The organism is Sphingomonas faeni (assembly GCF_030817315.1).
In the GTDB taxonomy this organism is placed as follows: Bacteria; Pseudomonadota; Alphaproteobacteria; order Sphingomonadales; family Sphingomonadaceae; genus Sphingomonas; species Sphingomonas faeni_C.
In genome coordinates this window covers 910172-1140391 of sequence record NZ_JAUSZF010000001.1, presented here as the reverse complement: position 1 = coordinate 1140391, position 230220 = coordinate 910172, and the positions used below count along the sequence as shown (strand labels likewise).

The window sequence follows — 230220 nt, the reverse complement described above, 5'->3', positions numbered from 1 at the left end:
GCGCTGAAGGATTTCAGTTTCGGCGGGTATGAGATCCCGGCAGGCACGAACGTCGGCGTCGGGATCACCTACACGCACCGCATGGCCGAGCACTGGCCCGATCCCGACCGGTTCGATCCGCTCCGCTTCACGCCGGAAGCATCGAAGGGCCGGCACCGGTTCGCCTGGGTGCCGTTCGGTGGCGGCGCGCACATGTGCATCGGGCTGCATTTCGCGACGATGCAGATGCGACTGCTGATCGCGCACCTGCTCACGCGCTACCGGATCGAGGCGGCGGCGGGCAGCGGGGATGCTTGGCAGGTGTTCCCGATCCCACGCCCGAAGGATGGCCTGCCCGTCACGTTCGTACCGCTTGCTTCCCCGTAACAATCCGTCATCCTCGCGCGGTTCATTCGAAGGAGCCGTTCGTTGCGCTTGACCCTAGCTCTACTCTTGCTCGCGGCGACGCCGGCCTTTGCCCAACAGCAGCCGTCCGCGCCACTACCGGACGGTCCGACGCGCAGCTTCACCGGCAGCGACCTGTTCGGCCTGACGATCGCGGCGGACCCGCAGATCAGCCCGGACGGCAAGACGATCGTCTATGTCCGCCGCACCGGCGACGTGATGACCGACAGGATGCAGTCGTCGCTGTGGCTTATCGACGTCGCGAGCGGCCGCCAGACGCCGTTCGCGACGGATGGCAGCAGCCCGCGCTGGTCGCCGGACGGCGCGCGCATCGCCTATACCGCACGCGAGGGCGAAGGATCGCAGCTGTTCGTCCGCTGGATCGGCGGTGCGCAGAGCGCGCGCGTGACGAGCTTCCCCGGCGATCCGCAGGCGCTCGCCTGGTCGCCCGACGGCACCAAGCTCGCCTATATCGCAACGGTAGCAGGCGAGGGGACCAAGCTCGGCATGCAGCCACCTAAGCCCGAGGGCGCGAAATGGGCCGAGCCGCTGACGATCATCGATCGGGTCAACTACCGCAACGACGGGCCGGGCTATGTAAAGCCGGGCTACGACCATCTGTTCGTGGTGGGCGCGGACGGCGGCGCGGCAAGGCAGCTCACATACGGCAAGTTTGACGATGGCGGCCCGCTGTCATGGACGCCCGATGGCCGCAGCATCGTCTTCGCGGCGATCCGTGGGCCCGCCGCCGATCGGCAGGTGATGAACTCCGACGTGATCGCGGTCGATGCCACCAGCGGCGCGCTGCGGACGCTGACGACGCGCGACGGTCCCGACGCGCAGCCGCGCGTGTCGCCAGATGGCTCGAAGATCGCGTGGCTCGGCTTCGACGACAAGCGCCGCAGCTACGAGAACACAGAGCTGTATGTCGGCGACAGCGGTGCCGCGTCGCCGCGCTCCCTAACCGCCACGCTCGACCGCGGAATCGAGGACGCGGTGTGGGCCGCCGACGGCCGCAGCCTGTATGCGAGCTATGACGATCACGGCCAGCGCCGCGTTGCGCGCATCGGTATCGATGGCCGCGTCACGCCGCTGATCGACAATGTCGCGGGCGGCGGGCTCGACCGGCCCTATACCGGCGGCGAGTTCTCCGTCTCGAAGGGCGGCACCATCGCCTATACCGGCGGCGATGCGAGCGCACCCGCCGACGTCTGGGTGCTGGCGGGCGGGAAGCCGCGGCGGCTGACGACGCTCAACTCGGTGCTGACCGGATCGAAGGCCCTTGCGCCGGTCCGCAAGATCGCGGTGACCGCGCCAGATGGTCGGCCGATCGACGCTTGGCTCGCCACCCCGCCGGGACGCGTCGCAGGCCAGCGCGTACCGCTGATCCTCGAAATCCACGGCGGCCCGAACGCCGCCTACGGCCCCGGCTTCGCGACCGACATGCAGCTTTACGCCGCGGCCGGGTACGCCGTGCTCTGGACCAACCCGCGCGGTTCGACCTCCTATGGCGCCGAGTTCGCCAACCTGATCGACAAGACCTATCCGGCGGCCGATTACGACGACCTGATCGCCTCGGTCGATGCGGCGATCGCGGAGGGTACCGCCGATCCCGACAATCTGTTCGTGACCGGCGGCTCTGGCGGCGGGCTGCTGACCGCCTGGATCGTTGGCAAGACCGACCGGTTCAAGGCCGCCGCGACGCAGAAACCGGTGATCAACTGGATCAGCGAGGCGCTGACGATGGACAACACGCTGTTCACCTCGCGCTACTGGTTCACCAAGCTGCCGTGGGAGGATCCGATGAGCTATTGGAACCGCTCGCCGTTGAGCATCGTCGGCAACGTCAAGACACCGACGCTGGTGGTGGTCGGTGGCGACGATTTCCGGACGCCGGTGAGCGAATCCGAGCAATATTACGCGGCGCTCCAGATCCGCGGCGTGCCGACCGCGCTGGTGAAGGTGCCGGGCGCAAGCCACGGCGGCCTCGCCGCACGCCCGTCGCAATCCGCGGCCAAGGCGTCGGCGATCATCGCCTGGTTCGATCGATACCGGAAGCCGGCCACAGCAACTGCGGCAACACAGGGAGTCGCACAATGACGATACGGTACATGATGCTGGCCGGCGTGGCGCTGGTCTCGACGGCGGCGGTGGCGCAGGTCCAGCCCCCGCGCGTGGCGAAGAAGCCGTTCCAGGTGACGTCGCCCAATGGCGCGCGCGAGGACGACTATTACTGGCTGCGCGACGACACGCGGAAGAACCCCGAGATGCTCGCCTATCTTGCCGCCGAGAACGCCTATGCCGACGCGGAGCTCGCCTCGCTGAAGCCGCTCCAGGCCAAGCTTTACGAAGAGACCGTCTCGCATATCAAGCAGGACGACAGTTCGGCGCCGTATGCGAAGAACGGCTATTATTACGGCTCACGGTTCCAGACCGGCGCGGATTACCCGATCCTGGAGCGCCGCAAGGGCAGCCGCACCGCGCCCGCCGAAACGCTGTTCGACGAGCCGGCGATGGCGAAGGGCCACAGCTTCTTCGCGCTCAGCGACTGGGCGGTGAGCCCCGACAACGCCCGCGTCGCCTGGGCCGAAGACACCGTCGGCCGTCGCCAATACGTCCTCAAGGTGAAGGACCTCGCCACCGGTGCGGCGATCGCCGACACGCTCTCGAACATCGAGCCGAACGTCGTCTGGGCGGACGACAACAAGACCATTCTCTATGTCGAGAAGGACCCGGTGACGCTCCGGGGCTACCGCGTGAAGGCGCACGTCCTCGGCACACCCGCCGCCAGCGACCGGTTGCTGTACGAAGAAAAGGACGACACCTACTCGATGGGCGTCTCGCGCACCGCCGATGACAAGTTCGTCTGCATCGGCGTGAGCAGCACGGTCAGCGACGAGCAACGCTGCGCTGCCGCCGCCGCGCCAACCAGCTTCACGATCGTCGCCCCAAGGGCGCGCGAGTTCCGCTACGGCGCGGATCACATCGGCAACCGCTGGATCATCCGCACCAACAAGGACGCGAAGAACTACAAGCTCGTCACCGTCGCCGATGCCGATCTCGCCAAGGGAACGGCCGCATGGCGCGACCTGACGCCCGCCAGCGACACCGTCTTCATCGAGGGCTTCAAGCCCTTCGAAGGCTTCGTCGCGATCGACCAACGCGAGGGCGGCAACCGCATGATCCGCGTCCTGAACGATGCGGGCAAGTCGACTGCGGTCACCGCCGACGAACCCGCCTATCGCATGTCGCTCGACGTCAACGAGGAAATCGCAACGCCGTGGGTCCGCTACACCTATGGATCGCTAGTCACGCCGACCACCACCTACGAGGTCAACGCCAAAACCGGCGAGCGGCGCGCGCTGAAGGTCGCCCCGGTGCCGGGATACGACCCCGCAAAATACGTCACCGAACGCGTCTGGGCGCCCGCGCGAGACGGCACGCGGATCCCCGTATCGCTGGTCTACGCCAAGGGCACCAAGCGCGACGGCACCGCGCCGCTCTTCCAATACGCCTATGGCAGCTACGGCATCTCGAGCGACCCCGCCGTCGACCCTGGCCGCATAGACCTGCTCGATCGCGGCGTCGTCTACGCGATTGCGCATATCCGCGGCGGGCAGGAGATGGGCCGCGGCTGGTATGACGACGGCCACCTGCTCAACAAGAAGAACAGCTTCACCGACTTCATCGACGTCACCCGCTATCTCGTCGCGCAAAAATACGCCGCCAAGGACCGCGTCGCGGCGATGGGCGGCAGTGCGGGCGGGCTGCTGATGGGCGGCGTCGCGAACATGGCGCCGGCGGACTACAAACTGATCATCGCGCAGGTCCCGTTCGTCGACGTGGTTACGACGATGCTCGACGCGTCGATCCCGCTGACGACGTTCGAGTACGACGAATGGGGCAACCCCGCGCAGAAGGCGTCGTACGACTACATGCTGAGCTACTCGCCGTACGACAACGTCAAGGCGACGGCGTATCCGGCACTCTACGTCGGCACCGGGCTATGGGACAGCCAGGTGCAATATTACGAGCCGACCAAATGGGTCGCCAAGCTCCGCGAACTGAAGACCGACAAGAACCCGCTGCTGTTCCGCGTCAACATGGAGGCAGGGCACGGAGGCAAGTCCGGCCGCTTCGAACGCTATCGCCAGAATTCGGAATGGCAGGCGTTCATGCTGCAACAGCTGGGCGTCGCGAAATAGCACGCCCGTTGGCACGCCCGTTGGCACATTGGCGAAAGCAGGGTACCGATCGCGCGGGATGCGGCTTCCAGCCGTTTCCCGTGATCGCGTCGGTGCCCGGAAGGGCTTGATTGGGAATGCGGTGCGGACGGTTCGCCGTCCTATGCCGCGGCTGTCCCTGCAACTGTAAGCGGCGAGCGAGACGCACGAGCCCTCTACGCGAGGGCAGCCACTGGGCCGCAAAGCCTGGGAAGGCGTGCATCGAGCAACGACCCGCGAGCCAGGAGACCTGCCGGCGTCTGGTCGCTCTTGTCCCGGTCCAGGGGGTGGCCGAGGCACGGTGAACGCCGCCTGCGTGACACTGGCTGAGCGACGACCATGTGGCGGGGGCCGCATCGGCGTCGTGCGTCGGCCGCTCATGGCGTCCGGTCGTCGTATGTCCCGGCCGTTCGCGGCAGGCCCCGGTCCTCGTCGGACGCTGCGGGGTTTGTGCATGACGACTTCAACATTCGAGAGATCGACGCGGGTTTCGACCCGCAAGCGCATCGGCTGGCTGTTCGCAGGGCTGGTCGCGGCAAATATCGCCGCCTGGGGCTGGGCATTCTCGCTGTTCCACGCGCAGCCCCTCATGCTCGGCACGACCTTGCTCGCCTGGGGATTGGGCCTGCGTCACGCAGTCGACGCCGACCACATCGCCGCGATCGACAACGTAACCCGCAAACTCATGCAGGAAGGCCAGCGCCCGATCGCCGTCGGCTTCTGGTTCGCGATCGGCCATTCGGGGATCGTGCTCATCGCTGCCGTCGCGATCGCACTCACCGCCAGCGCACTGTCGCAGTTCGAGGCGTTCAAGCAGGTCGGCGGCGTGGTCGCGACGATGATCTCCGCGCTGTTCCTCTTCACGATCGCCGCGATGAACCTCATCATCCTCCGCTCGGTCTGGCGCACCTTCGGCCACGTCCGCGGCGGCGGCACCTATGTCGAGGAGGATCTCGACCTGCTGCTCGGCAGTCGCGGCCTGCTCGCGCGGCTGTTTCGCCCGATGTTCCGGCTGGTGACCCGAAGCTGGCACATGGCCCCGCTCGGCTTCCTGTTCGGCCTCGGCTTCGACACCGCCACGGAGGTCGCGATCCTCGGCCTTTCCGCGAGCCAGGCCGCCGACGGTCTGTCGATCGGCACCGTGCTCGTCCTCCCCGTGCTGTTCGCGACCGGCATGGCGCTGGTCGACACGGCGGACGGCGTCGTCATGCTAGGCGCGTACGAATGGGCGTTCGTGAAGCCGATCCGCAAGCTCTATTACAACATCACCATCACGCTGATCTCCGCCATAGTCGCGATCGCGATCGGAGGTATCGAGACGCTCGCGCTGCTCGGCGCAAAGCTCGGCCTGACCGGCGGCATCTGGGATCTGGCAGCCGCACTCGGCGAGAACTTCAACGGCCTCGGCTTCGCGATCATCGGCCTGTTCGTGCTGTGCTGGGTCCTGAGCTTCGCCATCTACCGCTGGAAACGCTTCGACGAGATCGAGGTGGTGCACGGGTAATATTACCTTCGTCATCCCGGGCTCGACCCGGGACCCAGAGCCAAGCACCGAATCGTGCGTGGCTCTGGGTCCTGACTTTCGTCAGGATGACGGAGGTGGAGTGCATTGGCACGCCCCCGGAATTCCTCTAACCCCACCCCGGAGGCTCGGTTCCACCGAACCTCACAGATCGCGCCGGTGCCCGGAAGGGCTTGAATGGGAATGCGGTGCGGGAGGATGTCCTCCCAATGCCGCGGCTGTCCCTGCAACTGTAAGCGGTGAGCGAGATGCACACGCCCTTCGTTTCGGAGGGCAGCCACTGGGTGAAAACCTGGGAAGGCGTACGTCGAGCCTCGACCCGCGAGCCAGGAGACCTGCCAGCGCAATGGTCGCTCTTGCTACGATCCAGGGGATGGTCGCGGCACGGTACTCCGTCTGAGCGACGAACGCGTGCGGCCGAAAGGTCGCGCGTGCGTGTGCTTCAGACGTCGAGGAAATAATCATGTCCGATCTTTCAAAGGTCCCCGTCACCATCGTCACCGGCTTCCTCGGTGCCGGCAAGACGACGCTCATCAGCCACCTGATCCGCAACGCGAACGGCCGCCGCCTCGCGGTCGTGGTAAACGAATTCGGCACGCTCGGCATCGACGGCGACATCCTCAAGGGCTGCGCGATCCCCGATTGCCCCGCCGAAAACGTCGTCGAGCTGGCCAATGGCTGCATCTGCTGCACCGTCGCCGACGACTTTATCCCGACCGTCGAAACGCTGCTCGCACTCGACCCGCGCCCCGACCACATCCTGATCGAGACCTCCGGCCTAGCGCTGCCCAAGCCGCTGCTGAAGGCATTCGACTGGCCCGCGATCCGCTCGCGCATCACCGTCGACGGCGTCATCGCGCTGGCCGATGCAGAGGCGGTCGCCGCCGGTCGCTTCGCCCCCGACGTCGCCGCGCTCGACGCCCAGCGCGCCGCAGACCCCAGCGTCGACCACGAGACGCCGCTGTCGGAAGTGTTCGAGGACCAGCTCGCCTGCGCAGATCTCGTACTGCTGACCAAGGTCGACCTCGCCGGCCCCGAAGGCGTTGCCAAGGCGCGCGCCGTGATCGCCGCCGAGTCCGCACGGCCGCTCCCGGTCATCGACCTGACCGACGGTGTCATCGATCCCCGCGTAATCCTCGGCCTCAACGCCGCTGCCGAAGACGACATTGCCAGCCGCCCCTCGCACCACGACGGCGAGGACGACCACGAGCATGACGATTTCGACAGCGTCGTCGTCGAACTCGGCGAAATCGCCGACCCTGCCGACCTGACCGCGAAGATCGAGGCGCTCGCCCGCAGCGCCGACATCCTTCGCGTGAAGGGTTACGCGGCGGTCGCCGGCAAGCCGATGCGCCTGCTCGTCCAGGCCGTCGGCGCCCGCGTCCGCACGCAATACGATCGCCCGTGGCGCGCAGGCGAACCACGCCGCACGCAACTCGTGGTCATCGCCGAGCACGACCGCATCGACGAGGCCCGCATCAAGGCCGCGCTGGACGCCTGAGCCCCGATGCACGTCGTCTTCCGCGAGACCCACGGGCTGGAGGAAAGCGCGGTCCCGCAGGACCTGGCCCAATCCCCCGCAGATCTCGTCGTCCTGTCCTTCTCCGACGGTGACCTCGGCGCGTTCGCCGCGGGCTGGAGACGTGCGGATGCCGCCGGAAGCCGACTGCCGTCGCTCCGCCTCGCAAACCTGACCGCGCTCCAGCACCCGCTCTCAGTAGACACCTATGTCGAGCAAACGTTGGCCGGCGCGAAGGGCATCCTGATTCGGCTGATCGGGGGCCGCTCCTATTGGAGCTACGGCCTGCAACAGGTCGAAAACCTCGCACGCGAGAAGGGCATCGCGCTCGCTGTTCTCGCCGCGGACGGTCGCATCGACACGCGCCTCGACGCCGCTTCGACGATCCCGCTGTCGACGCTGCGCCGCCTGGCCCATCTCTGCGACACCGGCGGCGCGGTTGCGGCCCAAGCGGCGCTGGCCCAGTTCGCACTGGCCGCCGGCTGCTACGCAGGCCCGGTAACCGGCGTCCGAGCGATCGCCGACGTCGGCGGCTGGCAACCGCACGACGGCGTGACCTGCCCGGCCGCATTCGAGCTCAACGCGCACCGCCCCCGCGTGCTGGTCGTATTCTACCGCTCCTACTTGACCGCCGCAGACCTCCACCCGATTGAAGCGCTCCATGCCGAACTGACGGCGCGAGGCTTCGACGTCATCGGCCTCTTCGCGCCCTCCTTGAAAGCCCCAGACGCAGCCGGTTGGCTATCCCGCTGGGTCACGGCCCTGAAGCCCGCTGCGATCGTCAACGCCACCGCGTTCTCTGCACGCGGCGCGAGCGACACGACCCCACTCGACGGCGCCAACGTCCCCGTCTTCCAGATTGCGCTCGCCACCTCCGACCGCGCAGCCTGGGCCGGTGCCACCCGCGGCCTGTCGCCCGCCGACCTCGCCATGCACGTGGTCCTTCCCGAAGTGGACGGCCGCCTCTTCGCCGGCGTCGCCAGCTTCAAGGAAGCCGCGGCGAGGGACGGTGACCTCGAATACACCCGCCGCGAACACCGCGCCGACCCCGCGCGCATCACTGCGATCGCTGCGCGGATCGAAGCCTGGACGAACCTTGCCAGCAAACCCGTCGCCGACCACCGCATCGCGATCGTCCTCTCGACCTATCCAGGCAAGGCTTACCAGATGGCGCACGCCGTCGGCCTCGACGCGCTCGCCTCTACGCAAGCGATCCTCGCCGACCTGACCGAAGTCGGCTACGCGATCACGCCCGACGCAACCGATCTGGCCACCTCGCGCATCCACTGGCCGCTCGCCGAGTACCGCAAAGCCCTCGTGCACCTCCCCGAAGCTCTGCGAAAGGACCTTCGGGAAACGTGGGGCGATCCAACGGGAGACTTCGCTTTCACCGCGATCGACCGGGGCGGGGCGCTCGTCGCCCTCCAACCCGAACGCGGCCGAACCGAGCACCGTGCGGAAGAGTATCACGACCTCTCGCGCTGCCCTTGCCACGCCTATGTCGCCTTCTACCTCTGGCTTCACGCGCGTGGCACCGATGCGCTGGTCCATGTCGGCGCGCACGGCACGCTCGAATGGCTCCCCGGCAAGTCGGTCGCGCTGTTCGACGCCTGCTGGCCCGAAGCGCTCGTCGGCGCGATGCCCGTCATCTACCCGTTCATCGTCAACGACCCCGGCGAAGCGGCGCAAGCCAAACGCCGCATCGGCGCGGTCACGCTCGGCCACGTCCCGCCGCCGCTCGAACGCACCCGCACCGGCGCCGGTCTCGGCCGCCTCGAAGCGCTGCTCGACGAATTCTCCAACGCCGACGGCCTCGATCCCGCGCGCCGCGACCGCCTGCAACGCGACATCCGCGACGAAGCCACCGCCACCGGCCTCGCCGCCACGCTGGGCCTCGACGACGCGCAGTCCCAGTCGGAAGCGATCACCCGCATCGACACGTTCGTCTGTGACGTGAAGGAAAGCCAGTACGGCGACGGCCTCCATATCTACGGCCGCGGCGAGCACGGCGCCGCCGAACGCCTCGGTCTCCGGTCCGCGCTCCAAGGCAAACGCGTCGCATCAGGCCCCTCCGGCTCCCCGTGGCGAGGCCGCGCCGACGTCCTCCCGACCGGCCGCAACCTCTACACCACCGATCCGCGTGCAGTCCCCTCGCGCGCCGCCCATACCCAAGGCGTAAAGCTCGCCGACGAACTCGTCCGCCGTCATCTGCAGGATCACGGCGACTACCCCCGCAATCTCGTCGTCGATCTCTGGGCGTCTGCGACAATGCGGACCGCAGGCGAAGAGTTCGCGATGGCGCTCCACCTGCTCGGCGCGGAGCCAGTGTGGGACATGCAGTCGGACCGCGTGAGGGGCGTCGAGATCCTGCCGCTGGCGAACTTCGACCGCCCCCGCATCGACGTCACGCTTCGTGTCTCCGGCCTGTTCCGCGACGCCTTCCCAACGCTCTGCACGATGTTCGGCCAGACCGTCCGAGCGCTCGCTGCACGCGACGAACCGGCAGACTGGAATCCCTTCGTCGGCAAGCCCGTCAGCGCTCGCGTCTACGGCCCCGAACCCGGCCGCTACGGCCTTAGCATGGGCGACGCCGCCGAAACCTACACGCCAGCGGCGCGACTGGAAGCCGGCAAAGCGTGGCTGTCCGCCTCCAGCCACGCGCTCGACGACGGCAACGACACGTTCGACCCGACCGGCATCCGCGACCGCGTCGCTGCAGCTGATGCCTTCGTCCACGTCCAGGACCTGCCCGAAACCGACCTCCTTCTCGCCGCCGACTATGCCGCGCACGAAGCCGGCTTCGCCGCCGCGCAATCGGTCGCAGGAGGGAGCGCCACGCTCTACCACCTCGACGCACGGAACCCGGACCAGGCCAAGGCCCGCCCGCTCAAGGAAGAGATCGCCCGCGTCGTCCACGCCCGCGCCGCCAACCCAGCCTGGGTCGACGGCATGATGCGCCACGGCTTTCGCGGGGGAGCGGAGATCGCCGCCACGCTCGATCACCTCGGCGCCTTCACGCATCTCGCCAGCGCGGTCCGCCCAGAACTGATCGACCTCTATTACGACGCGACGCTAGGCCGCGACGACGTCCACGCCTTCCTCGCCGAAGCCAACCCGGGTGCGCTCGCAGCGATGCAGGCGCGGTTCGCCGCGCTCCACGCCGCAGACCTCTGGCCGACCCGTCGCAACTCGATCCTTGCAGCGCTGGACCTGCGGGCATGAACGCATTCGAGGTCAAAGGCTGGTGCCCCGACGCGTGGCGCCCGATGATGGCGGGCGACGGCCTGCTAGTGCGCGTCCGTCCCCCGCTCGGGCGGCTCACACGCGTCCAGGTGCTCGGCTTATGCGAAGCGGCAACGGCGTACGGCAACGGCCAGATCGACGCCACCACCCGCGGCAATCTCCAGATACGCGGCGTTCGCGAGGATAGCTGGCGTCCGCTGATCGAAGCATTGCTCGACCTCGGCCTGATCGACCCGGATCCGACCCGAGAGGCGCGCGCCAACCTCCTCGTTGCCCCCGAGTGGCGCGCCGGCGACGATACGCACCGCATCGCCGCGGCATTGCGCGCCCGCCTGCCGGAACTGCCCGATCTTCCCGGCAAATTCGGTTTCGCGATCGACGCCGGCGCCGCGCCGACGCTCAAGGACGCCCCCGCAGACTTTCGGATCGAACGCGCCGCCTCCGGCCATTTGGTCCTTCGCGCAGATGGCCGTGACCTCGGTACGCCGTTGGCGCCCGGCACCGAAGTCGATCATTTGATCGCGCTTGCCCACTGGTTCGTCGAGAGCGGCGGCACCGCCAGTGGCCGTATGGCGCGACACGCCGCGGCGCTTCCCTATTGGGCCGCTGCAACAGAAGCCTCCGCCGCATCCATCGACCGGGCCCAGCCCGGCCGGCACCTGCTCGGCACTGCCCTCGGCCTGCCATTCGGTCGCGTTGCAACGTCGGCGTTGCGCCGCCTCCTCGAAGCCGAACCCGCAATCGTAGCGATCCGCCCGACCCCGTGGCATATCGTGATCTGCGAGGCCGTCGCGCTGCTTACGGTCCAGCCTGACCCGGCCGACTTCATCACCGCTCCATCCGCACCGATCCTCCTCGTAGATGCCTGCGTCGGCGCGCCGTCGTGCCCGCAAGCCACGGTAGAAACCCGCAACCTAGCCCACCGTCTCGCTCCTCACGTCACCGGCCGCCTCCATGTCTCCGGATGCGCTAAGGGATGCGCCCGCGCGCGCGCCGCCGACGTGACGCTGACCGGTCGCTACGGTCGCTACGACCTCGCCTTCGACGCCCGTGCCGGTGCGCCACCCACCCGTGCAGGCCTCGATGCCGCGCAGATCCTCACCCATTTCGGAGCCGCCTGAATGCCGTACGCCTATGAAACCGACGGCGCGGCGATCTACCGCCAGTCCTTCGCGATGATCCGTGCCGAAGCCGATCTCGCCCGCTTCTCGCCCGAGGAAGAGCCCGTCGCCGTCCGCATGATCCACGCCGCCGGGCTCGTCGGCCTAGCCCAGCACATCCGCTTCACGCGCACTTTCGCCAGCGAAGCCCGACGCGCGCTACAGGCCGGCGCCCCGATCCTATGCGACGCCCGCATGGTCACCGAAGGCATCACGAAGGCCAGATTGCCCGCCGACAACCGCATCGTCTGCACGCTCCACGCCCCCGAAACGCTCGATCTTGCGCGGACGATGGGCAATACCAGATCCGCCGCCGCACTCGAACTCTGGCGCCCACATCTTGCCGGCGCCGTCGTCGCGATCGGCAATGCGCCAACCGCATTGTTCCACCTCCTAAACATGCTCGAAGACCCGGACTGCCCGCGTCCGGCAGCGATCATCGGCTGCCCGGTCGGCTTCGTCGGCGCGGTCGAATCCAAGGCCGCACTGTGGACCGACCAGCCGGTGCCTTGCGTCGTCGTCGAGGGCCGGATGGGCGGCAGCGCGATCACCGTCGCCGCTATCAACGCGCTCGCGAGCGGTACCGAGTGACACCCGGCACGATCCACGGCGTAGGCCTAGGCCCTGGCGCGCAGGACCTTATGAGCGTCCGGTCGGATCGACTCGTCCGCGGCGCGCGCCACGTCGCCTATTTTCGCAAGGCCGGACGTCCCGGTCAGGCGCGGAAGATCGTCGACGGGATGCTCCGCGCCGACGTGATCGAATTTGCGATGGAATACCCCGTCACCACCGAGATCCCGGTCTCGGACCCGCGCTACAATGACTGCCTGTCGGCGTTTTACGAGGCCTGCATCGACCATCTCGCCACACTCGCCCACACCGGCGAAGACGTCGTCGTACTGTGCGAGGGCGACCCGTTCTTCTACGGCTCGTTCATGCACCTCTACACGCGGCTCCAGACGATCGCGCCGGTCGCGGTCGTCCCCGGCATCACCGGCATGTCGGGCGCATGGACCGCGAGCGGCGCGCCGATCACGTGGGGCGATGACGTCCTGACGGTCCTGATGGGCACGCTCCCCGAGGAGGATCTGGTCCGTCGGATCCGCGACACCGACGCGCTGGTGGTGATGAAGATCGGCCGCCACCTCGCCAAGCTCCGCCGCGCCGTCGCCGCCGCCGGACGCGAGAGCGAGGCGTGGCTGGTGGAATACGCCGCGATGGCCGATCAGCGCGTCACGCGGCTTTGCGAGGCGGACGCGATCACGCCCTATTTCTCGATCCTGCTGATCCACGGCCAAGGACGGCGGCCATGACCGGCTGGCTGGCGATCGCAGGCCTCGGCCCGGGCGATCCGAACCTCGTGACCCCCGAAGTCACCGCCGCGCTCGCCGAAGCGACCGACGTCGTCGGCTACATCCCCTATGTCGCGCGCGTCGCCCCCCGCGATGGCCTGACGCTCCACCCGACCGACAACCGCGTCGAACTCGACCGCGCCACGCACGCCCTCAACCTCGCGTCCCAAGGCCACCGCGTGGTCGTCGTATCCTCGGGCGATCCGGGCGTGTTCGCCATGGCCGCGGCGGTGTTCGAAGCGCTCGAAGCCGGCCCGCAGGTATGGCGCGATCTCGACGTCCGCGTATTCCCCGGCATCACCGCGATGCTCGCCGCGAGCGCCCGCGCAGGCGCGCCGCTCGGCCATGATTTCTGCGCGATTAACCTGTCCGACAATCTCAAACCCTGGCCGCTGATCGAACGCCGCGTGCGCCTCGCCGCCGAGGCCGACTTCGCGATCGCCTTCTACAACCCCCGATCGAAGGCACGCCCCGACGCCCTGATCCGCGTCTTCGAGATCCTCCGCGATACCTGCCGCGACGCCCGCCCGGTGCTGTTCGCCCGCGCCGTCTCGACGCCTGAGGAAACCCTCCGTATCTTGCCCCTCACCGAAGCCCGCGCCGAGATGGCCGACATGCGGACGATGATCATCATCGGCTCCAGCCTGACCCGGATCATCGACCGCCCGGCCGGGCCGATCCTCTACACGCCCCGGTCGGCACCATGATCGAGCCAGTGCAGCACGTCCTCCGCCGCATGCACCTCCAACCGAGCGGGCAGGGCCGGCCGATCGATCATGATCATGCGGAGTCCGAGCGCACGCGCCGCGCCCAGCTTCGCCTGCGCGCCCATGCCGCCGGCGTTCTTGCAGACCACCAGCTCGATCCCGTGCGCCGCCATCAACCGCCGGTCGCCGTCGACATCGAACGGCCCGCGATCGACCACCAGATGATGCCGCGGCAACCCGGGCGTCTGCTCTGGCGCGTCGACGAACCGCAACAGATACTCGTGCTGAGGCTGCACCGCGAACGCATCGACATGCATCCGCCCCAGCGCGAGCATCACGCGCCGCGCGGGGCCAGCCAACGCCGCGGCAGCATCCTCGATATCGGTCACCCGCGTCCAGCGATCACCCGGACCGAGCACCCAGGCGGGGCGCGTCAAGGCGATGTGCGCCACCTTCGCACGCGCCGCAGCCATGACGGCATTCGCGCTCATTCGGGCCGCGAACGGATGCGTCGCATCGACCAGATGCGTCACGCCGTGCGCTCGCAGATACGCGACCAGCCCCTCGACGCCGCCAAAGCCGCCGACCCGCACCGGGATCGGCTGCACCTTTGGGTTCGCCACGCGCCCGGCGTAGCTCAACACGGCCGCATCGCCTCGCCCGGCCAGCATCGCAGCCAGCGCGCTGGCCTCGGTCGTGCCGCCCAGCACCAGGATGTTCGACATGGCTGACACTCCCTGGCTGGCGATCATCGGGTTGGGCGAAGACGGCACGGCCGGCCTGTCCGTGGCGGCAAAAACAGCACTCGCCGAGGCCGACCTGGTGACCGGCGCAACCCGTCACCTCGCCCTCCTCCCGGACCTTAAGAGCGAGGTCATGCCCTGGCCAGTCCCGTTCGACGCGGGCATTCCCCGCCTGCTGGAGCACCGCGGCCGACTAGTGGCGATGCTCGTGTCCGGCGATCCGTTCTGGTTCGGCGCAGGCACTTCCATCACGCGCCACCTCGTACCGACCGAGTGGGTCGCTTACCCCGCGCTCTCCACGTTCAGCCTTGCCGCCGCGCGTCTCGGCTGGCCGCTCCAGGATACCGCCTGTCTCGGTCTCCACGCCGCGCCCCTGTCACGCCTTCGCCAGCACATCGCACCAGACCGCCGCGCCCTCGTCCTGCTCCGTGACGGCGAGGCGGTGGCGAAACTCGCCTGCTATCTGGACGATCTCGGCTTCGGCGCATCGCATCTCCACATCCTCGAAGCCCTTGGCGGCCCCCGCCAACGCATCCGCGGAGCGACCGCCGCCACGCTGGCGTTTGACGACATCGCTCATCCCGTCGCGATCGGCATCGCGTTTGCCGGCGGCGGCACGGTGCTACCGCGAACCTCCGGCCTGCCCGACGCGTGGTTCGAGCATGATGGCCAGATCACCAAGCGCCCGGTCCGCGCGCTGACGCTGTCCGCGCTCGCTCCGAAACCCGGCGAGACGCTGTGGGATATCGGTGCAGGCTCGGGCTCGATCGGGATCGAATGGCTGCTTTCCCATCCATCCACCAACGCCATGGCATTCGAAGCCGACCCCGTCCGCGCCGACCGCATCCGCAACAACGCCGCGGCCCTTGGCGTCGACCGGCTGCAAGTCGTCGAAGGCCGCGCACCCGGTGCCCTTGCAGACCAGGCCATACCCGACGCCGTCTTCATCGGCGGGGGGCTTTCGGACGCGATGCTGGACGCACTCTGGAAAGCACTTCCAGCCGGCGCCCGCCTCGTCGCCAACGCCGTCACGCTTGAATCCGAAGCGCTCTTGGCCGGCTGGCACGCAGCGAAGGGCGGCACGCTCATGCGGATAGAACTGTCCGACGCCGCCCCGCTCGGTACACGCCGCGGCTGGCGAGCGAGCTTTCCCGTCGTCCAGTGGAGCGTCGTGTCCTGATCGTCGCCGGCTTCGGATTTCGCACGGGCGCGAACGTCGCTTCGCTGTGTACCGCGCTCGCCGCGGCGCAGCACGAATGCGCGCCCGTGAAGGCTCTGGCGGCACCCCTCGACAAGCTGACGCTCGTTTCGGAACTGGCGGAGGCGCTGGGTCTACCCGTGATCGCCGTACCACCCGACGCGTTGCGGGTGCCGATAACGCAAACGCAGTCGATCGCCAGCCTCGAAGCCCGCCAGACCGGCAGCGTCGCCGAAGCCTCGGCCCTCGCAGCTGCCGGCCCTGGCGCGCAGCTTCTCGCCACCCGCCATATCTCGCCCGACCGGATGGCCACCTGCGCCATTGCTCGATCGGGTGTCGAAGGACCCGCTGCATGACCGTCCACTTCATCGGCGCAGGCCCCGGCGCACCGGATCTGCTCACCCTACGCGGTCGCGACCGGATCGCCGGTTCGCCCGTCTGCCTCTATGCCGGCTCGCTGATCCCGACGGCGATGCTCGATCACTGTCCCCCCGGCGCGCGCATCGTCAACACCGCGCCGCTGTCGCTCGATCAGATCATCGGGGAGATCCAGACCGCACACGACGCCGGGCAGGACGTCGCGCGGCTCCATTCCGGCGACCTGTCGATCTGGTCGGCGATGGGCGAGCAACTGCGCCGCCTCCGCGACCTCGATATCCCGTTCACGATCACCCCCGGCGTCCCCGCCTTCGCCGCCGCCGCCGCCGCGCTGGAGGTCGAACTGACGCTCCCCGAACTCGTGCAATCGGTGGTGCTGACCCGCACGCCCGGCCGCGCCAGCACGATGCCCGCCGCCGAGACCCTGACCGCGTTCGCGGCAACCGGCGCGACGCTCGCGATCCATCTCTCGGTCCACAATCTGGCGCAGGTCGTCGCGGACCTCATGCCGTCGTATGGCCCGGAATGCCCGGTGGCGATCGTCTGGCGCGCGAGCTGGCCCGACCAGCAGCTCGAGCGCGCCACGCTCGCGACGATCGCGCAGGCTATCGAAGGCAAACCCGATCGCACCGCGCTGATCCTCGTCGGCAAAGCCCTGGCCGCGGAGAATTTCGTCGAAAGCAGCCTCTACGCAACCGGTTATGACCGCCGCTTCCGTCCCCAATCCGCAGACTCGAAGTTCGCCGGAGACCTCGCATGACCCCCGGCCTGCTCATCGCCGCGCCCGCCTCGGGCACCGGCAAGACCACCGTCATGCTCGGCCTCCTTCGCGCGCTCCGCGACGACGGCCTCGCGGTCCAGCCGTTCAAGAGCGGCCCCGATTATATCGATCCCGCCTTCCACCGCGCCGCCAGCGGCCGCGCGTCGTTCAATCTCGACAGCTGGTCGATGCCCGCCACGATGCTCGACACGCTCGCCGCCAATGCCGACGACGCGGACTTCGCGCTGGCGGAAGGCTCGATGGGGCTCTTCGACGGGGTCGCGAAGCCGGGCGCAACCGGCAACGGCGCCAGTGCCGATATCGCCCGCAGGATGGGCTGGCCGGTCGTGCTCGTGATCGACGTCTCGGGCCAGGCACAGTCCGCCGCCGCCACCGCGCTGGGCTTCAGCCGCTACGATGCCAGCGTGCCGATCGCCGGCGTCATCCTCAACCGCGTCGCCAGCCCCCGCCACGAACGTCTGGCGCGCAGCGGCATGGACGCAGTCGGAATCCGCGTGTTCGGATCGCTGCCAAGGCGCGGCGACCTGAAGCTGCCGGAGCGCCACCTCGGGTTGGTGCAGGCCGCCGAGCACCCCGACCTCGACGCGCGCATCGACGACTATGCGACGTTCCTCCGCGCGCATGTCGACATTCCCGCACTCCGCGACGCGGCTTCAGCCGGCGCCCGGGCGGAAGGTGCACAAAGCTGGATCCGGCCACCCGCCCAGCGCATCGCGCTCGCCCAGGACGCGGCCTTCTCGTTCACTTACGCGCACGTGCTCGAGGGCTGGCGGCGGGCGGGCGCCGAGATCATGCCGTTCTCGCCGCTCGCCGACGAAGCCCCGGCCGCGCACGCCGATCTGGTTTGGCTGCCCGGCGGTTATCCCGAACTCCACGCGGGCAAGCTTGCGGAAGCGCGCAAGTTTCACGCAGCCCTCGGCGAACACGCACGCACGCGCCCCGTCCACGGCGAGTGCGGCGGCTATATGGCACTTGGTGAAGGGCTGATCGACGCCGATGGCACGCGTCACCGGATGGCCGGTCTGCTCGGCCTCATCACCAGCTACGCCCAGCGGAAGATGCACCTTGGCTACCGCAATGCGACGCTGCACGCGCCGATGGGCGGCTTCGCGGCGGGCGCCGCGCTCACCGGCCACGAGTTCCATTACTCGACGATCATCGACCAGCCGGATGCGCCGCTTGCGCACGTCACCGATGCCGAGGGCAATCCGGTCGCCGAAACCGGCTCGCATCGCGGCCACGTCACCGGTAGCTTCTTCCACATGATCGCGAGCCCATCATGACCGGTTTCGTCTCGTTCGTCGGCTCGGGCCCCGGCGATCCCGAACTGCTGACGTTGAAAGCCGTCGCGCGGTTGCAATCCGCCGACGCAGTGCTGTTCGACGACCTGTCCTCCGCGGTCCTCGGCCACGCCCGCCCGGGGGCCGACCTCGTCGCGGTCGGCAAGCGCGCCGGTCGCCCGTCGCCGACCCAGGCGCACGTCTCGCAACTGCTGGTCGAGTACGCCCGGACCGGCATCCGCGTGGTTCGCCTCAAGTCCGGCGACGCAGGGATGTTCGGGCGCCTAGAGGAAGAGATCGTCGCGCTGAGGACCGCCGGCATCCCGTTCGAGATCATCCCCGGCATCAGCGCCGCCAGCGCCGCCGCCGCCGCCGCGCAGATCCCGCTCACCCGCCGGCTCAGTGCCCGTCGCGTCCAGTTCGTCACCGGCCACGACGTCACCGGCGACCTGCCCGAACAGCGCAACATGGCCGCACTGGCCGATCCCGAGGCGACGACGGTGGTCTTCATGCCCAAGCGCACTTTCCCGGCGCTGGCCGCATCGCTGATCGAGCACGGCCTGTCCCCGGACACGCCTGCACTGATCGCGGAGAATATCGGCCATCCCGACCAGTCCCTGACCCGCTCGACGATCGCAGACCTGGCCGAGCAGTTGCAGGCAGGCTTTTCCAGCAAGCCCGCGCTGATCCTCTACGGTCCGCTCATGGACGCCGAATGATCGATCTCCACCTGATCGGCATCGGCACCGGTAACCCCAATCACCTCACGCGCGCCGCGATCAAGGCAATGAACGCCGCCGACCTGATCCTTCTCCCCCGCAAGGGCGATGCGAAGTCCGATCTGATCGACCTGCGCCGCACGATCTGCGCCGACGTCCTGACCGGCTCGACCCGCGTGGTCGAGTTCGACCTCCCCATACGCGACGCCCGCGCACCGTATCTCGAAGCCGTCGAGGATTGGCACGACGCGATCGCCGCAGCCTGGGCCACTCGGATCGCAACGCATCTGCCCGACGGCGGTCGCCTGGCGTTACTCGTCTGGGGCGATCCGTCGCTGTACGACAGCACGCTGCGGATCGCGGACCGGCTGCGCGCCAACGGGATCGCGCTGCGGGTTCATGTCGAGCCCGGCATCACCAGCCTGCAAGTGCTGACCGCGGCGCATGCCATCCCCCTGAATACGCTGGGCGCGCCGGTCCTGATCACCACCGGGCGCCGCCTGAGGGCAGGGGGGTGGCCAGCCGGCGCCGACACCGTCGCGGTGATGCTGGATGGCGGCGGCGCGTTCGAAGCGCTCGTTCCGGAAGGGATCGACATCTGGTGGGGCGCCTATCTCGGCATGCCGCATCAAGCGCTGCTGGCCGGTCCGCTCGACCGCATCGGGCCGCAGATCATGCGGACGCGCGCTGCGCTGCGCGAGCGGCACGGCTGGATCATGGACATCTACGTCCTGCGCCGACGCTCGACGACAAAAGCGACCTGAGCGCGACCCAACCATACAGGGGCGACACGGAAACTCAGCTTAACCTGAACCTTGGATTGCTATTCCGTTCAGCCGATATCCGTCTTGGCGGGCGTAAGCGCCAGCCATCGAAACCCAGTTATCGAAACCCAGATAACGAAACAACGTCGGAGTCCGACCATGGTGAAATTCGTCATTATCGCCATCGCGGCGATATGGGGGGCGTCAATGCTGTTCGGCGTGACCTTACTCGTAGGCAGCCGCTACTCGACCCGTATCAGACGGTTCGTGACCGGCGACTGAACCTCTGCGGGTCGATCGACCTGCCGTTCCAACGACCAGTGCGCAGGGGGAGCGACGGATGGCAAAGGCCGCTCCGTCGCTCCCCCGGTCCTGTTTATTCCAGATCGTCTTCGTCGACGACGATCGTCGTCGCGTTCGGCTTGCGCTCGATCGCTGCGAGGCAAGCGTCGACGATATCGTCGTTGAAGCGATTGAACAGCTCGATGCCGTCGTCCTCGGGCTCGTCGCCGCTGAGTTCCTTCAGCACCGCGTACTTGACCGCGAACTCATACTCGTCGCCGTCGAACTCACCGGAAAATTCGATCTGCTTCTGGATGTCGTTGTCGACGACGCTCGCCTGATCGATTTCAAGGGTATTTGCCATGTTCGAACTCCTGGGGTTTGGCCGCCTACTGCCTGCGCATGCGCGGCAGCGCAAGCGCTCAACCCAGTGGTTTGCATGCAGATCGTAACCAGGGCTGGGGTAGAGCGATAATAGGGGCATCACTCCTGCCATTGGGATCGTCAATGTCGCGTCCTACCGTTGCGGCCGATTACGACAATTTCGACGCGCCGCCGTCGCGACTTCTATAAACGTTAGTGCTGCTGTTCTGCTTCGCGCTGTCGGGCCGCATCGCGCGCGTTTACCGCTGTGGAAGGGCATATCGTCCGCACCGCCATGGTTAGGCCGAACGTGACCAACATCACCTACGTGCGCGCCGCTTCGAGGCTGAGCATGGCTTAGCTAGCGGACGTTCAGCCACTTTCCGATCGCTGACCGGGAGGCGTTCTGGTTGGGAGTTTTGGGTTTGCCGGGGCGTCCGTCGTCGGGAACAACATCCGAGGGCCTCCCGGTTGCCAAGGCGCCGGGCGTATCATGACCTGGGCGAACAGCGTCGATCCGAGATGCATGGCTAACCACATGTGGAGCCGCTCGAACGGCAGGCCGGCGAAATAAGATCGATCGGTCTGCGCGAACTGGCGGACGAACGGCATGATCGCGAGATCGGTCATCGACTGCGGGCTGCTGCCGAGACTGTCAGCAGCGTCTAGCCTCTCGTCCAAGTTGCGGAGCAAGCCCGTCGCGGCATCGCGGTGTTCGATCGGATCGACGTCGTAGCGGTCAGCATATTTGTAGCGATCGAGATGGTGTTTGAAGGCGCCGTCGTTCGTCGCGATCAACGCGGCGTCGCTACCGGTCGGCCACGCGGCATCACGTGTGTTCGCACAAGCCCAGCGCATGATGTCGAGGCTCTCGTCGATCACCGCCCCGTCCGGCAGTACGAGCACCGGCACGGTTCCCTTGGGTGACGCGTCTAGCATCGCCGCCGGCTTGTCCCGCAAGACGATCTCGCGCAGTTCAACACGACGGTCGTTGGCCGCGATCGCGAGACGCGCGCGGATCGCAAAAGGGCAGCGTCGGAAGCTGTAGAGGATCGGGGTCGTCATAGGGGCGTACCAATAACTCGATCATTTAGGCCCACCGCCAAGCCGCGGCATCCTCGGTGCCTGCTTGGCAACGAGTGTTTTGTACGGATGGGGACGATACGCGCGTTCATTACAAATTCACCTTTGGACGGCAAAGCGCAGGCAGAGGAATCGCCTAGTAACGCGTACCTTCAGCGCCCCGTCGGTTTCAGTCACACGGACGGGCGGGGCGCTATTCCGCTTGGATCAGGCGAGGCCTTGCCGCGACAATCGCGCATCGATCAGGTCAAGTTCGCGACCCAATTGCTCCGCCAGTTCGACACCGATCTCCCGGCGGCGTGCCAGGTCAAAGATTGCGTTGCGCTCCGCGCGCACCGCCGCAAGCCGCATGTCGCGTTCGATCTTGACGTCGCCCTGCCGCGCGCGGTCCTCCGGCAGCGAGGAGAGGCTGTCGATGCGTTCGCGGTACTGGTCCATCAAGCGCGCGGCGACGTCGGTGAAACGGTCGGGATCGTCGCGCCCTTCAGCCATCCGGTGCTGGACGCGGTCAAGTTCGGCGATCGCCGCGTTGGCGGCAACCAGTCGAGCCTGATCGCGCGCGGCACCGATCCCGGTTTCGGGCGGCAGGCTGAGGCCACGCAGCAGTAACGGCAGCGCGACGGCCGCGATGGCGAGCGACGAAAGGATCACGCCCGACGCCAGAAAAATGACGAGATCGCGCGCCGGGAACGGTGTACCGTCGGCGAGGCTCAGCGGGAGCGTCAGCGCGCCTGCCAGCGTGATGGCACCACGCGCGCCTGCGCACGACATCGCCGCGATGATGCGCCGTGGCGGACTTTCGCCGGCAACCGTATCGTTGCGCCGCCGTGCACGCAGCAGCGTGAACTGGAGTGAAACCCAGACCCAGCCATAGCGCAGTATCGCAAGCCCGGCGACGACCGCGACGACATACACCGCCAGCCACCACGGGCTTACGTGTCCGGTCGAGGTCACGGTATCGCGCGCCCGAACGAACACCTCGGGCAGTTGCTCGCCGAGCAGCACGAAGATCACGCCGTTCAACGTAAATTGCAGCATGTCCCACACCGCGCGCCTGCGGATGCGCGTTCCGGCGGCGACCGCGGTGGTCGCGTCGGTGAAGGTCATCGCGATGCCCGCGGCGGCGGCGGCGAGAACGCCGGACGCGTGGACGTGTTCGGCCAGCAGATACGCGGCGAACGGAATCAACAGGCTGACGAGGATGTTCGAGCCGGCCTCGTCGCCGAACCGACGTGCGAAGGCACTCTTCGTAGCGACGATACCGAGCGCCACGCCAACGCCGATCGCAACGCCCGCGATCGCCATCCACGCGAACGTCGCTGCGGCATCGGCAAACGAGAAGGTACCGGTCAGCACCGCGGCGATCGCGAACCGCACGCAGACCAGACCAGACGCGTCGTTCAGCAGCGCCTCGCCTTCGAGAATATGCATCATCCGCTTTGGGATCGGCGCGTTCTGCGCGACCGCGGATACGGCGATAGGATCGGTCGGCGACACCACCGCAGCTAGTGCGAACGCGACGCCGAGCGGCATGGCAGGGATCAGCCAGTGGACAAACAAGCCCATGCCGAGAACCGTAAGGAAGACGAGGCCCAATGCGAGCCCCAATACCGCGCCGCGATCACGGAAGAGCTCGTCCTTTGGAATTCGCCAGCCATCGAGGAACAGCAGCGGCGGGACGAGCAGCAGGAAAAAGAGTTCGGGATCGAGTTCTACGCGAACATGCGCGACCATGCCGATCAGTGCACCGAGCGCGATTTGTACGAGCGGCCGGGGCAGCGCCGAGGGCAGCATGCGCGAGGCGATGCCGCTCACCACAACGGCGAGCAACAGGAACAGGCACAAGGTCACAATCTGCAAACCGGACTCCCAAGGTATAAAAGGCGCGGCGGGCACGCAGGTGCACGATCGGCGGGACCGGCTATCTATTCAGGGAGCGATAGCGGAAAACCGACGATTTCGAAAGCACGTACTGGTTTCGGGGGCGGCTTGGTGTCGTCTTGACCGCCTCACGCTCTTCGCACGTGCCTCGGGTGTAGACACGTCGACGATTCAACGCGGTGGCGGTGATAGGATCGCGTAGCGTGACGTCGCATGCAAGCCCTCGCGCTACCGATATCATCCATGAACGTGTTGGCGGTAGTTCCGAGGCACCTGCGAATTCAGGACTGGAAAATGCTGCCGACAAGTGATGATCGTTGCATCAATCCAAGATCACGCAGCACTCGACCTCGCACAGGATTGGAATCTTACCGCTTCCTCAGATTTCATCCCGACTGAACCCGAGCGCTGCGGTCAACTCTGCGCGTGCGCGCGTGCATTGCTCCCAGAGATGGGGGTCACCGAGGTCGTCGGGCGCGATCTGCTCGGGCCACTCGGCCGCGATAACCGTTTCGATGCGGTCGCATATGGCCTCGTCGAGCAGGAAGCGACGGTCGATCGCGGCGAATGCGTCGGCGTCGACCTGTACGCGAAGCCTGAGGCACGCAGGACCGCCGCCGTTCCGCATGGACTCCCGGACATCGACGATCTCCAGCCGCGTGATCGGGCCTCCGGTCGTGATCAGTTCCGATAGCCAACCCCAGACATCGACATTGTCTCGTGCTTCCGCAGGCAGCACGAGGGTCATTCCGCCGTCCGGCATCGTGACGAGTTGGGAATTGAACAGATAAGTCCGTATCGCAGTATCCAGGCTTACGCGGGCGGCAGGGACTTCGATGATCGTTGCCCCGGGGATCAACGCCTCGATCTTCGCGTACAAATCGCCAGGCGCCGCAAATGCTTGCGCATGTGCGAACAGCACGTGACCGTTTGCCACCGCCACCACATCGTTGTGAAACGCTCCAGCCGCAATTGCCGCCTCGCTCTGCCGCACCATCACCGTGCGAAGCGGGTCCAGGCCATGACGTCGTGCGACCGCCTCGCTGGCGGTCCGGTGCTGACGCGACGGGAAGCCCCCGGCCTGACCTTCGCCGTAAACGAAGATTTCAACCGCGCCGCCGTGGTCAGGGGGCACGATCCGCATGAAGTTCGCAGCACCTTCGTCCCCGAATGGGGAGGGCAGGGCGGCATGGACATGGAAGTAGCGCGGGTCGGAGAAGGCGAGACGCAGTTGGCGTTCGGTCTGAGCAGCCTCGCTGGCCCGATGCGGCATCGTCGACAGGTTTGCGACCGAGATATGACATACACCATCGCGCGTGTCGGAAGCAGGCGAAACGGTGCCAGCGTTCGCCGTCCACATCGCCGACGCCGACATCGCATTGGCGACGAGTGCCCGGTCGGCACGCCATGCCGAAGCAAGCACCTCGCTATCGCTTCCATCGAAACCGAGCGTTCGCAGCCATCCGACGTTGGGCCGACGATGCGGCAGAAAGATACCCTGCGGGAGACCCATCGCCATCATTCGCCGCATCTTCGTGATGCCTTGAAGGGCGGCAAGCCGAGGAGCGGACACGGCGCCCGCATTGGCGGATGATGCACGATTGCCGAGTGAAAGACCTGCATAATTATGTGTGGGGCCGACGATCCCGTCGAAATTGACCTCGATCATGCGATACTCCTGCCAACGCGGAATTCTTAGCCCATAGCTGAGGCGAACTCGGCACAAAGTTAATTGCCGGGCGATCTCATGACATAAAGCTCGTTTCCTGTCTTACCATCCGTCCGATCATAAGGGAGGGGATCCGGAAGGTGACCAAAATTCTGGCGCAGGATTCTTAGATGGCGTACCATTTCTTCGCGGTAGCTGTTTGCTCAGTCACGCGCTCACGGCCGTTCTCTCGCCTCATCAGGCCGCTACCGATCTCAACGCTTGCCGAGGAAAGAGTGCTGAGTTACGCTCGTACTACACTATAGCGGGAATCCTGATGCGCGCGCCATATTTTGCCGGCTTTACCGCTCTGCTACTTGCCACGACAGCCGGGGCGCAGTCGGCACCTAAAGCCGAGGCGCCGATCAAGACAGCGGTGACGGCCGATGCAAAAGCGCCCAAGGGCAGGCTTTCCGATGCCGCGATACCCAAGGCTTATCGCCTCGATTTCACGATCCTGCCGGAGAAGGACAGTTTTTCCGGGCGTAACGAGATCGACGTCACGCTGAAGGCGCCGACGAAATCGCTCTACATGCACGGTCGCGACCTCAAGATCACCAAGGCAGTCGCGATGATCGGCGGGAAGGCGACGTCCGCGGTCTTCACGCAGGTCGACCAGACCGGCACCGCGCGGCTGGACTTCGCGCAGACGCTTCCTGCCGGCCCGGCAACGCTGGCGTTCGAGTATACCGGCAATCTGGGCGACAGCGCATCGGGGCTGTTTCACGTCAAGGTCGGCGACGCCTGGTATAGCTGGACCCAGTTCGAGAGCATCGACGCGCGGGCTGCTTTCCCAAGCTTCGACGAGCCCGGCTTCAAGACGCCGTTCACCGTTTCGGTCACGACGCATCCGGGCTTCGTCGCCGTCAGCAACGCGCCACGGGTTGCGGTAACCAACGTTACGGGCGGGCTGGAGAAGCACCAGTTCGCTCCGACCAAGCCACTCCCGACCTACCTAGTCGCGTTCGATACCGGGCCGTTTGTCCACCAGACCGGCATGATCCCGCCAACGCCCCAACGCCCCGCGCCGATGCCCTATGGTGCGGTCGCCACCACGGCGCAGAAGGACAAGATGGGCTATGTGATGGCCGAGACGCCGCGCATCGTGTCATTGCTCGAAAACTATTTCGGCGAGCCGTTTCCCTTTCCCAAGCTGGACCAGATCGGCACGCCGATCATGGCCGGCGCGATGGAGAATGCGGGCGCCGACACGTACGGCGACGGCATCATCTTCCTGGCGCCGGGCGCGACGACCCGCGACAAGCAGGCGTTCGGGATGATCGTCGCGCACGAGCTGTCGCACCAGTGGTTCGGTGATCTCGTCACCCCGGCATGGTGGGACGATATCTGGCTGAACGAAAGCTTCGCCAACTGGATGGGCTATCGGATCGGCAACGAGTGGCGCCCGGAACTCAAGATCGGTGTCGGCGCGCTGGCCGAGGGCTTCGGCACGATGAATACCGATGCGCTGGAGGTCGGCCGCCCGATCCACCAGCCGATCGCCGAGAACGGACAGATCGACTCCGCATTCGACAACATCACCTATGGCAAGGGTGGACAGGTCGTGGCGATGATCGCCGCCTATCTCGGCGACGAGAAGTTCAAGGCGGGCGTACGGCTTCATCTCAAGCGTCACGCCTACGGCAATGCGACGTCGGAGCAGTTCTTCGAATCGATCTCCGATGCGGCAAAGGATCCGCGCGTCCTTGCCGCGCTGAAGTCGTTCGTCGATCAGCAGGGGGTCCCAGTCGTCAACGTTCGCCGGCAGAGCAATGGTATCGTCGCGACCCAGTCACGCTACGCCTTCCTAGGTTCGACTCCGCCACCGCTCAGCTGGACGATCCCGTTCTGCGTGCGGGTCGGGACCGCGAAGCAGTGCTCTCTGCTCGACAAGCCAGCGACGTCGCTTGCCGCGCCGGCATCGGGCGTGATCATGCCCAATGTCGGCGGCGCAGGCTATTATCGCTTCGATCTTGCGCCGGCGGACTGGCAGTCGCTGATCGCAGCCTCGGGGACATTGTCGCCCGGCGAGGCACTGGCCACCACCGACAGCCTGTGGGCAGCCTTCCGCGCGGGCAAGGCCCCGGCGGCGTGGCTGTTCGCGGAAGCCCGTGCGGTCGCGGCGAACCCTGATGCGACCGCCAGCATCGACGGCGGACGGCGGATCACGGGGTTGCGCGCTCGCGGCCTCATCCCCGCGGCTTCGCTGCCCGGGTATCGGGCGGTGCTGGCGTCGATCTATACGCCGCGGCTCGCCGCGCTCGGGTTCGACCCCGCTGCCGGTGTTTATGCGAAGGACGATCCCGATCAGCAGAGCCTGCGTCACGACCTTGTCGAACTGGTCTCGGACGAGGCTGGCGACGCTGCCGTGCGCAACACGCTCAAGACCGCTGGCGAAAAATACTTTGCTGGCAACACGGCCGCGCTGGATACCGGTTTCCTCGGCAGCGCGCTGACTGTGGTGGCCCAGGAGGGCGGCTTGCCCGTGGTCAAGTCGCTGATCGACAAGGCGCTGGCGAGCGAGGATCCGACCTTCCGACAGACGGCGATCGGCGCGGCGGCATCCAGTGGCCACGCCGACGCGGCGACGTATCTTCTCGGACTCGATGACAAGCGGATGCGGAGCTACGACAGGATCGGCCTGATCTTCGGCGTAGTCGGCAATCCCGACACTCGTGATCTCGGTACCGACTGGATCCTTGCCAATTACGAAAAGCTTCTCGCGGGCGGTAACGGAATCTTCCTCACCAGTCGCCTGCCTCAGGCTCTCGCCACGCAGTGCGGTGCCGATCGCGCCGACCTGATCGACGCGAAGGTGGGCGCGCTGATCCGCAAGGCCGATGTCGGCGTTCTGGGGTATGAGCGCACGCTGGAGAGCATTCGGCATTGTGGCGTTCTGCGGCAGGCCAAGTCCGCGGAAATCGCGGCTGCGCTCGCCGTCAAATAGCCGCGCGCACTCCGCGGCGTGTCGGGTCGACGAATATACGCCGCGGAGTGCGCGCGGCTATCAAGACAGAGAGAGGATCTTACCGCTGTTTTTTCGTGACGCTTGCGGTGAAATCCGGCTCCTTGTTCGCGACCCAGTCGACGAATTTACGCACTGCGGGGTTCGCCAGCAGGCCCTCCACATCCATGCCGTGACGCTGCAATTCCGAATTGGTAAAGTTGGCCGTCAAGTTCTGCTGGCAGATTGGGTGCATCGGTACGACGTCCCGCCCACCACGGCTTTTTGGAACGGGGTGATGCCAAACGACGATCTTGCCGGTGGGCCGACCACAGAGCCAGCACGATAGTGTTTCTGCCGGAGCCTCGTCTTCGATCGGTACGTCGTCGCTGAAACCGTGTTTCGAATGCTTTCGCGCCATATGGCTTCCGGGTCCCTGCTGTGCCGCCTTACGCGGCTTGGTCAATCGTCGCTCTTTGCCGAAATCGGCGAACTAAGCGACCGGGTAGTTCGCTAGCCGGATGTCGAGAATGCCAGTCCTACACCGTTCGCGCGTCTGTGCGTGCCAACTGTGCGACGACGCGAGGTTCCGGTTGGTCAGCGGCTGTGGCACATCCACGCCATGGGTGGGGCATCACGAGCAGCAGTTTGGCTGCGTAACGGCGTATTCGGCACGATCGCCATGCTGTGCGGTAGCGCACCAGCGGCGGCGCAGGACGACGCAGGGTTTCAATCGTACATGAGCGTGCTGCGTCAGCAGGCGCTCGCGGAAGGCGTCAGTGCGCGCACCGCCAACGCGGTCTTTCCGACGCTCACGCTCAACACGCGGGTGATCGAGCTTGATCGCGCGCAACCGGGTTCGACCAACCCAAGCGCGATCCCGGCTTTCGCGCCCTACAAGGCACAGCATGTCGATACGGCGCGGATCGCGCGTGGCCGGCAGACCTATCTGGCGCAGCGCTCGAGGCTGCAGCGGATCGAGCAAGAGACCGGCGTTCCCGAATCGATCATGGTCGCGATCTGGGGGCATGAGACGAATTACGGCAGTTATACCGGCAATTTCGACCTCCTCCGCTCGCTCGCCAGCCTCGCCTATGAGGGGCGGCGCAGGTCGCTGTTCGCAGGCGAGTTCATCGCCGGGCTGAAGATGCTCGACCGCGGCGTCACGCGTGACCAGTTGAAGGGCAGCTGGGCAGGGGCGACGGGTAATCCGCAATTTCTGCCGTCGATCTATCTCCGCCTGGCGCGCGACGGCGACGGCGACGGACGCGCCGATATCTGGAACAGCCCGGCCGATACGCTCGCTTCGATCGGCAATTACTTCACCGACGCCGGCTGGCGCGCGGGACACCCGTGGGGCGTCGCGGTCAACGTGCCTGCTGGCCTCGACCGATCGCAGGTCCGCAACCGGCTGGTGTCACCGCGCTGCCCTCGCGTGTTCGAGCGGCATAGCGGCTGGCGGACGATCGCCGAGTGGCGCGCGCTCGGCGTCACGCCGCAGGGCCGGAGCTTGCCTGCCGACAGCGTGATGGCGACGTTGCTCGAGCCGGACGGGCAGGGCGCTACCGCTTATCTGCTCACCAGTAACTATCGCGTGATCCTCGATTACAACTGCTCCAACTTTTACGCGCTCTCGGTCGGGTTGCTGGCCGATGCGGTCGAGCGCTAGGACCATCGCCCTGGCGTTCGCGCTGGCGGCCTGCAGCAATTCGCGCGAAAGCGTCGGCGCGGTATTCCCGGCCGGTGGCGGCCTTTACGGCAGCTACAAGGATACCGGGCTAGCCAGTTGGTATGGCGAGGAATTGTCCGGAGGCCGTACGGCGTCGGGCGAAGCGTTCGATCCCGGCGCGATGACCGCCGCGCATCGCACCTTGCCGCTCGGGTCGTTCGCTGAAGTGACGTCGGTCGAGACCGGCCGGTCGATCCTGGTCCGGATCAACGACCGCGGGCCCGGCCGGCGGGACCGGATGATCGATCTCTCGCGTGCCGCGGCGCATCTGCTAGGCACCGATCGTCAGCAGATCGCAACCGTCCGTATCCGCTCGATCGTGCCGAGTTCCCGCGACGCCTCGCTGCTGCGCGCCGGGAAGTCCGTCGGGGTCCGGACCCCGACCTATACGCAAGCCTATAGCATCGACACGGCGCCGACGCGCGAACCCGTTCCAGCCTTCGCGCCCGGACGGCGCTACGTGCTCCAGGTCGCAACCTTCTCGAACGAGGGGCGCGCCGAGGCGCTGGCGAAGCGCCTCGATGCCAAGATCGTCAAGGGCGGGGGCCTGTACCGCGTTCGCATCGGCCCGTTCAAAGATGCTGCCAGCCTGCAACGCGCGCGTGACGCGGTCGCCGAGCGCGGCTATGGCGATGCACAGGTCCTGCCCACGGATTGAGTTCCCTTTTGCTCACGGAATACCCCATGAAGAAGCTGATCGTCGCCCCGCTCGTCGCCATCGCGCTGGCGCACCCGTCCATCGCTGCTGCGCCGCAATTCCAGACTGCCGCGCCGATCGCCTATATGGAGGATCTCTCGTCGGGCGCGGTGCTCTTCGCCCGCGACGCGGATCGCCGGATGCCGCCGGCCTCGCTCGCCAAGATGATGACGGTCTATGTCGCGTTCGACATGGTCAAGAAGGGCGAGTTGAAGCTCGACCAGATGATGACGGTGCGTCCCGAGACCTGGGCGAAATGGCATGGTCCGGCAGCGGGTTCGACGATGTTCCTGTCGTCGGGTGAGAATGTCAGCGTCGCCAATCTCCTGTATGGAATCGTCACGCTGTCGGGTAACGACGCGTGCATCGTGCTGGCCGAGGGCATTTCCGGGTCCGAGCAGGCGTTCACCGAGCGGATGAACCGCAAGGCTGCCGAACTCGGCCTCAAGGACAGCCATTTCGGTACCGCGAACGGCTGGCCCGACAACGGCGTTACCTATGTGACGGCGCATGATCTCGCCAAGCTCGCCGCGGCGACGATCACCAACTACCCCGATCTCTACAAGCAATTCTATTCGAAGCGCGATTTCACCTGGGGCAAGACGATGGGCGGCAGCGCCATCACCCAGGCGAACCGCGATCCGATCCTCGGCCGCGTCGCCGGCGCGGATGGCCTGAAGACCGGGCACACCGAGGAGGCCGGCTATGGCTTCACCGGATCCGCCGTGCAGAATGGCCGCCGCCTGGTGATGGTCGTCGCCGGGCTGACCAGTTCGGGCCAGCGCGCCGAGGAATCGGTGCGTTTCATGGAATGGGGCTTTCGCGCGTGGCAGTCCAAGCCGATCGTCGCGAGGGGCAAGAAGGTCGAAACCGCTTCGGTACAGCTCGGCGATTCGTCGTCGGTCGGGCTGGTAGCGCCCAAGGCTCTGACCGTGACGCTGCCCGCCGGCACCTCGCCCAATCTCACCGCAAAGGTCGTGTACGACGGCCCGATCAAGGCGCCGATCAAGGCCGGCCAGCACATCGCCGATCTCGTCGTCACCACGTCCGACGGGCTGCAGCAGACCATGCCGCTGGTCGCTGAGAAGGACGTCGCCGAGGCCGGCTTCTTCGGTCGCGCATGGGCAGGACTGACCGGCTTCTTCGGCTGATGATCTCGGCGCCGACGGCGTTGCAGGTATGACGCCGATAATCGGCAACACCGCCGCGCAGGCCGCCTTCATGGCGGCGATGCGCGGCGGTTCGTTGCATCACGCGTGGCTGATCGCCGGGCCGCAGGGCGTCGGCAAGGCGAGCTTCGCACGCGCTGCCGCAATGCGCATGCTGGCGGATGCGGCCGACCCGGATAGCGGGTCGACCGGGCTGGAGGTCCCCGAGGGGAACAGGACGCGGTCGCTGATGGAGGCGGGGTCGCATCCCGATTTTTGCGTGCTCGCACGGTTGCCGAAGGATCCCGACAAGCCCGACCAGGATCTCGCGCGCAGTATCACGATCGCGCAGGTGCGGACGCTGCAACCGCTCTTTGCGACCACGCCGTCGATGAGCCCGCGGCGCGTCGTGGTGATCGACGCGATCGACGATCTGGAGCGGGGCGGGGCGAATGCGCTGCTCAAGAACCTCGAGGAACCGCCAGCGGGGACGATCTTCTTGCTTGTCAGCCATGCGCCGGGCCGGTTGCTGCCGACGATCCGCTCGCGGTGTCGGTTGTTGCGGTTCGAGGCACTCGATGACGGCGAGGTCGCGACCGCGATCCGGACGTTGCAGCCCGATGCCGACGAGAGCGAGGTCGCGGCGCTGGTGCGGGCGAGCGACGGCGCGCCCGGCCGCGCGCTTCGCTATGCCGGGCTCGACATCGCCGCAATCGACGATGCCATCGCCGCGATCGCGCAGGACGGCGACCGGGATAACGGGCGCCGGTTGAAACTCGCCAAGGCGCTTGGCCTCAAGGCGGCGCAACCGCGGTACGAGGCGTTTCTCGACCGTGCGCCTGCGTTTATTGCCGATGCCGCACGGACCCGCTCGGGGCCGGCGCTGCGATCCGCGCTCGATGCGCACGCTGCGGCACGCGAGCTGGCGGGTGCGGCGATCGGACTGTCGCTTGATGCGCAGGCCACGGTGTTCGAGATGGCGGGGATCGTCGCGACATTACGCCGTTGATCGGCCCCGCACAGGCTTCACCTGATCGTGGTGATGCTCTAGGAGCGCGGCATGGCCGATCCTTTCTATATCACCACCGCGATCCACTATCCCAATGGCCGTCCGCATATCGGCCATGCGTACGAGATGATCGCCGCCGATGCGATCGCGCGCTTCCAGCGTCAGGCGGGTCGCGACGTGCTGTTCCAGACCGGCACCGATGAGCACGGCCTCAAGATGGTCCAGGCCGCGCGCGACCGCGACATGCCCGTGCGTGACCTGTCCAATGAAATGTCGTCGTATTTCCACGAGATGGCGGATCGTCTTGGCATCTCCTACGACCGCTTCATCCGCACGGTGGACGAGGATCATTACGCCGCCAGCGCCGCGATCTGGCAGGCGATGGCGGATGCGGGCGACCTGTATCTCGACCGCTACGAGGGCTGGTATTCGGTTCGCGACGAGGCGTTCTACGACGAGTCCGAACTGACGGGGGAGGGCGATGATCGTCGCTCGCCGCAGGGTACGCCGGTCGAATGGACCGCCGAGGAGACGTGGTTCTTCCGGCTGTCGAAATATCAGCAGCCGTTGCTCGATCTCTTCGCCGCCAACCCCGATTTCATCCGCCCCGAGAGCCGCCGCAACGAGGTGATGCGCTTCGTCGAGGGTGGCCTGAAGGATCTCTCGGTTTCGCGCACCAGCTTCGACTGGGGTGTGCCGGTGCCGGGCAGCCCTGGGCACGTCATGTATGTGTGGGTCGATGCGCTCACCAATTACCTGACCGGGATCGGCTATCCCGACATGACCGGCGATAAGGCGAAATACTGGCCGGCGGATATCCATCTGATCGGCAAGGATATCGTCCGGTTCCACGCGGTCTATTGGCCGGCGTTCCTGCTCTCGGCCGGCATCCCGCTGCCGAAGAGCGTGTTTGGCCACGGTTTCCTCCTGACGCGCGGCGAGAAGATGTCGAAGTCGGTCGGCAACGTCGTCGATCCAATGGCGCTGGCGGATGCGTTCGGCGTCGATGCGCTCCGCTATTTCTTCCTACGCGAGGTGAGCTTCGGCCAGGACGGCAGCTACTCGCCCGAGGCGATCGTGACGCGCGTCAACGCCGAGCTTGCGAACAGCTTCGGCAACCTCGCGCAGCGGACATTGTCGTTTATTGCCAAAAACCTGGGTGGCGAATTTCCTACGGCTGGGTCGGTGCAGGATGCCGACGGCATGCTGATCGAGGAGGTCGTCGTCGCCTGTGCGGGGTTCAAGGCCGGCTTCATCGATCTCGCGCTGTCGCAAGGCATCGAGGCGTGGATGCGCGGCGTGTTCGCGTGCAACCAGTATATCGACGCGCAGGCACCCTGGGCACTGCGCAAGACCGATCCCGAGCGGATGAACGCGGTGTTGCGGACACTGGTCCGCGCGATCCGCATGCTCGCGATCACGATCCTGCCGGTCGTGCCCGAGTCCGCGGGGAAGGTTCTCGACCAGATCGGCGCCACCGAGCGCGATCATGCCGCGATCGACGACGATGGCTGGTACGACCGCATCGCCGCTTCCGACTTCCGGATCGCACCGCCTGCGCCCGTCTTCCCGCGTCTCGAACTGCCAGCGGAGGCCTGATGCTCGCCGACAGCCATTGCCACCTGAACTACAAGGGCCTCGTCGAGGACCAGCAGGCGGTCCTCGCGCGGGCACGGGCGAGGGGGGTGACGGCGATGCTCAACATCTCGACGCGCGAGAGCGAGTGGGACGATATCGTCGCCACCGCGGAGCGCGAACCGGACGTCTGGGCGACGATCGGCATCCATCCGAATGAAGCGGACGTGTATCCCGACGTCAATGCCGCCAAGCTGATCGAGCGGGCACGGCACCCCCGGGTCGTCGGTCTCGGCGAAAGCGGTCTCGACTATTTCCGCGACACCTCGGATCGCGCCCGCCAGCAGGCGAGTTTCCGCGCGCACATCGCCGCGTCGCGCGAGACCGGCTTGCCGATCGTCGTCCACACCCGTGATGCCGAGGACGATACCGCCGCGATCATGGCGGAGGAGATGGGGAAGGGGGCCTATCCCGGCGTCATCCACTGCTTCACCGCGAGCGGAGCTTTCGCCGACAAGGCGTTGGATATGGGCCTTTACATCTCGATCTCGGGCATCGTGACGTTCAAGAACGCGCGTGATCTGCAAGAGACCGCGGCGCGCTTGCCGATCGAGCGGTTGCTGATCGAAACCGACGCACCGTTCCTCGCGCCGGTGCCGCACCGGGGCAAAACCGGCGAGCCCGGCTTCGTCGCCGACACCGCGCAGTTCCTCGCCGATCTGCGCGGGGAAAATGTCGAGGAACTGTCGCGTCGTACCGCGGAGAACTTCCACACGCTGTTCGCCAAGACGCGGGTGTCCGGAGCGGCAGCATGAAGATCACGATCCTCGGCTCGGGCACATCCTCCGGCGTGCCGAGGATCGGCAACGACTGGGGCGATTGCGACCCAACCGAACCGCGCAACCGCCGCACGCGTGCCTCCGCACTGGTCGAGCATGGCGGCACCCGTATCCTGATCGACACCAGTCCCGACATGCGCGAGCAGTTGCTGGCGGCGGACATCGACCGGGTCGATGCGGTGATCTGGACGCACGATCACGCCGATCACTGCCACGGCATCGACGACCTGCGGCAACTCTTTCACGCCACCGGCACGCCGGTCCGCGGCTATGCGCGACTGTTCACGCTAACGGCGCTGGACGCGCGCTTTACCTATGCCTTTCGTGGTCGCCCCGGATATCCGCCGACGGTTGCCGCGGAAATCCTGCCCGACCGGCTGTCGATCGGCGGCATAGACATCCGCGTCACTGACCAGCCCCACGGCAACATCCACGCCGCCGGCCTGAGGTTTGACGCAAATGGCGTGTCGATCGGATATGCCACTGATTTCAACGTGATGACCGACGATATGGCCAGCCTGTATCAGGATCTGGATGTCTGGGTCGTCGACGCGCTCCGCCGACGTCCGCATCCGACGCATATGGAATTGTCGGCGGTTCTCGACTGGGTGGCGCGCCTGAAGCCGAGGCAGACGGCGCTGATCCACATGGACAATACGATGGATTACACGACGTTGCGCGATGAACTTCCAACCGGGGTCGAGCCGGGCTATGACGGGTTGATTCTGACGGCATGACCGGCGACCGCGCAGCCCAGTTCGCGCTGTACGCGGTGATGCTGATCTTGCCATTGTCCGCGCTGGTCGCGCGCCGGTTGCCGCTCAAACCCGTCCTGAAGATGGCTCTAGCCTGGGTCGCGATCTTTGCCGTGGCTTTGCTGATCGCGAGCCAGCGGGACCGGCTGCCCGGGCTCAAGGCCTTGTTCTCGGAGCAGCAGGTCAGCGGTACGGAAACACGGATCCGCATGGCCGAGGACGGCCATTTCTGGGCCGATGTCGATATCGACGGCGTCCGGCGCCGCATGCTGATCGACAGCGGCGCGACGACGACCGCGTTGTCTGCAGCCACGGCGAAGGCCGCGGGGCTCGATAGCGATGAAAGTCCGTTCCCGGTGATCATCGCGACCGCAAACGGCGATGTGTCGGCACGTACCGCGACGGCCAGGCGCGTGACGATCGGCACGATCACCGCTACCGACCTCGGGATCGTGACGTCGCCGTCGTTCGGCGATACCGACGTCATCGGCATGAACTTCCTGTCGAGGCTGGGATCGTGGCGGGTCGAGAACGCCACGCTCATCCTAACACCGATCCAAAGCTAGATTTTACATAATGTATATTATCGATCTTGGGATAGGCAGCGGATCAATGCCAATTTACAGGTGCTCCCTATGATCGAACGCCTCACCTCCATCATGGCGCGGCTGCGTGATCCGGTCGACGGATGCGAATGGGATCGGAAGCAGACCTGGTCGACGATCGCGCCGTACACGATCGAGGAAGCGTATGAGGTTGCCGACGCGATCGCACGCGACGACCCCGCCGATCTCAAGGACGAACTTGGCGACCTGTTGCTCCAGGTCGTGTTCCACAGCCGTATCGCCGAGGAGTCGGGCGCGTTCACGCTTTCCGACGTCGTTGCCGCGATCAGCGACAAGATGGAGCACCGCCACCCGCATATCTTCGGTGATGCAGCGATCTCGCCAGGATGGGAAACGATCAAGGCCGGCGAGCGTGCGGAAAAGCCCGATCCCAGCGCGCTGGCCGGCGTCGCCATCGGCCTGCCCGCGTTGTCGCGTGCCGAAAAACTCCAGAAGCGTGCGGCGCGCGTAGGGTTCGACTGGCCCAATGCCGCGGGGCCGCTTGCGAAGGTTTTCGAGGAAATCGAAGAGGTTCGCGAAGCCGGCTCGGACACCGTGGCAGAAGAGATCGGCGACCTGCTGTTCGCGGTGACGAACTGGGCCCGCCATCTCGGTGTCGATCCCGAAGCCGCGTTACGCGCGGGCAATGCCAAGTTCGAGGCGCGCTTCCGGGCTATCGAGGCCGATGGCGGCGACACATTCTCCGCCATGACACTCGATCAGAAGGAAGCCCTGTGGCAGGCGATCAAGCGTCGCGGCGGATGAACCGGTCGTAATCGCTTTCCGACAGTCGCACATCGTAGGTCGTCTCGAGTTCGTCGTCCAAGCTGCCCAGCACCTCGCCGTGCGCATGCAGCCACGCCGCGCCCGCGCCGTCGGTCGCGTCGAGCGTGATGCTGTACCGACGATGCGCGCCGGTAAGCTTGGCGGCGACCTGGTGGATCAGCTCATCCACCCCTTCCCCGCTCAGCGCCGAGATTGCGACAACGTCGTCGCGGTGCGCGGCTTGGCTCGCGATCTCGGCATGCGTATCGGCATCGAGCAGATCGAGCTTGTTCCAGACCTCAAACCGCGGCGTGTTCTCGTCGACGCCGATCTCGGCCAGCACGGTTTCGACGTCCGTCCGCTGCGCCTCGGTATCGGGATGCGCGATATCGCGGATGTGGACAAGCAGATCGGCGGACACGACCTCCTCCAGCGTTGCCTTGAACGCGGCGACCAGCTGCGTCGGCAGGTCCGAGACGAACCCAACCGTGTCGGACAGGATCGCTTTGTCGATGCCGGGCAACTGGATCTGCCGCAACGTTGGGTCGAGTGTTGCGAACAGCAGGTCCTCGGCCATCACGTCGGCGCCCGTGAGCCGGTTGAACAGCGTCGACTTGCCCGCATTGGTATAGCCGACCAGCGCGATCACCGGCCATGGCGCACGCTGGCGTCGCTCACGGTGAAGCCCCCGCGTACGACTGACCTGCTCGAGTTCGCGCTTGAGCCGAGCCATCCGGTCGCGGATCAAGCGGCGATCCGCCTCGATCTGGGTCTCGCCCGGACCGCCGAGGAAGCCGAAGCCACCGCGCTGGCGTTCGAGATGGGTCCAGCTGCGTACCAGCCGGCCCGCCTGATAATCGAGATGCGCCAGTTCGACCTGCAAGCGCCCCTCGGCGGTCGCCGCGCGCTCGCCGAAGATCTCGAGGATCAGGCCGGTGCGATCGATGACCTTGGTTTCGAGCGCCTTTTCGAGATTGCGCTGCTGGATCGGACTGAGGCTCGCGTCGAACACGACGAGCCCCGCCTCTTCCATCCGAACCTGCGCCGCAAGCATTTCGACCTGGCCGCTACCGATTAGCGTCGCCGGCTTTGGCTGGCGAACACGGTAGGCGATCCGTTCGACGACCTCGACGCCGATCGCGGCCGCAAGGCCCGCGGTCTCCTCAAGGCGTGCGTCGACGTCGCGCGAAGCGTCGCCCTGATCGGGAAGGACGACGATCGCGCGCGCACCGCGCGCGAACTCGTCCCGGTCGCGTTCGAAACCACTACTCAATCGTCATTGTCCGCGTCATCTGCATTATCATCCGTGTCGGTGGGCTCTTCGGCAAGATTCAGCGGGCGCGCCGGCTGAATCGTCGATACCGCGTGCTTGTAGACGAGCTGCGCCATGCCCTCGCGCTGGAGCAGCATGCAGAACAGATCGAAGCCGGCGATCTGGCCCTGCAGCATGACGCCGTTGATCAGGAACATCGTCACGCTGTCTTCCGATTTCCGCACCGCGTTGAGGAAAATATCCTGCAACAACGGGTGCTTCTTCTGGTTATCTCCGACCGCGTCGACGATTGCCGACACGTCCATCGGGCCGGCGGGCATGATCGTCGAAATGGCGTGCTTGTAGATTAGCTGCGACTGGCCATCGCGGCGGAGCAGCACAGAAAAATTATCGAACCATGTGACGATGCCCTGGAGCTTCACGCCCTTGACGAGGAACATCGTGACCGGCGTCTTGGAGCGCCGGAGTGCGTTCAGGAAGAGGTCCTGAAGCGAGCCTGGTTTATCGGCCAATGGGATAACCCTTTGTTTTTGGCGAGACTTTGCCCGCGAGGCGCTGTTTCCCAGCGTCGGAGATGTACTCGGTTACCGGGTACGGTACTGATCTATGATCGACACCCCCGTAGTTCCAGAGGGCGGCGAAATTGCGGCGTCTTATTCGTCGCGTGTTTCGGTGATGCCGAGCAGCTTGAGTTTGCGGTGGAGTGCCGATCGCTCCATGCCGATGAAGCTGGCCGTGCGGGAGATGTTGCCCGAGAAGCGCCGGATCTGGACGCGGAGATATTCGCGCTCGAACGTCTCGCGCGCTTCCCGCAGCGGCGATCCCATGATGGCGGTGCCACCCGCCGCCCCCATGTCGCCCTGATCGCCGAGTACTTCGGCGGGCAACAGGTCGATATCGATCCGGCCGATGCGATCGCCCGGCGCCAGGATGATCGTCCGCTCAACAACATTGCGCAATTGGCGGACGTTGCCGGGCCAGTCATAGGATTGCAGCGCGACCATCGCATCGGGTGCGATCTCGGGCGTCGGCACACGGCGTTCGGACGCATAGTGCGCGATGAAATGCTGGACCAGCGCCGGAATGTCCTCCCGGCGATCGGACAGCGGCGGGATCGTCACGGGGACAACGTTGAGGCGGTAGTAGAGATCTTCGCGAAAGCGCCCCTCGGCAATCTCAAACACGAGGTCGCGCGCCGTCGCCGAGACGACGCGGACGTCCACCTTCACGACGCGCGTACCGCCGACGCGCGTAAAACTCTGATCGGTCAGCGCACGCAAGATTCGCGCCTGCGTCGCGATCGGCATGTCGGCGATTTCGTCGAGGAACAGCGTGCCCCCATGCGCCTGTTCGAACAGGCCGGGACGCACGAGATCACCCGCCTCCTCGACACCGAACAGTTCCTCGTCGACCCGCTCGGGCGTCATCCGCGCAGCGCTCACGATGATGAACGGCGCGTCCGTGCGAAGGCTCCAGCCATGAAGCAGCCGGGCAGCGACCTCCTTGCCGACACCCGCCCCGCCCATGATCAACACGCGGCTGCCGGTCGCGGCAACGCGCTTGAGGGTCGCGCGCACGCCGTTGATCGAGCCGGAACTGCCCGTCAGATCGGTCTCGCGGCCAACCGTCGCGCGCAACGACGCGACCTCTCGGCGGAGGCGCTCGGTTTCGGTGGCGCGGGCGACCATGAGCAACAGGCGCTCGGCCTCGAACGGCTTTTCGATGAAATCGGATGCGCCACGCCGGATCGCGGCCACCGCGGTATCTAGATTGCCGTGCCCCGAGATCACCAGCACCGGGATCGACGGATCGCGACGCTTGATCTCGTCGAGCAACTCGAGCCCGTCGAGCCGCGACCCCTGGAGCCAGACGTCGAGCAGCACTAGCGACGGGCGCCGTGCAGCGATTGCCTCAAGGGCAGTGTCGCTGTCGCCAGCGTCCCGCGTATCATAACCCTCGTCCTCCAAGACGCCGGCTACCAGTTCGCGAATGTCACGTTCGTCGTCTACGACGAGAATATCGAGCGCCATCAAATCATGTCCGGTTGCGAGTCATGGTGGGGAGTTGCCCCTCCCCTGCCAACTCGGGTGGCGATGCCCCCTGGTCAAGCGCGGCCAGCGCCTTGGCGTCGAAGATCATGGTGACGACAGTGCCACCGCCCGGTCGATCGGAAAACCCGATCGTTCCACAATGCTCCTCGATGATCTTCTTAACGATGGCAAGCCCGAGCCCCGTGCCGCGCGCGCGCGTCGTCACATAGGGCTCGACGATACGATCGCGATCGGCGGGGAGGCCGATACCCGTATCTGCCACCTGTATGCTGACGCTACGCTCCTGATCCCGGGACAAGGTCATCGTCACCGATCCACCAGGTTCCGACCGTGTTTCAATAGCTTCGACGGCATTCTTGACGATGTTCGTGAGCGCCTGCCCGATCTGTCGGCGGTCGCAGACGAGTGTGAGCCCAGGATCGTCGTTGACCAGCTGGAAGCTGATGGCCGGATGCGCCACTTCGTGCAGAAACAACGCCTGACGCGCCGCATCAACCAGCGATTCCTCGCGGAATACCGGCTTGGGCATCCGCGCAAACGACGAGAACTCATCGACCATGCGCCGCAGATCGCCGACCTGCCGAATGATCGTGTCGGTAAGCCGCGAGAACGTGCCGTCCTGCGCCTCGATCTTGCCGCCGTAGCGGCGCTGCAACCGCTCGGCCGCAAGCTGGATGGGCGTCAACGGGTTCTTGATCTCATGCGCGATCCGGCGCGCGACATCGGACCATGCCGCGCGGCGCTGATCGAGCAGTTGCTGGGTAATGTCATCGAACGTTAGGATCGGTCCCGTTGCTGGACGCGCGATGCGGACCGCCAGGGTCCGCGCGTCGCCCCCCTGCCCGACTTCGACGATCGCTTCACGGCCGCCGTCATCGATCATTGCATCAAGTTCGGGAGCGACATCGGCGAGCCGGCGTCCGACCAGTCCGCCGGCGTCAGTCCCCAGCAACGCTGTCGCGGAGTCGTTCGCAATCGTGATCGTCCGCTCGCGCCCCGTCGCGATAACGCCTGCAGAAACCCCCGCCATCACTGCTTCGATCAGCGCACGCCGGTTTTCCAGCTGGCTGTTCGCGGTAACGAGTTCGGTATTTTGTTCCTGCAGCCGCCCGGTCATCTGGTTGAACGCGTTCGCGAGCGTGCCGACCTCGTCGCGGCTCCGCGGATCGGGGACACGTGCGGTCAGGTCGCCGGCCGCGACGCGCCGTGCCGCGTCGACCAATTCACCGACCGGGCGCACCAAACGGTCGGCAACCGCCAGTGCGATCCAGACCGCAATGCCCACGATCAGCAGCGAGATCGCGAGCAAGGCCGCATTGAAGCGCAACTGAAGGCTTCGCGCGCGCGCCAGCAACGAACGGTAGCTGGTCAGCACCTCGCTGGCGCGCTCCGTCTGCTCCGACATCTGCTTCGTGTCTTCGACGCGGCCCGCGTACAGGAACAGCTCGTCGGAGCCGGGCAGCAGCGTGATCGTCTGAATCCGGTCGCCCGTTACGGTAACGACGGCGGACTGCCCCGCGCGGAGCCTTGCGATCGTCTGCGGCGTGACCTGTCGCGCGAAATCGATCTTGTAGGGATCGACGACGGCTAGGGTCTGGATTTCGTTTTCCGACGAGACCTTGAACAAGGCCGCTTCCGACAGGCTGCGGAAATAGACCTGTTGCAGGAACCAACCCGGAAAGTCTGGGCTTTGCAGCGCACGTTCGCGAAGATAGCCCGACATGTCGCCGGCCATCGTCACCGTCGCCTCCTGCCAGCGGTTGAGCTGACGCGCGTAGGACGATTGGGCGAGCGACGTCGCGTTTTCCAGCATCCCGCGCGCCTGGTCCGAATACCAGAACTGAACGCCGTACTGGAACAACAACGACGCAAAGATCGTGACGAGCAGCATCGGTACCGCCGCGACGATCGAGAACAGCGCCACCAACCGGACATGCAACCGTCCCTTGCCGCCGACCGGCGACCGGGCCGCGCGCCGCATGGCGATCCGTCGACCGAGCAGCATCAGCAAGGCGATACCGGGCACGAGATTGGCGACGAGCAGGAAAGCAACCAGCAGAGGCGGGATCAGACGCTGCGGAGCGTCGCTGCCAACGATGACGAAATAGCTCGCCAAGGCCGTAGCGATGGCCACGGCCAGCACCAACATCTCAACGGCGGGCGTTACGGCGAACCCCGAACCAGGCTCGTCATCATCCACAGATAGCGTCGTGGAAGCGATCATCGTTGCCGTGATACAACGTCAACCGTTGCCGGGAAACCACATAATGACGTTTCAGCGGCGACTAGCGTCGTCGACCCGAATGGCCTCAGCCATGTCGATCCCAAGCGTATCGAGCCGCTTGCGCAACGTATTCCGGTTGATCCCCATCGCCCGCGCCGCCCGAAGCTGATTCTGACCGTGCCGCGCGAGCATGACTTCGATCAGCGGTCGCTCGACGTCGCCGATCACGCGGTCGTACAGCGTGCCGTCGTCGAGCGCGTTTGGATCCTCGCGTGCGATCCGCTCGATCAGCGCGCGAACCGCATGACCGATGTCCACGTCGATGGACTGCGCGCTCGCGCCGCTGGTACCGATCATCGAGCGGATCACGTCGGCGCCGATCACCTCGTCACGCGCCAATACCGCAAGCCGGCGCATGAGGTTCTCAAGTTCCCGGACGTTGCCGGGCCAGTCGTGCGCGCCGAGCTCCGTCATTGCATCGCCGGCAAGTTGCCGCCGGGGCAGCCCCTGCACCGCCGCCTGATCGAGAAAATGACGCGCGAGCAAGGCAATGTCCTGGCGACGTTCGCGCAAGGCGGGAAGTTCGATCGGGACGACGTTCAGACGGTAGAACAGATCCTCGCGAAACTGCCCGCTCGCTACCTGCGCGGAGAGATCGCGATTGGTGGCAGCAACGATGCGGACGTCGACACGGATCGTGCGGGCACCACCGACACTGGTGAATTCGCCGGACTGGAGGACGCGAAGCAGCCGGGTCTGCGCCTCCATCGGCATGTCGCCGATCTCGTCCAGGAACAGCGTGCCACCCGATGCCTGTTCGAACCGACCGGCGTTGCGGGTCGCGGCGCCGGTGAACGCGCCACGCTCGTGCCCGAACAGCTCGGCTTCGATCAGTTCGCGCGGAATAGCCGCCATGTTGATCGCGACGAATGGCGCCGCGTTGCGTGAGCCCAGATCATGGATCGCGCGTGCGACGAGTTCCTTGCCGGTCCCCGATTCGCCCGAGATCAGCACGGTCAGGTCGTTCGAAACGACCCGCGCGATGACGCGGTACACGTCCTGCATCGCGGCCGACCGTCCGATGAGCGGCAGCGCCCGGTCTTCGTCGCGGAGATCGTCGTCGGACACCATGCCGCCGCGCGCGAGCGCCCCGGTCACCGCGCGAGCGAGAACATCAAGATCGAACGGCTTGGGAAGATACTCGTAGGCACCGACCTCCGCGGCGCGAACCGCGGTGGTCAGCGTGTTCTGCGCGGACAGGACGATGATCGGCAGCAAAGGGAAACGCGCCGAGATGCTGCGGACATGATCGATACCGTCGCCGTCGGGAAGAATGACGTCGGTGACGATCACATCGGGCAACGACACCGCGAGTGCGCGTTCGAGCTGTGCCAGGCTGTCCGCGACGGAGACGTCATGGCCCGCGCGCCGCAAGGCCTGTGCGACGACGGTCCGGATCGCCGCATCGTCGTCGACGACCAATATCGTGCTCAAGATGCCGCCCTTGGCAGCAACAGGCGGAGAACGGTCATTTCCGGGATCCCTTCTCGGGCGTATTGGACGATGCCGCCCATGTCTCTCGTCAGCTTGTCGACGAGCGCGAGGCCAAGCCCCTGCCCTTCGCGCCGACCGGATACGAACGGATCGAACAGGTGGTCGGCGATGTCGGCCGGTGCGCCAGGACCGTTGTCGAAAATGCAGATTTCGATCGGAAGCGGCAGGCGCGGCTTGCCGGGAGCCGAGCTGACCGTGATACCATGACGGTAAGCCGTCGTCATTATGATCCGCGGTTTACGTTCGTTTCTAACGGCTTCTCGGGCGTTCTTGAGCAGGTTTATGACGATCTGCAGCAGCGCGTCGCGGTTGATCTGTGCGGGCGGAAGCGATGGATCGAAGCGTTCCTCGATCGTGATGCCCCGTGCGAACCCGGCAAGTGCAAGGCGACGGGCGTGACCGAGCAGCGGGTAGATGTTCTCGCTGGCGAGCGGCAAGGGCCGCGTGTCGCTGAAATCCTGCATGCGGTCGATCAGTGCGGCGATGCGATCGACTTCGGTGACGATCAGGGTCGTGAGTTCGCCCGTACCCAACAGTTGCGCCGCCCCGCGGATACCGGACAGCGGATTCTTGATTTCATGCGCAAGCATCGCCGCGGCACCGACCGCCGCCCTTGCTCCGGCCGCGCGATCCGCGGAGTGCCCAAGCCGCCGCGAAGTCGCGGATGCGTGCAGGGTGATCGCTCGCCAGCCGGGATAATCGGCGATCTGCGTCTCCGCGAAATCGACGCGGATCTTCACGCCACGCACCGTCGATATTTCCGTGTCGTAGACCGCCAGCCCGTGTCCGTCTCGATTTCGCGGATCATCCGGCGGCGGGATGACCGCATCGAGCGGTTGGCCGACCATCAGCCGTTCCGACAGGTTCAACAGTTGCTCGGCGAGCGCATTGGCGTGTGCGACCCTATGATCGGGATCGACGACCACCACCGCCACCGGCAGTGCGGCGAAGAGTTCCGCGAACCCCGGCCGATTGCGTGATGGCGTATCAGGCCGCCGCAAGGTCACGCCAAGGGGCGTAGAACTCGGCCAGCATCGCCTTGACCTGCTTGGGATCGGGGATCTGGTTTACCTTGTTGCGGAACTCGGCCGAACCGGGCAGCCCCTTGGTGTACCAGCCGATGTGCTTGCGCGCCATATTGACCCCGGTCTCGATCCCGTAATGTTCGAGCATCGCCTCGTAATGGCCTGCGATCGCGTCATATTGATCGGTGATCGACGGGTCTTCGATGCGTCGACCGGTGGCGAACCACTCCATCACCTGACCCAGCACCCAGGGGCGACCATAGGCACCGCGACCGATCATCAGCCCATCGGCGCCCGACTGGTCCATCGCAGCCTCGGCGTCCTCGATGGTGCAGATGTCACCGTTGACGATGACCGGCACGCTCACCGCGTCCTTAACCTTCCGGACGAAGCCCCAGTCGGCGTTGCCCTTGTACATCTGGTTGCGCGTGCGACCGTGGACGGTGATCAGCTTGATGCCGAGATCCTCGGCGATCCGCGCGAGTTCGGGTGCGTTCAGGCTGTCGTGGCACCACCCCATCCGCATCTTCAGCGTCACCGGCACGTCGACCGCCTTCACCGTGGCGTCGATGATCGCGCTCGCAAGCTTGGTGTCGCGCATGAGTGCCGAGCCCGCATCGCCGTTGACGACCTTGCGAACCGGACAGCCCATGTTGATGTCGATGATCGCCGCGCCACGATCCTGGCTGAGCTTGGCCGCCTCGCCCATCTCGTACGGCGTGCAGCCGATCAACTGCATCGAGACTGGTTCCTCCAGCCGATCCCACGCCGCCTTTTGCAACGACTGGCGCGTCTCGCGGATGGCCGCCTGGCTCGCGACCATCTCGGTCACGTTGAGACCCGAGCCATAGCGTCGCACGAGCGTGCGGAACGGCATGTCGGTGACGCCGGTCATCGGCGCGAGCACGACGGGGCTTTCGATCCGGACGGGACCGATCTGGATAGGGGACAAGTTACGCATGAATGTGCCTGAAAAAGAGGCATCGCCCTACCCTGTCCCGCGCCTGGTCGCAAGACTGGCGAGCGTCGGGGCGAACCGCTAGGTCGCGAGCATGACACAGACCCAGCGTATCGTCGCGATCATCGTCGCCGCCGGAACCGGCGTGCGCGCCGGGGGATCGGTTCCCAAGCAGTTCGCGCCGATCGCCGGGCGTCCGATGGTCGCCTATTCCTACGAAGCGTTTTCCAGGCATCCGGCGATCACCGGGACGATCGTTGTGGTGGCGGAAGGACAGCGGACGTTTGCCGTCGAGGCCCTTGGGGCCGATGCGACGGTCGTCTCAGGCGGCGCGACGCGTCGCGAGTCGGTCGCGAATGGACTCGCCGCGGTCGGCGATGCGACGCATGTGATGATCCACGATGCGGCCCGACCTTTTCTCGCCGCGAGCGTCATCGATTCGTTGGTTGCTGCCTTGAAGACCAGGGACGCTGCCATCCCCGTCCTCCCGGTAACCGATACGCTCGCGCGCGGAAGCGTCCTGCTCGGCGACATCGTGCCGCGGGCGGACCTCAACCGGGTGCAGACTCCCCAGGCGTTTTCCGTGGAAGCGTTACGCGCCGCGCACGCCGTCTGGCCCGAAGACGAGGAAGCCACCGACGACGCGCAGATGGTGCGACGACTTGGCGTCGGCGTCGCGTTGGTGCAGGGCTCGGCGATGCTTGAGAAAGTCACACACCCCGAAGATTTCGCGGCTGCCGAAGCGCGTGTCGCATACGAGACCCGCACCGCGATGGGCTTCGACGTCCACCGGCTCGAAACCGGTGAAGAGCTATGGCTCGGCGGCGTCCTGATCCCGCATGACCAGGGGCTGTCGGGGCATAGCGACGCCGACGTCGCGCTCCACGCGCTGACCGATGCGCTGCTGGGGACGATCGCAGCCGGAGATATCGGCACGCATTTCCCGCCGAGCGACCCGCAGTGGAAGGGCGCCGACTCCGCGCAGTTCCTCCAGCATGCCGCCAAGCTGATCGCCGACAAGCGCGGGCGGATCGATTTCGTCGACCTGACGATCATGTGCGAGGCGCCGAAGATCGGCCCGCACCGTGCCACAATGACCGCGCGGATCGCCGATCTGCTCGGGCTGACGCTCGACCGGGTCAGCGTCAAGGCGACGACGACCGAACGACTGGGTTTTACGGGCCGCGGCGAAGGGATTGCAGCGCAGGCGGTCGCGACCGTTCGCGTGCCCGGAGCGCCGCTGTGAAGGTCCGCATGAAGATCAGCGCGGCGTTGGCTGCCGTCGCATTCCTCGCCAGCCCGGCGGTCGCGCAACCGCGCTGCATCACCGGGCCCGAGGCCGAATCGCTGACGCTCGTCGCGATGCCCGACATCCTGCGCGAGACCGGCCGCGTCTGCGCGGCGCAACTCCCCGCCGCGAGCCTGATCCGGCGGCAGTCGAGCGCGCTGATCGATCGCTATCAGATCGAGTCCGACCGGGCCTGGCCCTCGGCTCGGGCTGCGATCGTCAAGCTGAGCGATCCCGCGGTCGACGCGATGCTTGATTCGGATTTTGCGCGGCCGCTGCTGACGACGCTGCTGGTGCCGCAGATCGTCGGTCGGATCGCAACGCGCGATTGCGGAACGATCGACCGGATGTTGACGCTGCTTCAACCCTTGCCGCCGCGCAACACCGCGGGCATCGTCGTGGAGACGTTGCGGTACCTGAAATCGCAGAAGCCGCGGGGCGGTGACATCGCCGCGGTGGCGATGCTGCTGTGCCCGGTGGAGACTCGCTGATGGATACCATCCTTCCCGCCGAACTGGTCGCTGCCGCGCGTAGGGTGATCGAGCAGAACCGCGCGATCGGCCGGCGGGTCGCGGTCGCCGAAAGCTGCACGGGCGGTCTGGTCGCCGCGGCGTTGACCGAGATCCCCGGTTCGTCGAACGTGTTCGAGGTAGGCTTCGTCACCTATTCGAACGACGCCAAGCTGGGCGTGCTCAAGATCAGCTCGGACGTGCTCGAAACGTTCGGGGCGGTATCGATCGCCGTCGCGTGGAGCATGGCGCAAGCCGCGCTGAAGCAATCGGGCGCGGACATCGCCGTCGCCATTACCGGCGTTGCGGGTCCGGGTGGCGGATCACTCAAGAAGCCGGTCGGCACCGTCGTGTTCGGTCGTGCGGAAAAGGGCGGCGACCCGTCCGACGTTCACGCCGATCGCAAGGATTTTGGCGACCTCGGACGCGGCGGGATCAGGCTTCAAGCGGCGTTGTGTGCACTCGAACTCTTGTTACCGGACGCGCCGGGCTCGGAAGATTCGGCCACGGAAGACTCGGCACCGTAAAGCTCGGCGGCGCGCGTTTCGAACGCGCCGATCATCTTGCGCAACGCCGCGCCGAACACCTGTCCGGCGATCATCTCGAACATGCGGTTTTTGAACGCGAAGTCGACGGTAAAATCGACCGCGCACCCCTGAGGCTCAGGCCGGAAATGCCATTCGTTGCGCAGGTATTTCAGCGGACCGTCGACATAATCGACGTTCAGCTCGGTCGGTCGGACCTTCTGGACGCGCGAGGTAAACGTCTCGCGCAAGCCCTTGAAGCCAACGATCATGTCGGCGAGCGTTTCCGTCTCGCTGTTCGAGCGCACGCGCATCGCGCTGACCCATGGCAGGAACTCTGCATAGCGGCCGACATCGGCCACGAGCTCGAACATCTGCTCAGGCGTGTACGGCAGGTGACGCGTTTCCGAATGCTTCGGCATCAGATGCGCACGACCCCAAGCTTGGCATCGCGGTTGGCACGAAGCTGAGCGAAATCGTCGCCCGCGTGGTAGCTCGACCGGGTCAGCGGCGACGACGCAACGAGCATGAAGCCCTTGGCGCGGGCGATCGAGGCATAGGCATCGAACGCCTTGGGTGGCACGAACTCGGCGACCTTCGCGTGGCGCGGCGTGGGCTGGAGATACTGGCCCATCGTCAGGAAATCGATGTCGGCGCAGCGCATGTCGTCCATCACCTGATGGATCTCGAGACGCTCCTCGCCGAGCCCGAGCATCACGCCGGACTTGGTGAAGATCGACGGGTCATGCTTCTTGACGCTCTCCAAAAGGCGCAACGACGCGTAGTAGCGCGCGCCGGGGCGGATCGTCGGGTAGAGCCGAGGCACCGTCTCGAGATTGTGGTTGTAGACGTCGGGGCGCGCCTCGACGATCGACTCGATCGCGGCCTGCGCCTTGTTGCGAAAGTCGGGGGTCAGGATCTCGATCGTGGTCGTCGGGTTCGACGCACGGATCGCCTGGATCACCTTGACGAACTGCGACGCACCACCGTCGGGCAGATCGTCGCGATCGACCGAGGTGATGACGATGTGGTTGAGGCCCATCTGCGCCGCCGCATCGGCGACGTTCTGCGGCTCCATCCGATCGACCGCGCGGGGCATGCCGGTCTTCACGTTGCAGAACGCACACGCCCGCGTGCAGGTGTCGCCGAGGATCATGACCGTCGCGTGCTTCTTCGACCAGCATTCGCCGATGTTCGGGCACGCCGCCTCTTCGCAGACGGTGGTCAGGCTTTTCGACCGCATGAGTTCGCGAGTCTTTGCAAAACCAGCGGAGGTCGGCGCCTTGACGCGGATCCAGTCGGGCTTGCGCGCACGGACGGGCGCAACCATCGGGGTCATGTCGTTCATGCCGTGCCAGATAGCCCCGCCCTTGCGTCGAGACAATGGTAGTGGATCGCACAACCTGGTGACGCCGGCTTGCGGACCCGATAAATTATCGTAGGGAACATGTTCCAACATGACAGGTTTGTCATGTTGGAACGTAAACTGATATGAAAGGCTAGCTGTGCCAACTCACTTTCCGGAAATGATCGAAGGTTATCATCGGTTTAAGGACGGCCCCTGGGAGGAGCAGCGGGAGCGCTGGGCGGAACTGCGGGACGGCCAGAGCCCGAAGGTGATGATCATCGCCTGCTCCGACAGCCGCGTCGAACCAGCCCAGATTTTCGACACCCTGCCGGGCGAAGTGTTCGTCGTTCGCAACGTCGCCAACCTCGTGCCGCCGTTCGAAACCGGTGGTGGCTATCACGGTGTATCGGCAGCGATCGAGTTCGCCGTCACTCAGCTGAAGGTCGAAGAGATCGTCGTGATGGGCCACGAGAAGTGCGGTGGCTGCAAGGCGGCGTTGACCCAAGCGTTTGCCGATGCCGACCACGGTGCTGGCGGCTTCGTTTCCGACTGGGTCAGCCTGCTCGACGGTGCACGGGAGAAGGTGATCTCGAAGTACGGCGAGAGCGAACAGGCTGGTCGCGAGATGGAGCTCGAGTCGGTCCGCACCTCGATCGCCAACCTGCGCACGTTCCCGTTCGTGACGGAAGCCGAAGCCGCGGGCACGCTCGCACTTCGCGGCGCCTATTTCGGGATCGACAAGGGCCAGATGCTGCTGCTCAACGAGGATGACAAGTTCATCCAGGCTGAAGCAGCAGAGGCGAAGTCAGCTAAGGCCTAACGCCTTCCGCGCTACCTTCTCGACCTTCGGGTCGAGCGGGGGCGGTTCCATCGAGACGCCAGCTTCGAGGCGGTCCGCGATCAGCGTCAGCGCTGCGATCCGGGCCGCCTTTTTGTCGTTGCCGTCGATCACGGACCACGGCGCCGTCGCGGTATCGGTACGCGCGAACATCTCGTCCATCGCCTCCAGATACTCTTTTCGCCGCGACCGGTTGTGGTAATCGTCGAGGCCCGTCTTCCAATGCTTCCACGGATCGAGCAGGCGTGCTTCGAGGCGCCGGTCCTGTTCCTTCTGCGTGGTATGGACGAACAGCTTGATCAGCGTCGTGCCGCTCTCGACCTGTTGGGTTTCGAAAGCGTTGATCTCATCATAGCCGTGACGCCATTCGGCATCGCTGGCGAACCCCTCGACCCGCTCGACCAGGACGCGACCATACCAGCTGCGGTCGAAGATCGCGATGTTGCCGTTGGCGGGCAATCGCTTCCAGAAACGCCAGAGGAAATGATGCGCCTTTTCGTCCGCCGTCGGCGCGGCGATCGGCCACACCTTATAGTTGCGCGGATCCCATTCGGCGGAAAGTCGCTGGATGATGCCGCCCTTCCCCGCCGCGTCCCAGCCTTCGAGCATGACGATTGCGCGCTTGCCGTGCACGATGTGCGCGACCTGGATATGCTCGAGACGCTCCTGAAGTTTCTTCAGGTCGTGCTTGTATCTACCGGCATAGTCAGCGCCGTCTTCGTAATCGGCCAGATGTATCGTCATGCATCGCGCTCCGTCGCCAGTTTCGGGATGAGAACGTTCCAGGGCCCGCGTCGGCGCAGAACGAAACAATAATAGCAGGCAGAGCCCACGATCTGCACGGCCGTCGCGATCAGGCCCGGGCGCCCCTCTTCGAGATCGAGCCAACTGGTCCAGCCGACATAGCCGAGTGCGAGCAACGTCACGACCGGCGCCAGCGGGTAGAGCGGCATCCGGTACGGCGCATGGCTCGTCTTGCCGGTCCGCCTGCCGACCATCACCGCGACGCAGATGCCGGCATAGATAGCGACGAGGCCGGTGCCGCTCAGGACCAGCAATAACTGGAGCGGCAGGAAGCACGCGACGATCCCGAACCCATCCACTGGTCGAGCGGGCGGCCCCAGGATCCGTCGCGCGCAGTGCCGTAGAAGAACCGCGCGCAGGCGAGAATGCAGGCGATCACCGCGTTGACGATCGCGACGACCACGCCGACCGAGATCCAGTCTGCCATTGCGGTCCCACTGCGCAAGCCGACGAGCAGGCCGAATGGGTCTTCCGCGGTGAGTGTGGCGTGGAGATCGAAGGCGCCGACGAGGACGGCGACGATCGGCATGCCCTCGAACAGGAGTGTGAGCGCGAGCGACGCCATGATCGCGCGGGCGATCAACCGGGGGGCGTCGAGCATCTCCTCGCCGAAATACACCGCCGCGCCGTAGCCGCCGTTGAGCGCGAAGATCGCGATCGAGGTGGCGAGGCCGATCGAGGCGGCGGACGCGGGGACGAGCGCACCGGCCTGCGGCATGACCGGGTGGAGCAGGAGGTCGCCGACCGGGCGGACCGTGTCGGCGAGCCCGAGCCAGACGACGGCGACGATTGCAATGACCTCGACCAGCAGGAAGAGACCGGTGAGCCAGGCGTTGACCCGGATCTGAAGGATCGCGACCAAGGTCGATCCTGCGACGACGGCGATCGCGATGGGGATCTGCGGGAGTCCGGGGATGAGCGTGCCGAGCACCGCGCTGACTCCGAGCCCTGCAACCGGTGGGAAGAGCAGGTTGTTGAAGACGTTGACGCCGAGCATGACGAAGCCTGCCATCGGTCCGAGCGTCTGCTGGACGGCGACATACTCGCCGCCTGCGACCGGCCATGCCGACGAGAGTTCGGCGTAGACGAAGGCGGTGGCGACGCAGACGAGCCCGGCGATGAGCGTTGCCCAGACTGCGCCGGTTCCCGCGACCTGGAGCATGCCGGGGACGATGACGAACACCGATGATGCGGGGGGTGCGACGGAAAGGGTGAGGAACAGGACGCCGGTGACGCCGAGGCTGCGGATCAGGGTGGGCGGTGCGGCCGGTGTCGTCCGATCTTCGAGCATGCCTACCCCTTATCGTGTGGGGGTATTTGCATGGTTGTGGGGTTGGCGAAAGCGGTGGGGTGTTTAACGTTCTGCCCTCGCCCCTTCGGGGAGAGGGAGGGGCCCGGCCGCACTTGCGGGTGGGAGGGTGAGGGGAAGTTGGCGCAAACCAACCGCCCCTCACCCTCCCGGCGCAAGCGCGCCTCTTTCCCTCTCCCCGTAGGGGCGAGGGACAGTTGCATCACCCCGCGTTGGGGGCGACGACCTTTGCCGGGTCCTTCGGACCATCGACCGTCAGGCGGATGTTGAGTTCCTTGAGCTGCTTGGCGCTGACCGGGCTTGGTGCGCCCATCATCAGGTCCTCGGCCTTCTGGTTCATCGGGAACAGCACAACCTCGCGGATGTTCGGCTCGCCCGCGAGCAGCATGACCATCCGGTCGATACCCGGTGCCGAGCCGCCATGGGGGGGCGCGCCGACCTTGAACGCGTTGATCATGCCGGCGAAGTTCGTGTCGACGTCGGCCTGCGTATAACCGGCGATCTCGAACGCCTTGTACATGATCTCCGGACGATGGTTCCGGATCGCGCCCGACGACAGCTCGACGCCGTTGCAGACGATATCGTACTGATACGCCAGGATATCGAGCGGGTCCTTCGTCTCCAGCGCCTCCATCTCGCCCTGCGGCATCGAGAACGGGTTGTGGCTGAAATCGACCTTCTTGGCGTCCTCGTCATATTCGAACATCGGGAAGTCGACGATCCAGCAGAACTCGAAGCGGTTCTCGTCGATCAGCCCCAAGTCGGCACCGATCCGGGCACGCGCTGCGCCGGCGAGCTTCGATGCGGGGAGTTCCTTGCCGGCGGCGAAGAAGATGCCATCGTTCGGACCGAGACCCATCTCGGCGATCAGCTTCCGCGTCGCTTCCTCGCCATGGTTCTTGGCGATCGGACCGCCCAGCTCGCCGTTCTTCTGGGTGATGTAGCCGAGCCCGGCATGACCCTCGGCGCGCGCCCAGTCGTTCATGTCGGTGAAGAATTTGCGGCTCTTGTCGGCGGTGTTCGGCGCGGGGATCGCGCGGACCACGTCGCCGCCGGCGATGATCCCGGCGAACAGGCCGAACCCCGAATCGACGAAGTGATGGCCGACGTCGTGGATCAGGATCGGGTTGCGCAAATCGGGCTTGTCGCTGCCGTACTTCAGCATCGATTCGCGGTAGGGGATGCGCTTGAACGGCAATGCCGAGACCTGACGACTCTTGCCCTGCCAGTCGGCGAATTCCTCGAACACGCCGTGCAGCACGGGCTCGATTGCCGCGAACACGTCGTCCTGCGTGACGAAGCTCATCTCGAAATCGAGCTGATAGAACTCACCGGGCGAACGATCGGCGCGAGCGTCCTCGTCGCGGAAACATGGTGCGATCTGGAAATAACGGTCGAAGCCGGCGACCATCAGCAGCTGCTTGAACATCTGCGGCGCCTGCGGGAGCGCGTAAAACTTGCCCGGATGGACGCGGCTCGGCACGAGGTAATCGCGCGCGCCCTCGGGCGACGACGCGGTCAGGATCGGCGTCTGGAATTCGGTGAAACCCTGCGAGTTCATGCGGTTGCGCAGCGATGTTATCACCTGGCTGCGGAGCATGATGTTGGCGTGGAGCCGCTCGCGGCGGAGGTCGAGATAGCGATAACGCAGGCGGATATCCTCAGGATACTCGGCCTCGCCCGCGACCGGCATCGGCAGCTCGCCGGCCATCGACTGGACGGTCGCGGCGGTCGCGCGGATCTCGATGCCGCCGGTGGGCAGGTTAGGGTTGACGGCTTCCGGCGCTCGCGCCGTGACCTTGCCGGTGATCGTGACGACGCTTTCGCTCTTCAGGCCTTCGATGACCTTGAAAACCGGGCCGCTGACGTCGGTGACGATCTGCGTGATGCCGTAGTGATCGCGCAGATCGATGAAGACGAGGTCGCCGTGATCGCGCTTCTTGTGGACCCAGCCGGAGACGCGAACCTCTTCGCCGACCTGTTCGGGGCGGAGGGCGGCGCAGTTATGGGTGCGATAGGCGTGCATGATGGGTCTTCTCGGACGATAAACAGGTGCCTCGCGCTTCCCTTCCCTACCGGCCTTTGTCAAGCCGCCGGACCCTCGCTATGGAAACGTGATGCATATCCACCCGCTTATCTCCGACAGTGCCACGCTCGCCAATCTGTGCGCTCGAATGGCCGACGCCGACTATGTGTGCGTCGACACCGAATTCATGCGTGAGAGCACCTATTACCCGGAACTCTGCCTGATCCAGATCGCCGACGACAAGGAAGCCGCGGCGATCGACCCGATGGCGCCGGGCATCGACCTGAAGCCGCTGCTCGACCTGCTCGTCGAGAATCACGACGTGCTGAAGGTCGTCCACGCAGGTGGGCAGGACATCGAGATCGTCTACAACCTCACCGGCAAGACGCCCTTCCCGCTGTTCGACACGCAGGTCGCGGCCATGGCGCTCGGGCAGGGGGAACAGATCGGCTATTCTAACCTCGTCGACAGTTGGCTCGGCATCGCGGTCGACAAGGGTGCGCGGTTCACCGACTGGGCGCGCCGGCCGCTGGATGCGCGACAGATCGAATATGCGATCGGCGACGTGACGCATCTCTCGAAGATTTTCCCGAAGATGCTGGAGCGGTTGCGGAAAACGGGGCGCGGGGTGTGGCTCGATCAGGAGATGGAGCGGCTCGGCGATATCGCCAATTACGCGAACGATCCGGATCTGGCGTGGAAGCGCGTGCGGATCTCGGGGCGCAAGCCTGACGTGCTGGGGCGGCTTAAGGCGCTGGCGCGGTGGCGTGAGCTTGAGGCGCAGGCGAAGGACCTGCCGCGCGGGCGGATCGTCAAGGACGAGACGCTGGGCGACATGGCGGGGCATCCGCCGCGCAAGCAGGCGGATCTGGCGCGCGTGCGCGGGCTGTCGGCGACCTGGGCCGGCAACGACATCGGCGGACGTCTGATGGCCGCGATCGAGGGTGCGCAACCGCTTGGCGAGGACGAACTGCCGCCCCGCGACGATCGCAAGCCGGGGCTTGGCAAGGAGGGCTCGCTGGTCGCGGACCTGCTCAAGCTGCTGTTGAAGATCCGGTCGCGCGACATCGATGTTGCGTCGAAACTTCTCGCTCGGACCGATGAACTGGAGGCTTTGGCAGCCGGGGTTCGTACCGGGTTGCCGATGCTGGAGGGCTGGCGGTTCGATCAGTTCGGGCGCGATGCGCTCGATCTGGTCGAGGGGCGGCTCGCGTTTGCGGTCATCGGCGGCAAACTGAAGATGACGCGTACGGAGGATGCCGCATGAGGGTCGTCATGGTTGTGGCGTTACTGGCATCGGCCGCGTGTACGCCGGTCGAGATGCGGGGCGAGACGCCTGCCGATCCGCCGGTCGCGGCCGCCTGCAACGCGGACGCTCTGGGCGATCTGGTCGGGAAGCGGGCCAGCGATGCTCGGGCGGACGTCATGCAGACGTGGTCGGGTGCGCGTACGCTCCGGTGGATCGCGCCGAACACGGCCGTCACGATGGACTTCCGGTCCGACCGACTGAACGTTTATGTCGATGCCAAGGGCCGGATCGAACGGTTTACCTGCGCCTGATCGCTTTGATCCGCCCCCTTCCGGGGGGGATCTAGGCGAGAGCTAGCAACGGCCTGCGGCTCAGGGCAGCCGCGAGGGCGGCATGGCGCCGTTCCACCGCTTCTCCGTAAAGCCCGCGATCGTCCGAGCGCAACGTCAGCGTGAGCGACACGCCGTCGTCGGCGAGGCTTGAGCGTTTGAGGGGTCCTGCGAGGCCGCCGCTCATTCGCTGGCCCAGGCGCATTGCCAAGCCCCAGGCGGTCGCGCTCTTCACTGCCGCCGGCGGTGCCAGCCGTCCGACAGGATCTGCCGCCGCCAAGTCGCCACCGAGGCTCGTGTAGAGGGCTTGCGCCAACATTCCCCGCCCGGGCGCGTCGATCGCGACCCAATTGCCGTGCAGCGCGACCTCTACGCCACGTTCGGCGCGGAACTCGGGGTTGGCGCGCCAGCCTACGTCGGCGAGGAGGCATGCCGTGTGGCGAATGCGGGCCATTGCCGGCAGCTCGGTTGCGAACAGCGGCGCAATCCAGCGGTCGAGAAGGTCGCCGTGCTCGGGGAAGCGGCCGAGGAGGCGTCCCTCTTCGCGCGCGGCGACGATGAGCGGATCGAGCGCGCGGTCTGCGGGCTTGAGGTGCTCGTAGAGAAGGCCTTCGCGCAGGCCGTAGGCGGACACGACCGTGGTCCGGCTACCGAGTTGCCGCATCAACACGCCGAGAAGCGCTGCGGCGTCGGCGAGCGTTGCCGTGCGGCCCGACGACAGGCCCGGGATCGCCTTCAGGCGCGGCTTGGACAGTTGTGGGATGGTCCGGCTCAGGCGCGTGACCGTTGCCGCGGACATCGAATATTGGTGGATGATCGGCAGCGGATAATCCGACAACTCCATGTCGAGCCGCGCCAGCGCCCGCCACGACCCGCCGACGAGATAGAGCGGAAGCCCCTGCCCTTTCGCGGTCCAGCCGGCCTCGCGCACCAGACGCGCCACGTAGCGGGCGAGCACCTTGCCGCGCTTCGCCCGGATCGGACCGATTCGCAGGACGCCGAGCGGAAACGAGACGCGGTCCTCGATCTTGCCGCGGCGGACGCGGACGAGTTCCAGACTGCCGCCGCCGAGATCGCCGACGATGCCGTCTGCTTCGGGGATCGCGGAGAGGACGCCATAGCCGGCTGCGCTGGCCTCCTGTTCGCCGGACAGAGTCTCGACCTTCAGGCCGAGTTGTTCAGCGGCTGCAATGAGTTCGCCTCCGTTCTTCGCATCGCGTACCGCCGCCGTGGCGACCGTACGGAGCGTCGAGCACTCCATTTCCTTCGCCACCGCAGCGAAGCGCGCGAGGGCGACGCGTGCCGTCTTCAACGCCGACTTCTCGATCGCACCGGTCGCGGCAAGTCCGCGTCCGAGCCCGGCCAGAACCTTCTCGTTGAAGCGGATCGCGGGAAGACGCGGCGGGCCCTGATACACGACCAGCCGGATCGAGTTCGAGCCGATGTCGATGATCCCCGTACGCGGGTGATCGTCGGTCTCGGCCTTGGGCGTGGAATTGCCGAACAGGATATTCGTGACGCTCATCGTTTTCGCCGAAGCGACAGAGTCGGCACGGCGTTGCTGGTCGCGAGCGAGGCGCCGCGGCCGGAGAGAGACGGGTTGGTCATGAAATACCGATGCAGGTTGAACGGGCGGTCGCCGGGATCGACGCGGCTATATTCGCCGTCGGGGCCTAGCTCCCAACTCTGCTCGTTGTCGATCAGGTTCGCGACCATCACCTGATCGAGGATCTGGTCGTGGACGGTCGGGTTGAGGATCGGCAGCATGTATTCGACGCGGCGGTCGAAATTCCGCGGCATCCAGTCGGCCGACGAAATGAATAGCTTAGCGCCGTCGTTGGGGAGCGCCTTGCCGTTACCGAATGCCCAGATCCGGCTGTGCTCCAAAAACCGGCCGATCACCGATTTCACCCGGATCGTCTCGGACAACCCCGGCACGCCAGGGCGCAGGCAGCAGATGCCGCGGATGATGAGGTCGATCTCGACCCCTGCCCCGCTCGCTTCGTAGAGCTTCTCGATCACCGCAGGGTCGACCAGCGAGTTCATCTTCGCCCAGACGCCGGCGGGCTTGCCGGCGCGCGCGTTGGCGATCTCGACGTCGATCAGGTTCATCAGGTTCTGGCGGAGGTCACGCGGGCTCAGGCTGACGCGCGCCATGTCGGTGGGTTCGACGTACCCCGTGATGTAGTTGAACATCTGCGCCGCATCGCGCCCGACCGCGGCGTCGGCGGTGAAGAAGCTGAGGTCGGTGTAGATCTTGGCGGTGACCGGGTGATAATTGCCGGTGCCGAAATGGCAGTAGGTGCGGAACGCCTGGCCTTCGCGGCGGACGACCAGCGAGACCTTCGCGTGCGTCTTCCAATCGATGAAGCCGTAGACGACCTGTACGCCCGCGCGCTCCAGTGCGGAGGCCCAGACCATGTTCTGCTCTTCGTCGAACCGCGCCTTCAGCTCGACGACTGCGGTGACCGACTTGCCCGCCTCGGCTGCGGTGATCAGCGCGTTGATGACCGCGGGCTGTTTGCCGGCGCGGTAGAGCGTCTGCTTGATCGCCACCACATCCGGATCGTTCGCCGCCTGTTTGAGGAAGGCGAGCACCACTTCGAACGTCTCGTACGGGTGGTGGACGACGATGTCCTTGGCCTTGATCGCCGCAAAGCAATCGCCGCCGAATTCGCGGATCCGCTCGGGAAATCGTGGCGTGAAGGGCGGGAACTTGAGGTCGGGGCGGTCCTCGTCGACCAGTCCGTCGAGGTCGACGATGCCGAGCAGGTTGCCGCTCTCGGTGATGATCGCGTCGGCGCCGCCGAGTTCGTCCTTGAGGACCGCGGCGAGCACGTCGGGAATCCCGGTTTCGAGTTCGAGCCGGATCACCCGGCCACGGCGGCGGCGCTTGATCGCGTTGGCGAAGTAGCGGACGAGGTCCTCGGCTTCCTCCTCGATCTCCATGTCGCTGTCGCGCAGCACGCGGAAACTGGCAGCGGCGAGGACTTCGTAGCCGGGGAATAGAACGGGTGCGAACCGCTTCAGCAGCGTCTCGACCGCGATATAGCGCGCCGGCTCGCCGGGCAGGCGGATGAAGCGCGTCATCGTGTGCGGGAGCATGACGAGTTCGCGAACCGGCTCGTTGTCCGAGATGCGGACGAGGTCGAAGATCACCGACAGGCCGCGGTTCGGGATGAACGGGAAGGGATGCGCGGGGTCGAGCGCCTGCGGGGTCAAGATCGGGAAGATCTGGTCACGGAAATGCGTTTCGAGCCACTCGTCGGCCTCGCCTTCGATGGCTTCGCGGCGAAGGACGAACAGCCCCGCGTCGTCGAGCAGCACGCGGAGATCGCCCCATACCGCCTGCTGACTTGCCATCAGCGCGTCGGCTTCGCGGACGATCGCCGTCAACTGCTGGCCTGCGGTGAGCCCGTCCGCCGAGCGCCGATCGACATCCTGTGTCTGCTGGCCTTTCAAGCCGGCGACACGGACCATGAAAAACTCGTCGAGGTTCGAGCCCGAGATCGACAGGAAGCGGAGCCGCTCGAGCAGCGGATGCGCGGGGTTGCATGCCTCCTCCAGCACACGACGGTTGAACGCGAGCCAGGAGAGCTCACGGTTGAAGAACCGGTCGTTCGGCTGTGCGCCGATGGGATCGTCGTCGTCTTCCGATTGGCGGACGATATGTGCTGGACGGTTCATCGGGCCTCTTGGGGGTCTTATGGTGGGGTAAAGAGCGGGAGGTCGAGAGCGAGCTGCGGCCGGAGGATCAGACCGGCCTCGGTCAGTGTGGTTCGTGCTAGAGGAATGGACAAGCGCTTGCGACGTTCCATCGCCTCCTGATCGAGCGCATCGACGGTTCGCGTTACGGTAATATGACTGCGCTCGATTCTGGTCGCGAGCCAGTCGATCAGATCGGGCCGCGCATCGAGGCTGCGGCGCTCGAAAAGGTGCGCCAGTAATAGCCGCATAAGCTCGTCGTCAGGCGCGCCGATCGCCGCGATCGGGCTGGCGGCTAAGCGCGAGCGGAGATCGGGGAGCTTGACCTTCCATTCGGGCGGCGCGGCGTCGGCGACGATCAGCAGCGGCTTGTGCTCCTCCTGCGCGCGGTTCCAGGCGTGGAACAGTTGCGCCTCCGGCACACGTTCGGCATCGTCGATGATCGTGCCGCCGCTCTTCGCCGCGAAGATCCGCGCGAGCAGGCTGCGACCCGACTTGCGCGGGCCGGTGAGGATGGCAGTCATGACGGGCCAGGTGGCGGTATGCTCCAGCGTGTGGACCGCCCGCGAGTTCGATGGGGTAACCAGGAAGGCGTCGTCGCGAGGGTCCGCCGGCCACCCGAGTGGCAGCGCGATTTGAGTCATCTTGGTCGCGCTCACCCTGTCGTCACGTTGTCCGCGGGTAGATCCGGCGGAAGAAGTTGGGAAACCCGGCGGATGCGGATCGTCTGGCCGGAACCGAAGACTTGGTAACCGCGGGCTTCGAGCGCGGTCTTGAGCGCCGCCGGATCACCGTCATAGGCGACCCGCATCAGCGAGACGCCGCCGAGCGCGAGGCTGGTCGTCGCCGCCGAGCGGACTCCGGGGATGGCGCGGAGGGCAGCCTCGGTCGAGGACACGGCGTTGGCGGCGGGCGTGTCGAACTGGACCGTGATCGAGCTGCCGGCACCACCGGTCAGGACCGCGGTATTGGCGTCTGCGGTCTCATCGGTTGGCAGGTCGTCAATGACCGGGGCTTCGGGCTCCGGCGGCGGCGACAGGCTGTAGTCTACGCGGAGCGAACCGTTGCGGCGCGCCTGTTGGTACAGGTCGTCGATCCGCTTCACGCCGGTGTCGAGCAATTGCGGCAGGCCGTCGGACGTTCCCACACGGAGCGTGAACCGTCCGATCAGGTCGTTGTCGGGGCCGTGACGCGCTTCGAACACGCCGATCACCGGGCCACCAGGCCATTGGCGATAGAGCTTCACCACCGGGCTCAACACGTCGCTCGCGCCATATTGGTCGAGGATCGTCCGCCACCAGCCTCGGCCGGGGCGCTGCGTCTGGCCGGCGTTGAGCAGGAGTGCATCGGGGCCCGAGCCGGACGGGCGGACATAGTCGATGCTGCTGTTGCCGGTGCGATAGCGCGCCCAGGCCTGCTGCCACTGCGTGCTCTGCTCGAACGCCTGGCCGACGCCGCCCGAATATTGGATCGGGATGACGAGCATGGGCTGCGAGCGATCGGCATAGGTCGAGATGCCGAGGATCGATCCGGCGCGGGTGCGATCGAACAAGACGCCGAGCTTGGCGATGTACCGCTGCGGGCCGATCTGTTCGTTCTCGACGACGATCCCGGAGACCAGCGAATCGAGCGTGCCGTCGGAGACGAGGCCACCACCGCCGCCGAGACGGTTCGACAATTGTACCCAGGCTTTCCGTTGTGCGAGCCGCCAGCCGCTGTAGCGCGCGGCGTCCGCGGTCTTGCCGGCTACGTCGACCGTGACGCCGCTCACCTCGTAGGCGCTGCCGCTGTCGACCGGGGCTGCGCCTCGGCTGCCGCCCTCGATCTGCGCGAGCACGGCTCCGCCGCTGAGCAGCAAAGCGGCGCCGGCAAGCGCGGTGGGGAGGGTACGGATACGCATCAAGCGGGCCTTTTGGCGAAGCAGACGTGGAAATCCAAGCGCGATGTGGCTAGCAGCACCGATCATGACCGATACGCCAGACACCGCCGCTCCCGCCACGGGCTCCTATACCTACGCTCAAGCAGGCGTTTCGATCGCCGCGGGCAACGCGCTGGTGCGGGCGATCGCCCCGCTCGCGCGCTCGACGCGACGGCCGGGCGCGGACGCGGATCTTGGCGGGTTCGGCGGGATGTTCGATCTGAAGGCGGCGGGGTTCGTCGATCCGTTGCTGGTCGCGGCGAACGATGGCGTCGGCACCAAGCTGAAGCTGGCGATCGAATGGGATCGGCATGAGGGCGTCGGCGTCGACCTGGTCGCGATGTGCGTCAACGATCTGATCGTCCAGGGCGCCGAGCCTCTGTTCTTCCTCGATTATTATGCGAGCGGGAAGCTGGACGCGGCGGTCGCCGAGCGTGTCGTTGCCTCGATCGCCGAGGGTTGCAAGACCGCGGGTTGCGCGCTGATCGGAGGCGAGACCGCCGAGATGCCGGGCATGTATGCGGATGGCGATTACGATCTCGCGGGCTTCTGCGTGGGTGCGGTCGAGCGGACCAACGTACTCACCGGGCGCGAGATCGCGGTCGGCGACGTGATACTCGGGTTGGCCTCATCGGGCGTGCATTCGAACGGCTTCTCGTTGGTTCGGCGGCTGGCGACCGACCGCGGATGGAAGCTCGATCGGCCTGCGCTGTTCGACCAGGACAAGTTGCTGATCGATCACTTGATGGCGCCGACTCGCATTTACGTGGCGAGCCTGCTGCCTTTGCTGCGCGAGCGGCGGATCAAGGGGCTGGCGCATATCACCGGCGGTGGCCTGCTCGAGAACATTCCGCGCGTCCTGCCGGACGGTGTGCATGCGGTGGTCGACGCGGATGCGTGGGAGCAGTCGCGATTGATGGCGTTCCTGCAGGCGCAGGGCGCGATCGAGCCGGAAGAAATGGCGCGGACGTTCAACTGCGGCATCGGGATGGTTGCGATCGTGAGTTCCGACGAGGCCGAGGCGGTGACTTCGGCACTGGAGGCGGCGGACGAGACGGTGTTCACGATCGGGCGAATCGAGACCGGGGCGCATGGCTGCACGGTTCGTGGGTCTGCGGGTACGTGGAGCGCGCGCGAGGACTGGACCGCGACGCATGGCTGAGAAGACGCGGGTCGGCGTGCTGATCTCCGGGCGCGGATCGAACATGATGGCGCTGGTCGGCGCGTCGCGCGCGGCCGAGTGTCCGTATGAGATCGCGTTGGTGGCTTCGGACAAGCCGGATGCGGCTGGGCTCGAATGGGCGCGGTCGCAGGGTCTGGCGACGTTTGCGCTTTCACCCAAGGGTTTAGGGAAGCCTGCTTACGAGGCGGCGATCGATGCGGCGTTGCGCGAGGCTGGCGTCGAGGTCGTTGCGCTGGCCGGGTATATGCGGTTGCTGTCGGACGGTTTCGTCGCAGCGTGGCGCGATCGGATCGTCAACATCCATCCTTCGCTGCTGCCCAAGTACAAGGGGCTCGACACGCACGCGCGGGCAATCGCGGCGGGGGATGCGGTCGGCGGGTGCTCGGTGCACGTCGTGACCGAGGAACTCGACGGCGGCGTGGTGCTGGGGCAGGCCGAGGTACCGATCCTTGCGGATGACGATGCGGATGGGCTTGCGGAGCGCGTACTTGCGGCCGAACATGTGCTGTATCCCAAGATCTTGGCGGAGTTCGTGACGCGATGACCGATCTGTCCCCTCTCGACCGCGTTCGTGCGGCGGCGCTGGCGTTGCCCGAGACCGACGAAACGGTGTCGCATGGCCAGCCGACGTTCTTCGTCGCGGGCAAGCAGTTCGCGCAGTTCCGGGCGGACCATCATGACGATGGGCTGACCGTGGTGTGCGTAAAGACGGGTGGAGCCGACGAGCAGGCGATGCTGATCGAGGCCAACCCGGGCGTGTATTCGCGGCCCGCGTATCTTGGTGCGACCGGGTGGGTCGGCGTGAACCTTGCGGGCGATCCGGACTGGGCGCTGGTGGAGGACCGGATCGCGCGGAGTTGGGAACTGGCGGCCCCTGCCCGCCTGCTGGAAGCCGGTGGGCGATGAGCGGCGAGACCCCGACCGAACGGCGCGAGGCTGCGGCGACGCGGCGGCGCTGGGTCACGCTGGCGGAAGTCGTGGCGGTTGCAGGCGTGCTGATCGCCGCGCTGACGTTGTGGACGAACTGGTCGGATCACCGGGCTAACGAGGCGGACAAGCTTGCCGCGCAATCGAGTGCGGCGCGCGAGCGGACGAAGATCGATCTGTCGGCGATCGTGCAGGATGGCGGCGATACGCTGTTGCTGAAGGATGCGCGGCATGACCTTCAGGACGTGACGATCACGTTTCCCAAGGCGCTTGGCGTATCGCCGCAGCGGCCGCCGGCCGAGCCGATCATCGACGCCTCGTGGGTCTCGGCGCCGATGCTGAAGCTGACCGATGGTGGTTCGGACGATCGTGCGGGGCGGCTGCCGGTGCTGGTGAGCGTGCAGTATTTCGACGGCGACCGGACTCGCTCGGCGGTTGGGATCTACGATGTGATCTGGAAGACCGAGGGGCGGATGCTGCGGGGGCGCGCGTTGAAGCTCGAGGGCTTGCGGGTTCGGCAGCGTGGCGGGGATCAGGCGCGGCTCGATGCGATCTGGGCGAAAGAGAAGCCTGCGGCCTAGGTCGCACCCTACAGCATGTTTCCCCGCGAAGGCGGGGATCCAGACTGGGCTCCCGCCTTCGCGGGAGAACAAGGGGGCGGTGGCCGCCCGTTCTAATCCTCACACCGCTCGTGCGTAGACCGGGTCTTCGTGGAGAGTGGCGCCGACGGTGAACTGGCGGGCGCCGATTACCTTGAAGCCGTGGCGTTCGTAGAAGGCTCGGGCGCGGGTGTTCTGGTCCCATACGCCTAGCAGGACGCGGGTTCGGCCTGCCACGGAGGCGTCTTCCAAGGCACGCATCATCAGTGCGGCGCCCAGGCCTGTGCCTTGCGCGTGCTTCATCAGGTAGATGCGGCGGAGTTCGATGTCCGCGGGGCCGGACTCGATCGGGAAATCGGGTCCCGTGAGCACCGTGTAGCCGATCGGTGCGTGGCCGGGCTCGTGCTCGGCGAGCGTCACGATCGTCGCGGGGTCGGCCAGCCACGTCTCGAACGTGGCGATGCTATTCTTCATCGTGCAGTGGGCGACAATGTCGGCCCCGGTCAGCACGGTCGCGTAGGTGTCGAGGAACGTGGCGGATGCGACGAGCGACAGCGCGGGCGCATCGCCCGGCCCTGCCCGTCGCAACCGCCAGGTCATCAGCCGACGATTTCTTCGGGCTTGAAGAAGTACGCGATCTCGATTGCGGCGTTCTCGTCCGAATCCGAACCGTGCACGGTGTTGGCTTCGATCGACTCGGCGAGTTCCTTGCGGATCGTGCCGGGCTCGGCGTTGGCGGGGTTGGTGGCGCCCATGATGTCGCGGTTGCGCTGCATCGCGTTCTCGCCTTCGAGAACCTGGACGACGACAGGCCCTGAGATCATGAACGAGACGAGCTCGCCGAAGAACGGACGCTCCTTGTGGACCGCGTAGAAGCCCTCGGCCTGCTCGCGGGTCATCTGGATGCGCTTCGAAGCGACGACGCGCAGGCCGGCTTCCTCGAGCATCTTGGTGACCGCACCGGTCAGGTTGCGGCGGGTTGCGTCGGGCTTGATGATCGAAAAGGTACGGTTCGCGGCCATGATGGTCACGGGCTCCTGTGATAAAGCTTTGGAAAAGTGGCGCCGCCCTAGAGCCGGGGCGGTCCGAATGCAACTAGGCGGCCTGTTCCCAGCGTCCGGCGTCGTTCTGTTTCCAGTAGCGGCGTTCGACGCCGTCGCGGTCGGCTAGCGCTTTCCATGCGAGGCGCGCTTCCTGGATAGCTTCGTCGTCGAAGAGATGAAAGCCCCGGTCGAAGGTCAGGATAAGGTCACGCCACCGACCATCGACGATCGCGACGTTGCGCGCCGCATTGGCCGGGGCGGTTTCGAGTATGTCGTCCGCGATCAGAATGGGTTGCGCTGCATCGTCGTTGCTGCCGGCCTGGGCGTGGGGGAGAAAGCTCTCGGGGGCGTAGGACCAGAGCAGGCGGTCGAGGGCGGTGCGTTGTTCCTGGGGTTCGGCGACTATGAGGAGACGGCCGCCGGTTGCGACAACGCGCTCGGCGATGCGCGGGAGGACGCGGTCGAGGGGGGCTGTTAGGTGGTAGAAATCGACCTGCATTCTTACTCCCCTTCCGCTTGCGGGAGGGGTCGGGGGAGGGGTTCGCCTCGCTCGACACCGCTCGCGGTTGGCCCCTCCCCTAACCCCTCCCGCAAGCGGGAGGGGAATTCTTGCGTTCAGCCCTCGAAATTGTCCGCGACGAATTGCTCGAAATTGTCCGCGACGAATTGGTCGAGCAACCGCACGCCGTAGCCGGTGGCGCCCTTGTCGTGGTTCGTGCCGGGCTTGTCGGACCAGACCATGCCGGCGATGTCGAGATGCGCCCACTTCACGCCTTCGTCGACGAAGCGCTTGATGAACTGCGCCGCGGTGATCGAGCCCGCGCCGCGGGGCCCCACGTTCTTCATGTCGGCGATCGGCGAATCGATCAGCTTGTCGTAGGCAGGCGACAGCGGGAAGCGCCAGAGCGTGTCGCCGGTGGTCTTGCCGGCCGCAATCAGCTGGTCGGCGAGCGTGTCGTCATTGGCGAAGATGCCGCCATTCTCGGTGCCGAGCGCGACGATCATCGCCCCCGTCAGCGTGGCGAGATCGACGATCGTGGTCGGCTTGTGCGCCTGCTGCACCCACGTGACGCAATCGCAGAGCACGAGGCGTCCCTCGGCGTCGGTGTTGAGCACTTCGATCGTCTGGCCGGACATAGACGTGATGACGTCGCTCGGGCGCAGTGCGGCGCCATCGGGCATGTTCTCGACGAGACCCATCACGCCGACGACGTTCGCCTTCGCCTTGCGGCTGGCCAGTGCCTTCATCGCGCCGGCGACGGCACCAGCGCCGCCCATGTCCCACTTCATGTCTTCCATGCCCGCGCCGGGCTTGATCGAGATGCCGCCCGAATCGAACGTCACGCCCTTGCCGACGAACGCGAGCGTCGGCGCATCGGCCCCTGCCCCGTTCCATTTCAGCGCGAGGATGCGTGCTTCACGCCGCGAGCCCTGGCTGACGCCGAGCAACGAGCCCATGCCGAGTTCGGTCATCTGCGCTTCGTCGAGCACGGTGATCTCCAGGCCGAGGCCCTCGACCTCCTTGGTCACCTTCTCGACGAAGCTCTCGGGATAGACGACGTTCGGCGGCGACGTGACCAGCCAGCGCGTCAGGTCGAGACCGCCGGTGACCGCCAACTGCTCGGCCCACGCCGCATCGGTGCCCTCGGGCGCGCCGGCGATGGTGATCTCGGTCAGAGTCGGCGTCGACTTCTCGGGAAGCTTGGTGCGGTACGTGTCGTAGCGCCATGCGCGCTGCGCGGCGGCGGCGGCGAAGTGCGCGGCGGCCTTCGGAGTCGGCGTGGCGCCGGCGGAGAGGTCGGCGACGACCGAGGTCGCGCCCGAGGTCAGCAGGCGTGCGGTGATCGCGCCGCCCGCCTTTTCCCAATCCGCGTTCTCGCCTGCGCCGACGCCGACGAGCAGAACTTGGCGGACTGCACCGTCGACGGGCACGAACAGCTCGACGACCGAACCCGCCTCGCCTGCGAACCGTGCCGCGCTCGCCGCGCTGGTCGCCACCGCCTCGACATCGCCGCCGATCGCGCTCCACTTGGTCTGCGCCACGCCGTCCTTCGCGACGGGGACGGCCAGGATCGGGGCGTTGGCGGGAACGGTCGGGGCGAAGACGATCTGCATGAAGAAACCTCGGGAAGCTTTTGAACGGATGTGCGTACCCCATAAGTTGATGCCGCGGGTCCGGCAAAGCAAGGTGGAGCGCCTCAACGCCCGATGATTGCAGCGACGCGGCTGCAAGCGAGTGCGGGATGCGATTGCAGCGAAGGGCCGGTGGTGCGATAGGCGGGCGATATGGCGGCAAACGGCTGCCCAGTGCCAAAGGGGTTGGTTCGGATCGTGTTGCGTATCGACCTTTTGACGGGTTGTGCCGTTTCGCTCGCGCTGGCGTGCGGACTGGCTAGTTCACCCGTGCAGGCCCAGGATTTCCAGAACCGTCGGGTCGCGCCACCGGTTCAGGACCTGCCGGTTGCCAATGCGTCGACGGCGACGCCGGCCGAAGACCAGGTGCAGTTCAGCTCCACGGCGCTGGAATACAACACCAACACCGATATCGTCACCGCGACCGGTGAAGTCCGCATGTTCCGTCAGGGCAGTCGCCTGCGCGCCGACAAGGTCGTGTGGGACCGCAAGACCGGCAAGGTCGTCGCGACCGGCAACATCGCAGTCACCAATCCCGAAGGCGACATCGCGTATGGCGACGAGATCAACCTTACCGACTCGCTGAAGGACGGCGTGGTCGATAACATGCTCGTCGTGCTCGAACAGGGCGGACGTCTGGCGGCCAAGCAGGGCACGCGCGACGCCAATGGCACGGTCAATCTGAAGACGGCCGCCTACACGCCGTGCAGCGTCACCAACACCGCCGGTTGCCCGAAGGAACCGACGTGGAAGATCACCGCGGTCCGCGTCACCTATCGGCCAGAACGCAAGCGCATCTTCTACAAGGGGGCGCGGCTGCATCTGTTCGGGTTGCCGAGCCTGCCGCTGCCCGAATTCTCGAACCCGGTCGGTGGCGGCAGCGATAGCGGTCTGCTCTCGCCGAATGGTGGCTACAGCCGCGTCAACGGCGTCGAAGTCAGCGTCCCCTATTACTGGAAGCTCGCCCCCAACCAGGGGCTGGTCATCACGCCGCACATCTACAGCAGCGTGCTGCCGATGGCGCAGGTCGACTATTCCGCGCTGAATCCGAAGGGTGCGTTCAAGATACGCGCCTATGCGACCGAAAGCCGGCGCAGCGACGATCTGACGACCGCCACCCCGACCGACACGAGCATGGCGTTTCGCGGCTATATCGACGGCATGGCGCGGTATCAGCTGTCGCCGAACTGGACCGCGAGCGGTTCGCTTCGCCTGACGACGGACCGGACGTTCCTGCGTCGCTACGACATTTCGCGCGACGATCGGCTGCGCACCACGGCCAGCCTGGAGCGGATCGACGACAGCAGCTATTTCTCGCTGAGCGGCTGGTACGCGCAGACGTTGCGCGTGGCCGACAGGCAGGGGGAACAGCCGATCGCGCTGCCCGAGATCGATTATCGCAAGCGCTTCGACGACGGGCTGGTCGGTGGCCGGTTCCAGCTCCAGCTGAATACGCTCGCGCTGACCCGCACCGATGGCCAGGATACGCAACGCGCGTTCGGCAGCCTACAATGGGACCTGCGCCGCTTCACGAACTGGGGCCAGGAGGTCGTGTTCACGGCGTTTGCGCGCGGTGATCTCTACAATACCAACGACATCAGTACCACGATCCCCAGCTATCAGGGGCTCGAAGGTTTCCGCCAGCGCGTCATCGGCGCGGCCGCGGTGGACGTGAAATGGCCGTTCATCGGCACGTTCATGGGCGGGACGCAGCGCTTTACGCCACGCGTGCAGTTCGTCGCGGCGCCCAAGGTGGCCAATATCACGTTGCCGAACGAGGATTCGCGCGCGGTCGACCTGGACGACACCAACCTGTTCTCGCTCAACCGGTTCGCCGGCTATGATCGGTTCGAGGATTCGTCGCGCGTCACTTATGGTGGCGAATGGGCGCTCGATTTGCCGGGTATCGCGTTCACCACCGACGTCGGCCAGAGCTACCGTGTGGACACGCGGCCGACGATTTTGCCCGACGGCACCGGCCTCAGCGACCGGTTCTCCGACATCGTCGGGCGCAGCGAACTCCGGTTCCGCGACTTCGTCTCGATCGTCCACCGCTACCGGCTCGACAAGGATGGCTTTGCGATCCGTCGCAACGAGTTGGACGCGACGATCGGTTCGCGCGCGACGTATGTGCTGGTCGGGTATCTGAAGCTCAACCGCAACATCGATGCCTCGATCGAGGATCTGCGCGACCGCGAGGAAGTCCGTGTTGCAGGTCGCGTGCAGTTCGCGCGGTTCTGGTCGGCGTTCGGCTCGGGCGTGGTCGATCTCACCAACGCATCGGAAGATCCGCTGTCCCGCAGCGACGGCTTCACGCCGATCCGTCACCGGCTCGGCGTGCAGTATGAGGACGACTGCCTGCGTCTCGGCGGGACGTGGCGGCGGACCTACAACGACACCGGCGACGCGCGTAAGGGCAACAGCTTCCTGTTGACGCTGGCCTTCACCAACCTCGGCCGCTAAGCCCGCGTTCAGCTACTTTGGGGCAAACCGCGCCGCATATGCGTCGTCAGGGCAATGACGGTGCGATGTATGGCGTGCGATGATGGGATACCGACACTTGAAGCATAATGTTCGACTGGCGGCGCGTGGCGGCCGTGTGATCGGTTCGGTGGTTTTGGCCGCGCTGGCGGCAAGCGCGATCGCGCAAGGCGCTCCCCCGCAAGGTGCCGCGGGTCAGGCCGGCGCGGGTCGGACGGTCCAGGACCAGAGCGTGCCGGACAATACCGGTCTCGACATCCCGACCAACCTCCAGATCTTCGGCAAGGTCGACCCCAACGTCCGCAAGCCGACCGCGATCGTCAACGACACGGTTATCACCGGCACCGACGTCGACCAGCGTGTCTCGCTGGTGGCGATGGCGAACGAGGCGAAGCTGTCGCCGGAGGACCGCGAGCGGCTGAAGTTGCAGGTGCTGCGCCAGTTGATCGACGAGACGCTTCAGATCCAGGAAGCGAAGACCGCCGATATCACGATTACCCCGGCCGAGCTGACGCAGAGCTATGACGCGGTGTCGAAGCGCTTCAACCGCACGCCGGTCGCGATGCGTGCGTATCTGCGCGAGTCGGGCTCGTCGGAGCGGTCGCTGAAGCGGCAGATCGAGGGCGAGCTGGCGTGGCAGCGCTATCTGCGTCGCCGCGTCGAGCCGTTCGTCAACGTCGGCGACGAGGAAGTGAAGTCGATCATCGACCGTCTCCAGGCGGCCAAGGGCACCGACGAGTTCAACCTCAAGGAAATCTATCTCGCGGCGACGCCGGCGAACAGCCAGCAGGTCTATGCGAACGCCAAGCAGATCCTGCAGGAGATCCAGAAGGGCGCGCAGCCGTTCGAATATTACGCGCGTCAATTCTCCGAAGCGTCGACCCGCGCGGTCGGTGGCGATCTCGGCTGGATCCGGACTGCGACGTTGCCGGCCCAGCTAGCCGAAGCCGCGACCTCGATGCAGGTCGGCCAGGTTGCCGGGCCGATCGAGGTCTCGGGTGGCTATTCGATCCTGTACCTGACCGACAAGCGGCAGGTGCTGACCGCCGACCCGCGTGACGCCAAGCTCAGCCTGAAGCAGCTGACGCTGCGCTTCCCGCCGAACACCAACCAGGCGCAGGCCAGCGCGCGGGCGCAGGCGTTTGCCAAGGCGACGCAGGAGCTGCGCGGCTGCGGTACGGTCGAGAAGGTCGCGGCCGGGATCGGCGCGGACGTGGTCGACAACGATACAGTCCGCATCCGCGACCTGCCACCGCAGCTTCAGGAAGTGATGTTGAAGCTCCAGGTCGGTGAGTCGAGCCCGCCGTTCGGGTCCGCGGAACAGGGCGTTCGTGCGCTGGTGCTGTGCGGTCGCGACGAAGCATCCGGCGGTTCGGTGCCGAACTCCGAGCAGATCCAGGGGCAGCTCGAACAGCAGCGCGTCAATTTGCGCGCCCAGCAGAAGCTGCGCGATCTGCGGCGCGATGCCGTGGTCGAATATCGGTGATTGGATCGTGAGCCGCGTCTCGCCACTGGCGGTGTCGATGGGCGATCCTGCCGGGATCGGGCCCGAGATCATCGCCAAGGCCTGGGATGCGCGCGAGACGCACCACTTGCCGCCGTTCGTCGCGGTCGGCGATGCGCGGGCGATCGAGCGCGTGTGGGCGGGCCCGATCGCGCGTATCGCGGATCTGAACGCGGGGGCAGCTGTGTTCGGCGAGGCGTTGCCGGTGCTGACCGTGAGCGATGCGGGGGCAATCGTGCCGGGTGAGCCCGACGCGGATGGGGCGCGCTGTGCCTTGCATTCGCTGGAACTCGCCGTTGGTCTTGTCCGCACGGGTGCTGCGCGTGCGCTGGTGACGGGGCCGGTTTCGAAGTCGCAGCTTTACGCGATCGGCTTCAGTCATCCGGGCCAGACCGAGTTCGTGGCCGAACGCTACGGTGTGGCGGGCGATAATGCGGTGATGATGCTCGCCGGGCCGTCGCTGAAGGTCGTGCCGATCACGACCCACGTGCCGTTGAAGGAAGTGTCGGCGCTGCTGACGATCGAGCTTATCGTTGCCAAGGGCCGGGCGACGGCGCGCGGGTTGTTGAAGAACTTTGGAATCGAGAACCCGCGGCTCGCCTTTGCGGGGTTCAATCCGCACGCTGGCGAACAGGGTGCGCTTGGACGCGAGGAGATCGAAATCATCGCGCCGGCGATCGCTATCCTTCGCGAGGAAAGTATCGATGCGACCGGGCCTTTCGCGGCGGATACGATGTTCCACCCGCGGGCGCGCACGTCATACGACGTCGTGATGTGCTGTTACCACGATCAGGCGCTGGTGCCGCTCAAGACGATCCATTTCGACGAAGGCGTGAACATGACGCTGGGCCTGCCGATCGTCCGCACCTCGCCGGATCACGGCACTGCGTTTGCCATCGCCGGCAAGAACCTCGCCGAACCGGGCGCGATGATCGCGGCGATCCGGATGGCCGGCGAGGCGGCGGACCTGCGCGCCAGCAGCGCGGCGTGACGGAACTTTCGCCGCTGCGCGAGGTGATCGCGCGTTATGGACTGAACGCGAGCAAGGCGCTTGGGCAGAATTTTCTGTTCGACGGGCAGTTGCTCAAGCGGATCGCGGCTGTGCCGGGTGATTTGCAGGATGCCGAAGTGCTCGAAGTCGGGCCTGGTCCTGGTGGCCTGACGCGTGCGCTGCTTGCCGCTGGTGCGCGCGTGACAGCAATCGAGCGCGATCGGCGGTGTATTCCGGCGCTGGCGGAGCTCGGCGAGGCGTATCCGGGTAAGCTGCGGGTAATTGAGGGCGATGCGATGGAAGTCGACGCGCCTGCGCTGTTCGAGGGCAAGCCGCATATCGTGTCGAACCTGCCGTATAATATTGGCACCGCGCTGCTGGTCGGCTGGCTGTCGACGTCGTGGTTGCCGTGGTGGCAATCGTGCACGCTGATGTTCCAGAAGGAAGTCGCCGAGCGGATCGTCGCCAAGACCAATGACGATCATTACGGGCGGTTGGCGGTGCTGGCGCAGTGGCGCTCGACGGCGCGGATCGCGATGCCGGTGCACCGGTCTGCGTTCACGCCGCCGCCGAAGGTGATGTCGGCGGTGGTGCATCTGGTGCCGGTGGAGGCGCCCGAGGGGGTGAACTTTGCGGTGCTGGAGCGGCTGACGGGTGCGGCATTCGGGCAGCGGCGGAAGATGTTGCGGCAGAGTTTGAAGGGCGTGCCGGGGGCGCTGGATGCGCTTGAGCGGATTGGGGTGGAGGCTACGCGGCGGGCGGAGACGCTGTCGGTTGCGGATTTTACGGCTTTGGCGCGCGAGACACGCTGATCTTCCCCCCTCCCTTGGCGGGAGGGGTTGGGGGTAGGTTGGCTTCCGTATGACGGACGGCTGCGACACGAGCGGCCTACCCACCCCCTGCCCCTCCCTTTCATAAAAGGGGAGTGCGTTAGTCCTTGGCGGCTACCGGCGTTTTCTCGACTTGCGCGGTTGTGATCGGGGGGCCCTTGGCGATTACCGCGGCTAGCTGCGTCGCTTCCGGGCACACCCCTTTGCAGAGCGTGCGGATCTTTACGAGGTTGTCCTTCGCGCGGACTACGGCGCCCTTGGCGACCAGCGCCTCGCCCTGCCCCTTGAGCGCGGCGACGTCGTTGGGTTCAAGCAGCAAGGCCTCGCGGTACAGGCGGATCGCCTTGCCGGGAAGGTCACGGGTTTCGGCAACGCGCGCGAGCAGGAGGAATGCCCCCCGGTTGCGCGGATCGACCGCGACCGACGTTTCCAAGACGTCCGTCGCGCCATCGAGATTGCCCGCGGCGACCAGCGCGCGGCCTTGCGCCAGCAACTGCATCGACCGGGCGTCGATCTGCGCGTCGGGGCGCTGGCCGCTGAGCGATGTCGACACGCACACGACGGTAAGCGCGGCGGCAAGGGCAACGGACGAAAAACGCATCATCGTCTCCAGGCGGGATACAGGTTTGGCCATGAGTTGAGCCATAGGTCGGCTGGCTAGCACGCAGCCCGGAGGCGCGCGACAAAAAAGCCGTCGGTGCCGTCGCGGCCGGGTTCGAGGCGGACGCCGTGGCCGTGTTTCGCGCCGGCGGGGAGTGTCAGGGGCTCGGTCGTCCAGCCGGGATGCGCGTTCAGGAACCAGCTGACCTGGTCGGTGCCCTCGGCGTCGAGCAGCGAGCAGACGATGTAGACGAGCGCGCCGCCGGGCTTGACCAGCGTGGCGGCGACCGAGAGCACCTGCTGCTGCGTCGATTGCAGCCGCGAAACACGGTCGGGGGTGAGCCGCCAGCGCGCCTCGGGATTGCGCCGCCACGTGCCGGTGCCCGAGCACGGTGCGTCGACGAGCACGCCGTCGGCGCGACCGGCCCATTCGCTGAGCGCCTCGATCTCGCGCGTCGGGTTGAGCAGGCGGCTCTCGACGATCGTCGCGCCGGCGCGGGTCGCGCGGGGAGCGAGGCGCGAGAGGCGGTTGCGGTCGGTGTCGCAGGCGAGGATGACGCCTTCGTTCTTCATCGTCGCGGCGAGCGCGAGCGTCTTGCCGCCGGCGCCTGCGCAGAGATCGACGATCCGTTCGCCCGGTTTGGCCTGCATCGCGAGGCCGACAAGCTGACTGCCTTCGTCCTGCACTTCGAGCGCGCCTTCGTTGAAGAGCGGGAGTGCTTCGACGTTGGTGCCGGTCGGGAGGCGGATGCCGTCCGGTGCGTGGGGGGTGGCTTCGGCCTCGGGGAGAGTGGCGAGGACGGTCGCGCGGTCCGAGATCAGCGTGTTGACGCGGAGATCGAGCGTGGCGCGGCCGGCGAGGTCGGTCAGCGCGGCGCCGTCCAGGCCGGACGCGCGGAGAGCCTTGCTCAGCCACTGCGGTGCGACACCTGCGCGGGCGCGCGGTTCGTCCTTGGCGATCGGGGCCGGCGCGTGGGTCGAGCCGTCGAACGTCGCGGCGACTTCAGGATCGGCATCGGCGACGAGGAGCATGGCCGCGCGCCCGTTTTCGGGGCGGTCGCCGGCCTTGCGGATCGCGGCGTAGACGAGTTCGCGGACGGCGCGGCGGTCCTTGGAGCCGGCGTAGCGGCGGGTGGCGAAATAGCGAGCGATCAGCGTGTCGGCGGCGGCGCCGGATTCGCGGGCGGCGGCGATGATCTGGTCGAGGAGTTCGATCGCGGCCTGGGTGCGTGCTGGGGGAGTCACGTGTTGGCTCCCGATTTCGCGTAGGTTCGGGGGGAAGTTTGGTACGGGGTGTTCGTCATCATCCCCTCCCCTAGCCCCTCCCGCGGGCGGGAGGGGAATAATTTCGGGATTGGGGCGGGTTGCGGTAGTTCCCATCCCCCGCCCCCGTCATCCTTTTCCACGTCATGCCGGCGAACGCCGGGACCCACGTTTGCGGTTTGCGTGGTGGTTGCGCGCTTCGCTGGGTCCGCCGTGTCCGTGGGTCCCGGCGTTCGCCGGGATGACGGAAAAATAGCTTTGGGTAGGATCGCGATTAGGGCGCCAGGTAGCGACGGGCGCGACTTGCCCCCTCCCTGGAAGGGAGGGGTTGGGGGTGGGTCGGCTCGTTTTGGCCACTCGCGGAAGAGCTTGGGGAAACCTACCCACCCCCTGCCCCTCCCTTTCAGGGAGGGGGGAAGTGCCGTTACCGCGTGGGGTAGTTGGGCGCTTCGCGGGTGATCGTCACGTCGTGGACGTGGCTCTCCATCAAGCCCGCACCGGTGATCTGCACGAACTCGGCGCGGGCCTGGAGGTCCGGGATGGTTGCCGAGCCGGTATAGCCCATCGCTGCCTTTATGCCGCCGACGAGCTGGTGGATCACATCCTTCGCCGGGCCCTTATACGCGACCTGCCCCTCGATACCCTCGGGCACGAGCTTCAGCTGATCCTTGATGTCGCCCTGGAAGTAACGATCCGCCGAGCCGCGGCCCATCGCGCCGACCGAGCCCATGCCGCGGTACGACTTGTACGCACGGCCCTGGTACAGGAACGTCTCGCCCGGTGCCTCGTCGGTCCCGGCCAGCAGCGAGCCGATCATGACGGTGGACGCGCCGGCCGCGAGCGCCTTGGCCATGTCGCCCGAGGTGCGGATGCCGCCGTCGGCGATCACCGGGACGCCGGCCTTGTGGCCAGCCTCGGCACAATCCATCACTGCGGTGAGCTGCGGCACGCCGACGCCGGCGACCACGCGCGTGGTGCAGATCGAGCCGGGGCCGATGCCGACCTTGATCCCGTCCGCGCCCGCACCGATCAGCGCACGCGTCGCTTCGCCGGTCGCGACGTTGCCTGCCACCACCTGCACCGAGTTGGACAGCTTCTTCACGCGCTCGACCGCACGGCCGACGTCGCGGTTGTGGCCGTGCGCAGTGTCGATCACGATCAGGTCGCAGCCGGCGTCGACCAGTTGCTCGGTCCGGTCGAAGCCCTTGTCGCCGACCGTCGTCGCCGCGGCCACGCGCAGGCGGCCCGCTTCGTCCTTGGTGGCATCCGGGAACATCACCGCCTTCTCGATGTCCTTGACGGTGATCAGCCCGACGCAGCGATACTGCGCGTCGACCACCAGCAGCTTCTCGATGCGGCGAGCGTGGAGCAGGCGGCGTGCCTCTTCCTTGCCGACTTCGGTCGAGACGGTGGCGAGGTTCTCGTGTGTCATCAGCTCGCTGACCGGCTGCTTCGGATCGCCCGCAAAACGCACGTCGCGGTTGGTGAGGATGCCGACGAGCTTGCCGTCCGCTTCCACGACCGGGATGCCGCTGATCCGATGGCCCGACATCAGGGCTTGAGCCTCGCCGAGAGTCGCGGTCGGCCTGATCGTGATCGGGTTGACCACCATCCCCGATTCGAAACGCTTGACCTGGCGCACCGCCACCACCTGCTCCTCGACGGTCAGGTTGCGGTGAAGCACGCCGATGCCGCCGAGCTGCGCCATGACGATCGCCATGTCGGCCTCGGTGACGGTGTCCATCGCGGACGAGAGGATCGGGATGTTGAGCGCGATGCCGCGCGTCAGCTGCGTGCGGGTATCGGCCTGGCTTGGCAGCACGTCCGATTCCCCCGGATACAGGAGGACGTCGTCGAATGTGAGGCCGAGGCGGATATCCATGAGAGCTGCCGTTCCTGGGTGTGAGGTGGCGCGCCATGTAACCAAAGCGGGCGCATCCGGCTAGGCCCTGTCGCGCGCGACGTGCTATAGCGGCGCGATACACGGATGGGGATGTTCGATGGGCTTGACCGTTGCCGCACTCTTATTGGCGCTGGTGCTGCTGTACCTCTTCACCAGCATCAAGATCGTCCACCAGGGCTATCAATACACGATCGAACATTTCGGCCGGTTCACGACGGTCGCGCGGCCCGGCTTCAATTTCTACCCCGCCTTCTTCTACCGCGTCGGGCGGAAAGTGAACATGATGGAGCAGGTGATCGACATCCCCGGGCAGGAGATCATCACCAAGGACAATGCGATGATCTCGACCGACGGGGTCGTGTTCTTCCAGGTGCTCGACTCGGCGAAGGCGGCGTACGAGGTGTCGGACCTGTACCAGGCGCTGTTGCAGCTCACGACGACGAACCTGCGTACGGTGATGGGGTCGATGGACCTCGACGAGACGCTGTCGAAGCGCGACGAGATCAATGCGCGGCTGCTCAACGTCGTCGATCACGCGACGACGCCGTGGGGGGTGAAGATCACGCGCGTCGAGATCAAGGACATTCGCCCGCCGGCTGATATCGTCAATGCGATGGGGCGGCAGATGAAGGCCGAGCGCGAGAAGCGGGCGAACATCCTCGATGCAGAGGGTTCGCGGGCGTCCGAGATCCTGCGGGCCGAGGGGCAGAAGCAGGCGCGGATTCTCGAGTCCGAGGGGCGCAAGGAATCGGCGTTCCGCGACGCCGAGGCTCGCGAGCGGGCTGCCGTTGCCGAGGCTTCGGCGACGCGGGCGGTGTCTCAGGCGATCGAGGAGGGTGGCGCGCAGGCGATCAATTACTTCATCGCGCAGAAATATGTCGAGGCGATCGGCAAGTTCGCCACCTCGCCCAATGCGAAGACGATCCTGTTCCCGGTTGAGGCTACGCAGTTGATGGGGACGCTTGGGGGGATTGGCGAGCTGGCGAAGGATGCGTTGCGGGATGCGACGGCGTCGCCGCCGGCCAAGCCTGCCGCTCGCGGGCCGTTCGAGTTGTCGAAGTCGACCGAGGTTCCGAAGAACTGATGGACGCAATCGGTGCAGCTGGCGCGTGGCTGATTGCGGCGCTGGTGCTGGGGATCGCCGAGCTGGCGGTGCCGGGGGTGTTCCTGGTGTTTCTCGCCATCGCTGCGTCGGTGACGGGGGCGGCAGTGTTCGTGCTGCCGGACCTGCCGGTGGCGGTACAGCTCGGCGCGTTCGCTGTGTGGAGTGCGGTTACGGTGCTGATCGGGAAGCGCTGGTATCGGGACTATCCGGTCGAGGGCGGGGATCCGATGTTGAACGATCGCTCGGCGCGGTTGGTTGGTCAGGTTGTCATGGTGGAGACGGCGCTGGTTGGGGGGCGTGGTCGGGTACTCGTGGGCGACGGGAGTTGGCCGGCTCGTGGCGAGGATGCGGGCGCCGGTGCTCGGGTTAGGGTGACTGCAGTTGTTGATGGTGAGTTGGTGGTGGAGCCGCTCTAAACCCTCTCCCTTAAGGGGAGAGGGAAGCCGCGTAGCGGCGCGGTGAGGGCACGCCGTATCACGTGCCCTCACCTTCCCACCCGACTTCGTCGTGCGGGCCCCTTCCTCTGCCCCGGGGGGAGAGGAGGTCTAGGCCGCTTCCCGCACCTTCGGCGCGGCTTGGCGGACGCCTTCGTCGACATGTTCGGCGAACTGGGCGAAGTTTTCCACGAACAGGTCGACCAGCTTAGCCGCCGTCGCGTCGTAGGCGTCCTTGTCTGCCCAGGTCGTCCGTGGATCGAGGATCGCGCTGTCGACGCCCGGTACGCTCACCGGCACTTCGAATCCGAAGTTCGGGTCCGTCCGGAACTCGGCATCGTTCAGGCTCCCGTCGAGCGCGGCGTTCAGCAGCGCCCGGGTCGCTTTGATCGGCATGCGGTTGCCGACGCCGTATTTGCCGCCGGTCCAGCCGGTGTTGACCAGCCAGCAATCGACTCCCCCCTTCGCGATCCGCTCCTTGAGCAGATTGCCGTACACCGACGGATGCCGCGGCATGAACGGTGCGCCGAAGCACGTAGAGAAGGTTGCATCGGGCTCGGTCACGCCGATCTCGGTCCCGGCGACGCGCGCGGTGTAGCCCGACAGGAAGTGATACATCGCCTGGTCCGGCGTCAGCTTGGCGATCGGCGGCAGCACGCCGTACGCGTCCGCGGTCAGCATGACGATATTGCGCGGTACCGGCCCCATATTCTCGGCGGACGCATTCGGGATGAAGTCGATCGGGTACGCGCCGCGGCTGTTCTCGGCCAGCGTATGATCGTCGAGATCGAGCAGACGCGTCGCCGGATCCATCACGACGTTCTCCAGCACCGTCCCGAACCGCTTGGTGGTCGCGAAGATCTCCGGCTCGGCATCTGCGGAGAGACGGATCATCTTGGCGTAGCACCCGCCCTCGAAATTGAAGACCGCGGTATCCGACCAGCCATGCTCGTCGTCGCCGATCAGCGTGCGGCTGGCGTCGGCCGAGAGCGTCGTCTTGCCGGTGCCCGACAGCCCGAAGAACACCGCGGTATCGCCGTTCGCGCCCATGTTCGCCGAGCAATGCATCGGCATCACCCCGGTCGGCGGGAGGAGATAGTTGAGCAGCCCGAACACCGACTTCTTCATCTCGCCGGCATATTTGGTGCCGCCGATCAGGATCAGTTTGTCGGTGAAGTTGACCGCGATCACCGTCTCGCTGCGGCAGCCGTGCCGCGCGGGATCGGCGCGGAAGCTGGGCAGGTCGACGATCGTGTAGTCCGCGACGAAGTCCTTCAGCGCCGCCTGTTCGGGCCGTACCAGCATCGTCCGGATGAACAGGTTATGCCACGCCAGTTCGGTGACGACGCGGACCTGCACGCGGTGATCGACCTGCGAGCCGCCGTACAGATCCTGCACGAACAGCTCGTCCTTGGCGGCGAGCGCGGCGAAGAAATCCTCCTTCAGCGCGGCGAAATGCGCGGGCTCCATCGCCTTGTTGCTCTTGCCCCACCAGACGGTCGCGTCGGTCTCGGCATCGCGGACGATGAACTTGTCCTGCGCCGAGCGACCGGTATGCGCGCCGGTCTCGACGACCAGCGGACCGTCTGCGGACAGCGTCCCCTCACCGCGTTCGAGCGCGGCCTCGACGAGTTGTGCAGTGACCAGGTTCCAGTGCAGATTGGCGCGGGTTTCGATCCCCTGCGCGGGTAGGCCGACGGCCGGAATACGCTCGTTCGACACGGGCTCTCTCTCCTAAGTTTTTAGCGCATACGTATGTATGTCGTTGCGCCCGGCTGTACGGGGCCGGTTTCCACCGGTCAAACACGCTAATATGCAGCGCTGTCCCGATACGGCTCTAGTTGAGTGCAGACGCGGTTTGCCCTACGCCGACATGCCAACGACCAAGGCAAGCGACCCAGAAATGACGGCAACGATCGCGCTGGTCGACGACGACCGCAACATCCTGACCTCCGTGTCGATCGCGTTGCAGACCGAAGGCTTCGTCACGCGCGTCTATTCCGACGGCGAGACGGCGTTGAAGGCGCTGACCGACAACCCGCCCGATCTCGCGGTGTTCGACATCAAAATGCCGCGGATGGACGGGCTCGAACTGCTCCGCAGGTTCCGCGAGAAGAGCCAGGTTCCGGTGATCTTCCTGACCAGCAAGGACGACGAACTGGACGAGGCGCTCGGCCTCGCGATGGGCGCGGACGACTATATCGCCAAGCCGTTCTCGCAGCGGCTGCTGATCGCGCGCATCCGTGCGATCCTGCGCCGGACGGAACTCACCCAGTCGCCCGGAACCGAGACCGCAGAGGAGGCCGCCGGGCCGCTCGATCGCGGACGCCTCAGCATGGACCCGGCGCGGCACCGGACGCTCTGGGGTGGCGAGCCGGTGACGCTGACGGTCACCGAGTTCATGATCCTGGAGACGCTCGCGCAGCGTCCCGGCATCGTCAAGACGCGCAACCAGCTGATGGATGCCGCGTATCAGGACGACATTTATGTCGACGACCGGACCATCGACAGCCACATAAAACGACTCCGCCGCAAATTCAGGCAGGTCGATCCCGCGTTCGACGCTATCGAGACATTATATGGTGCCGGGTATCGATTTTCTGAGGAATGAACTGGGCGTCGACGGCCGCGATCTCACGCTGCGGTGGTCGGGTCAGATCTCGCTCACGCGGCGGATCCTGGCGGTCAACATCTTCGCGCTGCTGCTGCTGGCGGGCGGGTTCTTCTATCTCGATTCGTACCGCAGCCGGGTGGTCGACAACCGCGTCGCGCAGACGGCGCGGGAAGCACGGCTGATCGGCGAGGCGGTCGCCGCGGTCGATCCGGCGTTGCGCGATCCGCTGGTGGTCAGGCTCGCACGCGATACCGGTTCGCGGATCCGGCTGTTCGATGCGGCGGGCCGAGCCGTCGTCGACAGCCGCGCACTGGGCCTGCGGAACTTCGTGTTGATGGACCCCGACAAGGAGGCTTGGGACCAGACGATTGCCCGGTTCCTGGACGCGGCGATCGACGTCATCGTGATGGCGCCCCGCCCCCCGCTCTACCGCGAGCGTAGCGGCAAGCAGCAATGGCCCGACGTAGCCGCAGTCCGCGGACGCAGCCTCGTTTCGACGACGGTCTGGCGCGCGCCCGATCGTACGCCGGTGCTGACCGCGGCCGCGCCGCTTCGCGCCGGTGGCGTCGTGATGACGACGGTCAATGCGCGCGACATCACCAAGACGGTGCGGATCGAGCGGTTCCGACTGAGCATGGTCCTGCTGGGCGTGTCGATCGTCTCGATCCTGTTGTCGTTGTTCCTGGCGCGCACCATCGTCCGTCCGCTCCGTCGCCTGGCGCGAGCGGCGGTAAGGGTCAGGCTGGGGCGGGCCCGCGAAGTCGTGGTGCCGCGCCTGCCCTCTCGTCGCGACGAACTCGGGATGCTCGCACGCGCGCTCTCCGACATGAGCCTCGCACTCCGCGCGCGGATCGACGCGACCGAGGCATTCGCCGCCGACGTCACGCACGAGATGAAGAACCCCCTCGCCTCGCTCCGGTCCGCCGTCGAGGGACTGTCGCGCGTGAAGGACCCGGCATTGCAGGCGCAGCTGCTCGCGATCGTCCGCGACGACGTCCACCGGCTCGACCGGTTGCTCTCGGACATCTCCGAGGCCTCGCGACTCGACGCGCAGCTCAGCCGCGCGAAGTTCGAGCCGGTCGATATCGCCGCGATGATCGACGGCTTGGTCGCGCAGCGCGATGCGCGCGGTGTCGAGCGCGGCATCCGCCTGAGGTTCGATCGCAACCCCGACGATCGCACGGTCATACTAGGCGAAGGCGCGAGGCTGGAACGCGTGTTCGAGAATCTGATCGACAATGCGCTGTCCTTCTCGCCCGACGCAGGCCTGATCGCCGTCTCCGCGATCCGGGAAAACGAGGACCTGGTCATTCGCGTCGAGGACGAAGGTCCCGGCGTTCCGGAAGAGGCGCGCGAGGACGTGTTCAAGCGCTTTCATTCGGTCCGCCCGGACAGCGAGACGTTCGGGCAGCATTCCGGACTGGGCCTCGCGATCGCGCGCACTATCGTCGATGGCCACCAGGGGACGATCTTCGTTGAATCGCGCGAGGACCGGCTCGATGGCGCGCGCTTCGTCGTAAGGCTACCGCTCGCCGAGATGCCGGAGTAAGGACGGCGCGTGGTCGTCCCATCCTCCGACAGGCTCCACGCCACCACGGTCGCCATCGACGGCGTGGCGGTGATGATCGAGGGCGCGTCGGGATCGGGCAAGTCCGACCTCGCGCTGCGCCTGATCGACCGCGGCGCGATCCTAGTCAGCGACGACCAGACGCTCGTGATCCGTGCCGGCGACACGTTGCATGCGCGTGCGCCAGCGACGATCGCGGGACGGATCGAAGTCCGCGGGATCGGCATCCTTGCGATGCCCTACGTCGAGGACGTACCGGTAGGGCTGCTCGTCCGGTTGGACGGTGCGATCGAACGGATGCCGGAACGCCGCGTGCGGACCATCGCGGGGATCAACGTTCGCGAGTTCGCGGTCGATCCGTTCCACGCATCCGCCCCGATCAAGGTCGAACTCGCATTGCGCAATCCCCAACCTTTAGAATCGGGCCTGTAGAATGACGCGTTCAGTATGACTCGGCCGAAGGACATCCTGCTCGTCACCGGCATGTCGGGGGCCGGCAAGTCGACCGTGCTAAAGACGCTGGAGGATCTGGGCTGGGAGGTCGTCGACAACCTGCCGCTGCTGCTGCTCGACCGGCTGCTCGACGCGCCGCTCTCCGAAGGATCGCCCAACGATTCGCAGCCGCTCGCGATCGGCATCGGCGCCCGGACGCGCGATTTCGACCCCGAGCGGATCGTCAACCGCATCCGCGATCTGCGCGATCGGCACGGGCTCGAGATCGGGATGTTGTTCCTCGATTGCTCGGGCGCCGAACTCGAGCGTCGCTATTCCGAGACTCGGCGTCGCCATCCGCTCGCGCTCGATCGTCCGGCGAACGACGGTATCGGCCGCGAGCGGGAGTTGCTTGCGCCGTTGCGGGACTGGTCGAACCGGCTGATCGACACGACCGACATGGCCGCCAACGAACTCGCGCAACAGATCCGGGCGAGCTTTTCGGGTGAGGCGCGCGGCGAACCTACATTGTCGATCCGCTCGTTTGGATTCGCACGCGGCCTGCCTCGCAACGCGGACTTGGTGTTCGACATGCGCTTCCTGCGCAATCCGCACTGGGATCACGACCTTCGCCCCGGCACCGGGCTGGACGCCGACGTGTCCGCCTACATCATGGACGACCCCGCCTATGAAGCCGCGGTGAGTCGGATCGAGGAGCTGCTGATGCTGTTGCTCCCGCGCTACAGGGCGGAAGGCAAGTCGTACGTCACGGTCGCGTTCGGGTGTACCGGAGGGAGACACCGGTCGGTCCACGTCGCCGACCGCGTGGCGCGACGGTTGCGCGACGCGGGATTTTCCCCCAGTATCGCACACCGCGACCTGGGGGCCGCTCCACAAGATGCGCTCGAAGGATCACCGGTCGTCTTATGAGTATGAAACGCTGACATGATCGGCCTTGTTCTGGTAACGCACGGTCGATTGGCCGAAGAATTCGTTCGCGCGATGATCCACGTCGTCGGCCCGCAGGAGCGCGTCGCGCCGATCGCGATCGGTCCCGACGACGACATGGAGGAGCGCCGCGCGGATATCGCCGCCGCGATCCAGGCGGTCGATGTCGGGCGCGGCGTGATCGTGCTGACCGACCTGTTCGGCGGCACCCCCTCCAACCTCGCCATCTCGCTGATGGAGCGCGGTCGGATCGAAGTGATCGCGGGGATGAACCTGCCGATGCTGATCCGGCTCGGATCGGCGCGCAAGTCGATGACCGTCGTCGCTGCTGTCGCGGCTGCCCGTGAGGCGGGTCGCAAATATATTTCGGTGGCATCCGAGGTTCTCGGCGAGGCTGCGGCGTGAGCGAGGTCTCGCGCACCGTCCAGATCACCAACCGCCGTGGGCTGCATGCCCGGGCCAGCGCCAAGTTCGTGACGCTGGCCTCGACGCATAGTGTCGAGGTGCGCGTGACCAAGGACGGATCGGATCACGTCACCGGCACGTCGATCATGGGGCTGATGATGCTCGGTGCGGCGATGGGCGACGCGATCACGATCAGCGCTAGCGGCGACGGCGCGGAGCATACCGTGGCCGCGCTTGCCGAACTGGTCGAGGCGAAGTTCGGCGAGGATTGACGTTCCTCCCCCCTTCCGCTTGCGGGAGGGGTCGGGGGAGGGCATGAGCGACGGCGTGTTTACAAACCCCTCCCCCAACCCCTCCCGCAAGCGGAAGGGGAGCTAGATGCCCCGCGAGATAACCGCCTTTTCGAACCCGCTGATCAAGTACGTCCGCGATCTGCGCGACAAGCGACATCGGCGTGCGGCCAAGCAGTTCCTTGCCGAGGGCCTGCGCATCCTGACCGAAGCGCGAGAGACGGGACGCCTGCCCCGGATTTTGTTCTACGCGGCAGCAAGCGCGAACCATCCGCTCGTCCATGCGCTGTCGATGGACGTCGAGGAGGCTGGCGGCGAGTCGATCCAGACCACGCCGGACATTCTTTCGAAGCTGTCGGGCAAGGACAACCCGCAAGCCGTCGTCGGCGTGTTCGAGGAGTTCGACGCGACGCTCGAAGACCTCGACCGCACCACGTCCGGCATCTGGCTGGTTGCGGAAAGGCTGCGCGATCCGGGTAACCTGGGCACGATCCTGCGTACCGGCGACGCGGTCGGCGCCGGCGGGCTGATCCTTATCGGCGAGTCGGTCGACCCCTTCTCGGTGGAGGCGGTGCGCGCGAGCATGGGTGCGCTGTTCACAATCCCCGTCGTGAAGACCGAGTGGGAGCCATTCCACGCCTGGCTGCGGACGGGGCCCGGCCAACTCGTCGGACTGAGCCTCGATACCCACACAGATTATCGGTCCGCGACCTATACTTGCCCGACCTTCCTGCTCACCGGCAACGAAGCGCAGGGCATGCCGCCCGAAATGGCCGAGGCGTGCGACGTGCTGGTCAAGATCCCGATGCTCGGCAAGGCGGACAGCCTCAACGCCGCCGTCGCGACCGCGGTTATGGCCTATGAAGTGCTTGCACGGCAGGGAAATTCCGAAGCTTCCGCCTGAACCGACGAATTTGGCCCGATTGGCGATGCTTAGCGAGTCCGGTTCAGCTAAGGGAGAGCTGCGTCGTGCGACGGCAGGGAAATTCCGAAGCTTCCGCCTGAACCGACGAATTTGGCCCGATTGGCGATGCTTAGCGAGTCCGGTTCAGCTAAGGGAGAGCTGCGTCGTGCGAAAGCATCGGCGAGCTACGGTTAGACAGGATGAGTATGGCGCGCGGTTTGGATGATGGACGAGTGAAGGCCGGCATAGCCCGGTCGGCGATCGCGGTTGCTGTGACGCCGCTGCTGATGGCGACTCCTCTGTTCGCACAACAGGTTACGCCCCCGCCGGTGACGCCGACCGTGCCTATGGCGGCACCCATTCCTGCGCCGATGCTTGCCCCGCCGGTGATTACCGTGCCGCCGCTGAGCGACGCGCAGGCGACGTTACTCGACAAGCTTCTCAACGGCGACATCGTTGCGCAAGGCCTCAAGTCCGCCGCGACCGCGTCGACCACTGCGCCGACCAAGGAGGAGCTCGTCCGTGCCGCGCTCGACCACGCGCGCGCCGTGCATGCGGGTCGTCTCAGCGAGGCCGATTTCCAGCGGGACTGGGGCCTTCGTCCGCCCGCGTACGATCCGACCCCGGCGTTCGCCGACGCGGTCCGGCTGGACCGGATCGCGGCGTGGTTCGCGTCGCTGCCGCCGCCCTATGCTGGGTATGACGGCTTGCGTAAGGGGCTCCAGAATTACCGTTCGATCGCTTCTGCGGGGGGCTGGTCGCCACTGGCCTCGGGGCCGGACTTCACGCTCGGCGCGACCGGTTCGCGGGTGATCGCGCTCCGCAAGCGGTTGGCGGTCGAGGACAAGGACGTCTCGACCAGCGGCGATACGTTCGACGCCGGCCTGCTCGACGCGGTGCGTCGTGCGCAGCGTCGTTATGGTCTGAACCCGAGCGGCATCGTCTCGACCCAGACGCTGGCGGCGCTGAACGTGCCGGCCGGCGAGCGCGTGCGTCAGATCATGGCGAACATGGAGCGCTGGCGCTGGTTGCCGCAGGACCTGCCACGCGACCGTATCCAGGTGAACATCGCCGCGGCCGTGCTCACCGTGTTCGACGGCGACACCCCCGTGCAGTCGATGCGCGCGGTCACCGGTCGTCCGGGCGACGAGACGCCGATGCTCTCGTCAACGATCCACAGCATCGTCATCAATCCGCCGTGGAACGTGCCGACCTCGATCGCGACGAAGGAGTTGTGGCCGAAGGAGAAGGCCAACCCCGGCTATCTGAAGCGCAACGGCTTCAAGGTGATCGGCACGCGGCTGCAGCAGCAGGCCGGCGACCAGAGCGCGCTCGGCCGGTTCAAGTTCGATTTCGCCAATGATTATTCCGTGTACCTGCATGACACGCCGAGCCGCGCGAAGTTCGCGAGCTTCAGTCGGCTTTCGAGCCATGGCTGCGTACGCCTTGAAAAGCCGGGCGAACTTGCCGACCTGTTGCTAAAGGGCGATCCCGCCTGGACGCCGGAGATGGTCGACGCCGCGGTGGCCAAGGGTGACACGGTGCGTGCGCGCCTGACCAAGCCGGTATCGGTCTATCTGCTCTACTGGACCGCGTTTGCCAGCGGCAACGGCCAGATGAACTTCCGCGCCGATCCCTATGACTGGGACGGCATTCTCGCTTCCAAGATCGAGGCCCGCACCGCGCGCCAGACGATCGCCGTTCGTTGAGAGGGTCTGACATGACGATTTTCACCCGCACCCGTACCGCCATCGCCGGTGGCCTGCTTGCCGTGATGGCGCTGGCAGGCTGCTCGAGCTCCGAGCCCGAGCAGCCGGCGACGGACGTCAACATGGTCGAGGATACCGGCGTTACCGAGTCCGAGGCGGCAGAGCCCGCCCCGGTCGAGGCAGCACCGGTCGAAGCAGTCCCGCCGGCGCCAGCGGTGGTCGAGCCTCCCCGCGAGAAGCCGATCGCGCCGGACGAGCAGATGCTCGACGACGCCGATGCAACGGGCATGACCGCCCGCGTCACGCGCGACGAAGAGCCGACCCAGAATGAGGAAGCGCCTCAGTAATAAGCCGAAGTCGGCCGGGGATTATGCCCCGGCCGGTTCCGCCAGGCCCGGCGCGTGGCTATCGACGAGCGTCTCGCTCGCCCGGTTTAGGCCGATGATCTCCACGACCCTGCCGTGACGGCGCAACTTGGCGACCACGTCTTCCAGGGCGCCGACGGCCGTGACGTCCCACATATGCGCGCCGGTAAGGTCGATCCGTACGGTTCGCGCCGTCTCGCGTAGGTCGAACCGATCGGCGAAGATGTCTGCGCTCGCAAAGAAGATTTGACCGCTTACCCGATAGATACGCGTGTCGGTTGCTAAGTCGTGTTCGATCGCGACGTCCATCATCCGCGTGACCTTCCACGCGAAGAACACGCCGCTGAGGAGCACGCCGACGCCGACGCCGAGCGACAGGTCATGCGTCGCGACGGTGACGACGACGGTCGCGACCATCACCACGCTCGACATCTTGGGGTGCCGCGCCAGGTCGCGAAGCGATCCCCAGGAGAAGGTACTGATCGACACCATGATCATGATCGCCACCAGCGCGGCAACCGGCACCTGCGCGACCCACGGGCGTAGCGGCACCATGACCAGGAGCAGAAACACACCTGCGACGATCGTCGAGATCCGCCCGGTACCGCCATATCGGACGTTGCCGACGGTCTGGCCGATCATCCCGCAACCCGCGATGCCGCCAAAGGCGCCTGCGGCGATGTTGGCGAGTCCAAGTCCCCTACACTCGCGTGCCTTCGAGCTGGTCGTCTCGGTCAGTTCGTCGACCACGCGCGCGGTCATCATCGATTCGAGCAGGCCGACGGCGGCCATCGCCAGCGCATAGGGCGCGACGATCCGCAGCGTTTCCCAGGTAAAGGGCACATCCGGCAAACCGAACGACGGCAGCGAATTCGGCAAGCGGCCAAGATCGCCGACCGTCTTGAGCGGCATCGGGAACCACATCGCGATCGCGGTGAGCGCGACGATGCATATCAGTGGCGAGGGGATCGCGCTGGAGATCCGCGGCATCAGGTAGATGATCGCCAGCCCACCGGCGATCATCGCATAGGCCTGCCAGCTGACGCCGACCATCTGCGGCACCTGCGCCGAGAAAATCAGGATCGCGAGGGCGTTGACGAAGCCCGCATGGACCGACTTCGAGACGAAGCGCATCAATATGTCGAGTTTGGCGAGCCCGAAAGCGATCTGGAGCGCGCCTGCGAGGATCGTCGCGACGAGAAGATATTGCAGGCCGTATGCGTGGACGAGCGCGGCGGCGACGAGAGCGACGGAGCCGGCTGCGCCGGAAATCATCGCCGGGCGGCCGCCGGCGAATGCGATAACGATGCCGATCACGAAGGACGCAAACAGGCCGACCTCGGGATCTATGCCGGCGACGAACGAGAAGGCGATGACTTCGGGAATGAGCGCGAACGTGCCGACCATTCCGGCGAGCACGTCACGTCGCGCGGCGGCAGGGCCGCTGAACCATTCGGCGCGGTAACGAGAAAAAGATAAGGATGTCATGGATGTATCCGCATAGGACGCACGAACCGCAGCAGTTGCGCGGGCGGTTCATTTCAAAGGCGTCGTTGCGTTGTCCGGCGGATCGGCGGCCGGAATAGCCACCCGGAATTGCACCGGGTCCAGGGCGAATGGCGATTGGTTAGCGGACGAGGTGCTGCATTGCAACATTCGCTACATTCGACTGTCATCCTGACTTTCGTCAGGATGACGGGGGTAAGCGTTGCCTATGTAAACAGATCCACGACCTCGGCCCCCTCACCCACCGCCTGCAACAGCAGCGTCCGATGGCAATGACAGGGATCCCGCTCGTAGCAGAGCAACGCGCTCGGTTTTTCCGCCGCAAGCCCGAGCATGATCGCTGCGGCGGCCTGCGCCTCGGGCAATTCCAGTTGCTCGTCGTACACGGCGGTCAAGGTCGCAACGTCGCCCTTCTTGGCCGCGTCACGCCCGCGCTTTGGGGTTCCGAGCGCCTTTAGATGGACGTAATCGATCTCGACCTCGCGCAGCGACGCGGCGAGCGACGACTTCGAGAAGCCCGGTCGGCGGGACAAAGGCAGCGCACGGACGTCGATCACCCGTTCCACGCCTGCGGCCTTCAGCGCCGCGAGGAAATCGGCCATCGTCGTGGCCTCATAGCCGATTGTGAAAATCTTCGTGGGGAATGTCATGAAGGCGAAGTGGGATTGCGCACCTGACACGACAAGCGTCCCGCGCTATCTGACGGGAATGACCTACGATATTCACGTGATCGGCGGCGGCCTCGCCGGTTCCGAAGCCGCCTGGCAGCTCGCCGAAGCCGGCCTCAAAGTCCGCCTCTCCGAAATGCGCGGTAGCGGCGAGGAAACGCCTGCACATCAGACCGACGGCCTTGCCGAGCTCGTTTGTTCGAACAGTTTTCGGTCGGACGATGCGGAAGCAAACGCGGTCGGGCTGCTGCATCAGGAACTGCGCACGCTGGGTTCGCTGATCATGCGCCAGGCGGACATCCACCGCGTTCCTGCGGGCTCCGCGCTCGCCGTCGACCGCGACAATTTCTCGGCCAGCGTGACGGAGGCGATCGACCGGCATCCGAACATCACGCTCGTCCGCGAACGGATCGACGCGCTGCCCGACGGCCCGACGATCATCGCAACCGGTCCGCTGACCGCCGCGTCGCTCGCCGCCGGCATCGGTGCCGAGACCGGCCGCGAGGCGCTCGCCTTCTTCGACGCCCTCGCACCGATCGTGCACCGCGATTCGATCGACATGGACACCGCGTGGTTCGCTTCGCGCTGGGACAAAGGTGAGGGAAAGGACTACATCAACTGCCCGATGGACAAGGACCAGTATCTGGCCTTCCACCAGGGCCTGATCGACGGCGAGAAGACCCCGTTCAAGGAATGGGAGAAGGACACGCCGTATTTCGACGGCTGCATGCCGATCGAGGTGATGGCGGAACGTGGCGTCGACACGCTGCGCTACGGCCCCATGAAGCCCGTCGGGCTCGACAATCCGAAGACCGGGCGCTGGCCGCACGCGGTCGTCCAGCTTCGGCAGGACAATGCGCAGGGCACGCTGTGGAACATCGTCGGTTTCCAGACCAAGATGAAGCACGCCGACCAGGTCCGCCTGTTCCGCACCATCCCAGGCCTGGAGAACGCCGAGTTCGCGCGGCTGGGGGGCCTTCACCGCAACACCTTCATCCGATCGCCCGAACTGCTCGACGAGACGTTGCGGCTGAAGTCGCGCCCGAACATCCGATTTGCGGGTCAGATCACGGGGTGCGAAGGCTATATCGAGAGCTGCGGCATCGGCATGCTCGCCGGATTGTTCGCGGCGGCCGAACTGACGGGGAAGACGCTGACCCCGCCGCCCTACGCGACCGCGCTCGGTGCGTTGCTCGGCCACATCACGGGCGGGGCCGAGGTCGAGACCTATCAGCCGATGAATGTCAATTTCGGCCTGTTTCCGCCTATCATGGGCCGTACCAAGAAGGCGGACCGCAAGCGGATGTATACCGATCGTGGCCGCACGGCGCTCGCAGAGTGGCTCAACTCTCCTCCGCAACAGCCTGGGTCGGTGGACAATTCACGCGAGATGGCCCCTTCCGCTTGACCGCTGTCGTGGCAAATTCGGGGGCGGTCATCGTGCCCGATTTGTCACGGTCTGCGTCGACGAACTTGGTCGTCGCCTTCACCGCCCATTCGTCGAACGACAGCTTTCCGTCGCCGTCCACGTCGAGCCGCGCATAGGCCTTGCGCCTTTGCGTCAGATATTCGTCGCGCGTGATCTTGGCGTCGCGGTCCTTGTCGTAGCGATCGAAGCGCTTCTGCTCGCGGGTCTTTTCGGTCGCCTCGGGTGCTGCATCGGGCAGCGTATCGGATGTGACGGTGCCGGCGACCTGCGCCAGTGGCTGCGGCGGTAGTATCGGACCCGGTCTCGCCTTGCCGCTGAAGACCATGAACCCGGCGGCGATCAACGCGATGATCGCGACACCGCCTGCTAGATATCGCCACATCGCCGCCGCCCCCATTGCCAGGGCCGCACGCTACGCCTTGCCGTCGGGGTTCCCCATGCGATTGGTCAGTATCCGGTCAATCTATGCCACGCCAGGCGCGCCACGCGCTTCGGGCTGCCTGGGGCGGAAGGCTTCGACATCAGGTCGAACCTGGCCGATACGGCAAGTGCGCCTAGAGCACGCGCGGATGTAGGCCACCGGCCGTGCAATGCTCTATCGAGGACTTCGCTCGCACGTAGACGGGCCATCTCCCTAACCGACGTCTCGGTCAGCCTCAGGCTGAGGTCGGCGAGCGCCCACCCCTCGCCCGCAAGGCCGATCCGGTCGTCGCTGACCGAGACGATCACTGCCGCGAGGTCGAACAGGCGGCGCCCACGGTCGCGTCCAAAGCGCTCGATCGTCGTGGCATCAAGCACCGATTCCAGCAGAACGTCCCAGCCGTCAGTCAACGTCGCCAGCATCGCGCCGGACACGCCCGTCGGCAGCACGTCGTTCTGGAGCGCCACCAGGACGGGTTCGGCAGGCGCGGGAGCCGTGTCGAGGCGCCCGAGCGCTTCGTACCACCAGGTCAGCCGCATCTGGCCGATCAGCGGTTCGCGGGTCGAGCGCAGGATCGCGGCGAGCGTATCGTCGAGCGCGAACAACGCCGCGAGCGCTGGCGCGGCCGAATGCGGCGCATAACTGAGGGCAAGGGCATGTTCTGGATTGTCGTAGCTCATGGTCACGTCGTTACTCCGATCATGAATGTACCGCACCTCCGGATACCGCACCGTCCAATAATTAACGTGTCGCGAACCATGTCTTCTCGAAGTGGATTTACCGGATCGCGCCGCATCCGCCGTATCGATCGATACCGATCTTCGTCAGGACCGAGATGCGCGGCAAGCGAAGCGAACTACCGGATAAGCCGACGACCGTGCTGGGACGATTGCGTCGTGACGTGTGTTGTAACACGCTGATGATCGTTGCCTTTGCGATGATGCCGCTGATCGCGATGGTTGGCTCGGGGCTGGACATGGCGCGTGCCTATGTCGCGCGGGATCGGCTGCAACAGGCGTGCGATGCGAGATCGCTCGCGGCACGGCGGCTGCTGTCGGGCGCGACCTTGACGCCTGCAGCGGAGACTGAAGCGACGAAGTATTTCAACTTCAACTTTCCCTAGGCGTCGTTCGGTACGGCGACGTTCACGCCCGTCGTAACGGTGCAATTGGTCGGCACCGTGAGGATCACGGCAGCGACGATACCGACGACGATCATGAAACTGTTCGGCTTTTCGACTCTCAAACTGTCCACCAGCTCCTCCGCAACGCAGCACTTCGTCGGCACCGATATCATGCTGGTGCTGTATATGTCGGGATAGATGAACTGTGCGCCCGGCGTTTCGGACAGCTGCAACGAAGTCGAGCAATCCGGCTTGAAGATGAAGGCGCTCCGCGACGCGAGTAAATCGCTCTTCGATACGCTCGAAAGCGTACAGGATCAATTACATGCCAACAACCTGCGGTTGCACTATGGATTCGTGCCTTACAATGACACCGTCAATGTCGGCAAACCCGCCTATGCCAAGAATGCGACGTACATTCGCGACCGCGCGCCTATCAGTTCATAATACGATCGACCGTGTCCCCGGTGACGAACAACCAGTGTGGCGAATACAGTGGCGGAACGTAGACCAGAGATTTCTTTCTCAGTATCTACGGGACCTGCACATAATGTAATTATAGCAAATTCACGTTGAACACCTCCGCATTCAAGACCAGAGTGTCCGAAAATACGCCTGGGCATGGTCAACAAACAGCAGATCAAATTGGGCGGACTGCATCGAGGAGCGCAAGACCAACAACACCACGATAGATGGCGTTACGACACTTAATACTCCGCCAGCAGACGCTTGTGATCTTGACGTCAATATGATCCCGACAGCCGCTGTCGCCGACGTGGCCAGAAGTCGAGTACGGCTCGAGCACGGCAGATCTTCATCCAGCTGCACGATATTGTGCCAGCGAAGCCAGCAGGCTGAAGGAATATTACAACGATGAGGCCGGGTTCGATTCGTATGTGGACGATCTCGTACCCGTTGGCGGGACCTATCACGACATCGGCATCATGTGGGGCGCTCGTTTCATCCCTCCGGGCGGCATTTATGCATCCGCCAATCCCGAGACGAATGATCAGTCGGATCCGGATAATTCTAAAAGCTCAGAGGCTTTTCGGTCCGGAAATACATGATCGTCATGACGGACGGGGATATGCAACCCTATCTCAACATCTACACGACCTATGGCGTGAAGGAGCGCGACGAGCGCGTGCTGGGGCGGCATAGGGCGCGAATGCGCAACTCGCGCGCCATCTGCAGCGGTTCCGCATGGCGTGCAACGCGGCCAAGAGCCGGGACGTCCAGCTCTACGTCATCGTCTTCTCGACGACCTTGACGGCGGACATGCAGAACTGCGCATCGCAACCTTCGATGGCGTCGGGCATCAGCACATCCGCAGCATTGATCGCCAAGTTCCAGAAGATCGGCAGCAAGATCGGTTCCTTGAGGATCAGTCAGTGACGTCGCTCTGGGTGACATCCGCGACGCTCCGTGACGATACCCGCGGTGCGACGATCGTCGAATTTGCGATTATCGTGCCGGTGTTGATCGCGCTGCTGCTGTCGATCCTCGAAGTCGGCTATCGGGGGTACGTGACCGCCGTCGTACAGGGAGCGCTGTCGAGCGTCGCGGCAGGTGACGGTGGGCAGCCGGACGGCGGACAACGTCGTCGCCACGATCAAATCCCAGGTTCAGCCGGTCGTCCGCGCCAAATACGTGACGGTCGCGACGCGTCGCTATTATAATTTCTCGAATGTCGGGAAGCCCGAGAAGATCACGTCGGATACCGATCCCAAGGGCGTGTACAATCCCGGCGATTGTTTCGAGGATGCCAACAACAATGGGAGCTATGATTCGTCCCCGGGGGATACCGGCGTCGGCGGCGCGGACGACATCGTCTATTACACCGTCAACATCGTCTACCCGAACCTTACGCCGATCGGGGCGCTGCTGTCTTGGGGGCCGACCGTACCGTTTCGGCCTCGACGGTGATCCGCAACCAGCCTTTCACGTCGCGCGCGCCGCCGACGACGATATGCACGAAGGCATCATGACCAACTGTCTCGCGATGATCGAATTCGCGCTTGTCGCGCCGGTGCTGATTACGCTCGGGCTATCCGGTGCCGAGGTCACGAACATGGCGATCGCTGTGATGCGGGTGAACCAGATTTCCACCGCAATTTCCGACAACGTGGCGCGCGTACGCGATTCGATAGACGAGTCCGATGTCAACGAAGCGCTGCTCAGCGCTAAGTTTATCGGCACCGCCTTGGATTTCACCAAAAACAGGCGCGTGATCGTTTCCAGCGTCGAGCCGAATGGGCAGACCGGCACGAAAGCGGGCCAGTATATTCGCTTGCAGCGGTGAGCGGGCGCGCTCTCCACGCCCGAAACGCAACCCAAATATGGTGGGGAAGGCAAGGGCCAGAACGACGCTAGCCTGCCCTATTTGGGCTCGAGCACGCGCCAGATTGCAGCCGGCAGCGGATCGGCACTGATCTTCGTCGAAGTGACGTATCGGTATCAGCTGCTGGTTTCGGCACAGTTCTTCGGGACGCCGATCCTGCGGTCGGAAACGGTCTACAACGTGCGCGAACGCAACACGCAAGTCCTGGGCTCTGCGGCCGGCACGACGGCGAGCGCCTGCACGACCTACGCAGCGTGATCGCTCCGGCCGGATCGACCGGCCGGAGCGCCTACCTTACTTGTAGGTAACCTTCTTCACCGCCTTCACAACCTTCGCGACGTCGACCAGCATCAGCTTTTCGAGGTTTGCCGCGTAGGGCATCGGTACGTCTTCGTTGGTGACGCGCAGCACCGGGGCGTCGAGGTCGTCGAAGCCGTGCTCCATCACCACAGACACGATCTCCGATGCGATCGAGCAGGTTGCCCAATTCTCTTCGACGATGATCATGCGGTTGGTCTTGGCGAGGCTCTTCAGGACCGTCTCGGTGTCGAGCGGGCGCAGCGTGCGCAGGTCGATGACCTCCGCGTCGATGCCCTCTTCGGCGAGCTTCTCGGCGGCTTCGAGCGAAATGCCCACGCCGATCGAGTAGCTGACGATCGTCACGTCCTTGCCCTCGCGGACGATCCGCGCCTTGCCGATCGGCAGGACGTGGTTGTCGAGCTTGGGGACGTCGAAGCTGCGGCCGTACATCAGCTCGTTCTCGAGGAACACGACCGGATCCTCGGTGCGAATCGCTGCTTTCAGCAGGCCCTTCGCATCCGCCGCGTCGTAAGGCGCGATTACGATCAGGCCGGGGACGCTTGCATACCACGCCGCGAAGTTGTGCGAATGCTGTGCACCCACGCGCGACGCCGCGCCGTTCGGGCCGCGGAACACGATCGGGCAGCGCATCTGGCCGCCCGACATGTAGTTGGTCTTGGCGGCCGAGTTGATGATGTGGTCGATCGCCTGCAACGCGAAGTTGAAGGTCATGAACTCGACGATCGGGCGGAGACCACCCATCGCCGCGCCTGCGCCGATGCCGGCAAAGCCGTATTCGGTGATCGGCGTGTCGATGACGCGGCGGTCGCCGAACTCGTCGAGCAGGCCCTGCGTGACCTTGTACGCGCCCTGATACTGCGCGACTTCCTCGCCCATCACGAAGACGCGGTCGTCCTCGCGCATTTCCTCGGCCATCGCGTCGCGAAGCGCTTCGCGGACGGTCGTCTTGACCATCTCGGTGCCTTCGGGGATCGCCGGATCGGATATGCCGACCTTCTCGGCGGACGCGACGAGCTGCTGCGTGCCGCTCTCGGCCTTGGCGGGCGAAGCGCCTTCGGGAACCGGCGGTGCCTTGTCGTCCGACGGCGTCTCCTTCGGTGCGGCGTTGGCCGCATCGCCGGAGCGTGCTTCGGCGGGCTTGGCAGCCTTGGCGTCGCTCGCGCTCTCGCCCTCTTCGAGGATCGTCGCGATGACGGTGCCGACCTTCACGTTGTCGGTCCCTTCGGCGACGGCGATCGAACCGATCGTGCCTTCGTCGATCGCCTCGAACTCCATCGTCGCCTTGTCGGTCTCGATCTCGGCGAGGATGTCGCCGGACTTGACGCTGTCGCCTTCCTTGACGAGCCACTTGGCCAGCGTGCCCTCTTCCATCGTCGGAGAGAGCGCGGGCATCTTGATCTCGATCGCCATCAGTACTTCTCCACCAGAACGTCGGTGTAGAGCTCGGCAGCATCCGGCTCCGGAGTCTGCTCGGCGAAATCGGCGGCTTCGTTCACGATTTTCCTGATTTCCTGTTCAAGGGACTTGAGGTCCGCCTCGGTCACGCCCTGCGCGTCGAGCAGCTTCTTCATGTGGTCGATCGGATCCGACTTGTCGCGAACCGCCTGGACCTCGTCACGCGTGCGGTACTTGGCCGGATCGGACATCGAGTGGCCACGATAGCGATAGGTCTTCATCTCGAGGATGACCGGACCCTTGCCCGCGCGGACCCAGGCCAGCGCTTCCTCGGCGGCACCGCGGCACGCCAGCACGTCCATGCCGTCGACCTGGATGCCGGGAATGCGGAAGCTCTCGCCGCGGCGATACAGCTGGTCCTCGGCGGAGGCGCGGTTGACGCTGGTGCCCATCGCGTACTGGTTGTTCTCGATCACGAAGATGATCGGCAGCTTCCACAGCTCGGCCATGTTGAAGCTCTCGTACACCTGGCCCTGGTTCGCGGCGCCGTCGCCGAAATAGGCCATGCAGATGCCGCCGTCGTTCGAGTATTTATGCTTGAACGCGAGGCCGGTGCCGAGCGACACCTGCGCACCGACGATGCCGTGGCCGCCATAGAACTTATGCTCGGTCGAGAACATGTGCATCGACCCGCCCTTGCCCTTCGAGATCCCCGAATTGCGCCCGGTCAGCTCGGCCATGATCACCTTGGGGTCGATCCCATAGGCGAGCATATGGCCGTGATCGCGGTAGCCGGTGATCACCGAATCGGTCTCGCCGTTGAGCGCGGACTGAAGGCCGACAGCGACGGCTTCCTGGCCGATGTACAGATGGCAGAAGCCACCGATCAGGCCCAAGCCATAGAGCTGGCCCGCTTTTTCCTCGAAACGGCGGATCAGCAGCATCTGCCGATACATTTCGAGCAGTTCGTCCTTCGACGCCTCGTACGGCTTTGGTTCTGCCGGTCGTTCGCGGTTCGTAATCGGCGGTTCGGCGATTGCGCGTGCTGGTGGGGGGGTCTTGGCCACGATGTGGGAAACCTCGTTTTCCGTAGGGGAGTTGAGGGAGCCTATAGGCGCGGACGGGGCGGAACATCAATTCCCGTCTGGGGTATGTTGGTTTTGGGGGCTTGGGATGGGCGTTCGATAGGTCGCGCGAGCCCTCCCCCATCAGCAAACCACCCCGGCGAAGGCCGGGGCCCAATTGGTGAGGTTGCAGTAACGATGCGCATCATCCAGTTGGCGACGTCCCCCAATTGGGCCCCGGCCTTCGCCGGGGTGGTGGTGATGTGACGGAGAAGTGGTGGCAGACGCATGCCTGCCCACGCAAGGCGCCCCCCGCTTCCTTGTTCTCCCGCGGAGGCGGGAGCCTAGTCTGGGTCCCCGCCTTCGCGGGAAAGACGCTTTGTCAGACTGAGCCGCTATCCCAACCCCAAGCAAAGCTCCGGTTGCCCTCCCCTCGCGCCCAAGCCTAAAGCCCACCGCAAATGGCTCCCACGACAGACCCCCACCAGCATCCCCTACGGATCGCCAATTTCCGCGCCTATTGGCTCTCCCGCTTCACCGGCACGATCGCGGTCAGCGCGATGTCGATCGTGATCGGGTGGCAGGTCTACAATATCGCCCGCGAGACGATGGACATCCGGCAGGCGGCGTTCATGCTTGGGATGATCGGATTCGCGCAGTTCGTGCCGCTGTTCCTGCTGACCCCGATTACCGGGCTCGTCGCAGACAGCTTCGACCGGCGATGGATCGTCCGCGGGACGACCGCGCTGCTGGTGCTTACGGCCGCCACGCTCTGGTTGCTGACCTGGACCGGTCACCTCACGCTTGGCGTGCTGTTCGTGGCCGCGGTTGCGTTCGGTGTGGCGCGTGCTTTTTCTGGTCCGGCATACTCCGCATTGGCCCCGAACCTCGTCCCCCGCGCCGTCCTCCCGACCGCGATCGCGATCAGCTCGATCGCGTGGCAGGTCGGCACCATCGCAGGCCCCAGCGTCGGCGGCCTCCTGTACGCGATCCATCCGGAGGTCGCGTATGGCGTCGCAACGATCCTCTTCGTCGTCGCCCTCTTCTTCATGTTCCTGATCGGTCCGGTCCCGCAGCCCGTCTCGCAGACCGATCACCGCCCCCTCGCGCGGATCATCGAGGGCTTCACCTATGTCCGCCGCAACCGCCTCGTCCTCGCGACAATCACGCTGGACCTGTTCGCGGTGCTGCTCGCGGGCGCGACATCGCTGCTGCCGGTCTATTCGCGCGACATCCTCCACGTCGGCTCACAGGGACTCGGCGTGCTCGCGGCCGGCATGGGAATCGGCGCGGCGGTCACGGCGATCTGGTTCTCGTTCCGGCCGATGAGCACCAACGTCGGCGTGAAGATGTTGATCGCAGTCGTCGTGTTCGGCCTTGCGATCCTCACCTTCGGGGTCGCCACACCGATTGTGACCCTGCTTGGCATCGCGCCTGGCACCATCGCCGGCATCCCCGTCCAGCCCGCCTTCGTCCTCAGCCTCGTCGCGCTGATCGTCGCAGGCGGCGCAGACATGATCTCGGTCTATGTCCGCCAGTCGCTGATCCAGCTCCACACGCCGGATGCGATGCGCGGCCGCGTCAGCGCTGTGTCGCAGTTGACTATTTCGGCATCGAACGAACTCGGCGAATTCGAGAGCGGGGTGATGGCGTCGCTGCTGGGCCCGGTTGGCGCAGTGGTGTTCGGCGGCGTCGGTGCTATTGCGATCACGATCGGCTGGGCGCGACTGTTCCCGGAACTAGGCCGCGCGAAAACCTTTGATCCCCCAGAGATCCTAGAGACCGAACCTCAGCACGGAGAAGCCAAGCCATGAAGGCCAACTCGATCCTCGACACGATCGGCAACACGCCGCACGTCCGCCTGTCGAAGCTGTTCCCCGAATCCGAAGTTTGGGTGAAATCCGAGCGGTCGAACCCCGGCGGCTCGATCAAGGACCGCATCGCGCTCGCGATGGTCGAGGCGGCTGAGAAGGACGGCCACCTCCAGCCCGGCGGCACGATCATCGAGCCGACCAGCGGCAACACCGGCATCGGCCTCGCGCTCGTCGCCGCGGTGAAGGGCTACAAGATCGTCCTCGTCATGCCCGAGAGCATGTCGATCGAACGCCGCCGCTTGATGCTGGCCTATGGTGCGACCTTCGACCTGACCCCACGCGAGAAAGGCATGAAGGGCGCGATCGAGCGTGCCAAGGAACTGGTCGAGCAGACGCCCGGCTCGTGGATGCCACAGCAGTTCGAGAACCCTGCGAACATCGCCGTGCATGTGGCGACGACGGCGCAAGAAATTCTTGCCGACTTCCGCGATACGCCGATCGACGTGATCATCACCGGCGTGGGCACCGGCGGCCATATCACCGGCGTCGCCGAAGCGCTGAAGAAGGAATGGCCGTCGCTCAAGGTCTACGCGGTGGAGCCTGCCGCATCGCCGGTGATCGCCGGTGGCCAGCCCGGGCCTCACCCGATCCAGGGCATCGGCGCAGGCTTCATCCCAGTGAACCTGCATACCCAGGCGCTCGACGGCGTGATCGAGGTCGATGCCGCGGTGGCGAAGGACATGGCGCGTCGCTCGGCGACCGAAGAGGGCATGCTGGTCGGCATCAGCTCGGGGGCGACGCTCGCAGCGATTCTCCAGAAGCTGCCCGATCTCCCTGACAACGTTCGGGTTCTCGGGTTCAACTACGACACCGGCGAGCGCTATCTGTCGGTCCCGGACTTCCTGCCCGAACAGTGACGACCGACCTCTCCGCGCGCGGCACCCGGGTGCTGCGCGCCGTTCTCGTCGGCGTGTCCGCGTTGGCGATCGTCGGGCCTGCGCTGGTCGTCGCCAACGCACCCGTGATCGTTCAGCACTCGAAGCGGGTGGCCCTGCCCGCCGGCCGAGTCGTGCCGCAAGCCGAAGTGCCCGAGGTCGAGCCGATGAAGTTCGTCGATCTCAGCCCTGAAGAAGCACGCGCGTTCAACGCGACCGTGCCCTTCTCAACCAATCCCAACCCCGCGGCGCGCCCGTTCCGCTTTGCCGGCGGCGCACAGGATCTGGCACGCGCGACCGACTGCATGGCGGCCGGCATTCTGTACGAGGCCGGTGACGACACGCTCGGCGAACGTGCGGTCGCGCAGGTCGTGCTCAATCGGCTGCGCCATCCCGCCTTTCCCAAGACCGTATGCGGGGTGGTGTTCGAGGGGCAGGACCGCTCGACCGGCTGCCAGTTCAGCTTCAGCTGCGACGGCGCGATCACGCGCTGGCATCCGACCGACGATGCTTGGCGGCGGGCGCGCGAAGTCGCCGCGGCTTCACTGTCAGGTGCGGTGTTCAAACAGGTCGGCTATGCCACGCATTACCATACCGATTGGGTCGTGCCGTATTGGCAGTCGAGCCTCGACAAGATCACCGCGGTCAATACGCATTTGTTCTTCCGCTGGTCCGGCTGGTGGGGCACGCCGCCTGCGTTCGGGCGTCACCCGGAAACCGTCGAGCCGGTAATCGCGCAACTCGCGGCGCTGTCCGACGCGCACAAGACCGGTGTCGCGCTCGCAGAGGCCGATGCGGCCTTGGCGGAGGCCTCGATCGCGATGGGGTTCGGTGCTGCGACCGAGACGGCGTCCAAGCCTGCCACGGCCCCGATCGACGCGGATACGCTGCTCGTGACCCTGCCGCGCAACCAGGCGGCCGATGGCCTTACGACGCTCGCGGAGCAGGCGTGCGGCGACAAGCCGTTCTGCCGCTACATGGCCTGGGCCGACGGCACGAAGGCGACACCATCGCTTCCCCTCGACTCGGCCCAGACCGCGGCGCTGAGCTTCAGCTACCTGCGCGATCGGGCGAGTGGGTACGAGAAGTCGCTCTGGAACTGCCGCCAGTTCAAGCGCGCGGACCCCGCGCAGTGCATGCGGGTACAGGCAACGATGACCGCCGTGCCGCCGTCTGCCGTTGCGGGGTCGGGCTCGACTGCGGCAACGATCGAGTTGAACGGCGTACGGAGAAAGCCGGCTGTGGCGCTACCTCTTCCGGCTTCGTCTACGCCGAGCGGTGCCGGCGCCAAATAAGACGCTGAACTGTTCGTGCCAGGCGCAAAGCGAGTAGCCTGCAAGTCGCCTTGGGGGCCGTGTCGCCGAAGCCTTGATCCCGGTTCGATTTCACGGCTGGGATGCCGCTGGGACAGTCTGCGGTACCGAAGCGCCCGGCGCGATTCGCTGCTTTACATCGGCAACACACCTGATAGCTTGGTGCGGCTACGGGGGATCAACAATGCTCGAACTGACCAATGTCTCGCATGTGTATGCCAACGGAACGCGAGCGCTCGACGATGTGACGCTGAGTGTGCCCAACGGGATGTTCGGCCTGCTCGGGCCCAACGGCGCGGGCAAGTCGACGCTGATGCGCACCATCGCCACGTTGCAGACGCCGACCGCCGGGACGATTCGGTTCGGGGACATCGACGTGATCGCGAACCCGGAGGCATTGCGCGAGACGCTCGGCTACCTGCCGCAGGATTTCGGCGGGTACCCGCGCGTTTCTGCCTATGACATGCTCGATCACATGGCGGTGCTGAAGGGCATCGCCTCGGCACGCGAGCGCAAGGAAACGGTCGAGACGCTGCTCAACCAGACCAATCTCTGGAGCGTCCGCAAGAAGGCGATCGCGGGCTTTTCGGGCGGCATGCGCCAGCGCTTCGGCATCGCGCAGGCGCTGATCGGCAACCCCGCGCTGATCATCGTCGATGAGCCGACCGCGGGGCTCGATCCGGAGGAGCGCAACCGGTTCCTCAACCTGCTGGCGGAGATCGGCGAGAACGTCGTGGTAATTTTGTCGACGCATATCGTCGAGGACGTCGCCGACCTGTGCCCGCGCATGGCCGTATTGGCGGCGGGACGGATCCAGCTCGAGGGTGCGCCGCTCGACCTGATCGACCGGACCCGCGGCAACGTCTGGGCCAAGACGATCGGACGCGAGGAACTCGACGAAAGCCGATCGCGCTACGAGGTGATCTCGACGCGGTTGTTTGCCGGTCGGACGATCATCCATATCCTGTCGCCCGAGGATCCCGGCGACGGCTTCACTGCCGCACGTGGCGGCCTCGAAGACGTGTATTTCTCGACGCTCGCTCGGTCGCGGCGCGTGCCGGCGGCAGACGCCCCCTCCGCCGCCCCCTCCTCCACCGTCGCGGCCTGAGCGCCATGTTCGGCCAGATCGCCCGCTTCGAGCTCCGCTATCAACTCCGCAACCCGGTCTTCTGGACCGTCGCGATCCTGTTCTTCCTGCTGACCTTCGGGTCGATGACGATCGACCAGATCAAGATCGGCAGCGGCGCCAACATCCACAAGAATGCGCCGGTGGCGGTCGCGCAAGTTCACCAGATCATGTCGATCTTCTTCATGTTCGTGACGACGGCGTTCGTCGCCAACGTGATCGTGCGCGACGACGAGAGCGGGTTCGGGCCGATGGTCCGATCGACCCGAGTCGGGAAGTTCGACTATCTGATGGCGCGGTTTCTCGGCGCGTTCGCGGCGGCGGCGCTGGCGTTCGCCGCGATCCCGCTGGCGATCTGGCTCGGATCGCTGATGCCGTGGGTCGATCACGAGACGCTGGGGCCGAACCGGCTGCACGACTTCGCCTACGCCTATTTTTTTCTTGCGCTGCCCAACGTCTTCCTGACCTCGGCGATCTTCTTTGCGGTGGCGACGATGACGCGGTCGATGATGTATTCCTATCTCGGCGTCGTCGTATTCCTGATGCTGTACCTGGCGATGACCTCGATCCTGCGCGCCAAGCCGGAATGGCAGCTGACAGGCAGCTATTTCGAGCTGTTCGGAATTAGCGCATTCATCGGCACGACGCGGTACTGGACCGCGAGCGAGGCCAATGCAGGGATGCCGGCCTTTACCGGCGTCCTGATGTGGAACCGCGTGATCACGATCGGTGTCGGGCTGATGGCGATGGCCGTCGCCTATGCGCGCTTCTCATTTACCGAGCGGGGCGTGTCCAAGCGCCGATTGCGCAAGCAGCAGCGTGCCACCACGAAGCTGGCGGCGACCGCGCCGCTGATCGTCGAGAGCCTGCCCGCTGCCAGATCGAACGAGGCGAACTGGACGCGGATGATCGCGCGATGCCGGTTCGAGATGGCGCTGGTGTTCCGCAGCCCCGCGTTCGTCGTGCTGCTGTTGATCGGCCTGTTCAACACGCTGGGCGGCATGCTGTTCGCCAACGAGATGTTCGGTGCGCCGATCCGCCAGCTGACGTTCGCGGTGATCGCCACGCTGGAGGGGACATTCAGCATCATCCCGCTGATCATCGCGATCTATTATTCGGGTGAGCTCGTCTGGCGCGACCGCGAACGGGGCATGCACGAGATCGTCGATGCTACCTCGCTGCCGAACTGGGCATATCTGGTGCCCAAGGTGCTGGCGATCACCGGTGTGCTGTTCGCGACCGCGGTGATGGCGGCGCTGACCGCGTGCGTCGTCCAGCTCGCACGCGGGCAGACCGATCTCGCGCTTGGCCATTATCTCGCCTGGTGGGTGCTGCCGATGACGGTCGACGCGGCGATCCTGGCGATCCTCGCGGTGTTCGTCCAGGCGCTCAGTCCCAACAAAATACATCGGCTGGGCGATCATGGTCGTCTATCTCGTCGGCACGATCACGTTGACCAACATGGGCTTCGAACACCCGTTGTATCAATATGGCAGCACCGGGACGGTCCAGCTGTCGGACATGAACGGCGCGCAGGTCGGCGGCCCCCGCGCATGGTGGCTGAGGTTGTATTGGGGCTCGGTCGCGCTTGCATTGTGCGTCTTCGCGCACCTGCTCTGGCGGCGCGGTACGGAGACGCGGCTGAGGGTCCGTCTCGCGCAGGTTCCCCGCCGGTTGCTCGGGGCGCCTGGCGTCGTGCTGGCCAGTGCGTTGATCGCGACGGCGGCAAGCGGTGCGTATCTGTATCACGACATGAACGTCATCAACCGCTATCGCACCACGCAGGACGGCGAGGCGCGGCTGGCTGCGTATGAGAAGAAGTATCTCGAATACGCCGTGCTCAAGCAGCCGTCGGTCATCGACATGCGCCTGAACGTCGCGCTCTACCCCGACCAGCGTCGGATGCAGGCGAGCGGCACCTATGTCTTCGTCAACGATACCGGCGCGCCGTTGTCCGACCTGCACGTCCGCCTGATGAACGACCAGACGCGACTGGGCAAAGTCGTCATTCCCGGCGCTCGGCTGGTGATGGACGACGGCGACATGCAATACCGCATCTACCGGTTCGCGACGCCGCTCGCGCCCGGCGCACGTGGTACGATGACGTTCGAGGCGACTCGGTGGCAGCGTGGGCTGGTCGCCAACAACGACGATACCCGCGTGGTCGGCAACGGCAGCTTCCTGCAGAATAGCGAGTTCGCCCCGCAGTTCGGCATGGACCGGAACGGCATGTTGCAGGACCGGGCGAAGCGCCGGAAATACGGTCTCACGCCCGAACTCCGCCCCGCTAAGCTGGAGGACCGTTCGGCGCAGGCGCGCAACCTGATCAACGACGCGCCGTGGGTCCGGTCCGACATCACCGTCTCGACGGTTGCCGGCCAAGTCCCCGTGGCGCCGGGCCGCAAGGTCGCGGACACGACGACGGACGGACGCCGGACCGCCAGATTCGTATCGATGGCGCCGATCCTCGCCTTCTTCTCGGTTCAGTCCGCAGCCTATGCCGAACGCTCGCGGACCGTCGACGGCACGGTGCTGACGGTGTTCTACGACCCACAACATGCGTTCAACGTCGATCGGATGCTCGACGCGATGCAGCGCTCGCTCGCCTATTACCGCGCCAATTTCGGCCCCTATCAGTTCGACTATGCGCGCATCCTCGAATTCCCGGGCTATGCGAGTTATGCTCAGGCGTTCGCGGGAACGATCCCCTATTCGGAGCGCATCGGCTTCGTCGCGGACACGCGTGATCCCGACAAGATCGACTATGTCAGCTATGTCACCGCGCACGAGCTGGGGCATCAATATTGGGGCCACCAATTGGTCGGCGCCGACATGCAGGGCGGGACGATGCTGGTCGAGACCATGGCGCAATATTCCGCGCTGATGGTGATGAAGCACCAATATGGCGACGACAAGATCCGCCGCTTCCTGAAGTACGAACTCGACAGCTACCTGCGGTCGCGCGGCGGCGACGTGGTGGAGGAAATGCCGCTCGATCGGGTCGAGAACCAAGGGTACATCCACTACCGCAAGGGTTCGCTGGTCATGTACCTGCTGCAGGACCGTCTGGGCGAGGCGCGCGTCAACGCCATGCTGCGCGGTCTGCTTGCGCGCTATCGCTTCAAGGGAAGGCCCTTCCCGCGCTCGCTCGATCTGGTCGACGGCTTCCTGTCGCTGGCCCGCACGCCTGCGGAACGACAGCTCGTGCTCGACCTGCTCGATCGTATCACGGTGTACGACCTGAAGACGACCGGTGCGGCAACGCGCACGCTGCCCGACGGCAGTTTCGAGACGATACTGACGATCGATGCCGCGAAGGCCTATGCGAACGGCACCGGCGTCGAGAAGCCCGCGCCGCTGGCCGACACGATCGACGTCGGCGTGTTCGACCAGCGTCCCGGCCTCGGCAGCTTCGCAGCGAAGGACGTGATCTCGAAGGAACGTCGGCCGATCGTCTCGGGCGTACAGACCGTCCGCATCGTGACACGGAAGAAGCCGGCCTTTGCCGGGGTCGATCCGTACAACATGTACGTGGATCGTAACGGCGACGACAATGTCGTGGCCGTTACGTCGCGGTAAGGAAGTATGCCTGTCGCAATATTTTGCTTTCCGGCCTATTCCTACCGGACGTCCGCCGGTGAATTGGTGACGTCGTATATCGGCGCGCAACGTGTCGATGGTTCGACGACCATCCAGTGAGTATCGCGTGGCAGGCTAACTCGACAGCGCGACGAACGCTGCGGATGAAAAGAGGAGATGCGCATGGCCTATAATCGCCGGGAGACCCTTGGACTGGCGTTGGCGAGCGGGGCGGTGGCGCTGCCTCTTTCGTCGCCCTTGGCCGCAGAACCGCTCGGGCCCGACGTCAGCGCGCCGCGATCCGATGGCGACTGGCGGCGTGGTTTCGAGGGGCAGCGCGTGGCCGACCTCGGCGACGGCCGTTTCCTCAATCCGCTGATCGCCGGGGACCACCCCGATCCCGCCATCCTGAAGGACGGCGCGGACTATTACATGACCTTCTCCAGTTTCGATTCCTATCCGGGGCTGACGATCTGGCACAGCCGCGACCTGGTCAACTGGCAGCCGCGCAAGGCCGCGCTGACCAAGAATATCGGCTCGGTCTGGGCGGTCAGTCTGGAGAAGCACGACGGTCGGTACTTTCTGTACATACCGGTCAAGGCCAAGCCGAACGCGATCCACGTCATCTGGGCCGATCATATCGATGGCCCCTGGTCCGATCCGATCGACCTCGGGCTGCCCGCCCATATCGATCCCTGCCACGCGGTCGGCGAGGACGGATCGCGCTGGCTGTTCCTGTCGGGCGGCGACCGCATCCGCCTCGCCGCAGACGGCTTGTCGACGGTCGGCAAGGTCGAGCATGTCTATGATCCGTGGCGCTATCCCGACACGTGGGACGTCGAAGGCTTCAGTCCCGAGGGGCCGAAGATCACCCGCCACGGCGGCTGGTTCTACACGATCACCGCGGTCGGCGGCACCGCGGGGCCACCGACCGGGCACATGGTGATCGTCGCACGCTCCCGCTCGATCCACGGCCCCTGGACGAACGACCCCGCCAACCCCGTGGTGCGAACCGTCAGCACGGACGAGAAATGGTGGTCGCGCGGTCATGCCAGTCTCGTCGAAGCACCGGACGGTAGCTGGTGGTCGATCTATCACGGCTTCGAGAACGGATATTGGACGCTCGGAAGGCAGGCGTTGCTCGATCCGATCCGTTGGACCGCGGACGGCTGGTTCGCGATGACCGGCGGCGATCTGTCGAAGCCCTTGCCCAAACCGCGGGGCGGCGCGGCTCTCCCCCACGGCCAGCCGCTTTCGGACGATTTTCGCACGCTGCAACTCGGCAGCAAGTGGAATTTCTTTCGGCCAAGCTCGACCGAACGCGACCGGGCGCGAACCGAAGGCGGCGCGTTGATCCTGAAGGCCATCGGCACGGCCCCCGTCGATTCGTCGCCCTTGATGCTGATCGCGGGCGACCAAGCCTATCGGTTCGAATGCGATGTCGAGATCGCGCCCGGCGGTACCGCAGGGCTCGTGCTGTTCTACGACGACAAGCTGTATTGCGGGCTGGGCTTCGACGAACACCGGTTCGTCACGCATCAATATGGCGCCGAGCGCGGGCGTCCGGCCAATCCGCACGGGCGCCGCATGCGGATCCGTATCACGAACACGCGCCACATCGTCGCGATCCATACCAGCGGCGATGCGGGCAAGAGCTGGCAACGCTTCGATCGCGGCATGGAGGTGTCGGGCTATCACCACAATGTCCGCGGCGGGTTCCTCATGCTGCGGCCCGGCCTGTATTCCGCCGGCAGCGGGGAGGCACGCTTTCGCGACTTCCGGTACCAGGCGCTCTGATCGCAGTTGGAGGTGCTTCAGCCAAAGCCTTGGGTGTGCGACCATTCCGCGAACAGCGTCGGCCATAGCGCCACCGGCTTGCCGACCGCCCTGCTCATGCCGAAGCCGTGTCCCCCGGTCGCGAACAGGTGCGTTTCGACCGCGACGCCGGCCTTTATCGCCGCCGCTCGAAACGCTAGCGTATTGTCGACCGGAACGGTGCGGTCGTTTTCGGCATGGAGAAGGAAGCACGGTGGCGTCGCCGCCGTCACGTTCGAGGCGGTCGAATGTGCGTACTCCAGAGCCGGCGTCGGCGACGGCCCGAGCAGCAGCGTGCGCGATCCGGGATGCGCGAGCGGCAAGGCCATCGACTGCACCGCATACATCAACGCGGCGGCATCGGGCCGAGCGTTGCCTCGGTCGGCGGCATCGACCGGTGTGTAGGTATCCTCCGCGAACCGGGTCGCGAGGTCGCCGCAGACGTGACCGCCCGCCGAAAACCCCATTGCGGCCACGCGTTCCGGCTTGATTCCGTATTTGTCGGCGCGGGCGCGGATCAAACGGATGGCACGCTGCGCATCCGACAGGGCGACGTTTGGCCCCGCCGCCCAACCATCGCCGGGCAAGCGGTAGAACAGCACGAACACCGTCCAGCCACGGTCCGCGAGCCAGCGGGCAATCTCATATCCCTCGCGGTCGACTACGATCCGGACATAGCCACCGCCCGGCATCACCAGCATCGCCGACCCGTTGGGCTTGGCCGGGCGGAACACGACCATCCGCGGACGGGCGATGCCTTGGACGGCGCGGTCGGTCACAGCAGCATCCGTGGCCCGATCCACCACCACCTCGACCGGTAATTTCGGCGGCGCGCCGGGTGCGCCCGCCGGCCAGAGGTCGATCGTTTCGGTAGGGTCCGGCAGTCTCGGCAGGCGGCTACCGACACGTGCAGGCGGCGGTGTCTGTGCAGCCGCGCTGGCCGAAAGGCCCGCGGCCAACGTGCCCAGGATTGCACTCCGACGATCGATCATACGCTTCGGTCCATAAAAGAAAGGCGCACTCCGTGAGGAATGCGCCCGAGGAGAGGGGAGACTATGTCCGTCGCACCTACATCTTGAAGCGTGCGCCTACGAGGAAGGTGCGGCCGAAGTGATTATTCTCGTAGTTCCGGTTGGTGTCGAGATCGGTGTACCGGCTGCGATAATTGTCGGTCAGATTGGTCCCCTCGAGCGACACCTCGACGATCGGCGTCAATTTGTAACGGAACGAGGCATCGACGTTGAGCGTCGAATTGTACCCCTCGAACAGATTGCCCGTTGCCGAGCTGCCATCGATGTACGGACTGCGATAGCTTACCGAACCACGTGCGCTGAACTTCTTGTCTTCGTAATAGAGCGTACCGTTATACGCGCGCTTCGACAGGCCGTAGAGCGTCGCGGTACGCGTGGTGGCGGGCAACGCGCCGAGCACGCCGCCGGGCGAGATCACGACACCGGTCACGGGGTTGAACGTCGCGCGCGATACCGTGGTCGCCGGACCGCCCTGTGTATAGTCGGCCTTCGAGTCGACGAACGTCGCGTTCGCCAGGAAGCCGAAGTTCTTCAGGAAGCCGGGCAGGAAGCGGAAGCTCGACTGGAGCGAGATTTCCATGCCCTTCAGCGAAGCGCCCTCGCCGTTGATGGGCGCGTTGATCTGCCATTCCTGCGCCTCCGGGTTGAGCGCGGCGGGCGAGCTGGCGGGGATCACCGAGAGCGGCAGGCCGGTCGAGGCGAAGGTGCCGCTGCGTGGCTGCGTGACGGGGAAGCTCTCGATCAGCTTCTTGAACACCGCGACCGAGAAGATCGACTGCGGCGCGAAATACCATTCGGCGGCGAGATCGAGCGCGGTCGCGCGGAACGGCTTGAGTTGCGGATTGCCGAACGTCACGCGGTAATTGAAGCCGTCGACCGAACCGCCCGGCGTCAGGCTGCCCAGGCTCGGCCGCGTCAGCACCTTGGAGATCGCGCCGCGCAGGATGATCTTTTCGGTCGGGAATAGCGCGACGTTGATCGCCGGGAGCCAGTCGTCGTAGCTGCGACCCACTGTTGCGGGCGTGTTGATGGTGACGCCGCCGACGACCGCCGACGAGATGCCGGTCGATTTCTGGCTGGTATGGGCATAGCGCATGCCCGCGTTAGCCGCGTAGTTCAGGCCGAGGATGTCGCCCTTCACGTCGAACTGCGCGTAACCACCGGTGACTTCCTCGATCACGCTGCGGGTGTCACCGACCAGCACGGTCGGCGTCCGGCCGTACAGCCCCGTATACGCAGCCGACGCGTCGATGTTCGGCACCAGGAAACTGGTGGTCGTTCCCGACGGCTGTCCGGCCTTGCCCAGGTTGAAGGTCTCGCCGAGATTGCCGGCCGGGAAACCGTAGATCGCGGTCGGGCCGAACAGCGTGTTCGGCGAACAGGTGAGCGTGCCCAGCACGACGTCCTTGCCGCCGGCATTGGGGCAGACCACCGCATCGCGCGAGAAGCCCTTGGTATCGAACGAGAAGCGACGATACATCGCACCGGCCTTGATCTGGAACCCTTCGGCGACGTCCCATTCGGTGCGCAACTGGCCGGTCCGGAAGGTGTTGACCGTTTCCGACGGCCGATCGCGAATTTCGGCCAGCTGGAAGTTGGCCGGATCGGTAACGCTGGTCCCGAAGGTCAGCGTCGGGCGCTTCATGTTGGTATAGTCATAGCTATACCCCTGCGCGTCGCGATCGTCGAACACGAAGGTCGTCTCGACCGGGATCGTCGCATCCGATTTTGAGAAGCCGCCGAGCAGCGTGAAGCGGAACGTGTCCGTCACGTCCTGATCCCAGCTGCCGCCCAGCTGATAAAATTCGGTCTTCGACTTGCGCAAATAATGCTCGGTGCGGACCCAGGCGTCGTTGAGCGTCGCCTTCACGAGATTGTTGTTGCCGTCGATCGTGAAGTTGCTGATGTCGATCGAGCGTTCGTTCGAGCGAAGCAGCACTTCTCCCCATTCCTCCTCGCGGGTCTCCTTGAAGCGCGAATACAGCCCGTCGATCGAGATCTTGGTCGACTCCGTCGGCGCCCACTGGACGCTGCCGGTCAGGCCAAGCCGTTCGCGGTCGTGCCGCACCGAGCCATAGCGGGGGATACGCGGGTGGAACGCGAGCCCCGCCTGGTCGCACACCGCCTGGTTGGTGTAGCTGCCGCCCCGGTTCGGCTGGGTGAAGCAACGGGTGCCGTTCACCGAATCGAAGACGCCCTGCGCCCAGCGCACGCTGTTGTTGCCGAGCTCGAAATTGTTGGTCTTCGTGTACGCGCCCGACAGTGCGACGCCGAACGTGCCGTCGGCCGACTTCCACGAGAGCAGGCCGGCGAGTCTCGGTCCGAAATTCTTGCTGAGGTCGTTATAGCTCGCCTGCGCGGAGCCGACGAGCGTGAAGCCGGTCTTGCCGCCGAGTGGATTGCCGGTGTTCAGATCGACCACCGCGCCCAGCGACCCTTCGTCGAGCGAAGCCTCCGCAGTCTTGTGGACGACGATTGAATTGAAGAGTTCGGATGCGAACACGTTGAAATCGAACGCGCGATCGCGGTTGGAACTGGCGCCGTCGGTCGACGTCGCCACCGTCTCCAGACCATTCACGCGCACGCGCGTATATTGTGCGCCGAGACCACGAACCGTGATCGCCCGCCCCTCGCCCGCGTCGCGCTGAATCGAGATGCCGGGAATACGCTGGAGCGACTCGGCGAGGTTCTGATCGGGGAACTTGGCGATGTCCTCCGCGACGATCGCGTCGACCGAGGACACTGACTGACGCTTCACGTTGAGCGCGGCGTCGAGCGACTTGCGGAAACCGGTGACGATGATCTCGGCGGTCTGACCATCCGCGGGGACCGCGTCGGGCGCAGCCTGCGGTGCGGTCGTCGCGGCCGGATCGCTCGCCCCCCCCTGCGGCACGACCGCAGTCTGCGCGGGCGAAGGATCGACCTGCGCCGGTGTGCCGGGCGTCGTCGTGTTCGGGATCTGGGCGGCCTGTGCCGACGCGATCGAAGGTACGGCGAGCGCTAGAACCAGACTGCCCGCCGAGACGCTACCGAGCCAGCTCATCCGTCGAGTCGCAACCGTTGCTTGAACTTCCATTGCATCCACTCCCCATTCGGCCGTTGCCGATGACACCGGTTGCGCAGCCGACACCTCGTCGCTGCACCACCGACCTGATTGTTCGAAGAGTTGGACCCGTAAAATGTCACGGCGGCACCCGATCCTCTCCCGAAAGGCCAGCTCTTGCTGGTCCTTCCCCCAGTCCCTTGTCTGCCTAGGTAACCGGTGTCACACCAATGTCGTATGATCTTTGGCGTGTCAACATACCGCGTCGCACATCGCATGAAGCAGGAGATGCATCGATGAAACGAACCACTATCACCGCACTCGCAGTCGCGACGATGATCCCCGCGGCGAGCCTCGCGCAGCAGCCCGGATCGCGACCGATGGTCGTCGTCGACGAGGCCAATACGGTACGCCCGGAGCCCCCTCCCCACGGCGCGATCGGCTCCAGCACCGCCTACCGTATCAGCGACGGCGTACCTGGGCGGACGATGGAGTTCCGCAAGCGCATCTTGTACCCGGGCAGCGCGATCGGCCTACACCGCATCGCGCACGACGAAGTATATTATGTGATCTCCGGCACCGGCTCAGTCTCGTCCGGTGGCGTGACGCGACCGGTACGGACTGGCGTAGCGGCCTATCTGTTCGACGGCGAGACGGTCGGTATCCGCCAGACCGGCAGCGAGCCGCTTGTGCTGATCGTCGCCTATCCAATCCCGCGCTGAATCAGGTCCCTGGCTGGATATACGGTACGCGGGCGAACAGTTCGCGCTCCCACCGGCGCGGATCGTTCTCCAGCCTGGAGCGGGCGTCGAAGATCATTGTCGCGCGCTTGGCACGATCGTACCGCGGCCATGCCGGTGTTCCCGCGTGGTTGGGATCACCCAAGATCGCGAACGCGACGAAACTGTCTTGCATCGCCTTCGAGGCGGCGCGGGCGTCCGCTGCCGTGCCGGTCTGCGACCCGGTGGCGTCGAGCGTCCCGAACACTAGTGGGATATCCATCGTATGGAACGCGCCGCGCCGCGGGTCCGTCCGTGACCCGAAATCCACTTGATAGACCCAGGCGGGCGCCCCTGCATCGGCGCGTGCCTCCGCCTCGATCACTTGCCCGCGCCAGCTCCGCCCGGCGGTGGTCGCAGCATAGAAGACGGCGGTCGGCGTCCAGTCCGGATAGCGTGCTCGGTACTGCGCCACGACCCATTCGGGCAGGATGTCAATCTTGAGCTCGGGCGCCATGCGCGCGGCGAGGTTGCTCCAGTCGAGCCCCCTCACCTTCGTCGAGTCCGGGGCGAGGAAGCCACGCGTTTCATCGTGGGTGTTGCCCAGCATCATCGGGATGCGGTTGCCGAGTGGGTTCGCGTCGGGCCAGAATGGATGCCGCGTCAGCCAAGTCATGTCAAACACGGGACCAAAATACACGCCGCCGCCCATGATCGGATCGCTCGCGGACAACGCCTCGACCAGTTTCTCGACCGGCATCTTCAGTAACGGCGCAAGGTCGGTCTCGACCACGCCCAGCTTCGCCAGATACGCGCGCGTCCGCGCGGTGGCGTTGAGCGGGCCCGATGCCGTAACCTGCTGCCCGCTCATCGTCGCCGCCCGGTGGAACAGGCCGGCGGCGGCGGGCATCCCCATCATCGTAGCGATCTTCGCACCGCCGCCCGACTGGCCTAACACCATGACCCGAGACGGATCGCCGCCGAACGCCGCGATGTTGTCGCGCACCCATTGCAATGCGAGGATCAGGTCGAGCTGCCCTGCATTGCCGCTGTCGGGAAACCGGGGATCGAGCCGCGCGAGGTACAGATAGCCCAGCGCATTGAGCCGGTGGTTGACCGTCACGACCACGACATCGCCGCGCGCCGCCAACGCCTGACCGTCATTTTGCGGATCGGTGACGCTGCCGTTCGAATAGGCGCCGCCGTGGATATAGACCATCACCGGCTTTTTCGCGCGGCGATCGGCCTCCGCGGTCCACACGTTGAGGAACAGGCAGTCCTCTGACTGTGGCGTATATGGGCCGGACTGCGGACATACCGGGCCGAACGCCTGCGCCGGCCGTATCTCGCCCGGCATCGCCACCCGCACCGGTGCACGGAAGCGATCGGCCCGGCCATAGCGGATGCCCTTGAATGCGGTGACGCCCCGGTCCGGCACGCCGATGAAATCGCCCGCCGGCGCGCGGACGGTCGACGAAGCAGCCGCACGCGCATGCCCCGCGAGCATCAGCGCCGCGGCGCCCCCGATCGTGCCACGTCGCGTCCAGCCGTCAGCGGCGGACATCGAGCCCGCCTGCGAGATACGCATCGATATCGGCCTGTCGGAACAGGCTTGCATCGCCGGGCAGCGAATGCTTCAGCGCGGCCAGCGCAAGGCCGATCCGCGCTACCTCTCCAAGGTCTTCGCCCGAGCGCAGTCCGTGGAGCACGCCAGCCGCGAATGCATCGCCGCCGCCGATCCGGTCGACGATCCCGGCAAGCACGACCTCGTCGGTCTGGACATGCGTTTCTCGCGTGTCGATCCGCGCGGACAGGCGGTGGAGATCGACGTGCTCGACGTGGCGGGCGGTCGACGCGATCGTCTGCAGCCGCGGGAACGCCTCGAACGCCGCCTCGGCCGCCTCGCGCCGCCGGTCTTCTGCGTCGCTGGAGAAATCTTGACCGAGCAGGAGCGCGATGTCGCGGTGGTTGCCGAACATCAGGTCGGCATGGGCGACGAGTTGGGTCAGGATCGCGCGCGGGTTGGAGTCCCAGCGCTCCCACAGTTTGCCGCGCCAGTTGCCGTCGAACGAGACGGGAATGCCGCGCTGCGTGGCCGCCTCGACGGCCGCAAGAGCGCTTTCCGCCGGCACTGGGCCGAGTGCGGGCGTAATGCCGGAAAGGTGGAAGCGGTCGGCCCCCGCAAGCAGCGCATCCCAGTCCCAGGCGCTCGACGGCGCTTCGGCGAACGACGACCAGGCGCGATCGTAGATCACCTCGGTGGCGCGGAGCCCGGCGCCGGACGTTACGAAATACAGTCCCATCCGCTCGCCCCCGAGGGTCACGGTCGACGTTTCGACACCGTGCCCGCGGAGCGTCGTGATGGCTGCACGACCGAGGTCGTTGTCGGGCACCATCGTCGCCATGCCGACGTCGTGCCCCAGCCGGGCGAGCTGCGTGACGACGTTCGCTTCCGCGCCGGCGACCCACACGTCGAACTTCGGCGTCTGCAACAGCAGTTCGCGCCCCGGTGGCGAAAGCCGCAGCATGATTTCGCCGAACGCCAGAAACTTAGCCATATCGCCCCTTCATCTCGTTCCACCCCGCCCTGGGGACCGCCGCCTAGTGCAGGGTGGAATGGGCGTGCCACGACGAATACGCTCGCGGAAGCCCCCCCTCGTCAGCCTAGCGCGGTCGCCCTATGCCGAGTCATCGTGCCAGCCAGCCGCCGTCGACGGCCAGGATATGCCCCTGAACATAGTTTGCAGCCGCCGACGACAGGAAGACCGCCGCGCCGCCAAGATCGCTCGCATCGCCCCATTTCCCTGCCGGAATGCGGTCGAGGATCGAGCGGTTGCGGGTCTCGTCCGCCTGTAGGGCGGCCGTGTTGTTGGTCGCGATATAACCGGGTGCGATCGCGTTGACGTTGACGCCTTTGCTCGCCCACTCGTTCGCCAGCAGCTTGGTCAGGCCGCCGATGCCCGACTTCGACGCCGTATAGCTCGGCACGCGGATGCCGCCCTGGAACGTCAGCATCGAGGCGATGTTGACGATCTTGCCGCCACCGTTTGCGATCATATGCCGGCCGGCTACCTGGCACAGGAAGAACACGGACTTCAGGTTCGTGTCTATCACCGCATCCCAGTCGGCTTCGGTAAAGTCGACCGCGTCGGCGCGACGGATGATGCCGGCGTTGTTGATCAGGATGTCGAGACCGCCGAGCTTTGCCACCGTCTCGTCGACGACGCGCTGCACCGGTTCGATCGTCGATAAGTCGGCGGACACGATCTCCGCCTTGCGCCCGCGTGCGCGGATCTGTGCAACGGTATCCTCGGCGGGGGTGCGGCCGACGCAGGCGACGTCGGCGCCCGCCGTGGCTAGCGCGACCGCGATGGCTTGGCCGATGCCGGTGTTCGCGCCGGTGACGATGGCGACCTTGCCGGTCAGGTCGAAGGGGTTTGTCATAGGTCCTCGCTGTTCCCCTTCCGCTTGCGGGAGGGGCTAGGGGAGGGGAAACGCGGACCGACGCTTGCGGCACGCCCCTCCCCCGACCCCTCCCGTTGACGGGAGGGGAGAAGATTTACGCCAGCTGGCAGATATCCAGGACGTTCATGTCGGTATAATCCTGGTTCTCACCGGCCATCGCCCAGATGAACGCATACGCCTTCGTCCCCGAACCCATGTGGATCGACCAGGGCGGGCTGATCACCGCCTCCTCGTTCGCCATGACGATGTGGCGGGTCGCTTCGCCTTCGCCCATGTAGTGGAACACGCGGTCCTTCTCGAGATCGTCGAGCTCGAAGTAGAAATAGATTTCGCTGCGACGCTCATGGATGTGCGGCGGCATCGTGTTCCAGACCGAGCCGGGCTTGAGCACGGTCAGCCCCATGACGAGCTGCGCACTGTCGCAGATGCCGGGGATAACCATCTGGTAGATCGTCCGCTCGTTCGACTCCTCGAGGCTGCCGCGCTCCAGCGTGGTGGCATCGCCGACCGAGATCACGCGGGTCGTGAACGCCTTGTGCGCCGGGCACGACGCCAGATAGAAGCGTGCACCATCGCCGGAGAACTGCACGTCCTTCGCGCCCATCGCGACGTACAGGCAGTCCTTGTTGCCGAGCGTGAACGTCTCGCCGTCGACCGTTACGGTGCCGCCGACCTTGCCGACGTTGACGACCGCGAGCTCGCGACGTTCGAGGAACGGGTGACCCGCCGCCGATGCCGGCTCGGCCTGGTCGGGCAGCTTGACGCTACCGCTGGCGACCGCGACACCGCCGATGACGAAGCGTTCAGCATGCGTGTAGTTCAGCACGCACTCGCCGTCGCGGAACAGGTCCTGGATCAAATAGCGGTCGCGCAGTTCGTCGTTGGAAACACACTCCATCATGTCGGGATGCGTGGCGTAGTAGGTGCGATCGTACATAAGGGACTCCGGTCAGGCCGCTTGCGCGACGGAAAAAGGTTCATCGATCCGATAGGCTCGGCGAACGAGGTTCTTTAGGGGTTCGTGCGCCAACTCGGGGGCTTCCCAGTCGCGAGACGGTGCTTCACGGCCGAAGACATCCTGGCCTTCGAGCACTCGATAGTTGTCGCGCACGGGCAGCAGCGAGGTCACCTTGGTAAAGTTCGCATCGTCCGCAAACACGGTCGGATCGGCATGGCTATGCGAGCCGATGGTCGGCAACGCGGCCACCTCGGCGAACCGTGGCCGTACGCTCGCAGACGTTGCCTGTTCCGCCGGGGAAAGGTGGTCCGGATGCAGTTCCAGAGCCTTTGCCATCATCCATCCTCCTTGCCGCTTCGCGCGATCCTGGGCGATCTGGTAACCGGTGTCAGCAAGCCACGCAACCGTCAATCCATTCGGATTTTCAAGTCTCGATGTCGGCCGGCGACGAGACCGAGGCGCGGCGGATCAGCGTCGAGAGGAACAACGACGGCTCCTCGACCAGACCGCTGCCATCGTCGGCACCGGCGATCAACTTCAACGCGGCCGAGCGCGCCATCGACGCGATCGGCCAGCGGACCGTGGTGAGTGGGGGCCAGACATGCGCGGCGATCGGCGTATCGTCGAAGCCGATGATCGACAGGTCGCGCGGAATCTCGAGCCCGCGTTGCCGCGCGGCGTGGATGATGCCCGCCGCCATTTCGTCGTTGGACGAGAAGATGGCGGTCGGCCGCGGCATCACGTCGAGCAACCGCTCCGCCGCGACCAGCCCCGATTCGAACGTGTAGTTCCCATCCGCGATCATGCTGCGGGGCAAGGCGATCCCGGCGGCGGCCAAGGCGTCCTCAAACCCCAGACGCCGCTCACGCGCCGACCGGAACCCGTGCGGTCCCGCCACCAGACCGATCCGACGGTGCCCCTGCTCGATAAGATACTCGGTCGCCGCCCGCACCGCCTCGCGGTCGTTCGACGCGACCATATGCTCGGTATCGTCGATCACGGCCGAACCCATCCGGACGTAGCGACAGCCGATCGAGTCGCAGAGTTTGGCGACGGAATCATTCTCGCTGACGGGCGGCATCAGCAGCACCCCGAACAGCCGCTGCCGTTCCAGGAAATGTCGCAGGTCGTCGAGCATCGTCGCGGATCCGCGATCGAGCGGCCGCACGACCATTTCGAACTCGGTCCCGTGCAACGCCTCGAGCATGCCCTGCTGCACGTTCAGGACGGTCTGCGCATTGGGATTGTCGTGAACGAGCCCGATCAGGAAATTGCGGCGGAGCGCCAGCGCACGCGCCTGCGGATTTGGAATATAGCCGAGCTCGCCGATCACGTCCTCGACCCGCTTGCGCGTATCGTCGTTGAGCAGCGGCGACCGGTTGATCACCCGGCTCACCGTCTTCTTGGAAACCCCGGCGATCCGGGCCACATCGTTGATCGTCGGCTGACCGGTCTTCTGCATTACGCAGACATAGCAGACCCGAGCGAGCCGTCTTGCGGAAAAGCGACAGCCGCCGCATAATGCTGACACCGGTTACCGATACGAGAGGGTGCGATGGCCAAAGCTTTGAGGGTCGATCCGCGCGACGGCGTGGCGACACTGCTCGCCGATGCATCGGCCGGCGATGTCGTCAACGTCGGCGATACCGAGATTGCGCTGGCCGCCGATATCGGTCGCGGACACAAGGTTGCGCTCGCACCGATCGCAGCCGGTGATCCGGTGCTCAAATACGGCTTTCCGATTGGCCACGCAACGCAGGCGATCATGCCGGGCGCGCACGTCCATTCGCACAACCTCAAGACCGGCCTGGAAGGCACCCTCGCCTATCGGTTCGATCCGGTCGATACCGCGTCGGCCCTGCGCGTATCCGCTGCGACGTTTCAGGGTTATGTTCGCGCCGACGGCAGCGTCGGTACGCGCAACGAGATCTGGATATTGTCGACGGTAGGTTGCGTCGCGCGCACGGCCGAGCATATCGCGACCAAGGCCGCCGCGCTGATCGGCGATACGGTCGAGGGCGTCCACGCTTTCACCCACCCCCATGGCTGTTCGCAGCTCGGCCAGGACCTGGAGGGCACGCGGACGATCATGGCGAGCCTCGCATGCCACTCCAATGCTGGCGGCGTGCTGATCGTCGGGCTCGGCTGCGAAGAGAACCAGATCAAGGCGTTGCTCGCAGCGATCCCGGAGTCGCGCCGCGCGATGATCCGCACGTTGACGACGCAGGCCAGCGGCGACGAGATCGCGGAAGGCTGCGCACTGGTCGCCGAACTCGCCGCGCTGGCGAAGGCGGAACGCCAGCCGGTCGGTCTCGATAAGCTCGTGCTGGGAGTAAAGTGCGGCGGGTCTGACGGCCTGTCCGGGCTGACCGCCAACCCGTTGGTCGGCCGGATGAGCGACCGCGTCATTTCGGCGGGTGGCCGGGTGCTTGTGACGGAAATCCCTGAAATCTTCGGTGCCGAACAGATGCTGATGAACCGCGCGGTGAGCGAGCCCGTGTTCGAGCGGATCGTCGAGGTCGTCAACGATTTCAAACGCTACTTCCTCCATCACGGCGAAACGGTGTCGGAGAACCCGTCACCCGGCAACGTCGCCGGGGGCATCACCACGTTGGAAGAAAAGTCGCTCGGCGCGGTGCAGAAGGCTGGCCGTGCGCCGGTTGCCGACGTGATCGACTATGGCGCGCGAATCCGGATGGATGGGCTCACGTTGCTGGAAGCGCCGGGCAACGACGCGGTTTCCTCGACCGCACTGGCGGCGGCGGGCGCGACCGCAATCCTGTTCACCACGGGCCGAGGCACCCCGCTCGGTTTTCCCGTACCGACGATCAAGATCGCGTCGAACACCGACCTCGCCATGCGCAAGCCCGGCTGGATTGATTTCGACGCAGGCGCAGTGCTGGAAGACGGGTTCGCGGCGACTGAGGACGCGCTACTGGCGCGTATCACTGACATCGCGTCGGGGGCCGAAACCGCCGCGGAGCGAAACGGCGAACGCGAGATCGCGATCTGGAAGCGAGGCGTAACGCTATAAGCCAATCGTTTTCAACCGATCTGCGCATACCCGCTTGTCAATGACACCGGTTTCCCATACGCTTCGAAAAAATAGAACGACATGACAGGAGGGGTTCTTGGCGGCACTGCCCGACACGACCGACAACACGACACGGATCGCCAGAACCTTCGTCGAGGCGCGCCGCGAAGGCGGCACCGTTCCCGAATTTCCCGGCGACGTGCCGGTCACGCTCGCCGACGGCTATGCAGTTCAGGATGCTGCGTTGCTGCTTGCTGAGGGTGTCGTCGCAGGCTGGAAGGTGGGCCGGATCAATCCGCCCCTCGATGGCGTCGACCGCCTGACGGGCCCTATCTTCGTCGATCAGGTCGTGACGGCGAGCGCAGACCCGGTCGCGATGCCGGTCTTTGCGCATGGATTTGCGGCCGCCGAGGCCGAGTTCCTGCTCAGGATCGGCACCGCGCCCGACCTCTCCAAGACCCGCTACACCGCGGATGAGGCGCGCGCGATGGTCGACGCGGTGCATGTCGGGATCGAGATCGCGAGTTCCCCCTTTCCCGGTATCAACGCACTGGGACCGACCGTCACCGTGTCCGATTTCGGCAACAACAATGGGCTGGTAGTCGGGGCGGATGCCGAGGGCTGGCGCGAGGGTGACATCAACGACTGGCCGGTCGAACTGTGGATCAACGACGCCTTGATCGGCGCCGCGACGAGTGCGACGATGCTCGACGGACCATTCGGCGCGGTCCGCTATCTGCTCGAACACATGGCGATGCGCGGTATCGCATTGTCGCCGGGACAATGGGTATCGACCGGCGCGGTTACCGGCGTTCATCCGGTCGGGATCGGCGACCGGGTCGAGGCGCGCTTTGACGGACGGTTCGCCGTCCATTGCACCATCAAGGCCCGCTAGAGGCTGCACTAGATAGGAGAGGCCAATGGCGAGCATCAACATGCCGGAGGTGGGCGCGTCCAGCGGGAGCGGCGACGCAGGCATAGGCGGCAATATCGGCCGCTATCGATGGCTGATCTGCAGCCTGTTGTTTGCCGCGACGGCAATCAATTACGTCGATCGGCAGATGATCGGCGTGCTGAAGCCTACCATCTCCGCCGAACTCGGCTGGAACGAGACGACTTACGCCGACGTGATCTTCTGGTTCCAGGCGGCCTATGCGATCGGCTATCTTAGCTTCGGCCGGATCGTCGACGTGCTCGGCGCGCGGATCGGCTATTCGGTCGCATTCGTGATCTGGACGCTTGGGCATACGCTGTGCGGGTTCGCGGGCAACGCGTTCCAGTTCTCGGCGGCGCGCGTCGTGCTCGGCTTGGGGGAGGCCGGCAACTTCCCGGCTGGTATCAAGGCCGTGTCGGAGTGGTTTCCGGCCAAGGAACGTGCGTTCGCGACCGGGGTGTTCAACGCGGGTGCGAACATCGGCGCGGTCATCACGCCGCTGATCGTGCCGATCATCACGATCGCGTTCGGCTGGCGGATGGCGTTCATCATCACCGGCGCGATCAGCCTTATCTGGCTGGTGGCATGGATCGCGATCTATCGTCGTCCGCGCGAAGTGGCGAAGCTTTCGCCCGCCGAACTCTCGCATATCGAGAGCGATCCGGCGGACACTGCGAAGAAGATCGGTTGGCTCAAGCTGCTCGGCTACCGCGAGACCTGGGCCTACGCGCTCGGCAAGTTTCTGATCGACCCGATCTGGTGGCTGTTCCTGTTCTGGACGCCCGATTTTCTTGCCAAGACCTATCATCTAGACCTCAAGAGCTTCGGTCCGCCGCTCGTCGCGATCTATCTGTTGTCCGATCTCGGCAGCGTCGCCGGCGGCTGGTCGTCGTCGAAGCTGATGAAGCGCGGTTACTCCGCCAACTTCGCGCGGAAGGTCACGATGCTGGCCTGCGCGTTCCTGGTGATGCCGATCTTCTTCGCCCAATACGTCGACAATCTCTGGCTGGCCGTCGGGATCGTGGGGCTGGCGACGGCGGCGCATCAGGCGTTCTCGGCGAACCTCTACACGATCCCCTCGGACATGTTTCCGCGTGGCGCGGTGGGATCGGTGGTCGGGATCGGCGGCACGGTAGGGGCAATCGGCGGCATGATGATGGCGAAGTTCACCGGCTACATCCTGCAGACCACGGGCAGCTACACGCTGATCTTCGCGGTCGCCGGCAGCACGTACCTGATCGCGATCGCCGTCGTGCACCTGCTGTCGCCAAGGCTGGCGAGAGTGGACGCTGGCTGACCCCCCGCCCCCTTGTTCCCCGCGAAGGCGGGAGAACAAGCTTTGGACGACGAACACCTGGCCAAATCGCTCAATGCCGATTGGCCCCAAGGAGAGAACAGTGAAGCGTTTCACCACGGTGTCCGTCCTCGCGCTGGCCGTCGCCAGCATCGCGCCCGCCGCCGCGCAGGACGCCACCGGCCTCCTCTTCCGCGCGTCGGCCGACAAGAGCCTCACCGCCGACTACGCCACCGGCGACCCAGTCCCCAACTTTCGCAGCGGCGTCGACATCACCCCGGATGGCGCGATCGGCGGCGCCGCGCGCTGGGCGGACGACGGCTATGTCGCGTGGAAAGCCCCCGGCAACATCCGCGCGGACCGCGGCACGCTCGCCTTCTTCTGGCGCCCCCGCGCGCCTCTCGGCGAAGCCCCCTTCGTGATCTTCCGCACCGGGTTCGCCGACCATTCGAGCTGGGACATGGCGTTCCTCCGGATCGACTGGAACGGCCACGGCTTCGACGCCTTCGTCACCGACGCGAACCTTTCGCGCATCCGCGTCTCCTGGACGATCCCGCAAGCGCCAGCCGCCGACGCCTGGTCGCACATCGCCTTCGCCTGGGACGAAACCGTCGGCGTGCAACTCTACATCGACGGCAGGCTGGTCGCGCGCAAGGACCAGAAGGCCGACCTCGACAGCGGCCTAGACCAGTTCGGCCTGGCCAGCCGCGTCATGTCCCCGCACCAGGTCCAGAGCCGTTACAACTTCATGCGCGGATCGGACCTCGACGAGATCCGCGTCTACGACCGCATCCTCCCCGCCACCGACGTCGCAGCGCTCGCCGAAAAGCGCGAACCGTCCCCCGCGCCCGCGACCGACCCCACCGCAAAGCGCACCGCCTGGCTCCATCGCTACGGCTGGGACAAGACCGCCCCGCCCGTGCTCGACGCCCCCGTCACCCGCGTGCGGAAAGTCGAGTTCGCCGACGCGAAGGACCTCAAGGAATGGATGTGGAAGGGCGTCGATGGCATCGCCGAGACGACCTGGCCGGGCGTCTACAACCGCTCCCGCCTGCCCGGCCGCGACGACTATTTCCAGCTGCCCGACTGGAACACCTATGTCGAAGGCGGCAAGCGCTATGATCTGACCATCCCGCCGAACGAACGCGTCAACCGTGTTGAGGTCCGCGGCGCGGCATACGGCCGGCTCGACTGGAGCGACGGCACCAAGACCACCCTGATCGCCACCCGCGCCCAAGGCACAGTCCGCAGCGTCGACCAGTTTGCCCCGCGCACCGGCGGCACGCTCAGCTTCACCAACACGATGCAGGAGCAACCGATCCAGGAACTCTGGGCCTATGACGTCGGCGCAGGCACGGAACCCGCCGGCAGCTTCAAGCTCTCCTACACCGTCGACGCCGCCGCCTCTCCCAACCTCGCAGCCCTCGCCCCGCTCAACGCCTACATCGCCGGCCGCTTCGCACCGGACGAGCGCAGCACCGTCGTCGCCATGCCCTCCGCCGGCCTGAAAGCCGCAGTCGGCGCAGGCACCGGCGGCGCATCCGGCGCCCCCGTCCGCCACGAGAATGCCGCCCCAATCGTCCACATCCTGATCCCGGCAAGCTTCGGCGACGCGCTCCCAGACCGCCCGCTCGCCCGCGCGTTCGATTACGGCTGGCAGAACCTCAACGACGGCCTCGACGGCATCGCAATCGACATCCCCGCGCTGAAGGCCAAGCCCAACGCCGCCGGCCTGATCCCCCTCAACATCCGCGTGAAGGACCCGATCTGGCCGGGCCGCGACATGATCGACCTCTCCGTCTCGGTCCGCCCGAACGAAGCGCGCACGCTCTGGCTCGACCTGCGCGACCGCATTCTCCCCAACGACAGCCTCTATCTGACGATCGCCAGCGCAGCCCCGGACTTCGACGCCACCGCGCTGAACGGTGCCAAGATCCGTCTCGTCTTCAAACCCCGCGCCGCCGCCCTGCCCGAGCACATCGCCGACCGCATGGCGCAGGTGAAGGACAATTGGGGCTTCCTCGTCGAGGAACATACCGCGTCCAAACGCGCCGGCCTCTACCAGCGCCTGTTCGCCGACATCTCCGACCTGCTCCGCGTCGACCCCGACAACGCGCGCGCCCGCGCTTACTGGGCCGACATCAATTATCGCCCCGAGAACCTGCCCGCCTTCGTCCAGCCGGTCGCTCCCGCAGGCGTCCCCCTCTGGGCCTTCCGCCAACTCGAAGATCTGAAGCGCGTCCGCCAATTCGTCACCTGGTGGATCGACGAACGCCAGGTCCCCTACGGCGATTTCGGCGGCGGCATCTCCGACGATACCGACCTGACTCAACAATGGCCGGGCCTCGCGCTGATGGGTGTCGAGCCCGACAAGATCAACGCCTCGCTCCGCGCGCTGTCGGACGCGGTCTACAAGAACGGCATGATCGTGAACGGCCTCGGCTACATCACCGCCGACGAACTCCACGCCTACGAAGAGGGCCTGAACAGCAACGCCGAACGCCTCTATCTCAACTGGGGCGAACCCAAGGCCGTCGAGCGCCTGATGGACAACACCCGCGCCCTGCAGACCGTGATCCTCAAGAACCCCGCCGGCCACATGCACTTCGCCAGCAACTGGTATGGCGGGCGTAAGATGTACCGCGAGGGCGCATGGGAATGGCAGAAACCCTATGCCTTCACCGTCATGCACGGCCCGATGCTGGTCGGCCTCTACAACGCCAACCCGCTCGCCCGCGCCCTGGTCACCGGCGTGATCGACGGCTGGATGGCACACGGCAAGCAGGCTCCGGATGGCAGCTGGAGCTATCCCAACGAGATCAACTGGCGCACCGATGCCGAGCGAGTCGGCGACGGCGGCGGCATCACCACGTCGCTCCAGGCGACCTGGGCGGCGTGGCGCTACACCGGCGACGCTAAATACCTCCGCCCGATCGAGGCGCGCCTCGCCAAGGCCGGCCCCGGCGCGCTGGCCGAGTTCAACGAGAACGCCTTCGACGCACTCCCCGGCGGTGCCGCCGCGCGCAAGAAACTGGCGGAGAGGAAGTCAGACGACCCGTTCGCCCGCTACACGGCTTGGGCTGCATCAGGCGACACCGCGTCGCTGGAAGCGCTCCACGCGGATGCGATCGCCGACAAGTCCCAGCACATGGACATCTATACCGAGGGCCATTGGTGGAGCGACCGCGTCGACCAGCCGAGTGAGATCCTCCAACGCGAACGCCTGGGTGGCGTAGCGTTGCGCCGCAACCAGAGCTGGCCTGGTAATACGGTGAGTTGGCGCTTCGCCGAACCGGGCGCAGCCGAGCGCGTCGCGATCCTGCTCCCGGGCGCCACGCCGACGAAGTTCCGCGTCATCGCCTACAACACCACTGACCACGCCCAGCGCGCGACGATGTCCACCTGGACCGTCACCGCAGGCCGCTGGTCGATGCAGGCGTCGAGCAGTTCGGATGGCGGCAAGACACTCACACCGATCGGTGGCGCGCAGTCGATGGCGCTCGAACGCAGCGCGCATACGGACGTGACGTTCGCACCGGGCACGACGGTGTTCGACTTCGACTTGGTCGAAGCGGGAACCCCGGTAGACGAGCGCGCGGACCTCGGCATCGGTACCGACGATGTCGTCGTGAAGGGGCGCAATGTCGGCGTCACCGTCCACAGTCTCGGTGCAAGGGACGCGAAGGGCGGTCATGCGGATCTGGTCGACTTGACGGGCAAGGTGGTGGCAACCACGAGCATCCCGCCGCTAGCCGCCCCGCTCGACCTACGGCCAAGGACCACTACCGTGAAGCTGGCGATCCCGGCCCGCATCGATCCCGCAACGCTGGCCGTCCACGTCGCGCTGACCGGTGAAGAACCCGAGATCACGCAGGCCAACAATCGCATCCCGCTGCCCCGCTAATGAGCATTGTTTCTCGCAACATCCCTCTCGACTTCGCCCAACCCGAACGGAGGGGGCGAGAATGACTCCAAGCCGCAGAAATGTGCTCGCCGGGCTAGTTTCGTCAGCCTTCGTCCCCGCGAATGTTCGCGCCCAGTCGATCACGCCCTTGCGCCAAGCCCTTGATGCAGCCGCCGCCACCGACCCTGACGAAGCGCTCCGCCTGCTAGCACCCTTCAACGCAGAGGGCCTGCAACCCACCGACCGTCTCGACCTGACCACTGCCCGCGCCGGTCTCACGATCGACGCCGCCATCGCACGGTCCGCGTTCGGCCGCACCGGGCGCAGCCCCTACCGCGTCACGCCGACGACCGGCGCATGGAAGGCCGCACGCCTCGATCCCGCCAAGATCGACGCCGACACTGCTGCAATCCTAGCGGACGCCGAGGCCGGAATCATTCTCCCCCGCCTATCCCTCGACCGCACCGTAGACGCGCTCCGTACCGCTCCCGAGAACCCCGCGATCGACCGCCAGATATCGACGCTCGAAGGCCTGCGAGACATCGCGCCTTCCGCCCCCGGCGTCGGCCGGCTACGGGGCGGCGCGGACTGGTACGCTCTGCAACTCCAACGCTCGCTCGGCACCATGACGCCGCCCTATGCCGAACGCCGCCTATTCGCCGAACTGAACCGCCTCCACGCCCGCGCGGCGAGGCTGTTCGATCAGGTCGGTGCGCCCAAGGGTGCGATCGCAGAGCGTTACGGCAAACTCTGGCGCGACGATCGCTTCCTCTACAACGACAGCGATGCCGGCCATGCGGAGGCAATCGCCGACATGAACCGGATGCTCGCCACCGCCCGCAGCCGTATCCGGGCGATGTTCGGCGATCTCCCGCAATGGTCCTTGAACGCAACAGCCCGCCCGCTATCCCACCAGGAGATCGGCAGCGGCCGCGGCGGGTATCGTGAATTGCCCACGCCGACCCGACCGGGCGCGTATGTCGTCGATTTGAAGGACATCCGCCGCCGCCCCCGCTGGACTCTCCCAAGCGTCGTCGCGCATGAATTGCTCCCCGGTCACATGATCCAGCTCGGCCTAGAAAGCGCCACCCCGCCCCACCCGCTCCGGATCGACTATGCCTCTGCGTTCGTCGAAGGCTGGGGCATCTACGCCGAGCAACTCGCGGAACGGGCCGGTGCCTATGCCGATCCGCACGACGAACTTGGGCACATCCACTGGCTGCTCTTTCGCGTATCCCGCGCGCTCGTCGATCTGGGTGTTCACCTCCACGGCTGGTCGATCGACCATTCCCGCGAGCGCTTGATCGAATGGCAGGGCAAACCGGCATATTTCGCCCCTTTCGACGTCGAGCTCGCGCGCATTCCCCTCGAACCCGCCTCGCGTGTCGCCGAAGCCATGGCTTGGCTCACGATCGCCGATAACGGCCATGACACACCGTCGATCCCGTATAATCACGAGATGGTGGCCTACGGGCGTAGGAGAATTTAACGGACACTTTGAGCGTCAGGCCGCCGTCTTTGTGCTACGGCGCGGATAGTCGATCCCCGAGCTTACGCGTTCTTCACTGGAATATCATATCCGCATTCTCATACTCGTCATGTTCGCTGTCCTGACCGGTTGCAAGGAGGGCAAGCGACCCAATTCGTTCGAGACCGGGAACGAGCAGGCAAATTCTGCAACGCCTCCGACCTATAGCGGCATCCCGAAGGACGAGGCTAAGAAGTAGGCGATCGCGGCGTCATGCCGCCAACGGAGAACCCTGATGCTTACCCTTGCCTTGGCTTTCGCTCTTGCTACCTCGCCTGAACTCGACCGCTGCTTGAACACCGGCGATGCGGCGCGCGGCGTGACCGTAGCGATTGCGGCGTGTTTCGGAGCGGACTATCGGCGCGCGGACGCACGGCTGAACGCAACCTACCGTGCGACGATGAAGCGGCTGCCTGCAAGGCGCCAAGCGGCATTGCGAACGTCGCAGCGCGGCTGGATCAGGCAGCGCGACAGTGCCTGTCCACTCGACCGGAGCAATGGCGCCGGCACGATCGAACGGCTGAACCATCCGGCTTGCCTGACGAAGCAGACCGATCGACGCACCGCCTGGCTCGCGCGCTTTCGCTGATGCGTCGAAGAGCCGTGGCCTGCGTCCCGCGGATCAACCCGGCTCCATGACCGCCAACAGATCGTCGACGTCGCCCACCGCGAACGCCGAGAATTCGTCGCCGATCGCGTACGGCAGCAATATGCGACGATCCCGGATCAACGCGCCACAGCTATAGGTCACGTTCGGCACATAGCCGCCGCGTTGTTCCGCGCTCGGGAACAGCAAGGGCGAAGCCGTGCGCGCCAGCACCTTGGACGGATCGTCCTTGTCGAGCAGACAGGCACCGATGCAATATCCGCGGACCATGCCGACGCCGTGCGTGAAGACGAGCCAGCCCTCGTCGATCTCGATCGGCGACCCGCAATTGCCCAACTGGACGAATTCCCAGGGATATTTCGGCGCCATGATCGGCGCCCCGGTTTCCCACGTGTAGAGGTCGTCCGACCGCAGCAACCAGATGTTCTCGCTGTCCTGCCGACCCAGCATCACGAACTGGTTATCGATCCGCCGGGGGAACAGTGCCATGCCCTTATATCCCGTCATCGCTCCGGCCAGCGGTCTCATCTCGACCGTGCGCAGGTCGATGCCGCGCAGGATCTCCTGCCGTGCATCCTTGCCGTCGAAGGCGGTGTACGTACCGATGACGCTGCGGACGCCGTCGTGATCGGTGAAGTTGACCAGCCGGAGATCCTCGATACCCTGGCGCTGGCTGGGCAGGACCGGGAAGATGACGGTTTCCGACGCGTCCTGGCTGTCTTCGCATAGCAGGCGGACCCAGCCATCGGTCTGGCGTTCGATTTGGGGCGGTACGCCGTGAGCGCTCGGCGGGTCGATCACCAGTCGATCGCCCGGACCCCATTCACCGGTCCGAAACGTGATCGACGAAATATGTCCCTCGCCGATCCCTCGCAGCGACATGACGAAGCGTATCGCACCGGGAACCGAGGGCTCCTCGTCGCTCAGTGCGACGATACTCGGATTGAACAGCGCCGCCGACTCGAACGCATATTCCTGACTGAAATAGGCGCCGATCAGAAGCCGCTCGTCGTCGTCGACCTCGCCCTCCCCTATGTCCTCTCGCACCTCTTCGAAGCGGCGAAGCAACACCTGCTCGACGTTGCGATGGCGTTCCCGCATCGGGGTCAGCAACAGGTCGCGCATCCGTTCGCGCATCGTATCGTCCAGCGCACGAATGCGGTCCACGACGACCTCGCTGCGCGGTGGGTGATCCGCCTCGAACGCTGGCGGGTAGCCGAAGCTGAACGGCCGGATCACGGTGCGTGATGGATCGGGCTTCAATTCGACGTCGAGCGTCGTGAAGACATCGGCAGCATTCATCGGCATCGGCCCCTCGGATACAGTCGCGAACGGAAGCTCGCGTCGAAGAGCTAACGATACTGAGCCGGTCGCGATCCATTCTGGCGACAGGCTAACGGTTTAGCCTCACGCTTCCGGCGGTGGAGGACGTCGGTTTTGATCCAGAAACCGCTGCGTTGGGCGACAGGCGACGCCGATGGATTCGACCAGCCCCGTCAGATAAACCGGCTTTCCTCGGTATACTTCAGTTCCAGATACCGCCCCTGCACGGCAATTTCGTCGAGGGTGCTTTGCTGCAGCAAGGTATTCGCCCGAGCAAGCTCCGAGTCGATCAGTTGCAGACCGTTTACCAGGTGATCGTCGGGCGTGCGGCCGTCGGCGTGAGGTTCACGTCGTGCAGAAATCGGCACCGCGCGCCAACTCTCGACCAAACTCGGTAGTTCTACCGCAACCAGCTTGCGGATCGACGCCGCCGCAGGGCTGCGTGGGTCCAACCTGTCGAGGCGTGGTGCCAGATCATCGAACCGGCGACTCATCGCATCGGTGAGATGAAGGGCGGCTTGCGGCATGCCACGGCGTTGCGCGGCGAGCCAGACGACGGTGTGCTCCGCCAGGTTAGGGAGTGTTGCTTGTGCCAAGGCCTCCCGCCCCGGTGCGCGAGGCGTGGCGCGGACGAAGACCAGCGTGGTCAACATCAGCATCAGGGCCGCGGCGATGGCGGTCGCGACGCCGACGGATGCGATGGCGGCGAGCAGCGCCCAAGCCATCAACGATGCTATGGCCGCCAGGATCAACCGGACCATCAGGCGCCGCTGCCGCCGCGCTTTCGCCTCGCGTTCACGGCGCGCTTGTTCGCGTCCCTCGGGCGACATCCGGCGAAGCAAGTCTTCGGCGTGGGTAAGCCCGATATCGGCAAAGCCGGCCGCGACGTTGCGCACGCGGTAGCTGATCGGCTCGGACTGACCGGTATCTTCGTTCATTCGGACAGGATGGCGGTTCTTGCCAATCAGGTCCATTCCTCATCGCACGATGCAGCAGGCCACTTGCGACCGGCCGCGCCGCATCAGAAACTGGTTATGGTCTGGCGGGGGGTGCGGTAGATGATGGCGATCCATCATCGGGAGCGTTTATGCATCGCCGTCAATTTCTTGCATCCACCAGCCTCTTGTCCGCATCCGTAGCCTTGCCTGGCATCGCCTACGCAGCCGCAAGGGGGCGCGAGGATGATTTTCGTGCCATGCTCGATCGCTTCTTCTACGCGCGACTGGACGACAGCCCCGAGCAGGCGACGTCGCTTGGCCTCGACACGGGGCCGCGGGCGTCATTGAAGTCGAGACTCGACGACACGTCGCGGGCTGGTCAGGCGCGACAGTTCGCGCGGGCGAGGCAGGAACTGGCCTCCCTGAAAACCGTACGCCGCGATGCGTTGAGCGAAGCGGCGCAGCTCGACTATGATGTCGTGAAATATGGCCTGGACCGGGTGATAGCAGGAGAGCGCTATGCATTTGGCACCAGCGCGGGCCGGTACGCACCGTATGTCCTGACGCAGTTGACCGGTGCCTATCGCGACGTGCCGGACTTTCTCGCCAACCAGCACAGGATCGCGAACGCCTCGGATGCCGACGCCTATGTCGCTCGCGTGCGGGCGTTCGCTGGCGCAATCGACGTCGAAACCGAACGTCAGCGCGAAGACGCCGCCAAGGGCGTATTCGCTCCCGACTACATCCTGGATACCACGCTCAAGCAGCTTGCGTCGGTGCGGGACAAAGCGCCTGACGCCTCGGGTATCGTGACGGACCTCGCCGCCAAGCTGAAGGCTGCCAATCTACCGCCAGAACGTGCCGCGACCGTGGCGAAGCTGCTGGGCGAGCAGGTGTATCCCGCGCTGGATCGGCAACGGGCGCTGGTCACGGAATTGCGCGGACGCGCGGTGCACGATGCCGGGGTCTGGCGTCTGCCTGACGGCGATGCCTATTACGCGGCTGCGGCGAGTGCGGCGACCACGGTCGAGATGACCGGCGACGATATCCACAAGCTCGGCCTGGCACAGGTGGCGGAGATCGGTGCCCGCATCGATGGCATCCTGAAGCGGCAAGGACTGACCCAGGGCAGCGTCGGCGAACGACTGGTGGCGCTGAACAAGCGTCCCGATCAACTCTATCCGAACACCGATGCAGGCCGAGACGCGCTGCTGGAGCAACTGCGCGGCCAGATCACGGCGATGACGAAGCGCCTGCCCGAGCAGTTTCCCGTTCTACCGAAGGCGCCCGTCGAAGTCCGTCGAGTCCCCGAGGCGATCCAGGCCGGTGCGCCGGGCGGCTACTACCAGTCCGCGTCCCTCGATGGATCGCGACCGGCCATCTACTTCATCAACTTGCGCGACACGTTCGATCGCCCCAAGTTCGGGCTGGGAACGCTGAGCTACCACGAAGCGGTGCCGGGGCATCATCTTCAGGTCATGTCGGCGCTGGAAAGCGAGAACATCCCCCTCATTCGCCGCCGCGGCTTCTACTCCGGTTATTCCGAAGGCTGGGCATTGTACGCCGAGCAACTGGCGGACGAGATGGGCATGTACGACGGCAATCCGCTAGGTCAGGTCGGATACCTCCAGTCGTTGTTGTTTCGCGCCACCCGCCTCGTGGTCGACTCCGGCATGCACGCCAAACGCTGGAGCCGCGAGAAGGCGACCGACTATCTGATCGCAACCACGGGCATCGCTCGCGGTCGCAGCCAGGGCGAGATCGACCGTTACACGGTCTGGCCGGGACAGGCCTGCAGCTACAAGATCGGGCATACCGTCTGGGTGAAGTTGCGAGACGAGGCAAAGCGCAAGGCCGGCGCGAACTGGGACCCGAAGGCTTTCCACCAGATACTGGCGATGGGTGCCATGCCGCTGGCGGTCTTGGAGCAAGTGGCGCGCAAGCAGATGTCGTAAGCCGATATGATATCGGAGATCCAGTAACCTTAGTGCTTACCAAAGGAAGTCATATGCGATCGATACTCCTGCTCGGTGCGTGCCTCATGGTATGCGCGTGCGGCTACGGATCGAAGGAGCCGACCGTCATCGATGGAGCAAATGCGGAGACGTTCAGTCGAACGTTGAGCGCGGCGAAGGCCGACCTCGGGCCAAAGGACCGGCTGAAGTTCGAGGCGGCGCTATCCGAGTTCAAGGCGCGAACCTTCGCCAAGGCGGATACCCGCGCAGACTACCAACGCATGCTGCGCAAAGGGTTGGACGGGCTGACTGCGCCTCGCGTCGTCAGCCAGTTCGATCGGGATGTCGACCGGGTCGGAGGCCAGGCCGCGGACGCGGTATTCGAGGCGAAGCGTGCCTTGAACGGCAAGGAGCGTCCGGCCGATCGTCGTTCCGAATAACGCGCGATGTCGGCAGTAGGTTGATGGGCGCAGGCTGGCTCGATCTTTCATTGGCATCACGTCCGGGGGTGAACGCGATCACCCTGGATGCGTTGAGCGCGTACTCCCGGCTGGGTAATCCCGGCTGGGGAGACACTTCTCGAAGCGGAGCAGGACGCCGACATGCCGAAACCCTTTACCATCGCCGTTCCGGACGAACGCCTTGCCTCCATTCGCGCGAAGGTAGCGGCGTTCGACTGGGGGGCAGTCCCGGATGCAGGGGGCTGGCAATCCGGCGTCGGTCTCGCCGATCTCAAGCGGCTCGTCGACTATTGGCAAACGCGGTACGATTGGCGAGCTCAGGAACGGCGCATGAATGCCTTCCCTCAGTTTACCGCAGACGTACGCGGGCAGCGTCTCCACTTCGTCCATGTGCGCGGGGACGGATCCCGATTGCCTCTATTGCTGCTGCACGGTTGGCCGAGCTCGTTCCTCGAGTTCGAAACGCTAATCGCGCCGCTCGTCGCCGATGGTCACGATGTCGTCGTTCCCTCGCTTCCGGGTTACGCGTTCTCGGGAAAGCCCGCCTCCCCGATCGGACCGCGACAGACCGCGGAGTTAATGCATGACCTTATGGTCGAGCTGTTCGGTGGGGGGCGCTATCTGATCCAGGGCGGCGACTGGGGCGCAGCGATCGGCGCGTGGATGGCATATGGCCATCCCCGGGCGGTGGCCGCGCTTCACCTCAACATGCTGCTGATCCAAGCCGAAGATGCCACCCCGAAAGCGCCTGCCGAGCTTGCCTGGGCCACTCGACGGGCCGAACTGGCAAAGGAGGAAACGGGCTATTCGCAGGAGCAGGGAACGCGCCCGCAGACGTTGGGTATCGCCATGTCGGACAGCCCCGTCGGGGTGGCGGCATGGATCCTCGAGAAGTTCGGCGCGTGGGCCGACGTGCCTAGGGACGAACACGGCAGGCCTGATCTCTGGCAAGCGTTCGACGAAGATGTGCTCCTGAACACCATCATGCTGTATCTGGTCGAGGGATCGTTCGTGACGTCGACGTGGATGTATCGCGGTCGTGTGCTCGAGGGATCGGGCAAGTTCCCCAAGGGCACGCGGATCAAGGTCCCGACCGCCGTCGCGGCGTTCGCCGATCCGGTGTTCCCGCCCCCACCGCGTTCGCAAGCTCGCAAGACCTACGACATCGTTCAATGGACGGAGATGGAGGCTGGCGGCCATTTTGCGGCACTGGAACAGCCGGAGTTGCTGCTGGCCGACATGCGAAAGTTCTTTGGCCACAAGCGGGCGATGGCGAAGACTTCACACCCGTCCACCGCGTTCCGCGTGACGGGGATCGTCGCAGCGACGCTGGGGGTAGCCGCCCTGTGTACCCGCCTCGCGGCGAAACGCGGCGATTGGGAATGAAGAGGCTCAGAGTCATTGCCGCGGCCTGAAATGGCAACTCGCGTTACCGAGGCAATGTCTTTCGGCCGATCGCGGACAGACTACGGAATGTGATCGACCATCGCGGTCGGTCCATTTCGACGATGCTGTGTTCCCAATCATGCCGGACGGGACCGCTGAGGTGATAGGCGGCGCGCGGGACGAGCGGAGCCGACGCCCGTTCGAAGCCGACCTCCCGTCGACGTCTGAAGCGCATGGTCGCGGGCTCGCCGAGCGAAATCCCGATCACGTCTTCATACACTGGACGGTCGCGATGCCAGCCGATGCCCGCACCCGGGTCGTACCGTATCAGCAACGCCTGGATCAGGAGCAGCGGGTCCAGCCGTGCGAAACGCGCCGCCCGGTCCCTGATCGGCAACAGCCAGTCGGGCATAGGCTCCGCCGCAACCGGCCGTCCCGCCTCGAAATCATACGCCCAGCCAAATGAGGTCGTCAGGCGCTTGCCGGTCCAGCCCTGGAACTTGAACGGCGTCGGATCCGTCGCATCGATCCGCTCGATCAGCATCCGCTCCTCGTCCCGGTCGACGATATCGGGCATCGTGTGCAGTCCGGGCAGGACCGGCGTACCGAACAGGTCGAGCATCATGCCCCCATGACCGCGGCGAAGATCGGCAGTTCCTCGCGTTGCAACTCCGGTACATCGGCAAAGTTCGACACCGTCACGCCGACGAGCCTGATTGCTTTTTGGGACGGAAATACCGACCGTACGAGGTCGAGGGAGGCACGTTGCAAATCCTCCCGGGTCATCACGACCGTCGGCTGGCTGCGGCTGCGCGTGATCTGCTGGAAATCTGCATATTTGATTTTGACGGTGACCGTCCGCCCGAACGCCTGACGCCGTTCGCACCAGCCCCACACATCGTCGGCCATGCTCGATACGCCGGCTTCGATCTCGCCCTCGTCGGTGAGATCGCGGTCGAAGGTCGTTTCCGAACCGGACGACTTGCGGACCCGGTCGGCACTGACCGATCGCCCGTCACGTGCCCTAGCAATGCCGTAATACCACTCGGCAGAACTCCCGAAATGGCGCCGTAGGAAGTCCAGCGACTGAGCGCGAAGATCCGCCCCCGTCTCGATCCCGAGCCGCTTCATTTTGGCTGCGGTCACCGGACCAACGCCGTAGAACCGGGCGACCGGCAGCGTCTCGACCCATGCAGGCCCCATCTCTGGCGTGACGGCGAACTGGCCGTTCGGCTTGCGGTGATCGGAGGCGATCTTGGCGAGGAATTTATTGTACGAGATACCCGCCGATGCCGTCAGCCCGGTTTCGCGGAATATCTCCGCGCGGATCGCCTTGGCGGTCATCCAGGCAGTTGGAAGCCCCGCCTTGTTGTCGGTAACGTCGAGATAGGCCTCGTCGAGCGACAATGGCTGGACCAGGTCGGAGTAGCGCGCAAACACCGCATGGATCTGACGCGACACCTGCTGATAAACGTCGAAGCGGGGCGGCACGAATATCAGATTCGGACAGCGCCGTAGCGCCGTGACCGAGGGCAAGGCGGACTTTACCCCATAGTCCCGCGCTTCGTAGCTGGCAGCCGCCACGACACCCCGGGCGCCGGCATGACCAACGGCGACCGGCAGGCCTCGCAGCGCCGGGTTGTCCCGCTGCTCCACGGACGCAAAGAAGGCATCCATGTCGACATGAATGATCTTTCGGATATGCCCATCGACCATAAGCGCGCCTTACCGCTAAACGAACGAATAGGGAACATGCAATGAGACTCCGCTCGAACGTAATTTGAAGGTTGAGAGCGCTTCGGCACTGCGTCGGCCGGATGGAGCGTGTTAAGCCGTGACAGGAGTTTGTCAGTGGAAAAGATCGGGTTTGGTGGTGGGTGCCATTAGTGCACCGAGGGGGTCTTTCAGAGCTTGAAAGGGGTCGCCCAGGTAGACCAGGGCTTCATCCGGTCCGAGGCACCGTCCGACGCCTGGGCGGAAGGGGTAATCGTCCATTTCGACCCGGCGATCATCACCTTGCCCGTGCTGGTCGAAGTCCACCTCAGGACGCATTCGGCGGTAGGAACCTACTCGCCGGACGGCAGGTATCGCAGTGCGATCTATGTCTTCGATCCCGGTCAGCATTCTGAAGCTGCGAAGTCGATCGCCCAGTTCGCACTCGCTCAAGACGAGATTGCCCGGACGACCGTACTTTCTCTAGTCGGCTTCAAACCATCCGACGCACGCTACCAGAACTACTATCGAACCGATCCGGAAAGGCCGTTCTGCCGCCGGTACATCGATCCCAAGCTCCAATATATCCGTGAGCATTTTTCGGAGATAGCGGTTCCCAGTCCCGCGGATTGTGAACCTTAGGCCGTACGTCCCGTTAATCGCCGAAGCGCGAGTTTGGCCGGCGGTGACGCTGTACCGGCACTAAGACACCTCGCTGGCTAAAAGTTAGACGGCATCCATCCCTCACGACCCAATATCGTCGTCAGGAAGATGGATGCCGGTCGATCACGCCGACTGCGGGATGATGCTGATCATGTCTTCCTCGGACGGCTCCTTTGCAGGCTTCAGCTTCAGCGCTTGATCCGGCTCTACGTGACGGGTGCGCGTCATAGGGTCGAGCGTCACGGTTTCACCCGTCTCGAGCGACCGCTCGATCGCCGCCAGCACGCGCATGTCGAGCAACCCCTCTTCGCCGTCGGCTTCCGGCTGGAGGTCGTTCAGGATACAGTTCGAGAAATACTGAGTCTCGTTGCCGAACTGTTCGACCGGATCGAAGCTGTGTTCCTTGCTGCCGGCACTCGTCTTCTCGACATAGGAAATGCCGACCTTCGGACCGAACATGAAGGCCGGCGATGCGTGGATGCTGGCCTCCGTTCCGACGAGCTCGAAGAATTCCGACGAGGCCGTAGCGTAGCTGACGGTGAACTGTGCCGTTCGCTCGTTCGGGAAGCGCAACGTGACGGCTACGGTGTCATGGAAGTTGAACCCGCGCTCGGGCGTCTTCGCACCCACCGCGTGGACGGCGATCGGCTCCTGACCGAACAGGTTGCGGACCGCGTTGAGCGGGTACGTGCCCATGTCCGGCACGGGGCCACCCCAATAGCCGTTGTGCCCGCGGGAATTGGCTTCCGCCACGTTCTGCGCGAACACAGACACGAAGCTGCGCAGTTCGCCGAACTCGCCGGCCCGCGCCCGGGTTATCATCTCGACGGTACCGGGCTCGTTATGAAGCCGGTACGCGATCATCAGTTTCGCCCCGCCCTTCTTCTGTGCCGCGATGATCTGCTCGGCTTCGGCAACGCTGGACGCCATCGGCTTTTCGAGCAGGATGTGGATGCCGGCTTCCAGGGCGGGCACCGCGTATTGCAGATGCAGGAAATTCGGCGTCGCGACATAGACCGCGTCGATCTCGCCGGATTGCAGCAGCTCGCCATATTGCTCGTACGACCATGCCTTGATGCCATAGAGCTTAGCGAGCTTGTCCGCCTTCACCGGATCGCCGGTCACGAGCGCGGTCAGCTCGGAATTGTCCGTGCGTCCGATACCCGGCATGAATGCCTGCTGAGAGATCTGGCCACCGCCGACGACGGCGTACCGCACCTTCTTCTTATGCCCGAACATATCGGTCCTTCGATGTAGAGCTTGGGATGCCAGACAACGAAGAGCGCCCGCGATCGTTGCGTTTGCGCGATCACCGGTACGCGATTGAGCTACGCGAGTTGAACGCGATCGCGGCCTAGCCGCTTGGCTTCGAACAGAGCGCGATCCGCCTCGCTTACCATGGCGCCCAAGGACCCGGCATCGTCGGCGGACCAGCTGCCGATGCCGAAGGACATCGTCACGGGGCCCAGCCTGCGTCCGTTACACTCTACCGTCAGGTCCCGCAGGGCGACACGAAGCGCTTCCGCCCGGTTTTGGATGAGGCTCGACGGCGCGCCGGGGGCGATCACCATGAACTCTTCGCCGCCGTAGCGGCACACGATGTCGCCGTCGCGAAACTGCGATTGGATAAGGGCAGCGACGGCAGCAAGCAGTCGATCCCCGGCCTCGTGCCCATGGCTGTCGTTGAACCGCTTGAAATGGTCGATATCGCACATGATGATCGACAGCGGCGTCCTGCCTCGCTTGGCACGCGCGGTCTCCAGCGCCAGCGCCTCTTCCATATAGCGTCGATTGAACAGCTTGGTGAGCGGATCGCGGATCGACTGCTCGCGAAGGCGGGAACGAAGGTTGTCGTTGACCAGTGCGAGGGCAACGCTTTCCTTGAGCATACCGATGCGGAAGCGGTTTTCGTCGGCGATGACCCCTTCGACGTAGAGCAACCCGAGCACCTCGCCGCCGGCGAGCAACGGCTCGCAACATCGCACGACGGGGTCCGGTCCCGCCGCATGAGGACAGATGAGGTCGGTACCCGATGCGTCGACGGAATGGGTTTGCCCGCGTCGGAGTGCCCAGCAGTTGCCGGGTTGAAACGTCTCCGGCCTCGCTTGGGGATCGCCCCAGCTTGCCGTCCTGATCAGCATGTTGCGCGAGTGGTTGTGCAGGTACAGCGCGCCGGAGAGACCCGGCATCACTTGTGGCAGGAAGCAGTCGAGAACTTCCGACAATTCGCCGTCGTTCTGGATCGCCTGGAGCCGTTGCGACATCTCGCTCAAGACCTGGACCGACTGCTGTCGCGTTTCCTGGCGGTCGTTGATCGTGCCTAGTCGGTCTGCCATCTCGTTATAGGCCGATGCCAAGCGCCTGAACTCGATACTGCTCACGTTGGTGTCGGCACGGGCATCGCGATCGCCGGCCCCGAAACGCGTGACGACATCGAGGAGGTCGGCAAGAGGGCGCGAAATACTGATACGAACGAACCAGGCGATCCCACCGATCAGCAGCACCAGCAGCGGAAACCCATAGAGCAGCAACGCCTTGGATTCCGCGACCTTCGTTTGAGCCTGGGCGGCCCGGCGCGACAGAAGCTGGCGTTCCTCCATCCGCATCGCGTCGACCTGTTGCTTCAGGGCCGTCATGAGGATGCGGCCGCGCAGCCGTTCCTTCGGATTTGGGATGCTGGTGGTCGGGTTTGCCAACGTGCGTTGCTCGGCAGCCGACATGACGAGCGCCTTCTCGTCGGTCAGTTGCGCCAGTCGCGTGGCGCGAGCACGCTGGACCGGGTTATCGGTGACCAGGTTCTTCAGTCTGACGGCCAGGATCCTGGCTTCGACCAGATCGCCGTCGAAACCGGCGATGTAGCTTGTATCCCTCGTCATCAGATAGCCGCGCAATCGGGATTCTGCCTGGGTGACCCGGCTCTCGATCCCATCCAGGCTGATGATGACCTCCTGCGAATGGCTGACCCAGTCGAATGCCTGCCTGGAGTGGGCGCTGCTCTCGAGCATCATCAGCCCGAGCAAGAGCGCAGCCAGGGCCGTAAGACCCGCAACCCCGTAGATCCGCATTTCAAGCAGGCGAAAGGCTTTCACAGCAGCGAGCGCCCGGCCGATGCAGGGCTCAGGCGCGCGAGTAGCTCACCCGCCAGATCGTTCGCCGTCATCGCCAACACATGTTCCAAACTATCCGGGCGAAACACCCTGCCCGCCCGGCTCTCCTACCGAAAATCAACGCGTTGCGAACCGTTGATCTTTACCAGAATGCGAAACATTTCCTGTAAAGGCCATGATCTACCCAAATCGTCGATGCCACTACCATATGAACTGGCCGAGTAGCTGCTGGTCCTTTAATATAAGAGATCTTAGTGGTTTACGGTCAATTCGCAGCGGATCGCGACAACCGGGCCTGAAGAAACTTCTGCGCATCGACCATGCATGCTTCGACGGCCGATATGCCCTTCGCGGTCAGGCCTATCACGTCGTCGAGGTTGCCCTGTCCGTCGCCGTTGACCAGGTCTTCCCCGTGCAACACCATGATCCAACGGCTGCCGGCGGACGTTGGGGCTTCGGCAACTTCGAGCACGTCGCGTCCGGTCATCCGACGTCCATCGGCATCCGCCACGAAAAGCGCCAACAAGATATTCCAGGCGGTCTCGGAAAGCACGGCCTGGGGTAGGTGATCCGCACGCATACGGCGCAACTCGAAAACGCTACGCGCCAGCGCAGTTGCCTCGTCATGCCTGTTCAAAGCTCGTCGCCCCTGATGTTACCAACGCCCACAGTTCAGCCACTAAACGCCGCAAACGGACGATTGGGCAAGTTCGACCGTTAGAGCGGATCGGCGATGTGGAACACCGCGCGATTTCGCCGGTTGCTGCGATGAGGAGAGCGATGATGACCGATGCGATCAAGCCGACCACGACCACCAAAAAACCGAACCTGTCGACGGAACACCAGAACGACGGGGATGCGAGACGCCCGAGCGATACGCTGAACAAGGATACGCCGAGCACCGAAGGGCAAAACGCTCCAAAACGGAAGTCTTCGCTCACCTAGAACCGGCGTATTCCAGAACACCGAAGACCGGGCGTATCCTGCCAGTGCATCGGCGGGATGCCCGCGTTGTCGTGTTCGCTTCGAACATGCTTGACGTCACGCCATATACGAATGAGCTTGGATCACAGCTCATGTCGACGTTGGTGGAGGCGGTAAGGCAATGCGACTTAATGCGGTTTGCTGTATCGCTGGTGCGATGTTGGTTTCAGGCTGTGACAAACTGAGCTCGTCATCACAATCCGCACCGATCAGGACAGTGACCGTCGAAGGCAATCTTCGGGGTAATCAATCGGGTGGCGAGGAGGTGCGCGTCTGGCGCGACCCGGAAACAGGGTGTCAGTATCTGCTTTGGGAGCGACGGCGACGGGGAGGTATAACTCCCCGCCTTACTATGGAGGGCCGCCCCATGTGCGGATCGTGATCCTCGCCAGTCACCGTCCAACAGAACGAACCCTGCACTATTTCCCTTCAGCGGCCGACATTCGGATTCGGCCGAGTTGCCGCGGCAATTAGTTCACTTGTCCGGCTTCCACCCGAATGCGCCCATCATGATATCGAACAAACGCGTATTGGTCAGGAAGCCCCGGACATTCTCCGATCCTGGACCGGAGGCAGCCGCGATGACCTCCTCGCCGGTGTGACCATCCTGAACGCTGATGATCTCGTTCGTGGCCGGCGTCGCACCTGGTTTTGCGGCTTCGGCAGCGAACTGCTCTGCGAGGGGCGTTCCGCGCTTGCCGCCGCCCATGCGCAGGCCGAAGCTGTGATCGGCGGTGAATAGGATCAGCGTGTCCTTGCCCGCGATTGCGCTGACGCGGCGGATCATGTCGTCCATCTCGATGACGTGGCGCAGCCCCTTCTTGGGATCGTCGGTGTGCATGTCCCACTCGACCATCAGGAAATAGCCCTTGGGGTTGCGCGCGAGCTGGCCGATCGTCGCCTCGACCGCGGGAAGCGGCGCGAAATCGGTGTCGCGCAGGACAACCGCTCGGTTCGCCTGCCGGACGAGCGCGGGATCCTCACCGAAACGGTAGCCGGCGGTAGTAAAGGCCTGGTCGGCGGTGGTCTGGCGAGCGCCGAACGATGCGATGGCATCCGCGCGCCCCTTGCCGATCAGGATGTCGACGCCGTTGCCGAAGCGCGGCGCTAGCATCTGACGGAAGATATCGTCCTTGTCCTTGCGCGACGCGACATGCGCGTAGGTCGCCGCCGGGGTGGCGTCCCAGATGTTCATGTTGGTGACGACGCCGGTGGAAAGCCCGTATTGCTCGGCATATTCGAGCAGCGTCTTCACCGGCGTCACGCCACCACCCTGCGCATCGGGGACGACCGAGACCATCGCATTGTTGGTTTTGCGCCCTGTCATGATCGCGGTCATTCCCGCGCCGGAATCGGTAACCCAGTTGTTCAGCGACGAGGTATCGGACAGCGCGACATTGGGCATCGACTGAATGAACAGCGACTGCGCGCGATCGTTGGCGAGGATCCCCGCGGCATTGATCGTGGACACGCCGCCGGCGTCGCCCAGGAACACGATGACGTTGCGCGCGCGCTTCGCCGGTTCCTTGACCTGCGCGTCGGTAGCGGCGGGGCTTATTATCATGGCGCACCCGGCCATAAGCCCACCGATCGCCAGGCCAGTGCGACGGATACGCGCTGCGGCAGTTAGCTGACCGGCACGCCGAAGCTTCACCAGATTGGTCTTCATGTAATGTGTCCTCGTTCAATAGCGAAAGATCTGGCTACGGAGTAACGGCCGATGTTGGAGCCGCCGTCCGCCTCCGTCCTGTGTGTTTTCAAAGCTTGAGACGGCGGTTCAGCGGAAGATGACGGGATAACTTCCTAGGCTTGCGCGAGGACGTGAAAGCCTCCGCCAGCACCAATGAAATGCGTGCACCAAGAACGCACGTAACTCCTGCATTATACGACGACGTCCGACCCTTTATGGCAGACCGGCTTCCTTAATTGGGTTTCGTGGCAGGAGAGTTACGGTTTCGGGTCAGTCCGGTGGCACCGGCGCTCGTCGGCCCGATTAGCGAAACCAATGCTGCCAGCGATGTGACACCGAGGCGTTCGATGACGGGCGCGCCACGCGACCCGCTCAGATCCTGCCTGAGCCGCCAAGCTTGCTGCTGTTGATAGTGACTTGCATTAGGCATTGAGACCATTCATGAGGCCGCGAAAGGTTCCTGGGGAAAACGAATGTCCGCCTTACTCGCTGTTATGATGACCGCAGCCAATCCAAACGCGGCGCCGGTCGCCCTGCCCGATCCCGTCGCCGACCCCGCGCAACGGACGAGCCAGTCGAACGACGAGATCGTCGTCACCGGCGCGCGGACCGAGGGTAGCAGCGACTACACGATCCCCGGCCAGACCACCGCGACGCGCCTCAACCTGACGCTGCGCCAGACACCGCAGTCGGTCAGCGTCGTCACGCGCGCGCAGATCGAGGATTTCCAGCTCAACGACGTCAACACGCTGCTTGCCACGGTACCGGGCATCAACGTGCAAGCCGGCGAGACCGACCGCGTCTATTTCTCCGCCCGCGGCTTCGACATCCAGACGTTCCAGGTCGACGGCATCGGCGTGCCGTTCGCGTTCGGCATCCAGACCGGCTCGATCGACACCGCCTTCTACGATCATATCGAAGTCGTACGCGGCGCGCCCGGCCTGCTATCCTCGACCGGCAACCCGTCGGCGGTGGTCAACTTCATCCGCAAGCGTCCGACCAAGGATCTTCAGTTGCGCGCGAGCGGACAATATGGCTCGTTCGATCAATATCGCGGCGAGGCCGATGTGAGCGTGCCGATCACCAAGGACGGCAGCGTCCGCGCGCGCGCAGTCGGCGCGTATCAGGACGGTGACAGCCATCTCGACCGCTACGGCCTGCGCCGCTGGGTCGGTTACGGTATCGTCGAGGCGGATCTGGGTGCCAACACCACGGTCAGCGCAGGTTACGGCCATCAGGACCACAAGAGCCGCGGCGCGATGTGGGGCGCGATCCCGATCACCTACAGCGACGGCACGCCGCTGGACTTCGCACGCTCGTCGAACGTCGCCCCCGACTGGTCGAGCTGGAATGTCATCGATCGCCAGATCTTCGGCGACATCACGCACCGCTTCGGCAACGGCTGGGTCGCCCGCGCCAGCGCGATCCGTCGCGCAACTGATGAAAACAACACGCTGTTCTACGTTTACGGCAACCCGCTGCGGAACGACGCGGACGGCATCGGTATCGATCCCGCGACCGGCTTCCAGGTCGGGATCCAGAGCTACCCCGGCAAGTTCCGTGCAACCACGCGCAACCTGACGATGGAGGCCTATATCGCCGGTCCCGTGACGTTCCTGGGTCGCGAGCACGAGATCAACATCGGCGTGAACCGCAGCGCGCAGGAATATATCCAGCAGTCGAGCTACGACGACAGCACGATCGGGACGTACCTACCCTATCCCGACCTGTTCGCCGGCAACTTCCCGCTGCCCAACTTCCCGACGGAGTTCTCCAGTGCGCCGGCTTCGAGCCAGAACACGCACACACGACGAGAGACGGCCTATGGCCTCATTCGCTTCAACCCTGGCGACGCGGTGAAGGTGATGTTCGGCGGCAACGTGACCCATGCCAAGAGCACGGGCTTCTCCTACGGCACGAACACCGATTTCGATGCCACCCGCTTCCTGCCCTTTGCGGGCGCGACGGTCGACGTGACGCGCAACCTCAGCGTCTACGGCAGCTACGCGACGATCTTCAATCCGCAGAACCAACTGCTCGATCTCAACCGGCGCATCATCGATCCGATCGAGGGTGAAAACCTCGAACTGGGGATCAAGGGCGACTGGTTCGCCGGCCGGTTGAACGCGACGGTCGCGGTGTTCAAGACGAGACAGAACAACACCGCCGAGGCGGCGGGCATCGTCGTCGAGAACAACGTCACCCGCACCTATTATGTCGGGATCGACGCACAGTCGGAAGGCGTCGAGATCGACGTCGGCGGCCAGATCGCACCGGGTCTGCAGATGACCGGCGGCTACACGGTCATGCGGATCGAGGATCCCGAGGGCAACCCGGTGCGCCGCTATGTCGCGCGCAATACCGGACGGCTGAATCTCAGCTATACGTTGCCGATGCTGCCCGCCCTCAAGCTGGGCGCTGCCGCGCAGTACCAGAGCCGCATCATCTCGCCGACCGGGCTGGGCCGGCAGGGCAACTACGCATTGTTCGACCTGCTGGCGGCGTACAGCATCACGCCGCAGATCTCCGCTGCGGTCAATCTTCGCAACGTCACCAACACGAAGTACCTGACTGCGACGAATTTCGACGGCGGCTATTACGGCGCCCCGCGCTCGGTGATGGGTACGATCAGCGTACGGTACTGAGGGCTGCGCGATCACGGGGCGAGGAACGCACGGATCTAGGTCCAGGCGTTCCTCGCTCCCGCGCGTCGAGTGGCAAAACTTATTGATGGGCTCAGCGGAGAACCATCTTCGCCAGTCTATACTTACATGCTCGCTAGGCCATGCTCGCTAGTCCGGCGCCGATGTCGGCACCCACAGCCGATCAAAGTTCTACGGCCTCACGCTCTCAGCGTGCGACGTACGAGGTGGTCGTGATCCGGTACACGGTCTGTGCGACGCCGCCCGGGAGCGAGACAGGACCGTCTTCCTTCTTGCTGGCGACGAGAAGATAGCGTCCCGGCTTGGCGGCACCCGTATCGAGCACCCCGGCAGCATCGGTCGTCAGGTCGGTCTTCGAACGATCGGGCGCGTACAGCGCGACGGTTGCGCCTACCACCGGCTTGCCGTCGCGCGTCAGTATGAAGCGCGAAGCGTTCGCCGTGACCGGGGCGAGTTCGAACGGCAGCTTGGCCAGCGGCTCGGCGCGGCCGGCACGCGCGTAATAGACCACGCCTTCCTTCTTCCCGTCCTGGCCCCAAGGCGCGAACACCGAATCGTCCGAGGCCCGCACGTCGCCGGCCGGCACTTTCGCTTCGAGGAACCCTGCGCGTCGCGCCAGGACCGCGTTTGGCTGCGCAAGTATCCGCGGCGCCTTCAGCTTGGCGAATTCGGGATCGCCGCCGGCGGGCATCGCCTCGCCCGGCTCTCCCAGATAGATGCGCGCGGGGCCGGTGCCATCGCGTTCGATCCAGATTTCGTGCGCGGATGCGGTCGAGGGGAGGCAGAAAATAAATGCTGCGATCAGGGGGAAACGCATAATCGAAGTCCTTTCTAGCGTCGCGCGTCGCGTACGGGGATGAAGTTGAGGGCGAGGAAGGCGATCCCGGCCCCCGCCATGATCGCGCCCACCCACAGGATCGGCCCGAAGATCCACCCTCGGGCGAGCATTGCGGGGAGCACGCTGGCAATCAGCGCAAGCCAGCCGCCGGTCCGCAACGTCCTACGCCGTTTGGCCTGAGGACACGCGCCGAACCGGCGGCGATGGTGCGCGTCGGTGGCGAGGCCGAGCAGCACGAACGCCGCGGTTGCGAGCAGGAGCGACAGGACGCTCATTCGGCGGGCTCCAGAACCTTGAAGGCGGTGACGGCCCTGGGGTTGCGCACGTGCCTGGCAACAGGGCGATGGCGCGAGACGCGGCGGGCGAGCAGTAGGAAGGCGAGCCCGAACACCATGATCGTCGCGTCGATGCCCGCGATCATCAGGTCGCCGATCGCCAGCGACGCGAACAATCCGCGATCGGTCGCGACGACATCGTATATCGGCAACACGACCAGCAGCACGCCGGTCGCCGCGAACAGCAACCACCAGGCCCTTGCCGGCTTGACGACGAACGCCATCAGCGCGGCCACCGCCCAGGCGATGAACAGCGCATGCATCTCCCAGTCGGCCCGCGCGCGCATCGTTACCGGCAGCAGGCGGTTCGCCCAGAAGAAGCACGCTATCCCGAGCGGGAAGCCACCGATCACCGCGACGTTGAGCCACTCGACCAGGCGAAATCCGATATGCGGCCGGGTCGGATCGGGCAGGCGTTCGCGGCGCTTGACGGTCCAGAGCACAAGGCCACTCGCGACCATCAGCGTCCCGGCGATCCCGCACAGGAAATACAGCCAGCGGCCACCGTCGCCTGCGAACCGTCCGGCATGCAGGCCGATCATCGCACCCGCGGTCTCGGCAGCGGCGCCCGGTGGCGGCGAGCGCCAGACGAGGCGTCCCGTCACGCCGTCATAGGTCAACCGCGGCGTCCGCGACGACAGCATCGAATTGGCGCTCTGGCTGACCGATACGCGCGCGGCGGCGTCACCGGGATCGCTGACTTCGATGAAGCTGGCAGGCGCACCGAGCCGGCGTTCGGCATCGGCTGCGATCAGCCGCAAGTCGATCAGCGGCGCGGCACGGCCAATCCGCTCGACCACCGCGGCGGTCGGGAACAGCGTGGCGAACACCGTGCGCTCGTCGGTATAATTGGCGACGACCGCCCACGGCATCAGCAACGCCATCAGCGTGACGAGCCCGGTATACGTGATCATCAGGTGGAACGGCAGCGCCAGCACCGCAGTCGCGTTATGCCCATCGAGCCACGATCGCTGCCCCTTGGCGCGCCGCAACGTGAAGAAATCCTTGAAGATCTTCTTGTGCGTGACGATCCCGCTGACGATCGCGACCAGCATCATCATGGTCGCGAACCCGACCAGCCACCGCGCCCAGATCACCGGCATGTAATGGAGGTCGAAATGGAACCGGTAGAAGAACTCCCCGCCCCGCGTCTCGCGCGCTTGGGCGACCTGTCCGTCGGCACCGATCAGCGCTTGGGTGTCGCGCCGCCCGCGCCGCCCGCCCCGTCCGCGCTCTTCACCGTGCTTCGGCTGCGGTACCCAGAAGACTTGGGCACCGGGCGATCGTTCGGTCGCCACCGGGATGATCCAGCTTTTCGCGTCGGGCGCTTTCCTCGCGAGAAACGCCTGCGACCCCGCCAGCACGCGCATCGGCTGTTCGACGCGTGCGATCTCCGGCCGCATCCAGCGGTTGAGACCCTCGCGCCAGAACGCGATCGTCCCCGCGACGAACACGAGGAACAGGATCCAGCCGAGCAGCAGACCGGACCAGGTGTGCAGGAACGCCTGCGACTGTCGAAGGCCCTTGCTCATAACCGCCCCGTCGCGTCGATCGACACCCATGCGATCACGGCCGCGACACCCGATGCGACGACCTGCGTCCAGATCGCCCGCCAGCCGCTACGCGCCGCGAACGCCCACATCGCCGCGATCGCGCACAAGACTAACGCGATCAGTGCGGCGGTGACGCTCGCCTCGGCACGATCGCCGGGCAGCAGCCGCGCGATCGCCATCGCCCACAGGCTTGCCGTCGCATAGCCGAGCGGCACCGCCGCGACGACACGCAGCGCGATGTCGCCACGACGCGCCCAGCGGGCGCGGGCATGCGCGTCACCAGCCGTCATTCGAAGCTGTACCGAAGCGTCGCGAACGCGGTGCGCGGGCTGCCATAATAATTGCCGCGACCGGTTGCGGCGATGCGGGCGTAGTAGCTCTTGTCGAGCACGTTGGCGACGTTGACCGAGACACCCAGCCGCTCGCTGAACTTGTAGCCCGCGCGCAGATCGAGCACCGCATAGCTCGGCTGGCGGACGATCGTGGAGCGTGTGCGCAACGTACCGTCGGTGTTGAACACCGCCGCATTGCCGCCGAAGGTCGAACTGAACCAGGTCACGCTGCCACCGAGGCTTGCGCCCGCCAGCGGCCCGTCGACCGGCGCATAATTTGTGAACGCCTTGATCATGTGCTCGGGCACGATCGGCACCAGCGACAATCCTTCGAACGCGACGTTCTGGTCCTCCAGATACTTGGTCTTGGTATAGGTGTAACCGCCGTTGATCCGCCAGCCCGGCAGGATCTCGCCGGTCGCCTCGGCCTCGATACCGCGCGAGCGGACCTTGCCGGTCTGCAGCACGACGGTCGCGATGTCCGGATCGTTGAACAGCCGGTTGGTCTGCGTGATCTGGTACGCCGCCGCCGACAGTAGCAGGCGGTCGTTCATCAGCGAGAGCTTGGTTCCCGCCTCATATTGCGCACCGATCAGGGGCTCGATCTGCTGCCCGTCAGGACGTGCCCGCCCGACCGGTGCCGCCTGCGGCGTGAAGCTGTCGGCATAGCTCGCATAGAGGTTGAGTTGCGACGTCACGTCCCAGACGATCCCGGCATAGGGCGTGAAGCGGTTGTCGACTCCGTAGCGCGTCGACGGCGGCAGAACACCGCTCGGCGTCAGCAACGTGGTCGTCGTGGTATCCCACCACGTTACGCGGCCGCCACCGACCAGCGTAAGGCCGGCGACGGGGCTCAGCCGCATCTGCCCGTAGATGCCGTATTGCTCGACGTCGGTGGAGGTACCGCCATAGACCTGCGTCGCGCATTCGGCCGGGTTTTGCGGCGGCGTGCACCTGCCGAGCGTACCTTGGACCGGATAAGGAGGCGAGGCGCCGTACGGGTTCAGCGGCGGTTCGAACGGTGACACCGGATTATACACGTCGATCCGCGCATAGTTGGACAATCGCGTGTTGTACGACGTCCCCGAACTCGCCTGGTAATCGGTGCCGAGGATCAGCGTCTGGTCGCGTCCGAACAGCGGAAAGCTGCCGATGCCGTTGAAGTCGAACGATCGCGTCTGCTGTTTGCTGTCGCCGCGATAGGCGATGTGGCTGGTCGAACCGTTGGTCGCCGTGACCGGCTGGTTGCCGATATAGCTGTAGATGTCGACGCGATCGACATCGGTGAACAGCCCGGTCGCGCGCAACGTCCACCGATCGCTGACCTTGTGCGTCAGTTCGGCAAACCCGGTCCAGGTCTCGGCATTGAACCGGTTCCAGTCGGCGCCGAGATAGGTCGATCGCTTGACGTCGAGCAACTGCCCGTCGCTGCCGTCCAGGCCGCCGATGATACCGGGCAGGCCCGACTGCACAGCTGGACGGAAGCGATCGTAATAGCCGCCGACCGTCAGCGTCGTGCGATCGCCGATCTCCAGCGAACCGACCGCGAACCCGCCGATCCGGTTGCGGTGCGCGGTATCGAAGAACTGGTCCTGGTCCTGCGCCATCGCGCCGGCACGAAGCCCAGCCTTGGTCCCGATCGGAGTCGAGACGTCGAGTTCGAACCGCATATTGTCATAGCTGCCGGCACCCGCGCTCGCCTGCATCCTGAACGCGTCGAGGGGTCGCTTGCGCACCATGTTGATGCTGCCGGCCGGGTTGCCGGAACCGCTGAACAGTCCAGCAGGGCCACGGAGCACCTCCAGCCGGTCGTAGAAGAACAGGTCCGGCACGGCGGATGGGAAGTTGAACGCGAAGCTGGGGACGCCGTCGATCAGGTAATTCGAGATCGCGAACCCGCGCGAGAAGAAGGACGGGTCCTCGCTGCCGACGCCGTTGACGGTAATGCCGTTGGTCGCGGTCAGCGCGTCCTCCAGCGTGAACAAATTCTGCGCCTCGATCTGCTCGCGATCGATCACGGTGATGGTGTTCGGCGTGTCCTTGAGCGGCGTCACGGTCTTGCCGACCTCGCGACCGTAGCTCTTGCCGAGGACCATGATCTCGTCGGTTCTCTGAGCGTCGTTCGAGGTATCAGATGCTTCGACCTTGGGGCTTTCGGCTAGGGTCGAAGGCGACCCGATCAATGCCGCGCTAGCCAGTAATATACTCGTCAAACTCATACTGAACCCCCGTTGATGAGGGGGCTCTAAATCAATCGCTTTTGCGAGTCACTATCAATCTAACGCTTTTGTCATAATCCGTGTCGCCGTTTAGCAAAGGAATGCCACGCGGTCGACCGTGGCGGTTACACCTGCAAGGACATCTGACCTATCAACGGCATACTCCTCGGCCTTACCTCCGTGGCCGAGGCGAGGGCATTTGCCAGCGCGGCTGCGGTCGGACCCTGGGCGCACTCGCCCGTCCCCAGAAACGGCGTGCCCGGACGGTCGATGACGTCGACCGTCACGCTGCGCGGTGCATTGTCGAACCGGAGTATGGGATAGGTGCTCCAGTCGTAATCGGTCCGGCGCGCACCGTCATGCCCCGCCGCCTCGAACGCGGTCCAGCTTAGCGACTGGACGATCCCGCCTTCGACCTGATTGCGAATGCCGTCTGGGTTGACCGCCTCGCCGCTGTCCACGGCAGCGACCGCACGGTGGACGATGAGCCGCCCCTCGTCGGGGATACGCTCGATATCGAGCGCGACGGCGCAATAGGCGCCGTGGTTCTTGTAGCGCGCAAAGGCAAAGCCTCGCCCGCGATTGGGTTGTGGTCGGTATCCTTCCCAACCGAACCGCCTTGCCGCCTGCCTGATCACCGCTGCGGCACGCGGATCGTCGAGGTGCGCCAGCCGGAACGCGACCGGATCACGCCCCGCTGCGGCCGCCAGTTCGTCCATGAAGCTTTCGAGCGCGAAGATGTTGAGGTGCGCGCCGAGCCCCCGCAAGGCCGAGACGCGCACCGGCATGTCAGGCAGGAAGTGGCTGACGATGGTCTGGTTGGGAAAGCGATAGAGCGGAATGGCGTTACGGTCGCCGCCGCCATTCGGCTGCGGGATCGGTTTGGGTGGCGTCGGCGTGAAGGGCGGCACCATCTCGGCGCCAGCGAGCAGGTCGCCTGCCGCCGTTGGGCGGGTGCTGTGCGTGTTGCTCCACACCTGATGCCGCCAATCGACGATCCGCCCCGACGCGTCCAGTGCCGCGTCGATCTGCGCAAGCATCGCCGGTCCCAGCGGTTCCCAGCCATGTTCCTGCTCGCGGCTCCATTGCAGCCGGACGGGCACGCCGGGCATCGCGCGGGCGATCAGCGCAACGTCGCCGGCGACATCGTCCGCGCCGTTATGCCCGTAGCACCCTGCTCCTTCGCGGTGGACGCACCGGACGCTGTCGGCCGGCATCGCGAGCAGTTCGGCGATCGCCTGGCGCAGCGGTTCGACACCCTGGCTATGCGTCCAGACCGTCAGTCGGCCCTCCTCGAAAAGCGCCACGGCACAGGATGGTCCTATCGCGCCGTGCATCAGATAAGGGCGGTCGTAGCGCGCCGACAGCCGCTGGATGCCGCGCGCCGCGGGATCGTCGCGACGCGTGTCGATCACCTGGCTTTCACGGCGCATGGTCAACAGTCCCGCCGGCATGGGCGGTAGTGCCGGCACTGCAACATCGCGCGCCCAGCGGCCACGATTGGCGACCCGAAGCGCCTGCTCGAGCGGCCATTCGCGCGGCCCAATGATCGCGGCGAACTGGCCGACCCTAATGACTTTGCTAACGCCCGATTGCCGACGCAGCGCGGCAAGGTCGGGCGTCAGTCGCGTGCCGGACGATGGGCCGCGCAACACGCGCGCATGCACCATGCCGGGCAGCGTCATGTCCTGCACATAGCTCGGCAAGCCGGTCAGCTTTGCGGGCAGGTCGACGCGCGGCACCGACCGCCCGATCAGTCGTCGCGCCTCCCGACGCTTTCGCGGCACGTCGGTGCGCGCACGCACCGCGAGCGATGTCGATGCGGCAAGCTCGCCATAGGTCGCGCGCCGTCCCTTCCCGTCCAGCACAGCGCCGTCACGGGTGAACAACGTAGTTGCGGTCACGCCCCACTGCGCCGCTGCGGTCTCGGCGAGCAACAGCCGGACGTTGGCGGCGGCGTTGGCGATCGCGGTGCCGCTTTGTTCGAGCGTCTGGCTACCCGCAGTCACGCCCTCGTTGGGTGTCAGCCTGGTATCGGCAGTAATCAGATCGACGCGTTCGATCGCCACGTCGAGTTCGTCGGCGGCCAATTGCGCCATCGCGGTCTTCACGCCGGTCCCGAGTTCGACTTTGCCCGTAAACACCGTCACGCGCCCATCCGGTGCGATGCGGATCCAGGCGTCGAGACCGGGAAACTTGGCCAATGTTCCCGGCAGATCGGGCGCGACCGTCGGGGGTCCGCCACTGCCTTCGCCGCCGCCGGTCTGTGCCAGCGCGGTAGCCGGCGCGAGCGAGAATGCAACCAGCAGCCCGCCCAGCACATCGCGACGTGACGCCTGCCCGCTCATGTCACGGGTTCCGCGGCATCGACCACCCCGCCGCCGCGCATCACTGCCGCGCGCCGCACCGCGCGCAAAATCCGCATGTGGGTTCCGCATCGACAGAGCGACGGCGCCATCGCCGTCCGCATCTCGTCTTCGGTCGGCGTGGTCGTCTTGCGCAGCAGGCCTTCCGCGCGCGCCATCATCCCGGGGATGCAATAGCCGCATTGCGCCGCCTGCTCGTGGAGGAAGGCACGCTGGACGTCGCCGGGTCTGGCGGCAGTCCCCAGCCCTTCGACCGTGGTGACCCTGCGCGTCCCGATCGCACCGACGGGCATCAGGCAGGAGAAGACTGGACGATCGTCGACCAGCACGGTGCAGGCCCCACACTGCCCCAGGCCGCATCCGAACTTTGCAGCATGGAGATGAAGATCGTCGCGAAGGACGTAGAGCAGCGGGGTAGCGGGATCGACATCGACACGCGCCGCCGCCCCGTTGACGGTTAAGTCGATCATTCGCCCTCCTCGCGCGCCTTGGCGACGTCTCTTTCCAGGTCTTTCCAGGCTGGACCGGTGCCGTGTCGTGGCTGCAGATACGCCACGATCTCCGCCACCTGACGGTCGTTGAGCGCATCGGCATAGGCCGGCATATAAGGCCCGCGCGCAGAAACCGGCGGACGCAGCCCCTGCAGGATGATCTGGATCGTGTCGCGGGGGTTGTCCTCGTGCAGCGGCGTGCCGAGCGGCAAGGCCGGACGCCCCGCAACCATCATCGCCGCACCCGGCTCGTGACACACCGCGCAGGCACCGTCGTACAGACGCGCACCAACCGGATGCCGCTGCGATGCCGATGCCCGACGATCGGGAAGCGGCGGCTCGACGCGCGCGGCCGACGCGTCGCGCATTTGCCACGCGTAATAGGTTGCGAGCGCTCGCACATCCGCCGGCGCAGCGCGCGCTAGGTTGTACGTGACCGGCCCCATCGGCCCGGCGGCTGCGGCGTGTGCGGTACTGAGCCCGGTGCGGAAATACGTATCGAGCCGGTCCACGGTCCATGCCCGAACTGCCGGGGATCGCGCGTTGATCGGAGGGGCATACCAGCCACCCGACCACCCGCCATCATAGGCCTCGGGACCACGCTTCTCCTGCTGCAGCAGGCCGCGCGGACTGTGGCAGGCGGTGCAATGCGCCAACGTCTCGCCGATATAGCGCCCCCTGTTCCACGCGGCCGACTGGCGAGGATCGGACGCGATCGGCTGCGGTCGGAAGAAGAACAGCTTCCAGCCGGCCAGTAGGGGTCGAAACCCGAGCGGCGGGATCATCGTATTGGCCGGCGGCACCGCACGCACCGCTGGCCGGGTCATCAGGAACGCGTACAGCGCGGCCAGGTCGCTATCCGTGACGCTCGCATAATGGGTGTACGGAAAAGCTGGATACAGATGACTGCCGTCGCGCCCCACACCCTCGCGCATCGCACGGTTGAAAGCAGCCGGTGACCATTGCCCGATCCCGGTTTCAGGATCGGGTGTGATGTTGCTGCCGTAGACTGTCCCCAACGGCGTCTTGACCGGGTACCCGCCCGCATAAGGACGCCCACCCGCCGACTGGTGGCAACTGACGCAATTCCCCAAACGAGCCAGATTGGCCCCGCGCGCGACCACCGCGGTGTCAAACAGCCTGGGATCGGGCCGCGTCACGACCGCGATCGCCGGCCGGTAGGCGATGATCGCAAAGACCACGCATGCGCAAAGCACCAACGCGATCGCCATGACCGTGCGCGTGATCCCAGATCGGCTCATCCTCGTCTATGTCCTTGGATCAGCGTTCGCCCTCGCCTTCACCTTCGCCGCCTTCGCCACGTTCGTTTTTGCCGCCCTCGTACTCGCCTTCGCCACGCTGGCCGGCATGCTGTTGCGCGGCGCGGGCGCGGCGGGGGTTGCGGACGACATGCCGCGACTTGGACGAGCGGACGATCTGACGACCTTCGCCTTCACCCTCGCCCTCGCCGCGCTCGTTCTCACCGCCTTCGCCGACCTGATCGACCGAAGACGCCAGCGGATTGGCCGCCGCTTCGGTCAGCATCGCCTCGCCAGATTGCGCGACCACGAAGGCGCCGACGCCCATCCACAATTTCGTACGCATGGTATTTCCTTACTGGCCAAGGCGTTGGTCGCCCGGGATCGAACTGATAGGGCGCGCATCCAACCACATGTCGATGCCACGAGACTCCCTATGCTGATTATGATCGCCAACGTTCTGGATGCCGACAATCTCCAATCGCTGCGAGATAATCTCGGCAAGACGCGCTATGTCGACGGGCGCCGGACCGCCGGTCGCGAAGCGCGGCCGGTCAAGCGCAACGAACAGGTCGACCGCAGCGACCCGCTGCTCGCCGAGATGCAGGACCTCGTGATCGACCGGCTGCTGGCGAACCCGCTGTTCCGGATGGCGACACGGCCGCACGTCGTGCGCCCCCCGCTGTTCAGCCGCTACGAGCCCGGCATGGCCTATGGCAGCCATGTCGACGACGCGATCATGGGTGGGATGCGAACCGACATTTCGGTCACGATCTTCCTGTCCGAGCCCGACACGTACGAAGGCGGCGAACTGGTCATCGAATCCGCGGCGGGCGAACAGGACGTGAAGCTGGCGGCGGGCGATGCCGTGGTCTATCCGACGACCGCGCTGCACCGGGTCGCCCCGGTCGTCTCCGGCGAACGGCTGGCCGCCGTCACCTGGGTTCGCAGCCTGATCCGCGATGCCGACGCCCGCGAGCTGTTGTTCGATCTTGAAACCGCGCGGCACGCCCTGTTCGAACGCCTCGGCAAGACTCCCGAGCTGGACCTGCTGGCAAAGACCCAGTCGAACCTGTTGAGGCGCTGGGCCGAAGATTGAGCAGCGCTGGACGGTAGGTCCCCACGGTCGCGCAATCGTCGGCGGCCTGCACGACGTGTTTGACCGCGATCAACCCGCTCCTTGTCCGCGATCAACGCCCGTGCCGAGCGGCGCGCGTAGCTCGGCCGCATTGGATTACAGGAGCCGGACCATGACATCGTCGATCAAGAATTTCGCCATCGGTGCGGCAATTGCGGGTATGGCCGTGGCGGCCCCGGCGGTTGCGCAGACCGAGCCGGCACCCCGCCAGGGCATCGCCGCCGGCGACGTCCTGATCCGCGTCCGCACGATTCTGGTCGCACCGAACGAAAAGTCCGGCAGCATCCTGCCCGCCTTTCCCGGCGAACGGGTCAGCGTCGACAACAGCGTCATGCCCGAGGTGGACGTTACCTATATGGCGACCGATCACATCGGTTTCGAGCTGATCGCCTCGACCACCAAGCACCACGCTGACGGCCGGACCGGCACGACCGGCTCGATCGGCAAGCTGGCCTCGACCTGGGTATTGCCGCCGACGCTGACCGCGCAATATCATCTGAACCCGACGGGCAAGGTTCGGCCCTATGTCGGTGCGGGGCTGAACTACACGATCTTCTGGAACGAGAAGGCGTCGGACGGCCTCGTCGCGGCGGTCGGATCGACCGGCGTTCGCATGAAGGACAGCTTCGGCTGGGCGGCGCAGGCCGGCGTCGATATCGACATCACGCCGAAAGTGTTCCTGAACCTCGACGTCAAATACATCGACATCGACACGACCGCGCGGCTGCGGACGGCGGCGGCCGGTACGCAGCGGGTCGCGATCAGTCTCGACCCGCTGGTCTTCGGCGTCGGGCTCGGCATCAGGCTTTGACGAACGGCATGTCAGAGCGAACGGCGCCGTTCTGGCGCCGCTCGCATCACCTCGACCGCATGACGTTGCGCGAGTTGGTGATCGCGTATCTCCAGCATCACGCGATTCTCGCCTATGTGGCGCTGGTCGCGACGGCAGTCGGCGTTTTCGCGTGGCGTCCGGCGGAGGTGGTGCCGACCGTGGCGACGATCGCGCTGGTCGTGCTCGCTTATCCGCTGATATGGTACGCGCTGCACAGCTGGGTGTTGCACTCGCAGTGGATGTTCAAGACGCCGTTGCTGGCGGGCGTGTGGAAGCGGATCCATTACGATCATCACCGCGACCCCAATCATCTGGAGGTGCTGTTCGGCGCGCTCTACACGACGGTCCCGACGCTGCTGCTGGTCGCCGCGGTGCCGGGCTGGCTGATCGGCGAGGTCGGCGGCGCGGCGGCGGGGTTCGCGACCGGTCTGCTGTGCACCTGCGTCTACGAGTTCTTTCACTGCATCCAGCATCTCTCGTACAAGCCACGGATCAAATGGCTGGCGGTCATGAAGGCACGCCACATGGAGCATCATTTCCATGACGAGACGGGCAATTTCGGGATCACGAACTTCGCCTGGGATCGCGTGTTCGGGACGCTCTATCGGCGGGTCGAGCGGCCGGCGAAGAGTCCGACGGTCTTCAATCTCGGCTATACCGACGCGGTCGCGGTACGGTATCCGTGGGTAGCGCGACGATCGCATCCGACGCCGGCGCGACCGCGAGTTGCCGATCGCAGAGCGCGACCATCGCCGGACGGTGGCTGACCATCACGAGCCCCTGCCCTGTCCTGGCGAGCCGGGCGGACAAGCGTTCGGCGACACGCCGCTCGGTAGCGGAATCAAGCCCCTCGGTCGGTTCGTCGAGCAACAGCCACGGCGCGGGGGCGAGATAGGCCCGCGCCAGTGCCAGCCGCCGCCGCTCCCCGCCCGAGAGACGCACGCCGTGTTCGCCGATCCAGCTATCGAGGCCGTCGGGCAACGCCTCGACCACGTCGGCCAGTGCGACGTCGGCGAGCGCCGCCCACATGACCGCATCGTCGGCCAGTGGATCGCCGAGCGCGAGGGTGTCGCGGATCGTACCGGCCAACAGCGCGGCGTCCTGGGGGGCCCATCCGAACGTCGCGCGACGGACGGCGAGCGGAACGTCGGCGATGTCCTTGCCGTCGATGAAGGCCGTACCGGGTTCGATCGTTCGCAAGCCGAGCAGGCTTTCCACGAGCGTTGTCTTGCCCGTCCCCGACGCGCCGATCATTGCAATCCGCGTGCCGATTGGTAGGAATGTGCCGAGCAGCTCGATCGACGGAGCGGTTCCGCTCACGGCCGTTTCGCCCTCTTCGACGACGCCGGGCAGCAGGTCGTTCAGTCGCGCTGCAGCCTCGCGCACCGCGCTCCGTTGCGCGAAGCTGCGCAAGACCGGCCCCGCCCCGTCGATCGTCATCACCGCCGCCAGCGCGCACAAGGCTGCGATCGGTGCGCCTTCGGGTGCCGCCAGGATCAGCGCCGCTAGGCCCGCCACACCAAGAGCGACCGCCTGGACGAACTCGAACCAGCCCGCGACACCAGCTTGCGCGCGTTGCGCGTCCGCGAGACGCACGCTGCACGCGTCGACCGCAGCCACAGCCTGGGCCTCGACGCCATAGCAGCGGAGTTCTGCGGCGGCGTCCGCAACACTGGCAAACGCGTCCTTCAACGCTCCGTTCGCCCGCTGGACCTTGTGCCCGGGTGCTTCGAGGCGTCGGGCAAGGAAGGCTGCGACCACCAACAAGCCGGCCAGGCACAGCAATAGCGCCACCACCGGCCGCCACCCGCCCAAGACACACAATAGCAAGCCGCTCGCGAGCGCCGCGATCATGCCGGGCACCGCCGAGAGCCGGACGAATTGCGCCTCGACGACGTTCACGTCCTGGACGATGCGCGCGGTCGCTTCACCCTGGGTCAGCGCCAGCGCATGGTCTGCGGGGCCCCGCGCGAGACCGAGGAACAGCGCGGGACGGATGCGGGCGAGCGCGCCGAACGCCGCGTCGTGGCTGGCGAGCCGTTCGCCATAGCGTCCGGCGGTGCGAAGGATCGCGAGCAGGGGGATGCCCGCGCTCGGCAGCATGTAGTTGAAGCCCTGCGCGGCGACCGTCCCGACAAGGCCGGCAAGCGCGGCGGCGGTGATGAACCAGCCGGACAGCCCGAGCAGCACGATAGAGGCTATCGCGACGACCGCGGCATATCCGCTCGCGCGCCAGAGGCCACGGCGTTGCCGGCGACGCTCCCCGGCGATCAGCGTGTCGAACGCGGTCATGCCCGCTCCCCCAGGTCGATGACGACGTCGGCGATCGCGGCCAGCCGTGCGCTGTGCGTGGCGATGATCGTGGTGCGCCCGACACAGGCACGCGCGATTGCTGCAATCAGCTGCACTTCGGAAGCAGCGTCGAGATGCGCGGTAGGCTCGTCGAGCAACAGCACGGGCGCCGGCTTCAACAGTGCGCGGGCAAGCGCGATCCGGCGTCGTTCTCCCCCCGACAAGCCACTGCCACGCACATCGATCACCGCGCCCAACCCTCCGCGGGCGAGCAGCATAGGCGACAGCCCGGCGGTACGCGCCACCTCGGCGATCCGCTCGGCCGATGCGGTCGGGTCGGCGAGTGCTATGTTCGAACCGATCGTCCCCGGCAGGATTAGCGGCGACTGCCCCATCCACGCGGCGATCGGCGCGATGCTGCCGATCTGTGCGAGCCCCAGCACCGCCTCTTCCCCCCTTCCTAGAAGGGAGGGGTTGGGGGTGGGTAGGCCAGCTCGTGTAACTACCGTTCGATCATACGGAAGCCGACCCACCCCCGACCCCTCCCTTTCAGGGAGGGGGGAAAGAGTGCCGATCGTGACACGTCCCTCGGACAAGGGCGCCAGACCGAGCAGCAGATGCAATACGCTGCTCTTGCCGCTCCCGGAGGGTCCGACCAATGCGACGATCATACCCGGCTGGGCTTCGAATGAGACGTCGGACACCGCCGCGCGGTCCTGGCCGTCATAGCGGATCGCAACGGACTCGAAACGGATCGTCGGCGCCGCGCAGGACCAGATGGGCACGACCGGCGGAGGCACGGCCTTGGCCTGCTCGACGTCCGCCAGTCGTTCGGCCGCCGTCTCCGCAGCTTGCCGATCGTGATACGCCGCCGCCAGCCGCCGCATCGGCGCGTAGAATTCGGGGGCCAGCGCCAGCACGAAGAACGCACGACCAAGATCGAGTTTTTCGGGCACCGGAAACGGCAACAGGCCCAGCAGATTGAAACCGGCATATACCGCGACCACCGCAACCGATAGCGCAGCGAAGAACTCCAGCGCCCCCGACGACAGGAACGCGACGCGGAGCACGCGCATCGTGCGCCTTGCAAGGTCCTCCGAAGCATCGCCGAGCGCAGCAGCCTCGCGCGCCTCCGCGCGAAAGGCCAGCACGATCGGCAACGCCCCGATCCGGTCCGCGAACAGTCCCGACAACCGGGCCAGCGCGACGAACTGACGGCGTGATGCATCCGCCGCCGCGCCGCCTGCGAGGATCATCGCCGCCAAAAACGGAAAGAACGTCGCCACCAGGATCGCCGCCGCGATTGGGCTGGCGATGGCGGTAGCGGCGAGCACGATCAGCGGCGCGGCCGACGCCGCCATCCGCGCGGGTAGGAAGCGCGCGACATAGCCGTCGACCGCATCGACCTCGTCCACCGCGGCGCTCATCAGCGTGCCGGTCGTGGCCTCCGATCCCGGTGCGCGGTGAAGCGCGGCGTCCACGATTCGTTGCCGCAACCGCGTCTTCGCCCGGTATGCCCCGCTTGCGCCGACGTGGGCCGCCAACATCGCGGACGCACCGCGCCCGATCGCCGATACGCCGGCGAGCATCACCCAAGGCAACATCGCCTCGATACCCTGCGGAACCGCGACCACTCCGCCGGCCAGCCCGGCCGCGAAACCGATCGCCGCAACCGTATCGAGCAACAGCAAGCTGGTCGAAAGCCGAACCCCGCCGCCGTCCGCAACGATCGTGTTCAGATAGGCGCGAGAGACGCGCGCGCGGTCCTTGACAATACTACTCATGCCCATTGCCATCGGGGGAGCGGCCATGCGCGTCTTTGACCGCGGTCAATGTTCGCGCCGCCGCCGGGGCCTAGCCCGGCATCCAGACAGGGCCGTCGACGGCACTGTGGGGAGCTTAATCATGGACCTTGGGGTCATCGATCTGTCGCGGCTGCAATTCGCGCTGACCGCCCTGTACCATTTCCTGTTCGTACCGCTGACGCTCGGGCTGTCGATGATGCTGGTCATCATGGAAGCCGTGTACGTGATGACGAACCGGCCGATCTGGCGGGTCATCACGCGGTTCTGGGGCCGGATCTTCGCGATCAACTTCGTACTGGGCGTCGCCACCGGGCTGACGATGGAATTCCAGTTCGGTACCAACTGGTCGTATTTCTCGCATTATGTCGGCGACATCTTCGGCGCGCCGCTCGCGATCGAGGGGCTGATGGCGTTCTTCCTCGAGGCGACGTTCGTCGGGCTGATGTTCTTCGGCTGGGAGCGCCTGTCGAAGCTCGGCCATCTGACGGTCACGTGCATGGTCGCGCTCGGCACCAATTTGTCGGCGCTGTGGATCCTCGTCGCGAACGGCTGGATGCAGAACCCGACCGGCGCGGAGTTCAACACCGACACGATGCGGATGGAGGTCAGCGATTTCGGCGCGGTGCTGTTCAACCCGATCGCTCAGGCGAAATTCGTCCACACCGTCAGCGCGGGCTATGTCTGCGCCTCGGTCGTGGTGCTCGGCATCTCGGCCTTCTGGCTGCTGAAGGGCCGCTACACCGCGGTCGCCCGCCGTTCGATGACCGTCGCCGCAGCATTCGGGCTCGCCGGATCGCTGTCGGTTGTCGTGCTCGGCGACGAGAGCGGCTACGCGCTGACCGACAACCAGAAGATGAAGCTCGCCGCGATCGAGGCCGCGTGGCACACCGCCCCCGCCCCCGCCGGGCTGACGCTGTTCGGCTTGCCCGACGTCGCCGCGCACGAGACGCGGTACGAGGTGCAGGTGCCCTGGGTACTCGGCCTGATCGCGACGCGCAGCCTCGACAAGGAGGTGACGGGAATGTCCGAACTGGTGCTGAAGGCGCAGGAGCGAATCACCTCGGGCGTCATCGCCTATGACGCGGTCGAGCATCTCAAGATCGACCGCACCGACGTCGCGCAGCGTGCCCGGTTTGAGGCGCACAAGCGCGACCTCGGCTATGCTTTGCTCCTGAAGCGCCACGTCGCCGATCCCCGGATGGCGAGCCCACAACTGATCGCCGCGACCGCATGGGACGTGGTGCCGAACGTGCCGCTGATGTTCTGGAGCTTCCGGATCATGGCGTTCATCGGCTTCTTCATGATCGCGCTCTTCGGTGCCGCGTTCGTCCTGACCTCGCTCAGGCTGCACACGCAGACGCGCTGGTTCCTCAAGCTCGCGGTCATCGCGATCCCGCTGCCATGGATCGCGATCGAGTTGGGCTGGATGCTTGCCGAGATCGGTCGCCAGCCCTGGGCGATCGAAGGCGTCCTCCCGACCTTCCTCGCGGCTTCGTCGCTGACCCGCGGGGTGCTGTGGACGACCATCATCGGCTTCACCGCGATCTACGGCACGCTGGCGGTGATCGAGGTGCGGCTGATCCTCGCGACGATCCGAAAAGGGCCGTTCGAGCATGACGAGGATCCGAAGCCCGTCGCCGGCCTCGTTCCCACGACGCCTCCCATTCTCCCCCTGGCCGCCTGACAGGAGACACGACGATGTTCGATTATGAAACGCTGCGTCTGATCTGGTGGGCGCTGATGGGAATCCTGCTGATCGGCTTCGCGCTGACCGACGGCTTCGATCTCGGCGTCGCGGCACTGCTCCCGTTCGTCGGGCGCACCGATGCCGAGCGGCGGATGGTGATCAATTCGATCGGCCCGACCTGGGAAGGCAACCAGGTGTGGTTCATCCTCGCGGGCGGCGCGATCTTCGCGGCGTGGCCGTTCGTCTATGCGATCAGCTTCTCGGGCTTCTACCTCGCGATGTTCCTCGTCCTGGCGGCGCTGATCCTGCGACCGGTGGGGTTCAAATACCGGTCGAAGCGGCCGGACCCCGCCTGGCGGTCGCGCTGGGACTGGGCGCTGTTCGTCGGCGGGTTCGTGCCCGCGCTCGTGTTTGGCGTCGCGGTCGGCAACGTCCTGTCGGGTGCGCCCTTCCGCCTCGACAGCGATCTGCGTGCGTTCTTCGACGGCAGCTTCCTCGGGCTGTTCACGCCGTTCACGCTCGTCTGTGGCCTGTTGTCGGTCGCGATGCTCGTGCTTCACGGCAGCGCGTGGCTGGCGATCAAGATAGAGCGCGGCCCGGTGCACGATCGCGCGCGCAAGTTCGGCACGGTAGCCGGCCTCGCGTCGCTCGCGCTGTTCGCGATCGGCTGGGCGTTCGTGGCCTATGGCGACATCGGCTACCGCATTGTCGGCGCGATCGATCCCTCGGGGCCATCCAATCCCTTGCGTACCACCAGCGAACTCGCGCGCGGCGGCTGGCTCGCCAATTACGTCCTGTATCCGTGGATGATGATCGCCCCCGCATTCGGGTTCGGTGGCGCGGCACTCGCCCTCTTCGGGATCCGGCGCGGATCGGAAGGCGCCGCTTTCGCCGGATCCTCGGCGTCGGCGCTCGGCATCATCGCGACCGTAGGGCTCTCGATGTTCCCGTTCATCCTGCCGTCGAGCATCGACCCGCACTCGAGTCTCACGGTCTGGAATGCATCGTCGAGCGCCAAGACGCTCGGTATCATGCTGTTCGTCACCGTCGTGCTGTTGCCGATCGTCGTCGCCTACACGGCTTGGGCGTACAAGGTGATGTTCGGCCGCGTGACCACGCAGGAGGTCGCGACCAACCCCGATTTCTACTGACCCCGTTCCCTAAGGATATCTGATCATGTGGTATTTCACCTGGGTCCTCGGCCTCGGACTCGCCGTCGGCTTCGGCATCCTCAACGGCATCTGGCACGAGTTCCATCTCCCGATCGAGGACGATGCCGACGCGCCTGCAAACTCGTAACGGCCGCGTAAAGATTTCGCGCGGATATCGCGGGCCTTCATACTATACTGGATCAATGGCTCACCACGACATCTGCGCGGACTGCGCGGTCCGCGACCAGGCGCTTTGCAGTAGCCTCAGCGACGTCGAGCTGAACACGCTCAATACGCTCGGACGCCGCCGCAAGATCGCGCGCGGCCAGACGCTGATCTGGGCCGGCGATGAGAGCATCATCTGCGCGAACTTGCTGTCGGGCGTGCTGAAACTGGTGGCGGCGACACCCGATGGTCGCGAGCAGATCGTCGGGTTGCTGTATCCTGCCGATTTCGTCGGCCAGCCCTATGCCGGCCAAGCCGACTTCACGATCACCGCAATGACCGAGTCCGAATTGTGTATCTTCCCACGCGACGCGTTCGAACGCGTGCTGGAGGATCATGCGCGGATGGAGCGCCTGTTGCTGCAGCGGACGCTCGCAGCGCTCGCCGTCGCGCGCACGCGGATTTTGTCGCTCGCGCGCCAATCCGCGCAGGAGAAGATCGCCGGCTTCCTGCTCGACATGGCGTTGCGCGCCAGTTCGACGGGATGTCGGGCGACGCCCGACGGGCCGATGACGTTCGACCTTCCACTCACCCGCGGCCAGATCGCCGACGTGCTGGGGCTGACGATAGAGACGGTCAGCCGCCAGATGACCCGGCTCAAGACCGCTGGCGTAATCGCCCTCCCCGGCGGCCGCGCGATCACGATCTCCGATCCCGATGCGCTCCAAGGTCGCGCCGAGGCTGCCTAAACCGCGCTACGCTCGCAAAGCCCGCGTACCAGCATATCCCGCGCGCCACGCGTAAGCCGCCCAGCGCCGAGCGTCAGGATCGCGAGCTGCGTGAAGTCGATCGCCTGCCGGCACCCGTCGAAGAAACTCCGCAACATGTACCCGAACGCCTCCGCGCACGGCGTCGAGACGCCGGACAGGGCGGCAAGAATGTCGTCGGCCTGGATTGCATCGCTCACATGACGCGCCGTTATCCGCGCCACGACTGCGGCGGTTAGCGGATCGCCCAAACCACGCGCGAACAGCGCATCGATCAGTGAATCTTCGTCGCGCGGGTAGCTGACGAAGACGGCGCGCAGGTCACGACAGACCACGTCGGTTTCGGCATCGGACAACCGGCGGGGCAACGCATCGGCGCACGCCTCCAGCCGATCGCATACGTCGCGAACCCGGGCGTGGGCCGCGATCAACCGCGCCAGATCGAGTTCGTGGATGACATGCCAGCGCCGCGCAAACGGCACGACGCACGCGGCAAACTCGTCATGCTCGGTCATCGCGGCTCTCCATGAGCCTCAATGGCATTCCACTTCGCGCGACACATTGACGGCGGTCAATCAGGCGACGCGGTCCGCGACCTCTCCCTCGCGCAGCCGATCGCGGAACTCCGCCAGCCGCGAGCGGTACCCATCCGCATCGCCATATTCGAGGAACTCGTAATAGCGATGGAGCGGATCGCTGACGCGGAGCGCATGCTTGATCGGGCACCAATATTGTTCGGTCCGGCTGCTGACTTCGCGGACAAACCCGATCAGGCCGTTGGCATAGGAGCAGAAGGCGCAGTTCATCGCCTCGATCCGGTTCAGATAGCCTAGATGCGCGCGGTCGAACATGATGTAGTCACCCCGCCGGACCCGCGCGATGCCGTACGCACGAAAGCAGATCGCCTGATACGCGCTTACCCAGATATCAACGATCACCAGCGGCACGATCAGCGAATAGATCACCGGCGCGATGACGATCGAAACCAGGTCGGACCGCGCGACGAAGCGCAGCACCGACACTTTCAATTGCCGTTGCGCATCGAGCACGCCGTGTTCGAAGCCGACGATCCGGCCGGTGATCTCGACACCGAGCGCGCGACGCCGGCTTTCGATCTCGCGGTCGAGTTCGCCTTGAAGCCGGACGATCTCGTGCGCCATGTCCTGCATCCGCTGAATGTCGATCGTCATGCGGTCTCCTCACCGGGCGCAGATCGCCCTTCGACGCTAGCCTAGCGTCCGCCGCGCCCGTCAGTAGCGTCGGAAACTACGTGTTTCCCGACGCTGCGGGGGCGCCGGCCTTGTCGTTAGGCATGGGGTGCATCGCCATCGCGATGGGTAATTGCAAAGGACATCAAGATGGTAGAATTCGTGAGCAAGCGGGCGGACGCCGCGGAAACACCATCGGCCGTGTCGTGGAGCGCGGATCTGACGGCGCGCAGCGGCTATGTCTTCTACGTCCGCCCCGCGTCACCCGCCGACGAACCCGCACTGGGAGAATTCTTCGAGCATGTCGACAAGGAGGACCTCCGGTTCCGCTTCCTCAGCGCGATCCACAAGGTCGGCCACGACCAGCTTCGCGCGCTGGTCACGGTCGATCACGAGCATACCGAGAATTTCCTCGCCTTCGATCCCGCCACCAACCGGATCGTCGCGACCGCGATGCTGGCGGCCGACGAGAGCCTTACCCGCGCCGAAGTCGCCATCGCGATCCGCACCGACTTCAAACGCCGCGGGATCAGCTGGACCCTGCTCGATCACGTCGCCGCGTTCGCCCGTGCGAAGGGTATCGCGACGCTCGAATCGATCGAGAGCCGCGATAACCACCAGGCGATCGATCTCGAACGCGAACGCGGCTGGATCGCGTCCGCCTGTCCGGGCGATCCGGCTTCGATGATGTTGCGGATGACGCTGTCAGCCTGACGCCGATGCCGATGCCGTCAACGCCAGTGCCGCGGCAAGGGTCGCGGCGCTGGCGATCGGAACGACCGCAGTCATCGACGTCGCTGCCACAGTCCGACCGCAAATTTGGTCGCTTCGGTGACGACTATCGTCCCGACCACCGCAGCGGCGCAGAACCGCAATGTCGCAGCCGATACCGGCGAGGTGCCGAGCACCCCGCCGAGCGGCGGCCACAGCATCGCGGTCGCCTGCAACACCAGCGCGACGCCGACGCCGAGCAGCAACCACGCGTTCGACAACAGCGGTTCGCGGAAGATCGAACGGCGCTCGCTGCGCATGCACAATACGTAGACGTTCTGGAACAGCACGGTCATCAGCAGCACCGCGTTCTGGATCTCCGCGAGCGAACGGTCCTCGCCGCGCATTTGCGCCACGAGATACAGCGCGAGCCCGGTCATCAACAGCGCCGGCGGGATCATCAGCGCGATCGCGCTCTGGTCGAGGATCGGTGCGCTCGGCGGACGTGGCGGCTGGCGCAGTTCGTCGCCCTCGCCCCGGCCGAAGCCGAGCATCACGTCCTGCGCGCCATTGGTGACGAGATTGAGCCACAACAGTTGCACCGCGGTCAGTGGCATCGGCAGCCCGAGCACGACGGCGCCGATGAACATGCCGATCTCGGCAACCCCGGTGGCGAGCAGGATGATGACGATCCGACGGACGTTGGCATAGGTCACGCGGCCCTCTTCGACGCCGGCTACGATCGACGCGAAATTGTCGTCGGCCAGCACGAGGTCGGCGGCGCCGCGCGCGACGTCGGTGCCGGCGACGCCCATCGCCACGCCGATATGCGCGGACTGCAGCGCGGGCGCGTCGTTGACTCCATCGCCGGTGACCGCAACCAGTTCACCGCTGGCGGCGAGGATGCGGACGATCTCGAGCTTCTGCACCGGTTCGATCCGCGCGAACACGCGGCCGCCTAGCACCAGCGCGGCGAGTTGCTCGGGTTGGCCCACGAGCTCGGTCATCTGCGTGCCGGTGACGACCTGCTCCGCCGCGACGTCGAGCCCGAGCCCGCGGGCGATCGTCAGGGCGGTGCCGGGATGGTCGCCGGTGACCATCCGCACGCCGATCCCCGCCTCGGCACAGCGCGCGATCGCCGCCGGGACTTCGGGGCGAACCGGGTCGATCAGCCCGATCCAGCCGAGCAGGACGAGATCGGTCGGTGCCGTCGGATCAGTGGTCGTCGCACCATCCGATGCAGCGACTGCGATCACGCGATAGCCTTCACCGGCCATCGCCAAGGCAGCGGCGAACGCGGCAGGGTCGATCGTACGGCACATCTGCCGAATGATCTCGGGCGCACCCTTGGCAAACACGCGGACGCCCTGCCCCTCCGCCACCGCGACGGTCGAGAATTTACGGACCGGTTCGTAAGGCAGCGCCCCGGTCCGCACGACCGCATGCAGCGCGGCCAGATCCTCACCGCCCTCGCCCGCGAACCGCAGCAACGCGACGTCGACCGAATCCCCAACGGGCGTACCGTCGGGTCCGATCGATGCCTCGTTGCAGAGCGCAGCGGCGCGGCGCATCTCGGCCAGACTGTCAGCCGGCCAGTCTGCGCTCGCGAAACCCCGTCCGTCGGCGAGCAGTATCTTCTCCACCGAGAGGATATTTCGCGTCAGCGTCCCCGTCTTGTCGCTGGCGATGATCGTGCACGCGCCCAGCCCCTCGACCGCGGGCAGCGAGCGGACGATCACCTTCCGCGCCGCCATCCGCCGGGTCCCCGCCGCCAGCGCGACCGTCACCGCGATCGACAGGCCTTCAGGGATCGCCGAGACCGCGAGCGCGACCGCGAGCAACAGGATCTGGTCGCCCGGCCGCCCCTGCATCAACAAAACGAACGCGAACGGGATGATCAGCGCGATCGTCGCGATGCTGATCTGCCGCGCCAGCCGGTCGAGCCGGATTACGAGCGGTGGCGGCGTCGCTTTAGCGGTCCGCAACGACGCGTCGATCGCCCCCAGCGCGGTATCGGCCCCGGTCGCGACGACGACGCCGGTACCCCGCCCCTGCTCGATCATCGTGCCCGCCAGCACCATCGTCGTCCGCTCGCCCGGCGGCGTGGCGGCGGGCAGCAGCGCCGTCTGATCCTTCGCGACCGCCACGGATTCACCAGTGAAGGTCGACTGGTCGACGCGCAGAGCGCTGCTCGACGAGAGACGGATATCGGCGGGCACGGCCATGCCGCTCTCCAGCGCGACGACATCGCCGACGACGATCGCGCGCGCGTCGACCACCGATACCGCTCCGCCGCGCCGGACGGTCGCGGTCTGGCCGATCATCCGGCCGAGCGCGGCGAGGCTGTCCGCCGCCTTGCTCTCCTGCACCGTGCCGATCGCCGCGTTGACGAGCAGGACGACACCGATGAACCCCGCATCGGTGCGGTGGCCGAGCCCGAGCGAGATCGCCGCCGCGGCGATCAGCAGGTAGATCAACGGACTGTTGAACTGCCGCGCGAACAGCAGCAGCGTCGAGGGCGACGGCGGTGGCGCGAGTTCGTTCGGACCGTCATGGATCAGGCGTTCGGCGGCATCCTTCGGGCTCAGGCCGGTCGCGCTGGTATCGAGCAGCGCCATCACGCGCGCCGGAGACGTGGCATGCCATGGTCGCGGGGTGGTACGCTGGTCGCGCAGCTGGTCGATCGGGCGCTCGGCGATCATTGCCCGGTGGCTTCGATAATCGTGACGGGAGTACCGGTGCCCGCGCTCGCCAGTGTCTCGCGCGTCACCAGCAGCGTCGTACCAGGCGTCGTCACGGTCGCCAGCGCGGCGCGAAACCCTTCCGCCAGATGCCCCTTGGCGCGGTCTTCGGCGGTCAGTTCGCCGGTTCTCGGATCGCCGGGCAATGGCAGGCGCAACCAATGCTCGCCGTCCGCATCGATCGATTGCAGCGTGAACGCGGCGGTCCGCTCGATCGGCGCATCGAACGCGATCGCGCCGGAGCCGATCTCGATCCCGTTGCGCAGCACGACCACCCGCTTGTCGCGCCCGCTGATCACGATCGAGACCGGCCCCTTGGGCGACAGCGCCGGGTTCCACACGAAGTCCCCGCCCGCCGATCCCGCCGACGTCAGCATGCCCGGCTTGGCGGCCACCACCGGAACGCGCGCGTCCTGCGTGATGACGACGGTGATCCCGAGCCGGGTGATCCCGAACAGCAGTTTTGCGAACGCGGGCGGGAGGCGGATGCAGCCATGCGACGCCGGATAGCCCGGCAGATTGCCCGCGTGCATCGCGATGCCGTCCCAGGTGAGCCGCTGCATGAACGGCATCGCTGCGTCCTTGTAGAGGTTCGATACGTGATCCACGTCCTTCTGGAGCACGGTGAAGACCCCGGTCGGCGTCGCATGGCCGTCGCTGCCGGTCGATACGGTCGAGACCCCGATCGCCACGCCGTTGCGGTAGGCATAGGCCTTTTGCGCGGCGAGGCTGACGATCACCGTGACGGGGCCGGCGGGTGCTATCTCGGGCGCCCAGAGATATTCGCCGGGCTTGAGCTGCTCGATCCGGCCGTCGATGCTCGGCGGTAGCTGCGCCGAAGCCGTGGTCGCGAAAACAAGGGCGAGCGCGAGGCTGCACGTCAGGCGGCGCGTCGTCATGGTGGGTTCCGATCGTAGAGGTGTCGCCGAACAGCGCGGTCGACCAAACGCTACCGATCACGCTGCGCACGCATCACCATCGGAAACTACGCATCGGATCGTCAGGTCGGCTGTCCGCCTGATTGCCTTTATACCGCGCCGCCGATGAGTTTCCCGATCGCCGCGGTCGCGGCCATCGCGAACGCGCCCCAGAAAGTGACGCGGACCGTGCCGCGCCAGATCATCGCGCCGCCGGTCTTCGCGCCGATCGCGCCGAGCAGCGCCAGGAACAGCAACGAGCCCAGGCCGACCGCCCAGACGAGCAGCCCCGGCGGCACCACGAACACCGTCAGCAACGGCAACGCCGCGCCGACCGTGAAGCTCGCCGCCGACGCGAACGCCGCCTGCACCGGCCGCGCGCGCGTCCCCAACGGAATGTCGAGTTCGTCGCGGGCGTGTGCTCCCAACGCATCCTTCGCCATCAACTGCGCAGCGACCGTCGTGGCGGTGGCCTCGTCCACCCCGCGCGCAACGTAGATCGCCGCGAGTTCGGCCGGCTCGCCGCCCGGATCGTCGACCAGCTCGCGCCGTTCCCGGGCGAGTTCGGCATTCTCGGTATCCGCCTGCGCGCTGACCGAGACATATTCGCCCGCCGCCATCGACATCGCGCCGGCGACCAGCCCCGCCGTCCCCGCGATGACGATAGCGCTCGTCTGGTCCGCACCCGAAGCAGACGCTGCCGCGACGCCGATGATCAGGCTCGCGGTCGACACGATCCCGTCATTGGCGCCGAGCACAGCCGCGCGCAGCCAGCCGATCCGGTCGACGACATGACGTTCGCCGTCGCTGGCGCCGTGGCTGGATATCGCGCGGGCCATCACGCGATTTCGAGCATGTTCTCGACCTTCACCGCACCCGGCGCCGCCCAGGCGGTGCGCTCGGCGACCATCCGGTCATGCGGGGAATCGACCGATCCGGTCAGCCGCACGGTGCCACCATCGACCGAGACCTTGATCGTGTCGCCATCGAAGAACCACGACCGGTGCAGCGCGGTGCGGATGTCGTTGCTGACGTCGGTGACGTCGACGAGCGGCTTCAGCGTGATGTGGTTGACCACGCCGACGACCCCGGCGAGCGGCCGCACCGCCGTCTCGGCCGCGTCCCTCTGGAAATGCCAGCGCACCTCGCCGCGCAGGCTGACCCAGCCGTCCTCGACCTGCGCCTTGATGCAGTCGGCCGGGATCGTCGTGTCCCAGGACAGCCGCTCGACGATCGCGCTGGCAATCGCCTCGTCGCCACGCTTGAAGCGGTCCTCCAACTGCACTTCGATCTTCTCCGCGACGGCCTTCACCCCGTCGACGCGCGCGGCGGCCCGTTCGGCGGCGTATTTCGCCGCATAGCTGCCCGCGTGGCCACTCAGCGTGACGACACCGTTGTTCGCGGTGACGCCGATATGCCCGGCGGGCACGCTCGGATCCCAGTTGAGTTCGGCGAGTACGGCCTTCTGCAATCTTGCGTCGTGGGACATGACACTCTCCTGAGGCGACGCGGGGAGGCCCGGCCGATGATCGCGAGCCTATCGATCCGGCCGATCGCCGACAGCGTCGGGAACTACGCACATGCCGGCAACCCGCCGCGCACCTGCGTAATTCCCGATCCTTTCGCGGGACCGTCCGAACGCCGAAAGTTCAGCGAAAGAGGGAGACCGCGCATGACCTATTCGACCCTGATGGTGCATCTCGACGGCGGGCACGCCAACGCCGCCCTGCTCGACGTCGCGGCCACGCTTGCCGACCAATATGACGCGGCGGTGATCGGCATCGCCGCGTGCCAACCGGTCCAGATCGCCACGTGCGACGGCTATCTCGGCGGCGAATATGCGGTGATCGAGCGCGACATCGTCGCCAGCGAACTGGCGCGCGCCAAGACCGAGTTCCACGCACACGAGCGGCTCGCGCGGCACGTGCTCGAATGGCGTTCGATCCCGACGCTCGCCAACATCGCGCACGTCGTCGCGGAGAATGCGCGCGCCGCCGATCTCGTCATCACCAGCGCAGGGCCAGGGTTCGCCGACCTCGCCACGCATGCCGATACAGGCGACCTGATCCTGCGCGCGGGTCGCCCGGTGCTGGTCGTCCCCGACGGCGCCGCCACCGCCAAGTTCGAAACCGTCATGGTCGCCTGGACCGACACGCGCGAATGCCGCCGCGCGATCAGCGATGCGCTGCCGATGCTCAATGCCGCCGACCGCGTCGTCATCGCCGAGGTGGCGATCGACGCGATCGACGCGCGGGCGCCAATCGACGATGCCGCCGCCTGGCTCGCGCGCCACGGCGTCGACGCGGACAAGATCGTAGCGCGGATGAAGGGCACCAGCATCGACACGCTCGCCGCGGTCGCCGACGAGGTAGAGGCCGATCTCGTCGTCGCAGGCGCGTATGGCCATAGCCGGATCCGCGAATGGGCGTTCGGCGGCGTCACCCGCGACCTGTTGCTGCGCGACCGGCGCTGCACCTTGTTGTCGCACTGAGCCATGACCGGGGACGGCAAGTATTTGCGGCCGTTCGTGGTGGTGAACCCAAGAATAGCGATCGGCGGGACGATATTGTCCGCAATCACGATTATCGAAGGATTATTGGCGTATAGTGGATTTTTCGCTTAACATGGGTCATGTTCCGATGTCGGAGGTCGAAACCTCGACGCCCGACGGATCGGAATCGTCCGCAGGACAGGGCCCCCGTCTCAATGACTTGCCGCTTCGTGCCACGAGCAACCGCACCGCCCGCATGATCGCGTCGCAATCCCCCGACGGTACTGCCGCATCCGTCGCGCGCGGCGATGCGACGCTGGCCGAGGAACTGGGGCTGCTGATCGACGGTGCGACGACCTATGCGATCTACATGCTCGACCCGCAGGGCCGCGTGACGATCTGGAACCGCGGTGCCGAACGGATCAAGGGCTGGGCCGAGGCGGAGATCATCGGCCGCGACGTCGCGGTCTTCTACCCGGCCGACGATATCGCCGCGGGCAAGCCCGAAGCCGACCTCGCCCGCGCGCATGCCTGCGGCCGGATCGAGGAGGAAAGCTGGCGGGTCCGCAAGGACGGCTCCGAGTTTCTCGCCGCGGTCACGATCACCGCGCTGCACGACGAGGCCGGCGCGCTGCGCGGCTTCGGCAAGGTCATCCGCGACATCACGCACGAAAAGGCCGCCGAGGCCGCAATCGTCCGGCGCGAACATCATCTCCGCTCGATCCTCAACACCGTGCCCGACGCGATGATCGTGATGAACGAGAACGGCATCGTCGCCTCTTTCAGCGCCGCCGCTGAACTCGTCTTCGGCTATGCAGCGAGCGAGGTGGTCGGCCAGAACGTCGCGATGCTGATGCCGCAAGTGGACGCGCGCGATCACGACGCGCACCTGCGGAAATACCGCCATACCGGAGAGCGCCACGTGATCGGCAACGTCCGTCTCGAACGGGCGATGCGCAAAGGCGGCGAGACGTTCCCGATCGAGCTCGCGGTCGGCGAGGCGTCGATCGGCGGCGAACGGATCTTCACCGGCTTCATCCGCGACCTCACCAACCGCCACGCGACCGAACGGCGGCTGAAGGAACTCCAGTCCGAACTCGTCCACGTCTCCCGCGTCAGCGCGATGGGCACGATGGCGTCGACCCTGGCGCACGAAATCAACCAGCCGCTGACCGCGATCGCCAATTATCTCGAAGCGACGCGCGCGATGCTCGGTGACAGCGACGATCCGGTATTGGCCGACGTAGCCGAGGCGCTCGAACTGGCGGCGGCGCAATCGCTGCGCGCAGGGACGATCGTCCGGCGGCTGCGCGCGTTCGTCGACGGCGGCGACACCGGGTTTCGCGACGAACGGCTCGACCTGCTCGTCGAGGAGGCGACCAGCCTCGGCCTGCTCGGCGCGCACGAGGCGGGCATCACCGTGACCAGACAGGTCGCGCCGGGCGACGTCATGGTGCTGGTCGATCGCATCCAGATCCAGCAGGTGCTGGTCAACCTGATCCGCAACGCGATCCAGTCGATGGCGTGCTCGCCGTGCAAGGTGCTGACGATCGCCACCGCCCCCGAACGCGAGGGCTGCATGCAGATCACCGTCGCCGACACCGGCACCGGCATCGACACCGCCGTTCGCGCGCGCCTCTTCGAGGCGTTCGCGACCACCAAGGAGGACGGCATGGGCCTCGGCCTTTCGATCTGCCGGACGATCGTCGAGGCGCATGGCGGGCGGATCTGGGCGGAGGGCGTGGCGAGCGGCGGCACCGCGTTCCACTTCACCGTGCCCCTCGCCCCACTTCCTGAAGGCGAAACCCATGACTGACAAAAACCGCACGGTCCACATCGTCGACGACGACGAGGCGATCCGCCAGTCGGTCGGCTTCCTCCTGCGCAAGGCGGGCTATGCGGTCGAGACCTATCCCGCCGGCACGCACTTTCTGAAGGCCGTGACGCGCGAGACGCGGGGTTGCGTGCTTCTCGACGTCCGGATGCCCGATCTCGACGGGTTCGAGGTGCAGGCACGCCTCGCCCAGGCCGGCGTCGCGCTGCCGGTGATCATGCTGACCGGCCACGGCGACGTGACGCTCGCGGTCCGTGCGATCAAGGCAGGCGCGATCGAATTCCTCGAAAAGCCGTTCGAGCGCAGCGCGTTGCTGGCGGCGATCGAGTCCGCGCTGGCGCACGCCGCACGGTCCGACCGCGAACACCTCGCGGCCGCCGACGCAGTCGTCCGGCTTGCCGCGCTAACCCCGCGCGAGCGCGACGTGCTCGACGGCATGGTCCTTGGACGCCCCAACAAGCTGATCGCCTACGACCTCGACATCGCCACCCGCACGGTCGAGGTCCACCGCGCCAATCTGATGGAGAAACTCGGCGCTCGGAGCTTGTCCGACGTCCTGCGCATCGCATTCGCGGCGGGGCTGGGCGAGACCGCCGAGCCCGCCTGACGCTCCGCACCCAACCCTCGCCTTCTACGTACAGACGCGGCGCAGTACGCATGTCATCCACGGTCTGGACAAAGGACCGCCCGATGATCGACCAGCCCACCTTCACCCATGACGGCATCGGCGTTTCGCTGGTCGACGGCGACCCGGTGATCCGCCGCGCACGCCAGATCATGCTGGTCTCCGAACGCTACGACGTCCGTTCCTACGCGACCTGCGCCGCGCTGCTCGCCGACCCGCGATCGCGCGACGTGTCGTGTATCGTCATCGATGTCGTGGGGGACGGCGAAGAGGGCGGCGGCGCAGAAGGGGGCGGCATGGCCGCGCTCCACGCGATGCGCGCCTCGGGTTGGCGGGGGAAGGCGATCCTGCTCGACAGCGGACCGCCCTTGCCCGCGCTGGTCCACGCGGCCGAACGCCACGGCGACCGCATCCTCGATCGCGCCACCGGCGACGCCCCCCTCCTCACCGCGATTGCCGCCTCGATCGACCGCGGCTGGTCTGGCTGGAACGCTCAGGGTTGAAACGGAAGGCCGGGGAATACCCCCGGCCTTCACCTGTTCCCAGTCGATCGGCGCCTCAACAGGCGAGCTTAAGCGTGAGGCGAGGCCGAGCCGTCGCCTTACGCAGCGTCGGCGGCGGCACCGCGCGCTCGACCCGGATCATACGCCGCGGGATCCCACCCACGGGCTCGGCGATCAGACTGGGCAGCGTCGCGCCGAGTGCCGCCAGCGTCTCGCCATACAACCGCGCGAGCGTCTCGTGCGCGGCGCGCGCGCACGGCCCGACAGCAGCGTCGGCCATCGCGCGCGTGGCATCCAGGCGGCGCTGGAAATAGAGCATCTCGGTATGGATAGCGTTCATGACTAAGTCCCCCCGGTTCGCCATCGCCACCGCATGATGCGGGTATCTAAGGGCTGGTCCGTATCAAGACAGTAGCGCGCGGGAACGAAGCCGTCGGGCCTCGGAAAGCACGTACCTCGCAGAGGTCGTCAGGCGATTGCGGCGGCGTGGAGCGCGATCTGCGCGTCCTCCTGCGAGGGCAGTATCCGGATGTCGAGCCCGGGCAACCAGGCAAGACCCGCACGGATCGCCCGACCGGTCGCCGCATCGTTCTCGCCGATGCCGCCGGTGAGCACGAGCATGTCGGCACCGCCGAGCGAGGCGATCATCGCCGCGATCTGCTTGCACACCGACCGCTCGAACATCCGGATCGCGAGGTCGGCGTCGTCAATCGAGGCGGCGCGAAGCACCCGCATGTCGCCGGACAGCCCGGAGACCCCAGCCATTCCCGATGCGTGATCGACCAGCGTCGCCAAGGCCGAGGCATCCAGATCGGTCTCGCGCAGGAGATACAACAGCACGCCCGGATCGAGATCGCCCGTCCGCGTCGCCATCATCACGCCGCCCGACGGCGTCAACCCCATGCTGGTGTCGATCGAGCCCCCATCGCACACCGCGGTCACGCTCGCGCCATTGCCCAGATGCGCGATCACCAGCCGCGTGGGCCTGTCATCGGCGAGCTGCCGGACGATCGACTCGCAGGACAGCCCGTGGAAGCCATAGCGCCGCACCCCGCCCGCCCGATATGCGCTGGGGATCGGCAGCGTGCTCGCGACGTCCGGCATCCCCGCATGGAACGCCGTGTCGAAGCACGCGACCTGCGGCACGCCCGGATAGCGCGCCCCCGCCGCCCGGATCAGCGCCAATGACGCCGGCCCATGCAGCGGCGCGAACGCGCACGCCGCTTCCAGATCCGCCATCACCGCATCGTCGATCCGACAATGCGCGCTGCGATGCGGGCCACCGTGGACGATCCGGTGGCCGATCACCGTCGGAGCCGGAGAGCGCTGCAACGCGGTCTCGATCGTGTCGAAAAAGCGCCCATGATCGTCGCCATCATCGTCGGGCGTTTCGATCGTCCCACCAACCAGCAGGACCGGATCGCCATCGACTGCGTACAGACCGTATTTCAGCGACGACGATCCGCTATTGAGCGCCAGAACTACCGCGGCCCCCTTTACCGCGACCATTGCCAGTCACGCACCTCCGGCAGATCGTCGCCCTGCTCGGCGATGTACAGCTTGTGCCGCTCCATCGTCGTCCAATAGCGCGCCGTCTCGCGCGGCACCCGGTCCTTGAACCGCGGGATCCGCTCGATCGCATCCAGCGCCAGCCGGTACCGGTCGAGGTCGTTCAGCACGACCATGTCGAACGGCGTCGTCGTCGTCCCCATCTCCTTGTAGCCGCGGACATGGATGTTGGCGTGGTTCGCCCGCCGATACGTTAGCTTGTGGATCATCGCCGGATAGCCGTGGAACGCGAAGATCACCGGCGTGTCGCGCGTAAACAGCGCATCGAACTCGCGCTCGTCCAGCCCGTGCGAATGCTCGGAACGCGGCTGCAACACCATCAGGTCGACAACGTTCACCACCCGGATACGGATGTCGGGCAGATACTCCCGCAACAGCGTCACCGCCGCCAGCGTCTCCAGCGTCGGCACGTCGCCCGCACATGCCATCACCACGTCGGGATCGGCATCGTTGCCCGCCCATTCCCAGATTCCCGCGCCCGCGGTGCAATGCCGCACCGCCGCGTCGATCCCGAGCCATTGCCATTCGGGCTGCTTCCCCGCGACGATCACGTTCACATAGCCCCGGCTGCGCAGGCAATGATCGCCCACCGACAACAGGCAATTCGCATCGGGCGGCAGATAAATCCGCGTCACGTCCGCGGTCTTGTTCGCGACGTGATCGATGAACCCCGGATCCTGATGCGACAGCCCGTTGTGATCCTGCCGCCAGACATGCGACGTCAGCAGGTAGTTGAGCGACGCGATCGGCCGCCGCCACGGGATCGTCCGGGTCGTCTTCAGCCACTTGGCATGCTGGTTGACCATCGAATCCACGATGTGGACGAACGCTTCGTAACACGAGAACAGCCCATGCCGCCCGGTCAGCAGATACCCCTCCAGCCAGCCCTGGCAGAGATGCTCGCTCAGCACCTCCATCACCCGGCCGTCGGTGCTGAGATGCTCGTCGACCGCCTCGATCTCCGCCATCCAGACCTTCCCCGACACATCGTACACGTCGGCGAGCCGGTTCGACGCGGTCTCGTCGGGGCCGAACAGGCGGAAGTTCACCGTCGCCAGGTTGAGTTTCATCACGTCGCGCAGATAGCGGCCGAGCACCCGCGTCGCTTCCGCCTTCACCGTGCCCGGCACGTCCACCGGCACCGCAAAGCTGCGGAAATCGGGCAGCGACAAAGGCACCATCAACTCACCGCCATTGGCATGCGGGTTCGCGCCCATCCGCCGATGCCCGGTCGGCGCGAGCGATGCGTATTCCTCCAGAAACTTGCCGTTCGCGTCGAACAGCTCCTCGGGCCGATAACTCCGCATCCACGTCTCGAGCTGTCGCAGATGCTCGGGATCCTTGAAGTCCGCGATCGGCACCTGGTGCGCGCGCCACGTGCCCTCGACCGGCTTGCCGTCGACGAATTTCGGCCCGGTCCAGCCCTTCGGCGTGCGGAACACGATCATCGGCCAGCGCGGGCGCTCGGGCGTCACGCCCTCGACCCGCGCCGCCGCCTGGATCGCCTGGATCTTCGCCAACGCCTTGTCGAGCGCCGCGGCCAGCTGTTGGTGGACCGCCGCCGGATCGCTCCCGCCGACATAATAGGGCTCATGCCCATAGCCGCGCAGCAACGCGTCGAGTTCATGCCCGTCGATCCGCGCGAGGATCGTCGGGTTGGCGATCTTGAAGCCGTTGAGATGCAGGATCGGCAGCACCGCACCGTCGCGCGCGGGATTGAGGAACTTGTTCGAATGCCAGCTCGCCGCCAGCGCGCCGGTCTCCGCCTCGCCGTCGCCGACAACGCACGCGACGATCAGGTCGGGATTGTCGAACGCCGCGCCGTACGCGTGCGCGAGCGAATAGCCGAGCTCGCCGCCCTCGTGGATCGAACCAGGCGTCTCGGGTGCTACATGGCTGGGGATGCCCCCCGGCCACGAGAACTGCCGGAACAGCCGGTGCATGCCGCTCCGGCTCCGCTCGATCGCCGGATAGCGCTCGGTGTACGAACCCTCGAGATACGTGTTGGCCACCAGCCCCGGCCCGCCATGCCCCGGCCCGATGATGTTGATCATGTCGAGGTCGTGCTCGACGATCAGCCGGTTGAGATGGACGTACAGGAAGTTCAGTCCCGGCGTCGTCCCCCAATGGCCGAGCAACCGCGGCTTCACGTCCGCGAGCGTCAGCGGCCGATCGAGCAACGCGTTGTCGCGCAAGTAGATCTGGCCGACCGACAGGTAGTTCGCCGCCCGCCAATACGCGTCCATCCGGCGCAGCATGTCGTGGGACAAGGGGTGCGTCTTGGTCGGCGCAAGCATTGCGGTATCAGCCATCTTCAATTCCCCATCCGGGCGACAAGAGCGGGGTCCGCCAGCAGCGCCTCGTCCCCGAACGCGATCTGCGCACACGTCCGCTGCGCCTGGACCGCAACCTCGCGTAGATACTGGTCGGCAAAGCGCGTGCTCAGCCCCGGCACGATATGCGCGAACCGACGATGCTCCTGCGATCGCATCCCGAACGCGTGCACCAGATACTGGTCGAACACGCTGTTCAGCCCCTGCCCCTGGCCCTGCTCGTCGAGCCAGACCTTGCTGGCTGCGGAGGTCGAGAAACTCACCAGCCGCTTGCCGCCGAGCAGGTCGGTCCGCGCGCGGTCCTGCATCGCCTCGGGCTGCACGCCCGCGCCGAACACGCGTTCGACATAGCCTTTGAGCATCGCCGGCGGCGTCCCGAACCAGATCGGGTAGATCAACACGAACACGTCGCACCCTGCGATCGCATCCACCTCGGTGATGACGTCGGGCCCATATACCGCAGCGACGTTGGTTGGCCGCTCCGCCGCCTTCAGCACGGGATCGAACCCGATCGCATACAGGTCGCGCAGCACGACCTCCTGCCCCGCTGCACGGACGGCATTGCAATAGGCCCCGGCAAGCGCATGATTGAAGCTCGACGGATCGGGATGGCACAGGATCACCGCATGGCGCCCTCGTGTCGTAGCTTGCTCGCCCACCATCGTTTAATCCTCGCCAAAGCGTCACGATCCCTGTCAGGCTGCAGCGAAGAGCAGCTTCGTCCTCCAGGGTATCCAGTCGGAGAGGTTTACCGGCCGACAGACCGCGACGTGACCCTCGGGAACTACGCAGGCCGCATCCCGGCGACGGCGTCTCTCGACGAGCGTTCACGGTCTAGACGAGGCCGCCCAGTCTTGGCCGGACGCTCGATCATGCTCGAAAATCGTGTCGTACTGGCGGTTTGCTCGTAAGTGCGTCACGATGCCGCGTCACTGAACCGACTTCCAACAGGCGACCCGCCGGTTCATGACCATAGAGAAATGGTTTCGAGGTTTTGATGTCCGATCGCCTGACAGTCCTGCTCCAGCACGTGCTGCCCAAGCAGCGCCTGACCCGTTTTGCCGGTCGGATCGCCAGCGCCGAGCGTGGCGCGATGACCACCCGGCTGATCCGCTGGTTCGTCGGTCGATACGCCGTCGACATGAGCGAAGCCGCAAATGCGGACATCGCCAGCTACAAGAGCTTCAACGACTTCTTCACCCGCCCCCTTAGACCCGACGCCCGTCCGATCGCGACCGGTGATTTCGTCTGTCCGGTCGACGGCGCGATCAGCCAGTTCGGTGCGATCGACGATCATCACATGGTGCAGGCGAAGGGACATCGGTTCACCACGACGGAGTTGGTCGGCGGCGACGCCACGCTGGCCGCTCACTTCCGCCACGGCTGCTTCGCCAACCTGTATCTGTCCCCAAGCGATTACCACCGCCTGCACATGCCCTGCGACGGCAAGCTCACGCGCATGATCTACGTTCCCGGCACGCTGTTCTCGGTGAACCCGGTGACGGCGCGCGGCGTGCCGAACCTGTTCGCGCGCAACGAACGGGTGGTTTGCGTCTTTGAATCGGCGGACCATGGCCCGTTCGTCATGGTGCTCGTCGGCGCAACCATTGTCGGGAGCATGGCGACCGTATGGCACGGCGTGGTCAACCCGAAGCGCACCGGCAAGATCTCCGAATGGACCTACACCGATCAGGACGTTCGGTTGAAGAAGGGCGAGGAAATGGGCCGTTTCCTGCTCGGCTCGACGATCGTGATGATGTTCGGACACGGAACCATCATGTTCAACGAAGAATGGGCGCCGGAACGTAAGGTGCGCTTGGGCGAACTGATGGGCAACCGAACGGCCTGACCTTATCGTACGCGGCGTTTTGGCAGAGGGTCGAGCCACGGGCTTGGCCGACGTGTTCGACGCGGCGATCTCGCCAGCCCACCGGAAATCACTGCGTACCTGTTCACCAGTAGGGCCATCGGCAAAGTCTCCGGTTCAAGAAAACGATCGGATATGATCGGTGTTCTCGTCGCCCGATTCCCTCGGCAATAGACCGATGACTTCCGACGTCTACGAGGGGCAGGTATCCTGTCATAATAGTGCCGAATTTATCACACGTTGGGAACATTGTTACGAAGACAGCCATGAGCTTCTCCGAGCATAAGAAGACGCCTCGCGATAAGATCGCTGTGTAAGCCTCTGCAAGACAAGCCGTTCTCGTCATCTCATACGGTGTCTCGCTCGGACAGAAGTTAACCCACCGCACAGGCACGCGTTACTGTTGTTGACACTAGCTCGGCAAATGGTAGCCCTATCATATGCGGCAACGACCGTGTGCACTCCGGCCTGATCAGGGCGGCCGGGAATAGGGGAGGATTAATGATGAAATTTCCGCGCGCGCTCGCGTATTCGGTTTCGACTATCGCCGTAGTGGCATGCTTTGCGACGACGGCCACCGCGCAGACGGCCACTACTCCGGCTGTCACAGGCACTCAGACCACCACCGTACAGCAGACGGCACCCGGCACGGCTCCAGTCGCCGACAGCCTCAGTGCTGGCCCAGGTAGCCCAGACGGTCCGACCGACGAAATCGTCGTTACCGGCATCCGCGCCAGCCTTGGCCGCGCGATCGACATCAAGCGTAATTCCGCAGGCGTCGTCGACGCCATCTCGGCCGAAGATATCGGCAAGTTCCCCGACACCAACCTCGCGGAGTCGCTACAGCGGATCACCGGCGTGTCGATCACCCGCGCCAACGGCGAAGGCTCGCAGGTCGCGGTCCGCGGTTTCAGCGGCGGCTTCAACCTCGTAACGCTGAACGGTCGCCAGCTCGCGTCGACCAGCATCGATACCAGCACCGGCAACGCTTTCGCGGTAGGTACCGGCCGCTCGTTCGACTTCCAGAATCTGGCGTCCGAAGGCGTCGCCACGCTGGAGGTCTACAAGACCGGCCGTTCCAACATCCCGTCGGGCGGCATCGGCGCGGCGATCAACGTCGTCACCCGCCGGCCGCTGGACGCCCGCGAGGACGGGTTCTCCGGTTCGATCGGCGCAAAGGCGCTTTACGACAGCTCGGTCGAGAAGGCAGAGGCCAACCTCAAGAAGGTCACCCCTGAGCTTTCCGGCCTGATCAACTGGAAAAACCCTTCCGAAACCTTCGGCATCAATCTGTTCGGCAGCTATCAGCTTCGTGAATCGGCATCGGTCCAGTCCAATCCGAACTATTGGAACATCGTTACGCTGGACAGTTTCCTGAATACCACGACGTACATCAGCCCGACGACGAACATCACGAACCGTCCGACTACGCCGTATGTTCAGATCCCGAACGACAGCCGCTACCAGTTCTCCGAAAACCGTCGCGAGCGCCTTAACGGCCAGGCGAACATCCAGTTCAAGCCAACGGACCGGCTGGAGATCACCGTCGACGGCCTGTACGCCCGCAACAAGCTGAGCGACGAGCGCAGCGAGCAGACCAACTGGTTCCAGCGGCCGTTCAGCGACATCACGTTCGACGACAACAAGCAGATGCAGTCCGCCATCATCCTTGCCGAGGCCAAGCAGGCGGACAAGGGTTACGAGCAGCAGCGGTTCGCCACCAAAACCGAGCTCTATTCGGTCGGCGGCAATCTGAAGTGGAACTTCACCGACGCGCTGTCACTGAAGCTCGACGCGAACCACTCCAAGTCGACCACCGATCCGGACAATGCGAACGGAACCTCGGCAACGACGATCTCGATCGGCGCACCGGTGCGTGCGACCCACAAGGTCGATTTCTCCAACGGCTTCCCGCAGCAGTCGGAAACGCTCAACGATTGCAACGCGACCAACGGTGGCCGCGGCGGTAATTGCAACAATCTGCTCGACGTCGGCGATCTCGGCACACAGATCGCGCGCGAGATTTTCTCCAAGCAGGAGTCGAAGGTCAACCAGTACAACGCTGAATTGGGCTGGGATCTGGGCAACCAGAGCCGTTTCGTGGTCGGCGGCAACTTTGTGGACGCTCAGATCCACTCGACGAGTTCCAACACGCAGCAGCTTCTGGGTGACTGGGGCATCACGGACACCGGCATCGTCGAACGGCTCGCGGGCGACCTCGTCAGTACCTATTGCATGACGTGCAAGTTCGATAAGTATAATCCGAACTCGACCGGGTCGGCGTTGGTTGCCTTCCGCGCGGATGCGGTCGACCTGCTCGATATCTTCTCGCCATATTACCAGAACGTGCCTGGGCGCGGCCGCATTGTGCAGGGCTCGTCGGACAACAGGGTCGGCGAGAAGACCTGGGCGATCTATGGTCAGATGGCCTGGCACGGCGACATCGGCGGACGCAGCGCGAATGCCCTGATCGGTGCCCGCTACGAGCAGACCCGGGTCAATTCGCTTGCGCTCCAGACGATCCCGTCGGCGCTGGAGTGGCAGTCGGACAACGACTTTGCGATCCTCGGCGGCGCGGCCGGTGGCGCAGTCAGCGTCAAGTCGAAGTATGACAACCTGCTGCCATCGCTCGACTTCAACATCGAGGTGGTCGACAATGTCGTAGCACGTACCTCGTTCAGCCGGACTCTGGCCCGTGCCGATTATGGCAGCCTGTTCGCGTCCGTGACGGCCAACGCGCCGACCCGCCCAACCGCGCTTGGATCTGGATCGGCTCCCGCAAACCGGCAGAACCCGGGGCTGTTGCCGCTGGTTTCGGACAATTTCGATGTGTCGGTCGAGTGGTACTACAAGCCGACGAGCTTCGTCTCGGCTGGCTTCTTCAACAAGAACGTGCGCAACTTCGTCGGCAACCAGGTCAGCAACGGCAACCTGTTCGGGTTGCGCGATCCGGGTTCGGGCGCGGCGGGGTCGCGGTCCGGCACTGCGCTGGATTATCTCCGGACGAACAATATCGCCACGACTGACGAAAACCTGTTCGCCTACACCGCGCTGTTGCAGCAGAGTGGCGGCAATCGGGCGGCAGCGACGGCAGCCTTCCAGAATGGCTTCGATGCCACGACGGGTACGTTCCGCGGTACGTTCTACACCGACCTTGCCCTCGCGGTTAACCTCGTTGGCGATGCTGCCGATCCGCTCGTCAACTTCGCGATCAGCGAGCCGATCAACAACCGCGAGGCGAACATCCACGGCTTCGAAGTCGCCTGGACCAACTTCTTCGGTCAGACCGGCTTCGGCTTCGCGGTTTCGTACACGAAGGTCAGCGGCGACGTGAATGTCGATCCGTATGCCGATCCGAACGTCAACATCTTCGCGCTTACCGGGCTTGGCGACAGCGCCAACCTGACGGCGATCTACGACAAGAACGGTATCTCGGCACGCGTCTCGTACAACTGGCGTGACAAGTATCTTGCCGCGACCAACCAGGGCGACAACCGCAATCCGCTGTTCACGGCGGCGTTCGGTACGCTGGACGGCAGCATAAGCTACGACGTCACGCCCGCCTTCTCGGTGTCGCTCGAGGCGGTGAATTTGACCAGCGAACCGTTCCGTCAATATGCGCGGACCGAGACAAACCTGGTCTACGTCCAGGAGCTCAAGCCACGCTTCTATCTCGGCGCGCGCTACCGCTTCTGATGAAGGCGGAAGGGGGTGGGTGGATCTTGGTTCACCCCTTCACCACCACTTGAAGGGCCGCCGCCATGCCGTGCGGCGGCCTTTCCTTTTTCTTTTGTCGGCCGCCATCGCGCTGATAGACCTGCTGCAACACCAGGACCGGACCGGAGCGGATGAACCCCGTACAGATCAATAATGTCGACCACGCCGATTTGCGCGTCAGCCCGCGCGCCGGCGCCGCATTCGGTGACGCCGCCAACCAGGCGCTGATCTTCCCCGCCGAGTTTGAGGACATCCAACGCGAATTTGCCATTATATTTCGCCACCGCGAAAACGGCCTACAAGCCTATGCACTTTTAGGACTGGACCGCGACGAGAACCTATTTCTCTCCGACGACTATTGGACGAGCCGCTATGTGCCGGCCAGTCACCAACGTGGCCCCTTCTCGATCGGGATGGCCCGAGCTGCCGATCACGAAATTGGCGAGCCTATGCTGCATGTCGATTTCGACGACACACGGGTGGGTGATACTGCGGGCCTACCATTATTCCTCGAACATGGCGGTAATACGCCGTACCTCGACCATATTACCGGCGTGCTGCGCCTGCTGTACGAGGGGATCGAAACCGCGCCGGCAGCCTATGCGGCGCTCGATGAGGCTGCGCTTCTCACGCCGGTAACACTCACCGTCGATGTCAGCGAAGAGCGTCGCTATACCGTACCCGACGTACTGGTCGTGGACATCGAGCAACTCGCCGCCCTGACGGGGGAACCGCTAGAACGGCTGCATAAATCGGGCGTGCTACGTCTTGCTATCCTCGCCGCAGCATCGCTCGGCAATGTCCAGCAGTTGATCGCCCGCAAGCAAACGCTGTTGAGCCAGGTCGGTTGAACACGGTGCCGGGAAATTACGCGCCGCACGCGTGTAATCGAAGGGGCGAGCGCCGCCAGCGTGCCCGTGGCGGATCTGATCGCCGACGGCCGCCCGGTGATTCTACGCGGGATCGCGCGCGACCTGCCGCTGGTCGCTGCCGGGCTGGAAGGCGCGGAGTCGGCAATGACGTGGCTCAAGCAGTTCGATGGCGGTCGTCCGGTCACGGCGTATCTGGGCGATCCGACGATCAGTGGCCGCTTCGGCTATTCGGACGATTGCACTGGGCTAAACTTCAAGCGGGAGAGCGGTTCGCTTTCCGGCTATCTCGATCAGCTACTCGCCAGCCTCGACGATTCGGATGCGCCCGCCATCTATATCGGCTCGACCGACATCGATCTGTATCTGCCTGGCCTTCGTGCGCAGGCGGCGTTGCCGTTCGGCGATGCGCAACTCGTAGAGAACCCGCCGCTGGTCAGTATCTGGATCGGCAATCGCACCGTCGCCTCGACGCATTACGACATGTCGAACAACTTGGCGTGCTGCATGGTCGGCCGGCGGCGCTTCACGCTTTTCCCGCCCGAACAGGTCGCCAATCTCTACCCCGGGCCGCTGGAGCCAACGCCTGGCGGGCAAGTGGTGAGCATGGTCAACCTCGGCGCACCCGATCTCGACCGTTACCCGCGCTATGCCGAGGCCTTGGCGCACGCAGAGGTTGCCGAGCTCGAACCCGGTGACGTGCTGCTCTACCCTGCCCTGTGGTGGCACAATGTCGAGGCGCTGGACGCCTTCAACGTGATGATCAACTATTGGTGGAACGCGGTGCCGCGGTTCGTGGATACACCGATGAACACGCTGCTCCACGGCGTTTTGTCGCTGCGTGACCGGCCCGAGCACGAGAAGCAGGCGTGGCGCGCGATGTTCGACTATTACATCTTCGGCCCAGCGGAGCAGGCTGGTGCGCACCTGCCCGAGCACGCACGTGGCGAACTCGCGCCATTGGACGCGATGTCGGCGCGCCGGTTGCGCGCCAAAATCCTCCAGCGCATCAACCGATAGGAACCGATCATGGTCGAGCAGCGCGTCAAGAAAGTGGTTATCGCCGGCGGTGGCACCGCAGGCTGGCTCACCGCCGCCGCCCTGTCGCGGCAATTGGGACAACTGCTCGACATCACGCTGGTCGAGTCCGAGGAGATCGGCACTATCGGCGTCGGCGAAGCGACGATCCCAACGATGCGGTCCTTCCACGCGATCCTGGGACTGGACGAGCGCGAGTTCATGCGCGCGACGCAAGCGACGTTCAAGCTGGGCATTTCGTTCGAAAACTGGGCACGCGACGGCGATCGCTACATCCATTCGTTCGGCGACATCGGCAAGTCGACCTGGATGGGCGACTTCCACCATTTCTGGCTCGCCGCCAAAGCCGCCGGCGATACGAGCGAGATCGGCGACTATTGCCTGGAGCTTCAGGCGGCCAAGGAAGAGCGGTTCGCGATCCCTTCCGAGGGCACGATCAACTATGCCTATCACCTCGATGCCGGCCTTTACGCCCGGTTCCTGCGCGCGCGCAGCGAGGCGAACGGGCTTAAACGGATCGAGGGACGGATCGCCAGCGTCGACCGCGACGGCGAAACCGGCTTCATCCGCTCCCTCGTCCTCGACTCCGGCGAGTGCGTCGAAGGCGACCTGTTCATCGATTGCACCGGTTTTCGCGGACTGTTGATCGAGGGCACCTATGCCGCCGGTTATGAGGACTGGTCGCAGTGGCTGCCGACCAACAGCGCCTTGGCCGTGCAGACTGCTTCGACCGGTCCGGCGCATCCGTATACGCGCGCGATCGCGCATGACGCGGGATGGCGCTGGCGCATTCCGCTGCAGCACCGCGTCGGCAACGGGCTGGTTTATGCCAACGAGCATCTATCCGACGACGAGGCGCATTCCCGACTGCTCGGGTCGATCGGCGGCGAGCCGCTCACCGAGCCAAGGTTGATCCGCTTTCGCACCGGTCGCCGGCGGCAGGTGTGGATGGGCAATTGCGTCGCGCTCAGCCTCGCCAGCGGGTTCGTGGAGCCGCTCGAATCAACCAGCATCCATCTCGTCATGACCGGCGTCACGCGGCTGATGCAGACCTTTCCGTTCGGCGGCATCGCGCCGTCAGTGGTCAGCCGGTTCAACGATCAGGCGCAGGCGGAACTGGAGCGGGTGCGCGACTTCATCATCCTTCATTATCACCTCAACGAACGTCCCGAGCCGTTCTGGGCGGCGCGCCGAGACATGCCCATCCCCGACACCCTGGTCGAGCGTATCGCGTTGTTCGTCGAAGGCGCGCAGGCGTATCAGGGCGGCGAGGACTTGTTCCGTGTTGCCAGCTGGGTGCAGGTGATGCTCGGCCAGCGTCTCATGCCACGCGATCACCACCGCCTCGGCAGCATCATGAGTGGCCCGCAGCTGGCCAGCGTGTTGACCAACATCCGCAGCACGATCACGAACACTGTCGCGGGCATGCCGACGCACCAACAGTTCCTGGATCGCTACTTTGCGGCACCGGCTAAAGCCGCGTCCGGGACCCGATAGACGGAATCGCAGGGTAGTCACGCGTCAGTCCGACAGGCGCGCCCCGCTAAGCAGTTGTAAGATTGCGATTTAGTAGCCGTCTATGTGGAAGTTCGTGTCACGGCTGACGTGCAGCGGGCTGCCGGTTCGCCGCCGCATCTAGTGACAGCAATTACACGACCACGGTCGTGCGAGATGCCGCGTAGCACACGTTAGTAGCGGGGGGATAGCTAGCGGATAGGAGCCGATGAACAGACCACGTGACAGCAAGTTTGCCCAACCGCACGTCGATGCGAGAACACAAAAGAATTGGTATTTTTTTGGTTTTGTAATTCAAGCTGTCACATTTGCCCTCCAACGGAGCCGGATTGCCATTCTGCCAAGTTAGAGTCCTGTGGGGGGTCCATGTTCAAATCCATTCTCGCAAGCGGTGCTGCTCTCGTCGCAATGAGCGCGGCAATCGCTGCGCCTGCGTATGCTCAGACCGCCGATCCTGTCGCGTCATCCGAAGTCGATCCGAGGGAGGCCAATGGTTCGGCCGCGGGTCCCGACGACGCCAAAGGCGACATCATCGTCACGGGTTCGACGCGCGCGCAGCGCCGCTTCGACGCGTCCTATGCGATCAACGTCGTGTCGCAGGCCGACATCGAGAAGATCGCCCCGGTCAACTTCGCCGACCTGATCGGCCAGCTCCCCGGCTTCCAGACCGAGATCACCGGCGGCGAAGTCCAGAACATCTACCGTATCCGCGGCCTGCCGAACGACGGAGGCTTCGTCAGTTTCCAGCAGGATGGCCTGCCGCTGTTCCATGAGAATGACGGCGTGTTCTTCCGCGGCGACGCGATCCTGAAGCCCGACCTTATGACCGAGCGGGTCGAAGTCGTCCGCGGCGGCCCCGCCCCCGTCTATGCCAGCTATTCGGGCGCGATCATCAACGCGATCGAGGTTACGGGACGTGACGACGTGCGCGGCAAGGCGCAGGTGACGATCGGCGACACCGGCCTTTATCGCGCAGACATCGTCCAGTCCGGTCCCCTCGGCGGGAAGACCTATTACGCAGTCGGTGGCTTCGTGCGCTATCACGACGGTTACCGCGACAACGGCTTCCCCAACGACAAGGGCGGGCAGTTCCGCGCCAACGTCAAGCATGACCTCGACAACGGCTCGCTCCGGCTCAGCGTCAACTACGTCAACGATCACAACGTGTTCTATTTGCCGATCCCGACAGCAGACCCGCGCAATCCGGCCGTCTCGCTCGATCGCTACATCGATTATTTCTCGGGCACGATGAACTCGCCGGCGCTGCGCAACGTCAACCTGCGCTACCGCGACGGAGCAGGCGTAGTCCAGAACCAGGCGAGCGACCTTGCCGACGGTCGCCACATGCGGATGATCAACATCGGCACGCAATATGATGCCGATTTCGACGGCTGGCTGGTCTCCGCCAAGGCCGGCTTCACGATGGGCAAGCTCGATTTCAACGCTTTCTATTCGACCACCAACCCGGTCGATCCGAACGCCTTTGCGAGTGGCTATCGCGCCCGCGCGACTACCGCGTTCGGTCCGGTCGCGTCGTTCGGCTATGTGCTCGCCGGCACCAACACCGTCTACGACCCCTACGCCGCTTCCGGCCTAGTCGTGCAGGGCCAGTACCGCGACGTCCAGTCGAAATTCTATTCGAACCAGGTCAATCTGTCGGTCGCCAAGAAGTTCGAGACGGGCTTCGGCAGCCACGATCTGAAGCTCGGCGTCTATGGCAGCCTCTACGGCGAAGACAGCCGGACGATCTACCAGAATTACCTGATCGAGGTTGCGGGCAAGCCCCGGACGCTCGATTTGATCGCGTATAACGCCGCCGGAACGCGGATCGGTAGTGTCACCGACAACGGCGTGCTGAACTATGCCGCGACGCTGACCGGCGGCAATTCCGATGCGAAGATGATCGCGGTGTTCGCCAACGACACGTGGGAAATCCTGCCGGGCCTTCGGTTCGACGCGGGCATCCGCCACGAGCGCTACAGTTACAAGGGCTTTGCCTTGCTGACGGGCCAAGCCAATCTCGGCGACCCGAGGACGCTGGCCGACGACACCACGCGCGCCTTCACCGGCAACACCATCAACCAGACGGGCAAGCCGCACGTCACCAACTGGACCGCGGGGGCCAACTACGACTTCAACCGGCATATCGGCATCTACGGTCGTGCCTCGCATCTCGAGACGCCACCAAGTGTGCAGACGGTGATGAGCATCAACCCGACCATCCTGACCACGATCGCGGATCAGTACGAGGCCGGGCTGAAGCTAGCAGCAGGCCGTTCGTACCTGTACGTCACGGGCTTCTATACCAATTTCGACCCGCTCAATGCCTCGTTCCTGGCGTTCGACCCGAGCACGGGGCGCAACGACGTCAACATCCCGTTTATCGGCGAAGCGCAGGTCAAGGGTATCGAGTTCGACGGGTCGCTGGCGTTGACCTCCTGGTTCTCGCTCAACGGCGCGCTGACGATCAGCGATCCCAAATACAAGAACTTCCAGAGCTCGACCGGTGCCGATCCGGTCCAGGCCGAGGGCAAGCAGATCGTTCGCCAGCCCAAGGTCTACGGTAACATCCGCCCGAGCTTTGACTTCGATATCGGCGACAATGCCGTCTCGGTCTATGGTCGCTACACGTATATGGGGAAGCGCTTCGTCGACCTCTACAACAACACTGCGCTACCGGCGTACGGCACGACCGGCGCCGGCGTGACGCTGCGGCATGGCACGTGGCAGGTGCAGGTCGTCGGCGACAATCTGTTCAACGCGCACGGCCTGACCGAAGGCAATACGCGTACCGACCAGCTGAGCGGCCAGGGCAGTTCCGAAGCGATCTACGGCCGTCCGATCTTCGGTCGCAACGTCCGTCTGGTGGTGGGCAAATCCTGGTGAAATATCGCTTGGCCCTTGCCGCGGCGACCGTCGGCTTTGCGAGCATGCCTGCCAGCGCCGAGCCGGTCGTCGCGCAGGCAATGGCCAAGCCGGTCGGCGACCGCGTCATCGCTGCGTTGTCGCGCCGCCTGTTCCCGCTGTTCGATACGATCGGGGGAGATCCGGCAGCCCTCGACCGAGTGAAAGCGAAACCGGGCGTCGCTACCATGCTGGCAGCGCGCGCCGGGCGGCGGACCGCCTGCGCCGAGGATGTGACCTGCATCGCGCAGGCGCTGGTCTGGACACCGTCCGAGACATCTATCCTCGCCGAGGCAACGCCGCAGGGCATCTCGACCGCCGACGACGGCGCTGCGGCGCAGGCCAGGCGCGAGATCGAGGGGATCAACGTCATCCTCCGCACCTTCGGTCTCAGTCAGGTGCCGCGGTACCCGCAGATCGACGGCCCGGGACCGATCGATCCGCTGGAGACACGCGCACGATTGCAAGCGGCCGACTGGCTGTCCCGCACGCCTCGCGCGCAGTCCGTGCAGGCGCTCGACCCAAGCATGGACTTCGCACTGGCCTTGCTCGACGTCAGCGACCGAACCGATGCGATCGGCTTCGATCCGCTGTCCGGAGGCCTGAACGCCGCCGCGATGAAGCGCGCGCGGTCGCTCGACTGGAAGCGATGGCGCTACAGCGCGATGATCGTCACCGGCGTCGGCCCCGAGACCCCCGACACTGCGCTAAGCCCCTTCGGCAAATACCATGTCCGCCTCGCCGCGGATCGCTTCGCGCGCGGCGACATCGCGCTGATCATCGTAACCGGCGGACGCGCGCATCCCCGCGCCACCCGGTTTACCGAAGCGGAGCAGATGCGCGCCGCGCTGATCGAACGCTACGGCGTGCCGGCTGACGCGATCGTCATCGAACCCTATGCACGGCACACCACGACCAACCTGCGCAACGCGACCCGCTTTCTTGCCACGCTGGGCGCGCCCCTCGACCGCGACACGCTGATCGTCTGCAATCCAGGGCAAAGCGAGGCGATCGCCAGCGCCGCATTCGTACAGCGCAACCTGACCGAGTTGGGTTATGCTCCCGGGCAGATCGGGAGGCGAGTGTCCCCGACCGAGGTCGAGTTCCGGCCTTCGCCACTGTCGTTGCGCGTTGATCCGCGCGATCCCCTCGATCCCTGATCCCGTCTGGAGCCTGTGATGCGCCCTGCCCTGCTAGCCACGATCACCGCTTTTGCCGTATCCTGGATGCCATCCTCGGCGCTGGCATGGGGCGGCACCGCGCATGCGGTGGTCGACCGCGCGGCGATCGAGGCGATCCCCGACGACGGCCCTGTCTTCCTGCGGCGTCATGTCGACTATATCGCTGGATCGGCATCGCTGCCGGACGCGTGGCGCGGTTCGTCGGAAAACTTCTCGAAGATCGAGGAGGATCCGAACCATGGCTGGTTCCGCGAGCAGTTCACGTTCCTGAAACCGATCCCCCGATCGCGCTACGAATTCGTCATCGCGGTCTTCAAACGGCACGAGAAGATCAAGCGCAGTGATCCGGCGACCGCGGCGCGTACGAACGTGCGCTGGACCGGCACGCTGCCTTACGCAGCGATCGAAGCCTATGACCGCATCGTCGTCTGCATGCGCGATGTCCGCGCTGCGCAGGCGACGGGCAAGAACCCCGCATTCGCCGAGCAGCATTGCGCCTTCGACGTCATCCGCCTGGGCCACTATATCGGCGACGGCGCGCAGCCGCTGCACGATTCGGTCAACAGCGATGGCTGGCGCGGGCCCAATCCCAAGGGCTACACCACCGATCGATCGATCCACGGCCGGTTCGAAAGCGGCTTCGTCGACGGCATGAAACTGACTGCATCCGACATTGCGCCGCGGATCGGCGCGCCCGGCCACCGCGAAGGCGACATGTTCGACGCGGTCCTCGCCTTTCTGAACGACGCCGGCGACAAGATGGAGCGCGTCTATTCCCTGGAAAAGCGCAACGGCTTCGCTGATTTTGCGGACAAGGACGTGCGCGCGCTCATCTACACGCAGACCACGGCAGGCGCGGCGATGCTTCGCGACATGCTCTGCCGTGCGTGGACGGAGAGCGCCAATGCGCCTGCGGAGGTCCACCCCTCGCCGATCGATTTCGCGAACCCGCGCTTCAATTCCGAAACGGGTTCTGCGCCCGACTGATCGCGGATCGCTGAAATTCAACGCCCTGGAAAAATACGCGCGTCTACTATCTGCAATCGCACGTTGTGGCTTTTGGCAACAAAGGGAAATCCATGACGACTTATCCGCTGAGCGAACCGGCTACCATTTATGCCGACGGTAACGATGCCAAGGACGCCGGGATCCTGGGACGGGGGACGCTGTCCGAATGCGCTGACTTAATCGCCGAATTCCCTGAAGAAGAGCGGACTGCCGTGCGTATCCAGATGGATTCCATGGATATCCAGTTCGATTCCACAGAGGTCGACGAGTTGTTGCAGTTCCTGCGGGACGAAAGTTCGGGATTATCGAACGAGGACATCGAGAAGATCTCCGAACCCGGCGGATGATCGGAAAGTCCAAGCTTTAACGAACTCCAACATCGCCATCCACTCAGCCGGTGTTCTTCAGCGTTTCGCGAAGCGCGCCGGCCGAAGCGTGCAGCGCGGCAAGTTCGTCATCGTGGAGGTCGGGCGTCAGGATGCGAAGCACGCCACCCGCGCCAATGAGGCAGGGCAGGCTGAGGTACAGATCGTCGATCCCGTACTGCCCTTCCACGAGCGTCGACACGGGTAACACTATGCGCTCGTCGCGGTGTATCGCCTCACAAATACGGACGATCGCAGTGGCGACGCCAAACGAGGTGTACCCCTTTCCATCGGCGATCGTGTAGCCTGCGCGCATCACATCATGCGCGATCGCAGCGCGGTCGAAGCCTCGGCCGTCGAGATAGGCGTCCAGGGCCATGCCGCCTATCCGGACCGTCGAGTAAGCCATGACCTCGCTATCGCCATGTTCGCCCAGTACCAAGGCCTCCACCGCGCCGGGGGCGATCCCGAGCCGGTCGGCGATACGCTTGCGAAAGCGGTTGCTGTCGAGCAGCGTGCCGGTGCCGATCACTCGCGCCGACGGCAGGCCGCTGGCGACCTGAGCGACCTGCGTCATCGCGTCGGCTGGGTTCGAGGCTACGACGAGGATGCCGTCGAAACCCGCCGCCATCGCTTGGCCGACGCAATCGCGCACGATCGCCGCGCTCTTGCCGGCAATCGCCGTGCGCGGCTCCCCGTCCTTCGTGGCCGCACCTGCAGTGATGACGAGAATGGTCGCATCGCGCACATCCGCATAGTCGCCACCCCAGATCCGGGTCGGACGCGCAATCGCGTTGGCGTCGGCAATGTCGGTCGCTTCGGCAGCCGCACGGTCGGCATCCGCATCGATCAGGACGATTTCGGCAACCAGCCCACGCAGCATCAACGCGTAGGCCGCTGCAGCCCCGACATTACCGGCGCCGATAATGGCGATACGTGACGATGGGGCCATGGCGGTTTCCTTGAGCTTGACGATAAATCGCCGTTCGACTGACTTGCACGATGGCGGCGTAACTTACTGCCCCCTCTTGCCGTCGGGGAGAGGGGGTTAGAAGAAAGCGATGACCGCCACTTCCTGTCAGACCTTGCGGCATTCATGATCGCGCGCAAGGCCTTAGCGAGTTTTCCAGGTTGCGCCGGCTGTCCTGGACCAGCCAGGGTTAGGCGTGATCCTGGTCAAAATCGGCACTCGCAGGTCAAAGCGTTCTGCCTAGAACAGCAGGAGTTGATCGCGGAGATTTGTAGTTTCATTCATTTGTCTCGACGACCCGTCTGGCCACACTGAAGGTCCGCTCGAACCAGCCAGGCGATGACCGCGTTGATGTCCGCCGGGGCGATATCCGGGTCGGTGACCGCGCCTCGTCGTGGCATCGAGCAGTCAGCGCAGCGGCAATCCGATGACGCCGGTGTAGCGTCCTTTAGCAGCTTCCGAAGATCGCGGGGGCCGAGCGAGCGATTTTCGGAACAGAAGCAATTGTTTAGCGCTTGGAGCTTTGATCACTCCGGGAGCCATGACAATGACCGATACAACACGCCGTACATTCGTTACGGGCGCAGCGATTACCGCTGGCGCCATTGCTGCGACGTCTGCGAACGCCGCGACGCAAAGCGCTGGTGGTAACGCCGCGACGACACCTGCCGCCGCAACCTATCCTAAGCCCCCCTACCCCGTACAGCGCCAACCTTGGCCGGGACTTGCGTCGAAGATGACACCGCGACCGGACCATGGCGAGAAAAGCTACAAGGGTTCGGGTAAGCTTGCGGGCAAGAAAGCGCTGATAACCGGTGGAGACAGTGGTATCGGTCGCGCTGCGGCCATCGCGTATGCGCGGGAGGGCGCGGATGTCGCGATCAACTATCTGCCCGCCGAGGAGCCCGACGCTCGCGAAGTCGTCGCCCTGATCCGGGCCGAGGGTCGCAAGGCGGTCGCGATTCCCGGCGACCTGCGTGACGAGCGCTTCTGCCGCCGGCTGGTGCAGCAAGCGAGCGAGCAGCTTGGCGGGCTCGATATCCTGGTGAACAATGCAGCACGTCAGCAGACGCGTCCCGGTATCGCCGCTATCTCGAGTCAGGATTTCGACGACACGATAAAAACCAACGTCTATGCGCCGTTCTGGCTGACCAAGGCAGCACTCGAACGCATGAGTTCAGGCGCGGTGATCGTCAACACGTCCTCCGAACAGGCGGGCAATCCATCGCCCGACATCGTCGACTATGCGCTGACACGTGCCGCGGTACTGAATTTCACCAAGAGCATGGCCAAGCAACTGGCCAGCCGCGGCATCCGCGTCAATGCAGTCGCGCCGGGTCCGTTCTGGACGCCGCTACAGGTCAGCGGTGGAGCTACGCCTGAAAAGCTGCGGAGCTTCGGCGGAGACTCCCCGATGGCGCGCGCTGGCCAGCCCGCCGAAATCGCAGCGCTGTACGTCGCCGCGGCCGATCCGTCCCTGAGCTATTCGACAGGCCAGATCTTCGGTTCGACTGGCGGAAACGGTCAACCGGCATGACCGGGTAGTGCCGCAACTTGCTGGGTTGCGGCACTACCAAGCGATGGTGGCACCGTTCTAGGTGCCCCGGTGCTCGTTCCATAAATATATCGAATCCGGGAAGGCTCGCTACGGGCCCGTAATTATGAGGTCAATTCGTCCTGCGCTTCGGTTGGTCGATGCAACGGTCGTCAGCCTTTCCCTTACCAGCCCGCGCAGGTAGGAATCTCGTTACGGGCAGGAACGGGAGACGAGATGCGGTTCGGATACATGGTAGCGACGGCGTTGCTCGCACTCGCACCTGCGACGGCGTTGGCGCAACCCGCCCCTGCAGACGCGCAGCTAAAGGCGATCTACGAAGCCGAATGGGCGTGGCGGCAGAAGGAATTCGCTCAGATCGCGGACGGCCTGCGCAGCAAGCCCGACGATCATTTCCCCGCCGTAGCCCCCGCAGATTGGGCGCGCCGACGCACGTACTGGAACACTGTACTCGATCGCATCGCGCGCATTCCTGCGACGCAACTTTCGTCCGAGGAGCAACTCAACGCCGCGGTCCTCAAGGAGTCGCTCCGCGCCGAGGTCGCGAACATCGACTTCCGCACCTACGAGGCGCCGCTCAACAGCGACTCCTACTTTTGGGGCGGGGTGAAGCCCTATTCCCCGCTCGAGACTGCCGACGACTATCGCCGCTACATAGGACGACTGAAGGACGTGCCGCGCTGGTTCGACCAGAACATCGCCAACATGCGGGCCGGACTGAAGCGCGGCTTCACGCCCCCGCGCATGTCGCTCGCCGGACGCGATGCGACCATCGCCGCGTTTACCAGGCCGGGTGCCGACAACCCGCTCGCCGAACCGTTCAAGGCGATGCCCGCTTCGATCCCGGCAAGCCAACAGGCTGTTTTGCTCGCCGAAGGACTAGCTGCTGTCGATACCGCCGCCGCTCCGGCCTATGCGAAGCTTCTAGCCTTCTACCGCGACACCTACCTGCCCGGAACCCGCGCGACGGTCAGTGCAGCCGCACTGCCAGACGGCGAGGCGTTCTACAAAAGCCAGATCCGCGAATACACGACCCTCGAACTCACACCGGAGGCGATCCACCAGATCGGCCTCAAGGAAGTGGCGCGCATCGACGCCGACATGAAGGCGACGATCGCCACCACCGGCTTCAAGGGCAGCTTCGCCGATTTCCTCGCCTTCCTGCGCAGCGACCCGCAATTCTACGCCCGCACCCCCGACGAGCTGCTCGGCTTCTCGTCCTATGTGGCAAAGCGGATGGACGGACGGCTGAAGGACGTCTTCACCACCCTGCCCCGCTACCGCTTCACCATCCAGCCGGTGCCCGACGCGATCGCGCCGGTCTATACGTCGGGTCGCGGCGGGCTCAGCGCGTGCCTTATGAACACATACGACCTGAAGTCGCGCCCGCTCTACAACATCGTCGCGCTGACGCTGCACGAATGCGTTCCTGGCCACAGCCATCAAGCCGCGATGGCGCTGGAGGCTCCGGACCGGCCCGCCTTTCGCCGGGAGACGTACTTCTCGGGCTATGGCGAAGGTTGGGGGCTCTATTCGGAATGGCTCGGCACCAAGCTCGGCATGTACCGCACACCCTATGAGGAATTCGGCCGCGAGACATTCGAGATGTGGCGCGCCGCGCGCCTGGTCATCGATACCGGTATCCATTCTATGGGATGGAGCCGTCAACAGGCGATCGACTATCTTGCCGGACACACTGCCCTCGCCAAGCTGGACGTCGAGATCGAGGTCGACCGTTACATCAGCTGGCCGGGCCAGGCGCTCGCCTACAAGCTCGGCGAGATGAAAATGCGGGAGTTGCGGGCGAAGGCGGAAGCGGGATTGGGCAATCGCTTCGACCAGCGGCGCTTCCATGAAACCCTGCTGAACATGGGCTCCGTACCCCTGCCGGTGATGGAGGCCGAAATGCTGAAGTGGATCACGGCCGAGAAAACACGCTGACATCCGCCAGTCTTTGAGGTGCCCGAACGCAAGGACCGTCGAGCTCACGCCGCGGCGTCTTTTTCGCTGGCGCCAGAGCATCTTAAAGGTAAGGTGCGGTGACCTTAAACGGAGAAGATCGTTGGTATTGAAGCATATACCGCTCGCTACCCTGCTCGGTGCAGCCGCGATCGCAAGTTCGGTCACTGGCCAGACCCCGCAATCGACAACGGCAGCGTCGACAACGAACGACGCGGCCGCGACCAGCTACGGCAGTTGGGGCTTCGACATGACCGGGATGGATCGCAGCGTGAAGCCGGGTGACGACTGGTTCCGCTTCGTCAACGGCGCCTGGGTGGACCGAACACGGATTCCGCCGGATCGCTCGTCGTACGGCGCCTTCGCCGTTTTACGCGACATCTCCGAACAACGGTTGCGCAGCCTGATCGGCGGCTACAGCGCCTCCGACACGGTCCATCCCGATCGAATGAAGGCGGCAATCCTCTACGCAGGTTTCATGGACACCGGGACTGCGGAGACGCTGGATGCCGCGCCGTTGGTCCAGCGACTAGCGCCGCTGAAAGCCGCCACGTCCAAGGACGACATCGCGCGGTTCATGGGTCGCTCGCTCGGCGGCTTCGGCGCAAGCTTCTTCGCGCCGGGCGTCAACGACGACGCCAAGCAGCCAGACGTATACGCGCTCTACCTGCGCCAGTCCGGATTGGGCCTCGGCGATCGTGATCTCTACCTAGATGCCAAGTTCGCCCCGCAGGTCGCGCGATATCGCCAGTACGTGGCTCAGATGCTGACCCTCGCCGGCTGGCCGGACGCCGAGACTGCGGCGGGGAACGTCGTGGCGATGGAGATCAAGCTCGCCACCGTACACTGGACGCGCGCGCAGAGCCGCGACCGCGACAAGACCTACAACCCGACGACGCCTGCGCAACTGGCCAGCCAGGCGCCGGGCTTCCCCTGGGCGACGTTCTTCAAGGCCGCCGGCGTCGACGCAGCCGACCGCGCGATCGTGGCGCAGAACACCGCCTTCCCCGGCATTGCCAAGGTGTTCGCCGAGACCGATCTGGCCACGCTGAAGGCGTGGGAGGCGTTCCGCATCACCGACGATGTCGCGCCACTTCTTTCGAAACGCTTCGTCGACGCGCAATTCGATTTTCGTTCGAAGTTCCTGAACGGTCAACCACAGCAGCGCGAGCGCTGGAAGCGCGCGGTGGCGTTCACCGAAAACGGCGTCGGCGAGGGAATCGGTCGGGACTATGTAGCCCTCTATTTTCCGCCCGCGTCCAAGGCCAAGATGGACCAGCTCGTCGGCAATCTGCGTGTGGCGTTGGCAGGGCGCATCCGCAACCTGACATGGATGGGCGCGGCCACGAAGGAGCAGGCGCTCGGGAAGCTGCAGGGGTTCAACGTCAAGATCGGCTACCCGGACAAGTGGCGCGACTATTCGGCGCTTCAGGTTAAGCCAGGCGACCTCGTCGGCAACGCCGAGGCCGCGCAGCGCTTCGAATGGGATTATCGTCGGCGGCGGATCGGAATCCTGGTCGACAAAGCCGAGTGGGGCATGACCCCGCAGACGGTCAATGCCTACTACAACTCGGTCAAGAACGAGATCGTCTTTCCCGCGGCGATCCTGCAGCCGCCGTTCTTCGACCCGAAGGCCGACGACGCGGTGAACTATGGCGGCATCGGTGGCGTGATCGGCCATGAAATCAGTCACGGCTTTGACGACCAGGGTCGAAAGTCGGATGGTCGCGGCATTCTGCGCGACTGGTGGACCGCGGAGGACGCAACCAAGTTCGAGGCGCAGGCGGCAAGGCTCGGAAGCCAGTACGAGGCATACAGCTTCGAGGGACTGCCCGGTCTCCACATCAACGGCCGCGCCTCGATGGGCGAGAATATCGGCGACCTAGGCGGGGTGCTGATCTCGCTCGACGCCTATCATACCTCGCTCGGCGGTAAGCCCGCGCCGGTGATAGGCGGCTTCACCGGCGACCAGCGTTTCTTCCTGGGTTGGGGACAGGTCTGGCGGACGCTGTTCCGCAACGAGGCACTTCGCCAGCAGCTCGTCAGCGATCCGCATTCACCGGGCCAGATCCGCGCAGTGAACCCCCTGCGCAACGTCGACGCCTGGTACGCCGCATGGAAGATCGACCCAACCCAGAAACAGTATCTGGCGCCCGCCGATCGCGTGCGGATATGGTGAGCGCGCGGTGGCCAGACGCCGGTGCGACGTCTCGATCGCATTCTCATCCCAGGTAAACCGGCGACATCTACTTACCCGCGACGACGATCTTCGGGAGTGTCGTGATGGGTTCGACCGTGATCGCGCGGAACCACGTCTCGGCGCCTTCTGATTGTAGCTGGATATGGCCATGCGTCAGCGGACGCCGGGTGCCGTCTGGCGCGATCGTCGCCAAGTCGTGCACTTCTGCAACCGGTACGCCGTTGACGACATGCACAGCGCGGTCGCCGACGACATACAGGTCGAGCGTGTTCCACTCACCGATCGGACGCTCGGCATCGGTCGCTGCTTCGACGTTCCAGGTCGGGGTGCCGTTGACGATGTCGATGTCACGCCCCCCGGCACGGAAACGGAGATGGGGCTCGCCCAACGACGGATCGAACGTCACGTTGGTACGTCCGCGCAGCTTGCCGCCCACCGCGACGATCATGCCGGTCGACCCGGTCATGATCTCGAACTCGACCGACGGACGCCATGTCCCGAAGACTTCGCCGGCGGTGCCGTGGGTGTGATAGAGCAGCCCGTTGTTGCGCGGCAGCGTCACGCGCGGTGCCCAGGTCTTTGCGCCCCATTTGAACTGCAATCGCAGGTGATAGTCGCCGAGGTCGGCGCTGTTGACGAGGCTGCCCCACGTCTCGCCCTTTACCCATATCGCGGGAGCGCCATCGACGGAGCGTACGGCGAAGTCGCCGCCGGTGTCTCGGCTGGTACCGATCGGCGACGTGCCAGGGTTCGATCGATACGTGATCGAGGGGTCGGCATAGCCGAGCCAGGGCGCCCATCCCTTCAGGCTGCGCCCATCGAACAACGCGGTCGGCTTGCCGGTCGGCACGGGTATGTCCGTCAGCGTCAACCGCTGCGCGGTCTTTGCCGGTTCGCCCGCGATAGCCCGTGCCCGATCCTTCGATGTTTGCGCGGTCGCGGGGGCGGACACCACCAAAAGCGCCACCATTGCTCGATCAAACCACATATCCGTTCGCCCCCCACCGTCGCCCGACCGGCGATCATTTCGATAGCCTAGCGCGTTATCGATACCAATTGAACGTCGGTCTGTGCGCCCTCGGGTCATCGTGGTCCTCGCGGCTATTTCGGCCTGCTAAAACCATCGCCGGTGTTTGCTCGCGCGCTCCTGCCATTTGGGCTATCTACCGGGCAGGAGATTGCACGATGCACAAGATGTTGGCGCTGGTCGCACTACTGACGCTGGCGCAGGCCGCGCCTAATCCGCATCTGCCCGCTGCCACGTACGACAGCGTCGCCCCCGTGCTGCCCAAGGGCTTGCGGAACGCGGTGCTGATCGTTTCGAAGACCAATGGTTGGCGCCACATCGAGCATATCCCGCACTCGAACGTCGTGCTTGCCGATATCGCGAAGAGCTTGGGCCGCGCGAGCTACGCCACCGAGAATGCGGCAGTCTTCAACGACGAACAGTTGCGGCACTTCTCCGTCGTCGTGCTCAACAGCGCGAGCGGCGACTTCCTCACGCCCGATCAACGCGCTGCGTTCGCCCGCTTCGTGGCACGCGGTGGCGGCGTCGTGGCGTTGCACGCCGCGGGCGACGATAGTCACACCGACGCCTGGTATAGCGACACGATCATCGGCACCAAGTTCGTCGGACATCCAGGCGGGAGCGACCAGTTTCAACCCGCACGGATCATCGTCGATCGACCGGACCATGCCGTCATGGCTGGCGTCAAATTGCCGTGGTCGCCGATCGACGAATGGTATTCCTTCGACGCCAATCCAGCGGCCCGCGGTATGACCGTGCTCGCGCGGATCGACGAGGCCAGTTACCGTCCTGGCGCCAAGCTGGCGATGGGTAGGCATCCCGTCATCTGGACCAACCCTGCGACAAAAGGCCGTGTCGTCTACTCCGCGCTAGGCCACTCAGCGGAGGCATACGACGATCCGAACTATCACCGCGTTCTGGTCAATGCGATCAGTTGGGCGGGGAAATTGAAATGAGCCGAGGCTGACGCACCTGGAGAATGGTCAAGCAGGATAGCGACGACCCGCCGATCTTTACCAGAGGATGTGGTCCGTGATGACGCCCGCCCTGACGAGCGAACCCAGAACGATCGCGACGCAAATAATTGCGCCGTACACGGCAATGGCTCGCGTTCGGCTCCGCAGCCTGCCATCCCAAGGCGGCTATTCTTTCCCCCACGAGCGATCATTCGGCGAGGCGTTGGGCCAGGAAGTCGACGAACGCACGGACTCTCGCGGGGGTTTGGCTGCCGCCGACGAAGACCGCGTGAATGAGTTCGACGTCACCCGGATTAAAGTCTTCGAGGATCGGTACCAGGCGCCCAGCCGCGATGTCGTCGACGACGCTGAACGCGCCGACGCGCGCCACGCCGACGCCGGCAGCCGCGAGCTGGCCAAGCGTCTCGCCATTGTTCGCCTCGATATTCCCTCTCACCGACAGCACGATGTCCTCGCTGCCCCGGCGGAACGGCCAGATCGGCTCGGCACGGCGAAAGTTGAAGTTCAGACAATTATGCGCGTGGAGGTCCTCGGGCGCGAGCGGTGTACCGTATCGTGCCAGATAGTCGGGGGCCGCGACGATCACGCGGCCGCTTTCGCCAAGCTTGCGCGCGGTCAGCAAACTATCGGCAAGCGCGCCGAACCGGATCGCGACGTCCGCCTGTCCGGCGGCGATATCGACGATGCCATCACTCAACGCGATATCGATCAGAATGTGCGGGTATAGCGCGGCGAACTCACCGAGCAGCGGCACGATACAAAGTCGCCCGTGCGATAGCGCAGCGCTGATCCGCAACCGGCCGCGGGGGGCCCCCTGGTCGGCAAGCTGCCGTTCGGCATCGTCGAGGTCCGCGAGGATGCGCCGCGCGGTCTGGAGATAGGCTTGCCCCTCGGCCGTCGGCGTCAACGCCCTGGTCGATCGCAACAGCAGGCGCACGCCCAGCCGCGCCTCGATCCGGTCGATCGACCGCGCGACGGCGGACGGCGTCAAGCCCAGCATTCGTCCGGCAGCGGAGAAACTACCCTCGCGCATCACCGCCGCGAAGATCTCCAGCGCTCGTGCACGATCGGCGCCCATGCTCACCTTTGCGTCCATGTCAAAAGTCCTTCGCGGCATCACAGGCTTATCCGGTGCAGCAATATCCGCCATCTATGCCCCAAGACATGAATTAGGGAAGCGCGCATGGACTATCGGCAATTGGGATCTTCGGGACTACGCGTGCCGGCCTTGAGCTTCGGCACTGGCACCTTTGGGGGCACGGGGCCCCTGTTCGGCGCGTGGGGCCAGAGCGACGAGACCGAAGCGCGGCGACTGGTCGATATCTGCCTGGAGGCAGGCGTCACGATGTTCGACACCGCCGACGTCTATTCCAACGGCGCATCCGAGACCGTGCTCGGCGCGGCGATCAAGGGGCGACGCGATGCGGTACTGATCTCGACCAAGACCGGTTTGCCGATGGGCGACGGGCCGCAGGACTGGGGCGCGTCGCGCGCGCGGCTCATCCGCGCCGTAGAGGCCTCGCTGCGCCGGCTCGGGACCGATCATATCGACCTGTTGCAGCTCCACGCGCTCGATGCTTCCACGCCTGCCGAGGAGGTGATGGGCACGCTTGACGGACTGATTGCCGCGGGCAAGGTCCGGTATGCCGGGGTCTCCAACTATCCCGGCTGGCAGCTGATGAAGGCGCAAGGGATTGCCGACCACAACGGTTGGCCGCGTCTCGTCGCGCACCAGGTCTATTATTCGCTGATCGGTCGCGCCTATGAGGCCGACCTGATGCCGCTCGGCGCCGATCAGGGTGTCGGCGCGCTCGTGTGGAGCCCGCTCGGCTGGGGCAGGCTGACGGGCAAGATCGGACGCGATAGGCCGATTCCCGAGGGCAGCCGGCTGCACGATACCGAGCAGTTCGCGCCACCGGTCGAGGCCGAACGTCTCTACCGCGTGATCGATGCGCTGGAAGCCGTCGCCGCCGAGACGGGCAAGAGCGTGCCGCAGATCGCGATCAACTGGCTGCTGCGCCGTCCAACCGTCGCGTCCGTCATCATCGGCGCGCGTGACGAAGCGCAGTTGCGCGACAATCTGGGTGCTGTCGGATGGGCATTGTCGCCCAATCAGGTCGCGGTGCTCGATGCGGCCAGCGCCGTACTGCCGCCCTACCCCCATACTCCTTATCATCAGCAGGAGGGCTTTGCCCGCCTCAACCCGCCACTGGTCTGAGGACGCACACGATGAAACTCAATCCAGGCTTGCTGGCGCTAGCGGTCGGTGCGTTCGGCATCGGCGTCACCGAGTTCGCGCCGATGGGACTGTTGCCCGTCATTGCCGACGATCTCGGCGTGTCGATCCCGAGCGCCGGACTGCTCATCAGTGCCTACGCGCTCGGCGTCGTGATCGGCGCACCGCTGATGACGCTGACGACGGGGCGCGTCCCGCGTCGGACGCTGCTGATCCTGCTGGCCGGCATCTTCACGCTGGGTAACGTGTTGGCGGCGCTCTCGGGCAGCTACGGCATGCTGCTGGCGGCACAGATCCTGACCTCGTTCAATCATGGGGCCTTTTTCGGGGTCGGCTCCGTGGTGGCAGCCAGCCTCGTGCCGGCCGAGCGGCGCGCAGGCGCTGTGGCGGCGATGTTCATGGGCCTGACGATCGCAAATGTCGTCGGGGTGCCGCTCGCGACGTGGGCAGGCGAACACCTCGGCTGGCGCTCGTCCTTCTGGGGCGTGTCTGTGCTGGGCGTTGTCACGATGGCGGCGCTCAGGCTTACGCTTCCCGCACTGCCGGCACCGTCCGATAGCAATGCGATGGCCGAGCTGCGCGTCCTCACGCGCGGCCCGGTTCTCGGCGCGCTCGGGCTTACCGCCGTCGGGGCGAGCGCCATGTTCACGGTGTTCACGTACATCACGCCAATCCTGCGCGACGTAACGCATGCCTCGCTCGGCTTCGTCACCGCCATGCTGGTGACCTATGGCGTCGGGCTGACGGTCGGCAATTGGCTGGGCGGGCGCTTCGCCGATCGCTCGGTCGACCGCACGCTGATCGTTACGCTGACCTTGCTCGCATTGATCTTGATAGCCTTCGCGGTGCTCATGCCCTTCAAGGCGCCGACAGCCATCTTGATGTTCCTGTGGGGCGTTGCCAGCTTCGCCCTGGTCCCGCCGCTTCAGGTTCGTGTCATGCACGCTGCTGCCGATGCGCCCAACCTCGCTTCGGCAATGAATATCGGGGCCTTCAATCTTGGCAATGCGATCGGCGCGGCGGTGGGCGGCGGCGTGATCGCAGCTGGTCTGGGTTACCCCGCCGTGGCGCTGGCTGGTGCTGCGGCCTCGGTGCTCGGTTTGGTCGCGGTCATCGCGAGTGTGCGGAGGCAGGGCAATCACACCCAGCCGCAAATGACGAAAACGGTCGCGCCGGAAGCGGCCTAGCCGCTCGGTCGACCGGATCGGCCACGACGCCGTCGGATCGATATCGCGGGTCGACGATTGTCTATCGATGACCATCGAAACCACAGACCGTCTGTCGTCAGGCGACGCGGCAAGCGAAATCGAGTTGAAGCTCGAAATAGATCAGGCGGCAATGGATCGCCTGACCACAGCCGAGATACTGCGGAACACCACTCCCAAGGTCATTCATCAAGTCTCAGCCTATTTCGATACGCCGGAACAAGATCTGCGCGCGGCAGGCGTATCGCTGCGTGTACGGACAGCCGGCGGCAAGCATGTCCAGACGATCAAGGTCAGCGGCGGGGCGGCGGCAGGGTTGTTTGCCCGCCCGGAATGGGAGCATGAAGTCGCCGGTTTCGAGCCAGAGATAGAAACCGGATCGCCGATACACACGCTGATCGCAGGCAAAACGCTTGGCAAGGTCAGGCAGGCTTTCACCGTCACGATAACGCGCAAGCAGTGGGTCGTCGTGCATGACGGTTGTACGGTGGAACTCGTTGCCGATACGGGCTCCGTTTCTGCAAGCGACCGCGTCACGCCCGTCTCCGAACTAGAGCTGGAACTGAAGGATGGCCGGCCAAGCGCGATATTCGCGCTGGCTCGCGAGCTGGGAGTCGACATTCCCATGCGCCTCGGCGTCCTGACGAAGGGGGAGCGAGGATATCGGCTGATCGACGCGGCAATGTCGGACGCGATTAAGGCCGAACGTTTGGACCTGGCACCGGACACCACCACGGCTGAAGCTTTCGCGCAGATCGTCGGCACGTGCCTGCGCCACTTCCGCCTGAACGAGAACGTCTTGCGCCGCCATCCCGGACCCGAGGCATTGCATCAGGCCCGGGTTGCCTTGCGACGGCTGCGGTCTGCGCTGTCGATCTTCAAGCCAGTCGTTGCCGACGACCGCTTTGCGCATCTCGCAAGTGAGCTCAAATGGCTGGCCGGGTCGCTTGGTGCGGCGCGAGACCTGGATATACTGCGGCAAAGGGTTGGCGATGCTTCGCATCCAGCACTCCTGGCGGCGCACGAGGACGCTTATACGACGGCGCTAGCCGCGCTGGACTCCAAGCGGACGCGGGACCTGATGATCGACGTGGTCGAATGGACGGCGTTGGGCATGTGGCGCACTCAGCCGCTGGATCCGAAGAGGGTGCATGCGCCTGCGGCTGCGTTTGCCAGCGAGGTATTGAGAAAATTACGTCGGCGCATCAAGCGACGCGGTCGCGATCTCGACCACCTCGACGACGAGGCGCGTCACCAAGTGCGGATCACTGCCAAAAAGCTGCGATATGCGACTGGATTCTTCCAGAGCCTGTACCCTGACAAACGGTCGCGGCGGCGGTTCAAGGCGTTCACGAAACATCTGGAGGCCTTGCAGGACCATCTGGGCATCTTGAACGATCTGGCGACTGCGCCTGCATTGCTGGACCGTTTCGGCCTGGACCACGAAACGGTGTTGCCGGTCGCGGAGCGGGAGCCGATCTTGTCCGACGCGACCGACGCGTACGAGCGGCTCATGGGTTCAAAGCGGTTCTGGTAATCCGCAACAAAAGCGCCGCGCGACAGTCATCAAGAATGTTCATAACGCCCTGGACAAATCGGACAGCAATCCGATCAACAACGGGGGTTTATGTTCATGCGTCCCGTCTTCATGCTGCGAGCAACCGCGGCATCGCTGGTCATTCTGACCTTTGCATCGACCGCTCACGCACGATCGACGCCCGTACCTGAAGCGACCGTCGGCGGGATCGACTCGCTGCCGTTCGAGACGGCATACGACGCGCTAGATTCGGAGATCCGCTCAGTGATGGCGCCCGGCAAGCTGATCGTAACCGACGACGTGCAGGGTAACTATCCGACGTTGCGGGACGCGATGCCGGCCAATGCGGGGAAGCACGCGCCAACGACACCGTCCCGCGCGATACCGCGCTGGCGGGCGGCGCGCAGTATGTCTCGACCGACTATCTCTGGCCCGATCCGCGACTGCCCAGCAGCTATCACGTCGCCCTCCCCGGTGGTCTGATCGCGCGCTGCAATCCCGTGCGCCGTCCCAAGGGCTTTGGCGACCTCGACAAAAGTGGCAAGTGATGCGGACGGTCGATGCGGAACCCACCGAACACGGTCCAATTGGTTGGTCGCGAGTTTGGCATGATTGATCCACGGATCAGTGTCCTCCGACAGAGGCTAGCGATCAGAGAAATACGCTGACCGTTACGCTGATGGCGGCGCGAGGGCGTTCCTACGGGCACCTTCATCTTGCCGCCAAAAACGGCAACATATGTAATCGCCTGAGCACTTTAGCCGCCATCTACGCAGACATCGGTGGACTTTGCTTATCGGTTGGCTAGCCACGCCCTCTGTTTGAGAGGACGTAGTTATGGGCGAACGGGTCGGGATCGCAGTGATCGGGCTGAATGGCGCGGTGGCCACTACTGCTGCCGCGGGTATCGCGATGATCCGCGCAGGGTCGAACGACCTGTCGGGCCTGCCGCTCGCCAGCCGCGACGTTGAGGGCATGGCGGCATACCGCGACCTCCATTTTGGCGGTTGGGATCTTAGCCATGACGACCTCGCGACCGCCGCGCTGAAGCACGGCGTGCTGACGGAGAGCGATCTTGCCAATGGCGCTGCAAGCCTGTCGGACATGCGGCCTTGGCCCGCGGTCGGGTCGACCGACTTTTGTGCCAATATCGACGGAGCCAACAAGATCGCCGCCCCCGGTCACCGTGCGGCGGTCAAGCACATCCAGGACGATCTCGCGCGCTTCAAGTCCGAGCAGAATCTCGACCGGGTGGTGATGGTCAATCTCGCCTCGACCGAGCGCAAGGCCGATCTCGGGGCCGACGCGCTGACCAGCGTCGAGGGCTTTGAACGTGGCCTAGACGGCGACGATGCGGCGATCAGCCCGGCGATGCTCTACGCCTATGCCGCGATTGCCAGTGACACGCCCTATGCCAATTTCACGCCGTCGGTCGCCGCCGACGTCGCGCCGCTTGCCGAACTCGCCCGCCAGCGCGGCGTGCCGATCGCCGGCAAGGACGGCAAGACCGGCCAGACGTTGCTGAAAACCGTGATAGCGCCGGCATTGCGGGATCGTGCGCTGCACGTCGATGGCTGGTTCTCGACCAACATCCTCGGCAATTCGGATGGCCTCGCGCTCGACGACCCAAAGAGCCTCGCCTCGAAGGTCGATACCAAGAAGTCGGTGCTCGACCAGATCCTCGGCTATCCGGTCGAGGATCACATCATCATGATCCATTATTACAAGCCGCGCGGCGACAACAAGGAAGCGTGGGACAATATCGACCTGACCGGCTTCCTCGGCCAGAAGATGCAGCTGAAGCTGAACTTCCTGTGCAAGGATTCGGTGCTGGCGGCCCCGCTCGCGATCGAGATCGCACGGTGCTTGGCACTGGCGCAGACGCGCGGTGAAGGCGGCGTGCAGGATCAGATGGGGATTTTCTTCAAGATGCCGCAGACCGCCGATGGCGGCGAGCCGATCCACGCCTTCGGCGAGCAGCAGTTGATCCTCGATACCTGGCTCGACCGTCGGTGATGCTGAGTGCGGCGCATTTGCCGCTGTTGCGCGAGCTTGGCGACCTGAAGCGGATCCGGTCGGCGGATCGCGACGGGTCGATCGCGGAGCGGTTGTTCGCGCGCGGCTGGGCGGCGCTGGCGGCGGGCGAGGCTCCGGCGGGAGTAATGCGGCGTACCGCCGCGGCCGCGCTTGCCGCGGCACGATTGGGTGATCTGGACCGCGCCACGCTGGCAGAGCTTGGGTTGTCGGATGCCGAAGCCTGCGCCGTGCTCGAACGCGGGTTCGACGAGATCGCGGTGCAGGTCGACCCGGCGCTGGCAGCCGATTTGCGCAAGGCGCTTGCCGAGGGCGCGCCGGCGGCCGGGCCGGTACCACGGTTCGTTACCCAGCTCGCGACGCAACCGCGCGCGGGTGTCACCTGTCCGGGTCGGCCGCGGCTGTTGCTCCAGCCGCCCGAGAACCATGCCGAGCATTGCCTGATCGTCGCGGTGTACGGTGTGCTCGCGGCGCCCGGTTACGGCGCCGATCCGGCGGAGGTGTTCCTCGCGTCGATGGCGCATCATTTCCACAATGCGGCGATGCCCGATGCGGGGTTCACCGGCGAGGTGCTGCTCGGCGACCTGCTCGACCGCGTGATCGACGGTGCGCGCGAACAGGCGATGGCGATGCTCGATCCGGCGGTGGCAGCGCAGGTCCGCGCGGCGATCGCGCCGATCGCCGGCGACGCGACGCCGGCGGCACGCGCGTTCCATGCCGCCGACGTGCTCGACCGCGTGCTGGAGATCGAGCAGCATCTGCGCGCCGCCTCGGCGGCGATGGACAGCGTCCTCCACACCTACGAGCTCGTCCATGCAGGTCCCGTGAAGGACTTCCACGACCGCGTGCTGGCCAACGTCGGCCTGCTGTGACCTATCGCTCTCCCCTCACGGGACGGCCGCTCGTCGCCGACACGCCGCATTCGCTGGCCGCACCCGGCGAGCGCTGGCCGGTGGTCGACGGGATCCCGTATCTGCGGACCGACAGCGAGGGGCTGGTGGCGGTCGCACTCGACCATCTCGACGCGGACTGTCCGGACGATGCGCTGGTTGCGCTGCTGACCGACCAGGATGCGTGGTGGACCGGCCCGGCGACCGATCTTCGCGAGCTGAAACGCCTCGTCCGCGAGCGCGAGACGCTGTCGTTGCGCGCGGCGATGGCGCTGCTGCGGATGGGACCGGTGGCGGATTATTTCGCGCATCGCTGGAGCGACCCGACGTACCTCGCCGGGCTCGCGCTGATCGAAGCGCATTGGCGGCAGCCGGCTACCGCGTTCGAACTGGCGTGCGGCATCGGCCATTATTTGCGCGAATTGTCGGCGCGCGGGGTTGCGTGCGTCGGCGCGGACGTCGTGTTCTCGAAATGCTGGCTGGCGAAGCACTGGGTCGCGCCCGAGGCGGAGTATGTCGTGTTCGACGCAGCCGCGGGCTGGCCGGTCGAGACGCAGCGCTTCGACCTCGTCGGGTGCCACGACGCCCTGTATTTCCTGCCCGATCAGCCGCGGGTCGCCCGACTGCTGCGCGCGGCCGTCGCGCCCGGCGGCGTGCTCGCGGTCAGCCACCTCCACAATGCCGCGGTCGCCGGCGGTGCGATGGGACCGGCGCGCGCCGGGGCCGAATGGGCTGCGCTGTTCCCCGATGCGGCCGTTTATGACGAGCGCGAGCTACGCCGCGCTCTGCTCGCGGCCGATGCGCCAGCCTCGACCCAGTGGTCCGATGATTCCGCTATCGAGGCATGGTCGATCGTCGAAGCAGATGGCGGCGGGGCGGACGGCGTCAAGGCGCGGGCGCTGACCGGTGGACTGGCGATGCCCCTCGCCGATGCGGTTCTAAAGCAGAATCCGTTGCTCGACGGCGATACCCCGCGATGGCCCTCCGATCGCTACCGCGCGGAATATGGCGCTGCGGCCACATGGCTGACGGATGCTGGCGATCCCGCGCGGAACCGTCGCGTCCTCGACCTACCGGCGCGGTGGTGACCATGCGCTGGGGGATCGTCGGCTTCGGCTGGGTTGCGCGCGATTACATGGCGCCGGGCATCGCCGCGGCCGGCGGGACGCTGGTCGCGATCGCCGACCCATCCCCGATGGCACAGGCCAGCGCGATGTCGGGTGGGATACTCGCCTACGATACCGCCGAGGCGATGCTGGCCGATGCCGCGCTCGACTGCGTCTATGTCGCCACGCCCAACAATCGCCATGCCGACCCGGTCCGCGCGGCGGTCGCGGCCGGCGTGCCGGTGCTGTGCGAAAAGCCGATCGCCGCGACGCTCGCCGACGCCGAAGCGATCGGCGCGGCGGTTGCGGGACACCTGTACGGCACCGCGTTCGACCAGCGCCACCACCCCGCGCACCGGGCGATGGCGCAGGCGATCCGCGACGGTGCGATCGGCCGCCCGATCGCGGTCCGGATCGTCTATGCGTGTTGGGTCGACCCTAGCTGGTCGCCGTCCGCCATCGGCGATGGCTGCAACTGGCGCGCCGATCCGGCAGCAGCGGGCGGCGGTGCGGTCATCGACCTCGCGCTGCACGGTCTCGACCTAGCGGCGATGCTGGTCGACGAACCGCTCGACCGCCTGCACATCGACCTGCAGCGGCGCATTCACGACTATCCGGTCGACGATGGCGGCATTCTGTCGGGTCGCACCGCAGGCGGCGTGCTGGTCCAGAGCCATGTCGCCTATAACTGCCCCGAAGTGTTGCCCCGCCGCCGGCTGGAGATCCTCGGCGAGGGCGGCTTGCTGGTCGCCACGAACACGATGGGCCAGACCGAGGGCGGCACCGTGATCCGCCGTTGCGCGCGGACCGGGGAGGAAACCGCCCTGCCCTTCGGCGCCGCGCTGTCGCCGTTTGCCGCACAGGCCGCCGCGTTCGCCGCCGCGGTCCGCGGCGAGGCGCATGATTTTTCCATCGACCGGGACCTGTCGCTGATGCGCCTTTTCGACGCCGCCTATACCGAGGCGCGATCATGCCTTTGAGCTGGTACGCCTGCGCGCATTGCGGCTTTTGGCAGCGCCATTTCGCGCCCGCCGATTGCCCGGTCTGCAACGATACGCGCAACGACCTGCCCGAGGATGGCTGGTGCTTTCTCCCCGAGCACGAGGTTGCGGCGAGTCACGACGGTAGCTGGCGACAGGTCGCCGACGATCTCTGGGCGTTCACCACCACGCCGCACCTTGGGCTTGGTGGCACCGGCTGGCTGATCGTGCGCGAGAGCGGCAACATCGCGTTCGAAGCCGCACCCTATTATTCGCCGGCGATGCTCGCGCAGATCGCGCGGCTCGGCGGCATCCGCTATCTCGCGGCCAGCCATGCGCATGGCTATGGCGCGCTGTTCCAGCTCCAGCGGGAGTGCGCGCCCGAGATGCTTGCGATCCACAAGGACGACCTCGGCATGACCAAGGCGTTCCGCGTCACGACGCCGTATGACGACGTGCTGGAGATCGCGCCTGGCTACACGCTGCATCACGTCGGTGGTCATTACGAGGGACAGGCGGCACTCCACGACGCGGTCGGCCGCCGCCTGTTCTGTGGCGACATGTTCAAGATCGACCAGGACGAGGCGGGCATCAGCCACGCGATCTCCAGCCACAAGGCGTTCCACAAGGACATCCCGCTGACACATGGCGAGATCCGCCAGTATCGAGACGTGATCGCGCCGCTGGCGTTCGACGCCGTCCTGACTCCGTTCGAATATGCCCCCGAAGTCGGTCGCGACGTCGCCGTCGCGGTGCTGGACGAAGCGCTGTCCCGCGCGCCGGGCGTGAAGAGGATCCCGCTATGACTCGCAGCATCACCGGCCTTCCCGAGCAACTCGGCGCGGCCTGCCGTCTGTATCTCGATGCATTTCCCGCCGGCGACATCGTCGCGTTTCCGATCGACGGCATCGACCGCGTCGGCATACCCGTCTGGGTGGTCGCGCTGTTCCCGGAGACCGCCGACCTCGACGGCATCATGCCGTACGGCGTCGGCTATGGCGCGACCGACGAGGCCGCGATCCTGAGCGCGCTGGGCGAGATCGCCGAGATGGTCTGGCCGACGCTGACATTGTCGGCGCGCGGCAAGACGCAGGGCAGCTATGCCGAGCTCGTCCGCGAACGCGGCATGCGCGGGATCGCCGATCCGCTGACGCTGTGCCTGCCCGCGGGATCGCCGGTCGACCGCGACACGCCGCTCGACTGGGTCGAGGCCCGGCGCTGGGCGGACGGATCGAGCGTCCTCGTGCCGACCGACCTTGCCGCCTATTCGGCCAAGGAACTCGACCCCGGCTATGTGCCGTTCACGACCATCATCTCCAACGGGATGGGCGCAGGGCCGGACCTTGACTGGGCGATCGGCCACGGGCTGTGCGAAATCCTCCAGCGCGACGGCAACGGGCTGCTGTTCCGCGCGCTCGACCGCGGCGTCGCGATCGACCTGCCGGAAAGCCTGCCCGGCGAGATCGGCGACCTGATCAACCGGTTCGCCGCGGCCGGCATCCGCGTGATCCCGAAATTCGCCACCGACGAGTTCGGCATGGCGAACGTCTATTGCGTCGGCGTCGATGCGCGCGAGCCCGCCGTACCGATCATGGCGACGGCTTGCGGCGAGGCGGCGCATCCCGACGCGGTGCAGGCATTGGCGAAGGCGATCGCCGAATATGCCGCCAGTCGCGCGCGCAAAGCGTTCGCACACGGCCCGATGGCGCTCGCCAGGTCGATCGCCCCGCGCGGGTATGTCGACCGGTTCATGGCGCAGGCTGGCGGTGCCGCCAAATCGAGCGACGGTCGCGCCTTCGCCGAGATGCGGCGCTGGACCGATGTCGATGTCGATGCCGCGACGCTGCGCGCATGGCTGGCCGACACGATGCTCGCCGAGCGCAGCCGTCGCGCCTTCGCCGACCTGCCGCGCGCCGACGTGCCCGATGCACGGGCGCGCGGGCAGCTTGCGAGGGAGGCGGTCGAGGCGGCCGGGTTCGACATCTTCTACGTCGATATGTCCCCCGCCGACGCCAGCGTCGCGGTCGTCAAGGTGATCGTGCCCGGCATGGAAGTTGAGACGATGAGCTATTACCGGATCGGCGAGCGCAACGTCGCCAAGCTGGTCGCCCTCGACAGCCCGCTGGTCAGCTTCGGCGGCGAGGAAAGCGCGACGCGACGCCCCGTTCGCCTGACCGACGAGGCCATGGCCCGGTTGGGAGGCCAGCCCTTCTTCGACACTGCGCTGGCAGACGCCATCGTCGGGCCGCTCTACCCGCTCTACCGCGAGCCCGAGGCGCATCACGTCGCTTGGTCGGAACAGAGCCTCGAGACGGAGGCGGCAAGATGACGCTCCGTTTCGCGTACAACACCAACGGTGCGGCCAACCACCGGCTTGACGACGCGCTGCACCTGATCGCCGATGCCGGCTATGACGGCGTCGCGCTAACGCTCGATCATCACCACCTCGATCCCTTCGCCGACGACTGGACGCGCGAGGCGGAACGTGTTGGCGCGCTGTTGCGGTCGCTCGGTCTGGGGTCAGTGATCGAGACCGGCGCACGCTATCTGCTCGACCCACGCGACAAGCACGAGCCGACCCTCGTCACGGCGGACTCCGAAGGACGTGACCGTCGCGTCGCATTCCTCGCCCGCGCGCTTGAGGTCGCAGCAATCCTGAACGCCGAGACCGTGTCGTTCTGGGCGGGCGTGCCCAAGCCCGACGTGCGCCACGCGGATGCCCTCGACTGGCTCGACGAGGGGCTGGGCAAGGTCGTCGAGCACGCCGCGCGCACGGGCATCCCCGTCAGCCTGGAGCCCGAGCCCGGCATGCTGATCGAGACCGTCGCGGATTATGCGCGGCTCGCGATCCACCACCCGGACCTGCGGCTCGCGCTCGACACCGGGCACTGCCTCGTCACGCAGGATATCGCCCCCGATGCCGCTGTACGCGCCTATGCCGACCGCCTCGGGACGGTCGCGGTCGAGGACATGCGCCGAGGGGATCACACGCATCTCCCCTTCGGTCAGGGCGACATGGACATACCCGTCATCCTCGCCGCGCTGAAGTCGATCGGCTTCGACAAGCTGGTATGCGTCGAACTATCGCGTGAAAGCCCGCGCGCGCATCAGGCCATTCCTGAATCGATCGCCTATCTCCGGGGGGCCCTGTCCTGATGCGGATATGCTTCGTCTCGCGTCGCTTTTTCCCCGCGATATCAGGCATGTCGATCTACGCGATCAACCTGTTGCGGCAACTCGTCGCGGCCGGCCACGACGTGACGATGATCAGCCAATATTACGGCGATCCCGCACGCGCCCGCGTCTATGGCGGCGGCCCCCCACCCCCGGTGCCGGGCGTGCGCGTCGTCGGCCTAGAAGCGCTGGGCGAACAGGATGGCGGCGACTTCGAGCGCGACATAGACGCAATCGTCGAGGCCATCGCCCGCGACCATGCCGTGAATCCGTTCGACATGCTTCACGCGCAATATGGCTATCCGACCGGCTGGGCCACGATGATCGCGGCCCGGCGCCTTGGACTGCCCTGCGTCGTGTCGATCCAGGGCGGCGACGGGCATTGGGTCGGATCGTGCTGCGAGACGCACCGGCTGGCGATGGTGCGCGTGCTCGATAGCGCCGGCGCGCTGCTGATCGGCGGCAACAGTTTCGCGGGCGAAGTCCACGACCGACTCGGCACGCCGCTCGACCGGTTCACGATTGTTCCGGGCGCAGTCGATACCGATCATTTCACGCCGGCATCGAAAGCCGCGCCCGAAGGCCCGGTCCGCCTGCTCTACCATGGCCGCGTCGACCGTCGCAAAGGCGTGCTCGACTTCCTTGAGGCGCTACCGGACGTAAGAGGGGGTTGGCATGCGACCATCTCCGGGATCGGTCCGGACGTCGAAACCGCGCAGGCGCTCGCGGTCGAACTCGAACTTACGGACCGCGTGACGTTCAGCGGCTATGCCGACTATGACGCCGTCCCCGAACTCTACCGTGCGCACGGCGTCTTCGTGTCGCCGACCTATGCCGAGGGGTTCTCGAACACCATCCTTGAGGCGATGGCATGCGGCCTTGCGGTCGTTTCGTGCCACGCCGTCGGGGTCGTCGACTGCGTCCGCGACGACGAGAACGGCCTGCTGACCGATCCCGGCGACGTGCCGGGCCTGGCGGCCGCGCTGACCCGTGTAGTCACCGATACGAGCCTGCGCGCGCGCCTGGCCACGGCCGCGCTCGAAGAATGCCGCCGGGTGTATAGCTGGGACGCTGTCGGACAGCAGATCGTCGGGATCTACCGCGACCTGCGTGGCCATCCGCAGACCGCCTTCGATACCGACCTGCCGATGACGCCCTGCCGCTTCCGCAGCGAGCCGCACCTGCTGTGAGCGACCGATGAAGCTGCTCGCGATATCACCGCATCTGGACGATGCCGCCTTCTCCGCCGGTGCGCTGCTGGCGTCCCGCGTCGATCAAGGCTGGGACGTCACCGTCGCGACATGCTTCACCGGCAACGTCGCGCAGCCAACCGGGTTCGCGCTGGCATGCCAGCTCGACAAAGGCTTGGGCGCCGACGTCGACTACATGGCGCTGCGCCGTGCCGAGGATGTCGCAGCGTGCCGGGCACTTGGGGCGAGCGCGATCCACCTCCCGTTTCTGGAAGCACCGCATCGCGGTTACACCTCGGCAAAGATGTTGTTCGAGGCACGGCTGCCCGATGATCGGATTATAAGCGATGTCGCGACCGCGCTGGCCGAACTTTTCGCGGCGGAAAGGCCGGATCTAATCCTCGGGCCGTTATGCCTCGGCAACCATGTCGACCATCACGTCGTTCTGGATGCGATACGGCGATCCTGTGCCGATCATACAGTATTGCTGTGGGAAGACTGGCCTTATGCCGATCGTGAAGACCGGGTTGCCGCCATGCCGGCGCTGACCGAACGCCTTACCCCCGAAACGCGCGCGCGGCGGATTGCCGCCTGTGCCGCGTACGGGTCGCAACTGGGCTTCCAGTTCGGCGGCGTCGACGCAATGACGGAGCGGACTGCGCGGATCGTCGAGGAACGCTTCTACCCGCTTCACACGCACTGAGCGACCGCCAACAGCCGCCCCGCGTCCCCCTATTCCAAGCAGAGCCATCGCCATGACCGAAGTTTCTGTCGTCACCCTGGGCAAGGGGCGTCCCGACCACCTCGTCAACGTCGTCCGCGGCCTGATACGCCAGACGCTGATGCCGACCGAACTGATCGTCGCGGTAATGCAGGACGATCTGTACGACCTGCCCGAGGCGCCCTTCCCCATCCGCCAGATTCAGGTCGTCGCCGACGCCTTGCCACTCGCTTCGGCGCGTAACGCCGCGGCGCGCACGGCGATCGGCGACGTCATCGTGTTTCTGGACATGGACTGCATTCCGACGCCCACGCTGCTTTCCGATTATGCCGGGTTCCTCGACACGTTCGACGGGCTGTTGATGGGCGAAGTCCTGTACCTGCCGGGCGGCGCGACCGAGGGCGACTGGCAGTACGACCGGTTCGCCGAGATCGCGGTGAAGCATTCGGACCGCCGCGGCCCACCGCCGCAAGGCATCGAAATCTGCACCGACTATCGCTGTTTCTGGTCGCTCAATTTCGCCATGCGAACGACGACGTTCCTCGACCTCGGCGGCTTCGACGAACGCTATGTCGGGTATGGCGGCGAGGACACCGATTTCGGCAAGGCGCTCGACGAGGCTGGCGTGGCGATCGCGTGGATCAAGGGCGGTCTGGCCTATCACCAATATCATCCGCACCACATGCCGCCGGTGCACCATCTCGACAGCGTGGTGCGCAATGCCGAGTTGTTCGAGACCAAGTGGGGCTATCGGACGATGGGCCACTGGCTCCAAGCATTCCGCCTGATGGGCCTGATCGACCCGACCCCGGGTCGGCCGATCCGCATCCTGCGACGCCCCGACGCCGCCGATCTTGCGCTGACCGGACAGCAAAGCCATCAGCCCTATGCCAATACCGCGACCGTCATCCGTCTCCTGGAAGATCGGCTGGCGGCGACCGAACGAGCCGCGGCGGCCGAATGAGAGCCCGATGAGGATCGCAATTCTCTGCCATGTCCGCCAGCCGATCGCCCAACCATTTGCCGGCGGGATGGAATCGCAATGCTGGCATCTGGCGGCGGGGCTACGGGGTCGCGGACACGACGTCGTGCTGTTCGCCTCGGGCGATAGCGACCCTCAGTTCGCAATCGATGCCGTGATCCCCGAAGCTTACGACCGCACTTTTCCGGACGCCGAACACCTCGGCTTCGCCCCGCTGATCGCCCATCTCGACGAAGGCTATGCCGCCGCTTGCGACCGGATCGCCGCCGATGGCTTCGACGTGGTACACAATAACAGCCTGCATCGCTTTCCGCTCGAGCCCGCGCGGACCGCAAGGGTGCCGACGGTCACGTCGCTGCACGTCCCGCCCTATGATGCGCTCCGTTGGTTCGTGCACGCCAGCGCGGCGCCGACCCACCACCTTACAGCGACTTCTGCGCACCAGCTTGCCGCCTGGTGGCCGGACGGACCGCCACGCGAAGCGTCGGTGCTGCATAACGGCATCGCCCCAGACGCATGGCCTTTCGTCGAGCGAGGCGACGGCAGCGCGGTCTGGTGCGGAAGGATGACGCCGGACAAGGCGCCGCATCTGGCAGCGCAGGCGGCCCGGATCGCCGGCGTCCCGCTGACCCTGTTCGGACCGATCGAGGATCGCGACTATTGGGACGCCGACGTCGCGCCGCTGATCGACGGTAGCATCCGATATGGCGGACATCTGGATGCCGCGGCGTTGGCACGGGAAATGGGCCGCGCCTCTGTGTTCGTCTTTACGCCATGCTGGGACGAGCCGTTCGGACTGGTCGCGATCGAGGCGATGGCGTGCGGCCTGCCGGTGGCGGCGTTCGATCGTGGCGCCTTGCGGGAGATCATCGGCGAGACAGGATGTTTCGCACCGCCCGGCGACGTTCCAGCCCTTGCCCGCGCTATCACCGACGCGGTCCAACGCCCCCGCGAACCGCAGCGCGATCGTGTCGAGACCGCGTTCACGCGTGATCGGTGGCTCGACCGATGCGAGGGCCTCTACCGCGATGTCATCGGCCACGGATTGGGACAGCGTGCATGACGGCCAGTGATCACCTGACGGCACAGCGTACCATTCTCGCTACAGTCTATCGGACGCACGTGGCACCCGGATCGCGTTATGCGCTGGTCGACTTTCCGGATCACGCGAACGTCGGCGACAGCGCGATCTGGCTCGGCGAGCTTGCCCTGCTACGCCAGATAACCGGGCGCGATCCGTGCTATGTTTCGACCTGGCACGATTTCGAGATCGATGCCTTTCGCGACGCCTGCCCCGACGGCATCCTGTTTTTACATGGCGGCGGCAACCTCGGCGACATCTGGCCGCATCACCAGCGGTTTCGCGAGCATATCCTCGCAACGATCCGCGATCGAACGGTCGTGCAGCTCCCCCAGTCGGTCCATTTCCGCGTACTTGCGCAGGTTGACCGGTTCGCCACGCTCGTCGCCGACCATCCGGACTTCGTCCTGTACGTCCGCGATACGCGCAGCTTGGACTTCGCCCGGAAGCATTTGTCATGCCCATCGCACCTCGCTCCGGACTCTGCGTATGCACTGGGCGAACGATCGGCAGGCCCGCCACAGTGCGACCTGCTGATGCTGATGCGCACCGACGACGAGCGGCAGGGCTACGCCATGCCATCGACGACCCAGGCGATCGTCGCAGATTGGCTGGAGGACGATCCAGACTTACCGGTCGGCGTCGACGCCATAGCACGCGAGGCTCAAGCGGTTGCACGCGTCGATCGTGGACTGCGGTTGCTCGCGCAAGGCCGGGTCGTCGTGACGGACCGACTGCATGGGCACATACTTTCAGACCTGCTGGGTATTCCGCACGTCGTACTGGACAATGAGTACGGCAAGATCGCCAAGTATCTGGATGCCTGGTCCTTCCCAAAAGAGATCGTGACGAAGGCTGCGACGATGGAGGAAGCCCTGAGTCTTGCCGACGGGCTTCTCGCCACAAGATGACTGCCGCCATCGACGTCAGCCTGCTGATCTGTACGCGTGACCGTGCCGGCTCCCTCATGACGACGCTCGATTCCGTCGGGCGAGCTTTTGCGTACGCGCCCGGCATGACGGTGGAAGTCGTGCTCGTCGACAATGGCTCCGTCGATGATACGCCAGAGCGGTTGGCGGCGTGGCAAGCCATGCAGGCGTTCCCGGTCCATCTGGTCCGAGAGCCGAGGCCGGGGCTTGCGTGTGCCCGCAATACGGGGCTCGCGCTGTGTCGGGGCCGTATCATCGCCATGACGGATGACGATTGCGTCCTCCATGCCGACTATTTCGCAGCCCTTCGCGCGGCGTTCGAAAGCGTCGGCGGACCGACGATCATCGGCGGCCGTATTCTTCTTGGCGACCCGGCCGATCTTTCCGTCACCATAAAACTTGAAGATCATGACATGGTCGCCCCATCGGGCGGATTCCTAGGCGGTTTCGTCATGGGGGCGAACCTCGCGTTCACCGCCGATGTCGTGACGTTGACGGGACGGTTCGACGAACGGTTCGGAGCCGGAGCCCCCTTCGTGGCGGCCGAGGATACGGACTTTCTGTTCCGTGCCGCAGGGTTGGGCGTCGCGGTTCTCTACAACCCGCGGATCGTCGTCGATCACCATCACGGACGTCGTGATACGGTGGAGGAAACCCGATTGCTGGCGGGCTACAGCTTCGGTGATGGCGCCCTGTACGCCAAGTATCTGTTTTCCGACCGGCGCGCTCTGCTCGCCATCGCCGCAGATATTTTTGACGTTCGCCTAGACGTGATACGGCCTGTCACCACGCACGCGGGCATCAAGCATTTCTACTGGTTCCGCCTTCGTCACAAGGCCAGGGGCTTCGCCTCCTACTGGTGGTCGAACCTGCGCCGGAACCGGTCGCCAGCGATGCGCTAAAGCGCGAAGCGAGCGCTGTCCCGAACCGCTGTTATTTCCTTCGCAATACACCATATTCGGGCGATGGGCGGACGTGTGAAGCGACTGGCGGGGCTTGAGCAGGCCATGGCGCGGGCAATCGCCACTGAAGATGCCAGACGATGCGGGCTATGCGAGCGAACCCTGGGTCGAAAGGTGGAATGGCACCACCGGATTCCGAAAAGCCGCGGCGGTACCGAGGTCATACCCGTTCACCCGATCTGCCACCGTATCATCCACGCCAGCGTGTCCAATCAGGATCTCGCCACGACATTCGCGGATCTAGATGCCCTGAAAGCACGCCCGGACATTGGTCGCTTCCTGCGCTGGATCGCAGACAAACCTCCCGACTTTCACGCCCCCACCCGCCGTCCCGATGCGCGATAGGAACGTCGGTTTCAACGATCGTCCCGCGACCCGCTATGGGTAGGAGTGCGGGACGGAGTTGACGAGTTCACTTCGTTCCCCCATGGGCCGCGCGACGGCGATGGATTTCCGCCGGGCATTTCGCCGAACCGCTCTGACAAGAGCTGATGATTCCTACTTGGCGCCGCAAGGCAGCAAGGAGGAAACGTGCGCGCTACCTTTCGTAATCTCTTCGACGGTCTGAACGTTGCAGCGTTCGCCCGTAACCGTCACGCCCATGTCGTATCCGTGGTTCGCTGGGCGCTGATCCTGGTGCCGATGGCAGCACTTGTCGGGACGCTGTGTGCGGCATTTCTCTGGAGCCTCGATGCCGCCACGCGACTGCGCTTCGCGTTGCCCTGGCTGCTCTACCTGCTGCCGCTGGGTGGTTTCGTAGTCGGTCTGCTCTACCATCTGGCGGGTCGCTCGGTGGAGGGCGGCAACAACCTCATCGTCGAGCAGATACATGAACCGGGAGCCGGGGTGCCGTTGCGCATGGCACCACTGATCTTCTTCGGCACGGTGGTGACGCATCTGTTCGGCGGTTCGGCCGGACGTGAGGGCACCGCCGTCCAGTTGGGCGGGAGCCTCGCCAGTGGCTTCGGTCGCGCGCTCAAGCTCGACGCGGACGGCACCCGCATACTCCTGATGGGAGGTATCGCGGCCGGGTTCGGGGCGGTGTTCGGTACACCGATCGCGGGGGCCGTGTTCGCGCTGGAAGTGCTGGCGATCGGGCGCGTCGAGTATCGCGCGCTGGTGCCGTGCCTGGCCGCCGCGCTGGTCGGGGATTGGACGTGCCTTGCCTGGGGTATCCATCACGGCGTCTACCGGGTTGATGCACTCGTGCCGGTCGATGCATTGCTGGTCGCAAAGGCCGGCATCGCCGGCGTGGCATTCGGGTTAGCAGGTCTCGCCTTCGCCGAAGCCAACCACGCGCTGGGCGGATGGCTCAAGCGGCTCGTTCCTTATGGCCCGCTCAGGCCTGTGATCGGCGGGGTCGCGGTCATCGCGCTCGTCTATTTGTTCGGCACGCGCGACTATCTTGGCCTTGGCACTTTAGCGGCGACGCCCGGCGGCCTTACCATCGACAACTTCTTCGGGCCGGACACGCATCCGTGGAGTTGGGCGCTGAAGCTGCTGTTCACCGTCGTGACCCTCAGCGCCGGCTTCAAAGGCGGCGAGGTCACACCATTGTTCTTCATCGGCGCGGCGCTCGGCAACGCGCTCGCCCCGATGTTTGGCGTCCCGACCGGCGTGTTCGCCGCGATCGGGTTCGTCGCACTGTTCGCGGGCGCGGCGAACACGCCGCTCGCCTGCACGTTCATGGGCATCGAACTGTTCGGCGCTACCTATGCGGTGCCGATCGCTGTGGCCTGCTTCATCGCTTACCTATGCTCGGGCCACAACGGCATTTACCTGTCGCAGCGGCTTGCCGTACCCAAGGTGCCGGCGGACGGCCTTACCCCGAACGCAACCTTGCGTGAGGCGCGCACACACCGTGGACTACGCCGGCCGCACCCCTGATCTGCCAATCCAAACGATAGCCGGTCGACAGATATGGGGGCAAACAGGCCTGACGCCGCTTAGCCGCTCGTCTCCAATTTGCGGATGTTCCCATCGCTCGGCGCCGCAACGCATGGGTGACAATCTGACGATTACAGCCTCCGCGTCTTGGGGATGATGACCGTGCCGATCCCGCTCCGGCTTTTTGATGTGCACCATCACTAAGGAAAGTGCGGCGACCGTGGTCGGGATCCCGCTCGGCACCTGGAGCGACGCTTCACGGTCCCCAAACACATCCGCCAATGCCGCGCATTCGCAGAGGATCAACGTCTGCAACTGCCGTTCAACGGAACCGTATCGGCCCCACTTCATTACCCTCATAATTACTCGGGGGAAAATGATGCGACCGGCACTCTATGCGATCGTTACAACGCTAACTCTGGCTATGACGGTCACCCCAGCTTCCTCGCAAGTGTACGTGGACCTCTTCGCTGGACGCTCGATGCCCGAGAACACCGCCGCCACGCTCCGGGCCGACGAGGCGCGAGTCAATGACACCGTCATTCCCGCCCAGCTCCGGATCGACATCGACAGGCTCCGGCCGACCAATTCGACGATCTTCGGTGCGCGGCTGGGCTATTGGTCGGGCGCAGTCGGTATCGCGGTGGATGCCTCGACACTCGATCCCGACGTCAAGCGCCAGACGATACGCGCGACGGGTAACCTGCGGTTCGACGACGACGTCTTCGGTGAGCGCGTGGTGATCGATCCCGGGCGGTCGGTCGCCGTCGACATCCCGCGCGTAACGGTACCAACTACCGCCACCTTCGCCGCGCTCGCGATATTGCGCCTGCCGCCGACCCCCGGCACGCGCGTTACGCCCTACGCCTTTGCCGGCCCGGTTTATCTGGTTACCGATTCCGACATCAGCGGCGACTGGGGCCTGCGCGCCGGTGCAGGGCTGAAACTGCCGCTGTCGCGGGCCGTATCGCTGTTCGGCGAGTATCGCTACACCAACGTCTCTGCGAGCGCGGTCGCCGGCAGGATCGGTGGCGACGTGATGGGGATCCGTGGTACCACCGGCGACATCCGCGTCGACCTCGACGTCCGCAACCACAGCGCGGTCGGCGGCATCGGCTTCACGTTCTAGTCAGGGGCTGAGCCTGAGCGCGGGCCTGATAGCAATCGGTGGAGTGCTTATAGGCCACCAGCTATTCGCTGTCTGGCGAGCAAGCGCGCTGCCGTTCTCCGCGTCGTCCATCCCCGCATTCATCTCCCGCCGCTCGTTCGTCCGAATCAAGCGGGATCGTCATCGAGCGTAGCGACCCCCATCAGCGGATGCATTACGAAGGTCCAGCCGTCCCCACCGACAATCATAAGACGCAGCGATTGGCGATCTGCGGTGCCAAGCAGCGATGCCGCTCCCGACGAAGCAGGCAACGTTACCGTCCTGCCATCCTGAAGAATGCCGGTTGCCCAGCCACGCCGTCCATTACGGATCTCGTTGGCAAGGCGCTCCAGCGCCGTCTCGAGCGCTGTGCGCGCACGAGGTCCTGTCACCCATGCGTAGCCACCCGGCCCCAGTTCAGGCGGTGTTACTAAGGGCTGGCTCGGGACTGGAGACGCCTGTTTGACGATGCGGCGGGATACCTCCTTTTTTTGATCGAGAGGACGCACGCCCTCCATACTCATCATGCGTGCAAACTCATCCATCGCTCTTCCCTCCGTGGCAGCGCCTGGAGCGCATGGGTTCGACCACTGGTTCCTAAACTCATGGAAGGATAGCCCAACCATCGCCGGGAGGGCGGGCAGCCTTCCCGACTTTCGGCACTCGTTCAGTTTGGGGCGGAAGGGATCCAAAGGCGCCGTTCGACGACTTGCCCCACGACAAAACTCCCGTAAGCTCCGGCCTTTCGAGTTATCGTCGGCGCCTGATGAACCCTCGTATCGGACGACCTGACGATAGAGACAAAGGAATGCGAATGCGCGCCGGTGCCTGCCTGATTGCCCTGCTCCTCACCACCACCGCCGCCTCCGCTCAGACGCCCGGCGGCACCACCTATCATCGCGCGCCCGATGCGATCGCCAAGGCACTGGAGACACCGCCGACCCCCGGCGTCGCCGTCAGCCCCGATCACCGCACGCTCGCCATCTTGGGGCGCGAGAATTTGCCGTCGATCGCCAATCTGTCGAAACCGATTTTGCGGCTGGGCGGCTACCGCATCGATCCTACCACCAACGGTCAGGCCGAAGTGCGCGTGCAATGGCTGAACGCGCTCAGCTTCAAGGACGTGGGCTCGGGGCGGACCGTGACGGTCAAGCTGCCGGCCGGTCTGCGTTTCGCCGCGCCCAATTGGTCGCCCGACGGCTCCCGCCTCGCCTTCTACGCGCAAGACGCCGACGGCCTGTCGCTCTGGATCGCCGAGCGCGACGGCAGCGCCCGCACGGTCGCCCGGGGGCTGAACGGCACCTTCGGTACGCCCTTCGCCTGGATGCCGGATAGCAAGGCGCTGGTCGCCTATACCGTGCCCGCCGGTCGCGGCGCGGCGCCCGTCGCGAGCAGTACGCCGGCTGGCCCAGTGATCCAAGAGAGCGCCGGCCGCACTTCGGCAGCGCGGACCTATGAGGATCTACTCGGCGATGCGCATGACGAGGCACTGTTCGACCATTACTTCACCGGGCAGATGATCCGCATCGATCTCGCCGGCGCTAAGCAGCCGATCGGAACGCCGGGCCTGATCACCGAGTTCAGCGTCTCCCCAGACGGTCGCTACCTGCTGACCGAACGGCTCAAGCGGCCTTATTCCTATCTTCTGCCCGCCCGGTTCTTCCCGACCGAGATCGCCGTATCGACGATTGCCGGCCAAGCAGTGAAGACGCTGGTCGATCGCCCGCTCGCCGACGATCTGCCAGTCGATTTCGACGCCACCTTCAAGGGGCCGCGCGAGGCGGTCTGGCGGTCGGATGCACCGGCGACACTTGTCTGGGCCGAGGCGCTCGACGGCGGCAATCCGCGCGCGAAGATCGCGTTCCACGACAAGGTTATGATGCAGGCCGCGCCGTTCGCTGGGGCACCGGTGGAACTGGCGCAGACCCCTGCCCGCTATTCGGAGACGCTGTGGGGTGATGATGGCTTTGCGATGGTGATCGACCGCGAATGGCGATCGCGCACCGAGCATCGCCTGGCGGTTGCGCCATCGCGACCCGGCCAGACACGGACGGTATCGACGCTCAACTATCAGGATCAATATGGAGATCCCGGCGAACCGATCGTCGAAGACAATGCCTTCGGCAAGCCGGTGATGCGCTTCACGCCAGCCCATGACGGCGTGTACGTCACCGGCGACGGCGCGACCAAGGCCGGGGCATTCCCCTTCCTGGCGGCGATGCCGCTGGCCGGGGGCGAACAGACGCGGCTGTGGACTGCCAAGGCGCCCTATTACGAAACGGTCGTCGCATTGCTCGACGAGCGCGGTCAACGCATCCTGACGCGGCGCGAAAGTGCGAAGCTAGCGCCCAACTACATGATCCGCAGCGTGAAGGGCGGCAGCGCCAAGGCCGTCACCACCTTTGTCGATCCCGCCCCGGTCTTCGCCGGCGTCACGCAGCGCACGATCACCTATCCGCGCGCCGACGGACTGCCACTGTCGGGGTCGCTGTATCTACCGGCCGGCTATGACGCGAAACGCGACGGGCCGCTGCCGACGTTGCTGTGGGCGTATCCGGCGGAGTTCACCGACGCGAAGGTCGCCGGCCAGACGGTCGATCAGGGCAACCGGTTCGTCCGTCCGCGCGGCATCAGCCACTTGTTCCTGCTGACGCAGGGCTATGCGATCCTCGACAACCCGTCGATGCCGATCATCGGCGAGGGCGGCGCAGAGGCCAACGACACCTACGTCAAACAGTTGCAGCAGGATGCGCAGGCAGCAGTCGATGCCGTGATCAAATTGGGCGTCAGCGACCGCAGCCGCATGGCCGTCGGCGGGCACAGCTACGGCGCGTTCATGACCGCCAATCTGCTGGCGCACACCGATCTGTTCCGCGCCGGCATCGCGCGGTCGGGCGCCTACAACCGCACGCTGACGCCGTTCGGCTTCCAGGCCGAGCAGCGCACCTATTGGCAGGCGACGCCGACCTACACCGAGATGAGCCCGTTTACCTACGCCGACCGGATCAAGGCGCCGATCCTGCTGATCCATGGCGGCGCGGACGACAATAGCGGCACCTTCCCGATCCAGTCCGAGCGCATGTACGCGGCGCTGAAGGGCAACGGCGCGACGGTACGCTACGTCGTCCTGCCCAACGAGCCGCACGGCTATCGCGCGCTGGAATCGACCGAGGAGACTTTGTGGCAAATGACCGACTGGCTGGACCGCTACGTCAAGCCGAAGCAGACCGAATCGACGGTGGGAGCGATAGCCGCGAAAAGGTGACGGATGTGCAGGTTCCGGTCCGGATGGAAGGTGAGCATCTTGCCAATCGCTCGCCAAGGTCAGAGGCCGCGCGTGGCCGAAGCGCAGCTCGTCGCGTGCCACTGTAGCGCGAGCGCAAACGGACCCATTCCGTCTGGACGCAGCGCGCGCCGCGTTCCACGTCTGCGATCTACCGGGGGCTCGGAGATAGTAAGCGTGTTAAAAACCATGTTGAACATGCCCGCCAAGCTGATGCGGGAAGCGGACGAGAACGACGACGCCTCGCAGGACAACGAACCGATCGCATCCGGGTCGCTCGCCCAGATGGTGCAGGCATTCACCGCGCTTGATCCTGCTGAGGTGGAGGGGTTGGTCATCAAGTGTGCAGGTCGTGATCGCCCCATAACCTCTGCCGAGGCGCGCGACCTGCGGCTGACGGCAGCAGCCGCCTGAGGCCTGCTTGCCGCGCGGGCAAGCGAGGAGGTGCACCTCGACACCGATTAGCGATGGTTCGATCTGGCCGATCGGATGCCAGATCATTCGACTTTCTCAAAGACCCGGTGCGGTCGCCTCCGTGCTTGCAACCTGCATCGTCTTTCGTTCGAGCAGGTGATCGCGCAACCTTGGTCTACGAACGCTAAAGGTGCGAGGTCTCGCGAGAGCCGCGGCCTGCCGCACGTGTCCAAACACGATATTAACGGCAGTCCCCTGACCTTGATCGCCGCGTCGCGCAATCTGCCCAGTTCAATCAATGCAATTCGGCAAAAGGAATATACCCTCGGGCTGAAACGGTTCGCGTGTTACGCGTTACAGAGGTTCACAAGGAGGCAGCA

General features: G+C 65.5%; 205 protein-coding genes, 3 pseudogenes, 3 riboswitches and 1 other annotated feature (1 of these 212 running past the window's edge). Of the genes and pseudogenes, 128 read left to right on the top strand and 80 right to left on the bottom strand.

The window, feature by feature from the left end; genetic code table 11:
* From QFZ54_RS05325 to cobJ, 10 genes are all read left to right on the top strand, one after another.
* Nucleotides 1-366, top strand: partial view of a cytochrome P450 gene (locus QFZ54_RS05325; protein ID WP_307085123.1) — the final stretch only. The gene continues 1005 nt to the left of window position 1, outside the view; only the last 366 of its 1371 coding nucleotides appear in the window; its start codon lies off the left edge, out of view; the stop codon is at nt 364-366.
* A gap of 42 nt (nt 367-408) precedes the next feature.
* Entirely contained in the window at nt 409-2484 is a 2076-nt protein-coding gene (locus QFZ54_RS05320; protein ID WP_307085121.1) for an alpha/beta hydrolase family protein, read from the top strand.
* Nucleotides 2481-4589, top strand: coding sequence for a S9 family peptidase (locus QFZ54_RS05315; protein ID WP_307085119.1), 2109 nt, complete (start codon nt 2481-2483; stop codon nt 4587-4589). The genes QFZ54_RS05320 and QFZ54_RS05315 overlap by 4 nt, the downstream gene beginning before the upstream one ends.
* A 73-nt stretch (nt 4590-4662) precedes the next feature.
* Nucleotides 4663-4879, top strand: a riboswitch (cobalamin riboswitch).
* Between the two features lie 182 nt (nt 4880-5061).
* The gene (locus tag QFZ54_RS05310; protein WP_307085117.1) at nt 5062-6111 is read left to right on the top strand and encodes a HoxN/HupN/NixA family nickel/cobalt transporter; all 1050 of its coding nucleotides are present in this window, start codon (nt 5062-5064) and stop codon (nt 6109-6111) included.
* A gap of 158 nt (nt 6112-6269) precedes the next feature.
* Nucleotides 6270-6486, top strand: a riboswitch (cobalamin riboswitch).
* A gap of 106 nt (nt 6487-6592) precedes the next feature.
* A complete protein-coding gene (cobW, locus tag QFZ54_RS05305; RefSeq protein WP_307085115.1) occupies nt 6593-7630 on the top strand; it encodes a cobalamin biosynthesis protein CobW in 1038 nt (345 codons plus the stop codon).
* 6 nt (nt 7631-7636) lie between these two features.
* Nucleotides 7637-10870: a cobaltochelatase subunit CobN gene (gene cobN, locus QFZ54_RS05300; RefSeq protein WP_307085112.1), complete on the top strand. Its 3234-nt coding sequence runs from the start codon at nt 7637-7639 to the stop codon at nt 10868-10870.
* The gene (locus QFZ54_RS05295; RefSeq protein ID WP_307085110.1) at nt 10867-12012 is read left to right on the top strand and encodes a cobalamin biosynthesis protein CobG; all 1146 of its coding nucleotides are present in this window, start codon (nt 10867-10869) and stop codon (nt 12010-12012) included. The genes cobN and QFZ54_RS05295 overlap by 4 nt, the downstream gene beginning before the upstream one ends.
* Entirely contained in the window at nt 12013-12642 is a 630-nt protein-coding gene (locus tag QFZ54_RS05290) for a precorrin-8X methylmutase (protein WP_307085107.1), read from the top strand.
* Nucleotides 12639-13364, top strand: coding sequence for a precorrin-2 C(20)-methyltransferase (gene cobI / locus QFZ54_RS05285; RefSeq protein ID WP_307085105.1), 726 nt, complete (start codon nt 12639-12641; stop codon nt 13362-13364). The genes QFZ54_RS05290 and cobI overlap by 4 nt, the downstream gene beginning before the upstream one ends.
* A complete protein-coding gene (gene cobJ / locus QFZ54_RS05280; protein ID WP_307085102.1) occupies nt 13361-14110 on the top strand; it encodes a precorrin-3B C(17)-methyltransferase in 750 nt (249 codons plus the stop codon). Before cobI ends, cobJ begins: the two co-directional genes overlap by 4 nt.
* On the opposite strand, the gene QFZ54_RS05275 is transcribed toward cobJ, so the two are convergent.
* The gene (locus tag QFZ54_RS05275; RefSeq protein WP_307085100.1) at nt 14086-14835 is read right to left on the bottom strand and encodes a cobalt-precorrin-6A reductase; all 750 of its coding nucleotides are present in this window, start codon (nt 14833-14835) and stop codon (nt 14086-14088) included. The two genes, cobJ and QFZ54_RS05275, sit on opposite strands and share 25 nt — an antisense overlap.
* Between QFZ54_RS05275 and cbiE the strand changes: the two genes are divergently transcribed.
* The 7 genes from cbiE (at nt 14825) to QFZ54_RS05240 (ending at nt 20255) form a co-directional block, all read left to right on the top strand.
* Entirely contained in the window at nt 14825-16033 is a 1209-nt protein-coding gene (cbiE, locus tag QFZ54_RS05270; protein WP_307085098.1) for a precorrin-6y C5,15-methyltransferase (decarboxylating) subunit CbiE, read from the top strand. The genes QFZ54_RS05275 and cbiE overlap by 11 nt on opposite strands.
* The gene (locus QFZ54_RS05265) at nt 16015-16407 is read left to right on the top strand and encodes a cobalamin biosynthesis protein (protein WP_307085097.1); all 393 of its coding nucleotides are present in this window, start codon (nt 16015-16017) and stop codon (nt 16405-16407) included. The genes cbiE and QFZ54_RS05265 overlap by 19 nt, the downstream gene beginning before the upstream one ends.
* Nucleotides 16404-17189 carry a precorrin-4 C(11)-methyltransferase gene (gene cobM / locus QFZ54_RS05260; protein ID WP_307085095.1) on the top strand — a complete coding sequence of 262 codons (786 nt, stop codon included), beginning with the start codon at nt 16404-16406 and terminating at the stop codon, nt 17187-17189. The genes QFZ54_RS05265 and cobM overlap by 4 nt, the downstream gene beginning before the upstream one ends.
* Nucleotides 17186-18493 (top strand): cobyrinate a,c-diamide synthase, encoded by a 1308-nt coding sequence (locus tag QFZ54_RS05255; protein ID WP_307085093.1) that lies wholly within the window; start codon nt 17186-17188, stop codon nt 18491-18493. Before cobM ends, QFZ54_RS05255 begins: the two co-directional genes overlap by 4 nt.
* A complete protein-coding gene (gene cobA / locus QFZ54_RS05250) occupies nt 18490-19209 on the top strand; it encodes a uroporphyrinogen-III C-methyltransferase (RefSeq protein ID WP_307085091.1) in 720 nt (239 codons plus the stop codon). Before QFZ54_RS05255 ends, cobA begins: the two co-directional genes overlap by 4 nt.
* Nucleotides 19206-19973: a precorrin-6A synthase (deacetylating) gene (gene cobF, locus QFZ54_RS05245; RefSeq protein ID WP_307085089.1), complete on the top strand. Its 768-nt coding sequence runs from the start codon at nt 19206-19208 to the stop codon at nt 19971-19973. Before cobA ends, cobF begins: the two co-directional genes overlap by 4 nt.
* Nucleotides 19974-20132: 159 nt before the next feature.
* Nucleotides 20133-20255, top strand: a complete 123-nt coding sequence (locus tag QFZ54_RS05240) for a hypothetical protein (protein ID WP_302675570.1) — start codon at nt 20133-20135, stop codon at nt 20253-20255.
* Nucleotides 20256-20349: 94 nt separating this feature from the next.
* Here QFZ54_RS05240 and QFZ54_RS05235 read toward each other — a convergent pair whose 3' ends face one another.
* From QFZ54_RS05235 to QFZ54_RS05220, 4 genes are all read right to left on the bottom strand, one after another.
* On the bottom strand, nt 20350-20619 hold the full coding sequence (locus tag QFZ54_RS05235) for a DUF1488 family protein (protein ID WP_128452689.1): 270 nt from the start codon (nt 20617-20619) through the stop codon (nt 20350-20352).
* 371 nt (nt 20620-20990) lie between these two features.
* The gene (locus tag QFZ54_RS05230; protein ID WP_307085084.1) at nt 20991-21683 is read right to left on the bottom strand and encodes a glutathione S-transferase; all 693 of its coding nucleotides are present in this window, start codon (nt 21681-21683) and stop codon (nt 20991-20993) included.
* 225 nt (nt 21684-21908) lie between these two features.
* Nucleotides 21909-23561, bottom strand: a complete 1653-nt coding sequence (locus QFZ54_RS05225; protein WP_307085082.1) for a Na+/H+ antiporter — start codon at nt 23559-23561, stop codon at nt 21909-21911.
* A 400-nt stretch (nt 23562-23961) separates the two neighbouring features.
* Nucleotides 23962-25251, bottom strand: coding sequence for an N-succinylarginine dihydrolase (locus tag QFZ54_RS05220; protein WP_307085079.1), 1290 nt, complete (start codon nt 25249-25251; stop codon nt 23962-23964).
* A gap of 316 nt (nt 25252-25567) precedes the next feature.
* Between QFZ54_RS05220 and QFZ54_RS05215 the strand changes: the two genes are divergently transcribed.
* A complete protein-coding gene (locus tag QFZ54_RS05215; protein ID WP_307085077.1) occupies nt 25568-28237 on the top strand; it encodes a M1 family metallopeptidase in 2670 nt (889 codons plus the stop codon).
* Nucleotides 28238-28316: 79 nt separating this feature from the next.
* Here the strand turns inward: QFZ54_RS05215 and QFZ54_RS05210 are convergent, their stop codons facing one another.
* Complete coding sequence (locus QFZ54_RS05210; RefSeq protein WP_307089280.1) at nt 28317-28655, bottom strand: hypothetical protein; 339 nt, start codon at nt 28653-28655, stop codon at nt 28317-28319.
* A 261-nt stretch (nt 28656-28916) separates the two neighbouring features.
* On the opposite strand from QFZ54_RS05210, the gene QFZ54_RS05205 reads away from it, so the two are divergent.
* From QFZ54_RS05205 to mazG, 9 genes are all read left to right on the top strand, one after another.
* Nucleotides 28917-29903, top strand: coding sequence for a lytic murein transglycosylase (locus QFZ54_RS05205; RefSeq protein ID WP_307089278.1), 987 nt, complete (start codon nt 28917-28919; stop codon nt 29901-29903).
* Nucleotides 29887-30621, top strand: coding sequence for a septal ring lytic transglycosylase RlpA family protein (locus QFZ54_RS05200; RefSeq protein ID WP_307085074.1), 735 nt, complete (start codon nt 29887-29889; stop codon nt 30619-30621). Before QFZ54_RS05205 ends, QFZ54_RS05200 begins: the two co-directional genes overlap by 17 nt.
* A 26-nt stretch (nt 30622-30647) precedes the next feature.
* Nucleotides 30648-31811, top strand: coding sequence for a D-alanyl-D-alanine carboxypeptidase family protein (locus tag QFZ54_RS05195; RefSeq protein WP_307085072.1), 1164 nt, complete (start codon nt 30648-30650; stop codon nt 31809-31811).
* A gap of 28 nt (nt 31812-31839) precedes the next feature.
* Nucleotides 31840-32817: an AAA family ATPase gene (locus QFZ54_RS05190; RefSeq protein WP_307085070.1), complete on the top strand. Its 978-nt coding sequence runs from the start codon at nt 31840-31842 to the stop codon at nt 32815-32817.
* Nucleotides 32818-32868: 51 nt separating this feature from the next.
* Nucleotides 32869-34416 carry a methionine--tRNA ligase gene (metG, locus tag QFZ54_RS05185; protein ID WP_307085068.1) on the top strand — a complete coding sequence of 516 codons (1548 nt, stop codon included), beginning with the start codon at nt 32869-32871 and terminating at the stop codon, nt 34414-34416.
* A complete protein-coding gene (locus QFZ54_RS05180) occupies nt 34416-35207 on the top strand; it encodes a TatD family hydrolase (protein WP_307085066.1) in 792 nt (263 codons plus the stop codon). Before metG ends, QFZ54_RS05180 begins: the two co-directional genes overlap by 1 nt.
* Nucleotides 35204-35968, top strand: coding sequence for an MBL fold metallo-hydrolase (locus QFZ54_RS05175; protein WP_307085064.1), 765 nt, complete (start codon nt 35204-35206; stop codon nt 35966-35968). The genes QFZ54_RS05180 and QFZ54_RS05175 overlap by 4 nt, the downstream gene beginning before the upstream one ends.
* The gene (locus tag QFZ54_RS05170; RefSeq protein ID WP_307085062.1) at nt 35965-36552 is read left to right on the top strand and encodes a retropepsin-like aspartic protease family protein; all 588 of its coding nucleotides are present in this window, start codon (nt 35965-35967) and stop codon (nt 36550-36552) included. Before QFZ54_RS05175 ends, QFZ54_RS05170 begins: the two co-directional genes overlap by 4 nt.
* Before the next feature lie 69 nt (nt 36553-36621).
* Nucleotides 36622-37356, top strand: a complete 735-nt coding sequence (gene mazG / locus QFZ54_RS05165) for a nucleoside triphosphate pyrophosphohydrolase (protein WP_307085059.1) — start codon at nt 36622-36624, stop codon at nt 37354-37356.
* Here mazG and hflX read toward each other — a convergent pair.
* The 7 genes from hflX to dusB form a co-directional block, all read right to left on the bottom strand.
* The gene (hflX, locus tag QFZ54_RS05160) at nt 37337-38629 is read right to left on the bottom strand and encodes a GTPase HflX (protein WP_307085057.1); all 1293 of its coding nucleotides are present in this window, start codon (nt 38627-38629) and stop codon (nt 37337-37339) included. The genes mazG and hflX overlap by 20 nt on opposite strands.
* Nucleotides 38626-39195: an RNA chaperone Hfq gene (hfq, locus tag QFZ54_RS05155; RefSeq protein ID WP_307089277.1), complete on the bottom strand. Its 570-nt coding sequence runs from the start codon at nt 39193-39195 to the stop codon at nt 38626-38628. The genes hflX and hfq overlap by 4 nt, the downstream gene beginning before the upstream one ends.
* An 87-nt stretch (nt 39196-39282) precedes the next feature.
* Complete coding sequence (ntrX, locus tag QFZ54_RS05150; RefSeq protein WP_307085055.1) at nt 39283-40659, bottom strand: nitrogen assimilation response regulator NtrX; 1377 nt, start codon at nt 40657-40659, stop codon at nt 39283-39285.
* 4 nt (nt 40660-40663) lie between these two features.
* Nucleotides 40664-42904, bottom strand: a complete 2241-nt coding sequence (locus QFZ54_RS05145; protein ID WP_307085053.1) for a sensor histidine kinase — start codon at nt 42902-42904, stop codon at nt 40664-40666.
* Between the two features lie 51 nt (nt 42905-42955).
* Nucleotides 42956-44398: a nitrogen regulation protein NR(I) gene (gene ntrC, locus QFZ54_RS05140; RefSeq protein WP_307085051.1), complete on the bottom strand. Its 1443-nt coding sequence runs from the start codon at nt 44396-44398 to the stop codon at nt 42956-42958.
* Nucleotides 44395-45459, bottom strand: coding sequence for a two-component system sensor histidine kinase NtrB (locus QFZ54_RS05135; protein ID WP_307085049.1), 1065 nt, complete (start codon nt 45457-45459; stop codon nt 44395-44397). The genes ntrC and QFZ54_RS05135 overlap by 4 nt, the downstream gene beginning before the upstream one ends.
* Nucleotides 45446-46444: a tRNA dihydrouridine synthase DusB gene (gene dusB, locus QFZ54_RS05130; protein ID WP_307085045.1), complete on the bottom strand. Its 999-nt coding sequence runs from the start codon at nt 46442-46444 to the stop codon at nt 45446-45448. The genes QFZ54_RS05135 and dusB overlap by 14 nt, the downstream gene beginning before the upstream one ends.
* A 91-nt stretch (nt 46445-46535) precedes the next feature.
* On the opposite strand from dusB, the gene QFZ54_RS05125 reads away from it, so the two are divergent.
* From QFZ54_RS05125 to QFZ54_RS05115, 3 genes are read left to right on the top strand one after another with little or no spacing between them, the layout of a single operon-like run.
* Nucleotides 46536-47687: a bifunctional 2-C-methyl-D-erythritol 4-phosphate cytidylyltransferase/2-C-methyl-D-erythritol 2,4-cyclodiphosphate synthase gene (locus tag QFZ54_RS05125; protein WP_307085043.1), complete on the top strand. Its 1152-nt coding sequence runs from the start codon at nt 46536-46538 to the stop codon at nt 47685-47687.
* The gene (locus QFZ54_RS05120) at nt 47684-48220 is read left to right on the top strand and encodes a hypothetical protein (protein ID WP_307085041.1); all 537 of its coding nucleotides are present in this window, start codon (nt 47684-47686) and stop codon (nt 48218-48220) included. The genes QFZ54_RS05125 and QFZ54_RS05120 overlap by 4 nt, the downstream gene beginning before the upstream one ends.
* On the top strand, nt 48220-48765 hold the full coding sequence (locus QFZ54_RS05115) for a CinA family protein (RefSeq protein ID WP_307085039.1): 546 nt from the start codon (nt 48220-48222) through the stop codon (nt 48763-48765). The genes QFZ54_RS05120 and QFZ54_RS05115 overlap by 1 nt, the downstream gene beginning before the upstream one ends.
* On the opposite strand, the gene QFZ54_RS05110 is transcribed toward QFZ54_RS05115, so the two are convergent.
* Together QFZ54_RS05110 and lipA are read right to left on the bottom strand one after the other, a co-directional pair.
* On the bottom strand, nt 48681-49184 hold the full coding sequence (locus tag QFZ54_RS05110) for a type II toxin-antitoxin system RatA family toxin (RefSeq protein WP_307085037.1): 504 nt from the start codon (nt 49182-49184) through the stop codon (nt 48681-48683). The two genes, QFZ54_RS05115 and QFZ54_RS05110, sit on opposite strands and share 85 nt — an antisense overlap.
* A complete protein-coding gene (gene lipA, locus QFZ54_RS05105) occupies nt 49184-50110 on the bottom strand; it encodes a lipoyl synthase (protein WP_307085034.1) in 927 nt (308 codons plus the stop codon). Before lipA ends, QFZ54_RS05110 begins: the two co-directional genes overlap by 1 nt.
* 178 nt (nt 50111-50288) lie before the next feature.
* On the opposite strand from lipA, the gene QFZ54_RS05100 reads away from it, so the two are divergent.
* Nucleotides 50289-50930, top strand: coding sequence for a carbonic anhydrase (locus QFZ54_RS05100; protein ID WP_307085032.1), 642 nt, complete (start codon nt 50289-50291; stop codon nt 50928-50930).
* Here the strand turns inward: QFZ54_RS05100 and QFZ54_RS05095 are convergent.
* The 4 genes from QFZ54_RS05095 to aspS form a co-directional block, all read right to left on the bottom strand.
* Nucleotides 50916-51692, bottom strand: coding sequence for a polyphosphate kinase 2 family protein (locus QFZ54_RS05095; RefSeq protein WP_307085030.1), 777 nt, complete (start codon nt 51690-51692; stop codon nt 50916-50918). The genes QFZ54_RS05100 and QFZ54_RS05095 overlap by 15 nt on opposite strands.
* Nucleotides 51689-52006 carry a hypothetical protein gene (locus QFZ54_RS05090; RefSeq protein WP_307085028.1) on the bottom strand — a complete coding sequence of 106 codons (318 nt, stop codon included), beginning with the start codon at nt 52004-52006 and terminating at the stop codon, nt 51689-51691. The genes QFZ54_RS05095 and QFZ54_RS05090 overlap by 4 nt, the downstream gene beginning before the upstream one ends.
* Nucleotides 51994-53043 (bottom strand): APC family permease, encoded by a 1050-nt coding sequence (locus QFZ54_RS05085; RefSeq protein WP_307085026.1) that lies wholly within the window; start codon nt 53041-53043, stop codon nt 51994-51996. Before QFZ54_RS05085 ends, QFZ54_RS05090 begins: the two co-directional genes overlap by 13 nt.
* A gap of 220 nt (nt 53044-53263) precedes the next feature.
* Nucleotides 53264-55087: an aspartate--tRNA ligase gene (gene aspS / locus QFZ54_RS05080; RefSeq protein WP_307085024.1), complete on the bottom strand. Its 1824-nt coding sequence runs from the start codon at nt 55085-55087 to the stop codon at nt 53264-53266.
* Nucleotides 55088-55178: 91 nt separating this feature from the next.
* Between aspS and rnd the strand changes: the two genes are divergently transcribed.
* On the top strand, nt 55179-56354 hold the full coding sequence (gene rnd / locus QFZ54_RS05075) for a ribonuclease D (protein WP_307085023.1): 1176 nt from the start codon (nt 55179-55181) through the stop codon (nt 56352-56354).
* Nucleotides 56351-56647: an I78 family peptidase inhibitor gene (locus QFZ54_RS05070; RefSeq protein WP_307085022.1), complete on the top strand. Its 297-nt coding sequence runs from the start codon at nt 56351-56353 to the stop codon at nt 56645-56647. The genes rnd and QFZ54_RS05070 overlap by 4 nt, the downstream gene beginning before the upstream one ends.
* A 31-nt stretch (nt 56648-56678) precedes the next feature.
* On the opposite strand, the gene QFZ54_RS05065 is transcribed toward QFZ54_RS05070, so the two are convergent.
* From QFZ54_RS05065 to QFZ54_RS05050, 4 genes are read right to left on the bottom strand one after another with little or no spacing between them, the layout of a single operon-like run.
* Entirely contained in the window at nt 56679-58190 is a 1512-nt protein-coding gene (locus QFZ54_RS05065; protein WP_307085020.1) for a Ppx/GppA family phosphatase, read from the bottom strand.
* Nucleotides 58187-60352, bottom strand: a complete 2166-nt coding sequence (locus QFZ54_RS05060) for an RNA degradosome polyphosphate kinase (RefSeq protein WP_307085017.1) — start codon at nt 60350-60352, stop codon at nt 58187-58189. The genes QFZ54_RS05065 and QFZ54_RS05060 overlap by 4 nt, the downstream gene beginning before the upstream one ends.
* Before the next feature lie 17 nt (nt 60353-60369).
* Nucleotides 60370-61014: an HdaA/DnaA family protein gene (locus tag QFZ54_RS05055; protein WP_056482954.1), complete on the bottom strand. Its 645-nt coding sequence runs from the start codon at nt 61012-61014 to the stop codon at nt 60370-60372.
* 11 nt (nt 61015-61025) lie between these two features.
* Entirely contained in the window at nt 61026-62270 is a 1245-nt protein-coding gene (locus tag QFZ54_RS05050) for a heavy-metal-associated domain-containing protein (protein WP_307085013.1), read from the bottom strand.
* A gap of 64 nt (nt 62271-62334) precedes the next feature.
* Between QFZ54_RS05050 and purM the strand changes: the two genes are divergently transcribed.
* From purM to QFZ54_RS05030, 4 genes are read left to right on the top strand one after another with little or no spacing between them, the layout of a single operon-like run.
* Complete coding sequence (gene purM / locus QFZ54_RS05045) at nt 62335-63450, top strand: phosphoribosylformylglycinamidine cyclo-ligase (protein WP_307085011.1); 1116 nt, start codon at nt 62335-62337, stop codon at nt 63448-63450.
* Complete coding sequence (purN, locus tag QFZ54_RS05040) at nt 63443-64015, top strand: phosphoribosylglycinamide formyltransferase (protein ID WP_307085009.1); 573 nt, start codon at nt 63443-63445, stop codon at nt 64013-64015. Before purM ends, purN begins: the two co-directional genes overlap by 8 nt.
* Nucleotides 64012-64377, top strand: a complete 366-nt coding sequence (locus tag QFZ54_RS05035; protein ID WP_307085007.1) for an MmcQ/YjbR family DNA-binding protein — start codon at nt 64012-64014, stop codon at nt 64375-64377. Before purN ends, QFZ54_RS05035 begins: the two co-directional genes overlap by 4 nt.
* A complete protein-coding gene (locus QFZ54_RS05030) occupies nt 64374-64979 on the top strand; it encodes a hypothetical protein (protein ID WP_307085005.1) in 606 nt (201 codons plus the stop codon). The genes QFZ54_RS05035 and QFZ54_RS05030 overlap by 4 nt, the downstream gene beginning before the upstream one ends.
* A gap of 99 nt (nt 64980-65078) precedes the next feature.
* Here QFZ54_RS05030 and QFZ54_RS05025 read toward each other — a convergent pair whose 3' ends face one another.
* The 4 genes from QFZ54_RS05025 to QFZ54_RS05010 form a co-directional block, all read right to left on the bottom strand.
* The gene (locus tag QFZ54_RS05025) at nt 65079-65597 is read right to left on the bottom strand and encodes a GNAT family N-acetyltransferase (RefSeq protein WP_307085003.1); all 519 of its coding nucleotides are present in this window, start codon (nt 65595-65597) and stop codon (nt 65079-65081) included.
* A complete protein-coding gene (gene ndk / locus QFZ54_RS05020; protein ID WP_307089276.1) occupies nt 65597-66019 on the bottom strand; it encodes a nucleoside-diphosphate kinase in 423 nt (140 codons plus the stop codon). Before ndk ends, QFZ54_RS05025 begins: the two co-directional genes overlap by 1 nt.
* A 73-nt stretch (nt 66020-66092) precedes the next feature.
* Complete coding sequence (locus QFZ54_RS05015) at nt 66093-66539, bottom strand: DNA polymerase III subunit chi (RefSeq protein ID WP_307085001.1); 447 nt, start codon at nt 66537-66539, stop codon at nt 66093-66095.
* A 116-nt stretch (nt 66540-66655) separates the two neighbouring features.
* Nucleotides 66656-68155 carry a leucyl aminopeptidase gene (locus QFZ54_RS05010; RefSeq protein ID WP_307084999.1) on the bottom strand — a complete coding sequence of 500 codons (1500 nt, stop codon included), beginning with the start codon at nt 68153-68155 and terminating at the stop codon, nt 66656-66658.
* A 216-nt stretch (nt 68156-68371) separates the two neighbouring features.
* Here QFZ54_RS05010 and QFZ54_RS05005 point away from each other — a divergent pair, with 216 nt between their 5' ends.
* The 4 genes from QFZ54_RS05005 to rsmA all read left to right on the top strand — a co-directional run bounded on the left by QFZ54_RS05005 (nt 68372) and on the right by rsmA (nt 73961).
* A complete protein-coding gene (locus QFZ54_RS05005) occupies nt 68372-70636 on the top strand; it encodes an LPS-assembly protein LptD (RefSeq protein WP_373458449.1) in 2265 nt (754 codons plus the stop codon).
* An 82-nt stretch (nt 70637-70718) separates the two neighbouring features.
* Nucleotides 70719-72140, top strand: coding sequence for a peptidylprolyl isomerase (locus tag QFZ54_RS05000; RefSeq protein WP_373458447.1), 1422 nt, complete (start codon nt 70719-70721; stop codon nt 72138-72140).
* The gene (pdxA, locus tag QFZ54_RS04995) at nt 72118-73149 is read left to right on the top strand and encodes a 4-hydroxythreonine-4-phosphate dehydrogenase PdxA (RefSeq protein ID WP_307084989.1); all 1032 of its coding nucleotides are present in this window, start codon (nt 72118-72120) and stop codon (nt 73147-73149) included. Before QFZ54_RS05000 ends, pdxA begins: the two co-directional genes overlap by 23 nt.
* A complete protein-coding gene (gene rsmA, locus QFZ54_RS04990) occupies nt 73146-73961 on the top strand; it encodes a 16S rRNA (adenine(1518)-N(6)/adenine(1519)-N(6))-dimethyltransferase RsmA (RefSeq protein WP_307084987.1) in 816 nt (271 codons plus the stop codon). The genes pdxA and rsmA overlap by 4 nt, the downstream gene beginning before the upstream one ends.
* Nucleotides 73962-74079: 118 nt before the next feature.
* Here the strand turns inward: rsmA and QFZ54_RS04985 are convergent, their stop codons facing one another.
* The 3 genes from QFZ54_RS04985 to guaB all read right to left on the bottom strand — a co-directional run bounded on the left by QFZ54_RS04985 (nt 74080) and on the right by guaB (nt 77724).
* Nucleotides 74080-74580 carry a tetratricopeptide repeat protein gene (locus QFZ54_RS04985; RefSeq protein WP_307084985.1) on the bottom strand — a complete coding sequence of 167 codons (501 nt, stop codon included), beginning with the start codon at nt 74578-74580 and terminating at the stop codon, nt 74080-74082.
* Nucleotides 74581-74636: 56 nt separating this feature from the next.
* On the bottom strand, nt 74637-75824 hold the full coding sequence (locus QFZ54_RS04980; RefSeq protein WP_307084983.1) for an RsmB/NOP family class I SAM-dependent RNA methyltransferase: 1188 nt from the start codon (nt 75822-75824) through the stop codon (nt 74637-74639).
* 442 nt (nt 75825-76266) lie between these two features.
* Nucleotides 76267-77724, bottom strand: coding sequence for an IMP dehydrogenase (gene guaB, locus QFZ54_RS04975; protein WP_307084981.1), 1458 nt, complete (start codon nt 77722-77724; stop codon nt 76267-76269).
* Nucleotides 77725-77842: 118 nt separating this feature from the next.
* Between guaB and QFZ54_RS04970 the strand changes: the two genes are divergently transcribed.
* Nucleotides 77843-78829: an SPFH domain-containing protein gene (locus tag QFZ54_RS04970; protein WP_307084979.1), complete on the top strand. Its 987-nt coding sequence runs from the start codon at nt 77843-77845 to the stop codon at nt 78827-78829.
* Nucleotides 78829-79266: an NfeD family protein gene (locus QFZ54_RS04965; RefSeq protein ID WP_307084976.1), complete on the top strand. Its 438-nt coding sequence runs from the start codon at nt 78829-78831 to the stop codon at nt 79264-79266. The genes QFZ54_RS04970 and QFZ54_RS04965 overlap by 1 nt, the downstream gene beginning before the upstream one ends.
* A 129-nt stretch (nt 79267-79395) precedes the next feature.
* On the opposite strand, the gene QFZ54_RS04960 is transcribed toward QFZ54_RS04965, so the two are convergent.
* Entirely contained in the window at nt 79396-81006 is a 1611-nt protein-coding gene (locus QFZ54_RS04960; protein WP_307084974.1) for a phosphoenolpyruvate carboxykinase, read from the bottom strand.
* A 181-nt stretch (nt 81007-81187) separates the two neighbouring features.
* Here QFZ54_RS04960 and QFZ54_RS04955 point away from each other — a divergent pair, with 181 nt between their 5' ends.
* From QFZ54_RS04955 to QFZ54_RS04915, 9 genes are all read left to right on the top strand, one after another.
* A complete protein-coding gene (locus tag QFZ54_RS04955; RefSeq protein ID WP_307084972.1) occupies nt 81188-81895 on the top strand; it encodes a response regulator transcription factor in 708 nt (235 codons plus the stop codon).
* On the top strand, nt 81864-83447 hold the full coding sequence (locus tag QFZ54_RS04950; RefSeq protein ID WP_307084969.1) for a sensor histidine kinase: 1584 nt from the start codon (nt 81864-81866) through the stop codon (nt 83445-83447). The genes QFZ54_RS04955 and QFZ54_RS04950 overlap by 32 nt, the downstream gene beginning before the upstream one ends.
* Before the next feature lie 9 nt (nt 83448-83456).
* Nucleotides 83457-83897, top strand: coding sequence for an HPr kinase/phosphorylase (locus QFZ54_RS04945; protein WP_307084967.1), 441 nt, complete (start codon nt 83457-83459; stop codon nt 83895-83897).
* Between the two features lie 15 nt (nt 83898-83912).
* Entirely contained in the window at nt 83913-84827 is a 915-nt protein-coding gene (rapZ, locus tag QFZ54_RS04940) for an RNase adapter RapZ (RefSeq protein WP_307084965.1), read from the top strand.
* 15 nt (nt 84828-84842) lie between these two features.
* A complete protein-coding gene (locus tag QFZ54_RS04935; protein WP_056058662.1) occupies nt 84843-85250 on the top strand; it encodes a PTS sugar transporter subunit IIA in 408 nt (135 codons plus the stop codon).
* On the top strand, nt 85247-85522 hold the full coding sequence (locus tag QFZ54_RS04930) for an HPr family phosphocarrier protein (protein WP_248520683.1): 276 nt from the start codon (nt 85247-85249) through the stop codon (nt 85520-85522). Before QFZ54_RS04935 ends, QFZ54_RS04930 begins: the two co-directional genes overlap by 4 nt.
* Nucleotides 85523-85628: 106 nt before the next feature.
* Nucleotides 85629-86444, top strand: a complete 816-nt coding sequence (locus QFZ54_RS04925) for a TrmH family RNA methyltransferase (protein ID WP_307084963.1) — start codon at nt 85629-85631, stop codon at nt 86442-86444.
* A gap of 206 nt (nt 86445-86650) precedes the next feature.
* Nucleotides 86651-88153 (top strand): L,D-transpeptidase family protein, encoded by a 1503-nt coding sequence (locus QFZ54_RS04920; protein WP_307084962.1) that lies wholly within the window; start codon nt 86651-86653, stop codon nt 88151-88153.
* Between the two features lie 11 nt (nt 88154-88164).
* Nucleotides 88165-88500, top strand: a complete 336-nt coding sequence (locus QFZ54_RS04915; RefSeq protein ID WP_307084961.1) for a hypothetical protein — start codon at nt 88165-88167, stop codon at nt 88498-88500.
* 21 nt (nt 88501-88521) lie between these two features.
* On the opposite strand, the gene QFZ54_RS04910 is transcribed toward QFZ54_RS04915, so the two are convergent.
* On the bottom strand, nt 88522-90006 hold the full coding sequence (locus QFZ54_RS04910; protein ID WP_307084960.1) for a SulP family inorganic anion transporter: 1485 nt from the start codon (nt 90004-90006) through the stop codon (nt 88522-88524).
* 68 nt (nt 90007-90074) lie between these two features.
* Nucleotides 90075-90130, bottom strand: a sequence feature (sul1 is cis-regulatory element that is thought to sense ions involved in sulfur or methionine metabolism; They are found in Alphaproteobacteria).
* 100 nt (nt 90131-90230) lie between these two features.
* A complete protein-coding gene (locus QFZ54_RS04905) occupies nt 90231-90626 on the bottom strand; it encodes a DUF488 domain-containing protein (RefSeq protein WP_307084959.1) in 396 nt (131 codons plus the stop codon).
* A 106-nt stretch (nt 90627-90732) separates the two neighbouring features.
* Between QFZ54_RS04905 and trmFO the strand changes: the two genes are divergently transcribed.
* Nucleotides 90733-92100 (top strand): methylenetetrahydrofolate--tRNA-(uracil(54)-C(5))-methyltransferase (FADH(2)-oxidizing) TrmFO, encoded by a 1368-nt coding sequence (gene trmFO / locus QFZ54_RS04900; RefSeq protein ID WP_307089274.1) that lies wholly within the window; start codon nt 90733-90735, stop codon nt 92098-92100.
* Here trmFO and QFZ54_RS04895 read toward each other — a convergent pair.
* On the bottom strand, nt 92036-92503 hold the full coding sequence (locus QFZ54_RS04895; RefSeq protein WP_307084958.1) for an EF-hand domain-containing protein: 468 nt from the start codon (nt 92501-92503) through the stop codon (nt 92036-92038). The two genes, trmFO and QFZ54_RS04895, sit on opposite strands and share 65 nt — an antisense overlap.
* Nucleotides 92504-92568: 65 nt before the next feature.
* Entirely contained in the window at nt 92569-93222 is a 654-nt protein-coding gene (locus tag QFZ54_RS04890) for a squalene/phytoene synthase family protein (RefSeq protein WP_307084956.1), read from the bottom strand.
* A 155-nt stretch (nt 93223-93377) separates the two neighbouring features.
* Here QFZ54_RS04890 and QFZ54_RS04885 point away from each other — a divergent pair, with 155 nt between their 5' ends.
* Nucleotides 93378-93665 carry a TadE/TadG family type IV pilus assembly protein gene (locus QFZ54_RS04885; protein WP_307084954.1) on the top strand — a complete coding sequence of 96 codons (288 nt, stop codon included), beginning with the start codon at nt 93378-93380 and terminating at the stop codon, nt 93663-93665.
* Here QFZ54_RS04885 and QFZ54_RS04880 read toward each other — a convergent pair.
* Complete coding sequence (locus QFZ54_RS04880; RefSeq protein WP_307084953.1) at nt 93662-93796, bottom strand: hypothetical protein; 135 nt, start codon at nt 93794-93796, stop codon at nt 93662-93664. The two genes, QFZ54_RS04885 and QFZ54_RS04880, sit on opposite strands and share 4 nt — an antisense overlap.
* A 67-nt stretch (nt 93797-93863) precedes the next feature.
* Here QFZ54_RS04880 and QFZ54_RS04875 point away from each other — a divergent pair, with 67 nt between their 5' ends.
* Nucleotides 93864-94112 carry a hypothetical protein gene (locus tag QFZ54_RS04875; RefSeq protein WP_307084950.1) on the top strand — a complete coding sequence of 83 codons (249 nt, stop codon included), beginning with the start codon at nt 93864-93866 and terminating at the stop codon, nt 94110-94112.
* A 794-nt stretch (nt 94113-94906) separates the two neighbouring features.
* On the opposite strand, the gene QFZ54_RS04870 is transcribed toward QFZ54_RS04875, so the two are convergent.
* Nucleotides 94907-95032 (bottom strand): hypothetical protein, encoded by a 126-nt coding sequence (locus tag QFZ54_RS04870; RefSeq protein ID WP_307084948.1) that lies wholly within the window; start codon nt 95030-95032, stop codon nt 94907-94909.
* Nucleotides 95033-95056: 24 nt separating this feature from the next.
* On the opposite strand from QFZ54_RS04870, the gene QFZ54_RS20360 reads away from it, so the two are divergent.
* From QFZ54_RS20360 to QFZ54_RS04855, 4 genes are all read left to right on the top strand, one after another.
* Nucleotides 95057-95344, top strand: coding sequence for a TadE family protein (locus tag QFZ54_RS20360; protein ID WP_373458443.1), 288 nt, complete (start codon nt 95057-95059; stop codon nt 95342-95344).
* Nucleotides 95241-95591 (top strand): hypothetical protein, encoded by a 351-nt coding sequence (locus QFZ54_RS04865; RefSeq protein WP_307084946.1) that lies wholly within the window; start codon nt 95241-95243, stop codon nt 95589-95591. Before QFZ54_RS20360 ends, QFZ54_RS04865 begins: the two co-directional genes overlap by 104 nt.
* Before the next feature lie 43 nt (nt 95592-95634).
* Nucleotides 95635-95967 (top strand): TadE/TadG family type IV pilus assembly protein, encoded by a 333-nt coding sequence (locus QFZ54_RS04860; RefSeq protein WP_307084944.1) that lies wholly within the window; start codon nt 95635-95637, stop codon nt 95965-95967.
* An 81-nt stretch (nt 95968-96048) separates the two neighbouring features.
* Nucleotides 96049-96264 carry a hypothetical protein gene (locus tag QFZ54_RS04855; RefSeq protein WP_307084942.1) on the top strand — a complete coding sequence of 72 codons (216 nt, stop codon included), beginning with the start codon at nt 96049-96051 and terminating at the stop codon, nt 96262-96264.
* Nucleotides 96265-96300: 36 nt separating this feature from the next.
* Here QFZ54_RS04855 and QFZ54_RS04850 read toward each other — a convergent pair whose 3' ends face one another.
* Nucleotides 96301-97737, bottom strand: coding sequence for a pyruvate dehydrogenase complex E1 component subunit beta (locus QFZ54_RS04850; protein WP_307084940.1), 1437 nt, complete (start codon nt 97735-97737; stop codon nt 96301-96303).
* Nucleotides 97737-98789, bottom strand: a complete 1053-nt coding sequence (gene pdhA, locus QFZ54_RS04845; protein ID WP_056048766.1) for a pyruvate dehydrogenase (acetyl-transferring) E1 component subunit alpha — start codon at nt 98787-98789, stop codon at nt 97737-97739. The genes QFZ54_RS04850 and pdhA overlap by 1 nt, the downstream gene beginning before the upstream one ends.
* Before the next feature lie 458 nt (nt 98790-99247).
* Here pdhA and QFZ54_RS04840 point away from each other — a divergent pair, with 458 nt between their 5' ends.
* From QFZ54_RS04840 to QFZ54_RS04810, 7 genes are all read left to right on the top strand, one after another.
* Nucleotides 99248-100600, top strand: a complete 1353-nt coding sequence (locus tag QFZ54_RS04840; protein WP_307084938.1) for an MFS transporter — start codon at nt 99248-99250, stop codon at nt 100598-100600.
* A complete protein-coding gene (gene cysK, locus QFZ54_RS04835; RefSeq protein ID WP_307084935.1) occupies nt 100597-101517 on the top strand; it encodes a cysteine synthase A in 921 nt (306 codons plus the stop codon). Before QFZ54_RS04840 ends, cysK begins: the two co-directional genes overlap by 4 nt.
* Nucleotides 101514-102830 (top strand): cell wall hydrolase, encoded by a 1317-nt coding sequence (locus QFZ54_RS04830; protein ID WP_307084933.1) that lies wholly within the window; start codon nt 101514-101516, stop codon nt 102828-102830. The genes cysK and QFZ54_RS04830 overlap by 4 nt, the downstream gene beginning before the upstream one ends.
* 202 nt (nt 102831-103032) lie before the next feature.
* Nucleotides 103033-103956: an ABC transporter ATP-binding protein gene (locus QFZ54_RS04825; RefSeq protein ID WP_307084931.1), complete on the top strand. Its 924-nt coding sequence runs from the start codon at nt 103033-103035 to the stop codon at nt 103954-103956.
* Nucleotides 103957-103961: 5 nt separating this feature from the next.
* Nucleotides 103962-105788, top strand: coding sequence for an ABC transporter permease (locus QFZ54_RS04820; RefSeq protein ID WP_307084929.1), 1827 nt, complete (start codon nt 103962-103964; stop codon nt 105786-105788).
* Nucleotides 105685-107553 (top strand): M1 family aminopeptidase, encoded by a 1869-nt coding sequence (locus tag QFZ54_RS04815; RefSeq protein WP_307084927.1) that lies wholly within the window; start codon nt 105685-105687, stop codon nt 107551-107553. Before QFZ54_RS04820 ends, QFZ54_RS04815 begins: the two co-directional genes overlap by 104 nt.
* 183 nt (nt 107554-107736) lie before the next feature.
* Nucleotides 107737-109350 (top strand): family 43 glycosylhydrolase, encoded by a 1614-nt coding sequence (locus QFZ54_RS04810; RefSeq protein WP_307084923.1) that lies wholly within the window; start codon nt 107737-107739, stop codon nt 109348-109350.
* Between the two features lie 17 nt (nt 109351-109367).
* Here the strand turns inward: QFZ54_RS04810 and QFZ54_RS04805 are convergent, their stop codons facing one another.
* Nucleotides 109368-110360, bottom strand: coding sequence for an alpha/beta hydrolase (locus tag QFZ54_RS04805; protein WP_307084921.1), 993 nt, complete (start codon nt 110358-110360; stop codon nt 109368-109370).
* 76 nt (nt 110361-110436) lie between these two features.
* Nucleotides 110437-113475, bottom strand: coding sequence for a TonB-dependent receptor (locus QFZ54_RS04800; RefSeq protein ID WP_307084920.1), 3039 nt, complete (start codon nt 113473-113475; stop codon nt 110437-110439).
* A 302-nt stretch (nt 113476-113777) separates the two neighbouring features.
* Here QFZ54_RS04800 and QFZ54_RS04795 point away from each other — a divergent pair, with 302 nt between their 5' ends.
* The gene (locus tag QFZ54_RS04795; RefSeq protein ID WP_307089271.1) at nt 113778-114164 is read left to right on the top strand and encodes a cupin domain-containing protein; all 387 of its coding nucleotides are present in this window, start codon (nt 113778-113780) and stop codon (nt 114162-114164) included.
* A 1-nt stretch (nt 114165) separates the two neighbouring features.
* Here the strand turns inward: QFZ54_RS04795 and QFZ54_RS04790 are convergent, their stop codons facing one another.
* From QFZ54_RS04790 to QFZ54_RS04765, 6 genes are all read right to left on the bottom strand, one after another.
* Nucleotides 114166-115725 carry a carboxylesterase/lipase family protein gene (locus QFZ54_RS04790; protein ID WP_307089269.1) on the bottom strand — a complete coding sequence of 520 codons (1560 nt, stop codon included), beginning with the start codon at nt 115723-115725 and terminating at the stop codon, nt 114166-114168.
* Nucleotides 115712-116719: a sugar kinase gene (locus tag QFZ54_RS04785; RefSeq protein WP_307084917.1), complete on the bottom strand. Its 1008-nt coding sequence runs from the start codon at nt 116717-116719 to the stop codon at nt 115712-115714. Before QFZ54_RS04785 ends, QFZ54_RS04790 begins: the two co-directional genes overlap by 14 nt.
* A 130-nt stretch (nt 116720-116849) precedes the next feature.
* Nucleotides 116850-117605 carry a 2-dehydro-3-deoxy-D-gluconate 5-dehydrogenase KduD gene (gene kduD, locus QFZ54_RS04780; protein ID WP_307084915.1) on the bottom strand — a complete coding sequence of 252 codons (756 nt, stop codon included), beginning with the start codon at nt 117603-117605 and terminating at the stop codon, nt 116850-116852.
* A 115-nt stretch (nt 117606-117720) separates the two neighbouring features.
* The gene (gene kduI / locus QFZ54_RS04775; protein ID WP_307084913.1) at nt 117721-118563 is read right to left on the bottom strand and encodes a 5-dehydro-4-deoxy-D-glucuronate isomerase; all 843 of its coding nucleotides are present in this window, start codon (nt 118561-118563) and stop codon (nt 117721-117723) included.
* A gap of 12 nt (nt 118564-118575) precedes the next feature.
* The gene (locus QFZ54_RS04770) at nt 118576-118995 is read right to left on the bottom strand and encodes a hypothetical protein (RefSeq protein ID WP_307084911.1); all 420 of its coding nucleotides are present in this window, start codon (nt 118993-118995) and stop codon (nt 118576-118578) included.
* 13 nt (nt 118996-119008) lie between these two features.
* Nucleotides 119009-120046: a LacI family DNA-binding transcriptional regulator gene (locus tag QFZ54_RS04765; protein ID WP_307084909.1), complete on the bottom strand. Its 1038-nt coding sequence runs from the start codon at nt 120044-120046 to the stop codon at nt 119009-119011.
* Between the two features lie 93 nt (nt 120047-120139).
* Here QFZ54_RS04765 and QFZ54_RS04760 point away from each other — a divergent pair, with 93 nt between their 5' ends.
* The 6 genes from QFZ54_RS04760 (at nt 120140) to QFZ54_RS04735 (ending at nt 129867) form a co-directional block, all read left to right on the top strand.
* A complete protein-coding gene (locus QFZ54_RS04760; protein ID WP_307084907.1) occupies nt 120140-121618 on the top strand; it encodes a UxaA family hydrolase in 1479 nt (492 codons plus the stop codon).
* Between the two features lie 97 nt (nt 121619-121715).
* The gene (locus QFZ54_RS04755; protein WP_307084905.1) at nt 121716-122513 is read left to right on the top strand and encodes a 2-keto-4-pentenoate hydratase; all 798 of its coding nucleotides are present in this window, start codon (nt 121716-121718) and stop codon (nt 122511-122513) included.
* A gap of 25 nt (nt 122514-122538) precedes the next feature.
* Nucleotides 122539-123849 carry an MFS transporter gene (locus tag QFZ54_RS04750; RefSeq protein ID WP_307084901.1) on the top strand — a complete coding sequence of 437 codons (1311 nt, stop codon included), beginning with the start codon at nt 122539-122541 and terminating at the stop codon, nt 123847-123849.
* A gap of 73 nt (nt 123850-123922) precedes the next feature.
* Entirely contained in the window at nt 123923-127750 is a 3828-nt protein-coding gene (locus tag QFZ54_RS04745; protein ID WP_307084899.1) for a LamG-like jellyroll fold domain-containing protein, read from the top strand.
* A gap of 61 nt (nt 127751-127811) precedes the next feature.
* The gene (locus QFZ54_RS04740) at nt 127812-129239 is read left to right on the top strand and encodes a DUF885 family protein (protein WP_307084897.1); all 1428 of its coding nucleotides are present in this window, start codon (nt 127812-127814) and stop codon (nt 129237-129239) included.
* 274 nt (nt 129240-129513) lie between these two features.
* Nucleotides 129514-129867, top strand: a complete 354-nt coding sequence (locus QFZ54_RS04735) for a lysozyme inhibitor LprI family protein (RefSeq protein ID WP_307084895.1) — start codon at nt 129514-129516, stop codon at nt 129865-129867.
* Nucleotides 129868-129900: 33 nt separating this feature from the next.
* Here the strand turns inward: QFZ54_RS04735 and QFZ54_RS04730 are convergent, their stop codons facing one another.
* Together QFZ54_RS04730 and QFZ54_RS04725 are read right to left on the bottom strand one after the other, a co-directional pair.
* Nucleotides 129901-131187: a glycoside hydrolase family 130 protein gene (locus QFZ54_RS04730; RefSeq protein ID WP_307089267.1), complete on the bottom strand. Its 1287-nt coding sequence runs from the start codon at nt 131185-131187 to the stop codon at nt 129901-129903.
* Nucleotides 131188-131381: 194 nt separating this feature from the next.
* The gene (locus tag QFZ54_RS04725; protein WP_307084893.1) at nt 131382-132182 is read right to left on the bottom strand and encodes a hypothetical protein; all 801 of its coding nucleotides are present in this window, start codon (nt 132180-132182) and stop codon (nt 131382-131384) included.
* Nucleotides 132183-132295: 113 nt separating this feature from the next.
* Here QFZ54_RS04725 and QFZ54_RS04720 point away from each other — a divergent pair, with 113 nt between their 5' ends.
* From QFZ54_RS04720 to QFZ54_RS04710, 3 genes are all read left to right on the top strand, one after another.
* The gene (locus tag QFZ54_RS04720; RefSeq protein ID WP_307084890.1) at nt 132296-134101 is read left to right on the top strand and encodes a DUF885 domain-containing protein; all 1806 of its coding nucleotides are present in this window, start codon (nt 132296-132298) and stop codon (nt 134099-134101) included.
* Between the two features lie 53 nt (nt 134102-134154).
* Complete coding sequence (locus tag QFZ54_RS04715) at nt 134155-134541, top strand: hypothetical protein (RefSeq protein WP_307084889.1); 387 nt, start codon at nt 134155-134157, stop codon at nt 134539-134541.
* Between the two features lie 162 nt (nt 134542-134703).
* Nucleotides 134704-135948, top strand: coding sequence for an epoxide hydrolase family protein (locus QFZ54_RS04710; RefSeq protein WP_307084887.1), 1245 nt, complete (start codon nt 134704-134706; stop codon nt 135946-135948).
* A 43-nt stretch (nt 135949-135991) separates the two neighbouring features.
* Here the strand turns inward: QFZ54_RS04710 and QFZ54_RS04705 are convergent, their stop codons facing one another.
* Entirely contained in the window at nt 135992-136573 is a 582-nt protein-coding gene (locus tag QFZ54_RS04705) for an alpha-ketoglutarate-dependent dioxygenase AlkB (RefSeq protein ID WP_307084885.1), read from the bottom strand.
* Entirely contained in the window at nt 136570-137664 is a 1095-nt protein-coding gene (gene dinB, locus QFZ54_RS04700; RefSeq protein ID WP_307084883.1) for a DNA polymerase IV, read from the bottom strand. Before dinB ends, QFZ54_RS04705 begins: the two co-directional genes overlap by 4 nt.
* Before the next feature lie 183 nt (nt 137665-137847).
* On the opposite strand from dinB, the pseudogene QFZ54_RS04695 reads away from it, so the two are divergent.
* Nucleotides 137848-138303 (top strand): annotated as a pseudogene (locus tag QFZ54_RS04695) (peptide-methionine (S)-S-oxide reductase); the annotation flags it as partial.
* Nucleotides 138304-138447: 144 nt separating this feature from the next.
* On the opposite strand, the gene QFZ54_RS04690 reads toward QFZ54_RS04695, so the two are convergent.
* The 3 genes from QFZ54_RS04690 to QFZ54_RS04680 form a co-directional block, all read right to left on the bottom strand.
* Entirely contained in the window at nt 138448-139563 is a 1116-nt protein-coding gene (locus tag QFZ54_RS04690) for a Gfo/Idh/MocA family protein (RefSeq protein WP_307084881.1), read from the bottom strand.
* A gap of 89 nt (nt 139564-139652) precedes the next feature.
* Nucleotides 139653-141413, bottom strand: coding sequence for a sensor domain-containing diguanylate cyclase (locus tag QFZ54_RS04685; protein ID WP_307084880.1), 1761 nt, complete (start codon nt 141411-141413; stop codon nt 139653-139655).
* A 283-nt stretch (nt 141414-141696) separates the two neighbouring features.
* Nucleotides 141697-141954, bottom strand: a complete 258-nt coding sequence (locus QFZ54_RS04680) for a hypothetical protein (protein ID WP_307084878.1) — start codon at nt 141952-141954, stop codon at nt 141697-141699.
* A gap of 260 nt (nt 141955-142214) precedes the next feature.
* Here QFZ54_RS04680 and QFZ54_RS04675 point away from each other — a divergent pair, with 260 nt between their 5' ends.
* Together QFZ54_RS04675 and QFZ54_RS20355 are read left to right on the top strand one after the other, a co-directional pair.
* Nucleotides 142215-142376, top strand: a complete 162-nt coding sequence (locus QFZ54_RS04675) for a hypothetical protein (protein ID WP_307084877.1) — start codon at nt 142215-142217, stop codon at nt 142374-142376.
* A gap of 160 nt (nt 142377-142536) precedes the next feature.
* Nucleotides 142537-142797: a DUF6440 family protein gene (locus QFZ54_RS20355; RefSeq protein ID WP_373458442.1), complete on the top strand. Its 261-nt coding sequence runs from the start codon at nt 142537-142539 to the stop codon at nt 142795-142797.
* Nucleotides 142798-142890: 93 nt separating this feature from the next.
* On the opposite strand, the gene QFZ54_RS04670 is transcribed toward QFZ54_RS20355, so the two are convergent.
* A complete protein-coding gene (locus QFZ54_RS04670; protein WP_307084874.1) occupies nt 142891-144084 on the bottom strand; it encodes an alkaline phosphatase in 1194 nt (397 codons plus the stop codon).
* Between the two features lie 494 nt (nt 144085-144578).
* On the opposite strand from QFZ54_RS04670, the gene QFZ54_RS04665 reads away from it, so the two are divergent.
* A complete protein-coding gene (locus QFZ54_RS04665) occupies nt 144579-146750 on the top strand; it encodes a TonB-dependent siderophore receptor (protein WP_307084873.1) in 2172 nt (723 codons plus the stop codon).
* Nucleotides 146751-146955: 205 nt separating this feature from the next.
* Here the strand turns inward: QFZ54_RS04665 and QFZ54_RS04660 are convergent, their stop codons facing one another.
* From QFZ54_RS04660 to QFZ54_RS04620, 9 genes are all read right to left on the bottom strand, one after another.
* Nucleotides 146956-147585: a DUF4198 domain-containing protein gene (locus tag QFZ54_RS04660; protein WP_307084871.1), complete on the bottom strand. Its 630-nt coding sequence runs from the start codon at nt 147583-147585 to the stop codon at nt 146956-146958.
* 14 nt (nt 147586-147599) lie between these two features.
* Nucleotides 147600-147881, bottom strand: a complete 282-nt coding sequence (locus tag QFZ54_RS04655) for a DUF3325 domain-containing protein (RefSeq protein ID WP_307084868.1) — start codon at nt 147879-147881, stop codon at nt 147600-147602.
* On the bottom strand, nt 147878-149473 hold the full coding sequence (locus tag QFZ54_RS04650) for a PepSY-associated TM helix domain-containing protein (protein WP_307084866.1): 1596 nt from the start codon (nt 149471-149473) through the stop codon (nt 147878-147880). The genes QFZ54_RS04655 and QFZ54_RS04650 overlap by 4 nt, the downstream gene beginning before the upstream one ends.
* A complete protein-coding gene (locus tag QFZ54_RS04645; RefSeq protein WP_307084865.1) occupies nt 149470-149784 on the bottom strand; it encodes a hypothetical protein in 315 nt (104 codons plus the stop codon). The genes QFZ54_RS04650 and QFZ54_RS04645 overlap by 4 nt, the downstream gene beginning before the upstream one ends.
* Nucleotides 149781-152045, bottom strand: coding sequence for a TonB-dependent siderophore receptor (locus QFZ54_RS04640; protein WP_307084862.1), 2265 nt, complete (start codon nt 152043-152045; stop codon nt 149781-149783). Before QFZ54_RS04640 ends, QFZ54_RS04645 begins: the two co-directional genes overlap by 4 nt.
* Nucleotides 152046-152170: 125 nt before the next feature.
* Nucleotides 152171-154393, bottom strand: coding sequence for a molybdopterin cofactor-binding domain-containing protein (locus tag QFZ54_RS04635; RefSeq protein ID WP_307084860.1), 2223 nt, complete (start codon nt 154391-154393; stop codon nt 152171-152173).
* A complete protein-coding gene (locus QFZ54_RS04630) occupies nt 154390-154881 on the bottom strand; it encodes a (2Fe-2S)-binding protein (RefSeq protein WP_307084858.1) in 492 nt (163 codons plus the stop codon). Before QFZ54_RS04630 ends, QFZ54_RS04635 begins: the two co-directional genes overlap by 4 nt.
* Nucleotides 154878-156164, bottom strand: a complete 1287-nt coding sequence (locus QFZ54_RS04625; RefSeq protein WP_307084856.1) for a cytochrome c — start codon at nt 156162-156164, stop codon at nt 154878-154880. The genes QFZ54_RS04630 and QFZ54_RS04625 overlap by 4 nt, the downstream gene beginning before the upstream one ends.
* A gap of 19 nt (nt 156165-156183) precedes the next feature.
* Nucleotides 156184-156507: a hypothetical protein gene (locus QFZ54_RS04620; protein ID WP_307084854.1), complete on the bottom strand. Its 324-nt coding sequence runs from the start codon at nt 156505-156507 to the stop codon at nt 156184-156186.
* Between the two features lie 90 nt (nt 156508-156597).
* Between QFZ54_RS04620 and QFZ54_RS04615 the strand changes: the two genes are divergently transcribed.
* The 3 genes from QFZ54_RS04615 (at nt 156598) to QFZ54_RS04605 (ending at nt 158898) form a co-directional block, all read left to right on the top strand.
* Entirely contained in the window at nt 156598-157260 is a 663-nt protein-coding gene (locus QFZ54_RS04615; RefSeq protein WP_307084852.1) for a Fe2+-dependent dioxygenase, read from the top strand.
* Between the two features lie 151 nt (nt 157261-157411).
* Nucleotides 157412-158110 carry an OmpW/AlkL family protein gene (locus tag QFZ54_RS04610; RefSeq protein WP_307084850.1) on the top strand — a complete coding sequence of 233 codons (699 nt, stop codon included), beginning with the start codon at nt 157412-157414 and terminating at the stop codon, nt 158108-158110.
* Between the two features lie 8 nt (nt 158111-158118).
* Nucleotides 158119-158898 (top strand): sterol desaturase family protein, encoded by a 780-nt coding sequence (locus QFZ54_RS04605; RefSeq protein WP_307084848.1) that lies wholly within the window; start codon nt 158119-158121, stop codon nt 158896-158898.
* Between the two features lie 97 nt (nt 158899-158995).
* On the opposite strand, the pseudogene QFZ54_RS04600 reads toward QFZ54_RS04605, so the two are convergent.
* Nucleotides 158996-159571: pseudogene (locus QFZ54_RS04600) on the bottom strand (ATP-binding cassette domain-containing protein); the annotation flags it as partial.
* A gap of 848 nt (nt 159572-160419) precedes the next feature.
* Entirely contained in the window at nt 160420-162207 is a 1788-nt protein-coding gene (locus QFZ54_RS04595) for an ABC transporter ATP-binding protein/permease (protein WP_307084846.1), read from the bottom strand.
* A 121-nt stretch (nt 162208-162328) separates the two neighbouring features.
* Between QFZ54_RS04595 and QFZ54_RS04590 the strand changes: the two genes are divergently transcribed.
* The 4 genes from QFZ54_RS04590 to QFZ54_RS04575 are packed head-to-tail and all read left to right on the top strand — an operon-like array spanning nt 162329 to nt 165980.
* Nucleotides 162329-163912 carry a cytochrome ubiquinol oxidase subunit I gene (locus QFZ54_RS04590; RefSeq protein WP_307084844.1) on the top strand — a complete coding sequence of 528 codons (1584 nt, stop codon included), beginning with the start codon at nt 162329-162331 and terminating at the stop codon, nt 163910-163912.
* Nucleotides 163913-163926: 14 nt separating this feature from the next.
* Nucleotides 163927-165066 carry a cytochrome d ubiquinol oxidase subunit II gene (cydB, locus tag QFZ54_RS04585; RefSeq protein ID WP_307084842.1) on the top strand — a complete coding sequence of 380 codons (1140 nt, stop codon included), beginning with the start codon at nt 163927-163929 and terminating at the stop codon, nt 165064-165066.
* A gap of 25 nt (nt 165067-165091) precedes the next feature.
* The gene (gene cydX, locus QFZ54_RS04580) at nt 165092-165214 is read left to right on the top strand and encodes a cytochrome bd-I oxidase subunit CydX (RefSeq protein WP_082470763.1); all 123 of its coding nucleotides are present in this window, start codon (nt 165092-165094) and stop codon (nt 165212-165214) included.
* 55 nt (nt 165215-165269) lie between these two features.
* Nucleotides 165270-165980, top strand: coding sequence for a Crp/Fnr family transcriptional regulator (locus QFZ54_RS04575; RefSeq protein WP_307084838.1), 711 nt, complete (start codon nt 165270-165272; stop codon nt 165978-165980).
* On the opposite strand, the gene QFZ54_RS04570 is transcribed toward QFZ54_RS04575, so the two are convergent.
* Nucleotides 165977-166513, bottom strand: a complete 537-nt coding sequence (locus QFZ54_RS04570) for a hemerythrin domain-containing protein (protein ID WP_307084837.1) — start codon at nt 166511-166513, stop codon at nt 165977-165979. The two genes, QFZ54_RS04575 and QFZ54_RS04570, sit on opposite strands and share 4 nt — an antisense overlap.
* 60 nt (nt 166514-166573) lie before the next feature.
* Nucleotides 166574-167188: a hypothetical protein gene (locus QFZ54_RS04565; protein WP_307084835.1), complete on the bottom strand. Its 615-nt coding sequence runs from the start codon at nt 167186-167188 to the stop codon at nt 166574-166576.
* A 168-nt stretch (nt 167189-167356) separates the two neighbouring features.
* Here QFZ54_RS04565 and QFZ54_RS04560 point away from each other — a divergent pair, with 168 nt between their 5' ends.
* A complete protein-coding gene (locus QFZ54_RS04560) occupies nt 167357-167920 on the top strand; it encodes a GNAT family N-acetyltransferase (RefSeq protein ID WP_307084833.1) in 564 nt (187 codons plus the stop codon).
* Between the two features lie 71 nt (nt 167921-167991).
* Here QFZ54_RS04560 and QFZ54_RS04555 read toward each other — a convergent pair whose 3' ends face one another.
* From QFZ54_RS04555 to QFZ54_RS04540, 4 genes are all read right to left on the bottom strand, one after another.
* On the bottom strand, nt 167992-170619 hold the full coding sequence (locus tag QFZ54_RS04555; protein WP_307084831.1) for a cation-translocating P-type ATPase: 2628 nt from the start codon (nt 170617-170619) through the stop codon (nt 167992-167994).
* Nucleotides 170616-171557 carry a L,D-transpeptidase gene (locus tag QFZ54_RS04550; RefSeq protein WP_307084829.1) on the bottom strand — a complete coding sequence of 314 codons (942 nt, stop codon included), beginning with the start codon at nt 171555-171557 and terminating at the stop codon, nt 170616-170618. Before QFZ54_RS04550 ends, QFZ54_RS04555 begins: the two co-directional genes overlap by 4 nt.
* Before the next feature lie 128 nt (nt 171558-171685).
* Nucleotides 171686-172414, bottom strand: coding sequence for a VIT1/CCC1 transporter family protein (locus QFZ54_RS04545; RefSeq protein ID WP_307084826.1), 729 nt, complete (start codon nt 172412-172414; stop codon nt 171686-171688).
* Nucleotides 172414-173064 (bottom strand): BON domain-containing protein, encoded by a 651-nt coding sequence (locus QFZ54_RS04540; RefSeq protein ID WP_307084824.1) that lies wholly within the window; start codon nt 173062-173064, stop codon nt 172414-172416. The genes QFZ54_RS04545 and QFZ54_RS04540 overlap by 1 nt, the downstream gene beginning before the upstream one ends.
* 183 nt (nt 173065-173247) lie before the next feature.
* On the opposite strand from QFZ54_RS04540, the gene QFZ54_RS04535 reads away from it, so the two are divergent.
* From QFZ54_RS04535 to QFZ54_RS04520, 4 genes are all read left to right on the top strand, one after another.
* Complete coding sequence (locus tag QFZ54_RS04535; RefSeq protein ID WP_307084822.1) at nt 173248-174066, top strand: universal stress protein; 819 nt, start codon at nt 173248-173250, stop codon at nt 174064-174066.
* A 115-nt stretch (nt 174067-174181) separates the two neighbouring features.
* Nucleotides 174182-175882 (top strand): PAS domain-containing sensor histidine kinase, encoded by a 1701-nt coding sequence (locus tag QFZ54_RS04530; RefSeq protein WP_307084820.1) that lies wholly within the window; start codon nt 174182-174184, stop codon nt 175880-175882.
* The gene (locus QFZ54_RS04525) at nt 175875-176507 is read left to right on the top strand and encodes a response regulator transcription factor (RefSeq protein WP_307084818.1); all 633 of its coding nucleotides are present in this window, start codon (nt 175875-175877) and stop codon (nt 176505-176507) included. The genes QFZ54_RS04530 and QFZ54_RS04525 overlap by 8 nt, the downstream gene beginning before the upstream one ends.
* An 83-nt stretch (nt 176508-176590) precedes the next feature.
* A complete protein-coding gene (locus QFZ54_RS04520) occupies nt 176591-177028 on the top strand; it encodes a hypothetical protein (RefSeq protein ID WP_307084816.1) in 438 nt (145 codons plus the stop codon).
* Between the two features lie 55 nt (nt 177029-177083).
* Here the strand turns inward: QFZ54_RS04520 and QFZ54_RS04515 are convergent, their stop codons facing one another.
* From QFZ54_RS04515 to QFZ54_RS04500, 4 genes are all read right to left on the bottom strand, one after another.
* Nucleotides 177084-177368 carry a hypothetical protein gene (locus tag QFZ54_RS04515; protein WP_307084814.1) on the bottom strand — a complete coding sequence of 95 codons (285 nt, stop codon included), beginning with the start codon at nt 177366-177368 and terminating at the stop codon, nt 177084-177086.
* Nucleotides 177369-177496: 128 nt separating this feature from the next.
* Entirely contained in the window at nt 177497-178537 is a 1041-nt protein-coding gene (locus QFZ54_RS04510) for an acetate/propionate family kinase (RefSeq protein WP_307084813.1), read from the bottom strand.
* Nucleotides 178525-180909 carry a phosphoketolase family protein gene (locus QFZ54_RS04505; RefSeq protein WP_307084810.1) on the bottom strand — a complete coding sequence of 795 codons (2385 nt, stop codon included), beginning with the start codon at nt 180907-180909 and terminating at the stop codon, nt 178525-178527. Before QFZ54_RS04505 ends, QFZ54_RS04510 begins: the two co-directional genes overlap by 13 nt.
* Nucleotides 180910-180911: 2 nt before the next feature.
* Nucleotides 180912-181592, bottom strand: coding sequence for an NAD(P)H-dependent oxidoreductase (locus QFZ54_RS04500; RefSeq protein ID WP_307084808.1), 681 nt, complete (start codon nt 181590-181592; stop codon nt 180912-180914).
* Nucleotides 181593-181927: 335 nt separating this feature from the next.
* Between QFZ54_RS04500 and asd the strand changes: the two genes are divergently transcribed.
* The 9 genes from asd (at nt 181928) to QFZ54_RS04455 (ending at nt 195376) form a co-directional block, all read left to right on the top strand.
* Nucleotides 181928-182779: an archaetidylserine decarboxylase gene (gene asd / locus QFZ54_RS04495; protein ID WP_307084806.1), complete on the top strand. Its 852-nt coding sequence runs from the start codon at nt 181928-181930 to the stop codon at nt 182777-182779.
* A gap of 522 nt (nt 182780-183301) precedes the next feature.
* Nucleotides 183302-186493 (top strand): TonB-dependent receptor, encoded by a 3192-nt coding sequence (locus tag QFZ54_RS04490; RefSeq protein ID WP_307084804.1) that lies wholly within the window; start codon nt 183302-183304, stop codon nt 186491-186493.
* Nucleotides 186494-186645: 152 nt separating this feature from the next.
* Nucleotides 186646-187365 carry a SapC family protein gene (locus QFZ54_RS04485; protein WP_307084802.1) on the top strand — a complete coding sequence of 240 codons (720 nt, stop codon included), beginning with the start codon at nt 186646-186648 and terminating at the stop codon, nt 187363-187365.
* 66 nt (nt 187366-187431) lie between these two features.
* The gene (locus tag QFZ54_RS04480; protein ID WP_307084800.1) at nt 187432-188403 is read left to right on the top strand and encodes a cupin-like domain-containing protein; all 972 of its coding nucleotides are present in this window, start codon (nt 187432-187434) and stop codon (nt 188401-188403) included.
* Between the two features lie 9 nt (nt 188404-188412).
* Nucleotides 188413-189918: a tryptophan halogenase family protein gene (locus QFZ54_RS04475; RefSeq protein ID WP_307084797.1), complete on the top strand. Its 1506-nt coding sequence runs from the start codon at nt 188413-188415 to the stop codon at nt 189916-189918.
* 384 nt (nt 189919-190302) lie between these two features.
* Complete coding sequence (locus QFZ54_RS04470) at nt 190303-192822, top strand: TonB-dependent receptor (protein WP_307084795.1); 2520 nt, start codon at nt 190303-190305, stop codon at nt 192820-192822.
* The gene (locus QFZ54_RS04465; RefSeq protein ID WP_373458441.1) at nt 192819-194000 is read left to right on the top strand and encodes a YdcF family protein; all 1182 of its coding nucleotides are present in this window, start codon (nt 192819-192821) and stop codon (nt 193998-194000) included. Before QFZ54_RS04470 ends, QFZ54_RS04465 begins: the two co-directional genes overlap by 4 nt.
* An 18-nt stretch (nt 194001-194018) precedes the next feature.
* Nucleotides 194019-195008, top strand: coding sequence for a nuclease (locus tag QFZ54_RS04460; protein ID WP_307084793.1), 990 nt, complete (start codon nt 194019-194021; stop codon nt 195006-195008).
* 92 nt (nt 195009-195100) lie between these two features.
* Nucleotides 195101-195376 (top strand): hypothetical protein, encoded by a 276-nt coding sequence (locus QFZ54_RS04455; RefSeq protein ID WP_307084790.1) that lies wholly within the window; start codon nt 195101-195103, stop codon nt 195374-195376.
* 43 nt (nt 195377-195419) lie between these two features.
* On the opposite strand, the gene QFZ54_RS04450 is transcribed toward QFZ54_RS04455, so the two are convergent.
* On the bottom strand, nt 195420-196346 hold the full coding sequence (locus tag QFZ54_RS04450; RefSeq protein WP_307084788.1) for an L-lactate dehydrogenase: 927 nt from the start codon (nt 196344-196346) through the stop codon (nt 195420-195422).
* Between the two features lie 565 nt (nt 196347-196911).
* Between QFZ54_RS04450 and QFZ54_RS04445 the strand changes: the two genes are divergently transcribed.
* The 3 genes from QFZ54_RS04445 to QFZ54_RS04435 all read left to right on the top strand — a co-directional run bounded on the left by QFZ54_RS04445 (nt 196912) and on the right by QFZ54_RS04435 (nt 202057).
* The gene (locus QFZ54_RS04445) at nt 196912-197901 is read left to right on the top strand and encodes an SDR family oxidoreductase (protein ID WP_373458440.1); all 990 of its coding nucleotides are present in this window, start codon (nt 196912-196914) and stop codon (nt 197899-197901) included.
* A 234-nt stretch (nt 197902-198135) separates the two neighbouring features.
* Nucleotides 198136-199860: a DUF885 domain-containing protein gene (locus tag QFZ54_RS04440; RefSeq protein WP_307084783.1), complete on the top strand. Its 1725-nt coding sequence runs from the start codon at nt 198136-198138 to the stop codon at nt 199858-199860.
* 121 nt (nt 199861-199981) lie between these two features.
* Nucleotides 199982-202057 carry a M13 family metallopeptidase gene (locus QFZ54_RS04435; protein WP_307084781.1) on the top strand — a complete coding sequence of 692 codons (2076 nt, stop codon included), beginning with the start codon at nt 199982-199984 and terminating at the stop codon, nt 202055-202057.
* 67 nt (nt 202058-202124) lie between these two features.
* On the opposite strand, the gene QFZ54_RS04430 is transcribed toward QFZ54_RS04435, so the two are convergent.
* Nucleotides 202125-203048 carry a 3-keto-disaccharide hydrolase gene (locus tag QFZ54_RS04430; RefSeq protein WP_307084778.1) on the bottom strand — a complete coding sequence of 308 codons (924 nt, stop codon included), beginning with the start codon at nt 203046-203048 and terminating at the stop codon, nt 202125-202127.
* Between the two features lie 215 nt (nt 203049-203263).
* On the opposite strand from QFZ54_RS04430, the gene QFZ54_RS04425 reads away from it, so the two are divergent.
* Nucleotides 203264-204061 (top strand): ThuA domain-containing protein, encoded by a 798-nt coding sequence (locus QFZ54_RS04425; RefSeq protein WP_307084775.1) that lies wholly within the window; start codon nt 203264-203266, stop codon nt 204059-204061.
* Nucleotides 204062-204269: 208 nt separating this feature from the next.
* On the opposite strand, the gene QFZ54_RS04420 is transcribed toward QFZ54_RS04425, so the two are convergent.
* Nucleotides 204270-205178, bottom strand: coding sequence for a LysR family transcriptional regulator (locus QFZ54_RS04420; protein WP_307084773.1), 909 nt, complete (start codon nt 205176-205178; stop codon nt 204270-204272).
* 87 nt (nt 205179-205265) lie between these two features.
* On the opposite strand from QFZ54_RS04420, the gene QFZ54_RS04415 reads away from it, so the two are divergent.
* The 20 genes from QFZ54_RS04415 (at nt 205266) to QFZ54_RS04320 (ending at nt 226125) form a co-directional block, all read left to right on the top strand.
* Nucleotides 205266-206300, top strand: coding sequence for an aldo/keto reductase (locus tag QFZ54_RS04415; RefSeq protein ID WP_307084771.1), 1035 nt, complete (start codon nt 205266-205268; stop codon nt 206298-206300).
* 11 nt (nt 206301-206311) lie between these two features.
* Nucleotides 206312-207505, top strand: coding sequence for an MFS transporter (locus tag QFZ54_RS04410; protein ID WP_307084769.1), 1194 nt, complete (start codon nt 206312-206314; stop codon nt 207503-207505).
* A gap of 67 nt (nt 207506-207572) precedes the next feature.
* Nucleotides 207573-209060, top strand: a complete 1488-nt coding sequence (locus tag QFZ54_RS04405) for a CYTH and CHAD domain-containing protein (protein ID WP_307084767.1) — start codon at nt 207573-207575, stop codon at nt 209058-209060.
* Between the two features lie 389 nt (nt 209061-209449).
* Nucleotides 209450-209608: a Ca2+-dependent phosphoinositide-specific phospholipase C gene (locus tag QFZ54_RS20350; protein ID WP_373458579.1), complete on the top strand. Its 159-nt coding sequence runs from the start codon at nt 209450-209452 to the stop codon at nt 209606-209608.
* 289 nt (nt 209609-209897) lie between these two features.
* Nucleotides 209898-211076, top strand: a complete 1179-nt coding sequence (locus tag QFZ54_RS04395) for an inositol-3-phosphate synthase (RefSeq protein ID WP_307084763.1) — start codon at nt 209898-209900, stop codon at nt 211074-211076.
* Nucleotides 211076-211966 (top strand): hypothetical protein, encoded by an 891-nt coding sequence (locus tag QFZ54_RS04390; RefSeq protein ID WP_307089263.1) that lies wholly within the window; start codon nt 211076-211078, stop codon nt 211964-211966. Before QFZ54_RS04395 ends, QFZ54_RS04390 begins: the two co-directional genes overlap by 1 nt.
* Nucleotides 211963-213072 carry a class I SAM-dependent methyltransferase gene (locus tag QFZ54_RS04385; RefSeq protein ID WP_307084761.1) on the top strand — a complete coding sequence of 370 codons (1110 nt, stop codon included), beginning with the start codon at nt 211963-211965 and terminating at the stop codon, nt 213070-213072. Before QFZ54_RS04390 ends, QFZ54_RS04385 begins: the two co-directional genes overlap by 4 nt.
* Before the next feature lie 2 nt (nt 213073-213074).
* Nucleotides 213075-214070: a Gfo/Idh/MocA family protein gene (locus QFZ54_RS04380; protein WP_307089261.1), complete on the top strand. Its 996-nt coding sequence runs from the start codon at nt 213075-213077 to the stop codon at nt 214068-214070.
* Nucleotides 214061-214876 (top strand): hypothetical protein, encoded by an 816-nt coding sequence (locus QFZ54_RS04375; RefSeq protein WP_307084760.1) that lies wholly within the window; start codon nt 214061-214063, stop codon nt 214874-214876. The genes QFZ54_RS04380 and QFZ54_RS04375 overlap by 10 nt, the downstream gene beginning before the upstream one ends.
* Nucleotides 214873-216399 (top strand): YcaO-like family protein, encoded by a 1527-nt coding sequence (locus QFZ54_RS04370; RefSeq protein WP_307084758.1) that lies wholly within the window; start codon nt 214873-214875, stop codon nt 216397-216399. The genes QFZ54_RS04375 and QFZ54_RS04370 overlap by 4 nt, the downstream gene beginning before the upstream one ends.
* The gene (locus QFZ54_RS04365) at nt 216396-217226 is read left to right on the top strand and encodes a sugar phosphate isomerase/epimerase family protein (protein WP_307084757.1); all 831 of its coding nucleotides are present in this window, start codon (nt 216396-216398) and stop codon (nt 217224-217226) included. Before QFZ54_RS04370 ends, QFZ54_RS04365 begins: the two co-directional genes overlap by 4 nt.
* 47 nt (nt 217227-217273) lie before the next feature.
* Nucleotides 217274-218434, top strand: a complete 1161-nt coding sequence (locus tag QFZ54_RS04360; RefSeq protein ID WP_307084755.1) for a glycosyltransferase family 4 protein — start codon at nt 217274-217276, stop codon at nt 218432-218434.
* Between the two features lie 7 nt (nt 218435-218441).
* Nucleotides 218442-219137, top strand: a complete 696-nt coding sequence (locus QFZ54_RS04355; RefSeq protein ID WP_307084754.1) for a PIG-L deacetylase family protein — start codon at nt 218442-218444, stop codon at nt 219135-219137.
* Nucleotides 219138-219189: 52 nt separating this feature from the next.
* Nucleotides 219190-220119 (top strand): glycosyltransferase family 2 protein, encoded by a 930-nt coding sequence (locus QFZ54_RS04350; protein ID WP_307084752.1) that lies wholly within the window; start codon nt 219190-219192, stop codon nt 220117-220119.
* A 7-nt stretch (nt 220120-220126) separates the two neighbouring features.
* A complete protein-coding gene (locus QFZ54_RS04345) occupies nt 220127-221200 on the top strand; it encodes a glycosyltransferase (protein WP_307084750.1) in 1074 nt (357 codons plus the stop codon).
* Entirely contained in the window at nt 221197-222129 is a 933-nt protein-coding gene (locus tag QFZ54_RS04340) for a polysaccharide pyruvyl transferase family protein (protein WP_307084749.1), read from the top strand. Before QFZ54_RS04345 ends, QFZ54_RS04340 begins: the two co-directional genes overlap by 4 nt.
* The gene (locus tag QFZ54_RS04335) at nt 222126-223049 is read left to right on the top strand and encodes a glycosyltransferase family 2 protein (RefSeq protein ID WP_307084747.1); all 924 of its coding nucleotides are present in this window, start codon (nt 222126-222128) and stop codon (nt 223047-223049) included. Before QFZ54_RS04340 ends, QFZ54_RS04335 begins: the two co-directional genes overlap by 4 nt.
* Nucleotides 223050-223154: 105 nt before the next feature.
* Complete coding sequence (locus QFZ54_RS04330) at nt 223155-223454, top strand: HNH endonuclease (RefSeq protein WP_307089259.1); 300 nt, start codon at nt 223155-223157, stop codon at nt 223452-223454.
* Between the two features lie 87 nt (nt 223455-223541).
* Nucleotides 223542-223617: riboswitch (Fluoride riboswitch) on the top strand.
* Between the two features lie 23 nt (nt 223618-223640).
* On the top strand, nt 223641-224996 hold the full coding sequence (locus QFZ54_RS04325; protein WP_307084746.1) for a voltage-gated chloride channel family protein: 1356 nt from the start codon (nt 223641-223643) through the stop codon (nt 224994-224996).
* Between the two features lie 481 nt (nt 224997-225477).
* A complete protein-coding gene (locus tag QFZ54_RS04320; RefSeq protein ID WP_307084744.1) occupies nt 225478-226125 on the top strand; it encodes an outer membrane beta-barrel protein in 648 nt (215 codons plus the stop codon).
* A gap of 146 nt (nt 226126-226271) precedes the next feature.
* On the opposite strand, the gene QFZ54_RS04315 is transcribed toward QFZ54_RS04320, so the two are convergent.
* Nucleotides 226272-226688, bottom strand: a complete 417-nt coding sequence (locus tag QFZ54_RS04315; RefSeq protein ID WP_307084742.1) for a hypothetical protein — start codon at nt 226686-226688, stop codon at nt 226272-226274.
* Between the two features lie 269 nt (nt 226689-226957).
* On the opposite strand from QFZ54_RS04315, the gene QFZ54_RS04310 reads away from it, so the two are divergent.
* From QFZ54_RS04310 to QFZ54_RS20345, 3 genes and pseudogenes are all read left to right on the top strand, one after another.
* The gene (locus QFZ54_RS04310) at nt 226958-229408 is read left to right on the top strand and encodes an alpha/beta hydrolase family protein (protein ID WP_307084740.1); all 2451 of its coding nucleotides are present in this window, start codon (nt 226958-226960) and stop codon (nt 229406-229408) included.
* 216 nt (nt 229409-229624) lie between these two features.
* Nucleotides 229625-229840, top strand: a complete 216-nt coding sequence (locus QFZ54_RS04305) for a hypothetical protein (protein ID WP_307084737.1) — start codon at nt 229625-229627, stop codon at nt 229838-229840.
* A 15-nt stretch (nt 229841-229855) separates the two neighbouring features.
* Nucleotides 229856-230008 (top strand): annotated as a pseudogene (locus QFZ54_RS20345) (IS1182 family transposase); the annotation flags it as partial.
* Nucleotides 230009-230220: the final 212 nt, after the last annotated feature.

Excerpts from the sequence above, each read along its gene's own strand:
- QFZ54_RS04545 (WP_307084826.1), bottom strand. The coding sequence starts at position 172,414 with ATGGCCCGCGCGATATCCAGCCACGGCGCCAGCGACGGCGAACGTCAT.
- ndk (WP_307089276.1), bottom strand. The coding sequence starts at position 66,019 with ATGGCCGCGAACCGTACCTTTTCGATCATCAAGCCCGACGCAACCCGC.
- guaB (WP_307084981.1), bottom strand. The coding sequence starts at position 77,724 with ATGGATATCCGCCTCGGCCTCACATTCGACGACGTCCTCCTGTATCCG.
- QFZ54_RS04455 (WP_307084790.1), top strand. The coding sequence starts at position 195,101 with ATGACGACTTATCCGCTGAGCGAACCGGCTACCATTTATGCCGACGGT.
- QFZ54_RS04750 (WP_307084901.1), top strand. The coding sequence starts at position 122,539 with ATGGCGAGCATCAACATGCCGGAGGTGGGCGCGTCCAGCGGGAGCGGC.
- QFZ54_RS05065 (WP_307085020.1), bottom strand. The coding sequence starts at position 58,190 with ATGAGCGTCACGAATATCCTGTTCGGCAATTCCACGCCCAAGGCCGAG.
- QFZ54_RS04730 (WP_307089267.1), bottom strand. The coding sequence starts at position 131,187 with ATGAATGCTGCCGATGTCTTCACGACGCTCGACGTCGAATTGAAGCCC.
- QFZ54_RS04965 (WP_307084976.1), top strand. The coding sequence starts at position 78,829 with ATGGACGCAATCGGTGCAGCTGGCGCGTGGCTGATTGCGGCGCTGGTG.
- QFZ54_RS04620 (WP_307084854.1), bottom strand. The coding sequence starts at position 156,507 with ATGCGTACGAAATTGTGGATGGGCGTCGGCGCCTTCGTGGTCGCGCAA.
- QFZ54_RS05100 (WP_307085032.1), top strand. The coding sequence starts at position 50,289 with ATGATCGAAGGTTATCATCGGTTTAAGGACGGCCCCTGGGAGGAGCAG.
- QFZ54_RS04525 (WP_307084818.1), top strand. The coding sequence starts at position 175,875 with ATGACTGACAAAAACCGCACGGTCCACATCGTCGACGACGACGAGGCG.
- dusB (WP_307085045.1), bottom strand. The coding sequence starts at position 46,444 with ATGCGTAACTTGTCCCCTATCCAGATCGGTCCCGTCCGGATCGAAAGC.
- QFZ54_RS04425 (WP_307084775.1), top strand. The coding sequence starts at position 203,264 with ATGCACAAGATGTTGGCGCTGGTCGCACTACTGACGCTGGCGCAGGCC.
- QFZ54_RS04715 (WP_307084889.1), top strand. The coding sequence starts at position 134,155 with ATGCGATCGATACTCCTGCTCGGTGCGTGCCTCATGGTATGCGCGTGC.
- QFZ54_RS05010 (WP_307084999.1), bottom strand. The coding sequence starts at position 68,155 with ATGCAGATCGTCTTCGCCCCGACCGTTCCCGCCAACGCCCCGATCCTG.
- QFZ54_RS05055 (WP_056482954.1), bottom strand. The coding sequence starts at position 61,014 with ATGACTCAAATCGCGCTGCCACTCGGGTGGCCGGCGGACCCTCGCGAC.
- QFZ54_RS04610 (WP_307084850.1), top strand. The coding sequence starts at position 157,412 with ATGACATCGTCGATCAAGAATTTCGCCATCGGTGCGGCAATTGCGGGT.
- QFZ54_RS05230 (WP_307085084.1), bottom strand. The coding sequence starts at position 21,683 with ATGACGACCCCGATCCTCTACAGCTTCCGACGCTGCCCTTTTGCGATC.
- QFZ54_RS04820 (WP_307084929.1), top strand. The coding sequence starts at position 103,962 with ATGTTCGGCCAGATCGCCCGCTTCGAGCTCCGCTATCAACTCCGCAAC.
- rnd (WP_307085023.1), top strand. The coding sequence starts at position 55,179 with ATGCATATCCACCCGCTTATCTCCGACAGTGCCACGCTCGCCAATCTG.
- QFZ54_RS04850 (WP_307084940.1), bottom strand. The coding sequence starts at position 97,737 with ATGGCGATCGAGATCAAGATGCCCGCGCTCTCTCCGACGATGGAAGAG.
- QFZ54_RS05240 (WP_302675570.1), top strand. The coding sequence starts at position 20,133 with ATGGTGAAATTCGTCATTATCGCCATCGCGGCGATATGGGGGGCGTCA.
- QFZ54_RS04365 (WP_307084757.1), top strand. The coding sequence starts at position 216,396 with ATGACGCTCCGTTTCGCGTACAACACCAACGGTGCGGCCAACCACCGG.
- QFZ54_RS04350 (WP_307084752.1), top strand. The coding sequence starts at position 219,190 with ATGACCGAAGTTTCTGTCGTCACCCTGGGCAAGGGGCGTCCCGACCAC.
- QFZ54_RS04795 (WP_307089271.1), top strand. The coding sequence starts at position 113,778 with ATGATCCCCGCGGCGAGCCTCGCGCAGCAGCCCGGATCGCGACCGATG.
- QFZ54_RS04970 (WP_307084979.1), top strand. The coding sequence starts at position 77,843 with ATGGGCTTGACCGTTGCCGCACTCTTATTGGCGCTGGTGCTGCTGTAC.
- cbiE (WP_307085098.1), top strand. The coding sequence starts at position 14,825 with ATGTTCGACATGGCTGACACTCCCTGGCTGGCGATCATCGGGTTGGGC.
- QFZ54_RS04765 (WP_307084909.1), bottom strand. The coding sequence starts at position 120,046 with ATGCAGAAGACCGGTCAGCCGACGATCAACGATGTGGCCCGGATCGCC.
- QFZ54_RS05115 (WP_307085039.1), top strand. The coding sequence starts at position 48,220 with ATGGATACCATCCTTCCCGCCGAACTGGTCGCTGCCGCGCGTAGGGTG.
- QFZ54_RS04575 (WP_307084838.1), top strand. The coding sequence starts at position 165,270 with ATGGCTCACCACGACATCTGCGCGGACTGCGCGGTCCGCGACCAGGCG.
- QFZ54_RS05035 (WP_307085007.1), top strand. The coding sequence starts at position 64,012 with ATGACCGATCTGTCCCCTCTCGACCGCGTTCGTGCGGCGGCGCTGGCG.
- cysK (WP_307084935.1), top strand. The coding sequence starts at position 100,597 with ATGAAGGCCAACTCGATCCTCGACACGATCGGCAACACGCCGCACGTC.
- QFZ54_RS04905 (WP_307084959.1), bottom strand. The coding sequence starts at position 90,626 with ATGGCCGATTTCCTCGCGGCGCTGAAGGCCGCAGGCGTGGAACGGGTG.
- trmFO (WP_307089274.1), top strand. The coding sequence starts at position 90,733 with ATGACCTACGATATTCACGTGATCGGCGGCGGCCTCGCCGGTTCCGAA.
- QFZ54_RS05295 (WP_307085110.1), top strand. The coding sequence starts at position 10,867 with ATGAACGCATTCGAGGTCAAAGGCTGGTGCCCCGACGCGTGGCGCCCG.
- asd (WP_307084806.1), top strand. The coding sequence starts at position 181,928 with ATGTCCGATCGCCTGACAGTCCTGCTCCAGCACGTGCTGCCCAAGCAG.
- QFZ54_RS04410 (WP_307084769.1), top strand. The coding sequence starts at position 206,312 with ATGAAACTCAATCCAGGCTTGCTGGCGCTAGCGGTCGGTGCGTTCGGC.
- QFZ54_RS04440 (WP_307084783.1), top strand. The coding sequence starts at position 198,136 with ATGCGGTTCGGATACATGGTAGCGACGGCGTTGCTCGCACTCGCACCT.
- QFZ54_RS05235 (WP_128452689.1), bottom strand. The coding sequence starts at position 20,619 with ATGGCAAATACCCTTGAAATCGATCAGGCGAGCGTCGTCGACAACGAC.
- QFZ54_RS04595 (WP_307084846.1), bottom strand. The coding sequence starts at position 162,207 with ATGAGTAGTATTGTCAAGGACCGCGCGCGCGTCTCTCGCGCCTATCTG.
- pdxA (WP_307084989.1), top strand. The coding sequence starts at position 72,118 with ATGCCGTGGTCGAATATCGGTGATTGGATCGTGAGCCGCGTCTCGCCA.
- QFZ54_RS04505 (WP_307084810.1), bottom strand. The coding sequence starts at position 180,909 with ATGGCTGATACCGCAATGCTTGCGCCGACCAAGACGCACCCCTTGTCC.
- QFZ54_RS04890 (WP_307084956.1), bottom strand. The coding sequence starts at position 93,222 with ATGAGCTACGACAATCCAGAACATGCCCTTGCCCTCAGTTATGCGCCG.
- QFZ54_RS04935 (WP_056058662.1), top strand. The coding sequence starts at position 84,843 with ATGATCGGCCTTGTTCTGGTAACGCACGGTCGATTGGCCGAAGAATTC.
- QFZ54_RS04615 (WP_307084852.1), top strand. The coding sequence starts at position 156,598 with ATGCTGATTATGATCGCCAACGTTCTGGATGCCGACAATCTCCAATCG.
- QFZ54_RS04705 (WP_307084885.1), bottom strand. The coding sequence starts at position 136,573 with ATGATGCTCGACCTGTTCGGTACGCCGGTCCTGCCCGGACTGCACACG.
- QFZ54_RS04955 (WP_307084972.1), top strand. The coding sequence starts at position 81,188 with ATGACGGCAACGATCGCGCTGGTCGACGACGACCGCAACATCCTGACC.
- dinB (WP_307084883.1), bottom strand. The coding sequence starts at position 137,664 with ATGGTCGATGGGCATATCCGAAAGATCATTCATGTCGACATGGATGCC.
- cydB (WP_307084842.1), top strand. The coding sequence starts at position 163,927 with ATGTTCGATTATGAAACGCTGCGTCTGATCTGGTGGGCGCTGATGGGA.
- QFZ54_RS04540 (WP_307084824.1), bottom strand. The coding sequence starts at position 173,064 with ATGTCCCACGACGCAAGATTGCAGAAGGCCGTACTCGCCGAACTCAAC.
- QFZ54_RS04785 (WP_307084917.1), bottom strand. The coding sequence starts at position 116,719 with ATGGCTAAGTTTCTGGCGTTCGGCGAAATCATGCTGCGGCTTTCGCCA.
- QFZ54_RS04985 (WP_307084985.1), bottom strand. The coding sequence starts at position 74,580 with ATGCGTTTTTCGTCCGTTGCCCTTGCCGCCGCGCTTACCGTCGTGTGC.
- cobF (WP_307085089.1), top strand. The coding sequence starts at position 19,206 with ATGATCGATCTCCACCTGATCGGCATCGGCACCGGTAACCCCAATCAC.
- QFZ54_RS05190 (WP_307085070.1), top strand. The coding sequence starts at position 31,840 with ATGACGCCGATAATCGGCAACACCGCCGCGCAGGCCGCCTTCATGGCG.
- QFZ54_RS04330 (WP_307089259.1), top strand. The coding sequence starts at position 223,155 with ATGGCGCGGGCAATCGCCACTGAAGATGCCAGACGATGCGGGCTATGC.
- QFZ54_RS04720 (WP_307084890.1), top strand. The coding sequence starts at position 132,296 with ATGCATCGCCGTCAATTTCTTGCATCCACCAGCCTCTTGTCCGCATCC.
- QFZ54_RS05145 (WP_307085053.1), bottom strand. The coding sequence starts at position 42,904 with ATGATCGCTTCCACGACGCTATCTGTGGATGATGACGAGCCTGGTTCG.
- QFZ54_RS04380 (WP_307089261.1), top strand. The coding sequence starts at position 213,075 with ATGCGCTGGGGGATCGTCGGCTTCGGCTGGGTTGCGCGCGATTACATG.
- QFZ54_RS04555 (WP_307084831.1), bottom strand. The coding sequence starts at position 170,619 with ATGATCGCCGAGCGCCCGATCGACCAGCTGCGCGACCAGCGTACCACC.
- purM (WP_307085011.1), top strand. The coding sequence starts at position 62,335 with ATGACCGATACGCCAGACACCGCCGCTCCCGCCACGGGCTCCTATACC.
- QFZ54_RS04415 (WP_307084771.1), top strand. The coding sequence starts at position 205,266 with ATGGACTATCGGCAATTGGGATCTTCGGGACTACGCGTGCCGGCCTTG.
- QFZ54_RS04315 (WP_307084742.1), bottom strand. The coding sequence starts at position 226,688 with ATGGATGAGTTTGCACGCATGATGAGTATGGAGGGCGTGCGTCCTCTC.
- kduD (WP_307084915.1), bottom strand. The coding sequence starts at position 117,605 with ATGACAAACCCCTTCGACCTGACCGGCAAGGTCGCCATCGTCACCGGC.
- QFZ54_RS04665 (WP_307084873.1), top strand. The coding sequence starts at position 144,579 with ATGTCCGCCTTACTCGCTGTTATGATGACCGCAGCCAATCCAAACGCG.
- mazG (WP_307085059.1), top strand. The coding sequence starts at position 36,622 with ATGATCGAACGCCTCACCTCCATCATGGCGCGGCTGCGTGATCCGGTC.
- cobJ (WP_307085102.1), top strand. The coding sequence starts at position 13,361 with ATGACCGGCTGGCTGGCGATCGCAGGCCTCGGCCCGGGCGATCCGAAC.
- cobM (WP_307085095.1), top strand. The coding sequence starts at position 16,404 with ATGACCGTCCACTTCATCGGCGCAGGCCCCGGCGCACCGGATCTGCTC.
- QFZ54_RS04805 (WP_307084921.1), bottom strand. The coding sequence starts at position 110,360 with ATGATCGATCGTCGGAGTGCAATCCTGGGCACGTTGGCCGCGGGCCTT.
- QFZ54_RS04825 (WP_307084931.1), top strand. The coding sequence starts at position 103,033 with ATGCTCGAACTGACCAATGTCTCGCATGTGTATGCCAACGGAACGCGA.
- cobN (WP_307085112.1), top strand. The coding sequence starts at position 7,637 with ATGCACGTCGTCTTCCGCGAGACCCACGGGCTGGAGGAAAGCGCGGTC.
- QFZ54_RS04475 (WP_307084797.1), top strand. The coding sequence starts at position 188,413 with ATGGTCGAGCAGCGCGTCAAGAAAGTGGTTATCGCCGGCGGTGGCACC.
- QFZ54_RS05200 (WP_307085074.1), top strand. The coding sequence starts at position 29,887 with ATGCGGTCGAGCGCTAGGACCATCGCCCTGGCGTTCGCGCTGGCGGCC.
- QFZ54_RS05315 (WP_307085119.1), top strand. The coding sequence starts at position 2,481 with ATGACGATACGGTACATGATGCTGGCCGGCGTGGCGCTGGTCTCGACG.
- QFZ54_RS05195 (WP_307085072.1), top strand. The coding sequence starts at position 30,648 with ATGAAGAAGCTGATCGTCGCCCCGCTCGTCGCCATCGCGCTGGCGCAC.
- QFZ54_RS04735 (WP_307084895.1), top strand. The coding sequence starts at position 129,514 with ATGCTTACCCTTGCCTTGGCTTTCGCTCTTGCTACCTCGCCTGAACTC.
- QFZ54_RS05050 (WP_307085013.1), bottom strand. The coding sequence starts at position 62,270 with ATGCGTATCCGTACCCTCCCCACCGCGCTTGCCGGCGCCGCTTTGCTG.
- aspS (WP_307085024.1), bottom strand. The coding sequence starts at position 55,087 with ATGCACGCCTATCGCACCCATAACTGCGCCGCCCTCCGCCCCGAACAG.
- QFZ54_RS04375 (WP_307084760.1), top strand. The coding sequence starts at position 214,061 with ATGCCTTTGAGCTGGTACGCCTGCGCGCATTGCGGCTTTTGGCAGCGC.
- QFZ54_RS04395 (WP_307084763.1), top strand. The coding sequence starts at position 209,898 with ATGGGCGAACGGGTCGGGATCGCAGTGATCGGGCTGAATGGCGCGGTG.
- QFZ54_RS05125 (WP_307085043.1), top strand. The coding sequence starts at position 46,536 with ATGACACAGACCCAGCGTATCGTCGCGATCATCGTCGCCGCCGGAACC.
- QFZ54_RS05030 (WP_307085005.1), top strand. The coding sequence starts at position 64,374 with ATGAGCGGCGAGACCCCGACCGAACGGCGCGAGGCTGCGGCGACGCGG.
- cobA (WP_307085091.1), top strand. The coding sequence starts at position 18,490 with ATGACCGGTTTCGTCTCGTTCGTCGGCTCGGGCCCCGGCGATCCCGAA.
- QFZ54_RS04490 (WP_307084804.1), top strand. The coding sequence starts at position 183,302 with ATGAAATTTCCGCGCGCGCTCGCGTATTCGGTTTCGACTATCGCCGTA.
- QFZ54_RS04305 (WP_307084737.1), top strand. The coding sequence starts at position 229,625 with ATGCCCGCCAAGCTGATGCGGGAAGCGGACGAGAACGACGACGCCTCG.
- QFZ54_RS04910 (WP_307084960.1), bottom strand. The coding sequence starts at position 90,006 with ATGACATCCTTATCTTTTTCTCGTTACCGCGCCGAATGGTTCAGCGGC.
- QFZ54_RS04790 (WP_307089269.1), bottom strand. The coding sequence starts at position 115,725 with ATGTCCGCCGCTGACGGCTGGACGCGACGTGGCACGATCGGGGGCGCC.
- QFZ54_RS04335 (WP_307084747.1), top strand. The coding sequence starts at position 222,126 with ATGACTGCCGCCATCGACGTCAGCCTGCTGATCTGTACGCGTGACCGT.
- purN (WP_307085009.1), top strand. The coding sequence starts at position 63,443 with ATGGCTGAGAAGACGCGGGTCGGCGTGCTGATCTCCGGGCGCGGATCG.
- QFZ54_RS05015 (WP_307085001.1), bottom strand. The coding sequence starts at position 66,539 with ATGCAGGTCGATTTCTACCACCTAACAGCCCCCCTCGACCGCGTCCTC.
- QFZ54_RS05290 (WP_307085107.1), top strand. The coding sequence starts at position 12,013 with ATGCCGTACGCCTATGAAACCGACGGCGCGGCGATCTACCGCCAGTCC.
- QFZ54_RS05000 (WP_373458447.1), top strand. The coding sequence starts at position 70,719 with ATGGGATACCGACACTTGAAGCATAATGTTCGACTGGCGGCGCGTGGC.
- QFZ54_RS04470 (WP_307084795.1), top strand. The coding sequence starts at position 190,303 with ATGTTCAAATCCATTCTCGCAAGCGGTGCTGCTCTCGTCGCAATGAGC.
- QFZ54_RS20355 (WP_373458442.1), top strand. The coding sequence starts at position 142,537 with ATGCGACTTAATGCGGTTTGCTGTATCGCTGGTGCGATGTTGGTTTCA.
- rapZ (WP_307084965.1), top strand. The coding sequence starts at position 83,913 with ATGACTCGGCCGAAGGACATCCTGCTCGTCACCGGCATGTCGGGGGCC.
- QFZ54_RS05180 (WP_307085066.1), top strand. The coding sequence starts at position 34,416 with ATGCTCGCCGACAGCCATTGCCACCTGAACTACAAGGGCCTCGTCGAG.
- cobW (WP_307085115.1), top strand. The coding sequence starts at position 6,593 with ATGTCCGATCTTTCAAAGGTCCCCGTCACCATCGTCACCGGCTTCCTC.
- QFZ54_RS04570 (WP_307084837.1), bottom strand. The coding sequence starts at position 166,513 with ATGACCGAGCATGACGAGTTTGCCGCGTGCGTCGTGCCGTTTGCGCGG.
- QFZ54_RS04500 (WP_307084808.1), bottom strand. The coding sequence starts at position 181,592 with ATGGTGGGCGAGCAAGCTACGACACGAGGGCGCCATGCGGTGATCCTG.
- QFZ54_RS05060 (WP_307085017.1), bottom strand. The coding sequence starts at position 60,352 with ATGAACCGTCCAGCACATATCGTCCGCCAATCGGAAGACGACGACGAT.
- QFZ54_RS04535 (WP_307084822.1), top strand. The coding sequence starts at position 173,248 with ATGACCTATTCGACCCTGATGGTGCATCTCGACGGCGGGCACGCCAAC.
- QFZ54_RS04810 (WP_307084923.1), top strand. The coding sequence starts at position 107,737 with ATGGCCTATAATCGCCGGGAGACCCTTGGACTGGCGTTGGCGAGCGGG.
- QFZ54_RS04390 (WP_307089263.1), top strand. The coding sequence starts at position 211,076 with ATGCTGAGTGCGGCGCATTTGCCGCTGTTGCGCGAGCTTGGCGACCTG.
- QFZ54_RS05070 (WP_307085022.1), top strand. The coding sequence starts at position 56,351 with ATGAGGGTCGTCATGGTTGTGGCGTTACTGGCATCGGCCGCGTGTACG.
- QFZ54_RS05215 (WP_307085077.1), top strand. The coding sequence starts at position 25,568 with ATGCGCGCGCCATATTTTGCCGGCTTTACCGCTCTGCTACTTGCCACG.
- QFZ54_RS05255 (WP_307085093.1), top strand. The coding sequence starts at position 17,186 with ATGACCCCCGGCCTGCTCATCGCCGCGCCCGCCTCGGGCACCGGCAAG.
- QFZ54_RS05210 (WP_307089280.1), bottom strand. The coding sequence starts at position 28,655 with ATGGCGCGAAAGCATTCGAAACACGGTTTCAGCGACGACGTACCGATC.
- QFZ54_RS04370 (WP_307084758.1), top strand. The coding sequence starts at position 214,873 with ATGACTCGCAGCATCACCGGCCTTCCCGAGCAACTCGGCGCGGCCTGC.
- QFZ54_RS05025 (WP_307085003.1), bottom strand. The coding sequence starts at position 65,597 with ATGACCTGGCGGTTGCGACGGGCAGGGCCGGGCGATGCGCCCGCGCTG.
- QFZ54_RS04635 (WP_307084860.1), bottom strand. The coding sequence starts at position 154,393 with ATGAGCGGGCAGGCGTCACGTCGCGATGTGCTGGGCGGGCTGCTGGTT.
- QFZ54_RS04590 (WP_307084844.1), top strand. The coding sequence starts at position 162,329 with ATGGACCTTGGGGTCATCGATCTGTCGCGGCTGCAATTCGCGCTGACC.
- QFZ54_RS04915 (WP_307084961.1), top strand. The coding sequence starts at position 88,165 with ATGACGATTTTCACCCGCACCCGTACCGCCATCGCCGGTGGCCTGCTT.
- QFZ54_RS04510 (WP_307084813.1), bottom strand. The coding sequence starts at position 178,537 with ATGGTCGCGGTAAAGGGGGCCGCGGTAGTTCTGGCGCTCAATAGCGGA.
- QFZ54_RS04520 (WP_307084816.1), top strand. The coding sequence starts at position 176,591 with ATGATCGACCAGCCCACCTTCACCCATGACGGCATCGGCGTTTCGCTG.
- QFZ54_RS04445 (WP_373458440.1), top strand. The coding sequence starts at position 196,912 with ATGACCGATACAACACGCCGTACATTCGTTACGGGCGCAGCGATTACC.
- QFZ54_RS04550 (WP_307084829.1), bottom strand. The coding sequence starts at position 171,557 with ATGACGACGCGCCGCCTGACGTGCAGCCTCGCGCTCGCCCTTGTTTTC.
- lipA (WP_307085034.1), bottom strand. The coding sequence starts at position 50,110 with ATGAACGACATGACCCCGATGGTTGCGCCCGTCCGTGCGCGCAAGCCC.
- QFZ54_RS04485 (WP_307084802.1), top strand. The coding sequence starts at position 186,646 with ATGAACCCCGTACAGATCAATAATGTCGACCACGCCGATTTGCGCGTC.
- cydX (WP_082470763.1), top strand. The coding sequence starts at position 165,092 with ATGTGGTATTTCACCTGGGTCCTCGGCCTCGGACTCGCCGTCGGCTTC.
- QFZ54_RS04640 (WP_307084862.1), bottom strand. The coding sequence starts at position 152,045 with ATGAGTTTGACGAGTATATTACTGGCTAGCGCGGCATTGATCGGGTCG.
- QFZ54_RS04565 (WP_307084835.1), bottom strand. The coding sequence starts at position 167,188 with ATGACGATCGACATTCAGCGGATGCAGGACATGGCGCACGAGATCGTC.
- QFZ54_RS04660 (WP_307084871.1), bottom strand. The coding sequence starts at position 147,585 with ATGCGTTTCCCCCTGATCGCAGCATTTATTTTCTGCCTCCCCTCGACC.
- QFZ54_RS05205 (WP_307089278.1), top strand. The coding sequence starts at position 28,917 with ATGCTGTGCGGTAGCGCACCAGCGGCGGCGCAGGACGACGCAGGGTTT.
- ntrX (WP_307085055.1), bottom strand. The coding sequence starts at position 40,659 with ATGGCGCTCGATATTCTCGTCGTAGACGACGAACGTGACATTCGCGAA.
- QFZ54_RS04650 (WP_307084866.1), bottom strand. The coding sequence starts at position 149,473 with ATGAGCAAGGGCCTTCGACAGTCGCAGGCGTTCCTGCACACCTGGTCC.
- QFZ54_RS04405 (WP_307084767.1), top strand. The coding sequence starts at position 207,573 with ATGACCATCGAAACCACAGACCGTCTGTCGTCAGGCGACGCGGCAAGC.
- QFZ54_RS05095 (WP_307085030.1), bottom strand. The coding sequence starts at position 51,692 with ATGACGATACATCTGGCCGATTACGAAGACGGCGCTGACTATGCCGGT.
- QFZ54_RS04885 (WP_307084954.1), top strand. The coding sequence starts at position 93,378 with ATGCGCGGCAAGCGAAGCGAACTACCGGATAAGCCGACGACCGTGCTG.
- QFZ54_RS04450 (WP_307084788.1), bottom strand. The coding sequence starts at position 196,346 with ATGGCCCCATCGTCACGTATCGCCATTATCGGCGCCGGTAATGTCGGG.
- QFZ54_RS05170 (WP_307085062.1), top strand. The coding sequence starts at position 35,965 with ATGACCGGCGACCGCGCAGCCCAGTTCGCGCTGTACGCGGTGATGCTG.
- QFZ54_RS05085 (WP_307085026.1), bottom strand. The coding sequence starts at position 53,043 with ATGCTCGAAGATCGGACGACACCGGCCGCACCGCCCACCCTGATCCGC.
- QFZ54_RS04430 (WP_307084778.1), bottom strand. The coding sequence starts at position 203,048 with ATGGTGGCGCTTTTGGTGGTGTCCGCCCCCGCGACCGCGCAAACATCG.
- metG (WP_307085068.1), top strand. The coding sequence starts at position 32,869 with ATGGCCGATCCTTTCTATATCACCACCGCGATCCACTATCCCAATGGC.
- QFZ54_RS04840 (WP_307084938.1), top strand. The coding sequence starts at position 99,248 with ATGGCTCCCACGACAGACCCCCACCAGCATCCCCTACGGATCGCCAAT.
- QFZ54_RS04670 (WP_307084874.1), bottom strand. The coding sequence starts at position 144,084 with ATGAAGACCAATCTGGTGAAGCTTCGGCGTGCCGGTCAGCTAACTGCC.
- QFZ54_RS04630 (WP_307084858.1), bottom strand. The coding sequence starts at position 154,881 with ATGATCGACTTAACCGTCAACGGGGCGGCGGCGCGTGTCGATGTCGAT.
- QFZ54_RS04875 (WP_307084950.1), top strand. The coding sequence starts at position 93,864 with ATGAACTGTGCGCCCGGCGTTTCGGACAGCTGCAACGAAGTCGAGCAA.
- QFZ54_RS04515 (WP_307084814.1), bottom strand. The coding sequence starts at position 177,368 with ATGAACGCTATCCATACCGAGATGCTCTATTTCCAGCGCCGCCTGGAT.
- QFZ54_RS04745 (WP_307084899.1), top strand. The coding sequence starts at position 123,923 with ATGCCGATTGGCCCCAAGGAGAGAACAGTGAAGCGTTTCACCACGGTG.
- QFZ54_RS04345 (WP_307084750.1), top strand. The coding sequence starts at position 220,127 with ATGAGGATCGCAATTCTCTGCCATGTCCGCCAGCCGATCGCCCAACCA.
- QFZ54_RS04725 (WP_307084893.1), bottom strand. The coding sequence starts at position 132,182 with ATGGACCTGATTGGCAAGAACCGCCATCCTGTCCGAATGAACGAAGAT.
- QFZ54_RS05275 (WP_307085100.1), bottom strand. The coding sequence starts at position 14,835 with ATGTCGAACATCCTGGTGCTGGGCGGCACGACCGAGGCCAGCGCGCTG.
- QFZ54_RS05175 (WP_307085064.1), top strand. The coding sequence starts at position 35,204 with ATGAAGATCACGATCCTCGGCTCGGGCACATCCTCCGGCGTGCCGAGG.
- QFZ54_RS04560 (WP_307084833.1), top strand. The coding sequence starts at position 167,357 with ATGGTAGAATTCGTGAGCAAGCGGGCGGACGCCGCGGAAACACCATCG.
- QFZ54_RS04360 (WP_307084755.1), top strand. The coding sequence starts at position 217,274 with ATGTCGATCTACGCGATCAACCTGTTGCGGCAACTCGTCGCGGCCGGC.
- QFZ54_RS04355 (WP_307084754.1), top strand. The coding sequence starts at position 218,442 with ATGAAGCTGCTCGCGATATCACCGCATCTGGACGATGCCGCCTTCTCC.
- QFZ54_RS04675 (WP_307084877.1), top strand. The coding sequence starts at position 142,215 with ATGACCGATGCGATCAAGCCGACCACGACCACCAAAAAACCGAACCTG.
- QFZ54_RS04645 (WP_307084865.1), bottom strand. The coding sequence starts at position 149,784 with ATGACGGCTGGTGACGCGCATGCCCGCGCCCGCTGGGCGCGTCGTGGC.
- QFZ54_RS05310 (WP_307085117.1), top strand. The coding sequence starts at position 5,062 with ATGACGACTTCAACATTCGAGAGATCGACGCGGGTTTCGACCCGCAAG.
- QFZ54_RS04710 (WP_307084887.1), top strand. The coding sequence starts at position 134,704 with ATGCCGAAACCCTTTACCATCGCCGTTCCGGACGAACGCCTTGCCTCC.
- QFZ54_RS04690 (WP_307084881.1), bottom strand. The coding sequence starts at position 139,563 with ATGTTCGGGCATAAGAAGAAGGTGCGGTACGCCGTCGTCGGCGGTGGC.
- QFZ54_RS04340 (WP_307084749.1), top strand. The coding sequence starts at position 221,197 with ATGACGGCCAGTGATCACCTGACGGCACAGCGTACCATTCTCGCTACA.
- QFZ54_RS04860 (WP_307084944.1), top strand. The coding sequence starts at position 95,635 with ATGCACGAAGGCATCATGACCAACTGTCTCGCGATGATCGAATTCGCG.
- QFZ54_RS04605 (WP_307084848.1), top strand. The coding sequence starts at position 158,119 with ATGTCAGAGCGAACGGCGCCGTTCTGGCGCCGCTCGCATCACCTCGAC.
- QFZ54_RS04895 (WP_307084958.1), bottom strand. The coding sequence starts at position 92,503 with ATGTGGCGATATCTAGCAGGCGGTGTCGCGATCATCGCGTTGATCGCC.
- QFZ54_RS04760 (WP_307084907.1), top strand. The coding sequence starts at position 120,140 with ATGGCCAAAGCTTTGAGGGTCGATCCGCGCGACGGCGTGGCGACACTG.
- QFZ54_RS04740 (WP_307084897.1), top strand. The coding sequence starts at position 127,812 with ATGACTCCAAGCCGCAGAAATGTGCTCGCCGGGCTAGTTTCGTCAGCC.
- QFZ54_RS04420 (WP_307084773.1), bottom strand. The coding sequence starts at position 205,178 with ATGGACGCAAAGGTGAGCATGGGCGCCGATCGTGCACGAGCGCTGGAG.
- QFZ54_RS04655 (WP_307084868.1), bottom strand. The coding sequence starts at position 147,881 with ATGAGCGTCCTGTCGCTCCTGCTCGCAACCGCGGCGTTCGTGCTGCTC.
- QFZ54_RS04920 (WP_307084962.1), top strand. The coding sequence starts at position 86,651 with ATGGCGCGCGGTTTGGATGATGGACGAGTGAAGGCCGGCATAGCCCGG.
- QFZ54_RS04925 (WP_307084963.1), top strand. The coding sequence starts at position 85,629 with ATGCCCCGCGAGATAACCGCCTTTTCGAACCCGCTGATCAAGTACGTC.
- QFZ54_RS04950 (WP_307084969.1), top strand. The coding sequence starts at position 81,864 with ATGGTGCCGGGTATCGATTTTCTGAGGAATGAACTGGGCGTCGACGGC.
- QFZ54_RS04460 (WP_307084793.1), top strand. The coding sequence starts at position 194,019 with ATGCGCCCTGCCCTGCTAGCCACGATCACCGCTTTTGCCGTATCCTGG.
- QFZ54_RS05110 (WP_307085037.1), bottom strand. The coding sequence starts at position 49,184 with ATGCCGAAGCATTCGGAAACGCGTCACCTGCCGTACACGCCTGAGCAG.
- QFZ54_RS05220 (WP_307085079.1), bottom strand. The coding sequence starts at position 25,251 with ATGATCGAGGTCAATTTCGACGGGATCGTCGGCCCCACACATAATTAT.
- QFZ54_RS04800 (WP_307084920.1), bottom strand. The coding sequence starts at position 113,475 with ATGGAAGTTCAAGCAACGGTTGCGACTCGACGGATGAGCTGGCTCGGT.
- QFZ54_RS04625 (WP_307084856.1), bottom strand. The coding sequence starts at position 156,164 with ATGAGCCGATCTGGGATCACGCGCACGGTCATGGCGATCGCGTTGGTG.
- kduI (WP_307084913.1), bottom strand. The coding sequence starts at position 118,563 with ATGTACGATCGCACCTACTACGCCACGCATCCCGACATGATGGAGTGT.
- QFZ54_RS04320 (WP_307084744.1), top strand. The coding sequence starts at position 225,478 with ATGCCCGAGAACACCGCCGCCACGCTCCGGGCCGACGAGGCGCGAGTC.
- QFZ54_RS04310 (WP_307084740.1), top strand. The coding sequence starts at position 226,958 with ATGCGCGCCGGTGCCTGCCTGATTGCCCTGCTCCTCACCACCACCGCC.